The sequence below is a fragment of the Salinispora pacifica DSM 45544 genome (assembly GCF_000378845.1).
Taxonomy (GTDB): domain Bacteria; phylum Actinomycetota; class Actinomycetes; order Mycobacteriales; family Micromonosporaceae; genus Micromonospora; species Micromonospora pacifica.
This window is the reverse complement of record NZ_KB905359.1, coordinates 4,134,733-4,364,489: the sequence shown is the minus strand read 5'-3', so window position 1 is coordinate 4,364,489 and position 229,757 is coordinate 4,134,733. Positions and strand designations below refer to the sequence as shown.

Annotated in this window: 213 protein-coding genes, 2 tRNA genes and 3 pseudogenes (2 of these 218 only partly in view); 86 read left to right on the top strand and 132 right to left on the bottom strand. The window is 70.1% G+C overall.

Translation table 11 applies throughout. The features are described from left to right. Window positions 1-177, bottom strand: the 5' end (the start) of a protein-coding gene (locus SALPAC3_RS0120090) for a DUF1015 family protein (protein WP_018222978.1). It extends 1,038 nt beyond the left edge of the window; 177 of the gene's 1,215 nt are visible here — the first part of the coding sequence; it begins with the start codon at window positions 175-177; its stop codon lies off the left edge, out of view. A gap of 392 nt (window positions 178-569) precedes the next feature. Between SALPAC3_RS0120090 and pepN the strand changes: the two genes are divergently transcribed. Then, a complete protein-coding gene (pepN, locus tag SALPAC3_RS0120085; RefSeq protein WP_018222977.1) occupies window positions 570-3,116 on the top strand; it encodes an aminopeptidase N in 2,547 nt (848 codons plus the stop codon). Between the two features lie 71 nt (window positions 3,117-3,187). On the opposite strand, the gene SALPAC3_RS0120080 is transcribed toward pepN, so the two are convergent. The 14 genes from SALPAC3_RS0120080 to SALPAC3_RS0120015 are packed head-to-tail and all read right to left on the bottom strand — an operon-like array spanning window position 3,188 to window position 16,059. After that, window positions 3,188-3,601: a DUF5130 family protein gene (locus SALPAC3_RS0120080; RefSeq protein ID WP_018222976.1), complete on the bottom strand. Its 414-nt coding sequence runs from the start codon at window positions 3,599-3,601 to the stop codon at window positions 3,188-3,190. Continuing rightward, a complete protein-coding gene (ctaJ, locus tag SALPAC3_RS0120075) occupies window positions 3,588-3,893 on the bottom strand; it encodes an aa3-type cytochrome oxidase subunit CtaJ (protein WP_456300020.1) in 306 nt (101 codons plus the stop codon). The genes SALPAC3_RS0120080 and ctaJ overlap by 14 nt, the downstream gene beginning before the upstream one ends. A gap of 52 nt (window positions 3,894-3,945) precedes the next feature. Next, window positions 3,946-5,412 carry an amidase gene (locus SALPAC3_RS0120070; RefSeq protein ID WP_018222974.1) on the bottom strand — a complete coding sequence of 489 codons (1,467 nt, stop codon included), beginning with the start codon at window positions 5,410-5,412 and terminating at the stop codon, window positions 3,946-3,948. Next, entirely contained in the window at window positions 5,409-6,494 is a 1,086-nt protein-coding gene (locus SALPAC3_RS0120065; protein WP_026185752.1) for an amidohydrolase family protein, read from the bottom strand. The genes SALPAC3_RS0120070 and SALPAC3_RS0120065 overlap by 4 nt, the downstream gene beginning before the upstream one ends. Further along, the gene (locus SALPAC3_RS0120060; protein ID WP_018222972.1) at window positions 6,494-7,018 is read right to left on the bottom strand and encodes a 3-hydroxyanthranilate 3,4-dioxygenase; all 525 of its coding nucleotides are present in this window, start codon (window positions 7,016-7,018) and stop codon (window positions 6,494-6,496) included. The genes SALPAC3_RS0120065 and SALPAC3_RS0120060 overlap by 1 nt, the downstream gene beginning before the upstream one ends. Then, entirely contained in the window at window positions 7,015-7,479 is a 465-nt protein-coding gene (locus SALPAC3_RS0120055; RefSeq protein WP_018222971.1) for a RidA family protein, read from the bottom strand. The genes SALPAC3_RS0120060 and SALPAC3_RS0120055 overlap by 4 nt, the downstream gene beginning before the upstream one ends. After that, a complete protein-coding gene (locus SALPAC3_RS0120050) occupies window positions 7,476-8,249 on the bottom strand; it encodes a 2-keto-4-pentenoate hydratase (protein ID WP_018222970.1) in 774 nt (257 codons plus the stop codon). The genes SALPAC3_RS0120055 and SALPAC3_RS0120050 overlap by 4 nt, the downstream gene beginning before the upstream one ends. Continuing rightward, window positions 8,246-9,301, bottom strand: coding sequence for a 4-hydroxy-2-oxovalerate aldolase (gene dmpG / locus SALPAC3_RS0120045; protein WP_018222969.1), 1,056 nt, complete (start codon window positions 9,299-9,301; stop codon window positions 8,246-8,248). The genes SALPAC3_RS0120050 and dmpG overlap by 4 nt, the downstream gene beginning before the upstream one ends. Beyond that, window positions 9,298-10,224 carry an acetaldehyde dehydrogenase (acetylating) gene (locus SALPAC3_RS0120040; RefSeq protein WP_018222968.1) on the bottom strand — a complete coding sequence of 309 codons (927 nt, stop codon included), beginning with the start codon at window positions 10,222-10,224 and terminating at the stop codon, window positions 9,298-9,300. Before SALPAC3_RS0120040 ends, dmpG begins: the two co-directional genes overlap by 4 nt. Continuing rightward, window positions 10,221-11,018, bottom strand: coding sequence for a 2-keto-4-pentenoate hydratase (locus SALPAC3_RS0120035; RefSeq protein WP_018222967.1), 798 nt, complete (start codon window positions 11,016-11,018; stop codon window positions 10,221-10,223). Before SALPAC3_RS0120035 ends, SALPAC3_RS0120040 begins: the two co-directional genes overlap by 4 nt. Further along, window positions 11,015-12,496: a 2-hydroxymuconic semialdehyde dehydrogenase gene (locus SALPAC3_RS0120030; protein ID WP_026185751.1), complete on the bottom strand. Its 1,482-nt coding sequence runs from the start codon at window positions 12,494-12,496 to the stop codon at window positions 11,015-11,017. The genes SALPAC3_RS0120035 and SALPAC3_RS0120030 overlap by 4 nt, the downstream gene beginning before the upstream one ends. A 20-nt stretch (window positions 12,497-12,516) precedes the next feature. Further along, entirely contained in the window at window positions 12,517-13,854 is a 1,338-nt protein-coding gene (locus SALPAC3_RS0120025; RefSeq protein ID WP_018222965.1) for an FAD-dependent oxidoreductase, read from the bottom strand. Then, window positions 13,854-15,143 (bottom strand): kynureninase, encoded by a 1,290-nt coding sequence (gene kynU / locus SALPAC3_RS0120020; RefSeq protein WP_018222964.1) that lies wholly within the window; start codon window positions 15,141-15,143, stop codon window positions 13,854-13,856. The genes SALPAC3_RS0120025 and kynU overlap by 1 nt, the downstream gene beginning before the upstream one ends. Window positions 15,144-15,162: 19 nt before the next feature. Continuing rightward, the gene (locus SALPAC3_RS0120015; protein ID WP_018222963.1) at window positions 15,163-16,059 is read right to left on the bottom strand and encodes a tryptophan 2,3-dioxygenase; all 897 of its coding nucleotides are present in this window, start codon (window positions 16,057-16,059) and stop codon (window positions 15,163-15,165) included. A gap of 161 nt (window positions 16,060-16,220) precedes the next feature. Here SALPAC3_RS0120015 and SALPAC3_RS0120010 point away from each other — a divergent pair, with 161 nt between their 5' ends. From SALPAC3_RS0120010 to SALPAC3_RS0120000, 3 genes are all read left to right on the top strand, one after another. Next, the gene (locus SALPAC3_RS0120010) at window positions 16,221-16,697 is read left to right on the top strand and encodes an Lrp/AsnC family transcriptional regulator (RefSeq protein WP_018222962.1); all 477 of its coding nucleotides are present in this window, start codon (window positions 16,221-16,223) and stop codon (window positions 16,695-16,697) included. 146 nt (window positions 16,698-16,843) lie between these two features. Then, window positions 16,844-17,314 (top strand): hypothetical protein, encoded by a 471-nt coding sequence (locus tag SALPAC3_RS0120005; protein ID WP_026185750.1) that lies wholly within the window; start codon window positions 16,844-16,846, stop codon window positions 17,312-17,314. A 13-nt stretch (window positions 17,315-17,327) separates the two neighbouring features. Then, a complete protein-coding gene (locus tag SALPAC3_RS0120000; protein WP_026185749.1) occupies window positions 17,328-18,200 on the top strand; it encodes a class F sortase in 873 nt (290 codons plus the stop codon). Window positions 18,201-18,289: 89 nt separating this feature from the next. Here the strand turns inward: SALPAC3_RS0120000 and SALPAC3_RS0119995 are convergent, their stop codons facing one another. Further along, on the bottom strand, window positions 18,290-18,823 hold the full coding sequence (locus SALPAC3_RS0119995; RefSeq protein ID WP_026185748.1) for an HNH endonuclease: 534 nt from the start codon (window positions 18,821-18,823) through the stop codon (window positions 18,290-18,292). Between the two features lie 264 nt (window positions 18,824-19,087). Here SALPAC3_RS0119995 and SALPAC3_RS0119990 point away from each other — a divergent pair, with 264 nt between their 5' ends. The 3 genes from SALPAC3_RS0119990 (at window position 19,088) to SALPAC3_RS0119980 (ending at window position 22,258) form a co-directional block, all read left to right on the top strand. Beyond that, a complete protein-coding gene (locus SALPAC3_RS0119990; protein WP_018222958.1) occupies window positions 19,088-20,131 on the top strand; it encodes a mechanosensitive ion channel family protein in 1,044 nt (347 codons plus the stop codon). Window positions 20,132-20,402: 271 nt separating this feature from the next. Then, complete coding sequence (locus SALPAC3_RS0119985) at window positions 20,403-21,773, top strand: MFS transporter (RefSeq protein ID WP_018222957.1); 1,371 nt, start codon at window positions 20,403-20,405, stop codon at window positions 21,771-21,773. After that, window positions 21,770-22,258, top strand: coding sequence for a globin (locus SALPAC3_RS0119980; protein WP_018222956.1), 489 nt, complete (start codon window positions 21,770-21,772; stop codon window positions 22,256-22,258). Before SALPAC3_RS0119985 ends, SALPAC3_RS0119980 begins: the two co-directional genes overlap by 4 nt. A gap of 37 nt (window positions 22,259-22,295) precedes the next feature. On the opposite strand, the gene SALPAC3_RS0119975 is transcribed toward SALPAC3_RS0119980, so the two are convergent. The 4 genes from SALPAC3_RS0119975 to ettA all read right to left on the bottom strand — a co-directional run bounded on the left by SALPAC3_RS0119975 (window position 22,296) and on the right by ettA (window position 25,863). Next, window positions 22,296-22,880 (bottom strand): type III secretion system chaperone family protein, encoded by a 585-nt coding sequence (locus SALPAC3_RS0119975; RefSeq protein ID WP_026185746.1) that lies wholly within the window; start codon window positions 22,878-22,880, stop codon window positions 22,296-22,298. A gap of 131 nt (window positions 22,881-23,011) precedes the next feature. Further along, window positions 23,012-23,740 (bottom strand): DUF8185 domain-containing protein, encoded by a 729-nt coding sequence (locus tag SALPAC3_RS0119970; protein ID WP_026185745.1) that lies wholly within the window; start codon window positions 23,738-23,740, stop codon window positions 23,012-23,014. Next, on the bottom strand, window positions 23,737-24,183 hold the full coding sequence (locus SALPAC3_RS0119965) for an acyl-CoA thioesterase (protein WP_018222953.1): 447 nt from the start codon (window positions 24,181-24,183) through the stop codon (window positions 23,737-23,739). Before SALPAC3_RS0119965 ends, SALPAC3_RS0119970 begins: the two co-directional genes overlap by 4 nt. A gap of 3 nt (window positions 24,184-24,186) precedes the next feature. Then, window positions 24,187-25,863: an energy-dependent translational throttle protein EttA gene (ettA, locus tag SALPAC3_RS0119960; RefSeq protein ID WP_018222952.1), complete on the bottom strand. Its 1,677-nt coding sequence runs from the start codon at window positions 25,861-25,863 to the stop codon at window positions 24,187-24,189. Window positions 25,864-26,192: 329 nt separating this feature from the next. Between ettA and SALPAC3_RS0119955 the strand changes: the two genes are divergently transcribed. Together SALPAC3_RS0119955 and otsB are read left to right on the top strand one after the other, a co-directional pair. Further along, window positions 26,193-27,593 carry an alpha,alpha-trehalose-phosphate synthase (UDP-forming) gene (locus SALPAC3_RS0119955; protein WP_026185744.1) on the top strand — a complete coding sequence of 467 codons (1,401 nt, stop codon included), beginning with the start codon at window positions 26,193-26,195 and terminating at the stop codon, window positions 27,591-27,593. Continuing rightward, window positions 27,590-30,193 (top strand): trehalose-phosphatase, encoded by a 2,604-nt coding sequence (gene otsB / locus SALPAC3_RS0119950; protein ID WP_018222950.1) that lies wholly within the window; start codon window positions 27,590-27,592, stop codon window positions 30,191-30,193. Before SALPAC3_RS0119955 ends, otsB begins: the two co-directional genes overlap by 4 nt. Window positions 30,194-30,367: 174 nt before the next feature. Here otsB and cobA read toward each other — a convergent pair whose 3' ends face one another. The 3 genes from cobA to cobC are packed head-to-tail and all read right to left on the bottom strand — an operon-like array spanning window position 30,368 to window position 33,907. Next, on the bottom strand, window positions 30,368-31,648 hold the full coding sequence (gene cobA / locus SALPAC3_RS0119945) for a uroporphyrinogen-III C-methyltransferase (protein WP_018222949.1): 1,281 nt from the start codon (window positions 31,646-31,648) through the stop codon (window positions 30,368-30,370). A gap of 34 nt (window positions 31,649-31,682) precedes the next feature. After that, window positions 31,683-32,774, bottom strand: coding sequence for a nicotinate-nucleotide--dimethylbenzimidazole phosphoribosyltransferase (cobT, locus tag SALPAC3_RS0119940; RefSeq protein WP_018222948.1), 1,092 nt, complete (start codon window positions 32,772-32,774; stop codon window positions 31,683-31,685). Further along, window positions 32,774-33,907 carry an Rv2231c family histidinol phosphate aminotransferase CobC gene (gene cobC / locus SALPAC3_RS0119935; protein WP_232430527.1) on the bottom strand — a complete coding sequence of 378 codons (1,134 nt, stop codon included), beginning with the start codon at window positions 33,905-33,907 and terminating at the stop codon, window positions 32,774-32,776. Before cobC ends, cobT begins: the two co-directional genes overlap by 1 nt. Window positions 33,908-34,028: 121 nt before the next feature. Here cobC and SALPAC3_RS0119930 point away from each other — a divergent pair, with 121 nt between their 5' ends. Both SALPAC3_RS0119930 and SALPAC3_RS0119925 read left to right on the top strand, forming a co-directional pair. Then, window positions 34,029-36,161, top strand: coding sequence for a transglycosylase domain-containing protein (locus tag SALPAC3_RS0119930; protein ID WP_018222946.1), 2,133 nt, complete (start codon window positions 34,029-34,031; stop codon window positions 36,159-36,161). Window positions 36,162-36,240: 79 nt separating this feature from the next. Next, window positions 36,241-37,059 (top strand): SURF1 family cytochrome oxidase biogenesis protein, encoded by an 819-nt coding sequence (locus SALPAC3_RS0119925; RefSeq protein WP_018222945.1) that lies wholly within the window; start codon window positions 36,241-36,243, stop codon window positions 37,057-37,059. 82 nt (window positions 37,060-37,141) lie between these two features. Here the strand turns inward: SALPAC3_RS0119925 and SALPAC3_RS0119920 are convergent, their stop codons facing one another. The 3 genes from SALPAC3_RS0119920 to SALPAC3_RS0119910 form a co-directional block, all read right to left on the bottom strand. Further along, window positions 37,142-37,348, bottom strand: a complete 207-nt coding sequence (locus SALPAC3_RS0119920; RefSeq protein ID WP_018216694.1) for a hypothetical protein — start codon at window positions 37,346-37,348, stop codon at window positions 37,142-37,144. A 253-nt stretch (window positions 37,349-37,601) separates the two neighbouring features. Continuing rightward, window positions 37,602-38,948, bottom strand: a complete 1,347-nt coding sequence (locus tag SALPAC3_RS0119915; protein WP_018222943.1) for a dipeptidase — start codon at window positions 38,946-38,948, stop codon at window positions 37,602-37,604. Further along, a complete protein-coding gene (locus SALPAC3_RS0119910) occupies window positions 38,935-39,615 on the bottom strand; it encodes a uridine kinase family protein (protein WP_018222942.1) in 681 nt (226 codons plus the stop codon). Before SALPAC3_RS0119910 ends, SALPAC3_RS0119915 begins: the two co-directional genes overlap by 14 nt. Window positions 39,616-39,676: 61 nt before the next feature. Between SALPAC3_RS0119910 and SALPAC3_RS0119905 the strand changes: the two genes are divergently transcribed. After that, window positions 39,677-40,153 carry a rhodanese-like domain-containing protein gene (locus SALPAC3_RS0119905; RefSeq protein WP_018222941.1) on the top strand — a complete coding sequence of 159 codons (477 nt, stop codon included), beginning with the start codon at window positions 39,677-39,679 and terminating at the stop codon, window positions 40,151-40,153. 86 nt (window positions 40,154-40,239) lie between these two features. Here SALPAC3_RS0119905 and SALPAC3_RS0119900 read toward each other — a convergent pair whose 3' ends face one another. The 3 genes from SALPAC3_RS0119900 to SALPAC3_RS0119890 all read right to left on the bottom strand — a co-directional run bounded on the left by SALPAC3_RS0119900 (window position 40,240) and on the right by SALPAC3_RS0119890 (window position 43,794). After that, window positions 40,240-41,793 carry a cobyric acid synthase gene (locus tag SALPAC3_RS0119900; RefSeq protein ID WP_018222940.1) on the bottom strand — a complete coding sequence of 518 codons (1,554 nt, stop codon included), beginning with the start codon at window positions 41,791-41,793 and terminating at the stop codon, window positions 40,240-40,242. Further along, window positions 41,790-42,791, bottom strand: a complete 1,002-nt coding sequence (locus SALPAC3_RS0119895) for a cobalamin biosynthesis protein (protein ID WP_018222939.1) — start codon at window positions 42,789-42,791, stop codon at window positions 41,790-41,792. Before SALPAC3_RS0119895 ends, SALPAC3_RS0119900 begins: the two co-directional genes overlap by 4 nt. A gap of 214 nt (window positions 42,792-43,005) precedes the next feature. Further along, complete coding sequence (locus tag SALPAC3_RS0119890; protein WP_018222938.1) at window positions 43,006-43,794, bottom strand: single-stranded DNA-binding protein; 789 nt, start codon at window positions 43,792-43,794, stop codon at window positions 43,006-43,008. 300 nt (window positions 43,795-44,094) lie between these two features. Between SALPAC3_RS0119890 and SALPAC3_RS0119880 the strand changes: the two genes are divergently transcribed. The 3 genes from SALPAC3_RS0119880 (at window position 44,095) to SALPAC3_RS0119870 (ending at window position 45,783) form a co-directional block, all read left to right on the top strand. Next, a complete protein-coding gene (locus SALPAC3_RS0119880) occupies window positions 44,095-44,484 on the top strand; it encodes an HPF/RaiA family ribosome-associated protein (protein ID WP_018222936.1) in 390 nt (129 codons plus the stop codon). A gap of 100 nt (window positions 44,485-44,584) precedes the next feature. Continuing rightward, entirely contained in the window at window positions 44,585-45,625 is a 1,041-nt protein-coding gene (locus tag SALPAC3_RS0119875) for an alpha/beta hydrolase (RefSeq protein ID WP_018222935.1), read from the top strand. Between the two features lie 85 nt (window positions 45,626-45,710). After that, a tRNA-Arg gene (locus SALPAC3_RS0119870) sits at window positions 45,711-45,783 on the top strand. Window positions 45,784-45,930: 147 nt separating this feature from the next. Here the strand turns inward: SALPAC3_RS0119870 and SALPAC3_RS0119865 are convergent. Then, complete coding sequence (locus SALPAC3_RS0119865) at window positions 45,931-46,335, bottom strand: toxin-antitoxin system YwqK family antitoxin (RefSeq protein ID WP_018222934.1); 405 nt, start codon at window positions 46,333-46,335, stop codon at window positions 45,931-45,933. Between the two features lie 382 nt (window positions 46,336-46,717). Then, window positions 46,718-47,029 (bottom strand): hypothetical protein, encoded by a 312-nt coding sequence (locus SALPAC3_RS0119860; RefSeq protein WP_018222933.1) that lies wholly within the window; start codon window positions 47,027-47,029, stop codon window positions 46,718-46,720. A gap of 87 nt (window positions 47,030-47,116) precedes the next feature. On the opposite strand from SALPAC3_RS0119860, the gene SALPAC3_RS0119855 reads away from it, so the two are divergent. Further along, the gene (locus SALPAC3_RS0119855; RefSeq protein ID WP_018222932.1) at window positions 47,117-47,413 is read left to right on the top strand and encodes a hypothetical protein; all 297 of its coding nucleotides are present in this window, start codon (window positions 47,117-47,119) and stop codon (window positions 47,411-47,413) included. A gap of 126 nt (window positions 47,414-47,539) precedes the next feature. On the opposite strand, the gene SALPAC3_RS0119850 is transcribed toward SALPAC3_RS0119855, so the two are convergent. Next, window positions 47,540-47,734: a hypothetical protein gene (locus tag SALPAC3_RS0119850; protein WP_018222931.1), complete on the bottom strand. Its 195-nt coding sequence runs from the start codon at window positions 47,732-47,734 to the stop codon at window positions 47,540-47,542. 340 nt (window positions 47,735-48,074) lie between these two features. Between SALPAC3_RS0119850 and SALPAC3_RS0119845 the strand changes: the two are divergent. Continuing rightward, window positions 48,075-48,812: pseudogene (locus SALPAC3_RS0119845) on the top strand (DUF5753 domain-containing protein); the annotation flags it as partial. Beyond that, window positions 48,799-48,990 carry a DUF397 domain-containing protein gene (locus SALPAC3_RS0119840; RefSeq protein ID WP_018222929.1) on the top strand — a complete coding sequence of 64 codons (192 nt, stop codon included), beginning with the start codon at window positions 48,799-48,801 and terminating at the stop codon, window positions 48,988-48,990. The pseudogene SALPAC3_RS0119845 and the gene SALPAC3_RS0119840, both read left to right, overlap by 14 nt. A 90-nt stretch (window positions 48,991-49,080) precedes the next feature. On the opposite strand, the gene SALPAC3_RS0119835 is transcribed toward SALPAC3_RS0119840, so the two are convergent. Next, window positions 49,081-50,874 (bottom strand): FAD/NAD(P)-binding protein, encoded by a 1,794-nt coding sequence (locus SALPAC3_RS0119835; RefSeq protein ID WP_080635205.1) that lies wholly within the window; start codon window positions 50,872-50,874, stop codon window positions 49,081-49,083. A 291-nt stretch (window positions 50,875-51,165) separates the two neighbouring features. On the opposite strand from SALPAC3_RS0119835, the gene SALPAC3_RS0119830 reads away from it, so the two are divergent. The 4 genes from SALPAC3_RS0119830 to SALPAC3_RS0119815 all read left to right on the top strand — a co-directional run bounded on the left by SALPAC3_RS0119830 (window position 51,166) and on the right by SALPAC3_RS0119815 (window position 53,785). After that, entirely contained in the window at window positions 51,166-52,137 is a 972-nt protein-coding gene (locus SALPAC3_RS0119830) for a YHYH protein (protein WP_018222927.1), read from the top strand. A 66-nt stretch (window positions 52,138-52,203) separates the two neighbouring features. After that, on the top strand, window positions 52,204-52,548 hold the full coding sequence (locus SALPAC3_RS0119825) for an ArsR/SmtB family transcription factor (protein WP_018222926.1): 345 nt from the start codon (window positions 52,204-52,206) through the stop codon (window positions 52,546-52,548). Continuing rightward, a complete protein-coding gene (locus SALPAC3_RS0119820; protein WP_018222925.1) occupies window positions 52,545-53,012 on the top strand; it encodes an SRPBCC family protein in 468 nt (155 codons plus the stop codon). Before SALPAC3_RS0119825 ends, SALPAC3_RS0119820 begins: the two co-directional genes overlap by 4 nt. 224 nt (window positions 53,013-53,236) lie before the next feature. After that, entirely contained in the window at window positions 53,237-53,785 is a 549-nt protein-coding gene (locus tag SALPAC3_RS0119815) for a dihydrofolate reductase family protein (protein ID WP_018222924.1), read from the top strand. Between the two features lie 109 nt (window positions 53,786-53,894). Here the strand turns inward: SALPAC3_RS0119815 and SALPAC3_RS0119810 are convergent, their stop codons facing one another. From SALPAC3_RS0119810 to SALPAC3_RS0119770, 9 genes are all read right to left on the bottom strand, one after another. Next, a complete protein-coding gene (locus tag SALPAC3_RS0119810) occupies window positions 53,895-54,623 on the bottom strand; it encodes a lysophospholipid acyltransferase family protein (protein ID WP_018222923.1) in 729 nt (242 codons plus the stop codon). Window positions 54,624-54,735: 112 nt separating this feature from the next. Further along, on the bottom strand, window positions 54,736-56,793 hold the full coding sequence (locus SALPAC3_RS0119805; protein WP_018222922.1) for an amylo-alpha-1,6-glucosidase: 2,058 nt from the start codon (window positions 56,791-56,793) through the stop codon (window positions 54,736-54,738). Next, entirely contained in the window at window positions 56,793-57,164 is a 372-nt protein-coding gene (locus SALPAC3_RS0119800; protein WP_018222921.1) for an SCP2 sterol-binding domain-containing protein, read from the bottom strand. The genes SALPAC3_RS0119805 and SALPAC3_RS0119800 overlap by 1 nt, the downstream gene beginning before the upstream one ends. Window positions 57,165-57,313: 149 nt before the next feature. Continuing rightward, a complete protein-coding gene (locus tag SALPAC3_RS0119795) occupies window positions 57,314-57,730 on the bottom strand; it encodes a CBS domain-containing protein (RefSeq protein ID WP_018222920.1) in 417 nt (138 codons plus the stop codon). An 84-nt stretch (window positions 57,731-57,814) separates the two neighbouring features. Next, window positions 57,815-58,252 carry a PPOX class F420-dependent oxidoreductase gene (locus SALPAC3_RS0119790; RefSeq protein ID WP_018222919.1) on the bottom strand — a complete coding sequence of 146 codons (438 nt, stop codon included), beginning with the start codon at window positions 58,250-58,252 and terminating at the stop codon, window positions 57,815-57,817. Window positions 58,253-58,332: 80 nt separating this feature from the next. Continuing rightward, on the bottom strand, window positions 58,333-59,358 hold the full coding sequence (locus SALPAC3_RS0119785; RefSeq protein WP_018827632.1) for an aspartate-semialdehyde dehydrogenase: 1,026 nt from the start codon (window positions 59,356-59,358) through the stop codon (window positions 58,333-58,335). An 81-nt stretch (window positions 59,359-59,439) separates the two neighbouring features. Next, window positions 59,440-60,786, bottom strand: a complete 1,347-nt coding sequence (locus SALPAC3_RS0119780; RefSeq protein WP_018222917.1) for a M16 family metallopeptidase — start codon at window positions 60,784-60,786, stop codon at window positions 59,440-59,442. Further along, window positions 60,783-62,075 (bottom strand): M16 family metallopeptidase, encoded by a 1,293-nt coding sequence (locus tag SALPAC3_RS0119775; protein WP_018222916.1) that lies wholly within the window; start codon window positions 62,073-62,075, stop codon window positions 60,783-60,785. The genes SALPAC3_RS0119780 and SALPAC3_RS0119775 overlap by 4 nt, the downstream gene beginning before the upstream one ends. Before the next feature lie 155 nt (window positions 62,076-62,230). Beyond that, on the bottom strand, window positions 62,231-63,382 hold the full coding sequence (locus SALPAC3_RS0119770) for an alkaline phosphatase PhoX (protein ID WP_018222915.1): 1,152 nt from the start codon (window positions 63,380-63,382) through the stop codon (window positions 62,231-62,233). 307 nt (window positions 63,383-63,689) lie between these two features. Between SALPAC3_RS0119770 and SALPAC3_RS0119765 the strand changes: the two genes are divergently transcribed. The 3 genes from SALPAC3_RS0119765 (at window position 63,690) to SALPAC3_RS0119755 (ending at window position 65,368) form a co-directional block, all read left to right on the top strand. Continuing rightward, the gene (locus SALPAC3_RS0119765; protein WP_018222914.1) at window positions 63,690-64,787 is read left to right on the top strand and encodes a 3-deoxy-7-phosphoheptulonate synthase; all 1,098 of its coding nucleotides are present in this window, start codon (window positions 63,690-63,692) and stop codon (window positions 64,785-64,787) included. A gap of 39 nt (window positions 64,788-64,826) precedes the next feature. Then, a complete protein-coding gene (locus SALPAC3_RS0119760) occupies window positions 64,827-65,072 on the top strand; it encodes a hypothetical protein (protein WP_196230348.1) in 246 nt (81 codons plus the stop codon). A gap of 89 nt (window positions 65,073-65,161) precedes the next feature. Further along, window positions 65,162-65,368 (top strand): hypothetical protein, encoded by a 207-nt coding sequence (locus tag SALPAC3_RS0119755; RefSeq protein WP_018222912.1) that lies wholly within the window; start codon window positions 65,162-65,164, stop codon window positions 65,366-65,368. Window positions 65,369-65,471: 103 nt separating this feature from the next. Here SALPAC3_RS0119755 and SALPAC3_RS0119750 read toward each other — a convergent pair whose 3' ends face one another. From SALPAC3_RS0119750 to SALPAC3_RS0119740, 3 genes are read right to left on the bottom strand one after another with little or no spacing between them, the layout of a single operon-like run. After that, window positions 65,472-65,993, bottom strand: coding sequence for a DUF1360 domain-containing protein (locus tag SALPAC3_RS0119750; protein ID WP_018222911.1), 522 nt, complete (start codon window positions 65,991-65,993; stop codon window positions 65,472-65,474). 51 nt (window positions 65,994-66,044) lie between these two features. Continuing rightward, on the bottom strand, window positions 66,045-66,362 hold the full coding sequence (locus SALPAC3_RS0119745; RefSeq protein ID WP_018222910.1) for an SRPBCC family protein: 318 nt from the start codon (window positions 66,360-66,362) through the stop codon (window positions 66,045-66,047). Next, on the bottom strand, window positions 66,362-66,685 hold the full coding sequence (locus tag SALPAC3_RS0119740; RefSeq protein WP_018222909.1) for a DUF6158 family protein: 324 nt from the start codon (window positions 66,683-66,685) through the stop codon (window positions 66,362-66,364). Before SALPAC3_RS0119740 ends, SALPAC3_RS0119745 begins: the two co-directional genes overlap by 1 nt. A 122-nt stretch (window positions 66,686-66,807) precedes the next feature. Here SALPAC3_RS0119740 and SALPAC3_RS0119735 point away from each other — a divergent pair, with 122 nt between their 5' ends. The 3 genes from SALPAC3_RS0119735 (at window position 66,808) to SALPAC3_RS0119725 (ending at window position 68,731) form a co-directional block, all read left to right on the top strand. Then, window positions 66,808-67,221 (top strand): hypothetical protein, encoded by a 414-nt coding sequence (locus SALPAC3_RS0119735; protein WP_018222908.1) that lies wholly within the window; start codon window positions 66,808-66,810, stop codon window positions 67,219-67,221. Window positions 67,222-67,245: 24 nt separating this feature from the next. Further along, window positions 67,246-67,581 (top strand): DUF3817 domain-containing protein, encoded by a 336-nt coding sequence (locus SALPAC3_RS0119730; protein WP_018222907.1) that lies wholly within the window; start codon window positions 67,246-67,248, stop codon window positions 67,579-67,581. Window positions 67,582-67,759: 178 nt separating this feature from the next. Then, window positions 67,760-68,731, top strand: coding sequence for a C40 family peptidase (locus tag SALPAC3_RS0119725; RefSeq protein ID WP_018222906.1), 972 nt, complete (start codon window positions 67,760-67,762; stop codon window positions 68,729-68,731). A gap of 59 nt (window positions 68,732-68,790) precedes the next feature. On the opposite strand, the gene SALPAC3_RS0119720 is transcribed toward SALPAC3_RS0119725, so the two are convergent. After that, complete coding sequence (locus SALPAC3_RS0119720) at window positions 68,791-69,783, bottom strand: sigma-70 family RNA polymerase sigma factor (RefSeq protein WP_026185740.1); 993 nt, start codon at window positions 69,781-69,783, stop codon at window positions 68,791-68,793. Window positions 69,784-70,232: 449 nt separating this feature from the next. Further along, a complete protein-coding gene (locus SALPAC3_RS0119710; protein ID WP_196230347.1) occupies window positions 70,233-70,922 on the bottom strand; it encodes a dTMP kinase in 690 nt (229 codons plus the stop codon). A gap of 158 nt (window positions 70,923-71,080) precedes the next feature. On the opposite strand from SALPAC3_RS0119710, the gene SALPAC3_RS0119705 reads away from it, so the two are divergent. From SALPAC3_RS0119705 to SALPAC3_RS0119670, 8 genes are all read left to right on the top strand, one after another. Then, window positions 71,081-71,665, top strand: coding sequence for a nucleotidyltransferase family protein (locus SALPAC3_RS0119705; RefSeq protein WP_018222902.1), 585 nt, complete (start codon window positions 71,081-71,083; stop codon window positions 71,663-71,665). After that, on the top strand, window positions 71,662-71,940 hold the full coding sequence (locus SALPAC3_RS0119700) for a hypothetical protein (protein ID WP_018222901.1): 279 nt from the start codon (window positions 71,662-71,664) through the stop codon (window positions 71,938-71,940). Before SALPAC3_RS0119705 ends, SALPAC3_RS0119700 begins: the two co-directional genes overlap by 4 nt. A 10-nt stretch (window positions 71,941-71,950) precedes the next feature. Beyond that, window positions 71,951-72,727, top strand: coding sequence for a metallophosphoesterase family protein (locus SALPAC3_RS0119695; protein WP_018222900.1), 777 nt, complete (start codon window positions 71,951-71,953; stop codon window positions 72,725-72,727). Then, on the top strand, window positions 72,718-72,861 hold the full coding sequence (locus SALPAC3_RS28435) for a GPGG-motif small membrane protein (RefSeq protein ID WP_018222899.1): 144 nt from the start codon (window positions 72,718-72,720) through the stop codon (window positions 72,859-72,861). The genes SALPAC3_RS0119695 and SALPAC3_RS28435 overlap by 10 nt, the downstream gene beginning before the upstream one ends. 2 nt (window positions 72,862-72,863) lie before the next feature. Continuing rightward, window positions 72,864-73,382 (top strand): TspO/MBR family protein, encoded by a 519-nt coding sequence (locus SALPAC3_RS0119685; RefSeq protein ID WP_018222898.1) that lies wholly within the window; start codon window positions 72,864-72,866, stop codon window positions 73,380-73,382. Window positions 73,383-73,540: 158 nt separating this feature from the next. Further along, window positions 73,541-74,884: an ABC transporter substrate-binding protein gene (locus tag SALPAC3_RS0119680; protein ID WP_018222897.1), complete on the top strand. Its 1,344-nt coding sequence runs from the start codon at window positions 73,541-73,543 to the stop codon at window positions 74,882-74,884. 67 nt (window positions 74,885-74,951) lie between these two features. Further along, a complete protein-coding gene (locus tag SALPAC3_RS0119675; protein WP_018222896.1) occupies window positions 74,952-76,004 on the top strand; it encodes a carbohydrate ABC transporter permease in 1,053 nt (350 codons plus the stop codon). Between the two features lie 4 nt (window positions 76,005-76,008). Further along, window positions 76,009-76,959 (top strand): carbohydrate ABC transporter permease, encoded by a 951-nt coding sequence (locus SALPAC3_RS0119670; RefSeq protein ID WP_018222895.1) that lies wholly within the window; start codon window positions 76,009-76,011, stop codon window positions 76,957-76,959. Between the two features lie 12 nt (window positions 76,960-76,971). On the opposite strand, the gene SALPAC3_RS0119665 is transcribed toward SALPAC3_RS0119670, so the two are convergent. From SALPAC3_RS0119665 to SALPAC3_RS0119620, 10 genes are all read right to left on the bottom strand, one after another. Then, window positions 76,972-78,396: an MFS transporter gene (locus SALPAC3_RS0119665; protein WP_026185738.1), complete on the bottom strand. Its 1,425-nt coding sequence runs from the start codon at window positions 78,394-78,396 to the stop codon at window positions 76,972-76,974. Window positions 78,397-78,430: 34 nt separating this feature from the next. Then, window positions 78,431-79,891, bottom strand: a complete 1,461-nt coding sequence (gene xylB / locus SALPAC3_RS0119660; protein WP_018222893.1) for a xylulokinase — start codon at window positions 79,889-79,891, stop codon at window positions 78,431-78,433. 10 nt (window positions 79,892-79,901) lie between these two features. Continuing rightward, a complete protein-coding gene (gene xylA, locus SALPAC3_RS0119655) occupies window positions 79,902-81,089 on the bottom strand; it encodes a xylose isomerase (RefSeq protein ID WP_018222892.1) in 1,188 nt (395 codons plus the stop codon). 126 nt (window positions 81,090-81,215) lie between these two features. Further along, window positions 81,216-82,691, bottom strand: coding sequence for a sugar transferase (locus SALPAC3_RS0119650; protein WP_026185737.1), 1,476 nt, complete (start codon window positions 82,689-82,691; stop codon window positions 81,216-81,218). 232 nt (window positions 82,692-82,923) lie between these two features. Next, on the bottom strand, window positions 82,924-84,654 hold the full coding sequence (locus SALPAC3_RS0119645) for a substrate-binding domain-containing protein (RefSeq protein WP_018222890.1): 1,731 nt from the start codon (window positions 84,652-84,654) through the stop codon (window positions 82,924-82,926). Window positions 84,655-84,738: 84 nt separating this feature from the next. Next, window positions 84,739-85,821, bottom strand: a complete 1,083-nt coding sequence (locus tag SALPAC3_RS0119640) for a lactonase family protein (RefSeq protein ID WP_018222889.1) — start codon at window positions 85,819-85,821, stop codon at window positions 84,739-84,741. A gap of 164 nt (window positions 85,822-85,985) precedes the next feature. Next, window positions 85,986-86,585 carry a GTP-binding protein gene (locus tag SALPAC3_RS0119635; RefSeq protein ID WP_018812627.1) on the bottom strand — a complete coding sequence of 200 codons (600 nt, stop codon included), beginning with the start codon at window positions 86,583-86,585 and terminating at the stop codon, window positions 85,986-85,988. Beyond that, on the bottom strand, window positions 86,566-86,949 hold the full coding sequence (locus SALPAC3_RS0119630; protein ID WP_026185736.1) for a DUF742 domain-containing protein: 384 nt from the start codon (window positions 86,947-86,949) through the stop codon (window positions 86,566-86,568). Before SALPAC3_RS0119630 ends, SALPAC3_RS0119635 begins: the two co-directional genes overlap by 20 nt. Beyond that, a complete protein-coding gene (locus tag SALPAC3_RS0119625) occupies window positions 86,939-87,364 on the bottom strand; it encodes a roadblock/LC7 domain-containing protein (protein ID WP_018222886.1) in 426 nt (141 codons plus the stop codon). The genes SALPAC3_RS0119630 and SALPAC3_RS0119625 overlap by 11 nt, the downstream gene beginning before the upstream one ends. Continuing rightward, entirely contained in the window at window positions 87,361-89,778 is a 2,418-nt protein-coding gene (locus SALPAC3_RS0119620) for a sensor histidine kinase (protein WP_018222885.1), read from the bottom strand. Before SALPAC3_RS0119620 ends, SALPAC3_RS0119625 begins: the two co-directional genes overlap by 4 nt. A 985-nt stretch (window positions 89,779-90,763) precedes the next feature. Here SALPAC3_RS0119620 and SALPAC3_RS0119610 point away from each other — a divergent pair. Beyond that, the gene (locus SALPAC3_RS0119610) at window positions 90,764-91,120 is read left to right on the top strand and encodes a hypothetical protein (RefSeq protein ID WP_018222884.1); all 357 of its coding nucleotides are present in this window, start codon (window positions 90,764-90,766) and stop codon (window positions 91,118-91,120) included. Between the two features lie 102 nt (window positions 91,121-91,222). Here SALPAC3_RS0119610 and SALPAC3_RS0119605 read toward each other — a convergent pair whose 3' ends face one another. Continuing rightward, window positions 91,223-92,968 carry a glycoside hydrolase family 6 protein gene (locus SALPAC3_RS0119605; RefSeq protein ID WP_026185734.1) on the bottom strand — a complete coding sequence of 582 codons (1,746 nt, stop codon included), beginning with the start codon at window positions 92,966-92,968 and terminating at the stop codon, window positions 91,223-91,225. A gap of 491 nt (window positions 92,969-93,459) precedes the next feature. Here SALPAC3_RS0119605 and SALPAC3_RS0119595 point away from each other — a divergent pair, with 491 nt between their 5' ends. After that, window positions 93,460-94,674, top strand: coding sequence for a hypothetical protein (locus SALPAC3_RS0119595; protein ID WP_018222881.1), 1,215 nt, complete (start codon window positions 93,460-93,462; stop codon window positions 94,672-94,674). Window position 94,675: 1 nt separating this feature from the next. After that, window positions 94,676-95,356 (top strand): class F sortase, encoded by a 681-nt coding sequence (locus tag SALPAC3_RS0119590; RefSeq protein ID WP_018222880.1) that lies wholly within the window; start codon window positions 94,676-94,678, stop codon window positions 95,354-95,356. A gap of 55 nt (window positions 95,357-95,411) precedes the next feature. Here the strand turns inward: SALPAC3_RS0119590 and SALPAC3_RS0119585 are convergent, their stop codons facing one another. From SALPAC3_RS0119585 to SALPAC3_RS0119560, 6 genes are all read right to left on the bottom strand, one after another. After that, window positions 95,412-100,469, bottom strand: a complete 5,058-nt coding sequence (locus SALPAC3_RS0119585; protein ID WP_018222879.1) for an NAD-glutamate dehydrogenase — start codon at window positions 100,467-100,469, stop codon at window positions 95,412-95,414. A 349-nt stretch (window positions 100,470-100,818) separates the two neighbouring features. Further along, complete coding sequence (locus SALPAC3_RS0119580) at window positions 100,819-101,961, bottom strand: arginase family protein (protein WP_018222878.1); 1,143 nt, start codon at window positions 101,959-101,961, stop codon at window positions 100,819-100,821. A 63-nt stretch (window positions 101,962-102,024) separates the two neighbouring features. Continuing rightward, entirely contained in the window at window positions 102,025-102,927 is a 903-nt protein-coding gene (locus tag SALPAC3_RS0119575; protein WP_018222877.1) for a tetratricopeptide repeat protein, read from the bottom strand. 113 nt (window positions 102,928-103,040) lie between these two features. Continuing rightward, complete coding sequence (locus SALPAC3_RS0119570) at window positions 103,041-104,729, bottom strand: coenzyme B12-dependent isobutyryl-CoA mutase large subunit (RefSeq protein ID WP_018222876.1); 1,689 nt, start codon at window positions 104,727-104,729, stop codon at window positions 103,041-103,043. 64 nt (window positions 104,730-104,793) lie between these two features. Continuing rightward, entirely contained in the window at window positions 104,794-105,831 is a 1,038-nt protein-coding gene (gene meaB, locus SALPAC3_RS0119565; RefSeq protein ID WP_018222875.1) for a methylmalonyl Co-A mutase-associated GTPase MeaB, read from the bottom strand. A 41-nt stretch (window positions 105,832-105,872) separates the two neighbouring features. Then, window positions 105,873-107,072 carry an acetyl-CoA C-acetyltransferase gene (locus SALPAC3_RS0119560; protein ID WP_018222874.1) on the bottom strand — a complete coding sequence of 400 codons (1,200 nt, stop codon included), beginning with the start codon at window positions 107,070-107,072 and terminating at the stop codon, window positions 105,873-105,875. A gap of 307 nt (window positions 107,073-107,379) precedes the next feature. Between SALPAC3_RS0119560 and mce the strand changes: the two genes are divergently transcribed. The 5 genes from mce to SALPAC3_RS0119535 all read left to right on the top strand — a co-directional run bounded on the left by mce (window position 107,380) and on the right by SALPAC3_RS0119535 (window position 114,963). Next, a complete protein-coding gene (mce, locus tag SALPAC3_RS0119555) occupies window positions 107,380-107,853 on the top strand; it encodes a methylmalonyl-CoA epimerase (RefSeq protein WP_018222873.1) in 474 nt (157 codons plus the stop codon). 249 nt (window positions 107,854-108,102) lie between these two features. Further along, window positions 108,103-109,458 (top strand): crotonyl-CoA carboxylase/reductase, encoded by a 1,356-nt coding sequence (ccrA, locus tag SALPAC3_RS0119550; protein ID WP_026185733.1) that lies wholly within the window; start codon window positions 108,103-108,105, stop codon window positions 109,456-109,458. A gap of 298 nt (window positions 109,459-109,756) precedes the next feature. Beyond that, window positions 109,757-111,043: a DivIVA domain-containing protein gene (locus tag SALPAC3_RS0119545; protein ID WP_018222871.1), complete on the top strand. Its 1,287-nt coding sequence runs from the start codon at window positions 109,757-109,759 to the stop codon at window positions 111,041-111,043. A gap of 160 nt (window positions 111,044-111,203) precedes the next feature. Next, window positions 111,204-113,741, top strand: coding sequence for a hypothetical protein (locus SALPAC3_RS0119540; protein ID WP_018222870.1), 2,538 nt, complete (start codon window positions 111,204-111,206; stop codon window positions 113,739-113,741). A gap of 124 nt (window positions 113,742-113,865) precedes the next feature. After that, complete coding sequence (locus tag SALPAC3_RS0119535) at window positions 113,866-114,963, top strand: AI-2E family transporter (RefSeq protein ID WP_018222869.1); 1,098 nt, start codon at window positions 113,866-113,868, stop codon at window positions 114,961-114,963. On the opposite strand, the gene SALPAC3_RS0119530 is transcribed toward SALPAC3_RS0119535, so the two are convergent. From SALPAC3_RS0119530 to SALPAC3_RS0119520, 3 genes are all read right to left on the bottom strand, one after another. Continuing rightward, on the bottom strand, window positions 114,960-115,760 hold the full coding sequence (locus tag SALPAC3_RS0119530) for an alpha/beta hydrolase (protein WP_018222868.1): 801 nt from the start codon (window positions 115,758-115,760) through the stop codon (window positions 114,960-114,962). The genes SALPAC3_RS0119535 and SALPAC3_RS0119530 overlap by 4 nt on opposite strands. A gap of 69 nt (window positions 115,761-115,829) precedes the next feature. Next, window positions 115,830-116,117, bottom strand: coding sequence for a hypothetical protein (locus tag SALPAC3_RS0119525; RefSeq protein ID WP_018222867.1), 288 nt, complete (start codon window positions 116,115-116,117; stop codon window positions 115,830-115,832). 111 nt (window positions 116,118-116,228) lie between these two features. Then, window positions 116,229-118,019 carry a 3-hydroxyacyl-CoA dehydrogenase family protein gene (locus SALPAC3_RS0119520; RefSeq protein WP_018222866.1) on the bottom strand — a complete coding sequence of 597 codons (1,791 nt, stop codon included), beginning with the start codon at window positions 118,017-118,019 and terminating at the stop codon, window positions 116,229-116,231. 181 nt (window positions 118,020-118,200) lie between these two features. Here SALPAC3_RS0119520 and SALPAC3_RS0119515 point away from each other — a divergent pair, with 181 nt between their 5' ends. Beyond that, window positions 118,201-119,697, top strand: a complete 1,497-nt coding sequence (locus tag SALPAC3_RS0119515) for an aldehyde dehydrogenase family protein (protein ID WP_026185732.1) — start codon at window positions 118,201-118,203, stop codon at window positions 119,695-119,697. 71 nt (window positions 119,698-119,768) lie between these two features. On the opposite strand, the gene nucS is transcribed toward SALPAC3_RS0119515, so the two are convergent. Then, complete coding sequence (gene nucS, locus SALPAC3_RS0119510; RefSeq protein WP_018222864.1) at window positions 119,769-120,428, bottom strand: endonuclease NucS; 660 nt, start codon at window positions 120,426-120,428, stop codon at window positions 119,769-119,771. An 18-nt stretch (window positions 120,429-120,446) separates the two neighbouring features. After that, window positions 120,447-122,459 (bottom strand): protein meaA, encoded by a 2,013-nt coding sequence (locus SALPAC3_RS0119505; protein ID WP_018222863.1) that lies wholly within the window; start codon window positions 122,457-122,459, stop codon window positions 120,447-120,449. A gap of 106 nt (window positions 122,460-122,565) precedes the next feature. Between SALPAC3_RS0119505 and SALPAC3_RS0119500 the strand changes: the two genes are divergently transcribed. Continuing rightward, the gene (locus SALPAC3_RS0119500) at window positions 122,566-123,414 is read left to right on the top strand and encodes an ABC transporter ATP-binding protein (RefSeq protein WP_018222862.1); all 849 of its coding nucleotides are present in this window, start codon (window positions 122,566-122,568) and stop codon (window positions 123,412-123,414) included. After that, complete coding sequence (locus SALPAC3_RS0119495; protein ID WP_018222861.1) at window positions 123,411-124,253, top strand: ABC transporter permease; 843 nt, start codon at window positions 123,411-123,413, stop codon at window positions 124,251-124,253. Before SALPAC3_RS0119500 ends, SALPAC3_RS0119495 begins: the two co-directional genes overlap by 4 nt. 81 nt (window positions 124,254-124,334) lie before the next feature. Here SALPAC3_RS0119495 and SALPAC3_RS0119490 read toward each other — a convergent pair whose 3' ends face one another. Both SALPAC3_RS0119490 and murA read right to left on the bottom strand, forming a co-directional pair. Continuing rightward, entirely contained in the window at window positions 124,335-125,186 is an 852-nt protein-coding gene (locus SALPAC3_RS0119490; protein ID WP_018222860.1) for a 3-hydroxyacyl-CoA dehydrogenase family protein, read from the bottom strand. 116 nt (window positions 125,187-125,302) lie between these two features. Continuing rightward, complete coding sequence (murA, locus tag SALPAC3_RS0119485) at window positions 125,303-126,730, bottom strand: UDP-N-acetylglucosamine 1-carboxyvinyltransferase (protein ID WP_018222859.1); 1,428 nt, start codon at window positions 126,728-126,730, stop codon at window positions 125,303-125,305. On the opposite strand from murA, the gene SALPAC3_RS0119480 reads away from it, so the two are divergent. After that, a complete protein-coding gene (locus tag SALPAC3_RS0119480) occupies window positions 126,729-127,301 on the top strand; it encodes a cob(I)yrinic acid a,c-diamide adenosyltransferase (protein ID WP_018222858.1) in 573 nt (190 codons plus the stop codon). The genes murA and SALPAC3_RS0119480 overlap by 2 nt on opposite strands. A gap of 278 nt (window positions 127,302-127,579) precedes the next feature. Here the strand turns inward: SALPAC3_RS0119480 and SALPAC3_RS0119475 are convergent, their stop codons facing one another. The 16 genes from SALPAC3_RS0119475 to prmC form a co-directional block, all read right to left on the bottom strand. Beyond that, on the bottom strand, window positions 127,580-128,035 hold the full coding sequence (locus SALPAC3_RS0119475; RefSeq protein ID WP_018222857.1) for a DUF2550 domain-containing protein: 456 nt from the start codon (window positions 128,033-128,035) through the stop codon (window positions 127,580-127,582). A 13-nt stretch (window positions 128,036-128,048) separates the two neighbouring features. After that, window positions 128,049-128,333 (bottom strand): F0F1 ATP synthase subunit epsilon, encoded by a 285-nt coding sequence (locus tag SALPAC3_RS0119470; protein WP_018222856.1) that lies wholly within the window; start codon window positions 128,331-128,333, stop codon window positions 128,049-128,051. A gap of 113 nt (window positions 128,334-128,446) precedes the next feature. Beyond that, complete coding sequence (locus tag SALPAC3_RS0119465) at window positions 128,447-129,589, bottom strand: LCP family protein (protein ID WP_018222855.1); 1,143 nt, start codon at window positions 129,587-129,589, stop codon at window positions 128,447-128,449. Between the two features lie 240 nt (window positions 129,590-129,829). Next, a complete protein-coding gene (gene atpD, locus SALPAC3_RS0119460; protein ID WP_018222854.1) occupies window positions 129,830-131,287 on the bottom strand; it encodes a F0F1 ATP synthase subunit beta in 1,458 nt (485 codons plus the stop codon). Further along, window positions 131,287-132,216: a F0F1 ATP synthase subunit gamma gene (locus SALPAC3_RS0119455; protein ID WP_018222853.1), complete on the bottom strand. Its 930-nt coding sequence runs from the start codon at window positions 132,214-132,216 to the stop codon at window positions 131,287-131,289. The genes atpD and SALPAC3_RS0119455 overlap by 1 nt, the downstream gene beginning before the upstream one ends. A gap of 3 nt (window positions 132,217-132,219) precedes the next feature. Then, on the bottom strand, window positions 132,220-133,872 hold the full coding sequence (gene atpA, locus SALPAC3_RS0119450; protein WP_018222852.1) for a F0F1 ATP synthase subunit alpha: 1,653 nt from the start codon (window positions 133,870-133,872) through the stop codon (window positions 132,220-132,222). A gap of 93 nt (window positions 133,873-133,965) precedes the next feature. Further along, entirely contained in the window at window positions 133,966-134,790 is an 825-nt protein-coding gene (locus SALPAC3_RS0119445; protein ID WP_018222851.1) for a F0F1 ATP synthase subunit delta, read from the bottom strand. Further along, window positions 134,790-135,317, bottom strand: a complete 528-nt coding sequence (locus SALPAC3_RS0119440; RefSeq protein ID WP_018222850.1) for a F0F1 ATP synthase subunit B — start codon at window positions 135,315-135,317, stop codon at window positions 134,790-134,792. Before SALPAC3_RS0119440 ends, SALPAC3_RS0119445 begins: the two co-directional genes overlap by 1 nt. A gap of 31 nt (window positions 135,318-135,348) precedes the next feature. Next, entirely contained in the window at window positions 135,349-135,573 is a 225-nt protein-coding gene (gene atpE, locus SALPAC3_RS0119435; RefSeq protein WP_012014841.1) for an ATP synthase F0 subunit C, read from the bottom strand. A 94-nt stretch (window positions 135,574-135,667) separates the two neighbouring features. Further along, the gene (gene atpB / locus SALPAC3_RS0119430; protein WP_018222849.1) at window positions 135,668-136,489 is read right to left on the bottom strand and encodes a F0F1 ATP synthase subunit A; all 822 of its coding nucleotides are present in this window, start codon (window positions 136,487-136,489) and stop codon (window positions 135,668-135,670) included. After that, complete coding sequence (locus SALPAC3_RS0119425; RefSeq protein WP_018222848.1) at window positions 136,490-136,711, bottom strand: MATE family efflux transporter; 222 nt, start codon at window positions 136,709-136,711, stop codon at window positions 136,490-136,492. Between the two features lie 184 nt (window positions 136,712-136,895). After that, on the bottom strand, window positions 136,896-137,381 hold the full coding sequence (locus SALPAC3_RS0119420) for a hypothetical protein (protein WP_018222847.1): 486 nt from the start codon (window positions 137,379-137,381) through the stop codon (window positions 136,896-136,898). 127 nt (window positions 137,382-137,508) lie between these two features. Further along, on the bottom strand, window positions 137,509-139,620 hold the full coding sequence (locus SALPAC3_RS0119415; RefSeq protein ID WP_018222846.1) for a transglycosylase domain-containing protein: 2,112 nt from the start codon (window positions 139,618-139,620) through the stop codon (window positions 137,509-137,511). Between the two features lie 92 nt (window positions 139,621-139,712). Further along, entirely contained in the window at window positions 139,713-140,327 is a 615-nt protein-coding gene (locus SALPAC3_RS0119410) for an arsenate reductase/protein-tyrosine-phosphatase family protein (RefSeq protein ID WP_026185731.1), read from the bottom strand. Next, entirely contained in the window at window positions 140,328-140,972 is a 645-nt protein-coding gene (locus SALPAC3_RS0119405) for an L-threonylcarbamoyladenylate synthase (protein ID WP_026185730.1), read from the bottom strand. It abuts the gene before it with no gap. 108 nt (window positions 140,973-141,080) lie between these two features. Continuing rightward, the gene (gene prmC, locus SALPAC3_RS0119400) at window positions 141,081-142,019 is read right to left on the bottom strand and encodes a peptide chain release factor N(5)-glutamine methyltransferase (protein WP_018222843.1); all 939 of its coding nucleotides are present in this window, start codon (window positions 142,017-142,019) and stop codon (window positions 141,081-141,083) included. A gap of 73 nt (window positions 142,020-142,092) precedes the next feature. Here prmC and SALPAC3_RS0119395 point away from each other — a divergent pair, with 73 nt between their 5' ends. Then, window positions 142,093-143,643, top strand: a complete 1,551-nt coding sequence (locus SALPAC3_RS0119395) for a GGDEF domain-containing protein (protein ID WP_018222842.1) — start codon at window positions 142,093-142,095, stop codon at window positions 143,641-143,643. Window positions 143,644-143,696: 53 nt separating this feature from the next. Here the strand turns inward: SALPAC3_RS0119395 and prfA are convergent, their stop codons facing one another. From prfA to argS, 10 genes are all read right to left on the bottom strand, one after another. Beyond that, window positions 143,697-144,785, bottom strand: coding sequence for a peptide chain release factor 1 (gene prfA / locus SALPAC3_RS0119390; RefSeq protein WP_018222841.1), 1,089 nt, complete (start codon window positions 144,783-144,785; stop codon window positions 143,697-143,699). A gap of 113 nt (window positions 144,786-144,898) precedes the next feature. Then, complete coding sequence (gene rpmE, locus SALPAC3_RS0119385; RefSeq protein ID WP_026185729.1) at window positions 144,899-145,123, bottom strand: 50S ribosomal protein L31; 225 nt, start codon at window positions 145,121-145,123, stop codon at window positions 144,899-144,901. A gap of 305 nt (window positions 145,124-145,428) precedes the next feature. Beyond that, window positions 145,429-147,354: a transcription termination factor Rho gene (rho, locus tag SALPAC3_RS0119375; RefSeq protein WP_080635203.1), complete on the bottom strand. Its 1,926-nt coding sequence runs from the start codon at window positions 147,352-147,354 to the stop codon at window positions 145,429-145,431. Between the two features lie 293 nt (window positions 147,355-147,647). Further along, window positions 147,648-148,592 (bottom strand): homoserine kinase, encoded by a 945-nt coding sequence (thrB, locus tag SALPAC3_RS0119370; RefSeq protein ID WP_018222838.1) that lies wholly within the window; start codon window positions 148,590-148,592, stop codon window positions 147,648-147,650. 83 nt (window positions 148,593-148,675) lie between these two features. Further along, window positions 148,676-149,917 (bottom strand): MFS transporter, encoded by a 1,242-nt coding sequence (locus SALPAC3_RS0119365; RefSeq protein WP_018222837.1) that lies wholly within the window; start codon window positions 149,915-149,917, stop codon window positions 148,676-148,678. Between the two features lie 113 nt (window positions 149,918-150,030). Then, window positions 150,031-153,339: an efflux RND transporter permease subunit gene (locus tag SALPAC3_RS0119360; protein WP_018222836.1), complete on the bottom strand. Its 3,309-nt coding sequence runs from the start codon at window positions 153,337-153,339 to the stop codon at window positions 150,031-150,033. Between the two features lie 163 nt (window positions 153,340-153,502). After that, window positions 153,503-154,552, bottom strand: a complete 1,050-nt coding sequence (thrC, locus tag SALPAC3_RS0119355) for a threonine synthase (RefSeq protein WP_018222835.1) — start codon at window positions 154,550-154,552, stop codon at window positions 153,503-153,505. A 40-nt stretch (window positions 154,553-154,592) separates the two neighbouring features. Then, window positions 154,593-155,906 carry a homoserine dehydrogenase gene (locus tag SALPAC3_RS0119350; protein ID WP_018222834.1) on the bottom strand — a complete coding sequence of 438 codons (1,314 nt, stop codon included), beginning with the start codon at window positions 155,904-155,906 and terminating at the stop codon, window positions 154,593-154,595. Between the two features lie 8 nt (window positions 155,907-155,914). Next, window positions 155,915-157,327 carry a diaminopimelate decarboxylase gene (lysA, locus tag SALPAC3_RS0119345; protein WP_018222833.1) on the bottom strand — a complete coding sequence of 471 codons (1,413 nt, stop codon included), beginning with the start codon at window positions 157,325-157,327 and terminating at the stop codon, window positions 155,915-155,917. A 114-nt stretch (window positions 157,328-157,441) separates the two neighbouring features. Further along, complete coding sequence (gene argS, locus SALPAC3_RS0119340) at window positions 157,442-159,106, bottom strand: arginine--tRNA ligase (RefSeq protein ID WP_018222832.1); 1,665 nt, start codon at window positions 159,104-159,106, stop codon at window positions 157,442-157,444. 99 nt (window positions 159,107-159,205) lie between these two features. Between argS and SALPAC3_RS0119335 the strand changes: the two genes are divergently transcribed. The 4 genes from SALPAC3_RS0119335 (at window position 159,206) to SALPAC3_RS0119320 (ending at window position 161,827) form a co-directional block, all read left to right on the top strand. After that, entirely contained in the window at window positions 159,206-160,027 is an 822-nt protein-coding gene (locus SALPAC3_RS0119335; RefSeq protein ID WP_026185728.1) for a thioredoxin-like domain-containing protein, read from the top strand. Window positions 160,028-160,040: 13 nt separating this feature from the next. Beyond that, window positions 160,041-160,706 (top strand): DUF305 domain-containing protein, encoded by a 666-nt coding sequence (locus SALPAC3_RS0119330; RefSeq protein ID WP_018222829.1) that lies wholly within the window; start codon window positions 160,041-160,043, stop codon window positions 160,704-160,706. 261 nt (window positions 160,707-160,967) lie between these two features. Next, window positions 160,968-161,660: a winged helix-turn-helix domain-containing protein gene (locus SALPAC3_RS0119325; RefSeq protein WP_033660344.1), complete on the top strand. Its 693-nt coding sequence runs from the start codon at window positions 160,968-160,970 to the stop codon at window positions 161,658-161,660. 95 nt (window positions 161,661-161,755) lie between these two features. Next, window positions 161,756-161,827, top strand: a tRNA-Arg gene (locus tag SALPAC3_RS0119320). 204 nt (window positions 161,828-162,031) lie between these two features. Here the strand turns inward: SALPAC3_RS0119320 and SALPAC3_RS28840 are convergent. After that, window positions 162,032-162,229 carry a hypothetical protein gene (locus SALPAC3_RS28840; RefSeq protein ID WP_018222827.1) on the bottom strand — a complete coding sequence of 66 codons (198 nt, stop codon included), beginning with the start codon at window positions 162,227-162,229 and terminating at the stop codon, window positions 162,032-162,034. A gap of 79 nt (window positions 162,230-162,308) precedes the next feature. Between SALPAC3_RS28840 and SALPAC3_RS27395 the strand changes: the two are divergent. From SALPAC3_RS27395 to SALPAC3_RS0119300, 3 genes and pseudogenes are all read left to right on the top strand, one after another. Beyond that, window positions 162,309-163,006, top strand: a pseudogene (locus tag SALPAC3_RS27395) (transposase); the annotation flags it as partial. Between the two features lie 305 nt (window positions 163,007-163,311). Continuing rightward, complete coding sequence (locus tag SALPAC3_RS0119305) at window positions 163,312-164,208, top strand: sigma-70 family RNA polymerase sigma factor (RefSeq protein ID WP_018222825.1); 897 nt, start codon at window positions 163,312-163,314, stop codon at window positions 164,206-164,208. Window positions 164,209-164,255: 47 nt separating this feature from the next. Then, entirely contained in the window at window positions 164,256-164,858 is a 603-nt protein-coding gene (locus SALPAC3_RS0119300; protein WP_018222824.1) for a flavodoxin family protein, read from the top strand. A gap of 190 nt (window positions 164,859-165,048) precedes the next feature. Here SALPAC3_RS0119300 and SALPAC3_RS28835 read toward each other — a convergent pair whose 3' ends face one another. Next, window positions 165,049-165,183, bottom strand: coding sequence for a histidine phosphatase family protein (locus SALPAC3_RS28835; RefSeq protein WP_232430568.1), 135 nt, complete (start codon window positions 165,181-165,183; stop codon window positions 165,049-165,051). A gap of 404 nt (window positions 165,184-165,587) precedes the next feature. Between SALPAC3_RS28835 and SALPAC3_RS0119290 the strand changes: the two genes are divergently transcribed. From SALPAC3_RS0119290 to SALPAC3_RS29435, 3 genes and pseudogenes are all read left to right on the top strand, one after another. After that, window positions 165,588-165,893: a protein-tyrosine phosphatase family protein gene (locus SALPAC3_RS0119290; RefSeq protein ID WP_232430525.1), complete on the top strand. Its 306-nt coding sequence runs from the start codon at window positions 165,588-165,590 to the stop codon at window positions 165,891-165,893. A 559-nt stretch (window positions 165,894-166,452) separates the two neighbouring features. Beyond that, a complete protein-coding gene (locus SALPAC3_RS0119285; protein WP_018222821.1) occupies window positions 166,453-167,280 on the top strand; it encodes an ETX/MTX2 family pore-forming toxin in 828 nt (275 codons plus the stop codon). Window positions 167,281-167,427: 147 nt separating this feature from the next. Beyond that, a pseudogene (locus SALPAC3_RS29435) lies at window positions 167,428-167,575 on the top strand (alpha/beta hydrolase); the annotation flags it as partial. A 19-nt stretch (window positions 167,576-167,594) separates the two neighbouring features. Here the strand turns inward: SALPAC3_RS29435 and SALPAC3_RS0119280 are convergent. Next, window positions 167,595-168,554: a DNA polymerase domain-containing protein gene (locus tag SALPAC3_RS0119280; protein ID WP_026185727.1), complete on the bottom strand. Its 960-nt coding sequence runs from the start codon at window positions 168,552-168,554 to the stop codon at window positions 167,595-167,597. Between the two features lie 297 nt (window positions 168,555-168,851). Between SALPAC3_RS0119280 and SALPAC3_RS0119275 the strand changes: the two genes are divergently transcribed. Together SALPAC3_RS0119275 and SALPAC3_RS0119270 are read left to right on the top strand one after the other, a co-directional pair. Further along, complete coding sequence (locus tag SALPAC3_RS0119275; RefSeq protein WP_018222819.1) at window positions 168,852-169,400, top strand: TetR/AcrR family transcriptional regulator; 549 nt, start codon at window positions 168,852-168,854, stop codon at window positions 169,398-169,400. Window positions 169,401-169,431: 31 nt separating this feature from the next. Beyond that, window positions 169,432-171,639: an MMPL family transporter gene (locus tag SALPAC3_RS0119270; protein WP_018222818.1), complete on the top strand. Its 2,208-nt coding sequence runs from the start codon at window positions 169,432-169,434 to the stop codon at window positions 171,637-171,639. Between the two features lie 96 nt (window positions 171,640-171,735). On the opposite strand, the gene SALPAC3_RS0119265 is transcribed toward SALPAC3_RS0119270, so the two are convergent. After that, window positions 171,736-172,992, bottom strand: a complete 1,257-nt coding sequence (locus tag SALPAC3_RS0119265) for an erythromycin esterase family protein (RefSeq protein WP_018222817.1) — start codon at window positions 172,990-172,992, stop codon at window positions 171,736-171,738. Window positions 172,993-173,084: 92 nt separating this feature from the next. Between SALPAC3_RS0119265 and SALPAC3_RS0119260 the strand changes: the two genes are divergently transcribed. After that, a complete protein-coding gene (locus SALPAC3_RS0119260; RefSeq protein WP_018222816.1) occupies window positions 173,085-173,273 on the top strand; it encodes a DUF2795 domain-containing protein in 189 nt (62 codons plus the stop codon). Here the strand turns inward: SALPAC3_RS0119260 and erm are convergent. Together erm and SALPAC3_RS0119245 are read right to left on the bottom strand one after the other, a co-directional pair. Continuing rightward, window positions 173,270-174,064 (bottom strand): ErmE/ErmH/ErmO/ErmR family 23S rRNA (adenine(2058)-N(6))-methyltransferase, encoded by a 795-nt coding sequence (gene erm / locus SALPAC3_RS0119255; protein ID WP_018222815.1) that lies wholly within the window; start codon window positions 174,062-174,064, stop codon window positions 173,270-173,272. The genes SALPAC3_RS0119260 and erm overlap by 4 nt on opposite strands. Before the next feature lie 339 nt (window positions 174,065-174,403). Further along, window positions 174,404-175,309, bottom strand: coding sequence for a Gfo/Idh/MocA family protein (locus SALPAC3_RS0119245; RefSeq protein WP_026185726.1), 906 nt, complete (start codon window positions 175,307-175,309; stop codon window positions 174,404-174,406). A 104-nt stretch (window positions 175,310-175,413) separates the two neighbouring features. Between SALPAC3_RS0119245 and SALPAC3_RS0119240 the strand changes: the two genes are divergently transcribed. Beyond that, window positions 175,414-175,830, top strand: coding sequence for a hypothetical protein (locus tag SALPAC3_RS0119240; RefSeq protein WP_018222812.1), 417 nt, complete (start codon window positions 175,414-175,416; stop codon window positions 175,828-175,830). Continuing rightward, a complete protein-coding gene (locus tag SALPAC3_RS0119235; protein WP_018222811.1) occupies window positions 175,823-176,329 on the top strand; it encodes a hypothetical protein in 507 nt (168 codons plus the stop codon). Before SALPAC3_RS0119240 ends, SALPAC3_RS0119235 begins: the two co-directional genes overlap by 8 nt. Here the strand turns inward: SALPAC3_RS0119235 and fabG are convergent. Together fabG and SALPAC3_RS0119225 are read right to left on the bottom strand one after the other, a co-directional pair. Further along, window positions 176,302-177,057, bottom strand: a complete 756-nt coding sequence (fabG, locus tag SALPAC3_RS0119230) for a 3-oxoacyl-ACP reductase FabG (protein ID WP_018222810.1) — start codon at window positions 177,055-177,057, stop codon at window positions 176,302-176,304. The two genes, SALPAC3_RS0119235 and fabG, sit on opposite strands and share 28 nt — an antisense overlap. A gap of 169 nt (window positions 177,058-177,226) precedes the next feature. Next, window positions 177,227-178,651 (bottom strand): carbohydrate-binding protein, encoded by a 1,425-nt coding sequence (locus SALPAC3_RS0119225; protein ID WP_018810075.1) that lies wholly within the window; start codon window positions 178,649-178,651, stop codon window positions 177,227-177,229. A 138-nt stretch (window positions 178,652-178,789) separates the two neighbouring features. Between SALPAC3_RS0119225 and SALPAC3_RS0119220 the strand changes: the two genes are divergently transcribed. From SALPAC3_RS0119220 to rocD, 3 genes are all read left to right on the top strand, one after another. Beyond that, window positions 178,790-180,160: an FAD-dependent oxidoreductase gene (locus SALPAC3_RS0119220; protein WP_026185725.1), complete on the top strand. Its 1,371-nt coding sequence runs from the start codon at window positions 178,790-178,792 to the stop codon at window positions 180,158-180,160. A gap of 218 nt (window positions 180,161-180,378) precedes the next feature. Next, window positions 180,379-181,191, top strand: coding sequence for a dimethylargininase (gene ddaH / locus SALPAC3_RS0119215; protein ID WP_018222807.1), 813 nt, complete (start codon window positions 180,379-180,381; stop codon window positions 181,189-181,191). Then, a complete protein-coding gene (gene rocD / locus SALPAC3_RS0119210) occupies window positions 181,192-182,406 on the top strand; it encodes an ornithine--oxo-acid transaminase (RefSeq protein WP_018222806.1) in 1,215 nt (404 codons plus the stop codon). A 60-nt stretch (window positions 182,407-182,466) separates the two neighbouring features. On the opposite strand, the gene SALPAC3_RS0119205 is transcribed toward rocD, so the two are convergent. From SALPAC3_RS0119205 to SALPAC3_RS0119170, 8 genes are all read right to left on the bottom strand, one after another. Next, window positions 182,467-183,618, bottom strand: coding sequence for an FHA domain-containing protein (locus tag SALPAC3_RS0119205; RefSeq protein WP_018222805.1), 1,152 nt, complete (start codon window positions 183,616-183,618; stop codon window positions 182,467-182,469). A 131-nt stretch (window positions 183,619-183,749) separates the two neighbouring features. Continuing rightward, entirely contained in the window at window positions 183,750-184,790 is a 1,041-nt protein-coding gene (locus tag SALPAC3_RS0119200; protein ID WP_018222804.1) for a fatty acid desaturase family protein, read from the bottom strand. 181 nt (window positions 184,791-184,971) lie between these two features. Beyond that, on the bottom strand, window positions 184,972-185,289 hold the full coding sequence (gene cutA / locus SALPAC3_RS0119195; RefSeq protein WP_018222803.1) for a divalent-cation tolerance protein CutA: 318 nt from the start codon (window positions 185,287-185,289) through the stop codon (window positions 184,972-184,974). Window positions 185,290-185,351: 62 nt separating this feature from the next. Then, entirely contained in the window at window positions 185,352-186,182 is an 831-nt protein-coding gene (locus SALPAC3_RS0119190) for a patatin-like phospholipase family protein (RefSeq protein ID WP_018222802.1), read from the bottom strand. An 84-nt stretch (window positions 186,183-186,266) separates the two neighbouring features. Next, window positions 186,267-187,373 carry a glycosyltransferase family 4 protein gene (locus SALPAC3_RS0119185; RefSeq protein WP_018222801.1) on the bottom strand — a complete coding sequence of 369 codons (1,107 nt, stop codon included), beginning with the start codon at window positions 187,371-187,373 and terminating at the stop codon, window positions 186,267-186,269. Between the two features lie 256 nt (window positions 187,374-187,629). Then, complete coding sequence (locus SALPAC3_RS0119180; RefSeq protein WP_018222800.1) at window positions 187,630-189,186, bottom strand: S1C family serine protease; 1,557 nt, start codon at window positions 189,184-189,186, stop codon at window positions 187,630-187,632. A 61-nt stretch (window positions 189,187-189,247) separates the two neighbouring features. After that, complete coding sequence (locus SALPAC3_RS0119175; RefSeq protein ID WP_018222799.1) at window positions 189,248-190,804, bottom strand: sensor histidine kinase; 1,557 nt, start codon at window positions 190,802-190,804, stop codon at window positions 189,248-189,250. Next, window positions 190,801-191,502, bottom strand: a complete 702-nt coding sequence (locus SALPAC3_RS0119170; RefSeq protein ID WP_018222798.1) for a response regulator transcription factor — start codon at window positions 191,500-191,502, stop codon at window positions 190,801-190,803. The genes SALPAC3_RS0119175 and SALPAC3_RS0119170 overlap by 4 nt, the downstream gene beginning before the upstream one ends. 157 nt (window positions 191,503-191,659) lie before the next feature. On the opposite strand from SALPAC3_RS0119170, the gene SALPAC3_RS0119165 reads away from it, so the two are divergent. The 7 genes from SALPAC3_RS0119165 to SALPAC3_RS0119135 all read left to right on the top strand — a co-directional run bounded on the left by SALPAC3_RS0119165 (window position 191,660) and on the right by SALPAC3_RS0119135 (window position 201,806). Next, the gene (locus SALPAC3_RS0119165; RefSeq protein WP_026185723.1) at window positions 191,660-192,346 is read left to right on the top strand and encodes a hypothetical protein; all 687 of its coding nucleotides are present in this window, start codon (window positions 191,660-191,662) and stop codon (window positions 192,344-192,346) included. A 98-nt stretch (window positions 192,347-192,444) separates the two neighbouring features. Then, complete coding sequence (locus SALPAC3_RS0119160) at window positions 192,445-193,380, top strand: ATP-binding cassette domain-containing protein (protein WP_018222796.1); 936 nt, start codon at window positions 192,445-192,447, stop codon at window positions 193,378-193,380. Next, the gene (locus tag SALPAC3_RS0119155; protein WP_018222795.1) at window positions 193,377-194,201 is read left to right on the top strand and encodes an ABC transporter permease subunit; all 825 of its coding nucleotides are present in this window, start codon (window positions 193,377-193,379) and stop codon (window positions 194,199-194,201) included. The genes SALPAC3_RS0119160 and SALPAC3_RS0119155 overlap by 4 nt, the downstream gene beginning before the upstream one ends. A 263-nt stretch (window positions 194,202-194,464) precedes the next feature. After that, window positions 194,465-198,190, top strand: a complete 3,726-nt coding sequence (locus SALPAC3_RS0119150) for a multifunctional oxoglutarate decarboxylase/oxoglutarate dehydrogenase thiamine pyrophosphate-binding subunit/dihydrolipoyllysine-residue succinyltransferase subunit (protein WP_018222794.1) — start codon at window positions 194,465-194,467, stop codon at window positions 198,188-198,190. Between the two features lie 62 nt (window positions 198,191-198,252). Then, a complete protein-coding gene (locus tag SALPAC3_RS0119145) occupies window positions 198,253-198,447 on the top strand; it encodes a DUF6104 family protein (RefSeq protein WP_018222793.1) in 195 nt (64 codons plus the stop codon). 171 nt (window positions 198,448-198,618) lie between these two features. After that, window positions 198,619-200,694, top strand: a complete 2,076-nt coding sequence (pta, locus tag SALPAC3_RS0119140) for a phosphate acetyltransferase (RefSeq protein WP_018222792.1) — start codon at window positions 198,619-198,621, stop codon at window positions 200,692-200,694. Further along, window positions 200,691-201,806 carry an acetate/propionate family kinase gene (locus SALPAC3_RS0119135; RefSeq protein ID WP_018222791.1) on the top strand — a complete coding sequence of 372 codons (1,116 nt, stop codon included), beginning with the start codon at window positions 200,691-200,693 and terminating at the stop codon, window positions 201,804-201,806. The genes pta and SALPAC3_RS0119135 overlap by 4 nt, the downstream gene beginning before the upstream one ends. Before the next feature lie 6 nt (window positions 201,807-201,812). Here the strand turns inward: SALPAC3_RS0119135 and SALPAC3_RS0119130 are convergent, their stop codons facing one another. The 3 genes from SALPAC3_RS0119130 to SALPAC3_RS0119120 form a co-directional block, all read right to left on the bottom strand. Next, complete coding sequence (locus SALPAC3_RS0119130; RefSeq protein WP_018222790.1) at window positions 201,813-202,775, bottom strand: zinc-binding dehydrogenase; 963 nt, start codon at window positions 202,773-202,775, stop codon at window positions 201,813-201,815. Between the two features lie 151 nt (window positions 202,776-202,926). Then, window positions 202,927-204,102, bottom strand: a complete 1,176-nt coding sequence (locus tag SALPAC3_RS0119125; RefSeq protein WP_018222789.1) for an NAD(P)-dependent malic enzyme — start codon at window positions 204,100-204,102, stop codon at window positions 202,927-202,929. A 142-nt stretch (window positions 204,103-204,244) separates the two neighbouring features. Beyond that, window positions 204,245-204,646 (bottom strand): S24/S26 family peptidase, encoded by a 402-nt coding sequence (locus SALPAC3_RS0119120; RefSeq protein ID WP_018222788.1) that lies wholly within the window; start codon window positions 204,644-204,646, stop codon window positions 204,245-204,247. A 24-nt stretch (window positions 204,647-204,670) separates the two neighbouring features. On the opposite strand from SALPAC3_RS0119120, the gene sodN reads away from it, so the two are divergent. Next, window positions 204,671-205,075: a superoxide dismutase, Ni gene (sodN, locus tag SALPAC3_RS0119115; RefSeq protein WP_018216841.1), complete on the top strand. Its 405-nt coding sequence runs from the start codon at window positions 204,671-204,673 to the stop codon at window positions 205,073-205,075. 128 nt (window positions 205,076-205,203) lie between these two features. Beyond that, window positions 205,204-205,605, top strand: a complete 402-nt coding sequence (locus SALPAC3_RS0119110) for an ATP-binding protein (RefSeq protein ID WP_018222787.1) — start codon at window positions 205,204-205,206, stop codon at window positions 205,603-205,605. A 64-nt stretch (window positions 205,606-205,669) separates the two neighbouring features. Here SALPAC3_RS0119110 and SALPAC3_RS0119105 read toward each other — a convergent pair whose 3' ends face one another. Next, entirely contained in the window at window positions 205,670-206,059 is a 390-nt protein-coding gene (locus tag SALPAC3_RS0119105; protein WP_018222786.1) for a hypothetical protein, read from the bottom strand. Between the two features lie 42 nt (window positions 206,060-206,101). Here SALPAC3_RS0119105 and SALPAC3_RS0119100 point away from each other — a divergent pair, with 42 nt between their 5' ends. Further along, the gene (locus SALPAC3_RS0119100) at window positions 206,102-207,052 is read left to right on the top strand and encodes a diacylglycerol/lipid kinase family protein (protein WP_018222785.1); all 951 of its coding nucleotides are present in this window, start codon (window positions 206,102-206,104) and stop codon (window positions 207,050-207,052) included. A gap of 425 nt (window positions 207,053-207,477) precedes the next feature. Next, window positions 207,478-207,735, top strand: coding sequence for a WhiB family transcriptional regulator (locus tag SALPAC3_RS0119095; protein WP_026185721.1), 258 nt, complete (start codon window positions 207,478-207,480; stop codon window positions 207,733-207,735). A 109-nt stretch (window positions 207,736-207,844) separates the two neighbouring features. Here SALPAC3_RS0119095 and SALPAC3_RS0119090 read toward each other — a convergent pair whose 3' ends face one another. From SALPAC3_RS0119090 to SALPAC3_RS0119075, 4 genes are read right to left on the bottom strand one after another with little or no spacing between them, the layout of a single operon-like run. After that, window positions 207,845-208,606, bottom strand: coding sequence for a sirohydrochlorin chelatase (locus tag SALPAC3_RS0119090; protein ID WP_026185720.1), 762 nt, complete (start codon window positions 208,604-208,606; stop codon window positions 207,845-207,847). Continuing rightward, complete coding sequence (locus SALPAC3_RS0119085; RefSeq protein ID WP_018222783.1) at window positions 208,588-209,343, bottom strand: phosphoadenylyl-sulfate reductase; 756 nt, start codon at window positions 209,341-209,343, stop codon at window positions 208,588-208,590. Before SALPAC3_RS0119085 ends, SALPAC3_RS0119090 begins: the two co-directional genes overlap by 19 nt. Then, window positions 209,340-209,498: a hypothetical protein gene (locus tag SALPAC3_RS28430; protein ID WP_018222782.1), complete on the bottom strand. Its 159-nt coding sequence runs from the start codon at window positions 209,496-209,498 to the stop codon at window positions 209,340-209,342. Before SALPAC3_RS28430 ends, SALPAC3_RS0119085 begins: the two co-directional genes overlap by 4 nt. Continuing rightward, on the bottom strand, window positions 209,495-211,219 hold the full coding sequence (locus SALPAC3_RS0119075; protein WP_018222781.1) for a nitrite/sulfite reductase: 1,725 nt from the start codon (window positions 211,217-211,219) through the stop codon (window positions 209,495-209,497). The genes SALPAC3_RS28430 and SALPAC3_RS0119075 overlap by 4 nt, the downstream gene beginning before the upstream one ends. Before the next feature lie 322 nt (window positions 211,220-211,541). On the opposite strand from SALPAC3_RS0119075, the gene SALPAC3_RS0119070 reads away from it, so the two are divergent. Continuing rightward, a complete protein-coding gene (locus tag SALPAC3_RS0119070) occupies window positions 211,542-212,990 on the top strand; it encodes a glycosyltransferase family 39 protein (RefSeq protein ID WP_018222780.1) in 1,449 nt (482 codons plus the stop codon). An 88-nt stretch (window positions 212,991-213,078) separates the two neighbouring features. On the opposite strand, the gene SALPAC3_RS0119065 is transcribed toward SALPAC3_RS0119070, so the two are convergent. Both SALPAC3_RS0119065 and SALPAC3_RS0119060 read right to left on the bottom strand, forming a co-directional pair. After that, on the bottom strand, window positions 213,079-214,605 hold the full coding sequence (locus SALPAC3_RS0119065) for a sensor histidine kinase (RefSeq protein WP_018222779.1): 1,527 nt from the start codon (window positions 214,603-214,605) through the stop codon (window positions 213,079-213,081). A 25-nt stretch (window positions 214,606-214,630) separates the two neighbouring features. Then, window positions 214,631-215,662, bottom strand: a complete 1,032-nt coding sequence (locus SALPAC3_RS0119060) for an SIS domain-containing protein (protein ID WP_018222778.1) — start codon at window positions 215,660-215,662, stop codon at window positions 214,631-214,633. A gap of 185 nt (window positions 215,663-215,847) precedes the next feature. On the opposite strand from SALPAC3_RS0119060, the gene SALPAC3_RS0119055 reads away from it, so the two are divergent. Next, a complete protein-coding gene (locus SALPAC3_RS0119055; RefSeq protein ID WP_018222777.1) occupies window positions 215,848-217,662 on the top strand; it encodes a tetratricopeptide repeat protein in 1,815 nt (604 codons plus the stop codon). Between the two features lie 21 nt (window positions 217,663-217,683). Here SALPAC3_RS0119055 and SALPAC3_RS0119050 read toward each other — a convergent pair whose 3' ends face one another. After that, window positions 217,684-219,261 (bottom strand): MDR family MFS transporter, encoded by a 1,578-nt coding sequence (locus SALPAC3_RS0119050; protein WP_018222776.1) that lies wholly within the window; start codon window positions 219,259-219,261, stop codon window positions 217,684-217,686. 103 nt (window positions 219,262-219,364) lie between these two features. Between SALPAC3_RS0119050 and SALPAC3_RS0119045 the strand changes: the two genes are divergently transcribed. After that, window positions 219,365-219,955 carry a TetR/AcrR family transcriptional regulator gene (locus tag SALPAC3_RS0119045; RefSeq protein WP_018810093.1) on the top strand — a complete coding sequence of 197 codons (591 nt, stop codon included), beginning with the start codon at window positions 219,365-219,367 and terminating at the stop codon, window positions 219,953-219,955. Window positions 219,956-219,968: 13 nt separating this feature from the next. Here SALPAC3_RS0119045 and SALPAC3_RS0119040 read toward each other — a convergent pair whose 3' ends face one another. After that, complete coding sequence (locus SALPAC3_RS0119040; RefSeq protein WP_018222774.1) at window positions 219,969-220,472, bottom strand: GNAT family N-acetyltransferase; 504 nt, start codon at window positions 220,470-220,472, stop codon at window positions 219,969-219,971. Next, entirely contained in the window at window positions 220,469-220,690 is a 222-nt protein-coding gene (locus SALPAC3_RS0119035; protein WP_018216856.1) for a biotin/lipoyl-binding carrier protein, read from the bottom strand. Before SALPAC3_RS0119035 ends, SALPAC3_RS0119040 begins: the two co-directional genes overlap by 4 nt. A 264-nt stretch (window positions 220,691-220,954) precedes the next feature. Between SALPAC3_RS0119035 and SALPAC3_RS29430 the strand changes: the two genes are divergently transcribed. After that, on the top strand, window positions 220,955-221,029 hold the full coding sequence (locus tag SALPAC3_RS29430; protein ID WP_372492465.1) for a 50S ribosomal protein bL37: 75 nt from the start codon (window positions 220,955-220,957) through the stop codon (window positions 221,027-221,029). Between the two features lie 97 nt (window positions 221,030-221,126). On the opposite strand, the gene rsrA is transcribed toward SALPAC3_RS29430, so the two are convergent. From rsrA to SALPAC3_RS0119010, 5 genes are all read right to left on the bottom strand, one after another. Next, entirely contained in the window at window positions 221,127-221,414 is a 288-nt protein-coding gene (gene rsrA, locus SALPAC3_RS0119030) for a mycothiol system anti-sigma-R factor (protein ID WP_018810094.1), read from the bottom strand. A 1-nt stretch (window position 221,415) separates the two neighbouring features. Further along, on the bottom strand, window positions 221,416-222,222 hold the full coding sequence (locus tag SALPAC3_RS0119025) for a sigma-70 family RNA polymerase sigma factor (protein WP_018222772.1): 807 nt from the start codon (window positions 222,220-222,222) through the stop codon (window positions 221,416-221,418). Window positions 222,223-222,427: 205 nt separating this feature from the next. Beyond that, on the bottom strand, window positions 222,428-223,096 hold the full coding sequence (locus tag SALPAC3_RS0119020) for an alpha/beta hydrolase family protein (protein ID WP_018222771.1): 669 nt from the start codon (window positions 223,094-223,096) through the stop codon (window positions 222,428-222,430). A 52-nt stretch (window positions 223,097-223,148) separates the two neighbouring features. Continuing rightward, window positions 223,149-223,538, bottom strand: coding sequence for a WhiB family transcriptional regulator (locus SALPAC3_RS0119015; protein WP_026185718.1), 390 nt, complete (start codon window positions 223,536-223,538; stop codon window positions 223,149-223,151). Window positions 223,539-223,729: 191 nt separating this feature from the next. Further along, window positions 223,730-224,449 carry an SOS response-associated peptidase gene (locus SALPAC3_RS0119010; protein WP_196230317.1) on the bottom strand — a complete coding sequence of 240 codons (720 nt, stop codon included), beginning with the start codon at window positions 224,447-224,449 and terminating at the stop codon, window positions 223,730-223,732. Between the two features lie 105 nt (window positions 224,450-224,554). Here SALPAC3_RS0119010 and aroA point away from each other — a divergent pair, with 105 nt between their 5' ends. From aroA to SALPAC3_RS0118990, 4 genes are read left to right on the top strand one after another with little or no spacing between them, the layout of a single operon-like run. After that, on the top strand, window positions 224,555-225,856 hold the full coding sequence (aroA, locus tag SALPAC3_RS0119005) for a 3-phosphoshikimate 1-carboxyvinyltransferase (RefSeq protein ID WP_018222768.1): 1,302 nt from the start codon (window positions 224,555-224,557) through the stop codon (window positions 225,854-225,856). Next, window positions 225,826-226,950, top strand: a complete 1,125-nt coding sequence (gene rsgA / locus SALPAC3_RS0119000; protein ID WP_018222767.1) for a ribosome small subunit-dependent GTPase A — start codon at window positions 225,826-225,828, stop codon at window positions 226,948-226,950. The genes aroA and rsgA overlap by 31 nt, the downstream gene beginning before the upstream one ends. A 25-nt stretch (window positions 226,951-226,975) precedes the next feature. Beyond that, complete coding sequence (gene hisN / locus SALPAC3_RS0118995) at window positions 226,976-227,794, top strand: histidinol-phosphatase (protein ID WP_018222766.1); 819 nt, start codon at window positions 226,976-226,978, stop codon at window positions 227,792-227,794. A gap of 59 nt (window positions 227,795-227,853) precedes the next feature. After that, entirely contained in the window at window positions 227,854-228,777 is a 924-nt protein-coding gene (locus SALPAC3_RS0118990) for a hypothetical protein (protein ID WP_018222765.1), read from the top strand. Here SALPAC3_RS0118990 and SALPAC3_RS0118985 read toward each other — a convergent pair. Beyond that, on the bottom strand, window positions 228,732-229,757 hold the 3' portion of the coding sequence (locus SALPAC3_RS0118985) for a glycosyltransferase (protein ID WP_026185715.1). 177 nt of this gene lie beyond the right edge of the window; the window shows 1,026 of its 1,203 coding nt (coding positions 178-1,203); its start codon lies off the right edge, out of view; it ends in the stop codon at window positions 228,732-228,734. The two genes, SALPAC3_RS0118990 and SALPAC3_RS0118985, sit on opposite strands and share 46 nt — an antisense overlap.

Here is a 229,757-nt window from a genome sequence, read left to right as displayed (position 1 = left end):
AAAGGCCTTCCCCCGGCTCTCCGGGGCCCGATGCGGCATCTCGATGCCGAGGGCGCTGTGCGGATTCGCCGCAATGATCGAGGTGATCTCCGCGTCGTCAGCGAACTCGTCGTAGTTCTGCGCGCCGGTGCCGCCAGTGGTGATCCAGGCCCGGGCAATTGGATGGGCGACCGTCATGCCCGCTGACGCTACCGGTATCGCTCACCCCCGGTGTCCGGGCCCACCCACGGTGTGGCGGAGCACCCGCGGGCACCGGCGGAACTGCGGGCCCCAGCCATCTCCCGGCGACCCGGGGCCCGCCTCGTGGCCGGCGCGCAGCGCATCGTCGTACTCGGTGCTGTCGACGGCCCCGGCCAGCTCCGGGTCCAGTCCGGTACGCCGCTTCTCGACGCCCGCACCGATCCTCGCCGCAGGTTCCCAGGCACAACACGGAAGGAGACCGTGACCTGTCCCACCCACCGGCCTGGGTGCGTGTAAGACTCGACTCGCGTGACCGCTACGAGCGGTTGCCCGACGACGCCGCGGTCGACGTGCGGTGAGACGAGAGATGGAGACGAACAGTGCCGGGAGTGCGCAACCTGACGCAGGCGGAGGCCATCGAGCGAAGCCGGCTACTCGACGTGACCGGGTACGACATCAACCTGGACCTGTCGAGCGCCGTGCAGGCCGAAGGCGACACGTTCCGGTCCCGGACCGAGGTCCGATTCCGGTGCAGTGAGCCGGGTGCGAGTACCTTCATCGAGGTCGCCGCACATTCGGTCCGGTCGGCCACCCTGAACGGCACCTCCCTGGAGCTGGGTGGCTGGTCGGCGGAGGCGGGGCTCACCCTGCCCGACCTGGCCGCCGAGAACACCCTCGTGGTGGACGCGGACTTCGCGTACTCCAACAGTGGTCAGGGGCTACACCGCACGGTGGATCCGGTCGACGGCGAGACCTACCTCTACAGCCAGTTCGAGACGGCGGACGCGCAACGGGTCTACGCGGCCTTCGACCAGCCCGACCTGAAGAGTGTCTACACCTGGCACGCCACCGTGCCGGAGCACTGGAAGGTCGTCTCCAACATGCCGGTGGAGCGGGAGGAGCCGGCCGGCGAGGGCCGCAAGACGGTCCACTTCGTGGAGTCGGTGCGGATGAGCACCTACATCACCGCGCTCTGCGCCGGGCCCTACCACGAGGTGCGGGACAGCCACGACGGCATCGACCTGGGTGTCTTCGTTCGCGCCTCGATGGCGCAGTACCTGGACGCCGACGATCTCTTCCTGATCACGAAGCAGGGCTTCGACTTCTTCCACGACCAGTTCGACATTCGGTACCCGCTGCCCAAGTACGACCAGCTCTGGGTGCCGGACTTCAACGCGGGTGCGATGGAGAACTTCGGCTGTGTCACGCACGCCGAGTCGCTGTTCATCTTCCGGTCGCAGGTCACCGACTTCGAGTACGAGCAGCGCGCCAACACGATTCTGCACGAGCTGGCACACATGTGGTTCGGCGACCTGGTCACCATGCGCTGGTGGAACGACCTCTGGCTGAACGAGTCGTTCGCCGAGTGGGCCAGCCACTGGTGCAACACCCACGCGACCCGCTTCTCCGAGGCGTGGACCACCTTCCTCTCCGTCCGGAAGAACTGGGGCTACCGACAGGACCAGCTCTCCTCCACCCACCCGGTCTACTGCGAGATGCCGGACCTGGAGGCGGTCGAGGTCAACTTCGACGGGATCACGTACGCCAAGGGCGCGAGCGTGCTCAAGCAGCTCGTCGCGTACGTGGGCGAGGAGCCGTTCCGGGCCGGGCTCCGGTCATACTTCCGCAAGCATGCCTGGGGTAACGCCACCTTCGACGACCTGCTCTCCGAGTTGGAGACGGCCTCCGGGCGGGAGCTGCGCAAGTTCGCCGCCCAGTGGCTGGAGACCGCCCAGGTGAACACGCTGCGCCCGGAGCTGACGATCGGCCCCGACGGCAACTACCAGCGGGTCGTGGTCCGCCAGGAGGCGCCGGCCGACCACCCGACCCTGCGTACCCACCGGATCGGGGTCGGCCTCTACGACCGCACCGATGGCCGGCTGGTCCGCCGCGAGCGGTTGGAGGTCGACGTCATCGGCGAGACGACGGAGCTGCCCGAGCTGGCCGGGGTTCCCGCCGCGGACGTGCTGCTACTCAACGACGACGACCTGACCTACACCAAGCTGCGGCTCGACGAGCGGTCGATGGCCACCGTGGTGCAGCACATCACCGGCTTCGAGTCGTCGCTGGCGCGGGCGCTGTGCTGGACCGCTGCGTGGGACATGATCCGTGACGCCGAGCTGGCCGCCCGCGACTATGTGGCGCTGGTGCTCGCCGGCCTCCCCGCCGAGACCGACATCAACCTGGTCACCGCCACCCTGCGGCAGGTCACCACCGCCCTCACCTTCTACGCCGACCCGACGTGGGCACCGAGTGGCTGGGCCGACCTGGCCCGGACCGCGAAGACCGCCCTCGCCACCGCCGAGCCGGGCAGCGGCTTCCAGCTCGCCTGGGCTCGGGCGTACGCCTCCGCCGGTCGGTCGGCTGAGGACCTGGCGACGTTGCGTGGCTGGCTGGAGGGGAACGGGGTCCCGTCCGGGCTGCGGATGGACACCGAGCTGCGGTGGACGGTGCTTACCGCGCTGGTGGCCAACGGCGCGGCCGGCCCCGACGACATCGAGGCGGAGCTGGCCACCGACCGCACCGCCAGTGGCGAGCGGGAAGCCGCGTTGGCGCACGCGCTCGTGCCCACGCCGGAGAACAAGGCAGCCGTCTGGGCCCGGTTGACCGGTCCGGAGCCGCTGCCGAACTGGCGGCACCGCGCGCTGCTGCGGGGCTTCGCCCACCCGACGCAGGTCGAGCTGGTCCGTCCCTACCGGGAGCGGTACTTCGCCACCATCGCGCAGGTCTGGGCCAGCCGGGACAGTGAGCCGGCGCAGGAATTCGCCCTGCTGGCGTACCCGGCGTACCTGGTGGAGGAGGAGACCGTGGCGGCGACCGACGGGTGGCTGGCCGGTGTGGGCCAATCGGCGCCGCTGCGGCGGCTGGTCGCCGAGGGCCGCGACGGCGTCGTCCGGGCTCTCAAGGCCCGGGCGCGGGACGCCCGAAGCGGCTGACACGCAACGGCCCGGGGTCGGTGTGGAGCGTTCGCCCACACACCGACCCCGGGCCGAGTGCCTACCGCGGGTCAGCAGCCCTTACCGGCGTGACTGGCCAGCTGGTCCAGGCCGGTGACGATGCCACCGGTGAGGTCGCCGCCCCCGAAGGCCGCCACCATCGACAGCGCGGCGAGCCGCGCGTACGTGTCCGGGATGCGCCGACGGGCGTGCTGGCCGGTGACGATCTCCAGCTGCCGCTGGTTCGGTGAGATCGCGATCAGGACCGACCGGTTGGGGTCGGCGAGCTGGCGGTGCCGCCGCTCGGCGTCTTCCCGGACCGGCTCGTCGAGTCCACCGACGAAAATCGAGAAGGTCAGCCCGGTGCTCTGGTCGGCCAGGCGCATGGCCTCGTCAACGCGGAGCAGCTGACGGGTCGAGAACGGGCCGTCCAACTCCGGCGGGGCCGCCGTCTCGGACGACGACTGCAGTTCACCAACGGTCACTTGCGCCTCCGGTTCCACCGACCGGCGCCTGCTGGCCGGCCTGCTCCTGCTTACGGCCCGTCAACGCGGGCGCCTGGGCGCCGGCCGTCAGTGCGGTGCCCGCCGAGTCGGCCAGCTCCTCCGGACTACTCAGGAACCAGACCGGAGTGAAGTCAAAGGGCCGGCCGGGCCGGTAGCGCTTGCCACCGCCACCAGCGCCGCGGCTGCTGGCGGCGTATGCCACACCAGCGATCACCAGCGCTGCTACCGCCGGGATTCCGACGAAGACCAGCAACGTATCGGTTACAGACAATCCCAACGCCCCCAGGCGAAAGAGAGACCAGGAATCCGGGTCGGGTGGACGGTCAGGTAGACGATTCCCCGACTCCGCTTGAGGTATTCACGTTAGCGGAGCCAACCGCCCGCCAGATTGCGGGGTGGCGATCCCACCCCCCACTGAGCTGCTCCAGCTGGGCGGCGGCGGCGAGCAGCCGCGCATCGTTGCCCTGCCGGCCGCTGAGGAGGACCCCGACCGGTAGTCCGTCGGCGGTGGTACCCACCGGGAGCGACACCGAGGGGTCACCCGTGACATTGAAAATTGCACAATACGGTGAGAACCGACGTTGGCGGTCGAAGTCGTCCGCCGGGTCACGAACATCGGTGAACCAGCCCACCGGCGCCTGCGGTGCGGCGAGAGTGGGACAGAGCAGCAGATCGCAGCCGGCGGTCCGGCGTATCCCGAGCCGGACCTGCGCCTGGAGCTCACCGAGCGCGGCGGTGAGGCTGGCAGCGGAGATCGCCGTCCCGCGCTCCCGCAGCAACCGGGTCAACGGCAGTAGCTGACGCTCCCGCTCGGGCGGCACCGGGGCGAGCGAGAGCACGTACCAGACGGTCTCGAACAACGGCCACGCCGTCGGCGTCAACGGCGGCGGCACCTCGACCACCTCATGCCCAGCGGCGGTGAGTAGGTCGGCGGCCTGGTCCACGGCGGCGACACAGTCCGGGTGGACGGGCTCATCGGCGAGCATCGGGGTGGTGAAGCGACCGATCCGCAGCCGGCCCGGCGTGGCGGTCCGGGTCGCCGCGAGCCAGCCCCCGGCCGGCGGTGGCGGCGCCAGGTAGGGCTCACCGGGAACCGGCTGAGCCAACACGTCGAGCAACGCGGCCACGTCGGCCACGGTCCGCCCGATCGGGCCGCTGGTCGGCAGGCCGTACGCACCGAAGCCGACCGGACCGCCGGAAACCACCCCACGGCTGGGCTTGTAACCGACCAACCCGCACAACGAGGCCGGGATACGCAGCGAGCCGCCGCCGTCGGAGCCCTGGGCCACCGGAAGGAGACCGGCCGCCACCGCGGCCGCCGCACCACCGCTGGAGCCGCCGGCGGTGTAGGCGAGATCCCACGGGTTGCGGGCCGGCGGGGCGACCCGCCCTTCGGAGTAGAGCGAGCAGCCCAACTCGGAGGTGGTGGTCTTGCCGAGGCTGACCAGGCCAGCGGCCCGGATGAATCGGACCACGTCCGCGTCGACCGGCGGTACGAAATCGGCGAAGGCCGCGGAGCCGAAGGTCGTGCGCACGCCGGCGGTGAGGGTCAGATCCTTGATCGCTGTGGGCACGCCGTGCAATGGCCCGCGGACCGTGCGCGGAACGGCGTCCGCCGCATCAGCGGCAGCGAGGGCCGACTCCGCGGTCACGGTGACGAACGCACCCACGGTGTCCCCGAGCGCCGCCACCCGGGTCAGGTGGTGCTCGACCAGTTCCCGGCTGGTCCGATCGCCGCTGGCGATCGCGGCAGCCTGCTCCAGTGCGGTCAGATCGTGCGGCTCGGTCATGCTGTAATCCTGCCCGCTGCCCGATCGGGCCGCCGCACCGACAGGCCGTACGGGTCGGCCGCGGTGGGTTCACCCTGCCCCCCGGCGGCGAGAAAACGCAGCGCGTTGCCGCCGAGCAGGCCGGCCCGTTGGTCCGGGGTGAGGAAGTCGGAGCGGTGCACGACCGCACCGACCGGCCGCTCCCCCAGTGGATACGGATAGTCGCTGCCGAGCAGCACCTGGTCGACGCCGATCGTGTCGACCAGCAGCCGCAGCGCCGCCGGTTCGAACACCACCGAGTCGACGAAGAACCGGTCCACGTACGAGCTGGGGGGCCGGACCGAGGCGCCACGGACCAGATCGCCGCGACGGTGCCAGGCGTTGTCCGCACGGCCCAGCCAGAACGGAAAGCTGCCACCGCCGTGCGCGAAGCAGATCCGCAACGTCTCCGGCACCCGGTCGAAGACCCCGCCGAGGATCATCGCCAGCACCGACAGGTGGGTCTCGGCCGGCATCCCGGTCAGCCACCGCGCCATCCACCGATCCAGCCGTGGCCCGCCGGGCATGTCCCACGGGTGGACGAAGACCGGCGCGCCGACCTCGGCGCAGTGGGTGAGGAACTCGGCGACGCCGCTGTCGTCCAGGTCGAGGTCGCCGACGTGGTTGCCGATCTCCACCCCGGCGTGCCCGGCGGCGAGACAGCGGTCCAGCTCGGCGCTGGCGGCCTCCGGGTCCTGCAACGGCACCTGGCAGAACGGAACCAGTCGGCCGTCTCCGGCGGCCGTGATCTCCAGCATGCGGTCGTTGAAGATCCGAGCCACCCTGGCCGCCTGGGCGGCCGGGCGGTCGTAGCAGAAGAAGACGGGCGTTGGCGAGACCACCTGCACGTCGACACCGTCGGCGGCCATGTCCGCCACCCGGATCGCCGGGTCCCAGCACTCCGCGCCGACCGGGCGGAACTCCATCTCGCCGACCATGATCATCGCGGCGCGCTCGGAGTCGACCCGCAGCCAGGGCCAGCCAGAGCCACCGCAGGCCGCGGCGAGGTCCGGCCAACCCCGCGGTACGGCGTGTGAGTGCACGTCAATAACGGGGATACCCATCAGCCCTTGCCCGGATGCAGCGTGCCGCACTGGTCGCAGGTCCGCGCCGCCTCGTCGGCGTAGAAGGTGGCGAAGACCGGGGGCAGGTCGGCGGCGATGTCGCGGACCTGCAACTCCACCTCGTGCACCTTGTTGGCGCACTCGGGGCAGTACCACTGGAACCGTTCCAGGGTGCCCTCCTCGCGGATCCGCTCGATCACCAAACCGATCGACCCGGCCTCCGGACGCTGCGGCGAGTGCGGAACTCCGCGCGGCAGCATCCACATCTGCCCCTCGCGAATGTGCACCGTCTGTGGCCCGTTCGGGAGCATCAGGTTGACGTGCATGTCTCCTTTGATCTGGTAGAAGAACTCCTCGTAGGGTTCGACGTGATAGTCGGTGCGCTGGTTCGGCCCGCCGACGACCATGACGATGAAGTCGGAACTGCCGGGGAGCAGTTCCTTGTTGCCCACCGGTGGCTTCAGCAGGTGCTGGTTGTCCACGACCCAGCCGGGGAAGCTGAACGGCTCAGCGATCTCGCTCACAACGGACCTCCTTCGGGGCGCAGGGCGACGGCCTGCATTTCGATCAACAGGTGCGGGTGCGGTAGCTGGTGGACCGCCACGGTGGTCCGAGTCGGCCCGCTCGCGTCGAAGAACTCCGCCCACACCTCGTTGTAGCCACCGAAGTCGTTCATGTTGACCAGGTAGCTGGTCACCTGCACCAGGTCGGCCAGCCCGGCACCGACCGGCTTGAGTAGATCCCGGATGTTCGCTATCACCGACCGGGTCTGGGCCCGGATGTCGAGGTTGGTGGTACCGAACTCGTCAACGGCGACACCCGCGAAGGTGTTGTCCGGGCGGCGGGAGGAGGTGCCGGAGACGAAGATGAAACCACCGGCCACCTTGACGTGTGGGAAGGCCCCACGCGGCACGGCCTTCCCGGCCACGACCCGGGCGGCTGCCCGCCCACCGGGGTCCAGCGCCGGTGGCGCCCCGCCGGTCACGCCGCCGCCCGCAGCGACGCGGCGCCGAGCTTCTCCACCACGGCACGGACGTGCGCGCCGGGTCGCAGCGCGACGGCGGCCGTCGCGGCGCCGGCCAGAAAGACCCAGCCCGGGTGAAGCCGCACCCCATGCTGGCCGGCGAGGCGGACCCCCTCGTCGAAGGCGCGACGTGGGTCACCCAGGATCGCCGCGGTCGACCCCACCTGGGCGACCTGGCCATCGATCTCCAGCAGCACCCCAAGGTTGTCCAGACCGTCCGGAACGGGGCACCACGGCCCCACCACGAAGGCCCCCGCCGACGTGTTGTCGGCGATGACGTCCGGCAGGGAGAAGGTGAAGTCCGCGTACCGGGAGTCGATCAATTCGATGGCCGGGGCGACCGCGCGGACCGCGGTGGCGAACTCCGCGACCGGCTCGCCCGGCTCCGGCTGCCGGTCCAGCAGGAAGGCCACCTCCGGCTCCACCCGGGGATGGATGAAGTCTCCAACCGAGACGGTCCCGCCGTCGGTGACCCGCATCCGGTCAGTGAGCCGGCCCCAGATCACCTCGTCCACCCCGACCTGGGCCATCTTCGCCTTACTGGTCAGCCCCATCTTGAGGCCCACCAGCCGCTCACCCCGGTCCAGCCGGCGCCGCACCAACTCGGCCTGCACCGCGTACGCGGCATCGACGTCGAGCCCGGTCTCGGCGGCGAGCTGGCCAATCGCCGTACCCCGGTCGGCCGCCGCGACCAGTTGACCGGCGATCTCGGCGATATCTGCTCCGATCACGTCTCCTCCTTGCCGGCCAGGTCCAGCGCCACATCCACGATCATGTCCTCCTGGCCGCCGACCATCTGGCGCCGGCCCAACTCGACCAGGATCGAGCGGACGTCCACGCCGTAGCGTTCGGAAGCCCGCTCGGCGTGCCGCAGGAAACTGGAGTAGACGCCGGCGTAGCCCAGCGAGAGCGTCTCCCGGTCCACCCGTACCGGTCGGTCCTGCAACGGCCGGACCACGTCCTCGGCCGCGTCCATCAACGCGAAGACATCGCAGCCGTGCTCCCAACCGTGCAACTCGGCGACCGCGACGAAGACCTCCAGCGGCGCATTGCCCGCGCCCGCACCCTGCCCGGCGAGGGAGGCGTCGACCCGGACGGTTCGGCCGGCCGGCGCATCCAGCGGCCCATCCCCAAGGACCCGGCCGTGCTCGACCGCCACCACGCTGTTCGCCACCCCGAGCGAGAGGTTGTGGTGGGCGTGGATGCCGATCTGTGTCTCCGGTTCGAGCACCTGACGGTAGGCGTCGATTCGCTCGGCCACGTCGGACATCAGCAGCCGGCCGCCGGAGTCGGTGACGTAGACGCAGTGCGCCCCGTACGACTCCATCAGCTTGGCCTGCGCCGCCAACGCCGCCGGGTCGTTCATGTGGGCCATCATCAGGAACCCGGAGACGTCCATCCCGTTCTCCCGCGCCCAACCGATGTGCTGGGCGGAGATGTCGGCCTCGGTGCAGTGGGTGGCGATCCGAACGCTGGTGACGCCGAGCGCCCGCGCCGCCCTCAGGTCGGCGATGGTCCCGATTCCGGGCACCAGCAGCGTGGTCAGCCGCGCCGTGGTCAGCACCTCGGCCGCCGCCGCGATCCATTCCGCGTCGCTCGCCGCACCATGCCCGTAGTTGACACTCGACCCGGCCAGCCCGTCGCCGTGCGCCACCTCGATCGCCGCGACTCCGGCGACGTCTAGCGCGGCGGCGATCGTCCGAACCTGGTCAACGGTGTAGCGGTGGGCGATGGCGTGCATCCCGTCCCGCAGCGTCACATCCTGGAGGTAGAGCTGGGTCATGCCGGCACCGCCCGCCGGGCGATCAGCCGCTCCGCGGTGCGCAGCGCGGCCGAGGTCATGATGTCCAGGTTGCCGGCGTACGTGGGCAGGTAGTGCCCGGCCCCGGAGACCTCCAGGAACGTCGAGACCTGCAGGCCGGTGAGGCGCCGACCGAGCGCCGGTAGGTAGCTGTCCACCCGGTCGAACTGCACATCCTGTTTCAGGCGATAGCCGGGCACGTACTCCTGCACGGCCCGGACCATGTCGGCGATGGCGGTGGCGATCGCGGCGCGGTCCGCGTCCGGGTCCGGGCAGAGGCAGTACACGGTGTCCCGCATCAGCAACGGCGGATCAGCCGGGTTGAGCACGATGATGGCCTTGCCCAGTTCGGCGCCGCCAACCACCTCGATCGCCCGGGCGGTGGTCTCGGTGAACTCGTCGATGTTGGCCCGGGTGCCCGGCCCGGCTGACTTGGCGGAGATCGAGGCGACGATCTCCCCGTACGCGACCGGGGTGACCCGGGCGACGGCGGCGACGATCGGCACGGTCGCCTGTCCGCCGCAGGTGACCATGTTGACGTTGGCTTCCTGCAGGTGTTCGTCCAGGTTGACCGGCGGCACCACGTACGGCCCGACCGCGGCGGGGGTCAGGTCGACCACAGCCCGACCGTGAGCGCGCAACACGGCGTCGTGGTGTCGGTGCGCCCCGGCCGAGGTGGCGTCGAAGACCAGCGCCACGTCGGCGAACTCGGGCAGCGCCACGAGCCCCGCCACCCCCTCGGCGGTGGTGGTGACGCCGAGTCGCCGGGCCCGAGCCAGCCCGTCGGAGTCCGGGTCGATGCCCGCCAAGGCGACCATCCGCAGACTGTCGCTGAGCCGCAAAACTTTGACCATCAAGTCGGTCCCGATATTCCCGGAACCGAGCACTGCCACCCCGACGCTCACTCCTCGACCTCCTTCGCGAAGCAGGTACGTACCGATCCGAGGCCGGAGATCCGCGCCTCATATGCGGCACCGGGCGTCACCGGCACCAACGGGCCAAGGGCCCCGGAGAGCACCACGTCGCCCGCCCGCAGCGGATCACCGGAGCGGGCGAGGGTCCGGGCCAGCCAGGCCAGCGCGTGCAGCGGGTTGCCGAGGCAGGCCGCCGCCGCACCGACCGAGACCGGTTCCCCGGCCTGCTCCAGCACCATGCCGGCGAGACGCAGATCCACATCGGCGAGCCGGCGGGGCGTGGTGCCCAGCACGAACAGCCCGCTGGAGGCGTTATCCGCGATGGTGTCCACGATGGCGATATCCCAACCGGCGATCCGGGAGTCGACGATCTCGATCGCCGGTAGCAGGTGATCTACCGCCCGGGTCAGGTCGGCGGTGGTGATCCGCTCGTCCGGCAGGTCCGCGCCGAGCACGAACGCGATCTCGGCCTCCACCCGGGGCTGGAGCAGCCGACCAGGCGGCACCTCCACCCCGTCGGGCACCGCCGTGGCCTCGGTCAGCACCCCGAAGTCCGGCTGGTAGACGCCGAGGCTCTCCTGCACGGCCGCAGAGGTCAGACCAATCTTGGCGCCGACCCGCCGGTGCCCCTGCCGCAGCCACTGGCGCACCTGCGCCTGTTGCACGAGGTACGCCGAGTCAGTGTCGCCGTCGGGGATGAGCCGCCCGCGCAGCGGAGGACAGGGTTTGCCGCTCTCCCGAGCCTCGCTGAGCTCCCGGGCGGCGGTCTCGTAGTCGACGGTCATGTCAGGTCCACACAGACGTTGGTGAGCTCGGAATAGAAACCCAGCGAATGGATGCCGCCCTCGCGGCCGACGCCGGAGGCCTTCACCCCGCCGAACGGGGTACGCAGGTCACGCAGATACCAGGTGTTGACCCAGACGATCCCCGCGTCCAACCGGGCACCGGCGCGGTGGGCCCGACCCACGTCCCGGGTCCACACCGCCGCCGCCAGGCCGTACTCGGTGCCGTTGGCCAACGCGTACGCCTCCTCCTCGTCGTCGAAGGGCGCCACATGCACGACCGGGCCAAAGATCTCCTCCCGGTTGGTCCGCGCATCCGGGCCGAGCCCGGTGAGCACCGTCGGCTGGATGTACGCGCCACCGTCGCGGGCGTCGCCGAAGCGGGGCGTACTCCCGCCGGCGAGGACCTCCGCCCCGTCGGCACGGGCCAGCTCGTAGTGTCCGAGCACCTTCTTCCGGTGGGTGGGCGAGATCAGCGGCATGTTCATCGTGGCCTCGTCGACGGGCCACCCGAACGGCAGCGCGGCGGCCCGCTCGGCCAGCCGGGCGGTGAACTCCGCGAAGACCGGACGCTGCACGTAGATGCGTTCGGTGCAGAGGCAGACCTGGCCACCGTTGGTGAAGCTGGACCGCACCGAGCCATCCACCGCCGCCGACAGGTCAGCGTCGGCGAAGACCAGCCCGGCGTTCTTGCCACCCAGCTCGAAGGAGACAGCCTTCACCCCGTCGGCGGCGGCCCGCATGATCGCTCCACCGGTGGTCGACTCACCGGTGAAGGTGATCGCGTCGACGTCGGGGTGCCGGGTGAGGAACTCCCCCGCCGAGCCGGGTCCGAAGCCGTGCACCACGTTGAAGACGCCCTCGGGCACGCCGGCCGCGGCCATCACCTCGGCGAGCAGGGTCGCCGAGGCGGGTGTCTCCTCACTGGGCTTGACCACCACCGCGTTGCCACACGCCAACGCGGGCGCGACCTTCCAGGTGAGCAGGAGCAGCGGCAGGTTCCACGGGACGATCACGGCGACCACGCCGACCGGCTTGCGCAGCGCGTAGTTCAGCGCCCGGCCACCGGATGGGGTGCGGGTGCTGAACGACTCGGTCGGGGTGGTCGCGGCGATCTCGGCGAAGGCACGGAAGTTGGCCGCGCCGCGCGGGATGTCCAGCGTCCGAGCCTGTGAGATCGGCTTGCCGGTGTCGGCCACCTCGGCGGTGACCAGGTCATCGAAGCGGCGCTCCAACTCGTCGGCGACCCGGAGGAGTACCTCGGCGCGCTCTCGTTCGCCGAGCCGGCCCCAGGGGCCGCGCAGCGCCGTACGGGCGGCGGCCACCGCGTCGTCCACTCCGGCCTGATCCGCCGCCACGACCTCGAAGATCGCTTCCCCGGTGACCGGGCTGTGCTTGGTGAAGCGGCGACCAGCGGCAACGAACTCACCAGCGATGAAGTTGGGCAGCAGGGCCGGCCCGTCCGGTGCCCGACCCGTCATCTGGCGCGCATCCCACCGGGTCATCTGCGCCGCCCTCGGCGGAGCGCGGCCCCGACCACACCGGCCAGCAGGGCCGCCGCGCCACCGGCCGCCGCCCCCAGCAGCTGGTGCTGGCGACGGACTCGACGGCGTACCTGCGCGTACGGGGTGGTCGAGAAGGAGACCAACTCGTACCGGGACACGTACCGGCCGGGTAACGCCCGCTCCAGCGTCTGCTCCACCCGTCGGCTGAGCTGGAACAGCGGCGAGGCGACCCGGTCGCGCATCTCGACGAAGTTGGCGAGCGCCATCTGGGCGATCGCCTCGGCGTTGGCCTGCCGGCGGTGTTGGAACAGCGGTAGCGCGGCGGACCAGTCGTCGGCACACTCGTCGAGGCAGCGGTCCAACTCCACCACGTCCTCGAAGGCACAGTTGGCGCCCTGACCGTAGAACGGCACGATGGCGTGCGCCGCGTCGCCGAGCAACCCGACTCTCCCGTTCGCCTGCCAGGGGTCACAGCGGACGGTACCGAGGACTCCGACCGGATTGTGCAGATAGTCGTCAACCAGGTTCGGCGCGAGGGGGAGCAGGTCCGGGTAGTGCTGCGCGAAGTGTCGCTCGATCGCCGCCGGGCTGCCCAGTGAGGCGAAGCTCGCGGTGCCGTGGGTGGGCCAGAAGAGCGTACAGGTGAAGGAGTGGTCCGGGTTCGGCAACGCGATCATCATCGAGGTGCCCCGCGGCCAGATGTGCAGTGCCTCCGGGTCGAGCGCGAAGGCCCCGCCCACCGGCGGAATGGTCAGCTCCTTGTAGCCGTAGTCGAGAAAGTCCAGGCTCTCCCGCAGCAGGCCGTGGCCGAGTAGCTGGCCACGGACCGCCGAACCGGCGCCATCGGCGCCCAGGACCACCGACGCCGCATCCGTGACCTTCCCCTGTGGAGTTTCAAAGGTCATCTCTCCGGTGGCTGGGTCAAGGTCGACCAACCGGTGGTCGAAGGCGACCCGCACGCCCGGCAACGCGGCGGCCGCGGACAGCAGGGCGTTGTTCAGCGCCCCCCGACTGATCGAGTTGATCGCCCGGTCCCCGGCCGCGCTGTAGCCCTGAAACTGCTGCTCACCGACCACCGGGTGAATCATCCGGCCCCGCATCGGCAACGCGTCAGCCAGCACCCGGGCGTCCAGGCCGATCCGGCGCAGCGCGTCCAACCCTCGTTCGGAGAGTGCCAGGTTGATGGAGCGACCACGCTCAACCCGACCGGCCCGGGGATCGGGGCGGCGTTCGTAGAGGGCGACCGGGTAGCCCCGCCGGGCCAGGAAGGCAGCGAGCAGGCAGCCGGAGAGTCCGGCACCGACGACGGCGACCTCAGCGCGCTCTGTGCTCATCAATGAACCTCCACCGTGGCGGCCAACGCGTCGGCCACCCGCCAACAATCGTGGTACGTCGAGTAAAGCGGCACCGGTGCGAAGCGGACAACATCTGGCTCCCGCGCATCTGCGACAACCCCGTGCTCCAACCGCAGCCGCTTCGCCAGATCCGCGGCGCTCCCGGTGCCGATCCGCACCGACAGTTGCGCGCCCCGGCGGGCCGGGTCACGCGGAGTGACCACTGCCAGGGGCCGGCCCGGGGTGACCTGGTCCAGCAGCCACTCCAGGTAGCCGGTGAGCCGGACACTGCGCTCCCGCAACGCCGTCATGCCGACCGAGTCGAAGAGCTCCAGCGACGTGCGTACCGGTCCCATCGCGAAGATCGGCGGGTTGGAGACCTGCCAGGCCTCCGCCGTCGCCGGTGGTCGGGCAACCGGCGACATCTCGAACCGGGTAGCCGCCTCGGTACTCCACCAGCCCTCGAACCGGGGCAGCGTCGGATCGGCGAGGTGGCGCTCGTGGACGAACACCCCGGAGAGCCCGCCCGGCCCGGAGTTCAGGTACTTGTAGGAGCACCACGCCGCGAAGTCGACATCCCAGTCGTGCAGGGCCAGTGGCACGTTTCCCGCGGCGTGCGCCAGATCCCAGCCGACCACCGCGCCGGCAGCCCGACCGGCGGCGGTGATCTCCGGGATCTCCATCAGCTCGCCGGTCAGGTAGTTGACGCCCCCGAGCAGCAGCAACGCGATCGTGTCCCCCTCCGCCGCGAGCAGGTCAAGCACGTCGGCCGTACGCAGGGTGTCCTCACCGGGACGGGGAGCCAGGCGTAGCACCGTGGTATCCGGGTCCAGGCCGTGGAACCGGGCCTGACTCCGGACGGCGTAGCTGTCCGAAGGGAAGGCGCTGTCCTCGATGACGATCCTGGTACGGGTGCCGGTCGGCCGGTAGAAGCTCACCATCAGCAGGTGCAGATTGACGGTGAGGGAGTTCATCACCACCACCTCCGCCGGCCGGGCGCCGACCAGCCGGGCGGTCGGCCCGGTCAGCAACTCGTGGTAGGGCAGCCACGGTCGACCGGCCGTCAGGTGTCCCTCCACCCCGAGCCGGCGCCACGCCTCCAGATCGGCGAGCAACTCGTCCCTGGTTGCCCGGGGTTGCAGGCCCAGCGAGTTCCCGGCCAGATAGGCCGCCTGCTGGAAACGGCCGCCGTCGGCCGGGGGTAGGTGGAACAGGTGCCGATGGCCGGGGTCAGCGGTGTCCAGACGGTTCGCCGCCTTCTCCTCCTGGCTCAGCTCTTCCTGGTGCATACGTTCGCTCCGCTCCCGCTCACATCTCGGTCCGGGCTGACCACAGCTCCGGGAAGACCACCCGGGCCATGCTCCGCTGCAGCCAGGCCAGGCCGGCGGAGCCACCGCTGCCGACCTTGGCGCCCATCGTCCGCTGCACCGCCTTGACGTGGTGCCAGCGCCAGTCGCCGAACCCCTCGGCCACCTCGGTCAGTGCCTCGCCGAGCAGCCGGAACTGGTCGTCGGGGCGGGCGGCGTAGATTCGCACCCAGGCCGCCTCCACCGCCGGATGCGGCTGGTGCTCCTCGGCGACGTCCCGACCGAGGAGCTCCGGAGGAAGGTCGTGACCGTGCCGGGCGAGCAGCGCGAGCACGTCGTCCCAGAGGCTGGGGGCGTTCAGGGCGGCGGTCAGGTCGGCATGCACCTCGACCTGCCGACGGAACGGGCGGATCAGGGCCGGATCGCGCAGGCCGAGCAGGAGCTCGACGTGGCGATACATCGCCGACTGGAAACCGGAGCCCTCGCCGAGGAGGTTACGGAACCGGTTGAAGTCGGCGGGAGTCATCCAGCGCAGGCTCCGCCAGGCGGCGTTCAGCCCTTCCAGGTGCAGGGCGGCCCGACGCAACGGCGCCTGGGTGTCCGGAATCTGGTCCGCCCGCAGCAGCCGTTGGGCCTCGCGCAGTTCGTGACAGGTCAGATTGAAGTACAGCTCCATAATCTGGCTGGTCACGAGGAAGGACATCTCGCCCGGGTCACTACTCAGCGGAGTCTGCAGCCGGTGCAGGGTACTGGCCTGCACGTAGGCGTCGTACGGAATCTGCCCGGTGAACTCCAGGGTCGGCTCACCGCCGTTGCGGGCCGCTCGCGTGGCGCGTTGCCGCGGAGTTACCGGCCGTACCTCCGTCGGGGTGGCCGCCCGTACCTCTGTTCGTTCCACCAGTCCGCTCCCTCCGCTCGAGCTGGCCGTACTGCGGTAGCGGACATGATGTCGCGGCGGACGGCACCAGTGGAATGCCGAGACAACGGCTGTCGCAGCGGTTCACCTACCAAACCGAAGGCAATACTCCAGATCTGGTTGGAGAACGTAAGATTCCCAGTGTGGACGAGATGGACTGGGCCCTGCTGCGTGAACTGCAGGCCGACGCCCGGCTGTCGTACAGCGAGCTGTCCCGACGGGTGCACCTCTCCCCACCGGCGGTAGCCGAGCGAGTACGTCGGCTGGAGGAATCCGGCGTCATCACCGGCTACCACGCACACGTGGATCCAGCCCGAGCCGGGCGAACGGTGGTCGCGCTGATCCGGATGTCCTGCTATGGGGCCCGCTGCATCCTCAACAGCCCGGAGATCACGGGCTGGCCGGAGATCATGCAGATCCATCGGATCACCGGCGACGCGTGCAGCATGCTGACCGTCACCGCCGGCTCGATCGAGGAGTTCGAGGCGGTGATTGATCGCCTGGCTCCGTACGGCCAACCGTCCAGCACGATGGTGCTCTCCACCCCACTCGGTTGGCGTCCGGTCACACCAGCTGGCTCCGCGGACGGCGAACCGGCCCCTTCCCGCCGCCGCCGCTGAGTGCCCGCGCGGGTTGGCCCGGAAGGCCGCCGAGCGCCCACGAGGGTTTGCCCGGAAACCAGCGGGAAAGCAGGCCGCGGTACCCGGGGAGGGTCCGGTGGTCGGCACCGGGAGGGGGAATCATGCGGGGTCATCGCGTACTCGCCATGCTGGCTCTGGTAGCAGCGTTCGTCCTGTTCGGGGGCGCACCTGCCAGTGCCGGCGAGCACACCTTCATCGAGGTCACGCCGAATCCGGCGCAGGCGGGCACCCGTGTCGACCTCCGGGCCAGCTGCGACCGGGACAACAACCGTCAGGCGACGGTGCACTCAGGTGCCTTCGATGGCCAGGTCTTCCTCCGACCCGACAACGGCTTCCTCACCGGCCACGCCACCATCCCGAGCAGCAAGGAGGCCGGCGACTACCGGGTTGACCTGCGCTGCGAGAACAACAAGACCGCCAGCACGACACTGACGGTGCTGAACATGTCCCAGCCGACGAAGGGCCCGGCGACCGGTGGCGGCGGCACCGCCGTCGGTCGCACCGGCTCCTACCTGCTGGCCGGGGGCGTGGTGGCGGTGGCGCTGGCCATCGGCTTCGGCTTCTTCGGCAACCGTCGCACCGGGAACGGCGCCTGACCCGACCGCCACCATGGCCCGAGCAGACAGACGCAGGCGACAGCAGGCGGCGGATACTGCCGGCGCGGTGGACCGTGGAAGGGTCCGCGCGGGTAGCCGGCGGGCGGTGTCGGCCGCTGCTCGGCTGGCCGCCGGGCCCGCCCGCCGGCTACGCCAAGCCGCCGGGCAGGCGTCCGCGGCGAGCGTCGTCACCACCGACCCGGCCACCGAACCACTGCCCCCACGTCCGCGCCGGCGGTGGGTACGGGCCCGGCGGCAGCTGGGGTTCTCCCGCAGCCCCGGGATACCCGTACTGGCCATCGGGGCCCTGATGATGCTGATCATCGCCATGCTCGGGGTGGAACAGGTGACCGGCATCAGCGTCCTCCCGGAGCGGTTCACCGCCGGCCTGCGGCCACCGCCGAAGAAGTTCCCGGTGCTACCAGCGAGCGATCCGGTCGCCGTCGAGATCGATGCCATCGACGTCACCGCCCCGGTGCACAGCGTCGGGCTGGCACCGGACGGCACCATCGCGGCGCCGGACGCGGGTCGCGCCCAGGAGGCGGGCTGGTACGACCAGGGTCCCACGCCCGGGCAGTACGGTCCGGCGGTCCTCGTCGGGCACGTGGACACCGACACCGGGCCGGCGGTCTTCCAGGGGCTGCGTAACCTCCGCGCCGGCGACCGGGTCGAGGTGGACCGGACCGATGGGCAGGTCGCGGTCTTCGAGGTCAACTCGGTGGAGCGGTTCGCCAAGGAACGATTCCCGACCGACCAGGTGTTCGGGGACTTCGACCGACCCAACCTACGGCTGGTGACCTGCGGCGGTCGATGGGTTGGGGGCCAGACCGGTTACGCCGACAACGTGGTGGTCTTCGCCTCCCTGGTCGAGGCGCGGGGCGGCTGAGCCACCGGCGAGGCCACTCCGGCGGCTCCGAGCTCGCCGGTGGCTCCGGTTTCGCACGTGACTCAGGCGGCTCCGGGCTCGCACGTGGCTCAGGCGGCTTCGGGCTCGCGCAGGTCGAGCCAGTCGACCCAACGCGGGTCGGGAGGTCGGTGCCCGAGTACCCGCCAGGCGATGCCTTTCGGCGCCATTGGCGTGGCGGGGAGCCGCCAGCCCAGTTCGGCCGGCGTCTTGTCACCCTTGGTGTGGTTGCACCGGCCGCACGCCGCCACCACGTTCTCCCAGGAGTGCCGACCACCGCGGCTCCGCGGGAGGACGTGATCAATGGTCTCCGCCGGGCCCCGGCAGTAGGCGCACCGCCACCCGTCCCGCGCGAAGATTGCCCGCCGGGAGAGCCCGACGTGAGCCCGAAAAGGCACCCGGACGAAGCGGGTGAGCCGCACGACCGAGGGGACCGGCAACGAGTTGCGGGCACTGTGCAGGACACCATCACCATCGGCGACGCAGACAGCCTTGGCGGTGAGCACCAGGATGGCCGCACGTCGGACCGACACGACGCACAGGGGCTCGTAGGTGGCGTTGAGGACCAGCGCGCCGGAGCCCACTGTGGGTCGTATGTCAGGCATCGCGCTCACCCCTCCGGTTCAGCGCCCCTCGCCAGCACCACCGGACGGAAGCGGGCGCAGCGACCCACCGGTCAGACGTCGCACCAGATCATCGCCGTCCGTGCGCCAATCGTCCCTGATAAGGCTCGGGATTGCACGCGTTAATCCGGGGTACCCCGCCGGAGGCTTTCTGGGGAGGACCTGGCCCCGGCCCACCCGACAGCGGTTCCCGGTCGCCGGCGGGCCGCGCGCGGCGACCGAAGCCGACTGCGGTACGAAGGCAGAGTGGATGCCTCCATTGTTTCGGCCGCGACCGCCGGCTTCCTTGCCACCGACGAGCCCAGCGCAGAGTGTCTCCAGGAGCCGCTCTGCGCCGCCCTACACGACCTGACCGGCGCGGTGTGGTTCGCCGAGGGCAGCTACTGGATCTTGATCAAGCCACTCCGGATCGCACTGATTCTGGTACTGGCCCTGGTAGCCCGATGGCTGATCAGCCGAGCCATCAGGCGACTCGTCCGCAGCACCAGCAGTGCGGGCATGCCCACGATGCTGCGACCGTTGCGAGAGCGGATCCCGACCTCGGTCACCCAGCCGGGTGAGTTCGTACCGGAACGGCGTCGGCAGCGCACCGAGGCCATCGGCTCGGTACTGCGCAGCCTCTCCACGGCATTTATCTTCGGCATCGCATTGTTGATGGTGCTCAAGGAATTCAGCTTCGACCTGGCGCCGCTGCTCGCCAGCGCCGGCATCGTCGGGGTGGCCCTGGGTTTCGGTGCGCAGAGTCTGGTGAAGGACCTGATCGCCGGATTGTTCATGCTGATCGAGGACCAGTACGGCGTCGGGGACACGGTCGACTTCGGTGAGGCGACCGGCTTTGTGGAGTCGGTCGGCCTGCGGGTGACGACGGTACGCGACGCACGCGGAGTCCTCTGGTATATCCGCAACGGAGAAATCATCCGGGTCGGCAACAAGAGTCAGGGCTGGGCGCTGGTCGTGGTGGACCTGCCGATCGGCTTCGCCAGCACCGAGGAGGCGACAACTGTGCTCCGGGAGGCGGCCGCATCGGTCGCGGTGGACCCGGACCTGGCCCCGGAGGTCATCGAACCGCCTGAGGTGCTGGGTGTCGAGCAGATGACGATGGAGGGCGCGGTAATCCGGACCGTGGTGAAGACGACGGCGGACGGTCAGTTCGCCGTCGGCCGGGAACTACGTCGCCGGCTGGCCGGCGCACTGGAGAACTCCGGCTTTACCGATAAGATCGCCGCGGCGCGGTTCCCGGGTCTGCCGGGGCAGGCGTCCCGGGTGGGCGACGCCAGCAGCACGCCGTGACCGAAGCAGCACTTTCGGTCACACACCCCTCCGGCTATCCCCCTTTCGTTCAGTCGGCGATCCGACGATCAACCATTTCGCCCTGGCTGGTTGCCAGTGAATCCGGCAGAATCCGATACAGCTCCCCGGCAGCGGAGGAATTCTCCTCGCTGGTCGGCAATTCGGACGATGCTTCCCGACTCGGCCAATCAGCAGTGCCTGGTCCGGGAACTATGGAGGCGATGTGCCCAACGGCCGACCTTCTCCAACCCGTCCGGCCACCTTCAGGGAGGTGTTCGCCCAGCGCGAGTACCGATTTGTTCTGACGGCCGGAGTCCTCTCCTGGGTTGGTGACTACCTCGCGAAGGCTGCGGTGACCCTCCTGGTCTATCGGGAGACCGAGTCGGTAGCCCTCTCCGCGGCGGCATTCGCCATCAGCTACCTGCCCTGGCTGGTCGGCGGTCCACTGCTCGCGGCCGTCGCCGAACGGCATCCCCACCGAGCCGTGATGGTCACCTGCGACCTGATCCGGATGGTGCTGCTGCTCGTCATCGCGGTGCCCGGGATGCCGACTCCGCTGGTCCTGGCGCTCCTCTTCGCCGCCACCCTCGCCAACCCGCCGAGTCAGGCCGCCCGGTCGGCGCTGCTGCCACGGATCCTGGCCGGTGACCGCCTCGTGGTCGGAATGTCGATCATCGCCAGCGTCGGCCAGGCCGCGCAGGTGGTTGGCTACCTGGCTGGCGCGGCGATCGCTGCGGCCAGCCCCGTCCTCGCCCTGCTGGTCACGTCGGCGACCTACGCCGTGTCCGCCACGCTGGTCCGTCTCGGGGTGGCCGCCCGACCAACGGAGATGCAGACTGCGCACCGCAGCCACCTGCTGCGGGAGACCGGCGAGGGCTTCCGGATGGTCTTCGGCCAACCCGTGCTACGCGCCATCGCGATCCTCGTGTTCAGCGCCATGCTCTTCTCCATCGTCCCGGAAGGGCTCGCGGCGGCGTGGGCCGGCCAGCACGCCGACGACATGGACAAAGGCCTCGCCCAGGCAATCATCATGGCCGCCGTCCCGGTCGGGTACATTCTTGGCGGCCTGATCGTCGGCCGCCTGGTCGCGCCGGCCCGCCGGATCGCCCTGATGCGTCCGCTGGCAGTGCTCGCTCCGCTGCTTCTGGTTCCCACCCTGCTCGACCCGTCACCACTGGTGGTGGCGCTGCTGGCCGCCGGGTGCGGATTCGCCGTCGCCGGGCTGCTGCCAACGGCCAACGGCTTGTTCGTCCGGGCGCTGCCGGACGGCTTCCGGGCTCGCGCCTTCGGTGTCATGGCCTCCGGCATGCAGGTGATCCAGGGGCTGGCGGTTCTGGTGACCGGGGTGCTCGCCGATCGGTTCTCCATCCCGCTCGTGGTCGGGCTCTGGAGCAGCGCCGGGGTGCTACTGATGACCGTCGCGGTGCTGTCGTGGCCGAGTCGGGCGAGCGTTGACGCCGCGATCGAGGCGGCTTCGGGAGCTGACGCACGTGATCCGGCGCCGGCACCGCCCGCCCCCCGGTCGGGATCGGACCGCCCTGGGGACCAGCCGATCGACATCCCGGGCGAGGGCCAGCAGGGCGCCCAGGAACGGCATCGCAACACGGTGTCCGCACCGGGCCGGAGGCGGGCCGGTACGTGACCCGTCCCACGTCCGGCCAGCGGCGGACGGCCACCGAAACCTGGCAGGATGGACCCGTGCATCCCGCAGGTGATTCCGGCAACCCCGCCTCCGCAACGAGTTTCTTTACTGCGGTTGGCGGCGAGCCCACCTTCCGCAAGTTGGTGGACGAGTTCTATGCGGGCGTCGCCGACGACCCGCTGCTGCGGCCGATGTATCCAGAGGAGGATCTGGGGCCCGCCGCGGAGCGGCTCACCCTGTTCCTGATGCAGTACTGGGGCGGGCCGAACACCTACTCCGCCCAGCGGGGACACCCGCGACTGCGGATGCGGCACGCACCGTTCCGGATCGGGGCGGCGGAACGGGACGCCTGGCTACGGCACATGCGGCAGGCCGTGGATCGACTGGACCTACCACCGGAGCTCACCACCGCGCTCTGGGACTACCTGGAGCGGGCCGCGTACTTCATGGTGAACGCGCTGGAGGACCCGGCCACCTCGGCGTGACCAGAAGACCCAGGCGGTCCGAGCGGGGCGGGGCGGGTCAGAGCAGGGCACCTTCGTCGTGCAGCCAGTCGACGAAGTTGGTGGCTACCGCCGCCCCGCAGTCGATCATTTCGACCAGGAGCGCGTCGTGCACGCCGGCGGCGAACGGCACCTGCAGCTCGGCATAGATCGGAAGCTGGCCGCGTTCGGACGGATCTCCGATGTACGCCTTACAGAAGCGACGGGTGTGGTTCCACTCGTTGACCACCCGGTAGGCCCGATCCTCCCAATCCGGCGGGACGGTCGCATGCGGCCGAACGCGCAGTACCAGAATCTCGTCGTCCGGGCCCTCGAGCGCGACCAGGACCGCGTGCCGCTCCCACATCGCCAGCAGGTTTCCGTCGCCGTCGGACAGGTAGCGGACGTCGAGCTGGTCGAGCACGGCACTGATCCGGCTGAGCGTGACCGGTGCGACGGTGGGGGATGCGTCCACGACCGGAGAAAGATCGACTCCGGGGTAGCTGTCGCCCGGTTGTCGGGGAGCCGGCGGACTGACCCGGACCGTGTCCTCCACTGTGGCCCTGCCCCGGCTATCCGGCTCACCGCCGTCAGCGGGACCGGGGCGCCACGACCACCACGGCATCGCTCACCCACCTCACTCCCCAGCGGATCCAGCCCTTAACGCTGCGTTGGATCCGAGGATGGACGGTACCCGGACAGCCGGGAAGAAGCACCCCCCTAATGAACTCCCTGGGACAGAAGGACGATGGGGGATCATCCAGACTGCTGACCAAGGATAGGCTGAACAGTTAGATCTGTCACCCTCTGCAACCAAACTGCCCCGTACGGGCCAACCAGGCCGACCCATTGACCAACCGCCCGCACCTGCACCACCCCACCGGCCACCTCCGGCGCACCGAGAAAGCCCATCCGCACCAAGCCCTGGACCAACCGCTGGGGCACCTCGACCGGCGTGCGGGGAGCGTCGTCCGGAGTGACGACCACCGGCACATGATCCAGGAGCGCATCGCGCAGCACCCGCTCCCCGAGCGCCCTACCCGCCACTCCGTGCCCGGCGGCCTCCCGAAGGGCCGTCGCCGCGGCTTCGGCCACCCGCCACAGCTCGGCCGCGGGAAGCGTCTCCACCCGCCGGCTGGTGGGCGGCGGCAACGGCCAGCGCCACTGCGCGTCCCGCCGGACGGGCCGTGCCGAGCCGCCCGCAGCCAGCTCCGCCAACAGCTCGCCGGCGGAGACGGTGGCGTCACCGGGGCCGCCGCCGGCCACCGTGTGGACCACCAGCACCCCCCATGGCAACCGGGCCCAGAGGGCGGTCCGCTCCTCCGGCCCGCCGGCGGGCCGCAACCGTACCAACGCCCCCCGATCCAGCCGGACCAGCCGGGTCAGAAAGGTGCCCGCGTCAGCGACGCCGGTCAACCCATGCCCCATCCCGCCAGGCACCGTGGGCGGATGACCGCCCCGTCCCACGGTCCCCGGGCCGGTCACGCCGACCCCTCCTGGATGAGGTAGGTACGTAGGAAGGCCCGCTCCTCGGCGGAGAGGCGACGCGGCAGCTGCCGGCTCAGATCAAACGGCACCAGCACCGACCGGGCCCGACTGACCAGCAATTCACCGTCGTACATCTCGTAGTCGACGGTAACGGAGGCAACCCGAATCTCCGACACCCAGAGCTCAATCCGGACCGTCGGCGCCGACTCCGCGGTGGCTCGGCCAAGCGCGTAGTCGACCGGCCGCAGGTAGTCCACCTCGTGCCGCCGAATCACCACACCGTCGGCGAACGAGCCGACGCCCCAGGCCCGCCCCCCGGCGAACATCAGGGCCACCCGCGCCTCCTCGTAGAGGGTAAGAAAGCGTGAGTTGTTGATGTGCCCGTACGCGTCCAGGTCGGACCAGCGGAGCGTGCAGTGGTAAAGGAACCGGTCCGCCATGAGTCAGTCGCGGGTGAGCTTGCGGTAGGTAACCCGGTGCGGCCGGGCCGCCTCGGCACCGAGACGCTCGACCTTGTTCTTCTCGTACGCTTCGAAGTTGCCCTCGAACCAGAACCACTTCGCCGGGTTCTGGTCATCCCCCTCCCAGGCCAGGATGTGCGTCGCGACCCGGTCCAGGAACATCCGGTCGTGGGAGATGACCACGGCGCAGCCGGGGAAGTCCAGCAACGCGTTCTCCAGGCTGGAGAGGGTCTCCACGTCCAGGTCGTTGGTCGGCTCGTCCAGCAGGATCACGTTTCCGCCGATCTTGAGCGTCAACGCCAGGTTGAGCCGGTTGCGCTCGCCCCCGGAGAGGACCTTGGTCGGCTTCTGCTGGTCCGGCCCCTTGAAACCGAAAGCAGCGATGTACGCCCGCGACGGCATCTCGACCTTGCCCACCATCAGGTGGTCCAGGCCGTCGGAGACGACCTCCCAGACCGTCTTGTCTCCGGCCAGACCCGCCCGGGTCTGGTCGACATACGACAGGGATACGGTGTCACCGACCTTCACGCTGCCGGCGGTCGGCTGCTCCAGCCCGACGATGGTCTTGAAGAGGGTCGTCTTCCCGACGCCGTTCGGGCCGATGATGCCGACGATACCGTTGCGCGGCAGCGAGAAGCTCAGGTCGTCGATCAACACCCGGTCGCCGAAGGCCTTGGTGAGGTTCTGCGCCTCGATCACGGAGCTGCCCAGACGCGGGCCTGGCGGGATCTGGATCTCCTCGAAGTCCAGCTTGCGGGTCTTGTCCGCCTCGGCGGCCATCTCGTCGTACCGGTCGAGACGGGCCTTGGACTTGGTCTGGCGCGCCTTGGCGTTCGAGCGGACCCAGTCCAACTCGTCGGCGAGCCGCTTCTTCATCTTGGCGTCCCGCCGGCCCTCGACCGCCAGCCGGGCCGCCTTCTTCTCCAGGTAGGTGGAGTAGTTGCCCTCGTAGCCGACGGCCCGTCCCCGGTCCAACTCCAGGATCCAGCCGGCCACGTTGTCCAGGAAGTAACGGTCGTGCGTGATCGCGATGACGGTGCCGGCGTACTTGGCCAGATGCTGCTCCAGCCACTGCACGCTCTCCGCGTCGAGGTGGTTGGTGGGCTCGTCGAGCAGGAGCAGATCGGGCGTCTCCAGCAGCAGCTTGCAGAGCGCGACCCGGCGCCGCTCACCACCGGAAAGCTGGGTCACGTCGGCGTCCGGCGGCGGGCAGCGCAACGCGTCCATGGCCAGTTCGAGCTTGGAGTCGATGTCCCAGGCGTCGGCGTGGTCCAGCTCCTCCTGGAGACGGCCCATCTCCGCCATCAACTCGTCGGAGTAGTCGGTGGCCATCTGCTCGGCGATCTTGTTGAACCGCTCCAGCTTGGCCTTGGTCTCCGCAACCGCTTCCTCGACGTTGCCGAGGACCGTCTTCGCGTCGTTGAGCGGGGGCTCCTGCGCCAGCATGCCGACGGTGTAGCCGGGCATCAGCCGGGCCTCGCCGTTACTCGGCCGGTCCTGCCCCGCCATGATCTTCAGCAGGCTGGACTTGCCGGCGCCGTTCGGGCCGACCACACCGATCTTGGCACCCGGCAGGAAGCTCAGCGTCACGTTGTCGAGCACGACCTTGTCGCCATGCGCCTTGCGCGCCTTTTCCAGGACGTAGATGTACTGGGCCACGGTGCGGGCTACCCTCCATCGATCAACGGTGTGGTCTACACGCGGGCGGGGCCGCCGCGGATGCGGAGCCGAGGTCGCCCGTCGGCGGGCCGGTCACGCCGGCCCGCCGTCAATCCTGACAGGTCACCCCGGCTGCGCCCACATCACCCCGCCGGGCCGGCGACCCGACCTGACCGCCCGGCAGAACACCAGAAAGTGTCGACAAGATCACGTTTGGGGTTGTGCGCCGACGAGCGGGTGGGTTAAGTCCGGCACGGTACACCAGACGCCGCGGCTACGCTCAGTACGCTCGACGCGGGGGATTCGTCAGCACCCGGAGGTGGCCCAACGTGACCGTCCGCAGCTCCTTTGTCGTAGTGGCCAATCGATTGCCCGTTGACGAGGTGAGCACACCCGAGGGACGGCAGTGGCGACGCAGCCCGGGTGGGCTCGTGACCGCACTGCATCCTGTCCTCGCCGAGCACCACGGGACCTGGGTGGGCTGGGCCGGCGGCAAGGGGGCCGCACCGGAGCCGTTCGACCTGGAGGGCATCCGGCTACATCCGGTGCCGTTGAGCGCGGAGGAGTTGGAGCGCTACTACGAGGGGCAGTCCAACGCCATGATCTGGCCGCTGTACCACGACGCGGTCGAGACCCCGGTTTACAAGCGCCGCTGGCGGGAGACCTACCGGCTGGTGAACGCCCGCTTCGCCGAGGCGGCATCGGAGGTCGCGGCGGAGGGTGCCACGGTCTGGGTGCAGGACTACCAACTCCAGCTGGTACCGGCGATGCTCCGCGAGCTCCGCCCCGACCTACGGATCGGCTTCTTCCTGCACATCCCGTTCCCGCCGATCGAGCTGTTCATGCAGATGCCGTTCCGCACCGAGATCCTCCGCGGGCTACTCGGCTCCGATCTGGTGGGCTTCCAGCAGCGGCTCGCGGCGCAGAACTTCGTCCGGCTGGCCCGGCACCTGCTCGGGCTGCGCTACGAGGGGCAGATGATCCAGGTCGACGGCCGCCGGGTGAAGGCGGGCGCGTTCCCCATCTCCATCGACACGCAGGAGATGGAGCGCCTCGCGGTGGATCCGACGATCCGGGCGCGGGCGGAGGAGATCCGCGCGGAACTGGGGAACCCACGCACGATCATCCTGGGCGTTGACCGGCTCGACTACACGAAGGGCATCGAGTTACGACTCAAGGCCTTCCGCGAGTTGCTCTCTGACGGAAAGTTGACAGTTCCGGACGCGGTTATGGTGCAGGTGGCGACGCCGAGTCGAGAACGGGTGGAGCACTACCAGGCACTTCGCGTCAAGGTGGAGCGCGAGGTTGGTCGGATAAATGGTGAATTTGGTCGGGTTGGGGTACCGGCAGTGCATTATCTGCACCAGTCGTACAGTCGCACCGAACTGGCCGCGATGTACGTCGCCGCCGACGTGATGATGGTGACCCCGCTGCGAGACGGAATGAATCTGGTGGCCAAGGAGTACGTAGCAGCGCGCGCCGACCGAGGCGGCGCGCTGGTGCTGAGTGAATTCGCTGGCGCCGCCACCGAGCTGCGCCAATCGTTCCTGTGTAACCCGCACGACCCGGACGCGGTCAAGGAGGCCCTGCTGCGGGCCGTGCACGTGGAGAAGCCGGAGGCGCGTCGCCGCATGCGGACAATGCAACGTCATCTGCGTACCCACGACGTGGGGCACTGGGCGAAGTCCTTCCTCACCGAACTCGGCGTACCGGGACCGGATGCCTCGTGAGCACCGGCACCACACTCGGTAACCCGGTCGGTGGCGGTCTGGAGCAGGAACTGCGCACCGCGATCGGTCGCATCGCCCGCGTCCCCCAGCTGCTGATCGCCTGTGACTACGACGGCACCCTCGCCCCGATCGTCGAGGACCCGAGCCAGGCCGTGCCGCTGCCGGAGGCGGCGGCTGCGGTCCGGGCGCTCGCCTCGCTGCCGCAGACCAATGTGGCGGTCGTCTCCGGGCGGGCGCTACGGGATCTGGCCGCCCTGTCCCGGCTGCCCAGCGAAGTCCACCTCGTCGGCAGCCACGGTTCCGAGTTCGACATCGGCTTCGTCGAACGGCTCTCCCCCGAGCTGGTCGCCGTCCGCACCCGGCTTCGGGACGCGCTGCGCGAGATTGTCGCCACCCACCCCGGAGTTCGGCTGGAGCGCAAGCCGGCCAGCGTCGCCGTACACACCCGCGGGGTTGATCCACAGATCGCCGCCGCAGCCGTCGAGGCGGTCCGCAACGGCCCCGCGACCTGGGACGACGTCACCGTCACCCAAGGAAAGGAGGTCATCGAGCTGTCGGTGGTCGCCACCCACAAAGGCACCGCCGTCGACCAACTTCGTACCCAGCTCTCCGCCAGCGCGGTGCTGTTCATCGGCGATGATGTAACCGACGAGAACGCCTTCGGCAACCTGCACGGGCCAGATGTCGGCATCAAGATCGGGCCCGGCGAGACCAGGGCGCAGCATCGGGTAGCCGAGCCGATCGAGGCCGCCCGCGCCCTCGGCCTGCTGCTGGAGACCCGACGGAACTGGCTCTTCGGCGAGCGGGCGGTGCCGATCGAGCGGCACTCGATGCTGGCCAACGGCCGTACGGTCGCGCTCCTCACCCCGGAAGCCAAGGTCACCTGGCTGTGCAACCCCAAGCCCGACTCCGCCGCGATCTTCGCCGACCTGGTCGGCGGCAGCCCCGCCGGCTACTTCAGCGTCGTGCCGGAGCGCGGTGGCATCCCGCTCGGCCAGCGCTATCGCTCCAACACGATGACCGTGGAGACCCGGTGGTCCGGCCTGACCGTGACCGACTGGCTGGACACGCCGGACACCGAGACCACACCGGACGGGCCGGCGATCGTCAGCGCCGACTCGGCCCTGGTCCGGGTGCTCACCGGGCGGGGCCGGGCGCAGCTGGAGTTCGCCCCCCGGCCCGAGTTCGGCCAGGTCGCCGTCCAGCTCCAACCGCTCGACGACGGGCTGCTGGTGCTCGGCTCCAACCACCCGGTCGCGCTCTACTCTCCCGGCGTCACCTGGGAGGTGGTCGGCGACGGCGTGTACGAGACAGCGACGGCCACCGTTGACCTCTCCGCCGCGGGCGGGCCGGTCGTGTTGGAGATGCGCTTCGGCACCCACAGCCTGGAACACCATCGGCAGCCGATTCACGAACGGCAGGCCGCGGCGGAGCAGCCCTGGAAGGACTGGGTGGCCACGCTGCGGTTGCCGACCACCGGTCGGGACCTGGTCGCCCGCAGCGCGCTCACCCTCCGCGGGCTGTGCCACCAGCCGAGCGGCTCGATCCTGGCCGCCGCGACCACCTCCCTTCCCGAGGAGTTGGGCGGCGTCCGCAACTGGGACTACCGCTACTGCTGGCTCCGCGACGCGGCGCTGACCGCCCGCGCTCTGGTTGACCTCGGCTCCACCGAGGAGGCCGAGGCGCTGCTGCGCTGGATCGACGGAGTCGTTGACCGGACCGGTGGGCACCCCGAACGGCTACACCCGCTCTACACGGTTGACGGTTACGAGTTGGGCGCCGAGGCGGTCATCGACACCTTGCCCGGCTACGCCGGCTCCCGGCCCGTCCGGGTCGGCAACCTCGCCAACCACCAGCTCCAACTCGACGTCTTCGGTCCGATCGCCGACCTGATCGCGGCGGTGGCCGACGCTCGCGGCTCCGTCCGGGACGACGAGTGGCGGGTGCTGGAGAACATGGTGGAGGCGGTCCGCCGCCGCTGGCACGAGCCGGATCACGGCATCTGGGAGGCGCGGCTGGCGCCCCGACACCACATCTTCTCGAAGGTGATGTGTTGGCTGACCGTCGACCGGGCACTGCACGTGGTGCGCAAGCACGGCGGTGCGGAGCAGCCCGAGTGGGTGGAGCTACGCGACCGGATCGGCGCCAACGTGCTCGAGTTCGGCTGGCACGAGCAGGCCGAGGCGTACAGCGTCGCGTACGGGCACGAGGACAGTGACGCCTCCTCGCTCTGGATCGGCCTCTCCGGCCTGCTCCCCGGGGACGACCCCCGCTTCGTCTCCACCGTCCTCAAGATCGAGGCAGATCTGCGCAGCGGCCCGGTGGTCTACCGCTACCACTGGGAGGACGGCCTACCCGGCCGGGAGGGTGGATTCCACATCTGCACCTCGTGGCTGATCGAGGCGTACCTGCGTACGGGCCGCCGGGGCGACGCGGAGGAGTTGTTCACCCAGATGATCGACACCGCCGGACCGACCGGGCTGCTACCCGAGCAGTACGACCCGCTGACCGAGCGCGGGCTGGGCAACCATCCACAGGCCTACAGCCACCTCGGCGTGATCCGCTGCGCCCTGCTGTTGGACAACATGCTCAAGCAGTGAGCTGCGGCCCCGACAGCCACCACGAGCCGCGTCGGCCGACCCGGCTCGTGGTGGCGGCCCGCGTCGGGCAGCCACCACGAGCACCGGGCGGCCACCAAAGGCGCGGGGCCGCCACCAAAGGCGCGGGGCCGCCACCACGAGCGCGGGGCCGCCACCACGAGCGTCCGGCCGCTCTCAGAAGCCCAGGGCGCCGACCACGTCGCCGACGACCACGACCGCCGGGGGACGGAGGCCCGCCGCAGCCACGTCGGCCGCCACCACGCCCAGCGTTGAACGGATCGTCCGTTGGGCGTCGGTCGTGCCCTCCTGTACGACCACGGCCGGGGTCTGGGCCGGGCGACCGTAGGCGACCAACGTCGCGGAGATCGCCGCCAGATTCTTCAGTCCCATCAGAATCACCAACGTGCCACGCAACCCGGCAAGGTGCTCCCACCGCACCATGGAGGCGGGCGAATCCGGCGGAAGGTGCCCGGAGACCACGGTGAACTCGTGCGCGACCGCCCGGTGGGTCACCGGGACACCGGCGCCGGCCGCGGCGGCGATGGCGCTGGTCACTCCGGGTACCACCGTCACCGGTACGCCCGCACCGGCGCAGGCCAACAGCTCCTCGCCGCCACGACCGAAGACGTACGGGTCGCCCCCCTTGAGCCGGACCACGGTCCTACCGGCCCGGGCCCGGTCCACCAAGATCCGGTTGATCTCCTCCTGGGCACGGGCCGGGCCGTAGGGAATCTTGGCGGCGTCCACCAGCTCGACCTCGGGACCCAGCTCGTCCAGGAGCAGCCCGGGCACGAGCCGGTCGGCGACCACCACCTCCGCCTCGGCGAGTAGCCGCCGCCCCTTGACAGTGATCAGCTCCGGGTCACCCGGGCCCGCGCCGACCAGGGCGACCTGTCCACCGCGGTGGGTTGGGCGCGGCGAGGCCTGCCAGCGATCGACGCGGACCGACCCCGGAGCACCGCCGGCTCCGGCACCGGCCGGCGGCGGGGCCAGCCGACCCGGCCCGGCGGCGAGCAGATCCCGGATGGCGTCCCGGACGGCCATCGACCGGCGGGGGTCACCGCCGCCGAGAACCGCCACCGTCACCGGCCCCTGCCGGGTCACCGCCGGCGTCCACGCGGTGGCGGCGGCGCGATCATCGGCCCGAACACAGAAGATCCGCCGCTCGTCGGCCACCGCGCTGATCGCGGCGGCGGCGCTCGGGTCATCCACCGCGACCTGCACCAGCCAGGCGCCGTCGAGGTCGTCCGCGGTGAACCGCCGCCGCTGCCAGCACAGCCGCCCGGCGTCGGCGTGGGCGCGCAGCGCCGGGGTCAGCTCCGGCGCGACCAGGAGGACGTCCGCGCCCGCGTCGAGCAACGCCGGCACCCGGCGGGTGGCCACGACTCCGCCACCGACCACGACCACCCGCCGGCCGGCCAGCCGCAGACCGAGCGGGTACGGATTGCCGCTCACGCCGCCGTTCCGCCCGTTCGGACGGTCGGTGCGCTCATTTCTGCGCCACCCCCGCCGAGTCGAAGGTGGCGACCTCGTGCAGCACGCGGACGGCACCCGTGACCACCGGCAGGGCCAGCAGCGCCCCGGTGCCCTCGCCGAGGCGCAGCCCGAGGTCGACCAGGGGGGTCAGCCCCAGCCGGCGCAGCGCCACCGTGGCTCCCGGCTCGACCGAGCGGTGGCCGGCCACCATCGCGCCGGTGGCAGCCGGGGCGAAGGCCGCGGCGGCCAGCGCGGCCGAGTCGGCGATGACGCCGTCGAGCAGCACCGGCACCCGGCGGGCGGCAGCGCCCAGGATCAGCCCGGCCAGGGCGGCGTGTTCCAGGCCGCCGACCGCGGCCAGCACGCCCAACGGGTCCGTCGGGTCCGGCTGATGCCGGCGCAGCGCCGCCCGGACCACCTCGATCTTGCGCTGGTGCGTCGGATCATCCACTCCGGTGCCCCGGCCGGTCACCGCGGCGGGGTCAGCCTCGGCGAAGACCGCGATCAGCGCGGCGGCCGGCGTGGTGTTGCCGATACCCATATCCCCGGTGAGCAGGATGGCGGCGCCGGCATCGATGAGTTCGCCGGCGACCCGGATGCCCGTCTCCACCGCGGCCCGGGCCTCCTCCCGGGTGAGGGCGGCGGTGACGGCCAGATCCCGGGTTCCGCGCCGGACGTTCGCCTCGACCAGCCGGGGTCCGGCGCCGCCGGCCGGGCCCGATCCGGACGGTACGGCCGCAACCGGCGTTGGCGGCGTGGCGACCCCGATGTCCACGACGGTGACCGCGGCGCCGGCCTGCCGGGCGAACGCGTTGACCACCGCCCCGCCGGCGAGGAAGTTGCCGATCATCTGCCCGGTGACCTCCTGCGGCCAGGGCGTCACACCCTGGGCGTGCACACCGTGGTCTCCGGCGAAGATCGCCACCGCGGCCGGCTCGGGCAGCGGCGGCGGGCAGGTGCCGGCCAGGCCGGCGAGCCGAATGGAGAGATCTTCCAGCGCCCCGAGGGAGCCCGCGGGTTTGGTCAGCCGACGCTGCAGGTCCGTGGCGGCAGCCATCGCCTCTTCGTCGAGCGGTCCGATCGCCGCCCTCGTCGTCTCCAGCATCATCCCTCCAGAATCTCGGCCAGCACGGTGGTAAACGCGTCGGTCGTCGCCGGATCGCGGACCGCGATCCGCAGCCAGTCCGGGCCCAGCCCGGGGAAGGTGTCGCCGCGGCGCACTGCCCAGCCTCGCTCCCGCAGGGCACGGCGTACGGCGTCGGCGCCCGGGTGGTGGATGAGGACGAAGGCGCTCGCCGGCCGGCCGACGACGCGTACCCCCGGTAGGGGCGCCAGCCGGGCAAGGAGGTGGTCGCGGTCGGCGGCGAGGTCGGCGGCGATCTGGCGTTCAGCTCGCACCGCTTCGGGGCCGGCGCAGGCTGTCGCGGCAGCGAGGGCCGGGGTGGAGACCGGCCACAACGGCTGCACGGCGGCCAGGCGTTCCAGCAGTTCCGCTGCACCGAGCAGGTAGCCGACGCGCAGCCCGGCCAACCCCCACGTCTTGGTGAGGCTCCGCACCACCAGCAGGCCGGGCAGATCGGACCGGACAGCAAGCGACTCCGGCTCGCCGGCTACTCCGGGCGCGAGGGTGGTGTCGGCGAACGCCTCGTCCACCACGAGCACCCGGCCCGGCCGGGCGAGCGCGGCCAGGTCGGCGGCCGGGTGCAGCACCGAGGTCGGGTTCGTGGGGTTGCCGATCAGGACCAGGTCGGCATCGACCGGGACCTTTGCGGGGTCGAGCCGGAATCCGTCGCCGGGGTCGAGCAGTACCCGCTCGACCCGGTGTCCGGCCGCGCGCAGGGCCGCCTCCGGCTCGGTGAACTGCGGGTGCACCACCACCGGGCGACGGATCCCACGCAGCGCCTGGGCGATCAGCACGAATCCTTCGGCCGCCCCGGCGGTGAGCAGCACCTGCGCCGGTTCTCGACCGTGCCGGGCGGCGACGGCGGCCCGCGCCGCAGCCGAGTCCGGATACCGGGCCAGGTCACCGAGGGCAGCGGTGATCGGGTCGGCCAGCCAGTCCGGCATCGAGGCCTGGCGCACGTTCACCGCGAGGTCGACCAGACCGGGTGCGGCTTCGACATCTCCGTGGTGGCCAAGGTCGAGCTCCGGTGCCGCCGGGACGTCCGGTGGGTTGTCCACCGGGGCAGGCAGGTGGTCCGGCAGCGCGGCCACTCCCCCGCTCGACTGCGTAAGCATGACCGCGATCCTGCCGGGAAGGGGGCGCGTGGCACAGCGCATCGTGACGTGGGCCGCATCACGAACGACGGATTAATGAATATTTCTCTAGTACGAATCGGAAATGTCATAACTTAGCCCTGTGAGCAACCGTCCCCTTGCTGCCGCCGGTCGTCTCGTCCCACTTCTCCGCGCCGGACTCATCGCCGGCATCGTCATCGCCGCCCTGGCCTACCCGATCGCCGCCGCAGCCGGCATCGGCGCCAAGGTCACGGCGCACGCGATGGAACACAAAACCAAGATCCTCAAAACCGCCCTGCCAGCCGAGACCTCGTACCTCTACGCGCCGGACGGCAAGACCGTCCTGACGATGTTCTACGAGGAGTACCGGCAGTACACAAAGCTCGCCGACGTGTCGCCGAACATCCAGCAGGCCATCATCGCCGCTGAGGACGCCCGCTTCTACCAGCACACCGGCGTCGACCCGAAGGGCATCGCCCGCGCCTTCGTGGCCAACGCCCGCTCCAACGGCATCTCCCAGGGCGCCTCCACCATCACCATGCAGTACGTCCGGATGGCCCTGCGGGACAGCGCCACGACCCCGAAGGAGGTACAGGAGGCGACCCAGCAGACCAGCCTGCGCAAGATCCGGGAGATGCGGCTGGCCATGGACCTGGAGAAGGAGCTGACCAAGGAGCAGATCCTGGAGCGATACCTCAACTCGGCGTACTTCGGGCATCGCGCCTACGGCATCTACGCCGCCAGCGAGATCTACTTCTCCAAGACCCCAAAGGACCTCTCCGTGATCGAGGCCGCCACCCTCGCCGGACTGGTCAAGTCGCCATCCCGGTTCGACCCGGCCAGCTCCGACCAGAAGGAGGCGACCGCCCGCCGCAACTACATCCTCGACCGGATGACCGACCTCGGATACCTCTCACCGGACGCCACCGCCAGCGCCAGGTCCGAACCGATCGAGCTGACCCTGAGCTACCCGTCCAACGACTGCGCATCGGTGCCGCAGGAGTGGAACAGCTGGGGATTCATCTGCGACTACGTGAAGAACTGGTGGAGTGCGCAGCCCGCATTCGGCGAGAACCGCCTGGAACGGATGGACAAGCTGCGTCGGGGCGGGTACCGGATCGTGCTCAGCGTGGACCCGAAGACTCAGGAGGCGGCGGAGAAGAACGTCGGCACGAAGGGGAGAACCGGCAGCCCGTACGCCAACGGCATCGTGGTCACGGAGCCCGGTACCGGGCGGCTCAAGGCCATGGCGGTGAACCGGACCTACTCCCTGAACCTGGACGGGAATCCGCTCAGCTCCAACCCGGAGGTCGGCCCGAAGGTCAAGGCCAGCTACCCGAACACGGTCGCACCCCTGCTCGGCGGCGGTGACCTCCCCGGCTACCAGGCAGGATCGACCTTCAAGATGTTCCCGCTGCTCGCCGCCCTCGATTCGGGCATGACCCTGAACACCAGCTTCAACGCGCCGTACCGGTACCGGTCGGAGGTCTACAACGGCTGGGCCCCGTCGAACGCGAGCGGCGCCATGTCCGGTATGCAGACCATGTGGTCCGGCTTCGGAAAATCGGTCAACACGTACTTCGTATGGCTTGAGGAGCAGGTCGGGGCAGACCGGGCGGTACGCCTCGCCGAGCAGCTGGGGCTGCGCTGGCGCACCGATGTGGACCGACACCACGCCGCGCCGGCGAACGCGAAGACCTGGGGTGCCTTCACCCTGGGGGTCTCCGACGCCACCCCGCTGGAGATGGCGAACGCCTACGGTGCCGTCGCCGCCGAGGGCCGGTACTGCGAAGCGATCCCGGTGCAGGCGATCTACAACCGGGACGGCACCCCAACAATCTTCCGGACCGCCGGCGGGATCGAACGGGAGGTCGCCAAGCCCCGCTGTCGCCAGGTGGTCAGCGCCGACGCCGCCCGGGCCGCCACCGACGCCGCCCGGTGCCCCACCGGCGACTCACCGGCCCGGGGCGGCTGCGGCGGTTGGTCAACGGCGGACAGCGTCCGCGGCACCGTGGGCCGCCCGGTGGCCGGCAAGACCGGTACCACCGACAGCACCCGGTCGGCCTGGTTCGTCGGGTTCACTCCCGAACTGGCCGCGGCCAGCTTCATCTCCGACCCGGACAACCCCTTCAACGCCGTCGGTGATGGTCAGTCGCAGATTCCCATCCACGCGGTCGCGAACACCCTGCGCGACGCGCTGGAGGACAAACCGACCCGCGACTTCACACCCCCCTCGGACGCGATCGTCGGCTGACCTGGGTGCCCTGCCTGGGCAGCGGGCAACGGCCACCGACGGTCGCACCGATCGACCCGCCACACCTACGGGTAACCTCATGGCCGTGTACCGGTTCCTGCTGACGCCACGCTGGCTGGGCGCGCTCGCGCTGACCCTGGTAGCGGCGGTGATCATGGTGTTGCTCGCCGACTGGCAACTGGCCCGTTACCGCGATCGCACCGCGATCAACGAACAGATCGATGCCGGCCAGCGAATGGACCCGGTGCCGCTGGCCGAGGCGGTAGCCGCCCCGACCGGGGAAGCGGGCACCGTCGGGCCTGCCCCCACCACCGAGCGAACCTGGACGAAGGTCAACGTCACCGGACGGTACGACGCCGCGAACGTGATCCTGGTCCGGGGGCGCTCACTGGACCGCACGGTCGGCTTCGAGGTACTGACCCCGCTGCTGCTGACCGACGGCACGGCCGTGTTGGTCAACCGGGGCTGGATCCCGCCCACACCGGGCGGGGACGCCACCGTCCAGCCGACCGTGCCCACGGCCCCCGCCGGCACGGTCACCGTGACCGGCCGAATCCGCGCCGGTGAGGGCGGTTCGCTCCCGGTCACAAGCCGTGACGGCAAACTGGAGACCCGCCGCGTCAGCCTGCCCAAGCTGGCCGGGGAGTTGCCGTACCCGATCTACGGCGGATATGTGCTGCTCGATCAGCAGACCCCAGCCGCCGACCCGACCTTCCAGACGGTCCCGGTCGGCTACACGAACAGCTGGCAGAACTACGGGTACGTCGTACAGTGGTGGATCTTCGCCGGGATGACGCTGCTCGGCTTCGGCTACTTCGCCCGGCGGGAGGCCCAGCGACGGGCCGGCGTGGTGCGCGAACGTCCCACCGACCGGACGGCCGAAGCAACCTTGGCCTGATCATCGGGTGCGACGTCCACGCCGCCACACCGGCATCGCCGGCGAGCGGCACCGGTGTGGCGGGCAGGCGGGCAGGCGGGCATCAGAACGAAACGGGCTCCTCGATGCGCAGGCCCCGGGCGCGCACCCCGTCAGCGACCCGGGCGAGCGTCGAATCGAGTGCGACCAGCGCGACAGAGAGCTGACCGAGCCGCTCCTTGAGTGACTCATCGGACCACGCGGAGACGTCAACGTCTCCCAAAGCACTGACGGCGGCCTCCAGGCGGGCCATCACCTCGTTCGTACTCATGTACGAAGGCTATACCAACCGGGTGACCGACACGCCGGAAACGCCCCGCCAGAACAGGACGTTATGGTTCCGACACCCGGGACGGCTGGGACGCGCCGGCGGGGGTATCTACCCACCGCCGACGCGTCCGCCCGCAGACCCGCTCCGCAACGCTGAGGCCAACCCGCCCGGCTCAGCCGTGCCGGGTCAGCCCCTGCCCAGAGGTCAGCCCTGCCCAGGGGTCAAACCTGCCGTTGGAGACCCCCGCTGCGGCTCAGTCCCGCCCAGCGGCGGCGACGTTCCGCAGCAACAGCGCCTCGGCCAGGCACACCCGGGCGAACTCCCCCAGGTGCAGGCTCTCGTTCGGGCCGTGCGCCTGGGCGTATGGATCCTCCACACCGGTCACCAGGATCGCGGCCTGCGGGAACATCTCCTGGAACGTGGCGATGAACGGGATCGAACCGCCGACCCCGATGTCCACCGGGTCGGTGCCGTCCCAGGCGGTACGGAACGCCGAGCGAGCCGCGTCGAACATCGGGCCGGAGGCGTCGATGCGGCTCGGGTCGCCGTCGTGTTCCAGGGTGACCGACACCTGCGCGCCCCACGGAGCGTGCCTACTCAGGTGCGCGCGAAGCGCCGCGTACGCCCGCTTGGGGTCATCACCCGGCGCCAACCGCAGGCTGAGCTTGGCCTTCGCGGCCGGGACCAGGGCGTTCGGCGCCTCCCCGGTGGCCGGCGCGTCGATGCCGAGTACCGCGAGGGCCGGCTTGGTCCAGAGCCGGTCAGTGATCTGATCGGTGCCGATGAACTGCACGCCCTCCGCCAGCCCCGCCTCGGCGCGGAAGCGGTCCTCCGGATAGTCCACCGCCGCACCGCCCCGGCTGACCAGCCCGTCCACGGCCACGTTCCCGGCGTCGTCGTGCAGGGTGGCGAGCAGCCGGGCCAGCGCGGTCAGCCCGTCCGGCACCGGGCCGCCGTACATACCGCTGTGTACGGCGTGCTCCAGCGTGCGGACCTCGACGAAGCAGTTCACGATTCCGCGCAGCGACGTGGTCAGCGCTGGCACGCCAATGTCCCAGTTGGTGGAATCGGCGATCACGATGACGTCCGAGGCGATCTCGTCCCGGTACTCGGTGAGCAGCCCGGCCAACGAGTCGGAGCCGTACTCCTCCTCGCCCTCGATGAACAGCACGACGCCCACCGGCAGCGAGTCACCGAATGCCCGCAGCGCCGCGATGTGCGCCATGATGCCCGCCTTGTCGTCGGCGGCGCCGCGGCCGTAGAGGCGGCCGTCCCGCTCCACCGGCTCGAACGGGTCCGACTCCCACAGCGACCGGTCACCGACCGGCTGCACGTCGTGGTGGGCGTAGAGCAGCACGGTCGGGGCACCGGGCGGCGCCGCCTTCGTCCCAATCACGGCCGGCTGCCCACCAGCGCGGGCCAGCCGCACCTCAAGGCCGCAGTCCCGCAGCAGCTCCGCGACCGCTGCCGCGGAACGCTCCACGTGGGTGTGGTCGAAGCCGTCGAACGCGATACTCGGGATCCGGACGAGGCGCTCGAGGTCCGCCCGGACGCCGGGCAGCTCCCGCTCAAGCGCGGCCCGCAGGTCAGACTCGGACATGATCGGTGTTGTCATGACCGGCATCGTATGCCGGCCTTACCGACCAGCCTCGCCGCAGGTAGTACCGGGCGCGGTCGTGGGGCAACACCGGCGCACCGTCCACCACCAGGTCCGCCCGGCCGCAGGTGCCGTCGGCCGCGAAGTGGGCCCGCTCACCCGCGTGCCAGCGACGCAGCTCCGGCAGAATCCCGGGGCCGTCCCGGGTCACCGCCCGGGTGAGCCGCAGCTGCTCCGGGGCGGTCACGAACACGGCGAGGCTCAACTCCGGCGCCACCGCGGCACGCGCCGCGCTCACCCCTTCCAGCAGCAGGACCGGTGACACCGGCACCGGCACCGGGCGGGGCAGGAACGAATGCCGGACCCAACTGAACCGCCGGTACTCCCCCACCCGTCCCGCCCGCACCGGCGCCAGCACCCACTCCTCCAGCCGGGACCAGAAGGTGAGCTGGTCAGCCCAGCCGTCGAGCAGGTCGTCGGTGTGAATCACCACCGGGCGGGCCCGGCCCGGCCCGGCGGCGAGCGCATCGGCGAGCTGCGCCGTGAACCAGCTCTTGCCCGCGCCGCTCGGTCCGTCCACCGCCACCAGCCGGGTCTTTCCCAACCGCGCCGGCGCCGCACACACCCGCTCTGCCAGCCGGGCGTACGACTCCATCACCGCTACCGCCACGGCCTGACCGTATCCGGCGGCGGAGCCGCGCCACCTCGGTCCGTCGCCCGTTCGGGCGGTCGTGCCGCTGGCCGACGCCGTTCGACCGCGCGTCGCCGGGCGCGGGCGGCATGATCGGCTGGTGTCCCACAGCGTGATGAGCCCAGGCGTTGATGCCCTGTTGGAGCAGGCCCGCGCCGGAGTGCGCCGGCTGACCCCGCACCAGGCCGTCGAGACGATCCGCGCCGGGGCGTTGCTGATCGACACCCGCACCGAACGGCAGCGGGCGGAGCAGGGTGAGCTGCCCGGTGCGATCGTCATCGAGCGGGCGGTGCTGGAGTGGCGGCTCGACCCGGCCAGTACCTGGCGGATCCCGGAGGCCACCCGGTACGACCGGGAGGTCGTGGTGGTGTGCCGGGAGGGTTACAGCTCCAGCCTGGCCGTGGCGGGCCTACGCGCGCTGGGCCTACGTCGCGCCACCGACGTCATCGGCGGGGTGCAGGCCTGGCGGGAGGCGGGACTCCCACTCTCCGACCACCCCGCCGACGTCCGCGACTGACACTGGGCCCAACTCCCGTCAGACGGCCGGCTCCCCGTCAGACGGCCGCCTCCCGTCAGGCTGACCCCCATCGGCTGGCTGCCGGGTCAGACGGCCGGGCCCCCGTCGGGTGCGCCCGGCGGGATGAACGGCAGGCCCGGTGGCGGTCCGGTTTCGATCAGCCGCCACAGGGCGGCGGTGTCCAGGTGCTCCTCGACCAGATCCCCGAGCAGGTCCAGGGAACGCTCGCGGGCGCCGGCGAAGGAGGTGTCCGGGGCCGCCCGGAACCCGTGTCGGCCCGCCTGCCGGGCCACCTCGGTCAGGAAGCGGCGACGGAACCCGTCCGACTCGAACGCGCCGTGCCAGTGGGTGCCGTACACCGCCCCGGCGATCGCGCCCTCACCGGTGCCGTCGGCGTACGCGAAGAGCGCGTCGAGGTCGGGGGCGGCGGCCGAGACGTACCCGTGGTGGATCTCGTAGCCGTGGACCGGGACGCCATCCCACCCGGTGCCGGTCGACTGCCGGACCGTCTTACTTCGGTCGAAGGTGACCTCGACCGGCAGCAACCCCAAGCCGGGTACGCTGCCCTGCCCGCTCTCCACCGGATCGTGGATGTGGCGGCCGAGCATCTGGAAGCCTCCGCAGATGCCGAGCAGGGGCCGCCCGGTGGCGGCGTGGGCGAGCACGGCATCCGCGAGGCCGGTCTGGCGCAGCCAGGCCAGGTCCGCCACCGTCGCCTTGGAGCCGGGCAGCACGACCAGGTCGGCGGCGGCGAGTTCGGCGGGCTCGACGGTGAGGCGCACCCGCACACCCGGTTCGGTGGCGAGCGCCTCGACGTCGGTGGCGTTGCTGATCCGGGGCAGCCGGACCACGGCCACGTCCAGCCAGTCCTGGCCGTGGGGCGCGGCCGGACGGCCGAGTACCCGCCCGTACGCCAGCGAGTCCTCGGCGTCGAGCCAGAGGTCAAGTGACCAGGGCAGCACCCCGTAGGTGGGCCTTCCGGTGACCTGGCGCAGCATGTCCAGGCCCGGGGCCAACAGGCCCGGGTCGCCGCGAAACTTGTTGATGACGAATCCGGCTACCAACGCCTGGTCGGCGGGCTCCAGCAGGGCCACCGTGCCGAACATGGAGGCGAACACCCCGCCCCGGTCGATGTCCCCGACCACGATCGCGGGCAGGCCGGCGTGCCGCGCCAGCCCCATGTTGACGTAGTCCCCGGCCCGTAGGTTGATCTCCGCCGGGCTACCCGCGCCCTCACAGATCACCACGTCGTAGGCGGCCCTCAGGTCGGCCAGGGCCGCGTACGCGGTTTCGGCGAGGCGGGGGCGAAGCTGCCGGAACGACCCGGCGGTGAGGGTGTCGACCGCCGCACCGAGCAGCACCACCTGGCTGCTCCGGTCGCTGCCCGGCTTGAGCAGCACCGGGTTGAACCGCAGCTCCGGGGCGAGGCCGCAGGCCGCTGCCTGCATCGCCTGCGCCCGTCCGATCTCACCGCCGCGCCCGTCCGGGCCGACCACCACCGCCGAGTTGTTGGACATGTTCTGCGCCTTGAACGGCGCCACCCGCACGCCCTGCCGGTGCAGCCAGCGGCAGATCCCGGCGGTGAGGACGCTCTTGCCGGCGTCCGAGGTGGTCCCGGTGACCAGCAGTCCGCCGCTCACCGCCGCCGCCCGCCTACGACCTGTTTCCCGCCGCTGATCGCCCGGCGGCCCACGGCGGAGAGCAGCCGCCCCACGGTCAACGGGTACGCCGTCGCGAGCCCGAGCGTGGCGAGCCCAACGGCGGCGGAGATCCGGGCCACGCGAGGAAGGTGGCTCGCGTCTGGACGGGGGCCGTCGCCGAGGAATGGACGCACCTCGACCCGGCCGGCGTAGACGTTGCGCCCGCCGAGCCGGACGCCGAGCGCCCCGGCGACCGCCGCTTCGCACTGCCCGGCGTTGGGGCTGGGGTGGTCGTTCCGGTCCCGGCGCCAGACCCGCCAGGCCCGCTCCCGGTCCCCTTGGGCCAGCGGCGCCACGGCGACCGTCAACAGTCCAGTTAGCCGGGATGGAGCGAGGTTGAGCAGGTCATCGAGGCGGGCCGCGGGGGCGCCGAAACGCGCGTACCGGGAGGAGCGGTGGCCAACCATCGCGTCGAGGGTGTTCGCCGCCCGGTAGCCCAGCAGCCCGGGCAGGCCAGCGACCGCGCCCCAGAGCAACGGGGCGACGACGGCGTCGGAGGTGTTCTCGGCCACCGACTCGACGGCGGCGCGGGCCAGCTCCGGCTCGTCCAGCGTTGACGGGTCCCGCCCGCAGAGGTGTCCCAGGCGTTGCCGGGCCGACGGCAGGTCACCATCGCCCAGCGCCGCACCGAGCACCGCCGCTTCCCGGTGCAACGTGCGCCCGCCGAGCACAGCCCAGGTGCCAGCAGCCACGACCGCGCCTCGCGCAAAGGGGCGCCCTCGGGTGGCGACCGTCGCCGCGGCACCGAGCACCACCGGCACCCCCACCGCCAGCGCGGTGTAGGCCGCGCCGGCCGCCCGGTCCGGCCGGTAGATCCGCCGCTCCAGGGCACTCGCCGCGCGGCCGAACCCGGCCACCGGATGCCAGCGGCGAGGGTCGCCGACCAGCGCATCCACCGCGTACCCCGCGACGAGCCCCGCCACTGTCGCCTGCCGCACCGGCCATCACCTCCGGCCGGTCAGCGTAGCCGAGCCCCACGTCCGGCCTGCCCGACCGTCTCGCTTGCTCCCTCGGCGGCGGACGGAGCCGGGCGGCGACATGGACGCGCGGGGTGACGGCCCACGGCGGCCGGCACCCCACCCCGCCCCCGTCGCGCCCTTCCCACCAGACCCCCGCGGGCCGGCACCAACCAACGCCCGAGACTGGTCGCCGTCAGACGGACACCCGGCCCCGGCCCCTTCGGGCTCGGCTACCGCTGGGTGCCGGCTCTGCGCTCTGGCCGGCCGAATCGACCTGGCTGGCCCCATCGGTCACCTCCACTGGCGGGTGCGGGATCCCGGCGGCGGCGGACCCGTCGGTCTGACCAGAACCAGCTTCGCCCCGGTCCGCCTCAGCAGTCGGGGCGTCCAGGAGATCCATGTCAGCACCGGCGACGGGCGGGGGATCGGGCAACGCGGGCAGCTCGACCTCCTCGTCGACTGGCTGGTCAACTTGCTGGTTGGCGGGAGCAACCGATGCCGACTCGGTCGGCGCACCGGGCACCCGCAGTTGCGCTGTGGCATCCACCGGGAGCTCGGCCGTGGGGTCCACCGTGGGATCGGCTGTGGTATCTGCCGTTGCGCCGGTCGTGGCCACCGGTCGGTTACGCAGAAACCGACCCCGACCGCGGGAGAGGTCGTGCCCGACCGCGACGGCTTCCAGTTCGTAGTGGGTCCGATGGCTGCCGGCATCGTCGGTCCAGTCGCGGGTGTGGAGCCGCCCCGAGACGATCACCGGGTCGCCGACCATCACCGAGGTCACGACCCCCTCGGCGAGCCGACGCCAGCAGTTGACCCGAAGGCGGAGGCTGTTGCCGTCAACCCAGCGACCGCTCTCGCGGTCGAGACGGCGCGCGGTGGAGGACACCTTGAAGTTGGCCACCAGGGTCTGGCTCTGGTTGGTGCGCCGCCACTCGGGCGCGGTCACCGCGGTGCCAATCACCGTGACGTGGGTGTCGAACATCGTCCCTCCCGGATCAGGTTGTCATCGCGAGTTGCTCGGCCTGAGCCTGTCCGGCCCCGTCGGGCACTGCCATCGCGCTGGGGTGAGCTGTGGACAACGGAGCAGGGTGTGGACAACAACCTGTTCAAAGGCCCGTCTGCTAGGGGCCTCTGGCCCTGGGACAGCAGTGGAGCAAGCAGCAGAATTGACCATGTTCCGGAACGGAAAGAACTGGGTACACCTGGATCAGAAAGAACGTAACCGGATGAAGGGGTCAGTGATCATGATGACGATCACCACCGGCACCGGCCAGGCGCGGTCATGAGCGGGGTCACCAACCCGGCCACCGTCAACGAGTGCCTCCGGGTGGGGGCCGGCTTCGCGCAGGGCGATCGGGCCTGGATCGCCGACCATTTCGGCATGCTCGATGCCCGGCTCGCCAGCTTCCACGCCGACGCCACCGAGCTGGAGGTATCGGTCAAGAACCGGGAGACGAAGGGGCAGAAGGTCACCCTGGAGTGCTGGATCGCCGGCCGGCAGAAGATCGTCACCACCTCGGCGGAGGAGGACCTGCAGGCGGCGCTCAACGACGTCCGGGACGACCTGCGCCGCCGCCTCAACGACGCGAAGACCCGCCAGGAGCCCCGGCACAACAAGCACCTACGCGACACCAGCCCGCCACCCGGGGGAGCACAGGACCCCGACGACTGACGGCCGCACCACCACCAGCTCGGACGTACCCGGCCCTCCTCCAGCACCACGCCGGGAGGAGGGCTACCGTCCGGTAGCTCGCCGGCGTACCGTCAGAGTCGTGGAACCAGACGTGCTGGGGCCGCCCTACGAGCGGCACACAATCGACCTGGGCACCGATGACGAGGGGCCGGTGGTGGCGACCCTGGTACGCCGTCGTGCCGACCGACCCACCAACCGTGCGGTGCTCTACGTGCACGGATTTGTCGACTACTTCTTCCAGACCCACGTCGCCGACCACTTCGCCGCCCAGGGCTGGGACTTCTACGCCCTGGACCTGCGCAAGTACGGTCGCAGCCTGCTCCCGCACCAGACGGCGAACTTCTGCCTGGACCTCGGTGACTACTTCACGGAGTTGGACGCCGCCGTAGAGATCATCAAATCGGAAGACGGGCACGACACCCTGCTCGGCATGGGCCACTCCACCGGCGGCCTGATCGTCTCGCTCTGGGCGCACGCCCGGCGGGACGCCGGTGTGGTTGACGGGCTCTTCCTCAACAGTCCCTTCTTCGACCTGAACCTCCCCTGGGTGCTGCGGCGCCCCGCAGCGGCGGCCGTCGCCCGCCTGGCGCACCGGTCGCCCAAGCGCACCCTCGCCAACGGCCTCAGCACCGTCTACGGCGAAAGCCTGCACGCCAACCACCGCGGCGAGTGGAACTACGACCTCGCCTGGAAACCACTCGGCGGCTTCCCGATCCGGGCGGGCTGGCTGGCCGCGATCCGGCGGGGCCAGCAACAGCTCCGTGCCGGGCTGGACATCCCGGCACCGATGCTCGTGGCCGCCTCGACGCGCAGCTTCAAGGGGCTGAAGTGGCGGGAGGCGGCCGCCAGCGCTGACTCGGTGCTGGATGTGGAGCACATGGTGCGCTGGGCGCCCCTGCTCGGCCAGCACGTCACCCTGCTCCGGGTCGACGGTGGGCTGCACGACCTCACGCTCTCCGCGCCCACCGTCCGCGACAGAGTCCTGACGGAGGTCGGACGATGGGTCGACGGATTCCTCGGCACCGGGAGCATCGACAGCGGACGACGCCCGCCAGCGCAGGCGGCACCACCGACGACCCGCCAGGCCGCCGAGGCGAAGTCGACGGCACCGCCGGCCTGATTGCCGCCGGGCGCGGTCACCACCACCCGCTCCCCCGTCGACCGGGCCCCCGGCGGTACCCTTCTCGGGCGACATTCCGCGGCACGCGCCCGTAGCTCAGCGGATAGAGCAGGGGACTTCTAATCCCAAGGCCGCAGGTTCGAATCCTGCCGGGCGCACAGGCACCTCTTCAGTCTGAGTGGCGTGGTCAGGTTGTTCGTGGCGTACCGCTGGTCCTGGTGCCGCACTTCGGGACCGAGGCCGCACCGTCCACGCGCCGTCAGCTCTGGGAATGATCAGCTCACGGCCGGGCGCGATGCCGACAGTCAGCGGCGGGCGCGGTGGGTCACCGTGCGCTTCACCGTGCCGTCCCGGTTGAAGGTCGTCCACTCACCGACCTTCTTGTCGCTGCCATAGTCACCCCGGTCGATCATCTCGCCGGCGGCGTTCCACCTCGTCCACGTGCCATGCTTGCGTCCGTGGTCAAATCCGCCCCGCTGCATGATTCCGCCAGACGAGCGGTACCACACCCACTCACCGTGCACGGTCCCATTGTCGAAGCCGCCCTCCGCACGCAACCTGCCATCGGCGAAGAAGTGCCGCCAGGTGCCCTGCCGCTCACCCTCGACATACTCGCCCACCATCACACCGCCGTGCGGGTCCGGGTCGGTCCAGCGGCCGGTCTTGCGGCCCTGCGCGTCCTTTTCGTCCAAAGTCGGTGGGGTACTCACGTGCGTTCTCCTGTTCGCTCAGTGGCCACCGCTCAATGATCGAGCGCGCAGTGGTGCGGCACCGAGATGATGGACCTCGGCGCGGCCCGCCGACCCCTTCGGACCAGGCCCAGCCCCGCCTCTGCCAGTACGGCCAGCACCTACCCCCGTCAACCATAGGCAACCCGACGCTTGCCTATCAAGCCCTTCCGGCTCACGTCGTGCGCCGTCACGGGCGCGCTCCGTCGAACGGGTCCAGCAAGCCACGCCGAGACTTCGGTGCATAAGGCCAGCAACTCTCCCAAACCCACCACCCCAGCAAGCGTGCCGCGGGTCGTGCCGCCGCAGCCTGTCGAGGCCGGCCGGCAGTCGGCGAAGCCAGGTAGCACGGTCGGGCGAAGCGTCACCTTCGCCGGAAGAGGAGATCTGCCCTCAGGACCTCGTTGAGCTTGGGGTCCGCGGCCGTTCCCACCGACCAACCCTGTCGTTCGAAGGGAACTCCGGCACGCCAGAGAAGTAGGAACGCGCCGGCCAGCATGACCAACGAAAGCCAAGCGTAGGAGAAGACCGCATCCGCCAAGCTGATGTCATCAGCAAGCGCAACGACGGCGAACGGCACCAACTGTGGCACGACGGCCAGCCGCCCCAGCCACAAGGCCGATTGGTACGCCGGTCGCCGGCGGATGACGGCCAAGTCCTCGTCGCTCATCGTCACAGGTCGACGGTAGGCGACTGCCGCAACGAGCGACCGGGCCGGGGCAGATACCTGACCAGCCCATCCGCGACCTGCTGAACTTCCCCGATGGCGGACATCGACAGGCTGCTGGCCGGCGAGTTCGACCAGTGGGAACGCAACAACTTCCTCCGGCTCGTCGCGCAACACCCACATGCGGACCGAGGGGTTCTGCTCAGGGTCCTACAGGAGACCGAGGTCCTGCTCCGTCAGCCCGACGTGCGACCGTACGCCGCGGCGATCGCCCTGGCCGGTCGACAAGAGTTGGAAATTCATGAGGTCCGCCGCCTACCTGGCCTACCGGGCGCGTCGAAACGGATGCGCCGAGGCGTAGCGCGGGCACTCCTTCGACGGGGAGCCCGATGAGAGCACATTCAGCTTGGCCATTCTGACGTTTACCGGCCGGGTGGCCACATGCGGCCAACAGTGCGGCAAAGGGGGCGCGAAGTTGAGCCCTCCTCCGGAGCTAGCCGGGGAGTTCCTTCCACCTCGTCACCGGAGCACGCCGATTATGACAGCGACGACAACGATCATCACCACCAGCACTGCCGTCAGTTTCTGCCCGGTGGTGAGCGGGTTCGGGTCCGGGGGGCGACTCGCTCGCACCCAGTGGCCATCGGGCAGTGGGGGCGTCCCGGACGGGTCGCGGTTGGGGTGCAGCTCGGACGGTCTTCGGTCGTCGGTCATCACAGCCTCCGCAGCCCAGCAAGCACAGCTCGAAGCACGTCCTCGCGGACGTGAGAGACGCGCGCTCTCCCCACCGCCCGCCCACCAGCCCCCACGCTCAGCAAACGCGCGGAATCGACTTCAGACACGGCCGGTTTAGTCGGGTTCAGGCTGATCGAGCCGGCGGATGCGGCTCAACCCTTTCGCTGCGACCAATCTTGGCTAACTACTGTCGGCACGACGACACTCCCACATCTGAATGGACATTGGTAACGTCCCCCTCGGCTGAGCCCCTTAACCGAAGGGCGACCCCGACTGCGCCTCCGGTGGATTCGGATACCTCCACCAACTAAGGCTCTAACTCCAGGTTGCACGCCACAGCCCCGGGATTACCAGGCATGTGGGTCCGCTGGGCCGTGGGCTGACGCCAGTCCGCCGCGCGCTCACTATCGACTTCATCCAGGGCACCGACCGCGCGCTCAGGACCGGCGGCCTGTTCGAGCGGCTGGCCGCCAAGCTGGGTGTCCCGTCCTGGTTCCTGCGGTGGCTGGACGCGGAGCGCACCGCGACCCAACTTCGCTACTTCGAGCCGATCCTGATTCCCGGTCTGCTCCAGACGGAGCACTATGCCCGGACGGTTTTGCGCACCGACGACAGCCTCAGCGACGGTGAGGTTGACCAGTTGACCGCCGCTCGGATGGAGCGACAGAAAATCCTAACGAACGATCACCCGCCGCAACTCGTCGCGGTACTGGACGAGGGCACCCTTCGGCGCACCGGCGACAGCTTCAGCGGAATCATGGCACAACAGATCGCCCACTTGATCTCCATGACCGAGTTGCCGCACGTAAACGTACTGATCGTCCCCGCCGCCACCGGTATCCACATCGGGCTGTCGCGGCCGTTCGCGCTGGCCCGATCGACCGAGGGGCGGTGGATCGGCCACCTGGAAAATCAGCTTGGTGGCGAGGTGGTCGACGAAGACGATGGAGTGGCTAAGCTGCACATGATGTGGGAGAGCGTTCGCAACGAGGCTCTGCCGCGCCACCCGTCCGTCGACCTGTTGAGGGAAGTAGAGACCTACTATGGACCTCAATAGCGCCCGCTGGAAGAAGTCCACCCGCAGCGGGGCGAGCGGCGGCAACTGCTCCGAGGTCGCCGACAACCTGCCGGGAGTCGTCGGCGTCCGGGATTCCAAGGACCCGAGCGGCGCGGCGCTGGTGTTCGGGCCCACGGCGTGGCGCGCGTTTGTCGCGCAGCTTCCCGAGCAGCCCTGAACCACCTCGCCCAGGGCAGACCCCCAACGCGCCGAGATTCCCCAGTCGAGGTCCGACCGGGCTGGGGATTCTCGGCGCGTTGATGGGCGGCTAACAGGAAAGCGCAGCCCGAGCAATTGCGTCCGCATTCGCAAGAATCGCGGACCCAACGCCGGGCCGGATTGTTTCGTTCAGCGACCAGGAAACCGACTCGATCGGTGGCCCGTAGGCGAAACGGTACGGATGAGGCTCACCGGCGGCATCAATCAGGCGAAACGGTCGTGGGGTGACGTCGAGCCCACCGCTCTCGTAGGCACCACTGGCGTCCGGAATGCGATACGGTCGACACTTGCCAGCATCGAGCAGGAAACGTAGCAGCGGGTTGGCGCTGTGCGGTAGGTCTGGTTTGGGAATACGCGCCTCAATCAGTGCCGTGGCCCGGGTCGGCCGCCCCGGAATCATGGTGGACCGCACCGTGAAACAGCCACCTTGCGGATCTGTTCGCACCTCCGGCTCGGGGCCCACAACCTGCAGCAAGCCACACTCGATGAGCGCCACCATCTGCTCGACCCGCAACGGCGGTGGACCGGCGGAAAAAAGAGTGCTCAGCGGCGTGAACCAGTGGACCACCTCGTCGCGATACGAGGACCCGGTGACTCCGGACAGGTCGATGGCCATTCGGATCTCCCCGTGCAGGTCGCGTATGACGTCCAGTGCTGTTTTTATGGGGTCGTCAATATTACCGACCTTGGCACGGTCAATATCTTTGCGGAGGTGGTCGAGCAGCCATTGATTGAAGTTACCTCGTTCGGGGAACTCGCGCGAACGCCAGGGCCGGCCGACGCTCTCCCAACTCCACTCGTCTGACTCGGTTACGCCGTGCCGTCGAAGAATCTCGGAGTCATCCGGCGCAGAAAGGTACTCTTCCTGGAATTCGCTGGCGGCATCTGGTCCGTGGCGTTGCGTAACGAGAGCCGCATAATAGACCATGCGGACCTCGGCATCCAGTAGGGGCCACACGTCTCGCCGGAACGTTGACTCTGGATTTTCACGAATACGACGGGCAGCGCTGCCGGTCAGAAACCGGGGGCTGTGCTTGCCCGCGGCGCCCTTCTGGTTCCGCCCCCGGGCATAGTCCGGAATGCCGTGATGCGCCCCGGCGTAGAGCACTGGTTCCCGACCGGAGGGCTCATACCGTAACCCCTGGTCCAGCGGTGTGAACCGGCCACCGCGCCCCTCCGTGACCAGGGCGAGGATGTCGAAGAAGGCAAGCCCGAGCCCCCGGACGGCGACCGCCTCCCCAGCATCGATTCCATCCAGGTCGAAATCCGCTGGATTTCCGGGCGGGAAGTAGCGCAGCCCGTGATGCTCGGCGAAATCCGCCAGCTCACGCTCGTCACCCGTGAGTTCCGTGTCGAGGTGGCCAAGCGACAGCACCACGGCGTCCATGTCCGGCAGTCGATCCCCGTTGTCCAGAGTGACGCACTGACCGTCACTCCCGTCCTCCAACGCCACTGCGGTGGCGCGGTGGACATTGACGTGGACGGATTCGGGCGCGCCCGACACCACGCGTTCAAAGACCCATCTCAGATAGCGGCCGTACAATCTCCGCGAGGAGTATTCGTCCGGCCCCCGGTGCCCCTGGTCCGCCCCGGCAGCACGGCTCTCCATCCAACCGTGCAGACTCGGACCCGGCCTGATCGGACCCGCGCAGTCGACACTCTCATCGGTAAACTGGCTCACCTGGGCGGTAACCGTATTCATCAACAGATGTGGCGACTGCTGCTCCCGCCATATCCTTCCTGACCCCGGCGGAAAGGGATCCACCAGGTGGAGCACCAACTCGTTCTCACCATCGTGGTTGGCGCACAGTCGCTCCAGGACCGCGAGCCCCCGCGGACCCATTCCCACCAGGCAGATCTTTCTGGTACGCACCGCGCGAAACCTTTCACATTTCTGACCTACCCCGGGGGGGCGGGAGCGAGCTCGCAGCGCCTCTCAACTTACCGCCCCCTCCTCGTGTGGCGGCCCAAACCTGCGAATCGGAGATATTCGTGGTCTCGTCGTCAGGATCGTGATTGACAGCCGGCCCGTAGGGCTTGGTCGACAACTCGGACCGGTGTCGTTTCAGCGATTTCCAGCTGGTCCACAGGCCGCGCACAGTCCGCACCCGAGATCAGCGACCACAGTAGTGGCATGACTTCTCCTCGAAACGGCTCTGGTCGACCCACCCGCCGTGTCCTCCTGCTCGGTGGGCTCGCCGCCGCCCTCGGGGTATCGGCGTGTGGCCGGACGACGGTCACCGGGGTCAACGACCCCTCGACGTCAGCCACCCCCGTCGACGCACCGACCACCCCGGTGTCGACCGAGTTGACGGGCAGCTACTCGATCGCCGACAGCGCCACCGGCGCCCAGATCGACGTGACGGTCACCGGGGACAGTCGAATCATCCGTGCCAACGGAGTGCCGAACCACCCGAGGGGCAGCTTCCCGAACGCCAACAACCCCCACACCGTCTCGGCCCAGGCGTACGAGTTCCAGCTGCCACGCAACGGCACCCAGGCCAGCCGCGCCACCCCACTCGTCCTGCCGCAACCCTTCGGCATCGCGATCAACGGGGTCCCCTTCGACCCGCTCGCCGCCGAGTGGTACCGACGAGACCCGGCCTCCGGCTGGACAGTCGAGGCGATCAGCCCCAAGACGAATCTCGGTTTGGACGACAACAACGCGCATGTCCAGCCGACTGGGGCTTACCACTACCACGGCCTACCCACGGCAGTGGCCGGCCAGCGGGACGCGAGCCGCCACTCTCCGCTGCTCGGCTGGGCCGGCGACGGCTTCCCCATCTACGCGGGACTCGGTTACGCCGAGGCGATGGACCCGGCCTCCGGCATCACCGAGTTGACCTCCTCGTACCGACTCCGCTCCGGTGTCCGACCGGACGGCCCGGGCGGAGCCTACGACGGCACCTACACCGAGGACTTCGAGTTCGTGGCGGGCCACGGTGTGCTGGACGCGGCCAACGGCCGACACGGAGTCACGCCCGAGTACCCCGACGGCACCTACTACTACGTCCTCACCGACACGTTCCCGTTCATCCCGCGACAGTTCGCCGGCACCCTCGCGGAGAGTTTCCGCCACTCCGGACGCGGCGGTAGGCCCCGGTAGCCGCACTACCAGGGATGCCTGCCGCATTCATTGAACTCAGGGGTTCAGTATCGTAAGGTGAACTGCATGGTTCACCAAGATGTCCTGGACCGGGTGTTCGCGTCGCTGGCCGATCCGACCCGCCGCGGCATTCTGATCCGGCTCGGCGATGGCCCGGCCACCATCGGCGAGCTCGCCGAGCCCACCGGGATGAGCCTGACCGGCATGAAGAAGCACGTCCAGGTGCTCGAAGACGCCGGGCTCGTGGTCACCGAGAAAGTCGGTCGGTCACGCCAGTGCCGCCTCGGTGCCGCGCCGCTAAACGAGGCGATGGCCTGGATCGGCTTCTACCAACGGCTCTGGGCCCGCCGCCTCGACGGGCTCGACGCCTACCTCACTCTCCAGCCCGACCCGAAGGGACAGAACTCATGACGCTCGACCTGCGGATAACGCGGCACCTGCCCGCGACACCCGAGGAGGTCTTCGACGCGTACACGGACGCCGAGAAGCAGAAGATCTGGTTCACCATCCTCGACGAACAGCCCGGCGTCGTCGAAATCGAGGTCGATCTTCGGGTTGGTGGGCAGCAGACCGCGGTGTGGGGACCCAGCCCCGACCAGCTGTTCCGGGAGACGCAGACCTTCGTCGAGATCGACCGCCCGCACCGGCTCGTCACCGACTCCACCGGCGCCAGCCCGGACGGCACGACCATGACGACCCGCATCGAGGTTACGTTCGAAGAGAAAGACGGCGGCACCCTGATGACCGTCGTCCAGAGCGGCTTCCCGACTCCCGAGGTTCGGAACTTCTTCGTCGACGAGGGGTGGGACGGTGTACTCGCCCGGATCGAGGAGTTCCTGGCCCGTCAGCGTGGCACCGAGCCTGCTGATGCCTAGGCTCTCCCGGGTGGCGGTCGTCGCTCTCCGCGGCGTTACTGCCGCGGCTGCGAGCGCTTGCTCGTCGCGGGGTTACGCACGAGTGCTTCGGCAAGTTGTAGGTATGCGCCGGCCGCGACCGTCGGCTACCGGCCCGGCCTCCGCCACCCCGCGCGGCCCGGAGCCGTTTGTCATACCAGGGCTCGACAATCAGCTATCCCGTACGACGACCGAGGGAGATCTGCATGCGTAAGCTCGTGCTCTACACGCTGATGTCACTGGACGGGGTGGTGGAGGCACCCGACCGCTACATTTTCGACTTCGACGAGGTGATGTACGCCAACCTCGCCCGCACGATCAAGGCCCAGGATACCGTGCTGCTCGGCCGACGGACCTACGACGAGTGGGCGCTGTACTGGCCGACAGCGGCGGAACAGCCCTTCGCCGACTTCATCAACGAGGTGGAGAAGTTCCTGATCAGCTCGGCGGCTCCGACCGTACCGTGGACCAACACCACGGCCGTCTCAAGCCCGGTCGCCGATCTCGTTCGCCGGCTCAAGGAGCGTCCGGGTGGCGACATCGGCGTCCACGGCAGCATCCGCCTCGCCCAGTCCCTCCTGGCGGAGAATCTGGTTGACGAGCTCCGACTCGTCATCGCCCCGGCGGTGCTGGGCTCCGGGCGACGACTACTCGGCGAGGGTGACGAGCAGCTACGGCAGTGGAATCTGCTGCGGCTGGAGGGAACCCCCTCCGGCGCCGTGCTCGCCGACTACGAGCTCAACCGAACCCGCTGACGACCCACTTCCACCCCGCCCAGACCGAGCTTGGTCACCTGCTCGCCGCAGCCACGGAGGCGGGCTGGTGACCGCGTCCGCTCCGAAGTAATCCAGACCCGTGGGCGACTCAGGAGCGATCCAGGGTGCCCGCCTCGGCGGGGGTTGGTGCGCTGCCGCCCAGGTGCGCCGGGAGCCACCAGGTGTCGTCGGGGCCAGCGGGGCGCTCCGGGTATGCCCGTTGGTTCCGGTCGACCAGGGCGCTCAGCCGCTCGGCCAGGTCGGTGGTCATCGCGTTCGCATCCGGGTAGGCGGCCGGTTTCATCGGCTCCCCGATCAGGATGGTGATCGGGGTGTGCCGCCGGCCAAGGGTGCGGGGCCGTCCCTTGGTCCACAGCCGCTGGGTTCCCCAGACCGCCACCGGCAGCACCGGCACCTCGGCTTCCCGGGCCATCCGGGTCGCACCGCTCTTTAGCTGCTTGACGGTGAAGGACCGGCTGATCGTCGCCTCGGGGAAGACTCCGACCACCTCACCCCGCCGCAGCGCGGCGACCGCCTCGACGAAGGAGCCGGTTCCGGCCCGGCGGTCGACCGGAATGTGCCGCATGCCCCGCATCAACGGCCCGGAGATCCGGTGCGTGAACACGGACTTCTTGGCCATGAACCGAACCAGCCGCTTCGACTCGCGCGCGCCCAGACCGCAGAAGATGAAGTCGAGGTAGCTGACGTGGTTGCTGGCGAGGACCGCGCCGCCGGTCCGCGGTATGTGGTGGGCACCCTCAATGGTGATCTTCAGGTCGAGTACCCGGAACATTGTCTTGGCGGCGGCGATCACGGGCGGATACACGAGTTCCGGCATCCGCCGACCTTACCCCGGTTTCGGTAACCGCTCGGTAGGTGGAAGCCCCCATTGTTGGGGCCGTCCGCCTGCCCAGGGGCCGGGCCGGGGCCGGGGCCGGGGCCGGCTCACCTCACTCGCCGCGCTGGCGCAGGTCGAGCCGGCCGCGGGCGAACGCGTCCACTCGACCCCACCGGCCCGGGATGTCCAGTACCTCGATCCGCCCCATCCCCGCTGGCAGTCGCGGCTCGACAACCAGGTGGCCCTGGTGCGGCTCCAGCCCGAGCATGGTCCGCAGCAGCAACAGCGGGGCGCCGGTGGACCAGGCCTGGGGCGTACACGCGGTCGGGTATTCGACCGGGAACTTGGTCAGCTCTCGTGGGTAGCCGCCGAACGCCTCCGGCAGCCGACCGTCGAAGTAGCGGGCGGCGTCGAGGATCCCGTTGGCGACTGTCGCCGCCTCCTCCGCGAAGCCGTACCTGCGCAGACCCCAGGCGACGAACGAGTTGTCGAACGGCCAGATGGTGCCGTTGTGATAGCCGATTGGGTTGTATCGGGCCTCCCCCCTGGCCAGCGTCCGCACCCCCCAGCCGGAGAAGAGCCGTGGCCCCACCAGGTGCTCGGCGATCGTCGGGGCTCGCTCGTCGTCGACGATGCCGCTCCAGAGCAGATGCCCGATGTTGGAGCTGAGCACGTCGCACTGCCGGCCGTCCGGGTCCAGAGCGAGTGCGTAGTACCCGCTGTCCTCCACCCACCACTCCCGGTTGAACCGTTCCTTGAGGTCGGCCGCCTCCCGCTCCAGTTGCTCGGCGTAGGCCGGGTCGTCCCAGAACTCACGGGCCAGCCGAGCCGCCCGCACCTTGGCGTCGTACGCGTATCCCTGCACCTCGCAGGTGGCGCGGGGGAACGGCGGCAGGGTGCCGTCGCGGTAGGAGATGGAGTCCCAGGAGTCCTTCCAGCACTGGTTTTCCAGCCCGGTGTCGGTATTGCGCCGTTCGTACCAGATGTAGCCGTTGCCCACCAGGTCGGCACAGCTGTCAATCCACTTCAACGCGGCCCGACACTCGACCTGCAACGCCCGCACCAGTTCGGCGTCCCCACTCCACCGCTCGTACTCGTCGAGGAGCACAATGAACAGCGGGGTCGCGTCCACCGAGCCGTAGTACGGCGAGTGTGGCTGCTCCTCGAAGGCCGCCGTCTCGCCGTACCGCATCTCGTGCAGTATCCGGCCCGGGTCCTCCTCCCGGAAGTCGTCGAACCGGGTGCCCTGAAGGGCGGCGAGGATCTGCAGCGTCGTCTTGGACAACTCCGGGGTGAACGGCAGTACCTGCAGGCAGGTCAGGATGCTGTCCCGGCCGAACATGGTCATGAACCACGGCAGGCCGGCGGCCGGTAGCGCCGCCCCACCCAGCGAGAAGGGAACGAAGCGCAGCGCCGCCAGGTCGACCAGGCAACGGCGGTAGGTCTTGGTCAGATCCTTGCGTTCACTGTTGACCTTGGGGGCGTTCGCGATCCACTCCTTGAGGTCCTGTTCCAGGGCGAGCCGCTCGTCGCCGTGCGCACGCAGACCCCTGCGCAGGTCCCGGCCGCCGGGGCCGAGGGTCAGGGTCCGGACGTCGATCTCCGCCACCCACTGCTCATTCGCCGCCAGGTCGATGGTGTACGTGAAGCCGCCCTGGTCGAACCGGGCCGGCATCGACGAGGTGATCATGGTTTCGCGCCGGAAGTTGCCACGCCGGTAGCCCAACCGCAGCCGGTCCGACTCGGCCTCGGTGTAGCGCTCGCCCTTCTTGGTCAGCTGGTCATCCTTGATCTCGAACAGATCGGCGAAGTCGGCTGCCGCCGCCATCCGGACCTCCAGCTGCACTGGATTCTCGTCGTGATTGAGAATGGTGAGCGTCTCCCGGAAGCTCCCCCCCACCGCCCGCTCCCGGATGACCGAGAGCTTGGCGTCCACGTAGTGCGTCGCCGCCCCCGGCACCAGGAAGAACCGCGCCTCGTAGTACTGCAGGTCGTCATAGGAGAGCGGGTTGAGCCGTTCGCCGTTGATCGTCAGCACCCAGGTGGACAGGAAGCGGGTGTCGAGGGAGAAGAGACCGGTCGGCTCGGTCGGTGTCGCCTCGATGTCCCCACTCTCCGCGGAGACCACGAAGGTGTTGCCGTCGAGGATGCGCACCGTGTTGCCCGGCATCAACGAACCTCCCGCTCGAAGGCTCGGCGCGGGCCACGTGCGCGTGGATTGCCCGGGAAGAGCCGCTCCACCTGAACGAAGAGCCGTGGATCACCGCTGACCCTCAGGTCTCCCCGCAGGCTGGCCGCGATGCCGTGCTCCCGACCGGCGGCCAACTCCTCGAAGAGCCCCGGGCTGAGCCCGATGACCGCGTCGGCCTCCAGGTCCTCCCGACTCACCCGCAACTGCCCCCGGTCGATCCGGAGGAGCCAGTGCGTCGTGTGCGCCCCCTCGTGCAGGTCGAACCGGACCGTTCCGGTGGTCTTGATCAGCAACGGCTCGCAGCCCCGCCGGTCGAGATCCTTGAAGAAGGCCGTGGTCGCTTCCGACATTGGTCCCCACCTCCCCGCCGGCCCGTCCGCACGCGCGACTGGGCTGCCCATGGCACCTCCCACCGTGGTGCCATCGGCCTCCGCGCACGGGTCCCCCGATCCGGAGCGGTCAACCTCGCCCGGATCGGGTGAGACCTGGCCGGGCCGCGCTAGTTGTTCGGGTCGTCCGCGCTGATGTCCGCGAGCACCGACTGCGGTTCACGCTCCACCGCCAGGTCCCCCATGGACACCAGGCCGATCAGCTGCCCATCCTCGACCACCGGCAGCCGACGCACCGCGTAGGTCCGCATCAGGTCGGCGGCGGCCACGGCGTCGTCGTGCTGGCTGACCGTGATCACGTCCCGGGTGGTGATCTCGTTCAGCCGGGTCGAGGCCGGGTTCATGTTCTCCGCCACCGCTCGCACGGTAATGTCACGGTCTGTCACAATACCGACGACATCGTCACCATCCGTGACCACGACGTCCCCAATGGCGCAGTCCCGCATCTCCTGGGCGGCCGCGATGAGTGTGTCGTTGCCGTCCATCGTCACCAACCGGGTCGTCATGAACTCTTCGACCGTTGTCATGGTGCTCCCCCTCTCGCTGTCGGCACCGCGGACTACCCCCACCAGGGCGGCAGATAACGAGCCCAGACGCGATGGGGTGGCCGCTCAGCCGCGCGGGGGCAGGCCGTAGACCCGCTCGACGTGCAGCCGCAACACCAGCCGGCGCTGCGCCACCATCTCCCGGCGGAAGTCGTCCCAGTCCGGGTGTTCCCCCTGCATCGCCCGGTAGAGAGAAACCAGCTCCTCGACCGTGGGGTCGTCCGCGCGCTCGGCGACCGGCGTCAGCTCGGCCCGCCCCTCGACGACCGCGTACGCCCAGCCGGCACCGCTGCTGACGTGGAAGCTGGCCCGCGGATCCCGGCGCAGGTTGGCGACCTTGGCCCGGTTGTCGGTGACCGAGATCCGGATCAGCCCGGCCGCCGGGTCGTACTGGTAGAGCACGGTGGAGAGCTGCGCCGGCCCGTCCCGCCGCAGCGTCGCCAACACACCCATCCGGTGCTCCGTGAGGAGCTCGAGCAGCGGCGCCTGGCTCTGGTCGGTCACGGTTGCCTCCCTCGTCTGGTCACCCACAATCCAAACACGTCGGCGCCGCCCGGGGGTATGAGCGGCGCCGACGGTGTGGCTCAGGCGCGTTCGGCGGCGACCAGTTCGGCGATCTGCACGGCGTTGAGCGCCGCACCCTTCCGCAGGTTGTCGTTGGCGCAGAAGAGGGCGAGACCGTGTTCGACGGTCTGGTCGGCGCGGATTCGACCCACATAGGTCGGGTCCTGACCGGCGGCCTGCAGCGGCGTGGGCACCTCGGAGAGGGCGACGCCGGGCGCGTCAGCGAGCAACTCCCGGGCCCGCTGCGGGGTGATCGGCCGGGCGAAGCGCGCGTTGACCTGGAGTGAGTGACCGGTGAAGACCGGTACCCGGACGCAGGTGCCGGAGACCTTGAGCTCCGGAATCTCGAGGATTTTGCGGCTCTCGTTCCGCAGCTTCTGCTCCTCGTCGGTCTCCTCGGACCCGTCGTCCACGATCGAACCGGCGAGCGGGAGCACGTTGAACGCGATCGACTGGGCGAACGACCGGGGCACCGGGAAGTCCACCGCCGCGCCGTCGAAGGTGAGGCCGCTCGCGTGCTCGGCCACCTTCCGGACCTGCTCGTCCAGCTCAGCCACGCCGGCGAGGCCGGCCCCGGAGACCGCCTGGTAGGTCGAGACGACGAGACTCACCAGCTCCGCCTCGGCGTGTAGTGGACGCAGCACCGGCATCGCGGCCATCGTGGTGCAGTTCGGGTTGGCGATGATCCCTCGGGGCCGGTGCCGCGCGGCGTGTGGATTCACCTCGGCGACGACGAGCGGCACCGCCGGGTCCATTCGAAAAGCCGACGAGTTGTCGATCACCACGGCTCCGGCTTCGGCAACCCGGGGGGCCAGATCCCGGGCGGATTCCTTGCCGGCCGAGAAGAGAACGACGTCCAGCCCCGAGTAGTCGGCGGCGGCGGCGTCCTCCACCGTCAACTCGCCGCCGCGCCAGGGCAGGGTCCGCCCCGCCGACCGCGCGGAGGCGAACAGCCGAACCTGTTCCGCGGGGAACTCCCGCTCCGCCAACACCTGCCGCATTACCCCACCGACCTGGCCGGTGGCCCCCACAATGCCGATCCTCATACCCGCGAGGCTACCCAGCGGAGCCCGCCAACCAAGAATCCTTTCCCACCGCCCGGACCTGGCGATCCGGGCGGTGGGCGGTCAGCGCGTGCTGGTGATGACCTCCCCCAGGTCGGTCGCCGCCAACTCGGCCCGGATCAGGGCGGCGTCCCCCTCGACCACCAGGGTCAACTCCTCCGGGTGCAGGTGCGCGGCGGCGGCCGCCGAGACCTCATCGACCTCGGCGGCGAGCAGCGCCGCACGCAGCCGGGCATGGTAGTCGTCAGGTAGGTCGTGGACGACCAGCGTGGTCAGCGCCGTGGCGATCGCCCGCGGGGTCTGCAGCTCGACCGAGAGCTGGCCGGCCAGCCAGGAGCGGGCCACCGCCAGCTCCGCTTCGGTCACCCCGGTCTGCTGGGTACGGGTGATCTCGCCGACCGCCTCGACCAACGCGGGCGCGGTCACCGCGGTCTGCACGCCGGAGCTGACCGCGAACCGCCCGAACCGACGCGACGACACGAAGTCACCCCGGATCCCGTACGTGTAGCCCCGCACCTCACGGATCAGATGGTTGAGCCGGGAGGTGAAGGCGCCGCCGAGAACGGTGCCGGCGAGCCGCATCGGCACATGGTCGGGGTGCGCGCGGTGCGGCGACGGATGCCCGAGCCGCAGCGTCGACTGCACCGAACCCGGCCGGTCCACCAAGATGATCTTTCGTCCCTGGCGCGGGGTGACCTCGACCGGGCCGCCCCGGTCCGCCGCACCACCACCGGCGCCGGCGAACGCCGTCGCCGCGAGCGCGTCCAGGTCGAGACGCTCCAGGTCCCCGACGACGATCAAGGTGCCCGGCCGGAGGAACCACTCCGAGTGAAAGATCCGGACGTCCTCGACCTCCAGCGCGGCGACCGTCTCCGGATCGCCGTACAGCGGCCGGCCCCAGCGGTTCTCGGCGCCGAACAGGTCGGCCCGCAGCGCCGCATCGGCCCGCGGGCCCGGATTCGCCCAATCCATGCGCTGCGCGGTCGCCTCGTCGTCGCGTACCCGCCGAACATCGTCCGGCTCCAGCCGCGGCGTGCGCACCGCCTCCGCCAACAGCTCCACGGCGGCGGGCAGCCGATCCACCGGCACCTGCACGCTCACCTGGAAGGAGTCCCAGTCCAGGCCGGCCACCAGCTCGGTACCGAGCGCCTCGATGGCCAGCGCGTACGCCGTCGCGTCCCGCTGCGCTGTCCCCTCTTCCAGGGCCTTGGCGAGCACCGCGCCCAGCCCCTCCCGCCCCTGTGGCTCGCGGCCGGCGCCCGCATCGAGCAGCAACAGCGCCACCGCCAGCGACTGCCCCGGCAGGTGCGCGGCGACCAGTTGCCCACCCGCGACACCACGGCGAACGACCTGCGGAAACCGGTACGGTCGGGCGGCCCCCGGACCGGGCCGGGTGCTGATCAGCGTCATGAGTTCTCCTCGGGCAGGTAGGTCAGGGTCACCCGGTCGGCGGGGGCGAGCACCTCGGCGGCCACCGCCGCGATCTGGTCGGCGGTCACCGCCAGCCACGCCGGCAGCCGCTCGGCTGCCCGGCGCGGGTCACCGAACTGTGTCGCGTACCGGCCGAGGGTGTCGGCTCGGCCCTCCACCGTTGACATCTGCCGCCACCAGGCGGTGCTGAGCAGCGCCTTGGCCCGGTCCAGCTCCGCGGCGGTAACCGGCACGGTGGCCAACTCGTCAACCACCTCGCCCAACCCGGCGGCCAACCGCTTCGCCGCCACCCCGGGGCGGGCGGTGGCGGTGACGATCAACGGCGCCGGCGCGTATGCCAGGTCCACCCCGTACGCCCCGACCAGGTCCGGCTGCGCGATCCGCTCCCCGTCGACAAGCCGTTGGTAGAGCCGGCTGCCCCGCCCGCTGCCGAGGACGGTGGCGAGCACGCTGGTCACGTCGTAGCCGGCGGTGCCGAACGGGTGGGTACGGTGCGCGACGTACACCCGGGGCGCGGGTACCTCGGTGACGACCGTCTCCGTCGTCGCCACGCCGGCGCCGGAAACGTGCTGGCCGTCCGGCGCGGCAGGGATCTCCGCTCGGGGTGGGATCGCGCCGAAGTACTTCTCGGCCAGGGCGAACACCTCGTCGGCGGAGGTGTCGCCGACAACCGTCAGAACAGCGTTGTTCGGCGCGTAGTACGCGGCGTGGAACGCCTGGAAGGTGGGGAGGTCGGCGGCGTTCAGGTCGGCCATCGAGCCAATCGTCGCGTGGTGGTACGGGTGGCCGGGTGGGTAGAGCAGCGGCAGCAGCCGCAGCCAGGCGTCGCCGTACGGGACGTTCTCGTAGCGCTGCCGTCGCTCGTTCTTGACCACGTCCCGCTGGTTGTCCAGCGTCTCCTGGGTCAACGCCGGCACCAACCCGCCCATCCGGTCGGCCTCGAGCCAGAGCGTCAGCTCAAGGTGCTCGGCGGGGACCGTCTCGAAGTAGTTGGTGCGGTCCGGGTTGGTGGTGGCGTTGAGGGACCCACCACATCCCTGGACCAGCTTCATGTGTTCGGTCTTCGCCACGTTTGTCGAGCCCTCGAACATCAGGTGCTCGAAGAGGTGGGCGAAGCCGGTCTGCCCCTCCGGTTCGTGCCGGGAGCCGATGTCGTACCAGAGGTTCACGGCCACGGCTGGGGCGGTGCGGTCCTCACTCACCACCACGCGCAGGCCGTTATCCAGTCGGGTCGTCTCGATGGGCCAGGGAAAACCGCTGTCGGGCATGGGAGGACGCTATCCGATCTCCGAGGCGCGGGGGCGGTGCGCCGCGGGACGGGCCCGACGCGGGGAGGGCGCGCGCCACGAAACGGGGCCCAGCGCCGACGGTGTGCTGCGGGACGGGGCCCAACGCTGGCTCAGCCGCGGGCCCCGCCGCTCGCTCAGCGGAACGGGCCACGTACCTCGTAGGTGATGCCGCCGGAGGACCATCCGGAGGTGCCGCGCTGGGACGAGAAGTAGAACCGGGTGCCGTCGGGCGAGAACGCTGGACCGCAGATCTCCGACCGGGACTGACCGGTGATCCGCAGGAACGGGGCGACGACCTCGTCCGGGGTGATGATGTTGATCTCCATGTTCCCGCCGTCCTCGGCGACGTAGAGGTCACCGCCGGCGCTACCGGTGATGTTGTCCACCCCGGTCAGCGGGGCGGTACCGGAGACCAACGAGTCGTCGTACGCGAGGTCGATCCGCTCGTTGACCGCGTCGTACGCCCAAACCCGGTTGTCCCCCTTCGTGGTGAACCAACAGGTCCCGTCGGCGTACCAACAGCCCTCGCCGCCGTTGAATCGCTTCGCCCCGGAGACCTGGTTTCGGGTGTACCTCGGCCAGCCGTCCGGGTCGGGCACCGGGGCCCAGGACACCGGGCCGCTGGTGGCGGTGCCAGCCACCAGCACCTCCAGGGTCCCGGCCGAGAGGTCACCCCAGGTCGTCGGCCGAAACCGGTAGAGGCAGCCGTCGCGCTCGTCCTCGGTGAGGTAGATCACCTGTCGAGTTGGATCGCAGGCGGCGGCCTCGTGCTTGAACCGACCCATCGCGTCCCGCCGTAGGGCGTCCGCGCCACCGGTCGGATCGGTCTCGTAGACGTAGCCCCGGCTGACCTCCTCGCAGGAGAGCCAGGTCTCCCACGGCGTCGCCCCACCCGCGCAGTTCTGCCGGGTGCCCGACAGGATCTGGTAGGCCGAGGCGACACTGCCGTCGGCGTCGAACCGGATCGCCGACGCGCCCCCACCCGGGGTGATCTCCGAGTTGGAGACGTAGATCCAGCCGGCACCGGCGGCGAAGCAGGCGCCGCCGTCGGGCGCGTCGTGCCAGGTGTGGGCGGTACCGGGGACGGCCTGCCGGGAGCGGGCCACGATCCGACTGGTGAATCCCACGGGCAGCTGGATACCCAGGGCGTCGGCCGACTGCAGGGGCCCGTAGGGGCTCTCCCCGGGCTGGGCGGGGTCGGCCAGCGCGGCGCCAGCCCAGAGGCTGCCGGAGAAGGCCGCGGCGCCACCGGCGACGCCAGCGCGGAGCAGAGTACGACGATCCATCGAAAACCTCCGGGAGGGGGAGTGGTCGGTCGTTGGCACCACAAACCTATCGAAATCTCCATCGAAGCTGGTAAAAATCAAATGAGTATTTCTGGACGGGCGGGTGGCCGTTTCCGTCGAGTCAGGTAGACTCGCTGACGTGACATGCTCGTATCGATGGTTTAGGCAGCCGGCTCCCGCCGGTGACCTCATCGTGAGCTGAAGTCACCCGCACGAGCCGGCAAGGCAGGAGCTTCCGCTCCTGCCTTTTTGCGTACGAGCAGCCGGCTCTCCCGGGCACCGGCCCCGGGCACGGTCCGGCGAAGGGATGCCCACCGTGACCACCTCCGAGACGAACCGGATCAGCGACCAGCGGATCGACCGCGTGGTGCCGCTGACCACCCCGGCCCTGCTACACCACGAACTCCCCCTGGACAGTCCGCTCACCTCGGCCGTGCTGACTGGCAGACGGGCCGTCGGCCGGGTGTTGGACCGCACCGACGACCGCCTCCTGGTAGTGGTCGGCCCCTGTTCGGTACATGACCCGGTCGCCGCCCTCGCCTACGCGCACCGACTCCGCGAGCTCGCCGATCGACTCGCCGACGACCTGCTCGTGGTGATGCGGGTCTACTTCGAGAAGCCGCGCTCGACCGTCGGCTGGAAGGGGCTTATCAACGACCCCGGCCTGGACGGCTCCGGTGATGTGAACACCGGCCTGCGCCGAGCCCGGGCGCTCCTGATCGACGTGCTGCGCCTGGGCCTTCCGGTCGGCTGCGAGTTCCTCGACCCGATCACCCCGCAGTACATCGCCGACACGGTGGCCTGGGGCGCGATCGGCGCCCGGACGGTGGAGAGTCAGGTGCACCGCCAGCTCGCCTCCGGCCTGTCGATGCCGATCGGAATGAAGAACCGTCCCGACGGCAGCATCTCCACCGCGGTGGACGCCATCCGGGCGGCCGGCGTGCCGCACGTCTTCCCCGGCATCGACGCCTCCGGCACCCCGGCGATCATGCATACCCGCGGTAACACCGACGGCCACCTGGTGCTCCGCGGCGGCGGCAACCAGCCGAACTACGACGCCGAGTCGGTGAACGACGCGCTGGCGCTGCTGCGCGCCGCCGGGCTTCCCGAACGGCTGGTCATCGACGCCAGCCACGCCAACAGCGGCAAGGACCACCGAAACCAACCGCTCGTCGCCGCCGACGTGGCCGCCCAGCTCGCCGGCGGCCAGCACGGCATCGTCGGCGTCATGCTGGAGAGCTTCCTGGTCGCGGGTCGGCAGGACCTGGACCCGACCCGTGAGCTGACGTACGGACAGTCGATCACCGATGCCTGCATCGGCTGGGACACCACGGAGCAGGTCCTGGCCGACCTGGCGGCCGCCGTACGCACCCGGCGGCGGGCTCCGGCCGTCACCCCGGTCTGATCTCCGGGCGGGTGGTTTACCGGTTACGGCCCCGGGTAGTTGGGCGCCGTGACCGACAACCCACCCGTAACCGCGGTGCCCGAGACCGAGTCGGACCTGCGCCGTCTCGACGACCTCCTCGAGGATCTCTACCGGGGCCAGGAACGGATCAGCCAGGGCGACATCTACCGGCGGGCGGTCGCCGCACAGATGCCGGCGGAGCTGCTCACCCGCATCTGCGGACTGCCCGAGGGCGAGTACTCGGTAGACGAGGCGGCCGACCTGCTGGGCGGGTCGGCCACCTGACTGGGCCGCGGCCGACGAGCCGGGCCGCCGGTCCGGCGATGCCCGGCGACGGGTGTGCAGCCCGGTGATCCGACGCGAAGGAGAGTGACATGTCCCAGCCCGCCCGGCGGCATTCGGAGCAGCAGGAACAGCTCGCGGCTCTCGGCCAGCCGCCGGAGGGCCGGGACACCCTGCCGGAGCCGGACTTCGCCCGGGAGCACGATGTCACGGCGGTTGATCGAGACATCATCACCGGCGCGGACGCCGACGAGCGGGAGGAGGAGTCTCCCCGAGGTTGGTCGGGCGAGGAGAGCTGAGCGCCTGCTCCGCTCGGCGCAGGCCGAGAGGTCGCACGATCGCGGCGGTCCGGTTGCCCGGACCGCCGCGATCGTGCGACGGAGGTCAGCCGGCTGACTGACCCTAGCTCCGCTCGGCCGCCTGCTGCGCCATCGCGTGCGCCAACTGGAGGAAGTCCGACGCCGTCATAGCGGTGAGAGCGGTGGCGACGAGCCGGGTCAGCCGCGGCGTCAGCACCAGTCCTCCGGTGAGCCCGGTAGCTACCCAGACGGCCAGGCAGAACGGGCAACTGAGCAGCTCACCGACAGCGTGTCGGGTGGAGCTGCCCGAGTCGCGCACCTCCTCCATCACCTCGCCGCTGCCGATCGGGCGGGCGTAGCGGGTGAACGGGGCCCGCAGCGGACTGGTCACGGCCTCTTTGGTGAGCAGCCGGCTGAGCTTGTAGGTCGCGATGGCCAGCAGGACCACGTCGGCCGTCGCGGGCCGCTCCGGCAGCGGCCGTCGAGTGGCCTTCACCAGCCCGGCGATCGCGGACGTCACCCCAGCGTAGGCTCCCATGGCCACCAGATAGCCGCCGAGCGGCCGGTACTCGTGTGGCGCGTAGGCCCGACGCAGACGGGTCACCTTCGCCTTCAACTCGGTCACCGCTTCCTCGGTCTGGTCGCCGAGCCGAACGGCTCGACGGTTGCCCCCGGCTCAGCCCGCCTGCAGGTTGTCGGCCACCGCTTGGGCGAGGTCTTCCAACGCCTCGTCCACCAGCCGCTCGGCGGTGCCACCGGTCAGGTCGAGCCGGATCCACGCCCCACCGGCGTCGGCCGGGTCAACCCGGATCTCGGCGGTCCAGTCCCCGGTGGCCCGCCAGCGGGCCGTAAGCTCCGTCGGACGGATGTCAGTGGCCGGTCGGCCGTCGGCGCGAAGCGGCTCGGGGAGCCACGCCGACATCCGGTTCGGGTCGATCGCCGTGTTGAACACGACCTCCGGGGGGGCCGAGATACCCCGCTCGGCTGACGCCATCACGACTCCCGTAGTCGGCTCGGGTCGACCTCCCGCCCCGGACGCCGGGCGAGATACTCGGTCTCGAGCTCGGCGGTCCGCCGCAGGTGGGTGGCGAGCGCCGCGTCGGCGGCGTGCCGCAGGGTGTCCAGCCGCGTTCGGTGCAGGCTGTGCAACTCACGGATCAGGTCGGCATCGCCGAGTTCGGCAGGGTCGACGCCGAGCACCTCGCCGTCGGAGTCCGCGGTGCCGGAGGCCCGGTCGTGCAGGTGGTCCCCGTCCCATTCGGGCATCCGCTGCTCCGGGCTCGGGTACTCATCCCGCCGCACGGATCCGGTCATCATCGCCCCCTTCACTGTTCTGGGCTGGCGTCTGGCCGGATGCCCACCCGAGGGTGCCGGCAAACCAGCCCGCCGCGAGGACACGGCTGTCGGAACGCGCCCGCGCCCCCGGTACCCTCGAGGCCATGAAGCGGCTCTGGACCCCGGCGTGGATCGTGCGCCACGTGGCCCTGGTCGTGCTCGTCGTGGGCTTCCTCGGGCTCGGCTGGTGGCAGCTCAGCCGTGCGGCCGGCGGCAATCCGATCAGCTGGGGATACGCCGTTGAATGGCCGGTTTTCGCCGGCTTCGTCGTCTTCGTCTGGTGGCGGGAGGTCCGCCAGGAACTCCGCGGGCCCGAGGCGCCGGGGCCAGCGGCGGAGACCACCGAGCCGTCCACGACCGCCGAGCCGACCCGGCTGGCGGTGCGCCGGCCGGTACGGGCCAGCCGTACCGCGGCCACCGTGCCGGACAGTGACGATCCGGAGCTCACCGCCTACAACCGCTACCTGCGGTGGTTGACCGACAATCCGGGTGCTCGACCCGGCGACTACCCCGGCTAGGCCGGGTCGGAAGGACGGACGACGGTGGGCGCAGCCCTGACCCGGTACCGCGTGATCGCCTGGATCGTCGGCGTGGTGCTGATCCTGCTCATGGTGATCGGAATGCCGCTCAAATACGGCTTCGACTACCCGCTCGTGGTGGAGACGGTGGGCCAGGCCCACGGCTTCCTCTACATGGTCTATCTGGTGGCCGCCTTCGACCTGTCCCGGCGAGCGGGCTGGCCGTTGTCCCGCATGATCCTGGTGATGTTGGCGGGAACCGTTCCGTTCGTCTCCTTCTTCGCTGAGCGGCGGGTGAGCAGGTGGGTGACCGCGCAGGCCGCGATTCCGGAGCCGGTTGCCAACACCCCCGTCCGATAGAGGTTCACGTACTTCCGTCTGGCAACAATCGCCTCAACTTCCCCTGCGGTTCACTCCTGCCCCGGGTTACCTTGTCCGGGTCGGCCCGCTCGACGCCGTCCGTCCGGAGGGCACGGGTCCGGCGCCGCTGGGGCCTCCGCCCCTACCCGGTGGCTGGTGGGAGAAGGAGCCGTCGCACTTGCCGTCCGTCCGGAAACGACTTCCCGCCCTCGCCGTCGCGGCGATCTCGGCCACGCTGGTCGCACCGGTCGCGCCCGCCCAGGCCGAGCCCTCCCCCGCCGAGCTGACCCGGCGGATCGAGAAAGCCTCCACCGAGCTGGAGCAGGTCGTGGAGGCACACAACACCCTCGCCGAAGACCTCAAGACAACCAAAGCCACCCTGGCCCGGTTGACTGCCCGGCTGGGCCCGCTGGAGCAACAGGTCGCGCGGGGCCGGGCCGAGGTCCACCAGCTGGCGGTGGCCGCGTACAAGACCGGTGAGCTCGGCACCGCCACCGCATTACTACGCCCAGACGACGCCACGACCCTGGTCAACCGGTTCACCACCGTCGACCGACTCGCCCAGGAGCGGCAGCAGCGCATCACCACCTTCACCGACGACCAGCGTCAGCTCCTCGCGCAGCGGACCCGGCTGGAGGAAACCGTGGCGAAGGTGACAGCGCAGGCCCGAGGGCTGGCCAGCACCCGCGAGCGGATCGAGCGCGACCTGGCCGACCTGTACGAGCTGCGCCGGCAGGCGTACGGCCGGGCAACCGAACCCGCCGGAGCCGACCCGGACCAGGTCCGAGCGGCACCACCGGTCTCCGGCGCGGCCGGGGTGGCGGTGCGGTACGCGTACGGGGCGCTGGGCAAGCCCTACCGGTGGGGCGGGGACGACGGCGCCGGGTACGACTGCTCCGGCCTGACCTCGGCGGCGTGGCGAGCGGCCGGGAAGTCGCTGCCGCACAGCACCCGCCGGCAGTGGAAGGTGGTGGCGCACCTCAAACGCCACGACCTGCGCCCCGGCGACCTGGTCTTCTACCGTGGGCTCGGGCATGTCGCCCTCTACGTGGGCAGTGGTCAGATTATCGACGCCCCCACCGCGGGGCGCAATGTACTCAAGCGCGACATGAACATCATGCCGATCGTGGGGTACGGCCGGGTCCGCTGACCAGCACCCGCATGAGTAGGGTCGGGCCGGCGCCCCGACGGACGCCGGCCCGGTACCGCTCAGGCTGCTGTCTGTAGCCCTTCGGCGCGGGCCAGCTCGCGCAGCCGGCCGAGCGCCTGAATCTCCAACTGCCGGATCCGCTCCCGCGAGAGCGAAAACCGGGAGGCCACCTCGGTCAGCGAGTGCTCCCGACCGTCCTCGAGGCCGTAGCGGGCGCGCATGATGCCCGCCGACCGGTCGTCCAGGTGACTGAGGAGGCCCTCGATGCGCTGCCGCTCCAAGCCAGTGAGGACGATCTCCTCCGGTGACGGCGCGTCGGTGTCGGCGACCAGGTCACCGAGGTTGGTGTCGCCGTCGTCACCGACCGGCGTATCCAACGACACGGTGTCCTGCGACCAGCGAACCAGCTCGTTGACCCGCTCGACGGTGACGCCGAGCGCCGTCGCGATCTGCTCCGGCTCCGGGTCGCTACCGAGCTCACGGGTGAGTTGCCGGGCCATGTTCCGCATCCGGTTGACATCTTCCACCAGGTGCACCGGCAGCCGTACCGTGCGCTCCTGCTGGGCGATCGCCCGGCTGATCGCCTGACGGATCCACCAGGTCGCGTAGGTGGAGAACTTGAAGCCACGCTCGTAGTCGAACTTCTCCACCGCCCGGACCAGGCCGGTGTTGCCCTCCTGGATCAGGTCCAACATCGGCATCCCGGAGCGGACATACCGTCGGGCGATCGACACGACCAGTCGCAGGTTGGCCCGGATGAACAGGTCCTTGGCCCGCGCCCCGTCAGTGACCAGTCGTTGGAGTTCGGTCTTCTCGACGCCGGCCGGGACGCGGTCCTCGTCGAGCAGATGCTCGGCGTAGAGGCCGGCCTCGATCGCCTTGGAGAGATCGACCTCCGTGGCGGCGTCCAGCAACGGCGTCCGGGAAATCTCGTGAAGGTAGACGCCGACCAGGTCGCGCTCCTCGGCGACCTCGTCGGTCCGCATGCCGATATTCTTGTCCACGTTGCTCACGGTCCCCTCGCTCGCGCCGGTTGCCCGGTTCCTTGCCATCCCCACGTCCGCCAGCTCCCTCCCCGTACCTTCCGCTGCTGCTCGTCGGCGCTGACACCTGCACAACAGTTGAGACGCGTCAGGGATTCCATTCCGTGAGTCGAACGTGTCACGAATGCCTGATAATTAGCTGAGAGCAGGGTCCATATTTGCTGTCAGCACCTCAGCTGGCGGCCCTGAGCCGAGCACGACGTCCGATAGCTGGATCGACGGCCGCCGGCCAGGCCAGGTCCAGGCCAGGTCCAGGTATGAGGCAACACCACCCCGACCAAGGGCACAGCGACCCGGGTCACCACCGAGCTGCGATCCTGGTCACGCCCGGATCTGCCACGGCGGCCCGGTCGGTTCATCCACACCCGTGGTGATACCCCACGCCCGGGTGAACAATCCGCGGGCGGGTTCCCGGCCGGGCCGGGGCCAGCCGGCGGCCACCCCACCACTCGTGCCGATCACCGCGGCACCGGAACCCGAGCCGGCTCCGGCGCCGCGCCCAACCAACTGTGCAGGTGCTCCCTGATCTGCCGGGTCACTTCGTCCGCCGGACGGTCCGCATCCACCAGCACGAAGGTGGGGTGCTCTGGCAGACTCCGGTACGCGCGATCCGCCGCGACCAGGTATCGCATGCTCTCGTGGTCAGTGCCGCGCCGCTCGATCCGCCGGTACGCCTCGACGGGGTCAACAACCAGCAGAAACGTCACCTGCGGTCGGGGGAAGACGCGGTAGCCGAGCCGGGCCAGCCGCTCCCACCGGTGACCGCCGTGCGCCCGGATGCTCGCGTACTGGCAGGCGGAGTAGCGGTCCATCACCGCGACCCGGCCGGTCAGCCGGCGCCCCAGCAGGGCGGCGGCGATGGCAAGCCAACGCAGAACGGACTCTGCGGCCAGGAGGCCAGCCCGCCCGAGGAGCCGCTGCGCGTCCCGCCGACCCAGCCGCCGCGCCACCCGGCCGAGGAAACGCCGACCACCGGCGTTGCGATGATAGGTGGCGGGAAGCCCGATCGCGGTCAGTCCCGCGGCCAGCCGGTGGGCCTGCGTCGTCTTACCCGAACCGTCGATGCCGATCAGGGCGACGGCACGCAGTCGGGCCCTGCCGCGCCGCAATCGGGCCCTGCCGCGTCGCGCCACCTTGGAATCGGCCACCCTGCACACGCTATCCGACCCATGCTCCCGCTCTTTCGACCTATCCACCACCTTTGGCGGCAGGTGACGCTTTCCCGCGCGCTGCGCCAGGTGTGGCAGACCACGATGCCGGGTACCGACCTGACACCTCCTCCCGACCACCAGGAACGGAGAGCCAGATGGCCGAGCGCGGGGCCGAGACCCTGGTGCACACGCTGAAAAAGGTAGCCGCCGTGCTCAAGCAGGAAGACATCCCCTTCGCGCTCGGCGGCAGCTTCGCGGTCTACGCGCACGGCGGCCACTCCAGCGAACACGACGTCGACTTCCTGATCCGGGAGGCAGACGTTGACCAGGCCCTGGGCGCCCTGGTCGCGGCCGGCTTCCTCGCCGAGCGCCCGCCCGAGGACTGGCTGGTCAAGGTCTTTGACGACGACCGCGCGGTGGACCTGATCCACCGACCCATCGAAACACCGGTGACGGACAGCACCTTCGTCGAGACCATCATCCGGCCGGTGGACGCGATCCACATGCCGGTGCTCTCGGCGACCCAGCTGATGGTGCACAAACTGCTCAGCTTCTCGCAGCACTACTGCGACTTCACCCGGGGCCTGCCCCTGGCTCGCTCCCTGCGCGAGCAGATCGACTGGGAACGGGTATGCCGGGACACACGCCACTCGCCGTACGCCGAGGCGTTCCTGGTGCTGCTGGACCGACTCGAGGTGGTGGCGTACGCCGGCACCCCGGAACGAAGGGAGACACCGTGACCGAACACCACGACGTTGCCACGCGACGGGCGACCGACGAGTACGTCGCAGCCGAGATTCACCGGCTCCTCGCCGAGGACCCCGACGTGGCCGAGCAGGGCATCACCGTGGTCCGCCGGGAACTCGGCCTGGTGTTGCACGGCGAGGTGGAGAGCGTGCAGCGCCGGGACGAGATTCTCCGGCGGGTCGCCGAGCACTTTCCGGAGCTGGCGGTCACCAGCGACATCGGGGTGATCCGCGCGCACCCGCCCACGGAGATCGAACAACTGCCCTGAGGGAGACCCGATGGTGATCCGAATCGCCGCCGTGGGCGACGTGCATCTGGACGAGGACGTGGTTGGCCGCTTCCGGCCGGCTCTAGAGGAGATGCCGAATTACGCCGATGTGCTGCTGCTCGCCGGTGATCTGACCCGCCACGGCACCGAGGCGGAGGCGCGGTGTGTGGCACGCGAGTTCGGTGGCCTGGGGGTGCCGGTGGTGGCCGTACTCGGCAACCACGACTACCAGTGCAACGAGGTACCGCAGGTGGTGGAGGTGCTTGAGGCCGCTGGCATCACCGTGCTGGAGGGGAACGGGACGGTGTTGGACTGCGGCGGCAGCCGGCTCGGCGTCGCCGGGGCGAAGGGGTTCGGTGGTGGCTTCGCCGGGCGGTGCGCCGCGGACTTCGGCGAACCGGAGATGAAGGCGTTCGTGAAGGCCAGCACCGACAGCGCGGACGCGCTCGGGGCCGCCCTACACTCCCTCGACTGCGACCTGCTGGTGGCCCTGACCCACTACGCCCCGGTGCCCGACACGCTGGCCGGCGAGCCGCCGGAGATCTATGCCTTCCTCGGCTGCTACCAGCTGGGCCAGGCGATCGACTCCGCCCCCACCGCACTCGCCCTACACGGACATGCTCACCACGGGACCGAACGCGGCACCACACCCGGAGGAGTACGGGTGCGGAACGTGGCACACCCGGTGATCAAACAGGCGTACAGCGTCTTCCACCTGGGTGAGCACCTCGAACCGGGCGAGGTTTCCCGGATGGGCAGCCTGGGTACTAGGCCGGCGTGGAGCTGATTCTCTGGCTGATCTCGGTCGTCCTGGTGGTGGCCGGGATTCTCGCCCTGTTCCGACAGCGGATCCTGTGGGGAGTCGTCCTCATCGTCGGTGGCCTGCTGGTCGGACCGGGTGGGGTCAACGTCATCAGCTGACGGTGGAGCGAAAGCACTCCCGGGTGCACCAGAGCGCGGGTAGGTCCGAGGCGGCCGGTGATCGACGCCGGTGGTGGGCCCCACTTGGTTTCGGCGCGGCCGTCTGCTGCGCTGCCGCGATCGGCGGACTGGCGGTCCGCGACAGCAGCACCGACTACGCCGGCCTGGAGCAGCCTGCCTGGGCGCCCCCGGCGGGAGTGTTCGGCCCGGTCTGGACGGTGCTCTACGCGATGATCGCGGTCTCCGGCTGGCTGCTCTGGCGGCGCGGTGGCTTCGGTTCCGCGCTCTGGGCGTGGAGCACCCAGCTGGCGCTCAACGCGGTGTGGAGCCCGCTCTTCTTCGGAGCCGGTCAGTACGGGCTGGCGTTCGCCGACATTATTCTCTTGTGGTCGGCGATCGGCGGGACCGTCCTGCTCTCCTCCCGGATCTCCCGGGTCGCCGCGATTCTGCTGCTGCCGTACTGGGTCTGGGTCTCCTACGCCGCCCTGCTCAACCTGGCCATCTGGCGGCTCAACGCCTGACCGACCCGGCCATCGCATCGACGTTTTCAGATCGTTACCCGCTCGTGTCGTCTTCGGGGTAGACCACACCAGCCGCAAACGCTTTTGTGTGGAGCACGCCCATCGGACCGGCGCCAGGTCTGTCGTACCGACCCGCGCCGGCCAGGAAGGAGGACGGCATGGCGGTCTTCGTCAGACCACGCAAAGCCTTCGTATTAGCTGGCGTACTCAGCCTGGCCGTCGGCGCCACCGCCTGCGGTAGCGACGACGGCGACAGCGGCAGGGCCGATTCCCCAGAATGCGCGGTATACGAGCAGTACCAGGGCAACAGCGACACCGAGGTCTCCATCTACGCATCTATCCGTGATGCCGAGGCGGACCTGCTCGAGCAGTCCTGGGAGCAGTTCGCCGACTGCACCGGCATTGAGATCGACTACGAGGGCAGCGGCGAGTTCGAGGCACAGCTCCAGGTCCGGGTGGACGGCGGCAACGCGCCAGACATCGCCTTCATCCCACAGCCGGGCCTGCTGAACCGCTTCGCGCAGGCCGGCAAGCTCAAGCCGGCATCGGCCGAGACCAAGGCGATGGCCGAGGAGAACTACGCCGCCGACTGGCTGCAGTACAGCACCGTCAACGGCGAGTTCTACGGTGCTCCGCTGGGCTCGAACGTCAAGTCATTCGTCTGGTACTCCCCGAAGATGTTCCAGGAGCAGGGCTGGTCGGTGCCGACCAGCTGGGACGATCTGATCAAACTCAGTGACCGGGCCGCTGCCGACGGCATCACGCCGTGGTGCGTCGGCATCGAGTCCGGTGACGCCACCGGTTGGCCAGCCACCGACTGGATCGAGGACGTGCTGCTGCGGACGCAGACCCCCGAGGTCTACGACCAGTGGACCACCCACGCCATTCCCTTCAACGACCAGCGCGTCGTGGACGCCGTCGATCGCGCCGGCACCATCCTGCGAAACGACACGTACGTCAACGGCGGCTACGGCGGAGTGAAGAGCATCGCCACCACCTCGTTCCAGGAGGCCGGACTGCCGATCCTCCAGGGCGAGTGCGCCCTGCACCGACAGGCGTCGTTCTACGCCAATCAGTGGCCCGAGGAGAGCGAGGTCGCCGAGGACGGCGACATCTTCGCGTTCTACTTCCCGCCCATCGACCCGGCGAAGGGCAACCCGGTGTTGGGGGGCGGCGAGTTCACCGTCGCCTTCGACGACCGCCCGGAGGTCCAGGCGGTGCAGACGTACCTCGCCTCCGGTGAGTACGCCAACAGCCGGGCCAAGCTGGGCAACTGGGTATCGGCGAACACGAAGCTCGACCTCGCGAACGTGACCAACCCGATCGACCGGCTCTCGGTCGAGCTCCTTCAGGACGAGCGGACGGTCTTCCGCTTCGACGGTTCCGACCTGATGCCCGCCGCCGTCGGCGCCGGAACGTTCTGGAAGGAGATGGTGTCCTGGATCAGCGGCAAGGACACCGCGGCGGCCCTGGCCGCCATCGAGAGTTCCTGGCCCAGCTGATCAACCGCCCCGGTGGCCCGGCCGCGGGGCCGGGCCACCGGCAGCCCACGCACCCCCCGGAGGGTGGATGAACTTCGACTTCGCCGACGAGGCGCCGAAACTCGCCATGTTGCTGTATGGGGTGGTCGCCTTCGTGGTGGTGGTCGGTGGCCTGCTGCTGCTACTCGACGTCGTCCCCACCCGGCTCGCCCGCCGTCGGCAGGCCCGGCTCGCCGCGACCGTCCCCGCCGGGACGCCGCTCGGGCCGGGCCGACGCCGCTCCCGCGAGGGCCTGTTCGCCCTCTTCTTTCTGCTACCCACGGTCCTGATGCTCGGCGTCGGGCTGGTCATCCCCGCGATCCGCACCCTCGTGCTGTCGCTCAAGAACGGCGACAGCACGCAGTGGGTCGGGCTGCGCAACTACGGCTGGATGGTCGACCGGCCCGAGATCGTCGACATCCTGCGAAACACCGCGCTCTGGGTACTCCTGGTGCCGCTGCTCGCCACCTCGGTCGGCCTGATCTACGCAGTGCTCGTTGACCGCGCCCGCCTCGAGGCCCTGGCCAAGTCCCTGATCTTCTTGCCGATGGCGATCTCGTTCGTCGGCGCCGGCATCATCTGGAAGTTCATCTACGCGTTCCGGCCCGCGGAGGCAGACCAGATCGGCCTGTTGAACCAGATCTGGGTGTGGCTCGGCGGCGAGCCCCAACAGTGGTTGGCGAACCCGCCGCTGAACACCCTGCTGCTGATCGTGGTGATGATCTGGATCCAGGCCGGTTTCGCCATGGTGGTGCTCTCGGCCGCCATCAAGGCCATCCCCACCGACATGATCGAGGCTGCTCGCCTCGATGGCGTGAACGCCTGGCAGCAGTTCTGGCGGATCACCCTGCCGGGTATCCGGCCCGCCCTGGTCGTGGTGGTGGTGACCATCTCGATCGCCACGCTGAAACTCTTCGACATCGTCCGCACGATGACGAACGGCAACTTCGACACCAACGTGATCGCGACCGAGATGTACAACCAGGCGTTCCGGTACGGGCAGACCGGCCAGGGCTCGGCCCTCGCTGTCGTCCTGTTCATCCTGGTCATCCCCATCGTCATCTACCAGGTACGCAGCCTGCGCCGGCAGCGGGAGGTATGACCTCGTGACCACCACCCCGACACGGGCCGGAACCGACGCACCGGCGACCATCGCCGGCCGCGTCCGCCGGCGGCTCAACACCCGCTGGGCCACCGCTGCCTCAATCGTGATCGCGATTGTCTGGACCATCCCGACCTTCGGGCTCCTCATCTCGTCCTTCCGACCCGAGGACCAGATCAAGACGACCGGCTGGTGGACGTTCTTCGCTGATCCACAGCTGACACTGGAGAACTACGAGCAGGTACTCTTCGGCCGCTCCTCGTCGGCCGGCCAGCTGGCCAGCTACTTCCTCAACTCGATCGTCATCACGCTGCCGTCGGTGTTGTTCCCGTTGGCCTTCGCGGCGCTGGCCGCGTACGCGCTGGCATGGATCAACTTCCGGGGGCGGGACTGGATCTATATCGGAATCTTCGCGTTGCAGATCGTCCCGCTCCAGATGGCCCTGGTCCCACTGCTCAGCTTCTTCTCCCAGGGCGTCGGTATCGGCGGCATCGACCTCCTGCCCGCCTGGAACCTCGACGACGAACAGCGGTTCATCCAGGTCTGGTTCGCCCACACCTGCTTCGCGCTGCCCCTGGGTGTCTTTCTGCTGCACAACTTCGTGTCCCAGCTGCCCCGGGACCTGATGGAAGCAGCCCGGGTCGACGGTGCCACCCACCCGAAGATCTTCCGTACGATCGTGCTGCCGCTGATCACCCCAGCGCTCGCCGCGTACGGCATCTTCCAGTTCCTCTGGGTCTGGAACGACCTGCTGGTCGCGTTGATCTTCGCGGGCGGCGGGGACGAAACCGCACCGCTCACCGTCCGCCTCGCCGAGCTCGCCGGCACCCGGGGCAACGAGTGGCAACGCCTCACCTCCGGCGCGTTCGTCGCCATCGTCGTACCGCTGCTCGTCTTCCTGTCGTTGCAGCGCTACTTCGTCCGCGGGCTCCTCGCCGGCAGCGTCAAGGGATGACCACGCCCCGTACTACATCCGCCTGGCACGGGCCCGGAGCAGTAGTCGCACCGCAGCGATGTCCCGTGGGGAACTGCGGGCGGCGAGCCAGTACATGATCCCGGTCGGCACGAAGAACAGCTGGAACGCGGCGAGCCCGACCGCGTAGTTCAACGGCGGCGGGAAGGCCGCCCGCAGCCCATGGAACACCACCCCGACCAGTCCGTTCCCGGTCGCCCGGCCGACCCCGTTGACCAGGTTGCCGAGACTGTACACAGTGCCGCGATGCTCCGGCGGGTTGACGTCCGCGATCAGGGCGAACCAGTTCGGTGAATTGGCCGAGGTCAGGGCAAGCGCCAGCAACGCCGTGAGCAGACTCAGCCCGACCGTCGGCTCGGTCAGCACACTCGCCAGCACCGCCCGGACGATGGTGCCCGAGCCGGCCCCGTCGGGCACATCAATCCGAATCGGCACGAAGAAGAGCACCAGATAGAACGGCAACGCCGCGAGGATCCCGACCGCGGCGACCATCGCCCGGCCGGACGGGGTACGGCGTTGCAGCGCGTCGCCGACCAGTCCGCCGACGATGGAGAAGACCCCACCGAGCTGGAACAGGGTGGCGAAGACGCTGCCGACCACGACCGCCGTCGCGGCCGAGTAGCCCTGCGCCTCGGCCCGTTCGGCGAAGAGCACCGGCAGCCAGACCAGCGAGCCGAACGCGGCCTGCGCGGTGAGCCCCTGCAGGATCAGCCAGCGATTCGTCGGGCGGCCCAGAATCCGCGGCAGGTCGGCCCGGCTGATCCGGTGGTCGTACTCGGCGCCACCGGCCAACCGGTCGGCCAACTCCGGTTCGCTCTGACCACGCTGGATGTCGAAGGTGAACAGGTAGGCCGCGGTGGCACCGAGCCCCACCACGGTGAGCACCAGGAACGGACGTCGCCAGTCCGCCGCCCCGAGCAGGCCGCCCACCAGGGTGCCGGCCAGCGTGCCGACCCCCTGGGACAGCCCCCAGAAGCTCATCACCAGACCCCGCCGGCGGGGTGAGATCAAGTCGGTGACCACCGAGAAGCCAACCGACCCCACGGCGCCGAGCCCCACCGCACCGACCACCTGGGCGGCCAGAAACGTCGGATAGCTGCCCGCCACCGCACTGCCACCGGTGCCGAACGCCCAGATCAGCGTGCCGACCATGAGCAGCGGCTTACGGTTGGTGCGGTCCCCGACGTAGGCCCAACCCACCGCCGCCACCGCGCTGACCAGAAAGTTGGCCGCGGTGACCAGGCCGAGTAGACGCCGGGACACATCGAGCGCGTCGGCGATCGAACCATACAGCGGAGGCACCAGGCCGATCGCCACATTGTCCAAAGAAGCGAGCAGCACAAACACCACGACGCTGTAGAACCGGTGCGCCGGGCTGCCACCCCACGCCCGCACCGGGCCACCGGTGACCAAGGCCATACCGGCAGCCAACCAGGGCCGGCCCACCGCCCCGTCACCGGGGTGATCGCGGTGCGCCCCCGTGGTCGAGGACATGCTCCCGCGCCTCCGCATACCGGGCCCGAATCGCCGGCACCGAGTCCGCCTCGTAGCTTCGCGACCCGGCCACGGTCCACCTCGGCGGCGGCACCGCACCCAGGACAGCCCAGGCGGCCTGGCGGGCGGCGCCGTCGGCGACGTACTCGCCCGGGGGCGGAACCACCACCGGCACACCGAAGACCTGCGGAGCGACCCGTCGTACCGCGGCGGAGCGGGCGCCACCACCAACCAGAATCACCCGCCCGACGGCGACGCCCTGCGCGACGAGGGCGTCCAGTCCGTCGGCGAGCGCGCAGAGCATTCCCTCGACTGCCGCCCGCGCCAGGTGCGCCGGGGTGGCGGTACGCAGCGTCAGCCCGTGCACCGCACCGCTGGCGTCCGGCCGGTTCGGCGTCCGCTCCCCCGCCAGGTAGGGCACCAGGACCAGACCGTCTGCCCCGGGTGGCGCGGACAACGCCAGGTCGGCCAGCTCAGCGAGGCCGACCCCGAGCAGCGCGGCGGCGGCGTCGAGCACCCGGGCCGCGTTGAGCGTACAGACCAACGGCAGGTATCGGCCGGTGCTGTCGGCGAAGCCGGCGACGACACCCGTCGGGTCCGCTGTCGGCTGCTCCGCGACGCCGCACACGGTTCCGGAGGTGCCGATCGAGACGACCACGTCGCCGGGGCCAGCGCCGACCGCGAACGCGGCGGCGGCGTTGTCACCCGCGCCGGGGCCGAGCGAGACCTCCCCCCGCTCCGGTGCTCCGGCGAGCACGGCCGGGTCAAGTCGGCCGGCCGACTCCACCGGACCGAGTACCCGGGGCACGGTCACCATCCGGCCGAACGCCTGCTCGAACAGGTCCCGTCGGTACGTGGCGCGGGCCGGGGACCAGTAGCCGGTGCCACTGGCGTCGCTGCGGTCGGTGCTCAGCGCCGCCAGGCCGGGGGCGCCGGCGAGCCGCCAGGTAAGCCAGTCGTGCGGCAGGCAGACAGCAGCCACCCGGGCGGCGTTGCCCGGCTCGTGCCGGGCCAGCCAACGCAGCTTGCTAACGGTGAGACTGGCGACCGGCACCACGCCCACCGCGTCCGCCCAGAACCGCCGCCCGGTGTCGCCCGCGCCCGCCTCGGCCACCAGGTCGGCGGCGGCGCCGGCGGAGCGGGTGTCGTTCCAGAGCAGTGCCGGGCGGACCACCGCGCCGGCATCGTCAAGGCAGACCATGCCGTGCTGTTGCCCGGCGACCGAGACCGCCGCGACGTCGGCGAGCCCGCCGGCGGCCGACACCGCCTCGCCCAGGGCGGACCACCAGGCCGCCGGGTCGACCTCGGTGCCATCCGGGTGCGGCGCCCGACCCTGGCGGACCAGGACGCCGCTCTCCGCATCCCGAATAACGATTTTGCAGGACTGGGTCGACGAGTCGACTCCGGCGACCAGCGGCATCCGGCCGCCTTCAGCGCGCGCCGAGCAGATGCTCGACGGCGAGTTGGTTGAGCCGAACAAAGTGGTAGCCACGGGCGCCGGCAGCGGTCACGTCGTACTCCTCGAAGGCAGTACGGTCGGCGCGAAGCCCGGCGTGGGTCTCGCCCGGGGCCAGGGTTGGTGTTGTCAGCTCATCCACCCGGCTCATGGCCAGCGCCGCGGTCACCTCCGGGTCCGCCCGGAACGCCGCAGCCCGCTCCTTGAGGAGCAGATAGGTGCGCATGTTCGCCTCGGCCGAGGCCCACACCCCGGTCCGGTCCTCGGTGCGCGACGGCTTGTAGTCGAAGTGCCGGGGGCCGTCGTAGGCTGGCCCGCCGCCCGGACCGCCGTTCTCCAGGAGGTCGACCAGGGCGAAGGCATTGAGCAGATCACCGTGGCCGAAGACCAGATCCTGGTCGTACTTCACCCCACGCTGGCCATTGAGGTCGAGGTGGAACAGCTTGCCCTGCCAAAGCGCCTGCGCGATGCCGTGGACGAAGTTGAGCCCGGCCATCTGCTCATGCCCGACCTCCGGGTTGAGACCGACCAACTCCGGGCGGGCCAGGGTGGCGATGAAGGCGAGCGCGTGCCCGACGGTGGGCAGCAGAATGTCGCCGCGCGGCTCGTTGGGCTTCGGCTCGATCGCGAACCGCAGCTCGTATCCCTGCGCCACCACGTACTGGCAGAGCAGGTCAACCGCCTCGCGGTAGCGGTCCAGCGCGGCGCGGACATCCTTGGCGAGGTCGTACTCGGCGCCCTCCCGACCGCCCCACAGGACGAAGGTGCCCGCGCCCAGCTCCGCGGCGAGGTCCACGGCGCGCAGCGCCTTGCGGAGCGCGTACCGCCGGGCATCCCGGTCGTTGCTGGTGAAGCCGCCGTCCTTGAACACGGGATGGGTGAAGAGGTTGCTGGTGACCATCGGGACCACCATGCCGGTCTCGTCGAGGGCCCGGCGAAACCGGGTGAGGTGAGCGTCGCGAGTGGCAGCGTTCGCCCCGAAGGGGAGCAGGTCGTCATCGTGGAAGGTGATGCCGTACGCCCCCAACTCGGCGAGGCGATGCACCGCCTCGACGGCGTCCAGCTCCGGCCGGGTGGCATCGCCGAACGGGTCCCGGGCCTGCCAGCCCACCGTCCAGAGACCGAAGGAGAACTTGTCGGCAGGGGTGGGACGGGGCGCCATGCCAGCCTCCGGGTGTCGTCCGCCAGGTTCTGTGGTTGGTTTACCAGACCGAGGCCAACAGTCCCACCACGCACGCCATCCCGAAGCCGCGGGGGGAGCGCCGCCGGAACGCTCCACGCACCCGCACTAGTACGCCCCGCGGCGGTTCACCACTGCGCCGAAGGTCTTCCACAGGATGGTCAGATCGGCGGCGAGGGACCAGTTCTCCACGTAGTAGAGGTCGAGCCGAACACCGTCCTCCCAGCTCAGGTCAGACCGGCCACTGATCTGCCAGAGGCCGGTCATGCCGGGCTTGACCAACAGCCGCCGGGCGACATCGCCGTCGTACCGGGCGACCTCCGAGGGCAGCGGTGGGCGGGGGCCGACCAGGCTCATCTGCCCGAACAGGACGTTGACCAGCTGTGGCAGTTCGTCCAGTGACCAGTTGCGCAGCAGTCGACCGACCCGGGTCACCCGGGGGTCGTCCCGCAGTTTGAACAGCAGGCCGTCGGTCTCGTTCCGCGACGCCAGCTCCACCAGCCGGGCGTCGGCGTTGACTTCCATCGTGCGGAACTTCCACACCCCGAACTCCCGGCCTCCCTGCCCGACCCGGGTCTGCCGAAACAACACCGGCCCCCGGCTGTCGACCAGCACGGTCAACGCAATCACGATCAGCAGCGGCAGCAGCAGGGTCAGTGCGAAGAGCGCGAACGCCTTGTCGACCAGCCCTTTCACCAGTTTACGGGCGCCCCGGAACTCCGGGGCCTCGACGTGGATCAGCGGTAGCCCGGCCACCGGACGGGTGTGGATCCGGGGTCCCGCGACATCGGTCAGTGCCGGCGCGACCACGAGATCAACCCCGGTGCTCTCCAGCTGCCAGCCGAGCCGACGCAGCCGGGTGGCGGTCAGTTCTCCGGAGGCGGTCACCGCCACGGTGTCGGCGCCGATGGCGGTGGCGGCCTCGGGGATGCCTCGAAACGAGCCCACCACGGGCACGTCCCCCAACTGCTGCGGGACCGGCGCGAGCAACACGTCCGGGATGCACGCCCCGATGACCTGGTAGCCCGCGTACAGCTCGCGCCGCAGGGTGTGCACCAACTCCAGGACATGCGCGGCGTCCCCGACCACGAGAACTTTCCGGGACCAACCGCGGCCCCGTGCGCGGGACCGGTGCAACCTCTTGCGGGCGACGAAGCGGGCCAGCTCGAGCCCGACCACACCGGCGGCGAAGGAGGTGACGAGGAACCCCCGGGGCACGCCGACATCCAGGATCCAGCCCACGATCACGACCCCACTGGCCAGGCGCAGGCTGGCCACACCCACCCGCCGATACTCGTCGGCGCCATAGCCGACTACCCGATCGTCGTAGCAGCGAAGAGCCTTGAGCGAGACCAGCCACGCCAGCACCAGGCCGGGCGCGAAGACGGCGTAGGGCAGCACAGCGCCGCCGGGGGGCCCGATGCCGAAGCGGGTGAGGTACCCGAGGAGAACGGCGAGACTCAGCGCCGCGGTGTCGAGTACCACCAGAGCCCGAAGGTAGGACCGCAGCGCAGCGCGAGTCCTCGGCGGGGTCAGACCGCCCGCCGTTGACCGTCCGGAGGTCAGCAGCGTGGCTGAGTTCACCGACCCTCCCCACCTCACCTCGCCCCCGGTGGTCACGGCCGGAGGCGGCCCGGTGGTCCGAGCCGAGGATGGCCTGGTTCCCGCCGGAACAACGACATCCTGCCCTGCGCATTGTGGACGCCGATTCTTTCCGACATATTACCGTCACTTTGCGCGGCCGCCGCCCTGCCGAGAGTCCCGCCGCATCGTTCTCGACGCTGCTGGCAGCCGCGCCGCTGATCCTCGGGTCAGGTCAGGAACCCGTCTCGCGCAGCGCGATGGCGTTCAGGAAGATGTCACCAATCTTGGTCGGGTCCTCGGTGACGAAGGAGCCGCCACCGGTAACCTTCGTGATCGACTCCAGCTCTGCCTTGCTGACGTCCGCGCCGATCCCGATCAGAACCACCTGCACCGGCCGCTCCGGGTCCTTGATCCGCTCCAGTTCGGTGATCAGTTGCTGCTGGCTGATGCCGTTGTCGTCGTCATTCTTACCGTCGGTGAAGAGCACGATCGAATTGACCTGCCCCTGATCCCAGCCCTCCTGGACCGCCTCGTACGCGGCGAGCACCGTGTCGAACAGACCAGTGTCACCCCGGGTCGGCTGGATCTGGGTCAACGCCGCCTCAAGCTCGCTCCGCTGACTACTCAGCGGGCCGATCTCAACCAGCCGCCGATAGTCCCGTCCGCTGCCCAGGTTCGTCGAGAACTCCCACAGCCCGATCTGCCAACTGTCGTCGAAAAGGTGGAGCCCACGCCCTGCCGCAGCGAGGGTGACCTGCTGACGGCTCATGCCGTTGGCGCTCGCCACGGGTTCCCGCATCGAGCCAGAGACGTCGATGACACAGAGCATCCGGCCGGACTGGGTGGCGATTGACCAGCTGGAGACCACCCGCTCGACCGCCAGTAGATCCAGGTCGCCGGTGGCGCTGTCGCCATCGGCCGCCGGGCTCGGCGCCCCTACGGGCACGCTGAAGCCGGCACCCCAGGTACCGTCCGGCCCCCGCAGCGACAACGACGCCAACCGGTCCTTGAAGCTGGCCGTGGTGAGCACATCGAAGAGCATCCGGGCAGCCGCCGTCTTGGCCGACCCGATCCCCGGCAGCACCGCATACGGATAGTCCAACGGTGTCGCCGCCGGCTTCGGATAGAGCGCGGCCAGCGGCACCACCGGATCCCCGGCGTTGTAGGAGAGCAGATCCTCCTCCGACAACGCTGCCGCGCCGAGACTACGGGCCATCGTGGTCGGGTCGACAGAGGTGGGGAACTTCGCGAGCAGTTCCTGACGCCGATCCGCACTGCTGGCTGACAACGCACGTAGCGCACCGACGGTTGCTGCCTGGCCGTCCTCCCCGGCCGCGGCGGCGGCGCTCAACGCGAGTAGCCCGGAGAGGCCGGCGGCATCCTGGGTCGGGTTCACGGTGCCGGCCTTGAGCGGCTCCGTGTCGTTGACCTGGCTGACCAGCGCGGACCAGGTGAACTCCTGCTCCGGCCAGCCAAGCTGGGAGGCGATCGGCTCGGGTACGCCCACGACCACCGGGCTCCGGGCGATCGATGCTCCGTTACCCGGGTTGAACTCGGACGCTCCACCGCTTTTGAGCCGCAGCAGCCACGCCGACGAATCCGGCACCCAGACATCGGGGCTTACCACGGCGCCGCTGACCTGACCCACCCCGGGCAGGATGGCACCGTGTTTGGCGGCGACGGTGGCAGCTATCCCGACCGGCTCGGACGCGGTCACGCTCACCTCAACGCAGGTGCCGCCAACCGCCGCACCCCCGTTCTCCCACTCGGTCGCCGCGGAATCGACCGCCGGTGCCAGCTCAGCCGCGACCGCTACCGCCAGCTGGACCGAGCCGGAACAGTCCGGCGCCGCGAGCTGCCGGTAGCCGAAGTATCCACCAGCAGTAACCACCAACACGCCGACGGCTGCGGCGACGCTGGCGAGGTGGATGTTCGTTCGGTTGCGATGGCGGCCTGCAGACACGGGGTCATTTTCCGGCTGCCGGCGAGCAACGGCCACCTCCGGTCAACTTTAGTTACGCAGAAGCAACAAGTACCCGCACATCTACTACGCTACGTGAACACCAGAACCCCGTGTGCCGTACTCCTCCGTCCAGGGCAGGACGCAGGTGGGGCTCCGGACACCAACCGCCTCGTTGACCAGCGACGGCACGCCGGTCTCCGGGTTGACCCGGAACACGCCGATCAGGTCGGCCCGCTCGTCCGCGACGTACAGGTCGGCGCCGATCCGCGCGAAGTGCCGGGGCCACTCACCGCCGGAGTCCACCTCGGCGACCAGCACCGGCAACTCGCCGTCGAGCGCGAAGACAGCGATCGTGCCGACACCCCGGTTCGCGACGTAGAGGAAGTGCCCCTCCGGCCCGACCGCGACCTCCGAAGGCTGCACCTGCCCCGGCCGCCCGCTGGCCGGAACCCGGCCCCGGAACCGCAGCGAAGCGTCAGTGGTGACCTCGTAGGCCAGGACCGACCCGTCCAGTTCCCCGACCAGCCAGCAGCGTCTTCCGTCCGGGTGCCGGGCCAGGTGCCGGGGACCGACACCAGCGGCGATGCGCACCCGCGGAGCCCGTACCACCAACCGCCCCGGCCCGGCGTCGAGCTCATACCGGTAGATCGAGTCAGTGCCGAGGTCAACCACGAGCAGCGGCCCTCCGTTTCGGCCCGGAGCGACCATGTGGGTGTGCGCCCGCTCCTGCCGCTGTGGGTCCAGGCCATGCCCCTCGTGCCGGACCAGGTCGGTGCGCTCCCCGGGCACCCCCTGCCGGTCGAGCGGGAATACCGTCACGCTCCCACCGCCGTAGTTGGCCACGAAGAGGTGTCGGCCATCGTCGGCGACAGCGAGATGGCATGGTTCGGCGCCACCGGTGGGCCGGCTACCCAACACGGTGAGACCCCCATCCGCGGCGACTCGGAACGCGCTGACCCCGCCATCGGCCACCTCATTGACCGCGTACAGGACTGGCAGGTCCGGATGCCGAGCGAGGAACGACGGCGCCGGGGTGACCGCGACCGTGCCGAGCGGCGTGAGCGCACCCGAATCCGGCTCCCGCTGAGCGACGACGATCCCCTCGCCGCGCCCCCCGGCGGCCGCCGTGTAGCAACCGAGGTAGACGAACACGCCCTGAACCGCCACCGGACCCCCTCCGCGCCGACTCCTCCGATCCAACCAGAGCTTCGTCCAAGCCGCGGCGCGTCACGTTGGAACGCCACCGCGCGGCTCCACGTCCGGAGCGAGCTACCGCCCGGGCCGACAGCGCACCGCGGCGAGGCGGACGCCTCGCACCGGCCGGCACCGGATCAGACCGGCACCGGTTCCCCATGCTGCCGGGCCACATGTTCGACGAGTGCGATCAACACCTGCTTGCCGGACTGCCGCTCCCGGGCGTCACAGAGCAGCATCGGCACGTCGGGGTCCAGGTCCAACGCCTCACGTACGGTCTCCAGGTTGAACCGGCGTGCCCCATCGAAACAGTTGACACCGACCACGAACGGAATCCCCCGCTGTTCGAAGTAGCCGATGGATGGGAAACAGTCGGCCAGTCGTCGGGTGTCGGCGAGCACCACCGCGCCCAGCGCCCCGAACGCCAACTCGTCCCAGAGGAACCAGAACCGGTCCTGTCCCGGCGCACCGAAGAGGTAGACCAGAAGATCTTCGTTGATGGTGATTCGACCGAAGTCCATCGCCACCGTGGTGGTCGACTTCGCCTCCACCCCCGCAAGATCGTCGGTGCCGACCCCGGCATCGGTCAACATCTCCTCGGTCTGGAGCGGGCGAACCTCGCTCAACGCGCTCACCAGCGTCGTCTTCCCGGCGCCGAAGCCCCCGGCGATGAGGATCTTGAGTGCGATCGGGATGCGGGCCCCGGTTTGTGGAAGTTCAGAGCGCACGGAGTCCACTGACCACCGCCTTGAGAATATTGTTGTCGGGCAGGTACGGGCCGGCCGAGGGCTGGTGGACCGTCACCAGACCCCGGTCCACCAAATCGCCGAGCAGCACCCGGACGACGCCAACCGCCAGGTCGAGGCCGGCCGCCAACTCGGCCACCGGGACCGGCCGGGCGGCCAACGCCACCAGCCGTAGGTGCTCGGGATGCAGGTCGAGGTGTACGGCGGGCTGCGCGTTCCGGTCGGCGAGGACGTACGCGACCAGGTCGAACCCGCCCGCCGCCCGAACACGTCCCCCGGTCAGGGTGTAGGGGCGCACCACCGGAACCGCATCGGCATCCAGCCAGTCATGCGGCATTCCGGGCTCAGCCCACATCGCGTGGGCCCACCGCTGGCCGAGCCGGGATGCTCATCGTCTCCCCCACCTGGGTCACCAGCATCGCCATCTCGTACGCCACCAGCCCGATGTCGGCGTCTGCGTCACTGACCACAGCGAGGCAGGCGCCCTGCCCGGCCGTGGTCACGAACAGAAATGCCGATTCCATCTCGACGACAGTCTGCCGAACGGGACCACCGGCCACCTGCCGGCTCGTGCCCCGGGCCAGGCTGGAAAGGCCAGAGGCAAGAGCGCACAGGTGCTCCGCATCGTCCCGTTCCTGCCCGGCGGAGGCCCCCAGCAGCAGCCCATCGGCGGAGAGCACCACCGCCTGCCGGGCGGGCGGCACCCGCTCCACCAGTTCGTCGAGCAACCAGTCGAGATCAACATTCTGCCTGGCAGATTGCAGCATCACGCATCCCTCTCAGCTGCGGTCGGGGGTTCGAGATCGTTCGAGGGGTCGACCGGCTGAGCGCCGGGTCCGACCTCGGACATTGATACTCGGGCGGCGGCGACCCGACGCCCCCTCGTCGTGCCGGCTTGTAGCGCCGCCATTATCCGGCGGGCTTCCTCCGGGGAGCGGGGGGTTGGGTCCGACGACAGGGACTGCCGACCGTCCCCGGCCGGCTGCCGCGCCATCGGCTCTGCCACGGTCGGCCGCAGCCGCCGGGTCTCGGTGGTCGCCCCGTCGGGCGCCGCCGCGCCCATCCGGCTCCGCGGCGCCCCGGCCGGACGACGGCGAACCCGCCGCGGCAGCCCGTCGATCTCGCCGGCCACCTCGACGGGCACCGGGCCGGCATCGGTCCCGGCCGACTCGCCGGCAGTCGGGACCGACGTACTGTCGGCGAGCGCCAACGGCTCCGGCTCGGCGGACGAGCGACGCGGCGGCTCCCGCCGAACTGCCCGGGACTCCGGACGCTCTCGCTCGCCGCCGGCCAAGCCCGCCGGCAGCGGCTCCTCGGTGATCAACTCGTCCGGGATGAGAACGACCGCGGTCAGACCAGCCGACTCGGACGGACGCAGCCGAACCCGTACCCCGTGTCGGGCGGCCAACCGGGCCACCACGAAGAGCCCGAGCCGGTCGGTCCGGGTTGGGTCGAACTCGGGCGACGAGGACAACAGCGAGTTGGCGTCCGCCAACGCCTCCGCGCTCATACCAAGGCCATGGTCAGTGATCTCGAAGAGGTAGCCGTCAGCCCTGCGCACCCCGGCGACCTGGACCCGGGTCCCCGGCGGTGAGAACCTGGTGGCGTTCTCGATCAGCTCGGAGAGCAGGTGGATCAGGTCACCCACGGTCCGGCCGATGAGCCCAGCCGACTGCACGCCGCCGATATCAACCCGCTTGTACGCCTCGACCTCGGACAGCGCCCCCCGAATCAGATCGACCATGGCGACTGGGTTGCGCCAGCCCCGGCTCGGAGCTGAGCCAGCCAGGATCACCAGGTCCTCCGCGTGCCGCCGCAGCCGGGCGGCCAGGTGGTCGACCTGGAAGAGGTCAGCTAGTTCGTCCGGTTTCTCGGCGCGCCGCTCCATCCGGTCAAGCAGCGCGAGTTGGCGATGCACGAGCCCCTGGCTACGGCGGGCGATGTTGAGGAAGACCTCGTTGAGACCACGGCGCAGGTTCACCTCACCCTCGGCAGACCGGATGGCGGTCCGCCGCACCGCGGTGAAGGCGCGCCCCACCCGGCCGATCTCGTCCGTGCCGAAATCGACCGACGGCGCTTCCCGTTCCACGTCCACCGTCTCACCCTGGCGCATCCGCGCCACCAACTCGGGCAGCTGGCGTTCCGCCCGTTCGAGTACGGTGTGCAACCCGGCCAGCCGGCTGGCCAGGGAACGGCCGACCCGAACCGCCACCACCAGGGAGACCACGACCGCGACGAGGCCCAGCAACCCGGCGGAGGCAAGCAGCAGAAAGACGCGTATGGCCAGAGGCTTCGACCGATCGGCCAAGCCGTCGGCCTGGTTCAGCTCATAGTCCCGCATCGCCTGCTGGACCGCGTCGTAGTCGGCCTGCCAGCTCGCAGCCACTATCGGCAGCCGATCGGCGGAGTTCTCGATCAGAAGTTCCTGCATCTGACCCAGTCGGCGGAACTCCGCCTGCTGGGTCAACCGCTGATACTCGCTACGTTCCGCCGCCGGTAGGTCGGCTACCGCCGAATCAGCGAGGAACCGCTGGTTGGCGATTGTCTGCACGAGTTTGCGGTGCTCGCCCTCGGCGAAGCTGCCCGAGACGAATGCCCCGGCCAACACGGCATCGGCCTGACCGAGCAGTTCGCGGGAGTGGCCGAGCGCGGTTATCGCCAACGCCTCCCGGTGTAGTTCGGGGTCCGGCAACGCTGACAGCGCCGCGAAGGCCTGGAAAGCCGACGAGATCATTCCGCTGTAGAGATCAACGATGTCGGACGTGTCCGCCTCTCCCCGGTCGATCTGACCACGCCCGGCTGACAACGCATCCAGGGCGATGAGGAACTGGTCCAACCGCACATCCAACAGGTCGTTGGTGGCGTCCCGAAGGTCGTCGCCGGCAGCTCGAAGACGGAGTTCGGCGATCGCCTCGTCCGTATGCCTCCGCTGTTCATCGAGGCCAACCTCAGCAGACTCGGCAGCCAGGTACACGACCGAGAGCCGACGCTCGCGTTGCAGCTCGGCGACGACCGCCTCGCCGGGCCGCCCAAACTCATTGAGGCGGGTCCGGGCGGAGAGCAGGCTCTGTGCGGGTCCAAAGGCGAGCGTGGTGGCGAAGATCCACAGTGCGAGGAGCGCGGCTATCGGCGCCACGACCAGTGCGGTCAGCTTGGAGCGGATCGGCCAGTCGCGAATGTTCAATCAGGACCTCGCCCAGATCGTGGGGGGCTGCGGGGCGCGGCACACGCCGGACAGCACCCGCCGGAACGCGCCCCAAATCGTACCGGGGCGCCATTGGCGGTCGCCTTGGGCAGGATACGGAATTTGCTCCAGTTGCACTACCGTCTGCCTGGGCATGGACGGGACAGCCGGATGCCGCCAGCCCGGGCAGCGGGACGCCCAACACGTACTCCGCCCCCAACCAGACGGCCACGGAGCCCCGCACGGCGGCTACCCACGACGCCACGACCTCAGCGTACCGTCCATCCACTAGCTACCTGATTACGCGATTTTAGCCGGCAAAACCCGAATGGGTGATTCCCTCCGGCCACCGAAAAGTGCGCCGGACCGGGATTGATGCGCTGCATCAGGTGGGATACCCAAGGCAGCGGAGGAGCCAGGTTGAGGAGTCGAGAATGCGCCAGGACGAGCAGCAGGCCGACACTGAGCACCCAGAGGGAGCACCCGTCGCAGCCGCACCAGCACGACCGAAGGGTGGTCGACCGACGACCGGCGACGAAAACGACCAGCGCGTCACGCCGGACGGCGACAGGGACGACCGGCCCGAATTTCACCGACCCGCCCCGGTCCCGAGCGCCCTCGGTGCACCCTCAGTCGGCGGGGCGGTCGCCGCGTCCGCGCTGGCCGGCGGGGCAGAAGCTCCGGACGCGCGGGCCGAGTCAACCCCCCGACCCGGCGACGGTGCCGTTGACGTGGCGCGAGAAGGCTGGCGGGCAGACCCGACGGCCGAATTCCGCGGAGGCCCGGGATGGGTGCAGCGGCGGGCCGAACGCGCTTCGGAAACTGCCGAGCCTTCCGCCGCCGAGAGCCACCGCGAGCAGCGGGAGGACGACGCGACGCGGACCGCCGACTCCACCGCTGAGCCACGGCGCGATGCAGGTGGCATGGCACCCAGTGCACGGGGTACGCGGAAAGGTAGCGCACGTACGGACGGGAGGGCGACACCATGACCGATCGGGACCGGTACCGACCGTTGGAGGAGAGCGCTGAGGCAGTCGCGGCGGTCGAGGATGACACCGGCGTCCCCCAGCTGATGACCGACGGGGGTGGCGACCGGAACACCCCCACCTTCGCGGCCGCTGGGGAGCAGGCCGAAAGCGGCCCGTCGACCGAGGACCTCCTTGGCGACCCGTACGACGCCGGGGCCGGTGGGGGCGGCATCCGCACCGGCGCGGAGCAGCCGTGGGAGCCGGAGGATCTGGTGGCGGCCCGCGGTCAGGACCTGACCCCGGAGAATGTTGAGCGGGCCCGCCGAGACCTGGTCGAGAAGGGCCGGGCGGCGATCGAACGTACGGTCCCCTGACCCGTAGCCGCCGGGGCCCCGGACCCGATCGAAATGATCGGGTCCGGGACTCGGGGAACCCACCGCCCAAGCGCCTCACAACCCCAGCGGCTGAGTTCCAAATCAGGGCAGCGGCGGATGGGCGTTCTGCATGAGCTGCTGGAACTGCGCCGGGAACCAGGCACCGGAGATCGGCGCATCGGGCAGGGCCCCGGTGGGGTTGAAGCCGTTCCGGGCGTTGCCCTCGTACGTCGGGTCGCACATCCGGTCAAAGCCCTTGCCGTCGTCGTTCGGGATCTCCTCGCTGGAGCCGTCCGACTCACCCGGTGGCTTCACCCAGACGTAGGCATCGATCCCCGGCTCCGGCCCGGCCTGCGGCCGCTCGCCCAGGCCCGCGCCAGACTGGTTGCACCAGTTGCCGGCATGGATCCGTCGATCAACTCGACCACCGTCGACGTAGCTGTCGACATCGGTCATCGGCCCGGGGCCGGCTGGTCGGGCGCTGCCACCCCAGCCGTTGCGGGAGGTGTCGATCAACATTCCCACTTCCGCGTCAAAGCCCTGGCCAACCAGTTCGTCCCGGAACGCCTGCGCGAACGTCAACTCGTCCACGTACTGATTCCAGTCCACCCACGTGGACTGGCGGATCGTCTGACCGTTGACCGTGTCGTTGATCTGGAAGTAGGGCTCACGTAGTGCCGAGTAGTTGGCGGTGTTGACGATGAAGCCGTGCACGTTGTCGACCGTGCTGCCCGAGGCGGTGGCGGCATCCTTTAGGAGCAGGGCGACCGGGCTGAAGTTGGAGTCCCAACCGATCCAGCCATGGTGGGCGGCGTCCACATAGTTGTAGACGTTGCCGATCGCACCCAACGTGGCCAGCGCATAGCCGATGCCGTTGACGTAGGCGCCGTTCTGCTTGACCAGGTCACAGGTCGGAGTGGCGCCTGGGTTGCTGCCGGTGTTGGCGTGCAGGTTCGGCAGCGAGTCAATTTCGATGATGTTGATGATCCGGAGGTCCTGATACGCCGGGTCACTCTGGATTGCCGCGATCGGATCGATGAACTCGGACTTGTAGCGGGGCAACTCGTCTGGCGCCAGTTCACCGTTCGAGGCGAGCGCGGCGCAGTCCCGACCCGGCAGGTTGTAGACGACGAACTGGATGTAGTCCGCCCCCTGACTCAACGCCTCGTCCAGGTGATCCCGCACGCCCATCGGTCCGTTGGACTGGCTGTCGTCAGTGCCCTCGATGGCAGCGATCCGGTCGATCCAGACGGCGGTCGACGTATCCGAAACCCGATCGCCACCGGGCACCGACTCGGCCTTGGCCTTCCACTCCGGGTTCACGTACCCCACCGCGTTCAGGTACGGGTTATCGACCCGGCTTCCGGGTGGGGAGGTGGTGGGGGGTGGGGTGGTCGGCGGTGCCGTGGTGGGTCCGCCGCCGCCGCTGCAGGCCACCTCGTTGAGGGTGAACGACGCCGGTTTGGGGTTGCTACCACTCCACGAGCCGTTGAAGCCGATATCGATCGTGGCACCGCTTGCTACTGAGCCGTTGTACGACTCGTTCTGTGCGGTGACGTTCTGCCCGGACTGGCTGTACCGAGCCGACCAGCCGTGCACAACCTGCTGACTGCTGTTCGGGAAGGTAAAGCGGAGCGTCCAGCCGTCGAGCGCCTCCCCGGTGTTCTTGATACTGAGGGAGGCGGTGAAACCGCCAGGCCAGTCATTCGTGGTATACGACACCTCACACTGGGTCGCGGCGTGGGCCATGGTGACCGGCAGGGTCACCAACCCGCCCACGACCAGGACGCCCGCGCCGGCCAACGCGAGGGACGGGCGCGGGCCGGCGAGTCTTCTCCACACATTCATGCCACAGATCTCCTTGGGCGAGACCGTTCCGTGGACGGCCGGGCCGATCGGCCCGGTGGATGCCGACGTGGACAGCCACCGATGCCAGCGGATATTTTCCGAGGCCGTCCTGGACCGGGTGGTGGTGGTCTTTGCAGACCTGCGATGCAGGTCGGTCGGACCGGCAGGATGATCGTCCGGCGAACCGGTTGCCCTCGATGCCCCTGCCGCTGCTGGTGTGGCTCCCTAGGTACGCCGATTCTCCCATGGGAGCGCTTCCATCGCAATCCTTCGACGGAAGCGACTCTGACCGTCAACCCTCGCCGGAATAAAGGTGCACAACGTGGGAAGAGCACACCAGCCCATCGAGACCGAAGGTCATCAAACCCTACATAGCTCCTAAAGTCGGAAAAGACGAAATTTCTCCTTCATAGGTTGTGAAACGGACTAACGTCTGCCCTAGCTCGGTTGTCACCGAGTTCAGGACAACAGGGGATGGAGTGACGCACGTTATGGCAAAGAAGCTGCTCGGGAAGGTCGTGGCAGGTGCGGCCCTCGGTGGCGCCTCCCTGCTCGTGTGCGCGCCGGGTATCGCGGTCGCGGACGATCATCACCGGGATGATGAAGGCAAGGTCCTAGCGAAGCCGCATGCGGTCAGGGCCGGCCAGGAGGTCAAGCTGATCCAGTTCTGCCCGACGCCGCAGGAGCACGCCTATGTCTGGTCGAAGGTGACCGGCAAGGTCCCGCTCCGGCCAGCTGAGGACCGACGGGACGGCAAGGACCACCGGGGCAAGGGCGGTCACGACTGGAAAGACAAGGGCCACGACTACAAGGGCCACGACTACAAGCGCCACGGCTACCAGGGCTATGGATCCGAGGGCGGCTGGGGCAGCGAGTCCGAAGGCGGCTGGGGCAGCGAAGCCCGCCACGGCTACCAGGGCTACGGATCCGAAGGCGGCTGGGGCAGCGAGTCCGAAGGCGGCTGGGGCAGCGAAGCCCGCCACGGCTACCAGGGCTACGGATCCGAGGGCGGCTGGGGCAGCGAGTCCGAAGGCGGCTGGGGCAGCGAAGCCCGCGAAGGCAGCGAAAGCCACGACTACAAGCGCCACGACTACAAGGGCCACGACTACAAGCGCCACGACTACAAGGGCCACGAGTCAAAGGGCCACGACTACAAGGGCCACGAGTCAAAGGGCCACGACTACAAGCGCCACGAGTCAAAGGGCGGCTGGGGCAGCGAGTCCGAAGGCGGCTGGGGCAGCGAAGCCCGCGAAGGCAGCGAAGCCCGCGAAGGCAGCGAAGGCCACGACTACAAGCGCCACGACTACAAGGGCCACGACTACAAGGGCCACGAGTCAAAGGGCCACGACTACAAGCGCCACGAGTCAAAGGGCCACGACTACAAGGGCTACGACTACAAGGGCCACCAGGCGGCTGGAGACCACGGTGACCGGGGCGGGGACCGCTGGGAGCACAAGCGGGACTACGTCTACTACGGCGAAGCCATGGTTGACCGGAATGCCAAGCCGGGTACCTACAAACTCGAAGGCTCGTGTGGCGAGGGCGAACTGGTCGTCCTGCCGCGGGGCGGTGTCGCTGGTGGTGACGGCGGCATGAGCGCCGGCACCAACTTGGGCCTCGCCGCCGGTGGGGCTGGTCTGGTCGGCGCGGCCGCCCTGGGCGGTCTGGTGCTGCTTCGCCGTCGGACCAATGGTTCCCTGGTCTGAGGTGACGACGACCCGGGCCGGTGGCCGCCACGGATTCTCGTGGCGTGCCTCCGGCCCTGTCGTCCTCGTTCTGCTTGCCCTGGCCGGCTTCGGCCTGATCGGGGCATCGCTTCCGGACGGTCCCGCGGCCCGCCCCCCGCAGCCTCCCGCACTGGTCAACTCCCCAGTCGGGGCAGCGGCCACCAGCCCGGAAGCCGCCCAGCCTGCCCCCTCCGGCCGCCCCCGCTCCGTGCCCAGCCAGATCGTCATCCCCAAGATCGGTGTCCACGCATCGATCATGAAGATCGGGACCAATCCGGACGGTACAGTTGAGGTACCCCCGCTCGATCAGGCGCAGCTGGCCGGCTGGTACGAGCCGGGAGCGAGCCCGGGCGAGATCGGTAACGCCGTGATTGTCGGACACGTCGACTCGGCAGAGCTTGGTCCCGCGGTCTTCTTCTCCCTCGGTGACCTGCGACCTGGCGACATGGTTGGCGTGGTCCGGGAGGACGGCGAGCAGGTCGACTTCACCATCGAGTCGGTGCGGTCCTATCCGAAGAACGATTTCCCGACCGAACTGGTCTACGGCCCCACGGACCAGATCGCACTACGGGTGGTGACCTGTGGTGGCGTCTTCGACGAGGCGGCCGGCGACTACCCGGACAACATCGTCGTTTTCGCCACCCAGGCCCACGCCAAATGACCCAGGGATCGGAGGTCCCGGCGGCCGTGCCTCGGCCGCCGGGACACCACCCGGGTCAGGATGCCGCCGAGGTCCGCACCAGGGTTCGGATCTGACGCAGCAGCACCGACAGGGCAGCCAGGTCGGCCCGGGACTCGTCGAACTCCCCCATCGCCCGCTGGGCACGGTGGATCGAGGTGGCGTTCGACTGCTCCCACTGCTGCACCCGCTCCACCGGTGGCAGATCGCCTGGGGTACCCCCCAACACCTCGGTGGTCAGCGCGGCGAGCGCGGCGTACAGGTCGTACCGCAGCGCCATCCGGGCCAGTGTCTGCCACCGGTCCTCTCGCGGCAGCAGCGAGATCTTCGACAGCAGCGAGTCCACCCGGAACCGGTCCGACAAGACGAAGTAGACCGATGCGACTTCGGACACGTCCCGTCCGCTGCTCGCCGCAGTCTCGACGACGTCGAGCAGGCCGAAGCTGTACATCAACCGCACCGTCTGCTGCGCCAGGTCCCGCGGTAGTCCCTTGGCGACCGTAGACTCGATGTGCGCCGCGATCGCCTCCCGCTCGCTGCCGTAGAAGAGCGTCTCCATCCGGGGTAGGAGGTGGGCGACCCCGTCACGCAGCCGCGCGATCTCCGCCGGCACGTCGATCGGAGAGCGGCGGTTGGTCACCAGCCACCGCACCGCCCGGTCCAGCAGGCGCCGGAAGTCCAGGTAGACGTCGGTCTGCAGGTCAGGGGCGACTCGATTGTCCAGCTCCTCGACGGCGTTCCAGATCTTGCGCAGCCCGAACACCTCGCGGACCACCACGTACGCACGGAGTACATCGGCGGCGCTCGCCCCGGTCTCCTCGACCACCCGGTAGACGAACGAGATCCCGCCCCGGTTGATCGTCTCGTTCACCAGCATGGTGGTGACGATGTCCCGACGCAGCCGGTGGCGGGACATCCGGTCGGCGAACCGCTCCCGCATCGGCGTCGGGAAGTAGTTGACCAGCAGTTCGGTCGTCCACTCCTCGTCGGCCAAGCCTTCCGCCAGGATCTCCTTCTCAAGCACGATCTTGACGTACGCGAGCAGCACCGCGAACTCCGGCGCCGTCATCCCCGACTCCATGCGGACGGCCAGTTCCTCGTCCGGTGGCAGCGCCTCCAACGCCCGGTCCAGGGCACCTGAGCGCTCCAGGTCAACAATCATCCGCCGGTGTACCGGCAACAGCGACGGCGCCTGGGCCTGCGCGTTGCTGATCGCCCGCGCCTGGTCGTAGTTGTCCCGCAGCACCAACTCGGCGACCTCGTCGGTCATCTCGGCGAGTAATTCGTCCCGCTCACCAACGGTCAGTTCCCCGTCGGCGACCGCCGTGTTGAGCAGGATCTTGATGTTCACCTCGTGGTCCGAACAGTCCACCCCGGCCGCGTTGTCGATGAAGTCGGTGTAGATCCGACCACCCGCCTCGGCGTACTCGATCCGGCCGAGTTGGGTGCAGCCCAGGTTGCCCCCCTCACCGACCACCCGGCAGCGCAGGTCCTTGCCGTCAACCCGAATCGCGTCGTTGGACTTGTCCCCCACCTCGACGTTGGTCTGGCTCGAGGCCTTGATGTAGGTGCCGATGCCGCCGTTCCAGAACAGGTCGACCGAGGCGGTGAGGATCGCCTTCATCAACTCCTGCGGGCTGAGCTGGGACACGCCGTCCTCGATGCCGAGCGCCAACCGCACCTGAGGCGAGATCGGCACCGACTTCGCGGTACGGAGGAACACGCCGCCCCCCTCGGAGATCAACTCCGGGTTGTACTCCTCCCACGTCGACCGGGACAGGTCGAACAGCCGCCTGCGCTCCACCCAGGAGGTGGCGGCGTCCGGATTCGGGTCGAGGAAGATGTGCCGGTGGTCGAAGGCGGCCACCAGCCGGATGTGCCGCGACAGCAGCATCCCGTTACCGAAGACGTCACCGGACATATCGCCGACACCGACCACCGTGAATTCCTCAGTCTGGGTGTCGTGCCCCAACTCGCGGAAGTGCCGTTTCACCGACTCCCAGGCGCCGCGGGCGGTGATCCCCATCTTCTTGTGGTCGTAGCCCGCCGATCCGCCGGAGGCGAACGCGTCGCCCAGCCAGAAGTTGTGGGCCGTGGAGATCTCGTTGGCGATGTCGGAGAACGTGGCGGTGCCCTTGTCCGCCGCGACCACCATGTACGGGTCGTCCCCGTCGTGGCGAACCACATCCGGCGGCGGCACGATCTCGCCGCTGACGATGTTGTCGGTGGCGTCCAGCAGCGCGGAGATGAACTCCTGGTAACAGGCCACGGCTTCGTCCCGGTCGCCCGGCTTCTGCTTGAGCACGAAGCCGCCCTTGGCGCCGACCGGGACGATCACGGCGTTCTTCACCATCTGCGCCTTGACCAGACCGAGTACCTCGGTACGGAAGTCCTCCCGCCGGTCGGACCAGCGCAACCCGCCCCGGGCCACCGGCCCGAAACGCAGGTGCACCCCCTCGAACCGGGGCGAGTACACGAAGATCTCGAACCGGGGCCGCGGCGCCGGCAGGTCCGGAATCGCCTGCGGATCCAGCTTCAGGGCAACATACGGCTTCGGCCGCCCGTCAACGCGCTTCTGGTAGAAGCTCGTCCGCAGGGTGGCCTGGATCAGAGTCAGGTACGACCGAAGGATTCGGTCCTGGTCGAGGCTGGCCACGTCGTCGAGCGCGGCACGCAGCTCGGTGACCAGCTCCCTGCTCTGCTGCTGACGCTGCTCGGCGCTCGTCGAGCCCGGCGCGAACCGGGCCTCGAAGAGCCGCACCAGCAGGGCCGCGATCCGCGGATACGCGATGAAGGTCGACTCCATGTAGTCCTGGGAAAAGACCGTGCCCGCCTGGCGCAGATACTTGGCGTACGCCCGCAACACGACCACCTGCCGCCAGGTGAGGCCGGCGCGCAGAACCAGCGCGTTGAAGCCGTCCACCTCGGCCTCGCCCCGCCACGCGGCCGCGAAGGCGTTCTCCACGTGCGGGCGAACCTCGGCCAGCTCCTGGTGCCCCTCCGGCAACCGCAGGCCGAAGTCGTACAGCCAGATCCGACCGTCGATGCGCTCTACCTCGTACGGGTGCTCGTCGACCGCCTTCACCCCGAGCGAGTGCAGCACCGGCAGCACCGCCGAGAGCATCATTGGCTCGCCGTACCGGTAGACCTTGAACCGGACGTCCATCGACTCGTCGCCGCCGGCCACCCGACTCGCCGCACGCGGCGCCAACTGCTTCCGGAACAGGTGCATCTCCAGTTGGCCGGGCTCCTCCAGCAGCTCCAGCTTCGCCAGGTCCTTCATCGCCTCGTACGGCGTGTGCCCGTCCTTGTAGCCCTCCGGGAAGGCGTCGGCGTACCGGGAGAAGAGATGCTTGGCCTGCTCGTCGCCGAGCTTGCGCTCCAGCACCAGCCGGTAGTCGTCGTCCCAGAGACGAGTGGCGTCGGCCAACTCCTCGGCGAGCAGGTCGGCGTCGATATCCCCCGGCGGCTTGGTCGGGTCGGTGCGCACGATGAAGTGCACCCGAGCCAGCATCGACTCGGTAACCCGGGTGGTGTAGTCGACCCCGACCCCGTTCAGCTCCCGCAGCAGGATGTCCTGCATCCGCAGCCGGTTCTGGGTGGTGAACCGGTCCCGCGGCAGATAGATCAGGCAGGAGATGAAGCGTCCGTACGCGTCCCGGCGCAGAAACACCCGCAGTTGCCGGCGGCCCGCCATCCGCAGCACACCGATCACCGCGTGGTAGAGGTCATCGGTCTTGATCTGGAACAGCTCGTCGCGCGGATAGGTTTCCAGGATCTGCAGCAGATCCTTGCCGGAGTGGCTGCGCAGACTCAGACCGGACCGATCGACCACCTCCGCCACCTTGCGCCGTACCACCGGCAGTTCCTGCACGCTGGTGCGGTACGCGGCGGTGGCGAACAGACCGATGAACCGACGTTCGCCGACCACCTCGCCGGCCTCGTTGAACACCTTGAAGCCGATGTAGTCCAGGTACGCGGATCGGTGCACGGTCGCCCGGGAGTTCGCCTTGGTGATGACCAGCAGGCGCTTCTCGGTAACCCGCTCGTGCGCCTCGGGCGTCATCGACGACAACGCCCGGGACTCCGTGGAATCCGAGCGCAGGATCCCGAGGCCGGTGCCGAGCACCGCGCGCAGGGCCTGGCCGCCTGTCTCCCCCTCGGAGTCCACCAGGCGATACTCCCGGTAGCCGAGGAAGGTGAAGTGGTCGTGGGCGAGCCAGCGCAGCAGCTCGACCGAGTCGGTGATGTCCTTCTCCGGCACCGGCGGCCGATTCTCGCTGTTCCGCGCGGCCGCCAGCTCGTCGGCGAGCGTCAGCGCCTGCTGGCGCATCCTGGGCCAGTCCTCGACCGCCTCCCGCACGTCGGTGAGCACGCGTTGCAGCTCCCGACGCAGGTTGTCCCGGTCCGCCGCGTCCCGGACCGGGTCGATCTCGATCCGCATCCAGCTCTCGACCAGGCCACCGGTGGTCACCTCGTCGGGCTCCACGTCGGCGGCCACCTCGATCAGCCGGCCCAGCGGCTCGCGCCGAATCACCAACAACGGATGGACCAGCAGGTGCACATCCAGGTGATGCGAGTTGAGCAGGGCTGTCACCGAGTCCACCAGGAAGGGCATGTCGTCGGTGACGATCTCGACCACCGAGTGGTGCTGGTCGGCATCCGGCTCGTGGATGCGCAGTTTGAGTTCGCCCGGTACCCGCTGCTCGGCCAGTTCCCGGTGGGTGCGGACGGAGTCGAGCATCTCCTCAGCCGTGAAGCCGATCAGTTCCTCATCGGGTGCGAACCGCCAGTAACGGCGAACCAGCGACGCCGAGTCGTGGTCGTCGCCGGCGAGCGCGATCGCCTGCGCCACCAAGCGCTCCGCGTTGGGTACCGTTTCGTCGAAGTCCGAATCCTCGGCGTCCTCCCCCAGGGCATTGGCGGGCAGGCCCAGGTCGTAGATCGAGTCGATGCTCGAACCAGTCAAGCCGGTCATACCAGTCTCGACGTCACCGAACCCGTCGGAATCGGTCGCCGAATCGAAGTTGTCGTCCCGGCCGGTATCAACCTGCCGGAGGTCGGGTCCCGGTTTGGTAGCCGGACGCCGGTCCATCGGTGCCACTCCCCTCGACCCACCACGTCGTGGGTCACTCTGCGCCCAGCCTAGGCCCTGCCTATCCGCGCCTTGGTCGGCGGACCATCATCCGGGCGTCCGGTTCGGGACTGCCGTCTTTCACCTACTGCGATAGGGGTCGACCCACCCCCGGATTACCCCGCCTCCGGATATTCATCACCCAATCGGAGCCGGTCTTCGGCGTCTCGGCCTCCAGCTGGGGGCGGGCCCGGAACCGGGCGCCACTCTTCGGGACACCCCGCAGCACGGCTGCGGGCTGCCCGAGGCGGCCGACTGTGGGCCGTGATCTGGTTGGTCGCCTCCCGGCCGGCGGGCGTCTCCTGGCGGCCTACCGACGCCCGGGGCCTGCCGGCGCCGTCGGATCAGCGGGCACCTCGGGGTCAACCGGCACTTCGGGAGCAACAGGCACCCCCGCGCCGGTCAGCGGCTCCGGCGGCTGCGCCACCTTTGCCGGCCCGCCCCGGTTGACGAGGAGAGCCGGCTGCTCCGAGCTCCGGCGGCGCTCCGACCCCCGCCGGGGTAGGGCGACGGTAGGCCGCCGGGGCGGGACCGATCCCGGCGCGGTGACCGGGCGGAGGCCCCCGACCAGGGTGTTAACGATCTCCGCGGCGTACGATCCGTCCGGGTCGTAGTCCGGGTCGAAAACGGTTAGCTCGACGCCGAGGCAGTGCGGGGTGTCGACCAGGCCGGCAAGCAGGCTCTCCAGTTCGGCGAAGGCGATCCCGCCCGGGTCGGGAGCGTCAACGGCGGGCATCACAGCTGGGTCCAGCACATCCACGTCAACGTGCAGCCAGTAGCCGGCACAGTGGGTGAGCTGGTCGTGTGCCCACTGCGCGGTGCGGGCCGCACCCTCCGCGCGCAACGCCGGCACTGGTCGGGTGGTGATCCCGGCAGCTTGGAGGTCGAGCCGATAGTCGTCCTGCGCCCGGATGCCCAGCACCACCACGTCGATATCCCGAAAGTACGGCCGCCGGCCTTCAATAGCGGTCAGATCCAGCTGACCGCGACCGGTGACCAGGGCCAACCCCTCACCGGCGGCCGCGCCCACGTAGGAGGCGTTGCCGGGGTGCCGAAAATCCGAATGCCCGTCGACGAAGACGAGCCCGACCCGACCCCCCACCGCCGCACCGAGCCGGTTCATGGCCAGCGCCGAGCCGAGCACGACCGAGCAGTCCCCGCCGAGCACCAGCGGAAACTCGCCTCGATCTATGACCGCGCCAATCCGGTCGGCGAGCGCCACCGAGTAGTTGGCTATCTCATACGCGTGACATACGCCATCGCCGGGCCGCCAGTCGCCCGGGTCGTACCGGGACGGGGTCAGGCAGCCGGCATCCCGGGCCCGAAGCCGGCTGAGCAGGCCCTGGTCGCGCAGGGCGCCAGGAGCCTTGCCACAGCCCGGCACCGAGGTGGCGGTGGGTGGGCGTAGCCCGAGGTTGGTGGGCGCGTCGAGGACGGCGAACCGGCGCGTCATGGGCTCCCGTCCTCAAGCTCGTGCGGGCCGGTCGGCGCACCGGCCCGCGCCGACATGACTGGATCAGAACAGGGCGCTGGCCAGTGCCCGACGGGCCAGCGCCACCGCGGAATCGTCGGGGCCGGCGATGGTGAAGAGGCCGACCAGGTGCTGACGCACCTTCTCGCGGTCCTCACCGGCGGTGCGGCGAACCAGCCCGACCAGCCGTTGGTAGGCCTGCTCCGCCATCCCGCCAAGCACCTCGACATCGGCGGCGAGCAGCTGGGCGTCGATGTCGTCGGTGGCCGCTGCCGCCGTGGCGAGCACCGCCTGCGGGTCGGCACCGGCGGCCCGGCGGGCCAGCCCGACCTGGGCCAGCCCCGCCTCCGCCGCGGCGTCCGACGGCGTCTCGGCCAGGATCTTGCGGTACGCCTGCTCCGCCGCGTCCAGATCACCGTTGAGCAGCGATTCGTCGGCCTCGTCCAACCGTGGATCGGCCGTCTCGGCCACGCTCGCGCCACCAGCCTTGAGAACCGCCTGGATCCACTGCCGTAGCTGCGCCTCGGGCACCACCCCGGAGAACGCGTCAACCGGCTGGCCGCCGACCACCGCGTACACCATCGGGATGCCCTGCACCCGGAACATCTGCGCCAGCCGGGGGTTGGCGTCCACGTCGACCTTGGCCAGCACCCAGGCGCCGCCGCCCTCGACGGCGAGCCGCTCCAGCACCGGCGAGAGCTGCTTGCAGGGTTCACACCATTCGGCCCAGAAGTCGACGACCACCGGCGTGCTGAGCGACCGTTCGAGGACCTCGGCCTGGAAGGTCGCCTCGGTGACAGCAATGACGGGGGCAGCGCTCCCAGGGCCGTCATCGGACGGGCTGGACTGGGCAGGCGCGGGGGCCGGGGAGGGTTCGGGGGTGCGCAGCGCGCTGAGGTCTACCGCGCCGCGGGTAAAGATCGACGGGGTGATCCGTGGGTCGCTCATGGTTACCTAGTCTCGCACGGGTGACGCCAATCCCCGCCCTTCGGTGACGCCGAAGGTCACGGTTCTCACGCAGGTCACCACACCTCCCCGCCGCGCCTACGGGATACCGGCCATCAGAAGCGAGCCGGCTCGCGGTAGACGCCCCACTCGAGGCGCAGCGCGTCACAGATCTCGCCCAGGGTCGCCTCGGCACGGACCGCATCGAGCATCGCCGGGATCATGTTCCCGCTGGTCCGGCTGACCGCGACCATCCGCTCCAACGCCGCGCTGACCTCGGCATCGTCCCGGGCTGCCTTCCGCTCGCCGAGGGTGCGCCGCTGTTCCAGCTCGACCTCGTGCGAGATCCGCAGGATCTCCAGGTCCTTGGCGACGGTGCCGGTGTGGCAGTTGACCCCGACAATCTTCTTTTCGCCCTTCTCCAGCGCCCGCTGGTAGGCGAACGCCGCCTCGGCGATATGCCCGGTGAACCAGCCATCCTCGATGCCGCGGAGGATTCCCGAGGTCATCGGACCGATCTCGTGCGGTCCCTCACCGCCGAGCTGCCGGATCCGGGCGAAGATCTCCTCCGCCTCGGCCTCGATCTTGTCGGTGAGCGCCTCGACGTACCAGGAGCCGCCCAGCGGGTCGGCCACGTTGGTCACCCCGGTCTCCTCCATCAACACCTGCTGGGTCCGCAGGGCGATCTCTGCCGACTCGTCGGTGGGCAGTGCCAGGGTTTCGTCGAGGGCGTTCGTATGCAGCGAGTTGGTGCCGCCGAGTACGGCCGCGAGGGCCTCCACGGCCGTCCGGACGACGTTGTTGACCGGCTGCTGCGCGGTCAGTGAGACCCCGGCGGTCTGCGTGTGGAAGCGCAGCCACTGCGCCTTCTCACTGGTGGCACCGTAGACGTCGCGCAGCCAGCGAGCCCAGATCCGGCGAGCGGCACGGAACTTCGCGACCTCCTCGAAGAAGTCCACATGGGAGTCGAAGAAGAAACTCAGGCCCGGTGCGAAGACGTTCACGTCGAGGCCGCGGGAGAGGCCCAGCTCGACGTAGCCGAAGCCGTCGGCGAGGGTGTACGCCAGCTCCTGCGCGGCCGTCGAGCCCGCCTCCCGGATGTGGTAACCGGAGACGGAGAGCGGCTTGTACCGGGGAATCTCCCCGGCGCAGTACTCCATCAGGTCGCCGATCAGGCGCAGGTGCGGCTCCGGGTCGAAGAGCCACTCCTTCTGTGCGATGTACTCCTTGAAGATGTCCGTCTGCAGGGTGCCGTCCAGGCGGGAGAGGTCGGCGCCCTGCCGCTCGGCAGCGATCAGATACATGCAGAAGACCGGGACGGCCGGCCCGGAGATGGTCATACTCGTCGTGACCCCGGCCAGGTCGATGCCGTCGAAGAGCACCTCCATGTCGGCGGCGCTGTCCACCGCGACGCCGCAATGCCCGACCTCACCGAGCGACTGCGGGTCATCCGAGTCACGGCCCATCAGCGTGGGCATGTCGAAGGCGACGGAGAGCCCACCGCCCCCCGCGCCCAGGATCATCTTGTAGCGCTCGTTGGTCTGCCGGGCGTTACCGAAGCCGGCGAACTGCCGGATGGTCCAGGCCCGCCCTCGATACCCGGTCGGGTGTAGGCCACGGGTGTACGGGAACTCACCCGGCCAGCCGATCCGCTCGAAGCCGGGGTGGTCCACCCCCTCCGGCGGCCCGTACACCGGGGCGACAGCCATCCCGGAGAGCGTGGTGAAGTCGGCGTCCCGTTTACGCGCGGCATCGTAGCGGTCCTGCCAGCGTTTGCGTCCAGCGGCGATCTCGTCGGCGTTCATCCGCGGGGCTCCTCCTCGGGTCTGCGACTCCACCTCCGAGTGTAGATCCTGCCCTGAACGATCGCTAAGGACGTTTGTACCGGCCGGTAGGGTTACCGGTGTTGTCGCCGGCGATCTGGGTGAGGAGCTGGTCAGCCGCCCCGTACGGGTCGAGCGAACCCGCGGCCACCCGGGCAGCGAGCGTCGGCAGCTCGGTGCCGTCCCGCAGCGAACCGATGCGGGCCCGCAGTGCGCCCAGCGCGATCGCCTCCACCTCAGCGGCGGCCCGTGCCTCCTGACGACGGCGGAGTTCGCCCCGCTCGACCAGCCAACCCCGATGCTTGTCGATCGCCGCGGCGACGTCGTCGATCCCCTCACCCCGTACGGCGACAGCGCGTACCACCGCTGGCCGCCACTGCCCCGGCCCTCGTTCCCCCAGTGCGATCATGCCCTGGATGTCCCGGACCGTGGCGTCGGCGCCGTCCCGGTCGGCCTTGTTGACCACGAACACGTCGGCGATCTCCAGGATGCCGGCCTTGACCGCCTGGATCGCGTCCCCCATTCCGGGTGCGAGCAGCACGAGCGTGGTGTCCGCGAGCGAGGCGACCTCGACCTCCGCTTGACCCACGCCAACCGTCTCCACCAGGACCACGTCACAGCCGGCACCCTCCAGCACCCGCACCGCCTGCGGCGTTGCCGCCGAAAGCCCACCGAGGTGCCCCCGGCTGGACATGGAACGGATGTAGACGCCGGGATCGGTGGCGTGGTCCTGCATCCGGACCCGGTCGCCGAGGATCGCCCCACCAGTGAACGGGCTGGACGGGTCGATGGCCAGCACGCCGACCCGGTGTCCCCGGGAACGCAGCGCCCGCACCAACTCGTTGGTGGTGGTCGACTTACCCACTCCGGGCGAACCCGTCAGGCCGACCACCTGGGCCTGACCCGCGTACGGGGCGAGCGCCGCCGCGATCCGCGGCAGCGTCTCATCCCCGGATTCGACCAACGTGATGAGCCGGGCGACCGCACGGGGATCACCCGCGCGGGCCCGCTCAACGAGCATGGGAATGTCCCGGCTGCGGCGCACCGGCGGCCCGGCCGGGACCTTGTTGACGGCGTCAGTCATGGTGCCTTTCGTTCCCAACCAGGAGGGCTCGCCGGTCTGGCTCACCCCTGGCTCTCGGCCCCCGCTGGGACGTGGATGATCAGCGCGTCGCCCTGGCCACCACCGCCGCAGAGCGCCGCCGCGCCGGTGCCGCCGCCGCGCCGCTTGAGCTCCAGCGCCAGAGTCAGGACCAGCCGGGCACCGGACATCCCGATCGGGTGCCCGAGGGCGATCGCACCGCCGTTGACGTTGACCTTGTCCGGGCTGATCCCGAGGTCACGAGTTGACTGGATGCCCACCTGCGCAAACGCCTCGTTGACCTCGATCAGGTCCAGGTCGTTGATGGTGAGGCCCGCCTTCCGGAGCGCGTGGCCGATCGCGTTGGACGGCTGCGAGTGCAGCGAATTGTCCGGGCCGGCGACGTTGCCGTGCGCGCCGATCTCGGCCAGCCAGGTCAACCCGAGCTCCTTGGCCTTGGCTTTACTCATTACCACCACGGCGGCAGCGCCGTCGGAGATCGGCGACGAGCTACCGGCGGTGATGCTTCCCTCCGGGGCGAAGGCCGGACGTAGCTTCGCCAACGACTCCGCGGTGGCGTCCGGACGAATGCCCTCGTCCTCGCTGATCACCAGCGGCTCACCCCTACGCTGCGGGAGCACGACCGGAGTGATCTCTTCGGTGAAGTGCCCATTCTTCTGGGCTGCGGCGGCACGCTGGTGACTTACCGCGGCGAAGGCGTCCTGCTCCGCACGGCTGATCCCTCTGGTGCTGCCGTGCCGCTCGGTCGACTCCCCCATCGAGCAGCAGTCCCAGGCGTCGGTCAGCCCGTCGAGGGCCATGTGGTCCTTGATCACCACGTCGCCGTACTTGTAGCCGCCCCGCTGCCCCAACAGCAGATGCGGAGCGTTGGTCATCGACTCCATGCCGCCGGCCACGACGATGTCGAACTCCCCAGCTCTGATCAACTGATCGGCCAGGGCGATCGCGTCCAGCCCGGAGAGGCAGACCTTGTTGATGGTCAGCGCCGGAACAGAGAGCGGGATGCCCGCCTCGGCGGCTGCCTGCCGGGCCGGAATCTGACCGGCGCCCGCCTGAAGCACCTGCCCCATGATCACGTACTGGACCTGGTCCGGGGCAACCTCGGCACGCTCCAGCGCTGCCTTGATCGCCACGCCACCAAGCCGGGTCGCGGAAAGATCCTTGAGATTTCCCAGCAGTCGCCCCATCGGGGTTCGAGCGCCGCTGACGATCACCGAAGCCATACCTGCCTCCGAGGGTCCCGACCTGTACGCCTTAACGATTGTTAGGACGCACCTTAGCTTCTGAGCGCAGATCGGCGACGGTGACCCCGCGCACATCGGCGATGCGCGGCAGGACCGACCCGGTGCAGACCTCGCCCCGCCGCGCAGGGGCACGGGAGCGCCCGCGTGACCGTCCGGACAGGGTAGCGCAGCACCATTTCGACGACCCGGGTCAGCGCCATCCGGTGACCCGGGTCAGCACCGCTCCGTGGCGTGAGATAGTCAACCGGCCGCGCTCCCCGCACACCCGTTCGGCCAGACTGAGGCCATGGCCGAGCATCCCCCCGTCGAGTCCGCTGCGGACCACGACACAGACATCGGACTACGTCGCATCGACCACATCGGTATCGCCGTGCCCGACCTGGACGAGGCGATCACCTTCTACCAGCGCGCCTTCGGTATGCGGTGCGTACACATCGAGACCAACGAGGAGCAGGGCGTCCGCGAGGCGATGCTGGCGGTCGGCCCGACCGCCGCCGGCGGCTGCGTGCAGCTGCTCGCCCCGCTCTCGCCGACATCCACGATCGCGCGGTTCCTCGACCGACAGGGCCCGGGTGTGCAACAGGTCGCGTACACGGTCGCCGACATCGACGTAGCCTGCGCGAAGCTGCGCGAGCGGGGCCTCCGCCTGCTGTACGAGCAGCCGAAGCGGGGCACCGCGAACTCCCGAATCAATTTCGTTCATCCGAAGGATGCCGGTGGCGTCCTGGTCGAGTTGGTCGAGCCCGCCACAGTCCACTGAGACGGGGGCCCGCCACCGCCCACCGAGACGGGTGGGCCCGCCCTGCTCCCTGCCGAGCCGGCCCACCCACCAATCGATGCACTTTTTCACACAGCTCTTCCGAGCAAAGCTACCGTTCAGTAACGTCCGCCTCCACAGCAGCGCGGTCGATGCCGGGTGCGTCAATGCCGAGCCGGTGGCTGACCGCCGGGCGCCGACTATGGCATGCCCCTACCGGCGACGCGCTGGGCAGACGAACGGGAGGTCGAAGTGCAGGACATCCTCGAAACAATCATGGCTGCGGAGGGTTCGGCGCAGCCCGAACGTGCACTCGCCGGTGTTGCTCGGCTCCCGATTCCGCAGTCCTACCGAGGCGTCGTCGTACGCGCCGAGGAGACCCATATCTTCGATGGGATGACCACGCGGGACAAGGATCCACGCAAGGCGCTGCATGTCCAGAACGTGCCGACCCCGCAACCCGGTCCCGGCGAGGCACTGGTCGCGGTGATGGCCAGCGCCATCAACTACAACACGGTCTGGACGAGCATCTTCGAACCGCTACCGACCTTCAAGTTCCTTCAGCGCTACGGCCGACTCTCCGAGCTGACCAGGCGACACGACCTGCCGTACCATGTGGTCGGTTCGGACGCGGCGGGCGTCGTGCTGCGTACCGGTCCCGGCGTGACCCGGTGGCAGGCCGGCGACGAGGTCGTCGCCCACTGCCTCTCGGTGGAGCTGGAAGAGGCCGCCGGACACGACGACACCATGCTCGACCCACAGCAGCGAATCTGGGGCTTCGAGACCAATTTCGGCGGTCTGGCCGAGCTGGCGATCGTCAAGGCCAACCAGCTCATGCCGAAGCCCCGCCACCTCAGTTGGGAGGAGGCGGCGAGCCCGGGGCTGGTCAACTCCACCGCGTACCGGCAGCTCGTCTCCCATCACGGCGCCAACATGAAGCAGGGGGACGTCGTACTGATCTGGGGGGCTTCGGGCGGCCTGGGCAGCTACGCCACCCAGATGGCGCTCACCGGCGGGGCGATTCCGGTCTGCGTGGTCTCCTCGCCGGAAAAGGCGGAGCTGTGCCGGCGGATGGGCGCGGAGCTGGTGATCGACCGGGCGGCCGAGGACTTTCGGTTCTGGAAGGACGAGCAGACCCAGGACCCGGACGAGTGGCGCCGCTTCGGTGAACGAATTCGCGAGCTGACCGGCGGCGAGGACCCCGACATCGTCTTCGAGCACCCGGGGCGGGAGACCTTCGGAGCCAGCGTCTTCGTCACCAAACGCGGCGGCACCGTGGTCACCTGCGCCTCGACCAGTGGCTACCAACACCAGTACGACAACCGCTACCTCTGGATGCACCTGAAGCGGATCGTCGGCAGCCACTTCGCCAACTACCGGGAGGCCTGGGAGGCGAACCGGCTGATCGCCCTTGGCAAGATCCACCCGACCGTGTCGAGGACCTACAGCCTGGAGCAGACCGGCCAGGCCGCATATGAGGTGCACCGCAACGCGCACCAGGGCAAGGTCGGCGTCCGCTGCCTTGCTCCGACGGACGGCCTCGGTGTGCGCGACCCCGAGTTCCGCGGGCGGCACGAGGCAGCGATCAACCGGTTCCGCGGTCACTGATCAGACGGGCAAGGGTCGCCACCAATGTGGCGGCTGGATTGCCTTTCCTTTCGCTGGCCTGGACGCCCATTCGAACGATGCCGGCTCCCCCGATACCGGTGCAGAACGGAATGGGGCCGCGAGTCCTTGCTCACGGCCCCATTCCAGAGCCCACTTCAGACCGTCACCCCGTCCGGGAGCAGCCAAGATCGCCGATTGGTCCGGCCGCTGCGACCCAACCGGGTTGACCCTGTAATGAGGATGGCAAAGGCCGGGGCGCTCTTGCGAAGGCCCCCTGGTCGTCTGCCAGTATGTCCCAATGCCCCAGCAGCAGTCCTCCCCTCTTGCGTTCTTCGATAGCGCGAACACCCAGCCGGACTTCACCGTCACCCTGCGCGGCTACGACAAAGGCCAGGTTGACGACTTCCTTGGTCGGCTGAGTGCCGCGCTGACCCAGTCCGAGCAGGCCCGCGCCGAGGCCGAGCAGCGGATGAACGACGCGCAGCGCCGGCTCCGCCAGGCCGAGCAGCGGATGACCGCCCTCGACCAGAAGCTCTCCGAGGCCAGCAAGCAACTCGAAGAGAACAATCGGCCGACCCTCTCCGGCATCGGCACCCGCGTTGAGCAGATCCTCCGGCTCGCCGAGGAGCACGCCAACGACCACCGCAACGAGGCGAAGCGGGAGTCCGAGGGCATTCTCTCCGCCGCCCGCCTCGAGGCCCGGGAGATCACTGACAAGGCCCGGGCCGAGGTGGCGGCGATGAAGGCCACCGCGGAGCGGGAGGTGGGCAACGTCCGGACCGCTGCGGAGCGAGAGGCGGCCGAGGTTCGCGTCCAGGCCCGCCGCGAGGCCGACACCCTGCGCTCCGACGCCGATCGGGAGACCAAGCAGCTGCGCACCGTCACCGCGCATGAGGTGGCCGAGCTGAAGTCCACCGTCGAGCGGGAGGTGTCCACCCTCCGCGCCACCGCGGAGCGGGAGATCACCCAGCAGCGGGCGAAGGCCGCCCGCGAGGCCGAGGAGAAGCGCGCCGAGGCGACAAAGCTCCTCACCGACGCGCGGGACAAGCGTGACAAGGACCTCCAGGCCCTTGAGCTGCAGCTGGCCGAGCGGCGGGAAAAGGCCGAGCGCGAGGAGTCGGAGCGGCACGCCACCCAGGTCGCCCAGACCCAGAAGCTGGTCAACGAGGCCGAGGAGCGGGCCCGGGCCGCCCAGGAGCGGGCCAAGGAGATCGAGCAGCGCGCCGAGGCGCGCCGGGTCGAGTCGGAACGCACCGCCCACGACACGGTCGAAGGGGCCAAGGCGACCGCCGAGAAGAGCCTGAACGAAGCGAAGGCCGAGGCGGAGCGACTGCTCACCGAGGCCCGCGCCGAGGCCGACCTGGCTACTCAGACGGCCCGCCGCGAGGTCGAGGATCTGACCCGCCAGAAGGACGCTGTCACCTCTCAACTCGGCCAGATGCTCTCCGGGCTCGCCGGCATCGTCCCGGGTACGGGACCGGACGCCGCCGCGGCTGCTGCCTCCGCCGTGGCCGCTGCCACGGAGGCGAAATCGGAGGACACCACGGAGGCGAAGAAGAGCGAGAGCACCGAATCAGCCAGCTGATCAGCTCAGCCAGGCCTGTTCCACCACGCGGGGCGATGCTGGACATCCGGTGTCGCCCCGCGCCGTACGTTGTTCTAAGTCCGGATCGCACCGGTTGAACCGCTGCATCCGACGAGTCCGTATCGCCCCAAGAGGGCCGATTGCGTGTGAGGATGGGGTCATGTCGAACGGCGAGGAACTGTTCGCTCTCGGCGGGGATGTGACCACGGAGCCCAGCTTCGAGTCCGGCCTGCGGGGGTACGTGAAAGGGCAGGTCAACCGGTACGTCGCTCGCGCCGAGCACGAGATCGCCACCCTGACTGCCGAGCGAGAGCAGGCCTACACCCAAATCCATAAGCTGGCTGGCCAGGTGGAGGTGCTCCAGCGAGATCTCGCCCAGGTCCGCAAGCAGGTCGGCGTGGTGGACCGTGCCTCCTTCCGGCACCTTGGACCCCGCGTCGAGCAAGTCCTCACCCTCGCCGAAGAACAGGCCGAAGAGATCCTCGCCGCCGCGAACAAGGAGATCGATTCCCGCCGAGCCGCCGCCGAGCACATCATCGACGAGGCGCGGGCGGAGGCGGCCCAAGCGCTCAAGGACTTCGAGCTGGCCCTGGCCGCTCGCCGCGTCGAGGAGGAGCGACACACCGCAGCTCGGAAAGCGGAGGCAGACGCCACGGTCAAGGCCGCCACCGAACAGGCAGGCGCCATGGTCAAGGCCGCCACCGAACAGGCCGACGCCACAGTCAAAACCGCCACCGAACAGGCAGACGCCACAGTCAAAACCGCGACCGAACAGGCCGACGCCGCGGTCAAGGCCGCCACCGAACAGGCCGACGCCACAGTCAAAACCGCCACCGAACAGGCCGACGCCACAGTCAAAACCGCCACCGAACAGGCCGACGCCGCGATCAAGGCCGCCACCGAGGAGGCCGCCCGGCAACGCAAGACCGCGCAGGAGGCGCTGACGAAGGCCCAGCAGGAAGCCACCCAACTGCGGGACACCGCGAAAGAGGTGCACACGCGGGCCCAGCAGGAGGCGACGAAACTGCGCGAGGCGGCCCGCGCGGCGCAGGACAAGGCCCAGCAGGAGGCGACCGAGCTGCGGGAGGCCGCCAAGGAGGTGCAGGCCAAGGCGCAGGAGGAGGCCGGACGCCTCGTGGAGCAGGCGACCGAGGCGAGCCGGGCTACCCACGCCAAGGCCCAGCAGGAGGCCAAGCAGATCATCGACGACGCCAGCACCGCCGGCCGGGCCGCCCACACCAAGGCCCGCCAGGAGGCGGAGCTACTCGCCAAGCAGGCTGCCGACGCGGCAAAGCGGCAGCGGGCCGAGGCCGAGGCGTACGCGCAGGAAACACGCACCGAGACCGAGGCGTACGCCCGGCAAACCCGAGCCCAGACCCAACAGGAGTTGGGAGCGTGGCGGGCGGGGGTGGAGAAAGAGGTCAACAACCGCCGGGCGGCGGCTGACCGCGAGCTGGACCAGCGCCGAGCCGCCGACGACCAGGAGTTCGCCAGCCGCCGCGACGAGTTGGAGCAGCGACACGAGTCCCGCCGCGACGAGTTGGAGCAGCGACACGAGTCCCGGCACGCCGAGTTGGAGCAGCAGTACACAAGCCGGCAGCAGGAGCTGGAGACCGGATTCGCTACCCGACAGCAGGAGCTGGAGACCCGACAGCAGGAGCTGGAAGGCGGCTTCGCAGCCCGACAGCAGGAGCTGGAAACCGGATTCGCTACCCGACAGCAGGAGCTGGAGACCCGACAGCAGGAGCTGGAAACCGAGTTCACGACCCGACAGCAGGAGCTGGAAACCGGCTTCGCTACCCGACAGCAGGAGCTGGAGACCGGGTTCACGACCCGTCAGCAGGAGCTGGAAACCGAGTTCACCTCGCGGAGGACCGAGTTGGAGTCCACGTACACGGCCCGCCGAAACGAGATCGAGGGTGCCGCCGAGAGCATTCGGCGGACCGCCGAGCAGGATGCCCAGGCCCTACGGGAGCGTGCGGACCAGGAGGCATCGGCGCTGCTGAGCCAGGCCGAGGAGGCGGCGGCCGAGCAGCGCCGCACCGCCGACGAGTACGCCGCCACCTCCCGACGCCAGTTCGAGGAGTACGCCGCCACCACCCAGCAGGCCCTGGCCACCACCCAACAGCACCTGGCGGCGACGCAGCAGGAGGCCGCGACCAGCCGGCAGCAACTCGCCCAGGTGATGGCGGAGATCGCGCAGGCGCAGCAGCAGCTCGCTGATCTGCGGCAGGAGACCTGGCGATCCCGTCAGGAGTCCGACGATCTGCAGCAACAGGTGGCAGCACTTCGGCTGGAGTTGTCCGGTGCGGCCAAGCCCGCTCCGGATGGGACCGCGGGCAGCGATTCCGACAACGGTCGGGCCCCGACGGCCGCGCCGGCGCCGCCCGCTGGCGACCGGGCCGAGGTCGGCAAGGTCGATCCGGCTGATGCCGGCCAGCCGGCCCGCGGGCGGATCGAACCCGCGGTTGACGAGTCCGCGAAGGGCAGCGTGAAGTCGGTTACCACGAAGGACGGTGATGAGGCCAGCGCCGGGGTGGACGGTGAGCCGACCGTCGCGGCTGTACCGGGTGAAGGGGGTCGGGCAGCCGCCCCCACGAAGATCACCAGTACCGGCGAGAACAACACCCGGCCGGCGAAGCCGACCACCGACGAGCGCAGCTCCAAGCCGAGCAAGGTCGTCGTTGACAAGGACTGAGCCGGCCGGCTCGACGGCGACTCCGGGCGCGGCCGGCTGGACGGCGACTCCGGGCCAGGCCCGCCGGTGGCGGAGCGAGGCGTGGCGGGCCGGCCACGGCGCTGGGCGGGCGGCCTGAGCTCCGGTGGCGCCGGGCGAGCCGGAGTCGCAGCAGCACCGCGCCGACCAGGGGTCCGGGCGGTTCGGCGTGCCGGGGCGGCCCCTGCGCCGGAGCAGCTTCCTCGTCGGCTTCACCGGTGGGCTCGGCGCGCTGCTGGCCTACGCCCTCTTCCTCGGCGTAAGCAACGCCGCCGGCCTACTCGTCCCCGTCGTGATCGCGCTCTTCCTCGCCGTCGGGCTCTATCCGGCGGTGGCGCGGCTACGCCGGCTCGGGCTGCCCCACGGGCTGGCGGTCACGGTCGTCATGCTGACCCTGCTCCTCCTGCTCTGCAGCGGCGCGGTAGCCCTGGTGCCACCGATCATCACCCAGTCCAACCAGTTCATCGAGCAGTTCCCCAGCTATCTGGAGACGCTGCGGCGCAGTGAGACCATCAACGAGCTGATCGAGCGGTACGACCTGGTGGAACGGGCGCAGCACGCGGCGGACACCGGCACCCTCGGCCAGGCACTCGACGGAGTACTCGGCGGTGCCCAGCTCATCTTCGGCACCGTCTTCCGGACCCTGACCGTGCTCGTACTCACCATCTACTTCCTGGCGTACTTCAACCGGCTGCGGTCGCTCGGATACGCGCTCGTCCCCCGGTCCCGTCGGGATCGGGTACGTCTCATCGGTGACGAGATCATCGCCAAGGTCGGCGCGTATATCGTCGGGGCGCTCATCATCGCCCTCCTCGCCGGTACGACCACCTTCGTCTTCGCGTTGCTCGCCGGGTTGCCGTACCCGTTCGCCCTGGCCGTCGTGGTGGCGGTGACCGACCTGATCCCGCAGATCGGTGCCACGCTCGGGGCGGTGATCGTGAGCCTGGTCGGCTTCGCCACCGACCTGCCGGTGGGAATCGCCTGCGTGCTGTTCTTCCTCATCTACCAGCAGGTGGAGAACTACCTGATCTACCCCAAGGTAATGCGCCGATCGGTGCGAGTGAACGAGGTAGCCGCCCTGGTAGCGGCGCTGCTCGGTGTCGCCCTGATCGGCGTGGTGGGCGCCCTCATCGCGATCCCCACCGTCGCGGCGTTCCAGTTGATCCTGCGCGAGGTGGTCATCCCGCGCCAGGACTCCCGCTAGTCTGCAGCTGGGCCCGGCACCGGCCGGTCGGCGAAGGCCGCCACCGTGCGATCGGCGTACGCGCTGACATCACCGGTCTCCATCGGGCCGTCCCAGGTGGTCGGCAGCGGCACGGGGACGGAGGGGTTGACCCGCCGGACGACCTCGTCGAGGACGGTCTCGGCGTCACCGACCCACAGGTGTTTGGCCCCCGGCACTCCGACCACCTCAGCCTGCGGCACGGCCGCGAAACGCTCCCGCGCCTCGTCGGGCCGCAGGTAGTCGTCGAACTCCGGCACCAGCGCCGTGAACGGCTTGCCGGCGGAGGCCCAGTGCGCCAGGTCCTCGGGGCCGGAGAACCGCAGCGGCGGGGAGAGCAGGAGGGCACCGGCCACAGCTGGGTCACAGCCGTACCGCAGGGCCAGATCGGTGCCGAACGACCAGCCCAGCAGCCAGATCTCCGGCAGCTCGTGGAACTCCGCGTACTCGATGGCGGCGGCGACGTCGTACCGCTCGCCGACCGCGTTGTCGAACGTCCCCCCGCTGGTACCGCGCATGCTGGTGGTGCCCCGGGTGTTGAACCGCAGCACCGCCAGGTCGGCCAGGGCCGGCAGGCGCCAGGCGGCCTTGCGGAACACATGGCTGTCCATCATCCCGCCGTGGGTGGGCAGCGGATGCAGACAGACCAGCGTGGCGACCGGCGCGCGGTCGACCGGTCGGGCCAGCTCGCCGACGAGGCGCAGCCCGTCGGCGGTGTGCAGCTCGATCTCCTCCCGGCGGCCGGGCAGGATCGACGAGGCGCGGATGGGTGTGCTCACCCGCCCAGTCTCCCCCGTCACCGGGCCGGCAACCCGGCCGGGGTCGGAAGACCGCGATCAGATCGCGCCTCAGCCGTGGCGGGGCGCGCCGCGACCCCGCTGCACGATCGGTGCCCGCCGGTCCCGGGCCCGCCAACAGCCGCTGTGCCAGTGCCGGCGGTCGGTCGGATCGCCCCACCCCTGGCCGGGCCACGCCACGACATGCGCCACACCGGGCCGGATCTCCTGGTCACAACCGGGGCAACGGTAGGTCTTCACCGACGCGCCGCCGCTGATCAACCGAACCTGCCAGTCGCCGTCCCGCCACTGCTGCACCGACTCGACCCCCTGCCGCAGCCGCGCGGAATCGACCTGCACGCTCTCATCCCGGCGGGATCGGTTACGACGAGGGCTCACACCTCCAGCGTACGGCGGGACGGGGTCGCACGGCGTCGGCGGGCCGGCGACGCGACCGGCCCGCACCACCGGTCAGCGACGGGTGTGATCGCGGAAGCCCCGGCCTGTCTTCCGGCCCAGATAGCCGGCGGTGACCAGGTGCTCCAACAGCGGCGCGGGGGAGAACCCCGGCTCGCGCAGTTCCAGGTACAGCTCCCGCTGAATAGCCAGGGACACGTCGAGGCCGACCACGTCGAGCAACTCGAACGGGCCCATTGGGTAACCGCAGCCGAGCTTCATCGCGTGATCGATGTCGTCGGCGGTCGAGTAGCTCGCCTCCAGCATCTTCACCGCGTCGTTGAGGTACGGGAAGAGCAGCGCGTTGACGATGAACCCGGAGCGGTCACCGCAGACCACACCAGTCTTGCCCAACTCCCCGCAGACCGCCTTCGCGGTCGCGGTGGTCTCCGCCGACGTACGGATGGTCTGCACGATCTCCACCAGCGACATGACCGGTGCCGGGTTGAAGAAGTGCAGGCCGACCACGTCCGCTGGACGCTGGGTGGCCATCGCGACATCGATCACCGGCAGCGACGAGGTGGTGGTGGCGAGGACGACACCGGGCTTGCAGATCTCGTCGAGGCTGGCGAAGAGCGCCTTCTTGACACTCAGCTCCTCGATGACCGCCTCGACCACCAGGTCGACGTCAGCGAGATGCTCCAACGTCGCGGACCAGGTGATCCGGCCCAGCGCGGCGTCCCGGTCGGCCTCGCCCAGCTTGCCCCGCACCACGCCCTTGTTGAGCGAGGTCTTGACCGCCTCGAAGAGCTTGGCGGACTTCTCCGCCCCGCGGGTCACCGAGACCACCTCGTAGCCAGCCTTGGCGAAGACCTCGATGATGCCGGTCGCCATCGTCCCGGAACCGACCACACCGACCTTCGCGGTGCCCCGCGCACGGGCCTCGAGCGTCGACTCCTCACTCACCGGCGTCTGGTCGTCTGGTACGACCACCGGCGAGCCCGGCCGCTCGTAGGTGTAGAAGCCGCGCCCCGACTTCCGACCGAGCAGCCCGGCGGTGACCATCTGCTTGATCAACGGCACCGGGGCGTGTCGCCGGTCCCGGCCGCCCCGCCGGTACATCGTGTCCAGAATCTCGTACGCGGTGTCCAGCCCGATCAGATCCATCAACGCCAACGGGCCCATCGGCAGACCGCAGCCGAGCTTCATCGCCGCGTCGATGTCCTCCCGGCTGGCATACCGCGCCTCGACCAGGCTGACCGCATGGTTGAGGTAACCGAAGAGCAGGGCGTTGGCGATGAAGCCCGCCCGGTCGCTGATCGTCACATCGACCTTGCCCAGCCGCGCGCAGAGCCGCTCCACGTCGGCGACGACCTCGGCCGAGGTGACCACCGTCCGGACGATCTCCACCAGCTTCATGACCGGCGCCGGGTTGAAGAAGTGGATGCCGATGACCTGGTTGGGGCGGGTCGTCGCCACCGAGATCTCGGTCACCGACAGCGACGAGGTATTCGTGGCCAGCACCGCCTCGGGCTTGCAGACCCGATCCAGCTCCGCGAAAATTCGCTGCTTCAGATCGAGCTGCTCGGGAATGGCCTCGATCACCAGGTCGACCGCGTGCAGGGCCGCCAGCCCGACCTGCCAGCTGACCCGGGCCAGGAGCGCGTCCCGGTCGGCCGCCGCGAGCTTGCCCTTGGCGACCGCCCGGTCGGTCGAGCCGGTCAGGGTGGCCCGGCCGCGCTCCAGCGCTGCCTCGGTCACCTCGACGGCGACGACGTCGATGCCGTTTCGGGCGAAGACTTCGACGATGCCGGCACCCATGGTGCCCAGACCCACCACACCCACACTGGCGAACTCGCGCGTCACGCCAAGCCTCCCTGGTCAGCTCCATGCAGCCGGAATTAACGGCCGCTAAGGTATGCGCGCGAGTCTGCCATGTGCCGCAGGGTTGTCGAGATGCCGTGGGCTATGTCACGACGCCGAGGTGGCAGTAGGCGGACGTAGCCTGCCCTACCGGTGAGTAGCAAGCCGGGTCTAAACTTCTGCCATGACGGCTGTACATGTTCCGGGCACGCCGGTAATCGAGGATGGTCGACTCGTGTCGACAAACCCGGCGACCGGCGCGGAGGCCGGGCGGCTGCCGGTCGCGTCCCCCGCCGATGTCGAAGCAACCGTCGCCCGGGCCCGTGCCGCCAGCGGGTGGTGGGCCGGGCTCGGCGTCGCCGCCCGACGGGAGCGGCTGCTGCGCTGGCGGAGCCGGCTGGCGTCCCGGATCGAGGAGCTCGCCGAGCTGGTGCATGTCGAGGGCGGCAAGCCGGTCGCCGAGGCCGTCATCGAGGTGGTCACCGCCGTCGAGCACGTCGACTGGGCCGCACGCAACGCCAAGCGGGTGCTCGGCCCCCGCCGGGTACGGTCCCGGCTGATGCTGGCGGAGTTCGCCGCCCACCTGGAATACCAGCCGTACGGGGTGGTCGGCGTGATCGGCCCGTGGAACTACCCCGTGTTCACCCCGATCGGCTCCATCGCCTACGCCCTGGCCGCGGGAAACGCCGTGGTCCTCAAGCCCAGCGAGTACACCCCAGCCGTCGGCCAGTGGCTGGTGGACAGCTTCGCCGAGGTCGTCACCGAGCAGCCGGTGTTCGCCGCGGTGCACGGCCTCGGCGACGTCGGCGCGGCGCTGTGCCGATCCGGGGTCGACAAGGTGGCCTTCACCGGGTCCACGGCTACTGGTCGAAAGGTGATGGCCGCCTGCGCCGAGTCCCTGACCCCCGTGCTCATCGAGGCCGGCGGTAAGGACGCCATGATCGTCGACACTGACGCCGACCTGGACGCCGCGGCCGCGGCAGCCGTCTGGGGCGGGCTCACCAACGCCGGCCAGACCTGCATCGGCATCGAGCGGGTCTACGCCGTCGAGGGGGTCTTCGACCGCTTCGTTGACCGGGTGGTCCAGCGGGCCGGACGACTCACCGTGGGCGCCGACGGCACCGATATCGGCCCGATCACCATGCCGAGCCAGCTGGAGGTGATCCGCCGGCACATCGACGACGCGCTGGCCCGCGGTGGCCGGGCGGTGCTCGGCGGGGCAGACGCGGTGCGGCCGCCGTACGTGCAGCCGACCGTGCTGGTGGACGTGCCGGAGGACTCAGCCGCCATCCGCGAGGAGACCTTCGGCCCCACCCTGACCATCAACCGGGTCCGGGACGTTGACGAGGCGGTCGCCCGGACCAACGCGTTGCGCTACGGGCTGGGCGGCTCGGTCTTCGGCCGGCGTCGGGCCATGGCGGTCGCACGGCGGCTGCACTCCGGGATGGCCTCGGTGAACTCGGCCCTGACCTTCGCCGGGATGTCCACCCTGCCCTTCGGTGGTGTGGGCGACTCCGGTTTCGGACGAATCCATGGCGCGGACGGGCTGCGGGAGTTCGCCCGCCCCAAGGCCATCACCCGGCGCCGGGCCCGGTCACTGCTGCCCGCGACGACCTTCGACCGCACCGACGCGGACATCGCCCGACTGGTCAAACTCGTCCGACGGTTCTACGGCCGCTGACCCGCCCGCGGCCGCCCTGCCTTCGAGCTGCGCCGCGGCCCCCTGCCCTCAGACTGTGGGCCGCGGGCAACTCAGAACAGCGTCAGCTCGTCCCGCTCGATGCCACGCAGCTTGTCGTAGTCCACGACCACGCAGCGGATCCCCCGGTCGGTGGCGAGCACCCGCGCCTGCGGCTTTATCTCCTGCGCGGCGAAGACACCCTGCACCGGCGCCAGGAGTGGGTCCCGATTGAGCAGTTCCAGGTAGCGGGTGAGCTGCTCCACCCCGTCGATCTCACCGCGACGCTTCACCTCGACCGCGACGGCGCCCTGCGCCGCGTCCCGGCACAACAGGTCCACCGGGCCGATCGCCGTCATGTATTCCCGGCGCACCAGTGTGAAGCCCTCGCCCAGCGTCTCCGGGCTGGCCGCCAGCAGCTCCTGAAGGTGCGCCTCCACGCCGTCCTTTCGCAGGCCCGGGTCGACACCCAGCTCGTAGGCGGTGTCCTGGAAGACCTCCTCCAGGGTGATCCGTAGCTCCTCACCAGCCTTGTTGACCACCCGCCAGACGCCCGGCGACTCCTCCAGCCGGCACGGGGGACTCATCCAGTTCAGCGGCTTGTAGGCCCGGTCGTCGGCGTGGATCGACACCGACCCGTCCGCCTTCACCATCACCAGGCGCGTGGCTGGCGGCAGGTGGGCCGAGAGCCGTCCAACATAGTCCACAGAGCACTTCGCAATCACCAACCGCACCTGACGAGGGTAACGGAGCTACTGCTCCGGCAGGCCGTTGGCGTGGCGAACCACGGTCACCAACTCGTTGACGACCCCGGTGAGCGCGAAATCCTTCGGCGTGAAGACCCGGGCGACCCCGGCATCCCGAAGGGTCTGCGTGTCCGCCTCCGGGATGATGCCGCCGACCACGACGGGCAGATCCCCCCGCCCGGCGGCGCGCAGCCCCGCCAGGACGGCCGGCACCGCCGCCAGGTGCGAGCCGGAGAGGACCGAGAGGCCGACCAGGTCCACATCCTCCTCCACGGCGGCGGCCACGATCTGCCCGGCGGTCAGCCGAATGCCTTGATAGACCACCTCGAAGCCGGCGTCCCGGGCCCGGACCGCGATCTGCTCGGCACCGTTGGAGTGCCCGTCCAGACCGGGCTTGCCGACCAGCAGCCGCAGCCGTCCACCGCCCAGTTGCCGGGCGGTGGCGACGACCCGGGCCCGGACCGCCGCCAGCGGGCCGTCCGCGCCGGAACCGACCGCCCCGGCTAGGCCGGTGGGGGCCCGGTACTCCCCGAAGACCTCCCGCAGCGCGCCCGCCCACTCACCGGTGGTCACCCCGGCACGTACGCAGTCGAGCGTGGCCGACATCAGGTTCGTGGTGGACGCGGCGTCCGCGCGGAGCCGGGCGAGCGCGGCGTCCACAGCCACCGTGTCCCGGCTGGCCCGCCAGTGGCGTACGGCGGTCGTGGCGGTCGCCTCCACCGCCGGGTCGACCTGTTCGATCGCGGCGGCGCCGGCCGCGGTCAGCGGGGAGGGTTCGGTCTCGGTGAACCGGTTGACGCCGACCACCACATCGGTGCCGGCCTCCATCCGGCGACGCCGGTCGGCGAGCGAGGCGACCAGGGCGCTCTTCAGGTAGCCGGTCTCGACCGCGGCGACCACACCCCCCATCTCCAGCACCTTCTCCAACTCGACCCGGGCTCCGGAGACGATCTCGTCAACCAGCGCCGTCATCAGGTGCGAACCGTCGAACAGGTCGGGGTACTCCAGCAGGTCCGACTCGTACGCGAGCACCTGCTGCATCCGCAGCGACCACTGCTGGTCCCATGGGCGGGGCAGACCAAGTGCCTCGTTCCAGGCGGGGAGTTGTACCGCCCGGGCCCGGGCATTCCGGGAGAGGGTCACGCCGAGCATCTCCAGCACGATGCGTTGAATGTTGTTCTCCGGCTGCGCCTCGGTCAGCCCCAGGGAGTTGACCTGGACGCCGTAGCGAAACCGACGCTGCTTCGGGTTCGCCACGCCGTACCGGTCGCGGGTGATCTCGTCCCAGAGCGCACCGAAGGCGCGCATCTTGGCGATCTCCTCGACAAAGCGCACGCCGGCGTTGACGAAGAAACTGATCCGCTGGACCACATCCCCCATCCGCTCGGCCGGCACCTGGCCGGAGTCCCGGACGGCGTCGAGGACGGCGACCGCGGTGGCGAGCGCGAAGCCGACCTCCTGGACCGGGGTGGCGCCGGCCTCCTGAAGGTGGTACGAGCAGATGTTGACCGGGTTCCACCGGGGCATCTCCCCCAACGTGTACGCGATGAGGTCGGCGGTCAGCCGCAGGGACGCTGCCGGCGGGAAGATGTAGGTTCCGCGGGACAGGTACTCCTTGATGATGTCGTTCTGGGTCGTGCCGGCGCAGCGGTCGAGCTGTGCCCCCTGCTCGGCGGCGACGGTGCGGTAGAGGCCGAGCAGCCACATCGCCGGCGCGTTGATGGTCATCGAGGTGTTCATCTCGGCCAGGGGAATGCCCTGGAAGAGGGCCCGCAGGTCGCCGAGGTGCGCCACCGGCACCCCGACCCGGCCGACCTCCCCGGCGGCGAGTTCGTGATCGGGGTCGTACCCGGTCTGGGTGGGCAGGTCGAAGGCGACCGAGAGCCCGGTCTGCCCCTTCGCCAGGTTGCGGCGGAAGAGCGCGTTGGTCGCGGCGGCCGAGCTGTGCCCGGCATAGGTTCGCATCACCCACGGACGGTCCCGCTCGGGCAGCCGACCTGGGGGGGCCTTCTCGTCCATGGCGGGAGTTTAAGTTACTGACGGGTAAATCGGGTTGTGGAAAATTCCACAGCGACCACCACACCCCGGCGCTCGACCGATTGCGCGGGGGCAGCACACTTGTTGCATGGACAACGAGCTCGCGATCGTCGCGCGGGGGCTACGCAAGGCGTACGGGAAGAACGTGGCCGTGGCGGGGGTGGACCTGGAGGTCCGCCGAGGTGAGGTGTTCGCCCTCCTCGGCCCGAACGGCGCCGGCAAGACGACCACCGTGGAGATCCTGGAGGGCTACCGGCGGCGCGACGCCGGCGAGGTCTCGGTGCTCGACAGCGACCCGGCGGCCCCCGCCGCGAGCTGGCGCAACCGGATCGGCATCGTCCTCCAGGGCGTCGGTGAGTTCGACGAGCTCAGTGTCTCCGAACTGGTCCACCACTTCGCCGGCTTCTACGCCGACGCCGACGATCCGGAGAAGGTGATCGCCCGGGTCGGGCTGGCCGGCAAGGCCCGGGCCCGCACCCACACCCTCTCCGGCGGACAGAAACGCCGCCTGGACGTGGCGCTCGGCATCATCGGCCGGCCCGAGCTGCTCTTCCTCGACGAACCGACCACCGGCTTCGACCCCGAGGCACGGCGCGAGTTCTGGCAGCTGATTCGGGATCTGGCGGCGGCGGGGACGACGATCGTGCTGACCACGCACTATCTCGACGAAGCGGAGGCGCTCGCGGACCGGGTGGGGGTGATCGCCGGCGGCCGACTGATCGAGGTAGCCGCACCCGAACACCTGGGCAACCGACAGCAGGCCCAGGCGACGGTCTCCTGGCGTACGCCCGAGGGGCTTACCGAAAGCACGGAGAGCGCGACGCCCACCGAGCTGGTGACGGAGTTGGCCGCGCGCTTCGGCGGTGAGGTGCCCGGGCTCACGGTTACCCGGCCAACCCTCGAGGACATCTACCTGAAGATGATCGGACACCGATGACCACCACGTTGAAGCCCGCCACGGCCGCCCGAGCAGCCGGCCACCAGCCCGGCCCGCTCGCCCTCGCGCTGCGGCAGGGCCGGCTGGAGCTCACCCAGTTCCTGCGCAGCCGGGAGTCCGTCGTGTTCACGATGGGATTCCCGGTCGTCATGATCCTGATCTTCGCCGCGGTCTTCGACGGCGAGATAGCGCCCGGGGTGAGCTATCCGCAGTACTTCATCACCGGCATGATCGCGACCGGTCTGATGACGGTGAGCTTCCAGAACCTCGGTATCTGGATTCCGATCGAACGAGACCGCGGGGTACTCAAGCGCTACCGCGGCACACCGATGCCGAAGTGGGTGTACTTCGCCGGCAAGGTGATCATGGTTGTGGTGATCAGCGTCGTCGAGACAGCGCTGCTACTCGCCGTCTCGGTCGCCGTGTTCGACCTACAACTACCGGGCACCGCCACGAAGTGGCTGACCTTCGGCTGGGTCTCCGTCCTCGGTATCACCGCCTGCACGCTCTGCGGCATCGCGGTCTCCTCGTTGGCGCGGACGTCGCGCAGCGGATCGGCGGTGGTCACCCCGATCGCCCTCGTCCTCCAGTTCACCTCCGGGGTGTTCTTCGTCTTCACCGAGTTGCCGAGCTGGATGCAGCAGGTGGCCGCGCTCTTCCCGCTCAAGTGGATGTGTCAGGGGCTCCGCTCGGTCTTCCTACCGGGCGCCTTCGCCGGGCAGGAGCCCGGTGGCTCGTACGAGCTGGGTCGGGTCGCCCTGGTGCTGGCCGCCTGGTGCGTGATCGGGCTGCTGCTCTGCCTCGGCACCTTCCGCTGGACCACCCGCCGCGACGGCTGAGGGCGAGCCCGGATCAACCGATGGAGGCGGGCCCCTTCGGATCACTGCCACGAAGGGGCCCACCCGGCCGGTCGGCTCGGGCTAGCCGTACGAGTAGAAGCCCTGGCCGGTCTTGCGGCCCAGGTCACCGGCGGTGGCCATCCGCTGGAGCAGCTCCGGGGGGAAGAACTTCTCGTCGGCAGTGTCGGTGTAGATGTTGCGGGTGGCGTTGAGCAGCACATCCACCCCGGTCAGGTCCACCGTCGCCAACGGGCCCATGGCGTGGCCGAAGCCCAGCTTGCAGGCATTGTCCAGATCCTCGGCGGAGATCACGCCGGATTCGACCAGGCTGACCGCCTCCATCGCCAACGCGCAGATCAGCCGGGTGGTCACGAAGCCGGCGATGTCCCGGTTGACGACCACGACCGTCTTGCCGATCTCCTCGGCGAACGCCCTCGCCGTGTCGATGGTGGCGTCGCTGGTCTTGTAGCCACGGACCAACTCGCACAGCTTCATCATCGGCACCGGCGAGAAGAAGTGGGTGCCGACCACCGACTCGGGGCGTTCCGTGGCGGTGGCGATCTGGGTGACCGGGATCGCCGAGGTGTTGGTGGCCAGCACCGCATCCGCCTTGCAGATCTTGTCCAACGCACGGAAGACCTCGTGCTTGAGCTCAAGCTTCTCAAAGACCGCCTCGACGACGATGTCCGCATCGGCGGCCGCCGCCAGGTCGGTGGTGAGGGTGATCCGGCCGAGCGCCGCCTCGACATCGGCCGACGAGATCTTCCCCTTCTCGGCGAACTTCTCCAGCGACCGCTGGATGCCCGCCAGGCCCCGCTTCGTGGCCGTGTCGTCCAGGTCCCGCAGCGTCACCTGCCAGCCCGCCTGCGCCGCGACCTGGGCGATTCCCGAACCCATCAGTCCAGCACCGACGACCGCGAGTCGACCCGCCATCTGCTTACTCCCTCACTGCGATTGGTGTCTGCCTGCACCCTAACCGGCAGACCTGAACGCAGCTTAAGGGCAGGGCGGCGGTCGACTGCGAACCCGTGAGGCCCACCGTGACACCCTCACCGTCCGAGCGAGATGCCCGCGTCGGCAGCGCCACCCCGCTCCACCTCGACGCCGAGGGCCCGCAGGTCCGCCACGAAGTCCGGGTAGCCCCGATCCACATGGTGCACCTGGGAGACCTCGGTGATCCCGTCGGTGCAGAGCCCGGCGATCAGCAGGCCCGCTCCGGCCCGGATGTCGGTTGCCCGGACCAGCGCCCCGGAGAGCCGCTGTCGCCCCCGGACCACGGCGTGGTGACCATCGGTCTGAATGTCCGCGCCGAGTCGCATCATCTCGTTGGCGAACATGAACCGGCCGTCGAAGATGTTCTCGGTGATCAGGGAGGCACCGTCGCTGACCGCCGCCAGCCCGATCGCCATTGGTAGCAGGTCGGTGGCGAACCCGGGGTAGGGCAGGGTGACCACATCCACCGCACGGGGGCGCTCCTCCATCCGGACCCGGAAGGCGTCCCGCCGGGTCTCCACCAGTGCGCCGGCGGAGACCAGCTTGTCCAGGGCGATATCGAGGAAGGCCGGGGAGGCGCCGGTCACCGTCACGTCGCCCCGGGTCATCGCCGCGCCGAACGCCCACGTACCCGCGACAATCCGGTCGCCCACGGTGGCGTGCCGCACCGGATGCAGCCCCGGCACGCCGACGACGGTCAACGTCGAGGTGCCGGCACCGTCGATGAGCGCACCCATCTGACTGAGCATCGTGCAGATGTCCACAATCTCGGGCTCCCGGGCAGCGTTGTCAATGACCGTGGTGCCCTGGGCGAGCACCGCCGCCATCACCAGGTTCTCGGTGGCGCCAACACTCGGGAAGTCCAACACGATCTCGGCGCCGCGCAGCCCGCGCGGAGCCGTGGCGACCACGCAGCCGCCTTCCCCGGAGATCTCGGCGCCCATTCGGGTGAGCCCGGAGATATGCATGTCCAACCCGCGCGAACCGATCGCGTCGCCCCCCGGTTGGGCCACCCGGACAGATCCCCGACGCGCCAGCAGCGGACCGAGGACGCAGATCGACGCGCGCAGCCGACGAACCAGATCGCAGTCCGCGTCGATGTCGGGACGCTCCGGCACGTCAATGATCACCGACCGGGAGCGGGGAACCCCGCCGTACGCCACCATCGGGTCCACCGGATCGTCCGCGTCGAACCGAACCCCGCAGCCGAGCCGACGCAGCACCTCACCCATGATCGCGATATCGGTGATCCGGGGGACGTTGGTGATGACACTCCGGCCCGGCGCCAGCAGTGCAGCCGCCATGAGTTTCAAGGCCGAGTTCTTGGCGCCCACCACGTGCACGGTGCCGGCCATCTGGATGCCACCACGCACCCGAATGACATCGTCACCCGGCACCCCACCGGCATCGCCCGGGCCGGTCAGCCAGGCGGGGTCCGGCCGGTCCGGGATCATCAGATCCGGTGTCCGTAGGCTGTGCGTCATGGCCGTCCACCTCACGCGCATCTACACCAAGGCCGGCGACGCCGGCACAACCAGGCTGAGCAACAACGAGCAGGTTCCGAAGACCGACCCCCGGATCGCCGCGTACGCGGACGTAGACGAGTGCAACGCGGCGATTGGCGTGGCGCTCGCCCTCGGGCAGCTCAACGAAGAGCTGCGCACGATCCTTGGAGCTATCCAAAACGACTTGTTCGACGTGGGGGCCGACCTGGCGACGCCGGTCGAGCCGAACCCGAAGTACCCGCCGCTGCGGGTCACCGAGGCGTACGTCGAGCGCCTTGAGGCCTGGTGCGACGAATACAACGCACGCCTGAGCAAGCTCGACTCCTTCACCCTCCCCGGCGGCACCGCCGGCGCGGCGCTACTGCATGTTGCGCGGACGGTAGCCCGGCGCGCCGAGCGTGCGGCTTGGGCCCTGATCACCCAGGACCCCGACCGAACCAGCACGCTCCCGGCAAAGTATCTCAACCGGCTCTCCGATCTACTCTTTATCCTGTCAAGGACGGCAAATCCGGCCGGAGATGTGCTATGGGTACCCGGCGGCAAACACTGACCGATCAACCGTCCGACGCGCCGGTGTGGGAGCCGGCGCGCCGCACCGAGGTCTGCATACCCGACCTGCCGGATACCATCCGCGCCCAAGGACAGCGGCTCGACGGGGAAAACAGCAGAATTGTTCGGCCGGGTTCTCCCCGTGCCATTCGGCGGGGTTTCCCGGCGCCGGTCGGCGGGTTTCCCGGTTCCGTTCGGCCGGGGTTCCGTACCGCTCGATTGATGCTCCGCACCGGCGCTGCGTCCCGGGCAGCTCCGTACCGGCCCGCGACGGGCGCGCTAGGCCGCCGGCCAGTCCTGGGCGGTTAGATTCGGCGAGGCCGCCCCCGGAGGAGCGGCCTCAAGCCAGGAGAGAAACCCGGTGACGGTCGAGCGCGCCATAGCGATCTCGACCGGGGCGCGGCGGCTGGTGCAGCGGAGAATGATCCAATCGGCGGGCATCGAGAACCGCTCCTGCCCTTCCGGCAGCCGACGGCGTTCCACCGCGAGGCCCTTTCGGGAGAGCGTCCGCCGGGGACGGAGGGCGAGACTGAACATCCGGTAGAGGCGAAGCTCGTCCCCCACAAAACGGCCGAAGCCGGGGGCCCAGCCCCGGCCATCGAGCATCGCGGAGGTCCGAACGCTGAGGCGGATAACTCCCCCGCTGCGGGTGACCAACGCCCGCCGGACGAAGAGAATCAGGAGCGCGCCGACGACAACGGCGATGCCGATCCCGACCCCTTCGACGATCCCCATCGCCGGGTGGCGCTCAGCTACCCTGCGCGGCCCGGACCGGGCTGGCGCTCTCGGCCAGGACGGTAACGCCCTTGTTGCTCACGGAGAGGAAACCGCCAGCCACCTCGTAGGAGAGCTGGTCGCCTCCGGGGACCTTGATCCGAACCTGGCCGGACTCCGCGAGCTGGCCGAGCAGGGGAGCATGCCCTGGCATCACACCAAGCTCACCCTCGGTCGTCCGGGCCATGACCATCTCGGCCTCGCCGGACCATACCGTCTCCTCGACGGCTACGAGCTCGACGTGAAGCTGCTGTGCCACGCTGTCTCCTTGCTGCGGCGGCGGGTTGCCGAAATTCTAGTCTCGCCATCGGGGGACCGGTAACGCGGGTGGCGAGACGTACGCCACTCGGGTTCAGATTTGGCCCGATGCGGTCAGATCTTGTTCTGGAAGTCCGGGTGCTCCAGCAGGAACGCGTCGAGCTGCTCATCCTGCAGCGCCTGGAAGAAATCCTGAACGGCCGGCTCGAAGCGTTCACCGCGGTATTGCCCGCCGTCCATGATGCCACCACCCGGCAATTTGATCATCTGTATGTTGCCCGGCCGGAGGTCCTTCAGGGCGAGGCCGAAATCAATCACGCTATGCCCCCGACCGTTGAAGACCAGTGACTCACCGGCCGCCCGAAGCACCGAGTCCAGCTTGATCGGGTTGGTCACCACATCAGCGCTGAGGGCCTGGCTCGCCATGGCCTTGACAAACTGTTGCTGGTGCCGCTGGCGGCCGTAGTCACCGTCTGGCACACCGTTCTTGGGGTAGCGCTGACGGACGTAGTCCAGCGCCTGCCAACCCTCGAGGAGTTGCTCCCCCTCCGGGTAGACCGCCTGCTCACCGACGTACCCCCCACCGCCGGGGCGCAGTTCCCGGTGTGTGCCGTCGGGGTGGCGATGCTCCGAGCGGACCTCACGCTCAATGTCCATGGTGACGCCACCCATCGCGTCCACAATGTTGATGAAGCCACCGAAGTTGATGATCGCCCCGGCGTCGAACCGCTGGATGCCGGTGATCGACTGGACCGTCTTGGCGAGCAGTTCGAAGCCCTGCGCCGTGCTGGGGTTCTCCCCCGCAACCCGGCTGCCATAGGACATCGCCGCGTTGAGCTTGTCCGCGCCGCCACGGAATCCGGCCTTGTCGAAAGCGGGAATCTCGACGTAGAGATCCCGAGGCATCGAGAAGAGGTAGGCCTGGTCGAGCCCTTCCGGCACATGCAGCACCATGATCGAGTCAGCCAGCGGTAGCTGCTCCTCTTTGCGCGGGTCAACGCCGACGAGCAGGATGTTGAGCGGGCCCTTGATGTCGCTCGTGCGCTCACTGGCTCCCGCCGCCTGGTCCCCGAACAGGTCCGCCTTGCCCACCGCGCCCTCGTACCGAGCCACCAGCGCCTCGACGCCGACCAGTGCCACGCCACTGACGAACATCAAGACAGCGCCGAAGACGGTGCACACCTGGGCCCACCGCGGCACGCCCGCCCACACCGACGGCTTCTTCTTACCGCCTTTGCCGGCCTTACCCACGATCATCTCCGTTCGTCAACGTCTGTCGGGACGGGCGTACGTCAGCGAATGATTGCACGAATGCGCGCACGGTCAGCGCGACGCGCGTGAACGGTACCGCGCCACGCATCAAGATCACCTACCGTCGATACGAGGCCCGCGACCACAAGGGCGGCAACGGATGCACCGAAAGGCCGCCCCGGCGTCAACCAGAGCGGCCTTTCGTCGCTGCTCGCGCAGTCCGCGGCGGTAGCCGCAGCGGGGCAATCAGCCCTCCGCCATCAGCTCCTTGGCCTTGTTCTCCAGATCGTCCAGGCCACCGCACATGAAGAAGGCCTGCTCGGGGAAGTGGTCATACTCACCCTCACTGATCTTCTTGAACGCCTCAATGGTCTCCTTGATCGGGACCGTCGAGCCCTTCATGCCGGTGAACTGCTCAGCGGCGTAGGTGTTCTGCGACAGGAAGCGCTCGATCCGACGCGCCCGGCCGACCGTGAGCTTGTCCTCCTCGGAGAGCTCCTCAATACCCAGGATCGCGATGATGTCCTGCAGGTCCTTGTACCGCTGCAGAATCCGCTTCACCTCGGTGGCCACCGTGAAGTGCTCCTGGCCGACGAACTCCGGGGCGAGAATCCGAGACGAGGACGCCAGCGGGTCCACCGCCGGGTAGATGCCCTTGTCGGAGATCGATCGCTCCAGGTTGGTGGTCGCGTCCAGGTGGGCGAAGGTGGTGGCCGGCGCCGGGTCAGTGTAGTCGTCGGCGGGCACGTAGATCGCCTGCAGCGACGTGATCGCCTGACCCCGGACCGAGGTGATCCGCTCCTGGAGCTCACCCATCTCGTCGGCGAGCGTGGGCTGGTAACCCACGGCGCTCGGCATCCGGCCGAGTAGCGTGGAGACCTCGGAGCCGGCCTGGGTGAACCGGAAGATGTTGTCGATGAAGAGCAACACCTCCTGCTTCTGCACGTCCCGGAAGTACTCCGCCATGGTCAGCGCGGAGAGGGCGACGCGGAGGCGGGTGCCCGGCGGCTCGTCCATCTGGCCGTAGACCAGCGCGGTCTTGTCGATCACGCCGGACTCGGTCATCTCGGCGATCAGGTCGTTACCCTCGCGGGTGCGCTCACCCACCCCGGCGAAGACCGAGGTACCACCGAAGTTCCGGGCAACTCGGGTGATCATCTCCTGGATCAGCACCGTCTTGCCCACGCCGGCGCCACCGAACAGACCGATCTTGCCACCCTTGACGTACGGGGCGAGCAGGTCGATGACCTTGATGCCGGTCTCCAGCATCTCCGTCTTCGGCTCCAGGTCCGCGAAGGCCGGGGCCTTGCGGTGGATCTGCCAGTGGTCGTCCGGGCTGAGCGTCTCACCCGGCTCCAGGTTGAGGCACTCACCGATCGCGTTGAACACGTGGCCCTTGACCGTGTCACCCACGGGCACCGTGATCGGCGAACCGGTGTCACGCACCTCGACCCCGCGGACCAGGCCGTCGGTCGGCTGCATGGAGATGGCGCGGACCAGGTTGTCCCCCAGGTGCTGGGCGACCTCCAGGGTCAGCGTCTTCTCGCCGCCGGAGAGGGTCACATCAACATGCATGGCGTTGAACAGGTCCGGCATCGCGTCGCGCGGGAACTCGGCGTCGACGACCGGGCCGATGACCCGGACCACGCGACCGGTGGCCGCGTTGGTGCCGGCCGGCCCATCAGCAGTAGCGGAAACAGTCATCACACTTCACTTCCCGACGCGGCCAGCGCGTTCGCGCCGCCGACGATCTCGCTGATCTCCTGGGTGATCCCGGCCTGGCGGGCCGAGTTCATCTCGCGGGTGTACTTCTCGATCATCTCTTCGGCGTTGTCGGTGGCGCTCTTCATCGCCCGCCGCCGCGACGCCGACTCGCTCGCCGCCGACTCGACCAACGCCGCGTAGATCCGCGTGTTGATGTACTTCGGCAGCAGCGCGTCGAGGAGCGCCTCCGCCTCCGGCTCGAATTCGTAGGCCGGCAGCGCACCCTCGGAACGGGGCCGGTCCTCGATCTCCATCGGTCCGAGGATCCGCGGTACCGGCACCTGGGTCATCAGGGACTTGAACTCGGTGGAGACGATGTGCAACTCGTCCACACCGAAGACCCCGTCCGGCCCCGGATCCCCATCGCCGTCGTCCACGCCGGCGGTGAACGCCTTGATCAGCGTCTCACCCACCTCCCGGGCATCGGCGAAGGTCGGCTGCTCGGAGAAACCGGTCCAGCACGCCGCCATCGGCCGGTTGCGGAACCGGTAGTACTGCACACCCTTACGACCGATGACGTAGAGCGAGGGCTCCTTGCCGTCGGCGCGCAGCCGGGCGAGCAGCGACTCCGCCGTCTTGATGGCGTTGGAGCTGTAGCCGCCGGCCAGGCCCCGGTCACTGGTGACCAGCAGCACACCGGCCCGCCGCACCCGCTCCCGGGGGGTGAGTAGCGGATGGTCGATCCGCGTGTTGGACGCCAGCGCCGTGAGCACCTCGGTGATAGCCCGGGAGTAGGGCAGGGAGGCCGCCACCTGCTCCTGGGCCTTGGCGATCCGGCTCGTCGCGACGAGCTCCATCGCCTTGGTGATCTTCTTCATCGACTTCGCCGCGCGGATGCGTTGGCGGAGTACGCGTACCTGGGCGGCCATCGGTCAGCTTCCAGCCGGACGGTCGGTCGGCTCGTCCTGGAACCGGGTAACCGTCTCCCGGTCCTCCGCACCAGCCAGCGGCTCGGCGGCCGGCTCGTTGATCCGCCGCTCGTCCTCCTTGCCCAGGAAGAGCTTCTTGAAGTCGCTGATCGCCGCGTCCAGGGAGGCGATGACCTCGTCACCCCAGGTGCCGTCGGCGATCTGCGCGAGGATCCCCTCGTGCTTGTGCCGCAGGTACTGCAGGAACTCGGACTCGAAGCGACGGATCTCGCCGACCGGGATGTCATCCAGCTTGCCCTCGACACCGGCCCAGACCGAGACGACCTGCTCCTGCACCGGGAAGGGCGAGTAGTTCGACTGCTTCAGCAGCTCGACCAGGCGGGCACCCCGATCCAACTGGGCGCGGGAGGCCTTGTCCAGGTCCGAGGCGAAGGCGGCGAACGCCTCCAGCTCACGGTACTGGGCCAGGTTCAGCCGCAGCGAGCCGGAGACCTTCTTCATCGGCTTCACCTGCGCGGCGCCGCCGACCCGGGAGACCGAGGTGCCGACGTTGATGGCCGGCCGAACGCCCTGGTTGAACAGGTCCGTCTCCAGGAAGATCTGGCCGTCGGTGATGGAGATGACGTTGGTCGGGATGAACGCCGAGATGTCGTTCGCCTTGGTCTCGATGATCGGCAGACCGGTCATCGAGCCGCCGCCCATCTCGTCGGAGAGCTTCGCGCAGCGCTCCAGCAGCCGGGAGTGCAGGTAGAAGACGTCGCCCGGGTACGCCTCGCGGCCCGGCGGGCGACGCAGCAGCAGCGACACGGCCCGGTACGCCTCGGCCTGCTTGCTCAGGTCGTCGAAGACGATGAGGACGTGCTTGCCGCCGTACATCCAGTGCTGCCCGATCGACGAGCCGGTGTACGGGGCGAGGTACTTGAAGCCGGCCGGGTCGGACGCCGGGGAGGCCACGATGGTGGTGTACTCCATCGCGCCCGCCTCCTCCAGCACGCCCTTGATCGAGGCGATCGTGGAGGCCTTCTGGCCGACGGCGACGTAGATGCAGCGGACCTGCTTCTTCGGGTCGCCGGAGCGCCAGTTGTCCCGCTGGTTGAGGATGGTGTCCAGGGCGACGGTGGTCTTACCGGTCTTCCGGTCACCAATGATCAGCTGACGCTGGCCCCGGCCGATCGGCGTCATCGCGTCGATGGCCTTGATGCCGGTCTGCAGCGGCTCATCGACCGACTTCCGGGACATCACGTTCGGGGCCTGGAGCTCCAGCTCCCGGAAGCCCTCGTTCGGGATGTCGCCGAGGCCGTCGATCGGCTCACCGAGCGCGTTGACCACCCGGCCGAGGAAGGCGTCGCCGACCGGGGCCGAGAGCACCCGGCCGGTGCGCTTGACGCGCTGCCCCTCCTCGATGCCGGCGAAGTCGCCGAGGACGACGACACCGATCTCCCGGACGTCGAGGTTCAGCGCCACACCGATCGTGCCGTCTTCGAACTCGAGCAGCTCGTTGGTCATGGTCGAGGGCAGGCCCTCGACGTGGGCGATGCCGTCGCCGGCGTCAGCGACGGTGCCGACCTCCTCGCGGGACACGTCGGCGCGGTAGGAGGAGACGTAGCGCTCCAGCGCGCCGCGGATCTCCTCCGTCGAGATGGTCAGCTCGGCCATCCTCTGCTTCCTTAAGTATCAGGGGCCCGGGATACCTAGTACCGACCGGTCCGAATGACGTCTGGTCAGGGCGCTGGCGCGGCAGTTTCCGGCTCAGCGCTTAGCGAGCGCGTTACGGGATTCGTTGAGGCGACGCAGGACGGTGCCGTCGTACAGGTCGGAGCCGACCTGGACGCTGACCCCACCGAGGACCTCGGGGTTGACCGACTGCTTGACGGTCACCTCGCGACCGTAGATGGCGGAGAGGCGGGCGACCAGGCGCTGCTCCTCCTCCGCACCCAACGGGGCCGCGACGGTCACGTACGCCACCTGGCGGTCTCGCTGGTCGGCGGCGAGCTCGACCAGCCGGGTGAGCGCCCCGACGAAGGAGCGCCCGCCGAACCCGCCGAGCGCCACCTCGACCAGCCGGACGGTGACCGGGCGGGCCTTACCGGCGAGCAGCTCACCAGCGAGGGTGGCCCGCTGCGCGGCCGGGGCCGCCGGGTCCGACAGCACGTTGGAGAGCGCCGACTGGCCGGCTACGACCTGACCGAAACGGAACAGCTCGTCCTCGACCTCGCCGAGGTCGCCCGCCTTGTCGGCGGCGGCCAGCAGCGCGGCCACGCCGAGCCGCTCGGCGCCGTCGAGAAGTTCCGACGGGGCCGACCAGCGGTGGGAGACCAGACTGGTCAGCAGGTCGAGCGCGTCCCCGCCGACCTTCCCGCCGAGGATTCCGGCGAGTAGGTCGGCCCGGTCCGCACCGGAGCGGGCCGGGTCAACGAGGGCCCGGCGCAGCCGTGGCTCACGCCGGAGCAGGTCGGCTACGGAGAGAAGGTCTTCGGCGGTGGCGGCCACCGCCGAAGACTCCGCGCCCCGGACGTACTCGTCGAGGCGGTCGGCCGCGATCTTGTACGACTCCCGGCTGGTGGCGGCCTGCATCAGCGGGCCCCCGCGCTCTCGAGGCCGTCCAGGAACCGGTCGACCGTGCCGGCGCGGCGCGCCTCGTCGGCGAGCGACTCACCAACGATCTTGCCGGCCAGATCCACCGCGAGCGTGCCGACCTCGGTGCGCAGCTCGCGCACGATCGTGGTCCGCTCGGCGACGAGCTGCTCCTTGCCCGCGGCGATGATCCGGTCGGACTCCTCCCGCGCCTTGGCGAGGATGTCCTGCCGGACACCCTCCGCGTCGGCCCGGGCGTCGTCCCGGATCCGGGCCGCCTCGGTACGCACCTCGGCCAGCTGGGCCCGGTACTGCTCGAGCAGCTGGTTGGCCTCGGCCTGGGCAGCCTCGGCACGCTTGAGGCCACCCTCGATCGCGTCCACCCGCGCCTGGTACATCGTCTCCATACGCGGCATGACGAACTTCAGCAGCACGAAGACGAGTAGGGCGAAGGCGATGGTCCCGACGACGAGCTCTTGCCAGATCGGCAGGATTGGATTGTGCGAGCCTTCGGCGGCGAGATACATGTCAGACCTCCGGGTCGGGGAAGGGCGCTCGTCAGCCGCCGATGGCGAAGGCGAGCACCAGGCCGAAGAGGGCGAGCGCCTCGACCAGGGCGAAGCCCAGGACCAGCCAGGTGCGGTTGAAGCCGGCGGACTCCGGCTGGCGGGCGCTGGCCTGGATGTAGGCCGCGAAGACCAGCGCGACACCGATACCGGGGCCGATGGCGGCGAGGCCATAGCCGACGGTGTTGATGCTGCCTTCGAGGGCGAGAACGTCCATTGCGGGTATTCCTCCTAGCTCACACGTGAGGGCTCACGCGTTCGGGGTTTGTACCAGAAGCTTGGTCGGGCCGGGCAGCCCGCCGAGCGGGATCTCAGTGCTCCTCGGCCAGCGAGGTGCCGACGTAGTTGGCGGACAGCGTGACGAAGACGTACGCCTGCAGCACGGCCACCAGCGCCTCGAAGAAGGCCATCACGATCGCCATGACGAAGGAGAAGACCGAGGTCACCTGAACGAAGAGGTTGTCCGCGGAGAGCATCACGAAGCCACCGACGGTGAAGACCAGCAGGAGCAGGTGACCGGCGAACATGTTGGCGAAGAGCCGGAGGGCCAGGGTAACCGGCCGCACGACGAAGTTCTGCAGGAACTCGATCGGGATCAGCAGGAAGTGCATCGGCCACGGCACGCCCGGCAGGATCAGGCTCATCTTGAGGTACTTGAGGAGACCGTGCTTGCGGACCCCGACAGCGAGGTAGAGCACGTAGGAAATCGCGGAGAGCACGATCGGGAAGGCGATGTGCGCGTTCGGCGAGATCTGCAGCCCGGGAACGATGCTGAAGATATTGGTGACCAGAATGAAGCTGAACAGCACCGTGAAGTAGGGGGCGAACCGGATGCCGGCATTGCCCATCTGCTCCCGGGCGATGTTGTCCCGTACCAGGCCGTAGACCGACTCGGCCAGCCACTGCCCCTTGCTGGGGACCAGCTTCGGGTTCCGGTAGGCGGCCATGTAGAAGATGATCACCAGCCCGACGGCCAGCCAGACCATGAGGGTGAACTTCGTGACCCACGGTCCAGCCACCGCTGGCGGGTAGAAGTCATTGACGCTGGGGGGCCAGGGAAGGTCCTGGGCGACGACCAGCTGTCCGCTCACCGTGTCATCCTCCACACTCGACAGACCGGCGCGTGCCGACACTCAGGCACCGAGCCTCTTCATGATCAGGTAGATCGCTGCGGCTGCGCCGAGCATCATGCCAACGGCGATCCCCACGCCGGTCGGCACGCCGAGGAAGCCCTCTGCCAACCAGCCGAGAAATCCCCAGACCAGGATGCCGGCGAGAAGGTAGCCAAGCACGGCACCCGCCACACCCTCCGACGAGTGCGCGTCGGACGGTTCGCGGTCTGGGTTGTCGGCCATTACGACGCGTACATTAGCAGCCGCAAGCCGCAGGAGTGTGCGGCACCCCCCACACTGCAGGACGGCGTGCGGGCGGCGGCTGGCGCATCAATCCGGGCCAGCCTACTCCTGTCCGACACGCCGCACAGGACATCAAAACGTCGGGTGGACGCCAGTCGTCCGCCTGGGGCCCGCCAACCGTTACTCAGCTCCGCGACGAGTCGACTGTGGGTAACGGAGCGCGGAGCGCCCAGGTCAGGTGGGCGGCCGTCCAGACCACCACAGCGACGATGATGGCCACCCCCAGGTCCGGCAGCCCGGCCCAACCAGTCGCGGCGACCGCCGCCATCACCACGCCCAGCACCACGATCTTCGTGACGTAGGTAACCAGCCCAACCGACATGATCAGCTGCGGGCTGACCGCGTCCGCCCAGGCCACCGAGAGACCGGAGACCAGATAGCTCACGACAACGAGCGCGATCCCCGCCGCCACCGCGACCGCGGAGGTAGCACCCCGGACGGCCGCCGCGACCGGTACTGCGGCGACCGCGAGGAGGGCGCACGCGGTCAGGGGCAGCCGCAGGTACGGCAGCCGCGCGCGAATCGCGCCCGGCTCGCCCGCGGCCGGATCGGTCATCCGCGGCTGGTCGTGGTCCCGCCCCCGGGCGGTCGGCGTCGTCTCGGTGCTCACAGCACCACAGTCTATTGCTCCCCGCGCCGGTGGCCGCGCGACGCCAGGGGAGGCGGTGCGACGGGGCACACCGGTGGGCTACTCCGCCCCGCGGGCGAGAACCCGCTCCGCTCCGGGGCGCGGGCTCCTACTCCCCGGTCCGGGCCCCGGTCACGTCGAAAGCGGTTACCTCGCTCGGTGGGACAAAGTCCCGAACCGGCTGCCCCCGCAGCGCGACGGACATCAACTCCGCCACCCCGTCGGCCATCCGCGCCTGGACCGCGTGCCCCACCGCATCACGCGGGTCATCGGGGTTGGTGGCGATCGCCGCCACCGCGAGCTGCGGCGTGAACGCGACGAAGGACTCCGTGCCGTACCCCTCCGAACTGCCGGTCTTACCGGCGACCGGACGTCCCAGCTGGGAGCGAAACTCCTCCGCGGTCCCCCCCTCACAGCCCCGGTACATCGACTGGTCCCCGACCGGGCAGCGGGCGGCATCCACCGCCGCCCGGGCCACGTCCCGGTCCACGACCTGCCGGCAGTCCGGCGACCCGGCCGCCACCGGCCGGCCGGCCGCATCGGTGATCCGCACCACCGGTAGCGGCGCGCACCACCGGCCCTCGGCCGCGATGGTGGCGTACGCGTTCGCCAGGTCCAACGGAGTAGTGGCCGAGACCCCCAGCGTGAACGGGCCCCACGCCCGAGCACCGTGCCGGGCCAACTGCTCGTCGCTGGACGCCCGGAACACGATGCCCAGCCGCTCGGCCATCTCCACCACCCGATCCGCGCCGGCCTGCTCGGTCAACCAGGCAAAGTACGTGTTGACCGACTTGCCGAAGGCGCTCCACATGGTGTGCTCGCCCTTGACCAGCGGGCTGGCGTTGCGGGGGCACCACTTCCCGTCGCAGCTCACCGGACCGCTGACCGGGAAACGGGTGACGATCCGGTCGGGCGCGTCAAACACGGTGTTCAACGGCAGCCCAGCCTCCACCGCGGCCAGCAGGGTGAACAGCTTGAAGGTGCTTCCGCCCTGGTAGCCCTGGATCGTGCCGCCGCCCGCGACCAGCTGGTTGACCGTGTTCGGGCGGTTCTTCCACCCGGCCGGGTTCGGCTGCACGCCGTAGGTACGGTTGACCGCCATCGCGAGCACCCGCCCGGTGCCGGGCTGCACCACCGCGGTCGGCAGCGCGTGCGGATGCTCCGCCGAGTAGATCCGCCGCACCTGCTCGATCGCGGCCTGCTGCACCGCCGGGTCCAGGGACGCCACAATCTGGTAGCCGCCCCGGCGCAGGGCGAGCTGCCGCTCGTCAACCGTCGATCCGAACGCCTCCTGCGAGTTCCACCAGCGGGTGAACCAGTCGCAGAAGAAGCCCCAGTCGTTCTGCTCCGCCGGCACCGCCGCGCAGTCGTTCGGCGTCTCGGTGGGGCGCAGCCGCAGTGGTTCGGCCGCCACCCGGGCCGCCTCGTCCGCCGCGAGCTGACCGGCCTCGACCATCTGGTCCAGCACGTACGCCCGGCGTTCCAACGCCGCATCGACATCCCCGTTGAGCGGGTCGTCGGTGTGCGGGGACTGGACCAGTCCGGCGAGCAACGCCGCCTCGGCCAGGCTCAGGTCCGCCGGGGACTTGGTGAAGTAGCGCTTACTCGCTGCCGCCACCCCGTACGCGCCGGCACCGAAGTACGCGATGTTGAGGTACCGGGCGAGGATCTCGTCCTTGCCCAGCTCCCGCTCCAGCGCCAGCGCGTACCGCACCTCCTGCACCTTGCGCGCGGGGGTGACCTCGGTGGCGGCCCGGCGCTGCTCCTCGGTGAGACGGGGGTCGCTGGACAACACGTTGCGGACGTACTGCATGGTCAGGGTGGACGCCCCCTGCTGGACCACCCCGCCGCGCTGGTTGGCGGTGAACGCCCGGACCACGCCGCGCAGGTCCACCCCCCGGTGCTGGTAGAAGCGGGCATCCTCGGCGGCGAGGATCGCCTGACGCATCACCGGGGCCACCTCGTGCAGCGGCACATCCACCCGGTCCTCCTGGTAGAAGGACGTGATCAACGTACTGCCATCGTTGGCGTACAGGTTGGACCGTTGGGGGGTGGGCGGCGTCCGTAGGGTGTTCGGCAGCTCGGTGTAGGGCGCGGCGAGCGCCGAGAGGCCGACTCCGTACACCAGGGCGGCGGGCAAGGCCGCCACCGCGAGCCCGAGACCGGCCAGCAGGCCGGCGAGCAGGACTGTCATCAGCTTGTTCAGGTGTGCCCGGGTCATCAGCTCTCCCCGCAGGAGCCGGCAGGACCCGTCCAGAATGACCCGAATGCACCTCTTGTCCGTCTTGTTCGTCGACGGGTAACCCAGGTGGGTTACGGCAACAACGCCGCCGTCAGCGGACGCACCGTCTGCTCCACCTCATCCGCGACCCGGCCGAAACACTGGTCGCCCCGGCCCCACGGATCGTCGAGGTCATCCGCGGGCAGCGGCTCGGCCCCAGCCCGAACGGCGTCGATCGCCTCAACCAGCGCCACGCCCCGCGCGTAGACGGCAGCCGGGGTCGCTGCGGCCGCCGGCAGACCAGCCAGGTCCACCGCGGGCAACAGACGACCGAACTCACCCAGCACGAAGGTGCGGGAAACCGCGTCCGGCCGCAACGCCGACACGAACTCCTGCTGGTCGGCGGTCGCGGTGAGCACCAGGTCAGCGCCGTCGATGTGCTCCGAACGCAGCTTGCGGGCCGCGAAACCGTCGATGCCACCGCCCCGCCCGGTCACCTGTCGGGCCGCCGGCGGGTTCATCTCCTCACCGGCGTGCCAGCCGCCGGTGCCGGCGCTGTGACTGTGCAGCAGCTCGTCGGCGAGCCCCGGTGCGGTATCGCCGCGCCGGGCCAGCTGCTCCTGGACCGCCAGGACCAGCAGCCGCTCCGCCATCGGCGAGCGACAGATATTGCCCATACAGACGTGGAGAACGGTAAACGGCGGCACTCAGGCCACCCGGCTTGAGTCGATTTCCGGCACCACATCCCGCAGCCGGTCCAGCTCGATCGCACCGGCCCGGAGCAGCTGGGGCACCGCCCCGGTCAGGTCCACGATCGTGCTCGGCACCGGATCAACCGCCGGACCCGCCTCCAGATACGTGCGCACCGAGTAGGCGAGCTGTCCACGGGCCGCCTCCGCGGTGGTGGCCGCGGGCAGTCCAGCCGTATTCGCCGATGCCACCGCCATCGGGCCGGTCTCCCGGAGGACCTCCAGCGCGACCGGATGCAACGGCATCCGCACCGCGACCCGGCCCGCGGTCTCCCCCAGATCCCAGCGCAGACTGGGCGAGTGCTCGACCACGATGGTCAGCGGACCCGGCCAGAAGGCCGCCACCAGGTCCCGGGCCGCGCTGGGTAGCGAGAAGACCAGCCCGTCCAGGGTGTGCCGGGAACCGATCAGCACCGGTGGCGGCACCTGCTGACCGCCCTTGGCGTCGAGCAGGGCCTTGACCGCGTGCGGAGCGAACGCGTCCGCCCCGATCCCATAGACCGTGTCGGTCGGCAGGACGACCAACTCGCCGTCGCGGATCGCCTTGATGGCTGCCGCGATGCCGCGGTCCCGGTCAACGGGCGACCGGCAGTCGTAAAGCATCACGAGCAGCAGTCTGCCACGCCCGGGTCCGGGCGGTGTGCCGGCCATACCGGGGCGGCGGGAGACACGCGCTCCACCCCCACCCCGGAGGTGGGCGAGTTCACCGGCCTACCCGCCAATGCCACCGGGCTCTCGCGGGCCCCCGACGTCCCGACACCGGGTAGCGGTGGCGAATCGGGGGCGGCCGGCGAGGTCGGCGTGCTCGGCGATCGAGCCGTACCGGCCAGCCCCGGCCAGCAGCCCGGGCACCGCCGCGCCCTGCGTGTCGTCGTGTTCGATCCCGAGCCGGCCCCCGGGCCGTAGCAACAGCGCGGCCCGGGACACCACCGGCCGGATCACGGCCAACCCGTCCGCGCCAGCGAAAACCGCAGACGCCGGATCATGCCGGCTGACCTCCGGCGGCACCACCACGTCCGCCGGCACGTACGGCGGGTTACACAGCAGCACGTCCACCCGACCCAGGAGATCGTCGAGCAGGTCCGGCGCCATGACGTCGGCGGCCACCACCTCAACCGGCCGATCGCCGGCAGCGGCCCGGCTGGTCGCGTTGCGCCGCAGCCACGACAACGCCGCCGGGGAACGCTCCACCGCGACCACCCGGGCCGCCGGGACCTCCTGCGCCACCGCCAGGGCGATCGCCCCGGAGCCGCTGCACAAGTCCACAACCAGCGGCGCCGCCTCCCGGCGTGCCTGCTCCACACCCCACCCGGCGAGCAGCTCCGTCTCCGGACGAGGCACGAAGACACCCGGCCCGACCGCCACCTCGAGATGCCGAAAAGGAGCGCTGCCGGTGAGATGCTGCAACGGTTCCCGGCCGGCCCGACGGGCCACCAACGCGTCGAACCGGCGACGCTGGTCCAGACTCAGCCCGTCGGCCAACGCCAGTCGTCCCCGCGGCACCCCCAGCACGTACGCGGCCAGCACCTCCGCCTCCGCTCGGGGTCCCTCCACCCCGGCGTCGGCCAGCAGCCGGGTGGCCCGGGCGACCGCCAGGGTGGGTCGCTCCCGATTCGTCCCCTCGGGCGGCTGTTGCGACAAAGTGCTCACGCCATAATCATGAGGCGTCACGCAACCAACCACGAGCCGGTGCGGTCAGACGCACACAGACAGGAGGTCGCGGGTGGGTTGGCTGGACCAAGTCGGCGACCAGGTTGACACCCTGACCCGGGCACGTGAGCTACAGGAATCGAGCCGCTCCGCCGAGGCGTACCGCATCCTCTCGGACGTGCTCGCCACCACCAACGACCGGTACGCCCGGGCCGACGCCCTGGTGCAACGCCTCTCCGCGGTGGTCAACCTGGGCCGGACCGCGGAGTACACCCGGGCCATCGAGGAGGCCACCACCGCCGTCCGGGATCTCGCCGAGCCGTACCCGCACGGACACCTGCACGCGCTCGCCGCGCTCGCCGCCCACCACCAGGGCGCGCTGGACCGGTGTGTCATGCACCTGGTGCGGGCCGCTCGCGCGCTGGGCGCCGTCAGCGACCCCGACCGGGACACCGCCTGGGGCTGGCACGACCTCGCGATGGCCTACTCCTACCTCAGCTTCCACGGATACGCGCTGGGTGCGATCGAGCGGGCACGACAGCTCGGGCTCGCCGCCGGCATCCCGGCGGAGACCTTCGCCGCCCCCGGCATCCGACTGCGCAACGCCGTCGCGCTGGACCACACCGGCGACAGCGACGGCTGTCTGCGGGTGCTCCGCGATATCGGCAGCGACCTGAAGCAGTTCCTGCACGCTGGACAGGCCGGGCGGCTCCGCCCGAGCAGCCTCGCCGCGTACGGCTACGCCGCAGCACGGCAGGCCGCCCTGGGTGACCGGTTGGAGGCGGGAACGGACGCCGCGCCGGCCCGACTGCTGGGCCACGGCGGCGACAGTGCCCGGGCACGAGACATGCGCCAACTCGGCGAGGTCTGCCTCGCCATCGCGGCCGACCGGCCGATCGAGGCGGTCAGCCGAATAGACACCGTGCAGGTCTCCACCGAGACCCTGGGCGCGGCCGAGCCGGATCGGCTCCGCAGCATCGCGCTGGGCCGGGCCGGTGACCACGTCGCCGCGCATCGGGTCGACCGGCGGGCGTTCCGGCTCGCCGCGCAACGCAACGACCGACTTCGAGACGTCTACATCGACGGAATCGCCGCCCGCATCGATCACGAGGAGATGCGCCGCGAAGCCGCCCGCTTCGAGGGAGAGGCACTGACCGACCCGCTGACCGGGCTCCCCAACCGACGCCGGCTGGAACGGTACATCGCCGCCGTGATGGCCCAGGGGAAACGGGTGGTGATCGGCGTCTGCGACCTGGACGGGTTCAAGGCGGTGAACACCTACCACGGACACCACTCCGGCGACCTGGTCCTGCAGCGCATCGCCGGAGTGGTCAACCGGGTGATGCGGCGGGACGACTTCGTAGCCCGCTACGGCGGCGACGAGTTCGTCGTGGTGCTACCCGGTACGGACATGGCCGAGGCCCAGGAGGTGGCACGCCGGATCAAGTCCGCCGTGCGGACCGAGGACTGGGAATCGCTCGTGCCCGGCACCCCGGTCGGGGTCAGCATCGGCTTCGCCGAGGTCGCCGCCACCGGTCCCGACGTACCGGACGCTCTGAGCGTCGCCTTCGAGGCCGCCGACCGGGAGATGCTGCGCGCCAAAACCCGCCCCCGCGCCTCCTGACAGCCGCCGGGCGGCCCGCGTTTCGTCCGCGGGGTCTGCCCGCGGCGGGCGGATCAGCGGCGCCCCAGCTCCACGTCGCCCGCCAGCCGGGCCGCCCGGTCCGCCTCAGCGAGCGCCGCCAGCACACCGTCCAACTCTCCGGCGAGGGCCAGGTCCAGGTTGTACGCGGTGTAGCCGATCCGGTGGTCGGTGATCCGGTTCTGCGGGAAGTTGTAGGTGCGGATCCGCTCCGAGCGGTCCACCGTCCGCACCTGCGCCTTACGCGCGTCGGAGGCGGCGGCGTCGGCCTGCTCCTGCGCCACTGCCAGGAGTCGGGCCCGCAGGATCCGCATCGCCTGCTCGCGATTCTGCAACTGGGACTTCTCGTTCTGGCAGGAGACGACGATGCCGGTCGGCAGGTGGGTGATCCGGACCGCGGAGTCGGTGGTGTTCACCGACTGACCACCGGGACCCGATGATCGAAACACGTCGATCCGAAGCTCGTTCGGGTCGATCGTCACGTCGATCTCCTCGGCCTCCGGCAGCACCAGTACGCCGGCGGCGCTGGTGTGGATGCGTCCCTGCGACTCGGTGACCGGCACCCGCTGCACCCGGTGCACCCCGCCCTCCCACTTGAGCCGGGACCACACCCCGTTGCCGCCCTCCGGCACTCCCTTGCACTTGATCGCGAGCGAGACGTCCTTCACTCCGCCCAGGTCGGAATCCTGCGCGTCGATCACCTCGACCAGCCAGCCACAGTGCTCGGCGTAGCGGGTGTACATCCGCAGCAGGTCGCCGGCGAAAAGCGCCGACTCCTCGCCCCCCTCCCCCGCCTTGATCTCGACGATAACGTCCTTGGCGTCGTGCGGGTCCCGTGGGATCAGCAGCTCGGCGAGGCACTCCTCCAAGGCCGGCAGGGTTGCCGCGATCGCCTCGGCCTCGGCGGCGAAGGCCGGCTCCTCGGCCGCCAGTTCCTTCGCCGCTGTCAGGTCGGCTCGGGCCTGCGCCAGCTCGGTGGCGGCCTTGTGCAGCGGCACCAGCTCCGCGTACCGACGGCCCACTCGGCGGGCCGCGTTCTGGTCGGCGTGAATAGCCGGGTCGGCCAGCCGCCGCTCCAGCTCCGCGTACTCGTCGAGGAGGGTGGCCAGACGCTCGCTACTCATGGACAGCTACTCCTTCGACAACGGCGCTGGACGGCGATGCCCCGGCCGCCGGGGCGGAATACGGACGACGCCCGCGCCCGGACTGAAACCGGACACGGGCGCCGACTGGGGCGTTACTTGCCCTTTTTGGCCTGAACCTTGGCGTACTTCTGCTGGAACTTGGCCACCCGGCCGGCGGTGTCCAGAACGCGCTGCTTACCGGTGTAGAACGGGTGGCAGGCGCTGCACGTCTCCACGTGGATGGAACCGCCCTTGGCGGTGCTGCGGGTGGTGAAGGTGTTACCGCAGGAGCAGGCGACCTCCGTGGTCACGTACTCCGGGTGGGTGTTGGGCTTCATGTCGCCTCGGTCCTCTCGTTGGTGGTCGCCGGGTCGCCCGGCCGCGGGTGTACGACGGATGGGCGTGAACCGGAACCGGTGGCCGACGAACCAGTCTGCCACGGGGGCAGGTTGGCTCGGCAGGCGGGCCGCGCCGCGGCACTGGCAGCGTAAACGTCGGCCCGTACCCCCGCATTCCCGATCCGCCGCCGAGCATTCGCCCGGACGGGTCCGCTCCGGGCGTGCGGACGATCCGCCGCGACGTCGCCACTGTTGACCGGCGCCGGGGCACGACCCACTCGGCCGTACCCCGGGCCGACCGGGGCTCACTCCCCGGGCGTCGACTTCGCGATCTGCATCAGGAATTCGATGTTGGTCCGCGACTGCTTGAGCCGGTCCAGCAACAGATCCAGCGCGGCCTGCGAGTCCAGCGCGTGCAGCACCTTCCGGAGCTTGTGGACGATGGCCAGCTCCTCCGGCGCGAGCAGGATCTCCTCCTTACGCGTGCCGGACGGGTGGATGTCGATGGCCGGGAAGGTCCGCTTGTCGGCGATCTTCCGGTCCAGCTTCAACTCCGCGTTGCCGGTGCCCTTGAACTCCTCGAAGATGACCGTGTCCGCCGTCGAACCGGTCTCCACCAGCGCGGTGGCGAGGATGGTCAGCGAACCGCCGTTTTCGATATTGCGGGCCGCACCCAGGAACCGCTTGGGCGGATACAACGCGGTGGAGTCGATACCACCCGACATGATCCGGCCGCTGGCCGGCGCCGCCAGGTTGTACGACCGACCGAGCCGCGTCACCGAGTCCAGCAGCACGACCACGTCGTGGCCCAGCTCGACCAGCCGCTTCGCCCGCTCGATCGCCAGCTCGGCGACGGTCGTGTGGTCCTGCGGCGGACGGTCGAAGGTTGCCGCGACTACCTCGCCCTTCACCGACCGCTGCATGTCGGTGACCTCTTCCGGACGCTCGTCCACCAGAACCACCATCAGGTGGCACTCCGGGTTGTTGTGGGTGATCGCGTTCGCGATCGCCTGCAGCACCATCGTCTTACCGGCCTTGGGCGGCGAAACGATGAGTGCCCGCTGACCCTTGCCGATCGGCATCACCAGGTCGATCACCCGCGTGGTGAGGATGTGCGGCTCGCTCTCCAACCGCAGCCGCTCCTGCGGGTACAGCGGGGTGAGTCGGTAGAACTCCGGCCGGCGCTTCGCCTCCTCCGGTTCCATCCCGTTGATGGTGTCCAGCCGGACCAGTGGGTTGTACTTGTCCCGCCGCTGCTCGCCCTCCCGCGTCGCGCGAACGGCGCCGGTAATCGCGTCACCGCGCCGCAGACCGTACCGCTTGATCTGGGACATAGAGACATAAACGTCATTCGGCCCGGCCAGATAACCGGTAGTCCGGACGAAAGCGTAGTTGTCGAGCACATCGATGATGCCGGCCACCGGGACCAGCACGTCGTCCTCGCTAACCTGGGGCTCCCGGCCGCCATCGCCGTCCCGGTCGCCACGGCCGCGCCGACGGTCCCGGAAGCGGCTGCGCCGACCACGCCGGCCGCCGCCCTCGTTCTCCTCCTCGCCGTCGTTGTCACGCTGACCCCGGTCGTTCCGGTCGCCCCGCTCCGCGCGGTCACCACGCTCGGCACGCTCGCCCCGCTCGGCACGGTCGCCCCGCTCGCCCCGCTCAGCACGCTCGGCACGCTCGCCCCGCTCAGCACGCTCGCCCCGCTCAGCACGCTCGGCACGCTCGCCCCGCTCGGCACGCTCCCGGCCACCGCGGCCCTCACCGCGCTCCCGGCGTTCGCCGGCCTCGGTCCCCTCCGGTCGCGTCTCAGCGCGGGCCTCACCGGCCTCGCTGGCCGCCCGGCCACGTCGGCCACGGGCGCGGCCGGTGGTCGGCGTGGTTGTTGACGACTCGGCGGGACGCGACTCGGCCTCCGGCCGCTCGCCCGACTCCCGTACCTCCGCGTGGACCTCCCCCCGGGCGGGGGCCGCAGCAGCCGCAACCTCGGCCCGCGGTCGAGGGGTTCCGGTGGCTGCCCCGCCACTCTGGCGCTCGGTGATCGCGCTGATCAGCTCACCCTTGCGCATGCGAGCCGTGCCCGAGATGCCGAGCGACGCGGCCAGGCTCTGAAGCTCCGGCAGCAGCATCGCCGACAGACCTGTGCCGCTACGCCGACGACGGGTGGGAGCAGCGGTCGTGGCATCGCCAGCGACGTTGGAAACATCCGACGTCACGTCGGTGGTGTCGCTCAATGGAATCCTTCCCTCGATAGGCCGGGGCTGCCCGGAATCGACAAACAGGTGGCCGGGCGGCCTCGGTGCACCCGCCTCGCATGGACGCGTCGCGGGAGATGGTGGCACAGCAGCCGGTAGCCTTCCCGACTCACCGAGGTGATGAGGACGGGCTCGCCGTCTGCCGCGACCGATGCGCACTGCGGTGCGGCGTGTCTAAGCAGGGGTGACGGGCAGACCGCCGATAGCTTCGGGGGTGCGCCGACCCGCAGGAAGATCGCGTGCTTCGCGGCTGTGCTAAGTCTAGAGCGTAATCAACTCTTCCGACCTGCGGCAACAGGATCCCGCTCCGCGTGTCCCAGTCTACCCCGCCCAACCCGGGCGCCGCGCACCTCTACCGGCAACGACCAAACCTGCCAGTCTGGCCCCGTTACCAGGTCGGCGGGGGGATCGCGCAGCGCCAGCACGGTCGGTCCGGCCCCGGAGACCACCGCTGGCACATCCGCCGCGCGAAGTTCGGCGACCAACGCGGCCGTCGCCGGCATGCTCTCGGCCCGATAGTCCTGGTGCAACCGGTCAGCCGTGGCCGGTAGCAGCAGCTCCGGCGCGACGCTGAGCGCATGAACCAGCAGGGCGGCCCGGCCCGCGTTCTGCGCCGCATCCTGGTGCGGCACCGTGGCCGGCAGGGCGGCCCGCGCGGCGGCGGTGAGCCCTCGCTCCGTCGGCACGAACACCGTCGGCCGGACCCCGACGGCGGTCGGAAGCGACACCGCCCGAGCACCCTCCGGCTCGGTCCAGGCGACGGTGAACCCGCCCAGCAGGCAGGGCGCCACATTGTCTGGATGGCCTTCGAGCCGGGCCGCGAGACGGAGCACGGCCGCATCGTCCAGCCGCTGCTGCCCGTCGGGCACCAAGGCCCGGGCCAGCAACACCCCGGCTACGATCGCCGCCGAGGACGAGCCGAGGCCACGCGCCTGGGGGATCCGGTTGACGCACTCCACCGCCAGCCCCGCCGGCTGGCCGCCACACTCGGCAAAGGTGGCCCGCATCGCGCCCACCACGAGGTGCCGCTCGTCGCTGGGCAGTTCACCGGCGCCCTCGCCGAGCACCCGCACCGTGACGCCGCCGGCGGTAACCTCGGCACAGACATCGTCATAAAGTCCGAGGGCAAGCCCGACGGCGTCGAAACCCGGCCCCAGATTGGCGCTGGTGGCAGCGACTCGCACCCGGACCGGGCCGGGCAAGAAGTTGGTCGACACGCACTCATGCTAGGACCGCACACCGACGTTCCGAACCACCGCCCCCGGCCCGCCTGTCGGGGCGATAATGGGGGCGGGGCCGGTCAGCGCGAAGCCGACTCCGGCTCGGCAACCGGCTCGGTCAGCGAGAGCTGGCGGGTCGCCACCCGCCAGCCGATCGCATAGACCAGGGTGACCAGACCACCACCGGCCAGCACCACCCGTTCGTCCACCACGTCAATCACCGACGCCACCACCAGCTGGCTCACCGAGATGGCGAGAGTCGCCAGCATCATGTCGGTGGCGAAAACCCGCCCGCGTAACCGGTCCGGGACCTCACCCTGGAGGGCGTAGTTGGACATGACCCAGTTACTGCCCCCAGCGAAGTGCGCCACAAAGACCAACACGAGCACCAGCGGGAACCAGTTCACCGCCGAGGTGCCCAGATAGGCCAGCCCGTACAGCGACATGGACAGCGCCAGGCCCGGCAGCAGCCAGGCCCGGTTTGCCAGGACCCGTCGCATCAGGATCGGACCGACCAGAGCTCCCGCCCCACGGACCGCGAAGAGCAGACCGACACCGATCGGGCCAGCCGCATAGGTCGCTGCCAGCAAGGGGAAGACCGTCAACACACCATTACCAAGACCGACTGCCGACTTCACCGTGACCAACGCCAGCACCCGGGGCCGGTGGCCGATGTAACCAAGCGCCTCCCGCACAGCCGCCCAGGTCTGCTGTGCCGGCCGATCCTGCTCTCGGGGCGCCTGCAACGGCCGGCGGATCAGCACGGCCAGGATCGCCGCCAGGACCAGACCGCCGGCAGCCGCCCAGAAGGCGACGTACGGTCCGGTGGCGCTGCTCAGCACACCACCCAGCGACGCCCCGACAATCGTCATCGTGCCCCACGCCGAACCCGCGACCGCGTTACCCGCAGCCAACTCGTCCCGGTCCAACACGTTCGGCAGGGCGGCCTGCGCGGCCGGCGAGTAGAACGCCTTGGCTACCGCCACCACCCCGATCCCCACCAACGCCAGCCAGGCGGTGCCGGCATCGCGTACCCCGAGGAGCAGCAGGACGCCGAGCAGCGCGGCGAGGTTGGCTCCGATCATGATCCGACGGCGGTCGAACCGGTCCGCCACCGCCCCGGTGTACGGCAGCAGCAGCGCCACGACGCCGGTGTCCATGGCCAGCAGCAGCGCACCCCACACGCCACTGCCGGTCAACGCCGGCAGGAGCACCAGCAACGGAACCATGACGAACCAGTCCACACCGAAGACCATCAGCTCGGCCAAGAGCAGTTTGCGGAAGTTCCGGTTACGACGCAGAACCGAGAGGACGGACGGCATCACCGAACCCTATCCACCGCGGTGCCGCGCTTGGTCATCGTGCGGACCGCAGGGTCCGGAAACGGCGCGGACGCCCTCGGCCAGCCGTCGAGGGCGTCCGCGAGCCGGGGGAACTACTCCGCCGGCGGAAGCGGCGAGGTACGGCTTCTGGGCAGTCGCAGCACCTCAAACTGGTCAGTTCCCTCAACCAGCGCTGGTGAGGGCGTCGGTTGGTCGGACACCTCTCCGGCGGTGTCGGCGTCACCGCCCGGACCCGCCGACTCCGCCACGCCGGGACCGCTGACCGCTGGGGAGGCCGCACCGGGCCCGGTGGCCGCCGGCTCAGCTGCGGCGGGCGTGCCGCCCGATGCGTCCGCCCCGGCCCGCGGCCCCCGCAGACCCGCCCGCCAGTCCCGGATCGACTCCTTGGCGTTCTCCACCATGACGTACAGGGTCGGAACCAGCACCAGGGTGAGCAAGGTCGAGCTGAGCAGACCGCCGATCACCACGATCGCCAGGGGCTCCGAGATGAAGCCGCCCTCGCCGGTCAGGCCGAGGGCCATCGGCAGCAGCGCGAAGATGGTCGCGACCGCGGTCATCAGAATCGGGCGCAGCCGCCGCCGGCCGCCCTCGACAACCGCCTCCCGGATCCCCAGGCCCTGCGCCCGGTACTGGTTGACCAGATCGAGCAGGACGATCGCGTTGGTCACCACGATGCCGACCAGCATGAGAACACCGATCAACGCCGGCACCCCCAGCGGGGTGCCGGTAGCCAGCAGCAGCCCGATCGCGCCGGTCGCCGCGAACGGCACGGAGACCAGCAGGATCAGCGCCTGAGTCAGGCTACGGAACGTCACAACCATGATCAGGAATACGATCGCGATCGCGGCGAGCACCGCCAGCCCCAGATCCGCGAAGGCCTCCTCCTGGTCCGCGCTGACGCCGCCGATGACGAAGGTGGCCCCGGGGACGTCGATCGCATCCAGCCGCTCCTGCAACTCCTGGCTGGTCGCGCCGAGGTCGGAGCCGGTGGCCGTGCCGGTCACCGAGACGCTGCGCTCACCGTCGATCCGGGTGATCTGCTGGGGGCCGAGAACCTCACCGACCTCAGCGATGGCGCCCAGCGGGACCGCGCCGACCGGCAACGCCCGCAACTGCTCGGGCGACACCGGCGGTGGGGCGGTTTGCAGGACCACGTTCCGCTGCTGGCCCTCGATCGTCAGCTGCCCCAGCGGGGCGCCCCGGAATGCCTGCGCGACGAGCTGCCCGACACCCGCCTCGGTGAGCCCGGCCGCCGCGGCCTTCGCCCGATCAACCTTGACCTCGATCTGCCCGACCTGGGTCGCCACGCTGGTGGTCACATCCTCGACGCCGGGCAGCCCCGTCATCGCCGCCAACGCCTCGTCGATGGCCTGGCTCCGGATCGCCGGATCGGTAGCCTGCACGACCACCTCGAGCTGATTCGCGGCGGCTCCACCCTGCCCGGCCCCGAACCGGAACTCACCCGCCTCGGCACCGAACCCGTCGAACCTCTCGCGCAGGACAGCACGCATCTGCTCGGCGTCGGTATCGGTGAGGGTCAGCGACCAGGACGCCACATTGTTGCCACCGGCACCAGCCCACGGGTTACCCCCCGCGCCGGCCGTGACCTGGTAGGTCTCGATGCCCTCGGTCTCGGCCAGCACCTCCTCCACCTGTCGGGCCGCCGCGTCCGTTCCCGCCAGCCCGGTGCCCGCCGGCAGTTCCTGGGTGATGGTCATCGTGTCCTGGCCGGAGTCGTCGAGGAAGTTCGTCTCCAGCTGGCGGGAGAGGCCGAACGTGCCGAAGAGGACCAGAACGCCGAGGCCGAGGGTGATCCACCGGGTCGACCGTTCCCGGGTGGCGAAGCCGATGACCGGCAGGTACGCGCGCTGCAGCGGGCTACGCAACTCCTTCTCCTCCGCGGCCCGGCGCACCGCCGCCTCGCCCGCCGTCTGAGCGGCCGGCTGGAGGAACCAGTACGCCAGCACCGGAATGAGGGTCAGTGACACCAGCAGTGACGCGAGCAGCGCCACCGTGACGGTGATCGCGAACGGCGTGAAGAGCTGCCCAATGAATCCACCGACCAGCGCGATCGGGGCGAAGACGGCGACCGTGGTGAGGGTGGAGGCGGTCACCGCACCGGCCACCTCACGGACCGCGGTACGGATGGCCTCCTGCTTGGACTCGCCGTACTCAAGATGCCGTTTGATGTTCTCCAGCACCACGATCGAGTCGTCGACGACGCGGCCGACGGCGATGGTCAGCGCGCCGAGGGTGAGCAGGTTGAGCGAGTAGTCGCCGATCCAGAGCGCAATCAGTGCGACCAGCACCGACAACGGGATGGAGACCGCGGTAACGACGGTGGAGCGCACCGAGAGCAGGAAGACCAGGATCACCAGGGCGGCCATCACGAGGCCGATCAGCCCCTTGGTGGCGAGACCCTTGATCGACTTTTCGACGAATGGGGCCTGGTCGAAGACGACGGTCAGCTCGGCGCCGGAGGCGGTACGCAGCTCCGCGAGTCGGTCCCGGATCTCCTGGGAGATCTCCACCGCGTTCCCGTCCGGCGTCGCGGTCACGGCGATGCCCAGACTGTCCTGGCCGTTGGTACGCGTGATCGCGGTGACCGGCGTGAGCCGCTCCTCGACCGTCGCCACGTCGCCGAGGCGAACCGGGTCGGCCGGCGCCACGGTGAGGATGACGTCGCGCAGCTCGTCCAGGGTGCCCAGCGGGGTGCCGACCTGAACCGGGAGCGTCCGTTGGCCGTCGACAACCGCGCCGGCCGGGACAGCGACGCCGTTGGCCTGCAGTGCCCTGGCGAAGGCGTCGGGCCGAATCCCGGCCTTCGTGAGCTTCGCCACATTCGAGGTAATCACCACCACCTCGTCGCGGGTGCCCGTCAGGTCGACCGCACGGACACCCTCGATCGCAGCCAGTTCCGGCAGGACCGTACCGCGCAGCCGTTCGCCGAGCGCCCGCTGGTCGGCCCCGCCGGAGGCAGCGAGCACCACCGCCGGCAGGTCATCCGTGCCGCCGGCGATGACCTGCGGGTCAACCCCGTCCGGTAGCCCGGCAACCCGGTTGACCGCGCTCTGCAACTGGTTAACCGCATCGTCCACATCGGTACCGAACTCGTACTCAACCTGGATGGTCGCCGACCCCTCGCGCGAGGTCGAGGTGATCTTCTCCAGCCCGGTGACGCCCTGCAGACTGTTCTCGATCGGCACGGTTACCTGCGACTCGACAGCCTCCGGACCGGCGCCTGGATGGGCCGCCACGATGAAGGCGGCCGGGAACTCCAGCGACGGTAGGAGTTGCTGCTTCAGCGACGGCACGGCGAACGCTCCGAACACCGTGGTGACCACCGCGACAAGGGCAATCAGCCCTCGATTGGCGAGACTGAATCTGGCGAGCAGCGACATCGGCTGGGCTCACTCCTGATGCGGGAATTGGGTGCGGGTGAGTCGAGTGTCCCGTACTGGTTCGGCACCGGTGCGGCGGGGTTCAATGGCTGCCGCCCCGCGAGTTCACCCGTCAACGCCCGCGAGCCGTCGTCGGCGCCGCGAACGAATCCCGTCCCGGCCCTCAGGCCAGATCGAGCGAACGGGCCGCGGCCAGCGGGTCATTGGCGATGGTCACCGGCGCGGGGGCGGTCGAGATCGCCCACTCCGGGTCTTTCAGGCCATGACCGGTGACCGTGCAGACAACCGTGGAACCCGGCGGCACCGTACCCGCGGCGGCCTGCTGGAGCAGTCCGGCGACACTCGCGGCGCTGCCCAGCTCGACGAAGACCCCGACATCGCGAGCGAGCAGCCGGTACGCGGTCAGGATCTCCCGGTCGGTGACCGCGGCGATCAGACCGCCCGAGGCATCCCGGGCATCCAGTGCTTTCGACCAGCTCGCCGGATTGCCGATCCGGATCGCGGTGGCGATCGTGGCCGGTTCGCGCACCGCCTGGCCGGTGACGATCGGCGCCGCACCAGCGGCCTGGAAACCGTACAGCTTCGGGGTCCGGGTGATATTTCCGGCGGCCTCTTCCTCCGAGTAGCCGAGCCAGTAGGCGGAGATGTTCCCCGCGTTGCCGACCGGCATGCAGTGAATGTCCGGTGCCGCGCCAAGCGCCTCGACGATCTCGAACGCGGCGGTCTTCTGGCCGTGTAGCCGGTCGATGTTCACCGAGTTCACCAGCGCGACCGGATAGTCCTGAGCGAGCTTGGCGGCCAACGACAGGCAGTCGTCGAAGTTGCCACTGACCTGGAGCAGTCGGGCACCGTGCACCAACGCCTGGGCGAGCTTGCCCAGCGCGATCTTTCCCTGTGGCACCAGCACCGCGCAGGTCAGGCCAGCTCGCGCCGCGTAGGCCGCGGCCGAGGCACTGGTGTTACCGGTCGAGGCACAGATGATCACCTTGTTGTCGGCCTCGACCGCCTTGGAGACCGCGACGGTCATTCCCCGGTCCTTGAAGGAGCCCGTCGGGTTGGCGCCCTCGACCTTCAGATAGACCTCGCACCCGGTCCGCGCCGACAGCACCGGCGCCGGCAGCAGTGGGGTGTTCCCCTCGTGCAGGGTGACGACCGGGGTGGTTGCCGTGACCGGCAGCCGCTCTCGGTACGCGTCGATAAGACCCCGCCACATGTTGTCTCCTCCGCCTCTCCCGGCCTCCACCGGGACTGAGCTATGCGCTCCCCTCGACCCGCAGCACGCTGGCCACCGACCGGACCGCGTCCAGCCCACGCAACGCCTGGACCGTCGCGGCGAGTGCGGCGTCCGGCGCGACATGGGTGACGATGACCAGGTCGGCATCCTCGTCCCGGCCGGCCACGCCGCTGCCCGCAGCGCCCTGCCGAACCGTTGCGATCGACACACCGTGCTCCGCGAACACGCCCGCGACCGCCGCCAACACCCCGGGGCGGTCGGTCACGTCGAGGCTGATGTGGTAGCGGGTGAGCGCCTCCCCCATCGGCCGCACCGGCAGGTCGGCGTAGGCGGACTCACTGGCCGCCCGGACCCCGGCGAGCCGGTTACGGGAGACCGCCACCACGTCACCGAGCACCGCGCTGGCGGTCGGCGCCCCACCCGCACCCGGCCCATAGAACATCAGCTGCCCCGCCGCCTCGGCCTCCACGAACACCGCGTTGAAGGCGTCACCCACGCCGGCGAGGGGATGGGTGAGCGGAATCATCGCCGGATGCACCCGTACGCTGACGGTCTCCCGGCCATCCGCGGCGGTGCCCCGGGCCGCGATGCAGAGCAGCTTGATGGTGCAGCCCATCGCCTTCGCACTGGCGACATCGGCGGCGGTGACCTCGGTGATGCCCTCCCGGTGCACATCCGCCGCACCAACCCGGGTATGGAACGCCAGTGAGGCGAGGATCGCCGCCTTGGCCGCAGCGTCGAAACCCTCCACGTCGGCCGTCGGGTCAGCCTCGGCGTACCCCAGATCAGTCGCCTCGGCCAACGCCTCGGCGAAGCCGGCGCCGGTGGTGTCCATGGCGGAGAGGATGAAGTTGGTGGTGCCGTTGACGATGCCGGTCACCTGGGTGACCCGGTCCCCGTGCAACGACTCCCGCAGCGGGCGCAGCAGGGGAATCGCGCCGGCCACGGCCGCCTCGTAGTAGAGGTCGCCCCCACCCCGCGCCGCCGCGTCGTGCAGCGTCCCGCCGTCCTCGGCGAGCAGCGCCTTGTTCGCGGTTACCACGCTCTTACCCGCCCGCAGCGCCTCCACCAGCCAACTCCGCGCCGGTTCGATGCCGCCGACGCACTCGACCACCACGTCGATGTCGTCCCGCTTGACCAGGTCGAACGGGTCAGCGGTGAAGACGGCCGGATCGACCGGCAGCTCCCCCCGGTCCCGGCCGATCCGCCGGACGGCGATGCCGGCGATCTCCAGCGGGGCGCCGATCCTGGCGGCGAGATCGGCGGACTGCGAGTGCAGCAGCCGAACCACCTCGCTGCCGACCGTGCCACAGCCGAGCAGCGCCACGCGCACAGGTGATGTCATCCCACATCCAAAGCGAGCAGGTCCTCTTCGGTCTCCCGGCGGACGATCAGGCGAGCCCGGCCGTCGCGCACCGCGACCACCGGGGGGCGCGGCACGTGGTTGTAGTTACTGGCCATGCTTCGGCAGTACGCACCCGTGCCGGGCACGGCGACAAGATCTCCAGGCTGCACGTCGGCGGGCAGGAATTCATCCTTCACCACGATGTCCCCGGACTCACAGTGCTTTCCCACAACGCGGGCAAGCACCGGCTCGGCAACGCTCGCTCGGGACGCCAGGGTCGCCGAGTACGACGCGTCGTAGAGCGCGGTTCGGATGTTGTCGCTCATGCCGCCGTCAACACTCACATAACAACGACGCCCATCCGTCGCGTCGCCACCGGTTCCGACCGGCACCGACTTCACCGTGCCCACCTCGTAGAGCGTGAACATGGCCGGGCCGACGATCGCCCGGCCCGGCTCGATCGACAGGTGCGGCACCGCCAGCCGCTCGGCGGCACACTCCCCGTCAACGATTTTGCGTAGCCGCTTCGCCAGGTCGGCCGGCGTGGCCGGGTCGTCCTGCGAGGTGTACGCGATCCCGAAACCGCCACCCAGGTCCAGCTCCGGTAGCTGCACCCCCCGCGCGTCGCGGATCTGCGCCTGGAGCGCCAGCACCCGGCGGGCGGAGACCTCGAACCCGCTCGCATCGAAGATCTGCGACCCGATGTGCGAGTGCAGGCCGCGCAATTCCAGCACATTCTCGTCGAGGATGCGCAGCGCGGCGGCGATCGCCGCGCCGTCCGCCAGCGAGAAGCCGAACTTCTGGTCCTCGTGCGCGGTGGCGATGAACTCGTGGGTGTGCGCCTCCACGCCGACGGTGACCCGGACCAGCACCCGCGGGCGGACGCCCCGCGCGCGGGCCAGGGCGGTGAGCCGGTCGATCTCGTGGGCGGAGTCGACGATGATCCGCCCCACCCCGACCTCCAACGCCCGGCTCAGCTCGGCGGTCGACTTGTTGTTGCCGTGGAAGCCGATCCGCTCCGCCGGCATCCCGGCCGCCAGCGCGGTAGCCAACTCGCCGCCGCTGCACACGTCCAGGTGCAGGCCCTCCTCGGCGACCATTCGGGCGACCGCCCGGCAAAGGAACGCCTTACCGGCGTAGTAGACATCCTCGGTCGGGAAAGCGGCACGGAAATCCCGACAGCGGCTCCGCAGGTCCTCCTCGTCCAAGAGGTACACCGCGGTGCCGAACTCGGCCGCGAGTTCCCGCACCGAGCGGCCCGCGACGGCGAGCGCGCCGTCCGCCGCCCGGCTGACGGTGCGCGGCCACAGCCCGGGCAGCAGGGCGTTCACGTCCCGTGGGGCACGCAGCCACGCCGTACCCTGACTGCCGATCTCCCCGTGCAGGGCACCGGCCTCGTGTGCACGCATCTATCCGTCTCCGCTTCCCGACTGCGGGGCTCGCAAGCTCACTCCTCGCGCTCGCACTATCTGTCTCCGCTTCCCGACTGCGGGGCTCGCAAGCTCACTCCTCGCGCTCGCATGTCACATCCGCTCTGGGGCCGTGACGCCGAGCAGCCGCAGGCCGTTGGCGATGACCACGCGGGTGGCGTCGTTGAGCCAGAGCCGGGCGCGGTGCAGGTCGGTGATCTCCTCGTCGCCCCGGGGCAGCACCCGGCAGTTGTCATAGAAGCGGTGGTACGCCCCGGCCAGGTCCTCCAGGTACCGGGCGATCCGGTGCGGCTCCCGTAGCTCGGCGGCGGTGGCCACCACGGCGGGGAACTCGGCCAGCGCCTTCAACAGCTCGTTTTCCTTGTCATGGTCGAGCAGCTCGGGGTGGAAGTCCGCCGCGCCGCCCCGGGCCAGCCCGACCTCCGCGGCATTACGACCCACATTCGCCGTACGCGCCGCCACGTACTGCACGTAGTAGACCGGGTTGTCGCGGCTGGCCCGGGTCCACAGCTCGATGTCGATGTCGATCGGGGAGTCGGTGGAGTAGCGCGCCAACGCGTACCGGGCGGCGTCCACACCGACCGCGTCGACCAGGTCCTCCAGGCTCACCACGGTGCCGGCCCGCTTACTCATCCGCACCGGGGCCCCGTCCCGGACCAGGTTGACCAGCTGCCCGATAAGGATCTCCAGGTTGCGGCTCGGGTCGTCGCCGAAGCAGGCGACCATCGCCTTCATCCGGCCCAGGTAGCCGTGGTGGTCCGCGCCGAGCATCAGCACGACCCGCTCGAAGCCGCGCTCCCGCTTGTCCAGGTAGTAGGCGCAGTCCGCGGCGAAGTACGTCCACTCGCCGTCGGACTTGCGCAGCACCCGGTCCTTGTCGTCGCCGAAGTCGGTGGTGCGCAGCCAGGTGGCGCCGTCGGCTTCGAAGATGTGGCCCTGCTGCCGGAGCCGCTCCAGGGCGAGCTCCAATTCGCCCCGGTCGTGCAGGTCCTTCTCGTTGAAGTAGGTGTCGAACTCCACGCCGAAGTCACGCAGCGACGACTTGATCTCAGCGAACATCAACTCGACGCCCTCGACCCGGAACACCTCCTGGGCTGCGGCGTCTTCGAGCGCCAGCACGTCCGGCCGCCGGGACTGGACCTGCTGCGCGATCTCCGCGAGGTACGCGCCGGCGTACCCGTCCTCCGGCGCCGGCTCCCCCTTCGCGGCGGCCAGCAGGGAGCGGGCGAACCGGTCGATCTGCGAACCGGCGTCGTTGAAGTAGTACTCGGTGGCGACGGCAGCCCCGGTGGCGCGCAGCAACCGGCTCAACGCGTCACCGACCGCCGCCCACCGGACGCCGCCGATGTGCACCGGACCGGTCGGATTCGCCGACACGAACTCGAGGTTGATCGACTGACCGGCGAGCCGGCCGCTGCGGCCGTACTCCGCGCCGGTCTCCACGATCACCTGGGCCAGCTGGCCCGCGGCGGCCGCGTTGAGGCGGATGTTCAGAAAGCCCGGGCCGGCGACCTCCACCGACTTGACCCCCACGGCCCGGCCGAGCTGCTCGGCCAGCGCGGCGGCGAGCTCCCGCGGCGGGACCCCCACCTTCTTGCTGAGCTGCAGGGCCAGCGTCGAGGCGTAATCCCCGTGCTCGACGTTGCGGGGTCGCTCCACCACGGTCTGCTCCGGAAGCGTGGAGCGGTCCAGGCCCCGCTCGGTGAAGACGGCGTGGGCTGCGGTGAGGACGACCTCGGCGAGTTCTGCGGGAGTCACCGAACCATGCTATCGGGGGTAGACTCAGAGCCCGCGGCGGCGACCCAGCATGTGACCCCGGCCCGCCAGATCCCCGACCGACCGACCTGACGAGGCACGATGAGCATCAGCACCCCGGGCGGCCCGGAGCGCCACCCGACCGTTGCCAGCACCACGAAGAAGTCAGCCGGGGGCAGGCCGGCCAGTGGCAAACCCGGATCCGGCAAGCCAGCGGGGGGCAGACCGGGGTCCGGCAAGCCAGCGGGCAGCCAGCGCGGCGGCAAGAAGCCACGCAAGCCGATCACTCCGGTCAAGGTGAGCCAGCAGCGCAACTGGGGGCCGATCGCCCTCTTCGTCGCCGTCGGCGTGCTCGCTGTCGCGATCGTCGGCTACGGCGGCTGGGCGGCATTCCAGGGCTCCAAGCCGTGGGACGAGCGGGCGAACGACATCGCCGACATCGTCAACTTCCGCGAGCAGGACCCGGCGCTGGTCGCCGGCGGCAACCACCAGCAGGGCTCGATCGAGTACTCCGTCCTGCCGCCGGTCGCCGGCCCGCACAACGACGCCTGGCAGAACTGCATGGGCGACATCTACGACGCTCCGATCGCCAACGAGCACGCCGTGCACAGCCTGGAGCACGGCGCGGTGTGGATCACTTACCAGCCCGACCTCGACGCCGGCCAGGTCGAGAAGCTGGCCGAGCGGGTACGCGGTAACGAGAAGCTCTTCCTCAGCCCGCACGAAGGGCTGGACCAGCCGATCTCGCTCCAGGCCTGGGGATACCAGCTCAAGGTCGACAACGCCGATGACGGCCGGATCGACGATTTCATCAAGACGCTGAGGGTCAATGCCTCCATCGAGGGCCCCACCGCCCTCTGCGCCCAGGGCGTCACCGCCACCGGCACCACGCCGCGGGAGCTCGGCCCGCAGATGCCGCAGTAGCCAAGGAGCCGGGATGTCCGCCCTCACGACCCTCGACGAAAAGCCCGACGGGGCTCCGCGCGCCGACAGCGCCCGTCGCCCCGCTGCCCAGTTCGGCACGGCGGTGGTGGCGATCGCCATCGTGATCGGCCTCCTGCTCGGCTATGCGGGCGGCCTACTCACCCCCGACCTCAATCGACCGGGGGATACCTCCGCCGAGGCGGGCTTCGCTCGGGACATGACCACCCACCACGCCCAGGCGGTGGAGATGGGGTTGATCGCCTTCAAGCACGGCACGGACCGGGAGGTCCAGACGATCGGTAACGACATCGCCCTCGGCCAGCAGGGTGACATCGGCATCATGCAGGCTTGGCTGCGGTCATGGGAGCTGGACCCGACCGGCTCGGAACCCCGGATGGCGTGGCTGCCGGACGGCACCGAGATGATCCGCGACGGGCTGATGCCAGGGATGGCAACTGCGGAGCAGATGACCCAGCTCCGGGAGGCCCGGGGCACGGAGTTGGATGTCCTCTTCCTCGAGCTCATGATCACGCACCACATCGGTGGCATCCACATGGTTGATGCGCTGCTCGACCAGAGCGACGAGAAGGACGTGGTCCAGACCGCGCAGACGATGAAGAACACCCAGCAGACAGATCTGACCAACCTGCGCAACGCACTCGAGCGCATCAAGGGCTGATCAGGCGGTTGGGCCGTCCCGCGACCCGCACCACCACCGGGTGGTGGTGCGGGTCGTTTGTCATGGTCAGAGGCGTGTTCGGCGGCCGTGGGCCCACCGCGTCCGCTCCCACGCCCAACGGTCGGCAGCGGGACCGGGTCGCCCAGTTGAACCGTTAGGTCCGATTCGTGAAGTTACTCCCTCTACGGGCGAATACATCTCAAAGAGAAGTTTCTCCGCACATATCGTGACCAGTTGTGATTCGAGCTCGTTGCGTAAGACGTGGGTGTTGCACTGAGAGACGCACGGCGTTCGGTCACCAGCTGGTGCCGGCGCCACACAATCGGCGGTGACGGGGCGGTGGCGGCCGTCCGTCGCGGAGTGCGGCAGAGCGAGCCAGGAGCGCTCAGCCGCGAACAGGAACTCGAGCTGATCGACACCTTGCGGGGCAGCTACCCCGACGCGTTCGGCTTGGACGAGGGGCTCTGGACGCGACAGGGTCTGCACACCATCATTCAGAACCGGTTCGGGTTGCCGCTCGACCCCGGCGTCGTCGGGGCATACCTGCGGGCATGGGGACTCGGCCCCCGGGAGCCACGCGAGCGCGCCTGCGGGCTCTGCGTCGGCGCGGTGGAGCGCTGGGTACGCACCGAGTACCCAGCGATCGTCCGGGCCGCTCAGGAGCACCTAGCCGACGTGCACTGGATCGGCCGGATCCGGCTCCGCGGCACGATGCCGGCGGCGGACATCATCTCCGCGGTCTCGTCTCGGGGGCGGGTCCAATTCATGATCACTACGCCGTCGGTGGACCCCCCGCTCCCCCGCGACTTCGTACTCCGACTCAGCGGAGCGGAGCAACGCACCGTCCACCTGATCGTGGACGGCTCGTGGCCCCGCAATGAGTGGCCACGCCGGCTACCCCGCCGCATCGCGCTACACCCGCTGCCCAGCTGCGGTCGCGCCGTCGCCGCGTGACCACCGGCCCGGCCGGATGCGGGCGGTTGGAGCGCATCCGTGCGTACCGATTCGGTGATCGCGGGAAGGGTTTGCTACTCTTCTCCGGTCGCTGAGCCCCCGTAGCTCAGGGGATAGAGCACCGCCCTCCGGAGGCGGGAGCGCAGGTTCGAATCCTGCCGGGGGCACGTAGAACATGGAAGCGGGTTTGACCGACAGGGGCGGACGCCAGCGCGTCCACCCCTTTCTGCTTCGCGTTCGGGCTGCCGCTGCCTCGGAACCTTCGGGGCCCTGCCCGTGGCGTCGGCAGCAGCCTGGCTGATGACGTCGATCACCTCAGCGCGTACGGCGACGCGCAGTGTGATCCGCTGGAGGTGTCGGTCGTACCGGATCTACAGCTGGAAGGCGTCGAACAGCTGCCTCTGCATCTCGTCGGGCAGGTCGAGCACGTTCAGATCAACGTGCGGTAGTTGGTCCACCAGTTCGCGGGTTCCCGCCCCCTTCGGCTGTGCGGCCTTGGCCAGCTCCTGGAGTTCAGCAGCGAGTACCTGGGCTCGGCGACCAGACCCATTCGCTGGGCGGGGTGACACGGCCTTTCACTCCTCGATCCGGCCGTGAGCGCTTGCGTCGGTTCCAGACCATGTATCCGGTGTACTTGTGGTTGTTGAGGCGGTGCTGCGCGACCAGCCGGGGTTGTTCGGGCCGGTCGCCTCTGACCCTGCCGCACCCGATGGTGGCCGGCCGGCAAGTCGAGGGTCTGTCCTGGACATTGACGCGACGATCGTGATGTGCCACTCCGCGAAAGAATCGGCGACCCGCGCCTGGAAGAAGACCTTCAGCTACCCACCCGCTGCTGTGCTTCCTGGACAACACCGGCGAAGCCCTCGCCGGCCTGCTGCGCGAAAGCCGAGCCGGGTCAAACACCACCGCCAACCACATCACCGTCCTCGATGAGGCCCTGGCCCAGATCCCCGACGCCCACCGGCACGGCACCCAATCCTGCTGCGCAGTCGATCCAGTACCTCGAGGCCCGCCACCGCGCTCACGCCCGCGTCGAGGACCGCATCCGCTGCGGCAAGAACACCGGCTTCGGCCGATTCCCGTCCCGCGTCTTCGCGATCAACCAAGCCTGGCTCCACCTCGCGCTGACCGGCATCGACCTGATCGCTTGGACCCAAACCCTGCTCCTGCACGGTGACCTCGCCCGCACGGAGCCGAAGAAGCTGCGCTACCGGCTCCTGCACGTCGCGGCACGCCTCACCCGCACCGCCCGCCGGACCCGACGCGCCATTCCCGCCGACTGGTCGTGGACCGACGCCCTGACCAGGGCATTCAACCGGATCGCCGCACTACCCCAACCCCGCCGGCTGACCCCGAAATCTCACGCCTCGACCCGCAGCACGGAGAAACCCGGCCCAGCACCGGGCCATCAGCACGCCAGCGAACCGGCCGACCAGCCCCGAACCAACTCATCGACCAGCAGCTACGACAGATCCCCCAGATGAAAGACCGAGGCCAGCGTTGCGTAGCCGGCCCCGGCCCCACACGCAGATCATCCGCGACCGTGGCCTGTAAGCCCGAAATGTTATGGTTGTCGGGCCGCCTCCTCGTCTTCATGGCGTACCTGTCTCCTCAATCAGATATGACGCTCAGACGAAGCCGAAGGTGACCGATGAACGACCAGCGTCAGCTCGCCGATGAGTTCCATCGGCTCCGTGGCCACCTGCGCGGTGTCGCGTCGCGCATACTGGGCTCCTCAGACGAGGCGGACGACGCGATCCAGGAGGCGTGGCTGCGCGCGAACCGCAGCGACGTTGGCGTTGTTGCGAACGTGCCGGGGTGGCTGACCACGATCGTCGGCCGGGTGTGTCTCGACATGGTCCGTTCTCGCCTGCGCCGGCCCGAGGTCCCGATCGATGTGGGCGCTCCAGACCCGCCTGCCGGTGACACCGCGAGCAGTGACCCGGCCGAGGCAGCCGAGCTGGCCGACTCGGTCGGGCTGGCCCTACTGGTAGTTCTGGATCGGTTGACACCTGCCGAACGTGTCGCGTTCGTGCTTCATGACCTGTTCGCCGTGCCCTTCGCTGAAATCGCAGAGGTGGTGGAACGGTCGCCGGACGCCACGAAGAAGCTGGCCAGCCGCGCCCGTCAACGCGTGCGCGGGGCGCCGAAGCTGCCTGCCTGCGACGTCGAACGGCACCGCAGGGTCGTCGAAGCGTTCCTCGCCGCGACTCGGGCCGGCGACCTGTACGGCCTCATCGCAGTGTTGTCACCCGACGTCGAGCGGCGGGCGGATCGAGTTGCACTGCGGCGGTACGCCCGTGCGCACGTTCGAGGCGCTGGCGAGGTCGCGCAAGAGACGCTTACCAACGGCCAGCAGGCTCGCTTCGCTGAACCCGCGCTCATCGAGGGTGAAGTGGGCGCGGTCGTGGCGCCAAGGGGGCGGCTGCGGTTCGTCCTGCAGTTCGTGGTCCACGACGATCGGATCGCTGCGATTGAGGTCGTCGGTGACCCACTCCGGCTCCGGCAACTGGACATTGCCCTGTGCGCGCCGGTCACCTCCGCCTGACCGCAGACGTCAGATGGGTGGCAGGTTCACAGCAGGGGAGGTTGCACATGAGCACCAAAATCGCCATCGTCTACCACAGCGGATACGGCCACACTCGGCGGCAGGCCGAGGCGGTTAAAACAGGGGTTGAACTGGTATCTGATGTCGAAGCACTCATGCTGACCGTCGAGGAGGCCAAAGACCAGTGGGTCGAACTGGCGTGCGCCGACGCGATCATCTTCGGTGCGCCGACGTACGTCGGCGGTCCCTCGGCCGCTTTCAAGGAGTTCCAGGAGGCCAGTTCCGCCGCAGTGATGCGCAACGGCTACCTGTGGCGTGACAAGATCGCAGCGGGATTCACCAACTCGGGCACACAGGCGGGCGACAAGCTGGCGACGCTAACCCAGATGGTGATCTTCGCCGCCCAGCACGGCATGCACTGGGTGTCGCTCGATCTACCGCCGGCGAACTGCTCGGCAACCGGCTCGGAGCACGATCTCAACCGGCTTGGGTTCTGGCTGGGCGCCGCCGCTCAGTCGAACGTCGACGCTGGGCCTGAGCAGGCGCCCCCGAAAGCCGACCTGCTCACCGCCGAGCACCTCGGTCGACGCGTTGCCGAGATCACACTGCGGTTCGTACAGGGGTCGCCCTCGACCGTTAGCGGATGTTGAGGGGCTCGCAGGGACGCCGCGGCTTCGGCGATCGACTGATCCTGCAGGCCCTGCGCCGTGACCCGGCGTGATGGCCGACCTTCTCATCGACACCATTCGCGCAGCAGGCTCGCCAACCTGGGGTTTCAGGATCGGTGATCTTGGGGTGGGCCAGAAACAGATCGGTTGGAATAGTACTCCAGCCGCACTTTCAGGTTCGATGTCTGCGCAGGTAGTGGCTGGTTCGCGCGCGGTAGCGGGCGACGATGTCGGCGGTTTGGGCCGCCCGGGCCAGTGGGCTGTGGTGGACGGCCGAGAACGGCACTGTGCGGAGCCGTCGGCCCAGCCGGTCGGCCTGGTCGCGGCCGAGCTGCGACAGACCTTCGTCCGGCTCGTCGTGGTCGGAGGCCGCACCCTATTCGCCGTGGCGAACGAGGTACAGCTGTGTACGAGCCATCGTGGGCGACCCTCCGGGTCCTTGTGCGACGAGGAGCACAAGGACCCGGAGGCACGGACGACCCGGTCGAGAGCACTGCCAGGTGCACTCTTCTGGCACCCCTCCCTACGCAGCGTCACCTTCGCATCGGGATGCCGGGCGCGCGGTCGCGTCGATAAGAGACATGCGGTCGCCAGCCAGCGGTAACCACACTCCGCCGTCTGTCGGGCCGCGTGCACCATCGACAGCATCCTCATCTAGCCACCCCGTTCGCACCGGAGGTCATGGTCCCAACCGGGGCGACCGAGGTTCTGATGTGCAGCTACCCCACGCTGGGGCCCGAACCGTGGAGTCTCGGCAGTACCAGGCGCAACACCAGCGACGTCACCGAGCTGACCGACTACCTCAACGGGCTGGCGGTCTCGTCCGAAGACGACGAGGCCTGCCTGATGCACCTCCCGTCTCTGCGGGGCAGCGTCGTGTTCGGCTACCCCGCGCAGCGTGTGGTGTCGATCCATCTGGACTGCCCCTTCTGGCAACGCGACGGCGGCACGTCCCGCTACGGTGGCGACCAGCGGAAGGTCCTCGTGTACTGGGGCCTGAGCTGGAACGAGCACTGAACGCTCCCACTCCAGCGATGGCAGCAATCGACCGGCTCATAGCCAGGCGGCGCGTGCGCACCCTACGCCGACTTCTTCTCCACCAATGCCCGCGCCGAACGGGGCGTCGCCGACTACCGGCGCGGCCTGCCCAACTCGACCAGGGCGTGATCGTGTCCGAGCCCGGCTACACGGTGGACACCGTCTCGACCGCGCCGAGGCCCTAACCCTCTGTCGCGGTGGCATGACAGTTCCGTTTACCAGTGTCACAAATACACAAACCAGATAACGATTCGATAATGAGGGATGCGTTACATAAAAGCATCTGTCAAATAGCCGACAAGCTGGAATCAGTGCATATAGGCCGAGGTCAGAGCTGGTTTCTAATGGCACGGTGAAGGCTGCGGGTACCGCCAGGAAGAGCCTGGGGCGTAATTGTGTGTAGTATTCATCGACGTCGACCTCGACTCCCGGATCGGATCAACCAAGCCTGCGAGCGGACGCGGTTGAGCGAGCTGGTCGCACCATGGAAGGGTCGAGTGCCAGTAATCTATTGGCCTCAGATTGAAAGGGAAACGGCATGAGGTTGAAGAGGACACGAGCGCTCCTGGCGACGTCGATCGGCACCGTGGCTGCGGTATTGATGACCGCCTCGCCCGCACAGGCGGCGACGATCACCGACATCACCACACTGATCGAAGATCATTCTAAGTACGTCTACTTCAATGGTCTTGATCTCATCGGCCCGCCGATGTTAATCTCGGAGACCGATGCGGTTCCGGTGGGTACGGCTAAGGTCGTGTCAGGTGCTCCGTTCTACCTGGGGTGCGCGAGTTTGACGAACTCCACAAGTTCGGATCAGACTCTGACGAGCCACTCGTTCAGCAAGGGCTACTGGAACACGGTGTCGACGACCGTCACCACTGGCGTGTCGTCCACCACAAAGATTTCGGGTAGCTTCGCCCTCTCAAAATTAGTCGGCCTTGGCCTCGAAGAGTCAGTTACGGTGTCGTACCAAAATTCGAACACGCAGTCGGAGTCGATCAGGGAGACACACACCGCGCCGTCCCAGAAGGTGCTGGTGCCCGCAAACGAGACCCGGTACGTCGTGTCGTCGCTGACGCAAAACACCTACAGTGGCTCGCTGGCGCTGAATGGCAGTTTCGAGGGCGCATTTACGGCTTCCGGCTTTCCTTTCTACTTTCCCGAACCGTACAATATGTATGACGTCTTGTCTCAGGCTAAAGATGCCGGCGCCAAGCTTCCTGCGGGATTCTCGCTGAACAGCTCCACCAGAAGGTTGGACTTCCAAGGAGCCGGGACCTACACGGTGAAGGCCGGGGTTCACTTCAAGGTTGAGGTCCTGGAAACGTTGCCGAGCGGGTTGTCGGCAACACAATGCGCCTGAGTTGAAACGGGACCCGGTGGCCGCCAAGGGCGCAGCCACCGGGGGTGTCCCACCAGCACCCCGCCACAACAGTGCCCCGCCTGACCTCGCGGTCGGGCGGGGCACCGTGACAAGTTACCAAGGTTTTCATGCTCGCACAGCGACGCCTTCCGGGAGTTGTTGCACGCCGGAGTACCGGCCCTGGCCTCCCTCCACCCAGCCGCCATGGCACCGTTTCGACCTGTACCCGGGGCACTGGCCGATGTTGTCTGCTCCAGCAGAACTCGCCGACGTCCTCGATCTGGCCGCCGGCTGACCGCGAAGCAATGACCCATTCAGCCGGCGGCCCGCCGGGCACGGGCCCGACGCTTCCCCTCCTGCATCGCCTGCACCCGAGCCACCGGGATGGTGCGCCCCTCGACGATCAGGTCGGCCGGGAGCCGCTGTGCCGTGGGCATTCCGTCCGCCCACGGGTCCGCCGCGGCGACCAGGGCGGGCACGGTCTGAATCGTGAAATCGGTGGGCGTGACCGACGGCAGGAGGTCCCAGGGCACCGGAAACGACACCGGCACGCCGGGCCGCAGCCGCGGACTGTAGGCGGCCACCACCGTCGCCCCACCAACTCGGGTGGAGTCGATGAAGACCTTCCCACTCCGGTCCTCCCGGATGAAGGCGGTCGTCGCGAGGTCCGGATCGAGGCGTGCCGCCCGAAGCGCGAGCGCTCGGGTGGCGGCGGCAAGCTCCTCCGCCGTCGCCTCCGCCGCCACCGGCACGAACACGTGCACCCCCTTGGCACCACTGGTCTTCACCGCCCCGGCAAGCCCGGCTCCGGCGAGCGCCCGCCGGACCAGGAGGGCCGCGGCCACCGCCACCTCGAACGGGGCGCCTTCCGGCGGGTCCAGGTCGAGCACGAGGTGGGTCGGGCACTGCAGCGCGGCGACTGTGGCGAGGGTGGGGTGGAACTCCACCGCCCGCTGGTTGGCGAGCCAGAGCAACGTCCGTCGGTCGCCGCAGAGGGCGTACGAGATCTCCCGGTGCGACGCTGCCGCCCACACCGCCGTACGAGGAACCCAGTCCGGGGTGTACTTCGGCAGGTTCTTCTGCATGAACGGGGGCTGCCCGGGGCGCACCCGCATGACCGACAGCGGCCGTTCCCGCAGGTGCGGCAGAATCCGGTCGCGCACCGCGTCCAGGTAGTTCACCAGGTCGCGCTTTGTCGCGCCCGCACCGTCGAACAGCGGCTGACTCAGGTTGGTCAGTGCCACCCCGTCCCGGGTCTCCTCGACCTTGCCCATCTGATCACACTGCCGGCAGCCGGGACGGCGGTCAACCCAACTGGCCGTCAACACGGACACGTCAGCCAGCCGTGGGCCGGAACCGGCGGCGCCCGGAGCGCCCTCGCCGCGGCGGTCACCGGCACTACCCCCAAACGGCCTCGCCACGGCGGTCGCCGGCACTACCCGAAGCGCCCTCACCGCGGCGGTCACTGTGTCCGGCCAGGCTCGCCCGGGTGTGGCGAACGCCACTGGATCGCCCATCAGTCGGCATCTGACCGATCGGTCAGGCATGCTGTTCGAGGAGGTGGGACCGACATGACACGGGCAGCGCCCGAGCGGCACGCTGATATTCTCGCGGCGGCGGGGCGACGGTTTGCGCAATCCGGCTACCGGGGCACGTCGTTGCAGGACATCGCGGCAGACGTGGGCTGTTCGAAGGCGGCGGTGCTCTACCACTTCGCCGACAAGAAGGCGATTCTTGCCGAATTGGTAGCCCGGCCGATCGACCAGCTACGGGAGCTCGACGAGCGCATCGCCGGCGCGAGTAGCCCGGCGGAGGCGCAACGGATCGCGGCCGAGGGCTTCGTCGACCTGGCGGTCCGGTTCCGCCGCGAGACCGCGTTCCTCCGCGGTGAGTTCCCCGGCCTGTTCCAGCAACCCCCCTTCAGCCACCTACAACACATCCCAGATCGGCTCGTCCATGCCTTCGCCGGACATTCCGACCGCCCGGCTGCCCGGGTCGCGGCGCTGGTGATCCTCGCGGGCATCGCCGAGACGTGCGGCGAATTCATCGATCTCCCCGAGGCGGAGCTACGTCCGGCGCTGCTCGCGCTGGTCCGCCGGGCACTCGAACCGGTCAACTGACCCAACCAATAACGACGGAGGACATCGACCCATGTCGACCCTGCTCTATCGGCTCGGCCGCGGCGCGATGCGCAGACGACGCCTCGTCGCCGCGATCTGGCTAGTCGTGCTCGTCGGTCTCGGCCTGGCGGCCCTGAACCTGCGCGGCCCGACGGCGAGCGACTTCAGCATGCCCGGCACCGAGTCGCAGCAGGCGCGGGATCTGCTCGATGAACAGTTCTCGGCGGCCAGCGGCGCTACCGGCACAATCGCGCTCAAAGCCCCGCAGCCGGGCCTGCTCGGCACCCCGCAGGGCCAGGCGGTGGCCACCGAAGTCACCCAGGAGGCCGCGACGCTGCCCGGCGTGACCGCCGCGGTGGACCCACTCACAGCCCAGGCCATCAGCCCGGACGGCCAGTACGGGCTGATCCAGGTCCAGTTCACCGAGGGCGCGGACAAGGTCACCGACGAAGAGCGGGAGGCGTACGAGCAGGTCGGCGCCGCGGCCAAGGCGCAGGGCTGGCAGGTGGCCCCCGGCGGTGAGGTGCTCAACGCCGAGCCGCAGGCCGGCTCCTCCGAGGTGATCGGCGTCGCCGTCGCGGCGATCGTCCTGGTCATCACCTTCGGCTCGCTGGTAGCAGCGGGAATGACCATGCTGAACGCGCTGATCGGGGTCGGCGTCGGCATGGCCGGTCTCTACGCGCTCAGCGGCACGGTTGAGTTGACCAGCACCGCGCCAATCCTCGCCCTGATGCTCGGTCTCGCGGTCGGCATCGACTACTCGCTCTTCATCACCTCCCGCTACCGGCAGAACCTGCTCGAGGGGCTGCCGCCGGACGAGGCGGTCGGCCGGGCGGTCGGCACCGCCGGCTCGGCCGTGCTCTTCGCCGGCGCCACCGTGGTCATCGCGCTCTCCGGTCTGGCGGTGGTGAACATCCCGTTCCTGACCGTCATGGGTTTGGCCGCCGCCGGAACGGTCGTCATCGCCGTACTGGTCGCCCTCACCCTGCAGCCGGCGCTGCTCGGCTTCGCCGGCCGCCGGGTGCTCCGCCGCAAGCAACGGCACCAGTACCGGGCCACCGCGACCGAGCCCGGAACGGACACACCCGAGCCGATCGCGTCGGCCGAGGACCGCTCCACATTCGGCTTCCGCTGGGCCCGGCTGGTCATCCGGTTCCGGGTGCCGGTGATCCTGGTCGCCCTGCTCGGGCTGGGCGTGCTCGCGCTGCCCACCTCCGACATGCGGCTGGCCCTCCCGGACCAGGGGACCGCGCCGGTCGGCTCACCGGCCCGGGTCTCCAACGACCTGATCAGCGAGGGCTTCGGACCGGGCTTCACCGGTCGGCTGGCGATCGTGGTGGCCGGGGACAGCCCGGAGGCGACAGCGACAGCCGTGCCCCAGGTCGCGGCCCTGGTCCAGGACACCAACAACGTCCTGGCCGTGACGCCACCGCAGCTGAGTCCGGACGGGCGGACCGCCCTGCTCGGCGTGATCCCGGAGACCGGACCCACCGACCCGGCGACCGAGCAGGTGGTGGACGACATCCGCGGCTCGGTCGGCGGCATCCAGGGTGCCGAGGTGCTACTCACCGGGGTGACCGCGATCGGCATCGACGTCTCGGAGAAGCTCACCGACGCCCTGCCGATCTATCTACTCCTGGTGGTCGGGCTGTCGATCGTGCTGTTGATGCTGGTGTTCCGCTCGCTGCTGGTGCCGGTGAAGGCCGCGCTGGGCTTCCTGCTCACCGTGGCGGCCACCTTCGGACTCACCGTCGCGGTCTTCCAGCAGGGCCACCTCGCCGACCTGGTCGGTCTGGACACACCGGGGCCGCTGATCAGCTTCCTGCCGATCCTGCTCATCGGTATCCTCTTCGGACTGGCGATGGACTACGAGGTCTTCCTCGTCTCCCGGATGCGGGAGGACTTCGTCCACGGCGACACCGCCCGGCAGGCCACCATCAACGGGATGGGGCACGGTGCCCGGGTGGTCACCGCGGCCGCGCTCATCATGATCTCCGTCTTCGGTGGCTTCATCTTCATGGAGGACCCGGTGATCAAGTCGATGGGCTTCGCGCTGGCGGTCGGCGTCGCCATCGATGCGTTCGTGGTCCGGATGACGATCGTGCCGGCGGTCATGTCCCTGCTCGGCGACGCCGGCTGGTGGCTGCCGCGCTGGCTGAACCGGGTCCTGCCCAACGTGGACGTGGAGGGTGAGGGACTGCGTAGCCACCTGGCGGAGCAGGAGCCCGCCCGCACCTGAGGTCGACGAGGGACCCTTGCCCCGGTACGCGTGACGTGCCGGAGCAGGGGTCCCTCCCGTGGTGCGTGAACCGGGGCCGCTCTTTGGCGACGCCCGCTACACCCCGGCTGGATACGTCTCCAACTCACCGCGGGTGCCCCGAGCGGGCAGTGGGTCCAGCGCGGTCGCCTCGTCACACCAGACGAACCCGTCGTACCGCTCCCCCAGCCGGGTCGGCTGATAATTGCCCCAGGACTCGAACGAGGGGTTGTAGACCACCCCGATCGCCCGGTGGTCCAGCGGCTCGGTCACCCAGCCGGGCTGGTCGGCGCCATCGAAGATCAGCACTGCCTGTTCGGGTAGCAGCTCGTGTAGCCGCCGTTCCACCGACCCCTCCCGGGCCGGCGGAACGTTCATCTTCTCGGCCGGCGAGCCCCAGTGCGGCGCGGCGACCACCGTGCCCCGATGGCTACCGAACCCGACCAGGACGACATCGTCCCGGCCGTGCCGCTCCCGGGCCAACTGGCCCAGGCTCACCATGCCGTCCGCGACCATGTCGGTTGCCCGCGCGTCCCCGACGTGGGTGTTGTGGGCCCACACCACCCCACGTGCCCCCGGGCCGTAGCGCTCCAACAGCCGGTCCAGCGTGTCTGCCATGTGGTGGTCCCGGATGTTCCACGACTCCGGTCCACCCCCGATCATGGCCCGGTAGTACCGCTCCGCGCCGGAGACGACCTCCGCGTTCTGCCAGGTCGAGAAGGCGTCCGCGCCGTCGGTCGCCGCGTGTTCCCGAATCCGTGCCAGCAGGCAGACCACCTCGTCCTCACAGCGCGCGGAGACGAACCGGCTCGCTGTGCCGTACTCCTCGATCCGCCGTCCGTACGGCTCGAAGCACCGGTAGGCGTCCTGCGCGGCGTCCAGCGCCGCCGGCGCCTCCTCCCCCAGGTAGTCGAAGATGGCCTGCATCGACTCCCACAGGCTGTAGACGTCCAACCCGTGGAAGCCGACCCGTTCCGGGCCGGGCCGCTGCCCGTTCCACTCCCGCAGCCAGCGGCAGAAGCGGGCCACCTCCGCGTTCGCCCACATCCAGGTGGGCCACCGTTCGAACCGTTCGAGGGCGGCCTGCGGTTCAACGGCGGCGTCGGGGGCGGCCGTGACCGAGCGGTGTACCCGGTCGCAGTCCGGCCAGTCCCCCTCCACCGCGACGAACGAGAAACCCCCTTCGGCGATCAACCGCCGGGTCAGCTCCCCGCGCAGCCGGTAGTAGTCATGGCTGCCGTGGGTCGCCTCCCCGAGCATCACGATCCGGGCGTCCCGGGCGCGCTCCAGCAACGGGTCAAAATCGCTCGGGGCGCCGAGCCGCCGCACCAGCATGCCGAGCGGCTACCCTGCCCACCGGGTGGGCAAACCCAGCCGGCCGGGTGGGCCACCCGGTGTGCCGGCACGCGGAGCGGGTATCCGGCCCCATGACCGTCTCCGGCGCGCAGTTGCAGGACTATTTCGCCGCCCTCGCCTACCCCGTCTCCCGCAAGGACCTGGTCCGGTGGGGCCAGGAGAACGGGCTGAGCACGGAGATGCTGCAGGCGCTGCGGCTGCTGCCGGAGGGGAGCTTCAACTCACCGGCCGAGCTGTCGGAGGCGCTGAAGCTGCGCTAACGCCACAGCAGACGGAACAGCACCAGCCACTGCTCCGGCCAGACCTGGCCGACCGGGGTCGCCGGATCGAGTCGGGTCGCGCGCAGCGCCGCCGCCAGCCGCGCCCGCGGGTGGTGGCGGGCCAGCGACGCCGCGAGCGAGCCGCCGACGCCGTCGAAGCCCAACTCCACCATCCGCTGGTACGCGGGCAGCGCCGCCGCCGGCAGCAACGGCTCCCGGCGGCGCTCGATCCGCAGGATGCCGGCGTCCACCCGCGGGACCGGACGGAACGCCGTCCGGGGCACCCGCCCGGCCAGCCGCCAGCTGAACTCCGGCCAACTGCGCACGGTCAACCGCGTCCACCGCCCGTAGTCACCGCTGCGCTTGCGGGCGTACTCGAGTTGGGTGAGCAGGGTGGCCGTGCGCAGGCTCGGCGCGGCCAGGCACCAGCGGACCACTGCGGAGGTCAGCGACCACGGAATGTTGCCGACCACGTCGAAGGGCGCCCGCGGCGGTGGGGCGGTCAGGAAGTCGGCCTGCCGACAGGTCACAGTGGGCAGATCCGCGCAGCTTCGGACCAGTTCGGCGGCGGCGACCGGATCTACCTCGTAGGCGATGAGGCGACGGCTGTGGGCGGCGAGCAGCCGGGTCAGCTGGCCACGCCCAGCACCCACCTCCAGCAGGAGGCGGTCCGGGTCGGGCCGGGTCGCCCGGGTCAGCCGGTTGACCGCGGCCGGATCAACGAGAAAGTTCTGGGAGAGGACGCGACGGGACCGGTCGCGTTCGGTTGCTCGGGTACGGCGGGGCGCCATGGATCGTCGTCCTGTCTGTCGCCCGGTGGCGACGCTGGACAGGCAGCCGGAATCGGGGCCTGTCCGGATGAATCGGGACTCGGACGGCCCTCGGCGCTGGCGCGCGGTGCGCGGTTGGGTCAGGCGCGGCGGGCGCCGGCCGGGGCCGGACGCCGAACGCGCGGGCGGGCCACCAACAACGGCCCGCGGGTCGCCGGCACGGCGGCCCACTTGGTCAGGGGGTACGCGAACATGACCCGGACTGTAGTCGCCCCGGTCACCCCGTTCGACAGATTTTCGCCGTACCGGCGTCGGTACGGATTTTCGCCGTACCGACGCCGGTCAGGACGTGGTGGGCGGCTACGCGGGCACCTCAACGGTGCGGGCCTCGGCGCGGGCCGTCTCCGCCGCCGCCAGGATGGCCACCACCTCACGACCGAACCGGACGTCGAGGCGGTGGTCTCGGGTCCCCGAGTCGATCTCCGCCAGCAGCTGGTCGATCGCCGCCTCGAACGCCCCGGCCAGGGTATCGTCGCCGTCGGGCACGGTCTCGACGCCGCTCTCGCCGTAGAAGACGATGTCCCGGCGGGCCACCGAACTGGGGGCGTCCAGGGTGAGCGACAGCCTGCTCGTGGCGCCGTTGTCGTGGGTGAGCAGCAGGTGCACCAGGCCCCGGGGGCCGTCCATCGCCGCGACCCGGGTGACCCGTCCCATGACCGGCAGGATCAGGGACAGCGCGTGCGGACCGATGTCCCAGAGCCCGCCGTGCTCACGCCGCCAGGTAGAGCCCACGTACGGGCTGCCGGGCTGGAAGATCGAGGTGAAGAGGGTCGCCTCGGCGTGTTCCCAGCCGCCGTCCGCGGCGGTGGCGGCGAGGAAGGTGGTGACGTTCTGGTGATAGCGCTGGGTGAAGAAGACCAGCGAGGCGACCTTGGCCGTCCGGGCCGTGGCGACCAGGCGGTCGGCGTCGGCGAGGGTCAACGCGAGCGGCTTGTCGAGCAGCAGGTGCCGTCCCGCCGCGGCGGCCCGGGTGGCCAGCTCGACCTGCACATCTGGTGGCAGGGCGATCGCCACGGCCTCGCACGCCTCGATCAACGCGTCGGCGTCGGCAAACGCCGGCACGCCGTACCGCTCGGCGAGCACGGCGGCCTTGGCTGGATCCCGCCCCCAGACACCGACCAACTCGGTACGGGGATGGGCAGCCAGGCCCGCTCCATGCGTCCCGCCCGCCCAGTGCCCGGTACCGAACAACCCAAACCGCACCACGAACCTCCAACCGATCGGCGCCGCGACCACCGCGGTGTCGCAGACAACGCTATCCGGCGGGGCGAGGACGCCACCGGCAGGTGTACCACCCGGATTAGTAGAGTGTGCCGGTGACCGAAGCGAGCGCGACCACCAGCGCTGCCGGCGACCTCCCAGTCGACGGGCTCCTCACCGCCGTCCCGATCGCGCTCTCCCTTCTCGTCGCGGGTTGGGCCCTCGTGGCGACGCTGCGGCACCGCGCCCCGGACCGGGCGCAGTTCGCCGGCCTGGCCGTGCTGGAAGCGGCGCTGCTCGTGCTCACCGTCGTCACCCTGATCGCCCTCGGCGGCGGCCAGCGGCCGGATGAGCCGGGTTCCTTCTTCGGCTACCTGGCCACCCTGGTCTGCCTACCCCCGCTGGCCTGGGTGCTGGCCCGAATGGAGCCCACCCGGTGGGGGTCGGCCATCGTCTGCACAATCTGCCTGGTCACCCCGGTGGTTCTGGTCCGGCTCCAGCAGACCTGGACGGTGCCCGGTGGCTGACCGGCGACCCACCGAGCGCCCACGAGCCGCCGATCGGACCCGGACCAATTCCGGCCCCGGCCGCCTCCTGATCGCGGTCTACCTGCTCTTCGCCATCGCCGCCACCAGCCGCGCCGGCCTCCAGATCGCCACCCGGTTCGAGGCGGCGCCGATGGCGTACCTCCTCTCCGCCTTCGCCGCCGCGGTCTACATCGTGGCGGCGGTGGGGCTGGGCCGGGCCGGCCGCACCGGCCGCCTGATCGCACTGGCCTGCTGCACGGTCGAGTTGGTCGGGGTGGTGGGTGTCGGTGCGGTCAGCCAGGCCCGGCCGGAGTTGTTCCCGGACGAGACGGTCTGGTCCGGCTTCGGCAGCGGGTACGGCTACATCCCGCTGGTGCTGCCGGTGCTCGGGCTGTTCTGGCTCTGGCGTACCCGCCACGACCTCGACCGGGCTGCGGCCAGCCGGCCGAGGCCGTCCCGGGTCGCGCCGGATCAGTCCTTCGGCCCGCCGGCGACGTAGAGGACCTGCCCGGAGACGAACGACGCGCCCGCACTGGCCAGGAACGAGATGGTGTGCGCGATGTCCTCCGGGCGACCCACCCGGCGGACCGGAATCTCCGCCGCAGCATGTTTCTGCAGCGCCTCGAAGTCGATCTTCATTCGGGTGGCGGTCGCCGCGGTCATGTCGGTGACGATGAAACCCGGAGCGACCGCGTTGACCGTCACCCCGAACGGGCCCAACTCGATCGCCAGGGTCTTCGTGAAGCCCTGCAGACCGGCCTTGGCCGCGGCGTAGTTCGCCTGCCCCCGGTTGCCGAGCGCGGAGATGCTGGAGAGGTTGACGATCCGGCCCCATTGCTGCTCGACCATGTACTGCTGGGTGGCCTGGCTGAACAGGAAGGCACCCCGCAGGTGCACGCCCAGCACCGTGTCCCACTCGGCGTCGGACATCTTGAACAGCAGATTGTCCCGCAGCACTCCGGCGTTGTTGACCAGGACGGTGGGCGCGCCGAGATCAGCGGCGACCCGCTCGACGGCCGCCTCCACCTGGGCCCGGTCCGACACGTCCGCACCGACGCCGAGCGCCCGTCCACCCGCCTCGGTGATGGCGGCGACGGTCGCCCCGGTCGCGGACTCGTCGATGTCCACCACCGCTACGGCCAACCCGTCGGCGGCCAACCGCCGGGCGGTGGCCGCTCCGATGCCCCGTGCCGCGCCGGTCACGATAGCGACCCGCTGCTCCGACATGCTACCTCCCAGTAACGTCGATCGATCGAAGGAGCTTAGCCCACTCGTGCCGACTCGTTGCCCGCCCGGGAAGCGGTCGCCGCTGGGGTGCTCGACGGGTTGTCGAGGGGAAGCCGGCGGGCGGCCCTGGTTGGCGCCGGCGGGGAGCCGACCAGGGCCGCTCGCACCGCTAGCGGCGGAAGGTGAACCAGTTGACGTTGACGAAGTCGTTCGGCTGGCCGCTGGTGAAGGTCAGGTAGACCGTGTGGCGACCGGTGGGGCCGGCGACGTTGCCGGGCACCGAACGCCAGCTCTGCCAGCCGCCGGTGTTGCCGATCGCGAAGCTGCCGATCGGTGGGCTGGTCGGGCTGTCCAGGCGCACCTCGACCAACCCGCTCACGCCACCACCGGCGCCGGAGGCCACCCGAGCGACGAAGTCCCGGGGTCCGGTGGCGCCGAACTCGACGTTGTCGTACCGGGCCCAGTCACCGTTGCGCAGGTAGCCGATGTTCTCCCCGCCTTCGGTGGCGCCCTCCACCTGAACGCCGTACTGACCGTCGAACGACTCGGCCTCGATCGTCGCGTACGCGTCCCGCGCCCCACCCGGCGGTGGGGTGGTGGGCGGGGCGGTGGTGGGCGGGGCGGTGCCGGCGCCCCGGCTGTAGACCGCGACGTAGTCGACGAGCATCGGCCGACCCGGCACCGTCGCGGCGGTCGGGGTGGTCCCGCCGGCGACACCGTTCGGGAAGGCGCCACCCATCGCCACGTTGAGCAGCAGGAAGTAGCCGTCGTGACTGGTCATCTGCGACCAGGCCGGCTCACCGACCCGGGTCTGGGTCACCGTGTGGTATTGCTCGCCGTCGACGTACCAGCGCAGTTCCTGCGGGCTGACCGAGGCGTCCCACTCGAACCGGTAGGTGTGGAACGCCGACTGACAGGTGGCTCCCGGGCAGGTTCGGGCGGCACCGATGCCGTTGAACTCGTCGCACGGCCCGCCCGGCGCATAGCCGCAGTGCAGCACACCCCACACCGAGTTGATCCCGTTCACGTTCTCCATCACGTCAAACTCGCCGACGCTCGGCCAGTTCTGGAAGTTACCCCGGTACGGCGACCCGAGTGCCCAGAACGCCGGCCAGTAGCCAGCCGCCGGAGCCCCGGTCACATTCGGCACCTGGAGCCGGCCCTCGATCGCGAGGACACCGCCGGCCGGCGGCTTGAAGTCGGTCCGTATGGTCTCGATCCGCGCCGAGGTCCACCCGCCGGCTGAGTCGCGCAGGGGGGTGATTCGTAGGTTGCCCGCACCATCGTGACTGAGGTTGGCGGTGCTGTCGGTATACGTCTGGATCTCGCCGGTGCCCCAGTTGGGCGGGCCGCCGGGGTAGCTGGTGCCGAGATCGATGATCCATTCGGCCGAGGAGGGCAGGGTGCCGGCCGCGCCGTCGAAGTCGTCGCTCCAGACCAGACTCCAGCCGGGGGCGGGCGTGGGCACGGCGGCGCTCGCGGTGACCGCGACACCGGCCAGGGCGGTGGTGGTGAGGGCAGTGAACAGCGCCAACGCCAGTCGCTTCCGGCGTCTCGCGGGCAGGGCGGCAGGCGCCCCGGGTGGGGTGTACATGAACGTGCCTCTCTGGGGACGGGTCGAGAGAGCGCTCTCTCCGAGTTGTACGTGCCCGCCACGCAGTTGTCAATGCCGATCTCTTGCACCTCCGCCCAGCGCCCCCGGGCCCGGGTCGATCCGTGGCAGGATGAGCTGGTGACAGAACGGTTGATCGTCATTGGCGGCGATGCCGCCGGGATGGCGGCGGCGTCGCAGGCCCGCCGCCGCCGCGGCCCGGACGACCTGGAGATCATCGCCTTCGAGCGGGGCCAGTTCACGTCCTACTCGGCCTGCGGCATCCCATACTGGATCAGCGGCCTGGTGCCGCAACGCGACCAACTGATCGCCCGCGATCCGACGACCTTCCGCGAGCGGTTCGACATCGGAGTCCGGCTACGGCACGAGGTCACCGCGGTCGACCTCGACCGACGCGAGGTGGTCGCCCGGGACCTGGCCAACGGCGGCGAGGTCCGCGAGCGATTCGACACCCTGGTCTACGCCACCGGCGCCCACCCGCTGCGGCCCGCCTGGGCGCGCACCGGGGTGAAGGGCGTCTTCGGCGTGCAGACCCTCGACGACGGCGCCGCCCTCCGGGACTGGCTGGACACCGACCCGCGCCCCCGCCAGGCGGTCGTGGTCGGCGGGGGCTACATCGGAGTCGAGATGGCCGAGGCACTGATCCAGCGTGGACTGGAGGTCACCCTGGTCGAGAAGGCCAGTCAACCGATGTCGACCGTGGACCCGGACATGGCCAAGCTGGTCAATGACGCCATGCACGGAGTGGGGGTGCAGATCCGCACCGACCTGGAGGTGACCGGCCTACAGGAGCGAGACGGGCGGGTCTGCACGGTGCTCACCTCCGACGGACCGATCCCCGCCGACCTGGTCGTGCTCGGCCTCGGTGTCCGCCCCAACGTCGCGCTCGCCGAGGCCGCCGGGCTGCCAATCGGGCCCAGCGGGGCGCTGCGGGTGGACCGACGCATGCGGGTACCCGGAGTTGACGACGTGTGGGCCGCCGGTGACTGCGTGGAGTGCCTGCACCGGGTCAGCGGAATGCCCGTACACATCCCGCTGGGCACACACGCCAACAAGCAGGGCCGGGTCGCCGGCGTCAACATCGGTGGCGGGTACGCGACCTTCCCCGGGGTGATCGGCACCGCGGTGATCAAGGTCTGCGACCTGGAGGTCGGCCGCACCGGGCTCCGGGAGCAGGACGCCGCGGCGGCGGGTTTCGAGTTCGTCTCGGTGATCACCGAGTCCACCAACCGTGCCGGCTACTTCCCCGGCTCCCGCCCGATGACCGTCAAACTCATCGCCGAACGGCCCACCGGGCGGCTCCTCGGCGCGCAGATCGTGGGCTGGTCGGAGGCGGCAAAGCGGATCGACGCCCTGGCCGTGGCGCTCTGGAACGGCATGACGGTGGACGACATGACCGCCCTGGACCTCGGGTACGCCCCGCCGTACTCCCCGGTCTGGGATCCGGTGCTGATCGCCGCGCGTAAGGCCGTCGACGCCCTCGGGCGGTGACCCGGTCCGTCTTCGCTCCGGGCCGGAGCAGTCGGGGACGCCCCTCCGGCGCCTGCAAGGAAACGCTACAGAAGAGCCGCCAAACGCAATGATCCGACGGCCAAAGCAACTTCCTACGGTGGATCCCGCTGGCCTGCCCCACATACCGTGGAGCAACGGCGCCAGCCCGCGGGCCACGGTGGCCAGGCGCGCCCGACCCTGAGAGCAGGACAATGCCGATGGACGCCACCCGCCACCAGCGCTTCCTCATGTGCCGGCCGACATACTTCGCCGTCGACTACGCGATCAATCCGTGGATGGATCCCACCGCGCCGGTCGACGTCGACCTGGCGATCCGGCAGTGGGAGCAGCTACGCCAGACCTACCGGGACCTCGGCCACGCTGTCGAGGAGATCACCCCGCTGCCGGGCCTACCCGACATGGTCTTCGCCGCGAACGGCGGCACGGTCCTCGGCGGCCGGGCCATGGCGGCGCAGTTCCGGGCCCCGCAGCGCGCCGATGAGGCGCCCGCCTACCGTGCCTGGTTCGAAGCCGCCGGCTTCGAGGTGCACCACCCGAAGCACGTCAACGAGGGAGAAGGCGACATCCTGCTCGCCGGTGGCCACCTCCTCGCCGGCACCGGATTCCGGACCGCGCACCCCGCCCACGCGCAGTTGCAGGAGGTCTTCGGCTACCCGGTCCTCACCATGCAGTTGGTGGACCCCCGCTTCTACCACCTGGACACCGCGTTGACCGTGCTGGACGAGCACACCATCGCGTACCTCCCTGAGGCCTTCTCCCCCGGCAGCCAGGCGGTGCTGCGCCGGCTCTTCCCGGACGCCGTACTCGCCAGCATGGCCGACGCCGCGGTCCTGGGCCTCAACGCGGTCAGCGACGGCCAGCACGTCGTCCTGCCGGCGCAGGCCACCGGCTTGGCGGCGCAGCTGCGGGAGCGGGGCTACCAGACGATCGGGATCGACCTGTCCGAGCTGCGTAAGGCCGGCGGCGGCCCGAAGTGCTGCACATTGCGACTCTTGCAGGGAGGCGAGTAGATGATCAAAGACGAGGTACGGACACCCACGGCCGTTCGCGATGCGCAACGGTGGACAGCGCACAGCTACAACCCGCTGCCGGTGGTCATCTCCTCAGCCGAGGGCGCCTGGGTCACCGACGTGGACGGCCGCCGCTACCTGGACTGCCTGGCCGGCTACTCGGCGCTCAACTTCGGGCACCGCCACCCGCGGCTGGTCGAGGCCGCCCACGCCCAGTTGGACCGGCTCACCCTGACCAGCCGCGCCTTCATCCACGACCAGTTCGCCGACTTCTGTCGGGAGCTGTCCCAGCTCTGCGGCAAGGAGCTGGTGCTGCCAATGAACACCGGGGCCGAGGCGGTCGAGAGCGGTATCAAGGTGGCCCGCAAATGGGGCTACCAGGTCAAGGGGGTCGCGGCGGAGCAGGCGAACATTGTGGTGGCCGAGGGCAACTTCCACGGTCGCACCACCACCATCATCAGCTTCTCCACCGACGAGGACGCCCGCGCCGACTTCGGGCCGTACACGCCGGGCTTCCGCCTCGTCGCCTACGGCGACCTGGCAGCGCTGACCGCCGCCATCGACGAGAACACCGTCGCGGTGCTGCTCGAACCGATCCAGGGCGAACAGGGGGTGATCGTGCCACCGGCCGGCTACCTGCCGGACGTACGGCGGGTCTGCACCGACCAGAACGTGCTCCTGATCGCCGACGAGATCCAGTCCGGCCTCGGCCGCACCGGCACCACGTTCGCCTGCGAGCACGAAGCTGTGGTGCCGGACATGTACCTGCTCGGTAAGGCTCTCGGTGGCGGCATCGTGCCAGTCTCGGCCGTCGTGGCGGATGCCGATGTGCTCGGCGTACTCCAACCGGGCCAGCACGGTTCCACCTTCGGTGGGAACCCGCTCGCCGCCGCGGTCGCCACCGAGGTTGTCCGGCTCCTGGCCACCGGCGAGTTCCAGCGCCGCTCCGCCGAGCTCGGCGCCCGGTTACACGCCGGGCTTCGGGCGCTGGTCGGCAAGGGCCTGCTCGCGGTCCGGGGCCGCGGGCTCTGGGCCGGCCTGGACATCGATCCGGCGCTAATGACCGGGCGGGCGGCGAGCGAACGGCTGATGAGCCGCGGCGTCCTCGCCAAGGACACCCACGGCTCCACCATCCGTCTGGCCCCGCCTCTGGTCATCACCGAGGAAGAGATCGACCATGCGGTGGCACAGCTGGCTGCGATCCTCACCGAATAGTCCTCGTACCACGGCAGGGGTGCCGGCCGGGTGATCCGGCGCCCCCGCCGGGGCCGGCGGTCAACGCGGCAGACGCATCGCCATCGTCGGCGCCTCGGCCATCACCGAGGTCGGGGTGTACGGCGCGCCAGCCGGCAGTTCGTCCGGGCGCCCGACCTGCACGCCCGGGTACAGCTCCACCATGTGCCCCTCGGCCAGCACCCGAGACTGCTGCGGTGCCAGCGGGACCCGCTCCGCCTCCACCATCGACCCGTTCGGCCGGATCCCGGAGCCGTTGGTACTCACGTCGGTGACGATGATCTCGCCGACCCGCAACTCCAGTCGCAGGTGGCTGCGGCTGATCCACCGGCGGGCCTCGTCGTTGAGCCACTGGCCGAGGATCACCCCGCCGTCAGCCTCCGGAGCACGCCCGACCAGCACCGGTTCGGAGTCGGTGAGCACGAACCGACGCCGGATCAGGCCACCAACCCGGACCGCCAGCACCGCCGACCGCGGACGTGGACCCGCGTCGCTGAGCCGAGCGCCGTGCCGGGGGCAGCTCGGCACTCCCCCACGCAGGCTGGGCGGCGGCTGCGTCACCGGGCTGCGATCGCTGACCGCGGCCAGGTCGGCGAAGGCCCCACCCCCACCGCCCTGACCGAAGAGTGCGCACGGGGCCTCGGGGCAGCGCCAGTGCCGCGCCAACAGCTTGGCGCCGGCCACGGACCGTTCGCCGGCGGAGAGGGCGTCCCCGCCACCGACGTGCGCGACGAAGGTCGGCCCACTCTGGGCGGGTACCGGGGCGACCACCCGGCCGGGCTGGTCGGCCACCCAGGGGTAGCGGCCCCGCAACCCGTCGAACCGGGCCCGACTCAGCACCGGAAGCCCGAGCAGGTCGGCGACCTCCAGCATCCGACCACCAGGATTGTCCAGCACCTCCACCAGGCCGTCATCGGCCCAGCGCCGCACCACCATCCGCTCGTTCGAGGTCAGGTCGGCGTCGGAGAGCACGCCCCGGTGCACCACCGCGTAGACCGGGACGCTGTCCTCCTCCAGGTGACGCGCCAGGGCGTCGATCACCATGCCGAGGCGGAGCAGACTGGCCGGCCGGCCACCGTCAATATCCTGGTACCGAATCACCTCGGCCAGGTCGAGCACCGCGCGGGTCAGCCAGGGGTCGGTGGACACCCGGCCCTCAATGGCGTCCAACACCTTACTGATCTCGAATCTCATCGGATCTCCCCCACGAGGGTCGCCCTCCGCCCGGTGCGCACGGCTGCCACGGGCCGACCCTACCGGCACCGCTGGTAGGGAGCTGACCAGCGGTGTCGACGCCAGCTCGCCACCGCTGGAGCGCTCCTCGCTCAGCGCAACGGTCGGCCAACCGCATGCAGGTGCGCGAGCGCCTGCCGGTACGACTCCACCACCCCCACCTCGACGTACGGGACCCCCCGCTGCGCGCAGTAGGCCCGGACGATCGGTTGGGCCCGACGCAGGTTGTCGCGCGGCATACTCGGAAACAGGTGGTGCTCGATCTGCTGGTTCAACCCACCCAGGGCGACATCGACAAACCGACCACCTCGTACGTTCCGTGAGGTGATCACCTGCTTCCGCAGGAAGTCCAGCTGGTCACCGGCGGTCGGCATCGGCATGCCCTTGTGATTCGGAGCGAACGCGCACCCCATGTACAGCCCCCACAGCCCCTGGTGCACCACCGCGAAGACCAACGCCTTCCCCGGTGACATCACCAGCAGCAGGCCACCGACGTAGAGGACGGTGTGCGCGGCGAGCAGGAACGCCTCACCACCCCGGTGCCGCATCGGCGTCTGGAACCGCCCGTCCGGCCCCCGCCCCGCGATGGCTCGCAGGCTCGACAGATGCAGGTTCAGCCCTTCCAGCAGCAGCATCGGGAAGAAGAGGAACGCCTGCCGGCGAGCCAGCCACCGAGCGAACCCCCGGGTCGCCCGGGCCTGCTCCACCGACCAGACCAACGCGCCCGCCGCCACGTCCGGGTCCTCGTCGGCGTGGTTGGGGTTGGCGTGGTGCCGATTGTGCTTCTCCACCCACCACCCGTAGCTGAGCCCGACCGCCAGGTTCCCCGCGAGCAGGCCGACCAGTTCGCTCGGCCCTCGCCGCCGGAACATCTGTCGGTGCCCGGCGTCGTGGCCGAGGAAGGCCACCTGGGTGCTGGCCACCGCCATCAGTGCCGCGACCGCGGCCTGCCCCCAGGAGTCGCCGACGAGGATGACCAGCGCCCAGACCGCGCCGAAAAACGCGCTTGTGGACGCGATCCGAACCGCATACCAGCCGGGACGGCGCTCCAGAAGTCCCGCCGCCCGGATCCGCCGGGACAACTCGGCGTAGTCACTGCCCCGTACCGGCGGATCCGATACCAGCTGCCGCATATTCGCCCACCCCCTCCTCGACTCCGGTCGCGCCGGTCAGCTCGACCACCGGCACCGAGTCTGCCGAGGAGGGTTGCGCTGAGTAAGCCGGTACGCCCCCGACTGGAGGTGGGAATACGCCCCCCGCCGATGGTGGTGGTACGCCCCCGGCTGAAGGTGGGGTACGCCCTACCGGGGCGGGCTACGAACGGGTCTGTTCGTGGACCCAGGCGGCGTAGTCGGGGTTGCTCTCCACCCGGTTCACCAGGATCTCTGGTACGTCGTAGGGGTGGTTGGCCCGGATCTGTTCGACCAACGCGCCGACTCGTCCCGGGGCGGTCTTGAACTGCACGGACCACTCGGAGCTGGTCTCGACGCGCTGTTGCCACCAGTACGTGCTGTCCACCTGGCCGCCCACCTGCGCGCAGGCCGCCAGGTGATCGACCACCGCCGCGTCCGCGAGCCCCGCGGCGATCGAGCGCTCGTCCACCACCGTCGTCACCACACAGATCTCCTCCACCCGGTCACCCTACGTGGACCCGCTCTGGCGCGTCCCGCACAGCCACCGGGGTGGTGGCGGCATCAGCGGTCCAGCTGGGCCAGGTAGCGCCGCGAGGCCGTGTAGGCCCGGCTGATCCGCCGCCCCACCGCTGCCGTGTCCCGGTATGCCCACGGCGAGTCCTCCCGGGGCTGGATTCCTCCGGTCGGCAGCACATGCACCTGGACCCCGTCGGGCACGGCGGCCAGCTCGCGGGCAAACCGGTGCCGGCGGGCGATCTCGAGCGCGACCTGGGAGATCTCCCAGGGCCGTCGTGGTGGGCTGAGCTCGCGTTCGATTCGCCCCACCTGAAGCACGAAGATCCGGGTGGCTCCAGCCGCCACCGCCTCGCCGATCGGGATCGGGTTGACCACACCGCCGTCGATGTAGTGCTGGCCGTCGATCTGGGCTGGAGGGAGAAGACCCGGCACGGAGGCGCTGGCGAGGACGGCCGGTACGACCGGCCCGGTGTCAAACCAGTGCTCGGCGGCCCGCTCGATGTTCGCCGCGCAGCAGCGGAAGGGCACCCGCAGATCCGCGAAGGTGGTGTCGGCACCGAGTTCCCGCTCCAACAGTTTGCGCAGTGGCCGCGGCGAGTGCAGATGGGTACGCGCGGCGAATCGGCGTAGCTGTCGGGCCACGGAGTCGCCGTACACCTCGCTCGCCTCGGGAGAGGCCCAGAGCCGGACCAGCCGGTCGGTGACCGTGGTGGACGGATCGGCGGCCACCAGCACCCCGTTGACCGCACCAATCGAGGTGCCGAACACCAGGTCGGGTCGAATGTCGGCGCGGAACAACGCGCGCAGCATGCCGACCTCGACCGCACCGAGAACGCCGCCGCCACCGAGCACGAACGCCACCGGACCCCCAGCCATAGCTGCCATCCTGGCATGGGCTACGCCGCCGCCCCGGGGGCCCGTCACCGGCCTCCCCTGCGCGGACTGATCCGGCCGCCGCCCTCAACGGAAGGTGGTGGGGGCGGGTTCGCGCGCGGGGACCACCGCCGAGACGAACCGCTGCAGCACCGCCTCGTAGCCGTCAACCAGCCGGGCGATGGAGAAGTTCTCCGCCACATGCGCGACGCAGACCGCCGGGTCCAGTCCGCCCACCCTCCGCAGCGCCCCCGGCAACTCGTCCCCGCTCTCGCAGATCAGACCGGTTCGGCCCGACATGATCAACTCCGGCACGGCACCTCGACGTAGCGCCACCACCGGCGTCCCGGTGGCCATCGCCTCCAGCATGACGACACCGAACGGCTCCTCCCACTGGATCGGCAGCACCAGACAGCGGGCGTCGAGAAGCAGGCGGAACGAGTCCCGCCGATCGGCGTCGAGGATGACGGTGACATCATCGCCGAGCATCGGCCGGACGACCTCGTCGAAGTAGCGACGTTCGGCCGGTTCGTTGCACTTGCCGGCGAGGATCAGTGGCAGCCCGGCCGCTCGGCAGGCACGAATGGCGAGGTCGGGTCCCTTGTCCGGACTGAACCGGGCCAGCCAGAGCACCGGCCCCCGACCCGGCGTCAGCTTGTGCGGGATATCTTCGATGTCCAGCCCGTTGTGCACGGTGCCGACCCAGGGCAGCCGCGGGTTGAGCCGCCGTTGGGCGTGGGAGATGGCCACCAGACCAACGCCTTGGTCGACATCCCCAAGAACGGTGCCGTACTCCCCGACCGGGTTGCCGTGCACGGTGGCGACGGTGGGCACGGACCGGCGTCCGGCCAACAGGGGTCCGATCGTGGTGTGGTCGTGGACCACGTCGAAGTGTTCCGGAGTGACGGACTGATTCACCTGAACGAGGTGGGCCAGCTCGGGCAGCGCCTCACCCATCCGGTGAAACTTCAGCTCGGCGTCGGTCGAGACGTAGCGGGCGGTCGTCCCGGTCTGCTCACCCGCCCCGAAGAGGGTCACCGGGTGGCCCCGGGCGGTCAGCCCGTCCACGAGGCCAGCGACGACGTGCTCCAAGCCGCCGTAGCCGGCTGGCGGCACCGACAGCCACGGCGGGACCACCATCGCGATCCGTAGTGGCCGCCCGGCCACGCTGCCGTCCCCGCGGTTGCGCGCCACGAGTCCCCCTCCGGGGCCGCTGGTGGGCACCGCCATGCCCGCCCCCAGCACGGCTGCCAGTCGGAGGCGGGTTCCCGGTTGCCACCCGACTAAACCGGACAAGCCGGGCGCATCCTCGCCGCTCCGGCCGGCCCTGGTTCACCCACCGCCAGCGGACGCGGCGGGTGGTGGAGCCAACCCCCTTGGCTCCACCACCCGCCGCAGGAGGGAGGAGGAAAGTCCCGATCGCAGTGACGCCCTGGATGGGCATCACTCCTTAGGACGCTTCAGCGAGCGTCACGGTTGCCGTCGCTTCAACATTGTTTCGCTTGTAGGTCACATCCACCCGGTCGCCCACCTTCCCGGCCTGGACCACGGCGACCAGATCTTCGGAGTCGCTGATCACCTTCTCGCCGAACCGGATGATGACGTCGCCCTGCTGGAAACCCGCCCGCTCGGCAGCGCTGCCGGGGAGGACCTCGGCCACCAGCGCGCCGCCGCCCTCAGCGGCGATGACGCTGACGCCGAGGGTGGGGTGGCTGACCTTCTCACCCCGTTGCAGCTTCTCGGCGACGTCCTCGGCCTTGTTGCTGGGGATGGCGAAGCCGACCCCGATGTTGCCGGTGCTGCCCTGGCCGCTGGTGGCGATCGCGGTGTTGATCCCGATCACCTCACCTCGGGTGTTGACCAACGCCCCACCGGAGTTGCCCGGGTTGATCGGCGCGTCGGTCTGCAACAGCCCCGAAATCGAGGTAACTCCCACCGTCGGGTCCTGCTCCGAACCGCCTGCCTGGATGGTGCGGTCCCGCGCGCTGAGGATGCCGGCGGTCACCGACCCCTGCAGGCCCAGTGGACTACCGAGGGCGAGGACCTGATCGCCGACCTGCATCGCGTCGCTGTCGCCGAACTCCGCCGGCGTCAGGTCGCTCACCCCGGCGGCCTTCACCACCGCCAGGTCGGTCTTGGGGTCGGTGCCGGTGATCTCTGCCGACACCGTCTCGCCGTCGGCGAGGGTCACCAGCACGGTGCCGCCGCTGGCGGTGGCGATCACGTGGTTGTTGGTCAGCACATATCCGTCGGCGGTGAGGATCACGCCCGAGCCCCCGCCGGTGTCGGTGCCGATCGACACCACGCTGGGCTGCACCGCGGCGGCGATCCGCGGCAGGTCGGCGCTGTCGATGATCGGGGCCGCGGAGTAGGTGCGCGTGACGCCGGAGCCATCGCTCAGGGCGAGTGCGAGCGCACCGCCGGCGACACCGGAGCCGAACATCAGGGCGAGCACCGCGACGCCCGCGCCGACGAACTTCGCGACCCGGCTGCCCGGATTCGGACCCGTTCGCGGCGCCACCCACGGTGGCATGGGCTGCCCGGCCAGTTGCGCTGGCTGACCCGGGTAGAACGGGGCTCCGTACCCGCCCGGCTGCCCCCCGCTCCCGGCGCTGGACTGCGGCCCGTACCAGACAGCGCCGGGATGTTGTGCCGAGTAGCCGGGTGGATAGGGGTGCCCACCGGGCGGCGCGGTGACGGGCGCGGCGCCGAGCCGGGGGGCGAGCGGCGCCGCGGGGTCGGCCGACGACGGAGCGTCCGGGGCCGAGGACGGCGACACCTCGGTGCGGTCGGCCGACGACGGAGCGTCCGGGGCCGAGGACGGCGACACCTCGGCACGGTCGGCCGGGGTGTCGGCGGACAGCGCGGCACTGCGGTCCGCACCGGGGGTAGCGGCCGAAGAGTCGGACTGGGTGCGCTCGGGACGAGACAGATCGACAGTGGGATGCGACGGCTCGGCGTCCCCGGGGGTCTGCCGACGCTGCGGGTCGGACTCGTAGTCGGTCATGGAACCACCTTCTCCCCTACCACTTCGATCAGCCTGAAGCCCAGCTGTGGATTGGCTGAAATTACACCTCGTCACCGTCCGGTGCCGGCGCCAGGGGCAGCCGGACCCGAAAGGTCGCGCCTCCGCCCGGAGTCTGCGCCACCTCCACCGTGCCCTGATGGGCGGCGACCAGGGCGGCGACGATCGCCAGGCCCAGCCCGGTCCCGGTGTTGCCACCGGCCCGTCGGGTCCGGGCCGCGTCCACTCGGTAGAAGCGCTCGAACACCCGCTCGGCCTGCTCACCGGAGAGCCCCGGCCCGGTGTCGGCGACCTCCACCACCGCCAACTGACCGGGCTCGGAACGCAGCCGTAGCGTCACCGAAGCCCCCGCTGGGGTGTGCGTCAGGGCATTGGTCATCAGGTTGCCGATCACCTGCCGCAGTCGTGCGTCGTCGCCGTAGACCACCAGCGGCCCGGCGCCCGGGATGATGTCCAGTTCGATCCGCCGGTCCGGCGCCACCGCCCGGGCCGCCGCCACCGCGTCGGCAGCCAGCACCGGCAGCTCGACCGGGGCCGGCGACAGCGGACGCTCCCGGTCCAGCCGGGCGAGCAGCAGCAGATCCTCCACCAGCAGCCCCATCCGGGCCGCCTCGTCCTCGATCCGACGCAGCAGGTCGCCGGTCTGCTCAGGATCCCGCGCAGCGCCCTGCCGATACAGCTCGGCGAAGCCCCGGATGGTGGTCAGTGGGGTACGCAGCTCATGCGAGGCGTCCGCGACGAACTGCCGCATCCGCTCCTCGGACCGACGGGCGCGGGACTCGGACGCCTGGGCGTGCGCCGCGGCGTCCCGGGCGGTGGTTTCGGCGGCGCGGGCGGCGGTCTCCGAGGCGGCGCGGGCGGTGAAGGCCGCCTCGATCTGGGTGAGCATCATGTTGAGCGCCCGGGACAGCCGCCCCAGCTCCGAGGTCGGTTGTGGGTTACCCGCCTCGGGGTCCGGCACCCGGCGGGTCAGGTCGCCGCCGGCGATCGCGGCGGCGGTCTGCTCGATCTCGTCGAGGGGCTTCAGGCTGGCCCGGACGATGCCCGCGCCGATCGAGGCGAGCAGGAGCAGCACCGACGTGCCCACCAGCAGGTCGATCCAGACCAGCCGCTTGACGGCTCGATCCACGTCGGTCAGGTGCCGCCCAACGACCAGCCAATCTCCGCTCGGCAGCTCCGTGTACAGCATTCGCCAGTGCACATCGTTGCCCTCCGCGCGCACGGTGAACGGCTCACCGGCCAGGCGCCGAAACCCCGCGGCGTCCGCCGGCACCGGGGGCAGGTCCCGACTCTCGAACCGGTCTTGGTCGTACCCGCCGTTGGCCAGCCCGGTTCTGGCGCTCGTCACGACGATCAAATAGTCCGTCGGAAAGACGGTTAGACGATCCGACACGTTGAACTCGCCGCGGGTTTCGAGGTTCCTGGTGGTGACCCTCAACCCCTCGTCCACCTGATTGATGAGGTAGCTCCGGAGGAAGACAGCGGTCAACGTGCTGATCACCAGGAGCGCGACCGCCACCAGGGTGAGGACCGCGGCGATCAACTTGACCCGGAGCGGGATCCGGCGCAGCCCGGCCTTCGCCTGCGAAACGGCGTTCACGCTGCCGGCTTGCGGAGCACGTACCCGACCCCGCGGAGAGTGTGGATCAACCGGGGCTGGGTGTTGTCGACCTTGCGCCGAAGATACGAGATGTACGACTCAACGATGTTGTCGTCGCCCCGGAAGTCGTAGTTCCAGACATGATCGAGGATCTGCGCCTTGGAGAGCACCCGGTTGGCGTTCAGCATCAGATACCGCAGCAGCTTGAACTCCGTCGGGGAGAGCTGCACCCGCTGCCCCGCCCGGTGCACCTCGTGGGCCTCCTCGTCGAGTTCGAGGTCGGCGAAGGTGAGCCGGGCCGGGGCCTGCTCACCGCTGACGCTGCGGCGCAGTACCGCCCGGATCCGGGCGGTCAACTCCTCCAGGCTGAACGGCTTGGTCACGTAGTCGTCGCCGCCCAGGGTCAGGCCGCGGATCTTGTCGTCGGTGGCGTCCCGCGCGGTCAGGAAGACGACCGGGGTACGGGCGCCCCCCTCGCGCAGTAACCGGATGACCTCGAACCCGTCCAGGTCCGGCAGCATGATGTCCAGCACGACCAGATCGGGGCGGTGGGTCTTCGCCGTGCTCAGCGCGGCGCTACCACTTGTCGCGGTCGCCACGTCGAAACCAGCGAAGCGCAGGCTCGCGGAGAGCAGCTCCAGAATGTTCGGGTCGTCCTCGACGACGAGCAGTCGGGCCTCGGTCTGGGTAGCCGCCATACGACCATCATCCGCGCCCCGACTGCGACATGCCTGGGTGGTTCCTGAAAAGACGCTGTGAGTGGAGGCACCGGCCACCCTGGGCGGCCGCGGCAGGACCATGGGAGGCTGCCTGGCGGACCGGCGACCGGGCCGGCACCAACCGGAGGTGGACAGCATGATCATCGGCTCGCGGTACAACGGCCCGTCGGGCTCGGGGAACGGCGGGTGGAGCGCGGGTACGTTCGCGGTGGCCGCCCAGAACGCTGCGCTACCGATGCCCGGCAGTCGCCCCCGACCCGACGCGGATCCGGTGGAGGTGACCCTGCGCCGGCCGCCGCCGCTGGAGACGCCGTTGACCCTCGACGCGGGCGAGGTCCGCGATCCAGCCGGCCACCTCATCGCCGAGATCGCGACGGTTGCCGCCTTCGACCCGGTGGCGGAACCGGTGGATCTGGCGACCGCCCGGGCTGCCGCAGCCGACTACCCCGGGCTGGTCAACCACCCGTTTCCCAGCTGCTATGTGTGCGGCCCGGAGCACGCCGACGGGCTGCGGATCTTTCCCGGTCCGCTGGCTGCCGGGCGCATCGCCGCCCCGTTCCGGGTTCCGGCGGGAGCGGACGTGGTCACCGCCTGGGCGGCGCTGGACTGTCCCGGGGGCTGGTCGGTGATCGCCCCCGGCCGGCCGTACCTGCTGGGCCGGATCTCCGCGGTGGTGCTGGCCGCACCGTGCCCCGACGACGAGTGCGTGGTCACCGGGGTGCTGTCGCGCGCCCAGGGCCGCAAAGCCGAGGTGCACAGCAGCTTGTTCGCCCCGGACGGCAGCCTCCTCGGCTACGCCCGCGCCACCTGGATCGCGGGGTAGCCGACCGGCATCGGTCCGGGCAGAATCCCAGGCCACGGTGAGTTTGCGCCGCCCGGTCAAACTGGCGACGGTGATCCTGACACAACCCTGGGAGAAGAATGACGGACGGACGGTCGAGCCCCGACACCACCGGCGAGATCCTGGTCTCCGGGCTGACAAAGATCTACGGCAGTGTTCGCGCGGTCAACGGCCTCTCCTTCCGGGTGGAGCCGGGTCGGGTCACCGGGTTCCTGGGCCCGAACGGCGCCGGCAAGACCACCACCCTGCGCATGCTGCTGAGCCTGGTCACCCCGACGGCTGGCCAGGCCACCATCGGCGGGCAACGGTATGCCGACCTGCCCGACCCGCTGCGGCACGTCGGCGCGGTGCTGGAGGCGTCCAGCGCGCACAAGGGGCGTACCGGCATCAACCACCTGCGGATGATCTGCACCGCCGCCGGGCTGCCCCGCTCCCGGGCTGACGAGGTGCTGGCCCAGGTCGGTCTGGCGCCAGCGGGCCGGCGCAAGTTCAAGGGCTACTCGCTGGGCATGAAACAGCGCCTGGGCATCGCCGCGGCGATGCTCGGCGACCCCCGGGTGCTGATTCTGGACGAGCCGGCCAACGGGCTCGACCCGGAGGGCATCCGGTGGATGCGCGGCTTCCTGAAGGGCCTGGCCGCCGAGGGGCGTACCGTGCTGGTCTCCAGCCACCTACTGTCGGAGATGCAGCTCCTCGCGGACGATGTCGTCATCATCGCAGCGGGCCAACTGGTCCGGCAGGGCCCGGTGGATCGGGTCATCGGCTCGATGGCGCAGACCACCCGGGTCCGGGTGCGCACCCCACAGGCCGAGACGCTACGCACCGCGTTGGAGCAGACGTCGGCGACGGTGGAGGTGGATGACCAGGGAGCGCTGCTGGTCGTCGGCGCGGACGGGCCGACTGTCGGCCGGGCCGCCCTGGCCGCCGGCGTCGAACTACACGAACTCGCCACCGAACGCCCCGACCTGGAGGGCGTCTTCCTGGAGCTGACAGCCGGAAGGGCAGGCATCCGATGAGTAACCTGATCCGAGCCGAGCTGTTCAAGATCCGCACGACCAAGACGTGGTGGATCATGGCTCTGATCTACCTGCCGCTGTGGGGCATCGCGTTGCTTGTCAACTGGGGGCAGACCGAGGTGCTTGCCCGGGACCTGTTCGGCGACGTGCCGGCGGGACAGGCCGAGGCGGTGGGGGCGGTGTCCCAGCCGGATGCGCTGGCGGCCAACCTCTACACCAACGGCCAGTTCCTCGGCCTGCTGATGGTGATGCTGCTCGGCATCATCGTGGTAACCGGTGAGTTCTTCCACCAGACCGTGACCACCACCTTCCTGACCACTCCGCGGCGCAGCGCGGTCGTCCTGGCCAAGCTCGCCGCGACCGCCTGCCTGGCGCTGATTTTCTGGCTGGGGACGACCGGCGCGAACCTGCTCGCCGGGATGGCGATCCTGGAGCAGGTCGGGGTGGGCGCCCAATGGGGCGGCGCCGTCTGGGAGGCCGTTGCGCTCAACGGGCTGGCCTACCTGCTCTGGGCGTTTTTCGGGGTCGGCCTGGGGACGCTCATCCGCAGCCAGATCGGCGCCACCGTCACCGGGATTCTGCTGTATCTGGGGGGCACGATCGGGGCGCTGACCGTGCTCACCGTGGCGGCGAACAGACTCGGCGACTGGGTCAACAACCTGCAGGTGCTGGTGCCGTCGCTGGCCTCCGCACTCATGATCACCGGTGTCGACATCCCAGGGGAGCCGCCGCGCTGGGCCGGCGCCGCCGTACTCATCGGCTATGGGCTGGTCTCCGGGCTGATCGGCATCCTCACCATGCGCCGGCGGGACATCTCCTGACGGATCCATCAGGTGGACGGGCGTACCTGCTCTTCGGGCGGGTACGTCCGTCCGCAGCCAACGGGCTCGGGCCGGGTACCAGGAGTCGGCGGGAGGCACCGCGACCGGCAACCGCCTGGCGTTTTCTGTGAAACCCCCCACGGAGCCGAGTCGGCAACTCCTATCGGTTTGGTACGGCGTAGCCTGGAACCTGACTCGTGTGTCCGGGGCCCCCGGCGTTCGGCGTAACCCACAAACTTGCGTGAAAGAGGCGATTACCGGCCGTGTCGACCCAGCAGACCTCGCAGGAGAACCCACTGGCGGGTTTCGGCCCGAACGAGTGGATCGTCGAAGAGATGTACCAGCGGTTCCTGACCGACCCCACCAGCGTCGACCCGGCCTGGCACGACTTCTTCGCCGACTACCGGCCCACCCCGGGCCCGGGAGAGACGCGGGATGGCGAACCGGCCGCGAAGCCGGAGCCCGACGGCCGGCCGGCACCCTCGGCCGCCCCGCCCGCTGCCACCCCGGAGCGCGGATCGACCAAGCCCGCCCCCAGCAAGCCCGCTCCCAGCAAGCCCGCCGCGAAGCCCGCCGCCGCGAAGCCGGCCGCCAAGCCCGCCCCCACGAAGCCGGCCACCACACCCACCGCATCCGGCCCGCAGACCGCACCGCTACGCGGGGTCGCCGCCAAAATCGTCCAGAACATGGACGCCTCGTTGAGCGTGCCGACCGCGACCAGCGTGCGCGCAGTTCCGGCCAAGCTGCTGGTGGACAACCGCATTGTGATCAACAACCACCTCGCCCGGGGCCGCGGCGGGAAGGTCAGCTTCACCCACCTGGTCGGATACGCGCTGGTCCGCGCGCTGGCGATGCACCCGGAGATGAACAACTCCTTCGCCGTCGTGGACGGCAAACCGGCGTTGGTCCGCCCCGAGCACATCAACCTCGGAATCGCGATCGACCTGGTCAAGCCGGACGGCAGCCGCAACCTGGTGGTGCCCTCCATCAAGGCCTGTGAACAGCTGGACTTCCGCCAGTTCTGGCAGGCGTACGAGGACGTGGTCCGGCGGGCTCGGAAGAACGAGCTGACCATGGAGGACTACAGCGGCACCACCATCTCGCTGACCAACCCCGGCGGCATCGGCACCGTGCACTCGATGCCACGACTCATGACCGGCCAGAGCGCGATCATCGGTGTCGGGGCGATGGAGTACCCGGCGCCGTACCAGGGCATGAGCGAGGGCACCCTCGCCGAGTTGGCGGTCAGTAAGGTCATCACGCTGACCAGCACCTACGACCACCGGATCATCCAGGGCGCGCAGTCCGGCGAGTTCCTCAAGGTGATGCACGAGGTACTCCTCGGCGAGCACGGCTTCTACGACGAGATCTTCACGTCGCTCCGCATCCCGTACGAGCCGGTGCGCTGGATGCGCGACGTCGCGATCGACGGCGAGGGTCAGATCAACAAGACTGCCCGGGTCCACGAGCTGATCCACGCCTACCGGGTGCGGGGCCATCTGATGGCCGACACCGACCCGCTGGAGTTCAAGATCCGCAAGCACCCGGACCTGGACGTCCTCCAGCACGGGCTCACCCTGTGGGACCTGGACCGCCAGTTCCCGGTGAACGGGTTCGCCAACCGGCAGCGGATGAAGTTGCGCGATGTCCTCGGCGTGCTCCGGGACACCTACTGCCGCCGGGTCGGCATCGAGTACATGCACATCCAGGACCCGGAGGAGCGGCGCTGGATCCAGCAGCGGGTCGAGCGCAAGTACGAGAAGCCGGCGGTCAACGAACAGAAGCACGTCCTCAACCGGCTGAACGCCGCGGAGGCCTTCGAAACCTTCCTGCAGACCAAGTACGTCGGCCAGAAGCGCTTCTCGTTGGAGGGGGGCGAGTCGCTGATTCCGCTGCTCGGCGAGGTGTTGGAGGCCTCCGCCGAAGGTGGGCTGGACGAGGTCGTCATCGGCATGGCGCACCGGGGCCGACTCAACGTGTTGGCCAACATCGTCGGCAAGCCGTACGAGAAGATCTTCTCCGAGTTCGAGGGACACCTGGACCCGCGCTCCACGCAGGGCTCCGGCGACGTGAAGTACCACCTCGGGCAGAACGGCAAGTTCACCACCCCGGACGGCGAACACTCGGTCAAGGTCTCGGTGGTGGCGAACCCGTCGCACCTGGAGGCCGTTGACCCGGTGCTGGAGGGCATCGTCCGGGCCAAGCAGGACCGGATCGACCTCAAGTTGGAGGGCTACACCGTACTGCCGCTGGCGGTGCACGGTGACGCGGCCTTCGCCGGCCAGGGAGTCGTCGCCGAGACGCTGAACCTGTCCCAGCTCCGCGGCTACCGCACCGGCGGCACGGTGCACGTGGTGGTCAACAACCAGGTCGGCTTCACCACCGCACCGGAGTACAGCCGCTCCAGCCTCTACAGCACCGACGTGGCCCGGATGATCCAGGCGCCGATCTTCCACGTCAACGGTGACGACCCGGAGGCCGTGGTGCGGGTCGCCCAGCTGGCCTTCGCGTACCGACAGACGTTCAACAAGGATGTCGTCATCGACCTGGTCTGCTACCGCCGACGCGGGCACAACGAGGGCGACGACCCGTCGATGTCGAACCCGGAGATGTACCGGATCATCGACTCGAAGCGGTCGGTTCGCAAGCTCTACACCGAGGAGCTGATCGGGCGGGGCGACATCACCGTGGAGGACGCGGAGGAGCTGCTGCGCGACTACCAGGCGCAGCTGGAGCGGGTCTTCAAGGCCACCCGAGACGCCGCCACCGCACCCCGTCAGCTCAGCCGCCCGCAGCGGAAGGACGAGCCCGAGCCACCGGTGGAGACCGCCACCGACGCCGATGTCATCCGGACGATCGGCGAGGCGCACCTCAACCTGCCGGAGGCCTTCACCCCGCACAAGCGGATCCAGCAGCTGCTCGACCGGCGGGCCAAGATGGCCAGCGAGGGCAACATCGACTGGGGCTTCGGCGAGATCATCGCCTTCGGTGCGTTGCTGCACGACGGGGTCACCATCCGGCTCGCCGGGCAGGACTCCCGCCGCGGCACCTTCGTGCAGCGGCACGCCTCCGTCGTGGACTCCGAGACCGGCGACGACCACCTGCCCCTGGAGGCACTCACCGTCGGCGGTGAACGGTCCCGGTTCTTCGTACACGACTCGCTCCTGTCCGAGTACGCGGCGATGGGCTTCGAGTACGGCTACTCGGTGGAGAACGTCAACGCGCTGGTCTGCTGGGAGGCCCAGTTCGGTGACTTCGTCAACGGCGCCCAGTCGGTGATCGACGAGTTCATCTCCTCCGGCGAGGTGAAGTGGGGTCAGCGCTCCGCGGTCACGCTGCTGCTGCCGCACGGCCACGAGGGCCAGGGCCCGGACCACACCTCCGGCCGCCCGGAACGGTTCCTCCAGCTCTGCGCCGAGGACAACATGCGGGTGGCGATCCCGACGACCCCGGCGAACTACTTCCACCTGCTGCGTCGCCAGGCCCTGTCGCCGAAGCGCAAGCCCCTCATCGTCTTCACGCCGAAGTCCCTGCTGCGGCACCGGCTCTGCGTCTCGCAGGTCGAGGACTTCACCAACGGCACCTTCCAGTCGGTGCTGTCCGACGGGGGCGCCCCCGCCCCGGAGCAGGTGCAGCGGGTGTTGCTCTGCTCGGGCAAGGTCTACTACGACCTGTTCCAGGCCCGGCAGGATCGCGGTATCACCGACACTGCGATCATCCGGGTCGAGCAGCTCTATCCGATGCCGATCGAGGAGATTCGGGCCGCGCTCGCGGCGTACCCGAACGCGGTGGACTTCGCCTGGGTCCAGGAGGAGCCGGCCAACCAGGGCGCCTGGTCGTTCGTCGCGCTCAACATGCTGGAGCACCTGGACGGGGTACGGCTGCGCCGCATCTCCCGCCCAGCGGCCGCCGCCCCGGCGGTCGGCTCGGCCAAGATGCACGACGTCGAGCTCTCCGCCCTGCTCGACGCAGCTCTCCCCCGCCCGTAGGCGCCACCCAACCCGTACTGGTGGGGGGCCGGGACAACCGTCCCGGCCCCCCACATCACGACGTGACCGAGGAACGCATGTACTTCACCGACCGAGGGATCGAGGAACTGACCGAGCGCCGCGGCGACGAGCAGGTCAGCTTCGAGTGGCTCGCCGAGCGCCTACGCGACTTCGTCGACCAGAACCCCGAATTCGAGACCCCGATCGAGCGCTTCGCCACCTACCTGGCTCGGCTGGACGACGAGGACGACGAGTAGGGCCGCAAGCACCCCCGGGAGCCGTCCCACAAGGCCCCGGGAGCCGCCCCACAACTCCCCGGGAACGGCACGAACTCCCCCGGGGAGTTTGTGGTGCACGACGAACACCCGGGCCCCGGGCCGGATGACCGGGCCGAAGGACCCAGGCGGACAGCCCGACGAGCTCCTAGAGTGGATCTCGTGGCGCGGAGTGTGTATCTGACCAGCGTGAGTTCCGGTGGCGGCAAGTCCACCGTCGCCCTGGGACTGGCGGAGCTGTTGTCCCGACAGGTTGGCCGAGTCGGAATCTTCCGGCCGTTGGTCCGAGGCGACCAGCCGGACCCGATCCTCGCCCTACTGAGCGAACGCTACCGGGTCGGTCTGCCGATCGAAGACCTCACCGGCACCACCTACACCGAGGCCACCGGGATGGTCGCCGAAGGACGGCGGGAGCAGCTCGTCTCCCGCATCCTCGAGCGGTACCGCGCGGTCGAGCGGCAGTTCCCGGCGGTGGTCGTGGTGGGCAGTGACTTCGCCGACGACGGCGACGGCGCCGGCCCACGGGAACTGGCCTTCAATGCCCGGCTCGCGACCGAGTTCGGCAGCGTCGTGGTCCCCGTGGTGGACGGGTACGAGCAGGAGACCGCCACCATCGCGGCAGCGGCCCGGGGCGCGTACCACGACCTCGCAGACCTCGGCGCGACGGTGCTGGCGGTCGTCGCGAACCGGGTGACCGGTCCGCTCACCCTGCCCGAGTTGCCGGTGCCCGCGTACCTGATCCCCGAGGTGCCCAGCGTGTCGGCGCCGACCGTTGCCGAGGTGGCGACGGCGCTCGGCGCCACCCAGCTCGTTGGGGATGACGCCGCGCTCAGCCGCGACGTGCTCGACTATGTCGTCGGCGCGGCCCACGTGCCCACGCTGCTCGACCACCTGACCGAAGGCGCCCTGGTGATCATGCCGGGGGATCGGGACGATCTCCTGGTCGCCACCAACGCCGCGCACGTCGCGGGACAGGTCGCGCTCTCCGGGCTGGTCCTCACCCTCGGTGAAACGCCGGACCCGCGCACAATGCAGCTGGTCGAGCTGCTACGGCCGGGCCTCTCCGTGCTCTCCGTGCGCAGTGACAGCTACGACACGGTGGCCGCCTGCAACCGGATCGAGGGCCGGCTCAGCGCCAGCAACCCCCGCAAGGTGGAGGCCGCGCTGGGCGCCTTCGAACGCTGCGTGGACACCGACGACCTGTCCCGCCGACTACGGGTCACCCGTTCGCAGCGGGTCACCCCGCTGATGTTCGAGTACGACCTGATCGACCGTGCCCGGGCACAGCGCCGGCATGTGGTGCTGCCGGAGGGCAGCGAGGAGCGGATCCTGCGGGCCGCCGAAATCCTGCTACGCCGGGATGTAGCCGAGCTGACCCTGCTCGGCCGGCCCGACGATATCGCCCGGCGGACCCGGGAGTTGGGCGTCGACATCGCCGGCGCACGGGTGATCGATCCGTTCACCAGCGAATGGCGTGACGAGTTCGCCGACGGGTACGCCCAGCTCCGCGCCCACCGGGGCGTGACCCCGGACCTCGCCCACGACATCGTGCCCCAGCCGAACTACTTCGGCACGATGATGGTGTGGGCCGGGTACGCCGACGGCATGGTCTCCGGCGCCACCCACACCACCGCTGCCACCATCCGCCCCGCCTTCGAGATCATCCGCAATCTGCCCGATGTCTCCATCGCCTCCAGCGTCTTCTTCATGCTGCTCGCCGACCGGGTACTCGTCTACGGCGACTGCGCGGTCAATCCCGACCCGGACGCCGCCCAGCTCGCCGACATCGCGATCTCGTCCGCCGACACCGCCGTCCGGTTCGGCATCGAGCCGCGGGTGGCGATGTTGTCGTACTCGACCGGCAGTTCGGGCGCCGGCGCCGATGTGGAGAAGGTCGCGGAGGCCACCCGACGGGTTCGGGAGCGCCGACCGGATCTGCTGGTCGAGGGGCCGATCCAGTACGACGCGGCGATCGACCCGACGGTGGCGGCGACGAAGCTGCCCGGCAGTACGGTCGCCGGGCGGGCGACGGTCTTCGTCTTCCCGGATCTGAACACGGGCAACAACACGTACAAGGCGGTGCAGCGGTCTGCCCGGGCGGTGGCGGTCGGACCGGTCATGCAGGGGCTACGCCGGCCGGTGAACGACCTTTCCCGGGGTGCGACCGTCCCGGACATCGTCAACACGGTGGCGATCACCGCGATCCAGGCCGGAGAGGCAGGCAAATGAGCCGGGTGCTGGTACTCAACTGTGGGTCGTCGTCGGTCAAGTGGCGACTCTACGACGGCGACGAAGTCCTCGACCGGGGCGCCGTCGAGCGGATCGGTGAACCCGGGGGCGGGCCGGCGGACCACGGTACCGCCATCCGGGGGATCCTCGCCGAGCTCGACCTGACCGGGCTGGCCGCCATTGGCCACCGGGTGGTGCACGGCGGCCGCCGCTTCGGCGAGCCGGTCCTGATCGACGACGCGGTGCTCGCCGCGATCCGAGAGTTGGTGCCACTCGCCCCGTTACACAACCCGGCCAACCTGGCCGGCATCGAGGTCGCCCGGGCGACGCTGCCCGGAGTCCCCCAGGTCGCCGTCTTCGACACCGCCTTCCACACCACGCTGCCCGAGTCCGCCGCCACCTACGCGATCGACCGGGCGACGGCCGACCGGTACGGCATCCGGCGGTACGGCTTCCACGGCACCTCCCACGCGTACGTCTCCCGGCGCACGGCGGAGGTGCTGGGTCGTCCGTACGCCGACACCAACACCATCACCCTGCACCTGGGCAACGGCGCGAGCGCCGCCGCCGTGGCCGGCGGGCGCAGCGTGGCCACCTCGATGGGGATGTCCCCGCTTGAAGGGCTGGTCATGGGCACCCGGAGCGGCGACCTGGACCCAGCGGTGATCTTTCATCTGCGGCGGGAGGGCGGGCTGGGCGTAGCCGACATCGACGACCTGCTCAACCACCGCAGCGGCCTGTACGGGCTCACCGGCGCCAATGACATGCGCGAGGTGCTCGCCCGCCGGGCGGACGGCGACCAGGCCGCCCGCCTCGCCTTCAACGTGTACTGCCGCCGGATCACCAGCTACGTCGGGGCGTACTACGCGTTGCTCGGCCGGGTGGACGCGGTGACCTTTACCGCCGGCGTCGGTGAGCACGCCGCCCCGGTCCGCGCGGCGGCCCTGGCCGGACTGGAGCGCCTCGGGATCACGGTCGATCCGGAGCGCAACGCCGGCAGTGGCGACCGGGTCATCTCGCCGGACGGGGGCGAGGTGGCCGTCTGCGTCATCGGCACCGACGAGGAGCGGGAGATCGCCCGTTCCGCCCGGGAGGTGGCGGGCCGACGATGACGTCGCTCAGGCGGCGTGGTCGACAACCACCTTGCCGAAGACATCGCCGGAGTGCAGGCGGACGAAGGCCTCCTCGACCGCGGTGAACGGCACCACCCGGTCCACCACCGGGCGCAGCCCCCGCTCAGCGCAGAAGGCCAGCAGCGCGGCCAGCTCGTCCGGGGTGCCCATGGAGGTGCCGAGGATCTCCAGCTGCATGGCGAAGACACGGCGCAGGTTGACTTTGGGTTCGTGCCCGGCGGTAGCGCCGGAGACCACGATCCGGGCCATCGGCGCGGCTGACTTCAACGAGTGGTCGAAGGTCGCGGCACCGACTGTCTCGATCACCAGGTCCACCCGCTCCGGCAGCCGGGCGCCCGGTTCGACGGCGGTGGCGCCGAGCGCCGCGACCCGCTCCCGCTTGGCGGCGTCCCGGCTGGTCGCATAGACCCGCTTACCCATCGCGGCGGCGAGCGCGACGGCCGCGGTGGCCACGCCTCCCCCCGCTCCCTGCACCAGCACGGCGGCGGCCTCGTCCACCCGGCCGCGAGTGGTGAGCATCCGCCATGCGGTCAGCCAGGCGGTGGGCAGGCAGGCGGCATCAGTCGCCGCCAGGCCCGCCGGCAGCGGTAGCAGGTTCGCCCGGGGTACGGCGACCCGTTCGGCCAGCGTGCCCGGGAAGTGCTCGGAGAGGATCGAGACCCGGCGGGGGTCGCTCGGGGTGGGGAGCACCGGGTAGACGACCACCGGGTTGCCGTCCGGGTCAACGCCGGCCGCGTCGCAGCCCAGGATCATCGGCAGCTGCTCCGTGCGTAGTCCGACGCCGCGCAGCGACCATAGATCGTGGTGATTGAGCGAGCTGGCGGTGACCCGGATTGTCACCCAGTCGTCGCCGTGGTGCGCGGGTTCCGGCCGCTCGCCCACGGTGAGCGCGGCGAGCGGGTTGGCGTCGTCGAAGCGGGAGGCGAAGGCGGCACGCATGATCGGCACGGTAACAACCCGGGCGGGCGACCAGAAGGCCCATTGACGTGTGCGAGGCCACACGTCGGGGCTACGCCCTCGCACCGCACGGATCCTGACCGCCACGCCGACCGGGTTACACCGCCACGCCGCGCGGATCCCGCCGGCGCGCCGCCCGCGGCTACCGGGTCACGCCGTCGCGCCGGGCGGCCTCCGCGACCGCCTCGGCCACTGCGGGGGCGACCCGCGGGTCGAGTGGTGACGGGACGATCGCCTCGGGTGTGAGCGAGTCGGCGACCACCCCGGCAATCGCGTCCGCCGCTGCCACCTTCATGCCATCGGTGACCCGGGTGGCCCGGGCGTCCAGCGCGCCGCGGAAGACACCGGGGAAGGCGAGCACATTGTTGATCTGGTTGGGATGGTCGCTTCGACCGGTGGCGACCACCGCCACGTGCCGGGCGGCCACCTCCGGCTGCACCTCGGGGGTGGGGTTGGCCAACGCGAAGACGATCCCGCCCGGAGCCATGCCGGCCACGGCCGCCTCGGGGATCTGGCCCCCTGAGACCCCGATCAGCACATCGGCGCCGCGCAGCGCCGCGGCCACGTCGCCCCATCGGCCGTCACCGTTGGTCAGCTCCGCCAACTCGGCCTTGGCACTGGTGAGACCTTCGCGGTGCGGCCCGATGATGCCGCGGGAGTCACAGACCACCACCTGTTCCGGGTGCACTCCGCCGGCGACGAGCATCTTGGTCACCGCCACCCCGGCGGCACCCGCGCCACTGATCACCACCCGAAGGTCGCCGAGCTTTCGGCTGAGCAGCACCGCCGCGTTGCGGAGCGCGGCGAGCACGACGATCGCGGTGCCGTGCTGGTCATCGTGGAAGACCGGGATGTCCAGTGCCGCGTCGAGGCGCCGCTCGACCTCGAAGCAGCGCGGCGCGCTGATGTCCTCCAGGTTGATGCCGCCGAAGGAGGGGGCGAGGGCCCGTACCGCCGCCACGATCTCGTCCACGTCTTGCGTGTTCAGACAGATCGGCACCGCGTCCACCCCACCGAACTGCTTGAAGAGCACGGCCTTGCCCTCCATGACCGGCAGCGCGGCGTGTGGGCCGATGTTGCCGAGCCCCAACACGGCGGAACCGTCGGTGACGACCGCGACGGTGTGCCCGGCCCAGGTGTAGTCATCCGCGAGCCGGGGTTCGGCGGCGATGGCCGCACAGACTCGGGCCACCCCCGGGGTGTACGCCAGGGAGAGGTCCTCCCGGCTGGTCAGCGGGACGGTCGAGGCGACGGCCAGCTTCCCACCCTGATGCAGTCGGAAGACCGGGTCCGCAGGGTCCACAGTGGACGATGACATTGGTGACTCCAGGATCTGTCGATACAGCTGGACCGGCCGGTCCGGGCGCGAGGTGGGCGCTGACCGGCGGCGCGAGGTATGGGGGTCACCCGGGACACCTGCCGAGCATAGTGCGGCGCAGTCCACCCGGATGTGAGTAGGGTCATACTCTACGGCGGCGCAGCAGCCGAGGCCGCGGCCAGTAGCGTGCCACCACCCGCCCCCAGATGTCCGCCCCACCGTACGCCCGTGAGTCGTCATTGATCAACGGGTTGTCGCCCACGAGCCACCAGCCCTCCGCGGTCAGACCAACCGCTCGCTTGACCACCAGCAGGTCGGGGCGGCTCCGAAAGACCGCGACCACCACGTCACCGGCCCGGACACCACGTTCCCCACGGCGCACCAGCACCGCGTCGCCGTGCCGCAGGGTCGGCGCCATCGAGGGGCCTGTCACCAGGACGGCGGAGAGCGACCACCGGGCACCCGGCGTCGGGCGCGGCGGGGACGGGGGCATGCCGTTCACCTCCACCAGGCACGGCCTCCAAGTAATGTCGTGCTCGATCATCGCAAACTTCCCAGGAGGCTCCTGATGCGACTTCCACGCATCCTCACCCCCCGAGTGACCGCCAGCGCCCACTGCGACCTGCCCTGCGGCGTCTACGACCCGGCACAGGCCCGGATCGAGGCCGAGTCGGTGAAAATGATCTGCGAGAAGTACCAGGCCAACACCGACCCGGAGTTCCGCACCCGGGCCATCCTGATCAAGGAGCAGCGGGCCGAGTTGGTGAAGCACCACCTGTGGGTGCTGTGGACCGACTACTTCAAGCCGGCCCACTTCGAGAAGTACCCGCACCTGCACCAGCTCTTCAACGAGGCCACCAAGCTGGCCGGCGCGGCCGGCGCCAAGGGCGCGACCGACCCGGCGAAGGCTGACGAGTTGCTGCAGAAGATCGACGAGATCTCGAAGATCTTCTGGGAGACCAAGAAGGCCTAGGTGAAGCGTCAACGGCGACGGCCGGCGCGCCGGCCGTCGCCGTGGTACCCGCGTCGGGGTACCGGGTAGAGTTCCCTGGCGGGCCGCCATCCCCGATCCGGGTAACGGGCGTCCCGGGGGGATGACGCGTGACTCCGACGACCGGCCAACCCGCCAGCGACGACGTGGTGCACCTGACCGTGCCCGCGGACGGCGGCTACCTGAGCGTGCTCCGCACGGCCACGGCCGGGCTCGCGGCCCGGCTGCAGTTCGCCCTCGACGAGATCGAGGATCTCCGCATCGCGGTGGACGAAGCGTGCGCCATGCTGCTTTCGATCGCCACCCAGCACGCCGAGCTAGAGTGCCGGTTCTCCGTAACCGACGACGCACTCGCCGTCGAGGTCACGGTGCCGACCTCCCGCGGTGCGCGACTGCCGGCCGAGTCCTCCTTTGCCTGGAAGGTGCTCACCGCACTGACCACCTCGGCCGCCGCGACCGCTGACAACGACCGCGCAACCATCTCCCTGCTGACCCGTCGCGTCGCCGGCTAGGTCGCACCGGTCGCGTCGCTTCCGCCAGGACCGAAGGCTGCCAGCGCCCGCACTCGAAGACGCCTCACTCGAAGCCCAGGGCACGGGTCGTCGGGGTACTGAGCAGCAGGGCGGTGACGCCGAGGCCCAGTGCCATCAGTGGCCCGCCCAGCCAACCAAGCCCACCCTGGATCATGAACCATCCGATCGGCAACAGCATGAGCTGAAGCACGATCGCCGGCGCTCGGGCACCCGCCCGACACCGGGCGAGCGCCCCGCCCAGCGCCCAGAGCACGGCTGCCGCACCAGCGGCGAACACCGTCAACAGCAGCGCCGAGGCCAGGTCAACACTGGGCGCCGTGAGGTTTGCCCAGAGCAGCCAGCCAGCGATCAGACCGACGGCGCCCGCCTCACCACGTAGCGTCAGGACGGCCCACCGGAGCGGGCCGGGTATCTGGTTGGCGGCGATCGTCACGCGACCACGATACCGATGTCGCCACGCGGTACAGTGCCGCCCATGCGGGCCGTCCTGGTGGTCAACCCCAAGGCCACCACCACCAGCGAGCGCAGCCGGGATGTCCTGGTCCGGGCGCTGCGCAGTGAAGTCGACCTGTCGGTGCGCTACACCCGACGCCGGGGGCACGCCACCACCCTGGCCCGCCAGGCGGCCGAGGAGGGCGTTGACCTGGTCGTCACGCTCGGTGGTGACGGCACGGTCAACGAGGTCGTCAACGGGCTGATGTCCGCGCTGCCGACGACGGGGCCGACCGGGAACGCGCCGGCCGAGCAGCTGCCCGCCCTGGCAACCGTGCCGGGCGGTTCGACGAACGTCTTCGCCCGCGCTCTCGGCCTACCCCGGGAGTGGCCGGACAGCACCAGCATGATCCTGGAAGGGCTGCGGCTGAACCGGCACCGCACGATCGGCCTGGGACGGGCGGACGAGCGCTACTTCACCTTCTGCGCCGGCTTCGGAGTTGACGCCGCGGTGATCCACCGCGTGGAACGGTCCCGCCGACGCGGAGAGATCTCCACGCCCAGCCTGTACCTCCGATCAACCCTTGCCCAGTACTTCCTCGCCTCGGACCGCCGGCACCCCGCTATCGCCCTCCAGCGGCCGGACCAACCCACCGAGGAGCAGCTCGCCACAGTTATCGTCCAGAACACCGCGCCCTGGACGTACCTCGGCGACCGGGAGGTGAACCCGAATCCGGAGGCATCGTTCGACCTCGGCCTGGACGCTTTCGCACTGCGGCAGCTCCGAGTGACCAGCACGACACGGACGATCACTCAATTCTTCGGCCGCACGCCGGGTCCGCGCGGCAAACAGGTACTCCGCCTCCACGACCTGACCGAGTTCACCTTGATCGCCCGTCACCCACAGGCGTTCCAGCTCGACGGTGAGTACCTGGGCGAGCGCGAAAAAGTCGAATTCACCGCCGCACCCGCAGCGGTGCGAGTAATCTGCTAGTCCTCGGGTACTCCCCTCGGTTGAGCCGGCCCGTCCGATGACGATTGGCGCCACGTTGGGGTGAGTGACGGAAATGTCAGCGAAATCAGTGCCGCCGTACTATATTGATCCCCGACTGTGGTACTCCGAGTATCCGGAGCCTCGGGCAAATCAGGACAAACGGGTTGTGGGCTTGCTCACCGCGTGAAGTTTTCCGGAGCGTCACCCTTGACATCGCGAGCGTTCGTGAAAGTATTCACAAGCGACTTGAGTTTCCGGAACATCGCCTGGATTCGCTCAGCAGAATGAGTGGATCCAGTAGGTCGACGGAGCCAACAGCCTGCTCACGCACTGCCAGCAAGCCGGGCGCGAACCGTTACGGCCGGCGCTGCGGATGCATATAGCAAGCCATCTGCCACCCATCCAGAATGAGGAGTGTTGCCGCCATGGACTGGCGTCACCATGCTGTCTGCCGCGACGAGGACCCCGAGCTGTTCTTCCCGATCGGGACGTCCGGTCCGGCCCTCCTGCAGGTGGAGCAGGCCAAAGCCGTCTGCCGGCGCTGCCCGGTGACGGACCAGTGCCTGCAGTGGGCCCTCGAGTCCGGCCAGGACGCAGGCGTCTGGGGCGGGATGAGCGAGGAGGAGCGGCGCGCCGTCAAGCGTCGCGGCGGCCTCCGGATGCTGCGCGCTCACACCGCCTGACCACCAACCGAAAGCGAAACGCCCCGGTCGGCTCGACCACCGGGGTGTTTCGCTGCCCGGTCGGTGTCAACCGAGACCCGCCACCAGCGGGGCGACACCACAACAGGGCCTAGTCCAACACCGCGTCAACCCGACGAAGGACCAGGTCAACCAGCTCGGGAGCATCGGAGAGCGGAGCCGCCACCGCCACCGCACCGGCCTGCCGGGCCGAGACGGTCACCGCGTCATGGAACAACCCGGGCGCCAGAAAATACGCGGCCACTGCCACCCGTCGCGCGCCCCGTACGCGCAGGCGGTGCACCGCCACGCCAGCGGCGGGCGGAGCAGCCGAGGCATAGGAAACCCGGGTCGGAACAGCCAAGGCTGCCCGCAGCGATGCCGCCACCCGTCCCACCGAGGCACGGGCGACCGGATCCCGGGTGCCCGCAGCGGCCAGCACCAGCCCGTCGTAGCCACCGGGCTCGGCCTCGGCCAGCCGACGGCGCAGCCCAGCCAACAACGCCGGATCGACCCCCCGGACAGCGGGACCGAGCACGTCGGTCACCCGTACCCCCAGCTCGGGAACCGCCTGGCGGACCGCCGCGACGGCCGCCGGGATGTCCACCCGCCGGTGATACGCGGCGGTCAGCAGCAGCGGCACCAGCACCACCCGGGAGAAACCCGCGCCAGCCAACTCCCGTAGCGCCTCCGTGGGCCCGGGACGGGTGTGGTCCAGCCAGCTCGGCACCACCCGCCGGCCAGGCCGAGCAGCGGACACCGCCGCGGCGAGCGCCCGTGTCGCCGCGGCGGCCCGCGGGTCCCGGCTGCCGTGCGCGACCAGGAGCACCGGGGCCCCGTGGCCCCCGGCCCCGCTCAACCGTGCAGGCCGCACTCGGCCTTCTCGAACATCGCCCACCGGCCGGCCCGCGGATCTTCCCCAGCCTTCGTCCGCCGGGTACAGGGCCAACAGCCGACCGAGCTGTAGGACCGGCCGAACAGCTCGTTGACCGGCACCTCCCAGCGGGAGATGTAGGTCTCCACATCAGCCTGCGTCCACGCCGCGATCGGGTTGACCTTCACCTTGCCCCGACCCTCGTCGAAGGTCACCACCGGGGTGTTCGCCCGGGACGGCGACTCGTCCCGGCGCAGCCCCGCGGCCCACGCGTCGTACCCCACCAGGGCCCGCTCCAGCGACTCCACCTTGCGCAGCTGACAGCAGTCATCCGGGGAGCGGTGGAACAGCCGCGGCCCGTACTCGCCGTCCTGCTGGCCGACGGTCAGCCGGGGTCGGATCGAACGGACGTTCACCGGCATCGTGCGGGCGACCTGGTCCCGAACCTTGAGCGTCTCCGGGAAGTGCAGCCCGGTGTCCAGGAAGACCACGTCAACGCCGGGTGCGACCCGGGAGAACAGGTGGACGAGCACCGCGTCGGCCATCGAACTGGTGACGCAGAACCGGTCCCCGAACGTCTCGGTCGCCCACCGGGCCACCTCCAGCGCGGGGGCGTCCGCCAGGTCCCGGCCGGCCGCCTCCGCCAACGTGCGCAACTCCCGCCGGCTTGTTTCGGCGGCGGCCGGTTCGCCGGCCCCGACCAGGCCGAGATCGGCCGCCCAGCGCGGCCCACTCACCGGAGCACCGCCTTCGCCAACAGGCCGTGCAGCCGTACGGTGAAGACCCGGGCGCAGGCGTGGCACTCCCAACCGCCGTGCCCCGCCTCGTTCGGCCGCAGGTCCTCCTCCCCGCAGTACGGGCAGTACAGCGGGGCGGAACGGGTGTCACTCATCGCAGCTCCCCCTCGTCTGCCCGGATCACCCAGCTGGCGAACGTCTCGCCGTCGGTACGGCCAGCCAGGTAACGCCGAGCCAGCTGCTCCACGTACTCCGGAAGTTCCGCCGCCGTGACCCTCAGGCCCCGCGGCTTGCGGCCGAACCCCGCGGCCCGGTCCTGCGCCATACCCAGACCACCGCCGAGATGCACCTGGAAGCCCTCCACCTGACGGCCGTCCGCGCCGACCATCAGCTGGCCTCGGAGCCCGATGTCGGCAACCTGGGTACGGGCGCACGCGTTTGGGCAGCCGTTGAGGTGGATGGTGATGTCGGCGTCGAAGTCCCGCAGCCGCTCCTCCAGCCGCGCCACCAACTCCGCGCCCCGCGCCTTGGTCTCGACGATAGCCAGCTTGCAGAACTCGAGGCCGGTGCAGGCCATGGCGCCACGCCGCCACGCCGATGGCCGAGCCGACAGACCGATCTCACCCAGCGCCTCGACCAGAGACTCCGTCCGGTCCGGCGGCACGTCCAACACCAACAGCTTCTGGTACGGAGTCAGCCGAACGCGATCGCTGCCGTGCGCCTCGGCCACGTCGGCGAGCCGGGTGAGCTGGCTACCCGAGACCCGGCCGACCGTCGCAGCGGCCCCAACGTAGTTACGCCCGTCACGCTGCTCGTGCACCCCGATGTGGTCGATCTGCTGTGCCGGCAGCTCGGCCGACGGTCCATCCAACAGGGCCCGGCCCAGATACTCCCGCTCCAGCACCTCCCGAAACTTCGCCACCCCCCAGTCGGCGACCAGGAACTTCAGCCGGGCGCGGTGGCGCAGCCGTCGGTACCCGTAGTCGCGGAAGATGCCCACCACCCCCGCCCAGACGTCCGGCACCTCGTGCAGCGGCACCCAGACACCCAGCCGCTGGGCGAGCATCGGGTTCGTGGACAGGCCGCCACCGACCCAGAGATCGAAGCCGGGTCCGTGCTCGGGGTGTACCACCCCGAGCAGGGCGATGTCGTTCGTCTCGTACGGCGTGTCCACCAGCCAGGAGATCGAGGACTTGAACTTGCGGGGCAGATTGGCGTACTGCTTGTCACCGACGTAGCGGCGGACGATCTCGTCGATCGCCGGCGTCGGATCGATCACTTCGTCCTGGGCCACGCCAGCGACCGGGCTACCGAGCACGATCCGGGGGCAGTCCCCGCAGGCCTCGGTGGTCTGCAGGCCGACCGACTCCAGTCGATGCCAGATCTCCGGCATGTCCTCGACCCGGATCCAGTGGTACTGGATGTTCTGCCGGTCGGTGAGGTCGGCGGTGTCCCGGGCGAACTCGCGGGAGATCTCGGCCACCACCCGGAGCTGGGCCACGGAGAGCTGCCCGCCGTCGATCCGCACCCGGAGCATGAAGAACTCGTCTTCAAGCTCGTGCGGCTCCAGCACGGCGGTACGCCCACCGTCGATACCGGCCTTGCGTTGCGTGTACAGGCCCCACCAACGGAACCGACCGCGCAGGTCCTGTGGGTCGATCGAGGCGAAGCCCTGGTGGGCGTAGATGTTCTCGATCCGGGCCCGGACGTTGAGTGGGTCGTCGTCCTTCTTGATCCGCTCGTTGCCGTTGAGCGGCTCGTGGTGACCGAGGGCCCACTGGCCCTCCCCGCGGGGGCGGCGGGGGGGCCGGGCCGATTGGGTCGTCGAATCCTCGGGCCGGGTTGGGTTGCGCAGCGCCATCGTGGCGTCCTCCATTGTCTGCGGTGCCTCGTGGCCGCTGCGCCGAGCGCGGTGGCCGGCCCCGGCACGACAGTTGGGCTGGGGCGGAGCAGCCGGCGCGGAGCGCCCGAGACAGCTGGGTCGGGCGTCGTCAGTGGGCCGGACAGATCGCGCTGCGCGTGCGGCCGAAGTCGACGTGGCGACGGGCCACGAAGTAGCGAACAACGGCGGCAGCCATGACGTTATGCTGCCACGGCGTCACCGAAGCAGCCAAGGTTCGCGTGCGGCATCCCACATCACGGTCGGCGGTGTTCCGGTCCGGCCCCGATGGGCTCGGCGCTGTGCGAGGCTCAGCGGCATGGGCACGCGAACCGTGCCGCAGCTGCCGGTGTGGCTGCCGCCGGCGCTGCTGACGCTCGCGGTCACCCTCACCGACGTGGCCGGGGCACAGCTCTGGCGAGATGAGTTGGCGACGTGGAGCGCCGCCACCCGCCCGCTCGGCGACCTGGTCCGGCTCGCCGGCACGATCGACGCCGTTACCGGGCCGTACTACCTGCTGATGCACCTTTGGGTGGCCGGAGCGGGCGATTCGGTGGCCGCCCTGCGGCTGCCGGCCGTGCTCGCCATGACCGCCACCGCGGCGCTGACCGCGCTCCTCGGCGCCCGGCTGTACGGTCGGCCGGCCGGACTGCTCGCCGGCCTCCTCTTCGCGGTGCTGCCCAGCACCTCCCGGTACGGACAGGAGGCCCGCCCGTACGCGCTGGCCACCGCCCTCGCGGTCCTGGCGACGCTACTGCTGGTCACTGCCGTGCACCCGCGGCCGACGGGACAACGGGCCCGACGTCGGCTTCGCTGGGCCGGCTACGCCGCCGCGCTGGCCGCGCTGGGCCTGACCCACCTGGTCGCTCTCACCCTGCTCCCGGCCCACGCGGTGGTGGTGCTCGCCGCCCGGCGGCGGCACCCCGACAAGCACCTCGTCGGGTCCTGGCTGCTGGCCCTCGTGCCCGTGGTGCTGTTGGTCGGTCCGCTGCTCTGGGTCGCCCACGGCCAGCACGCCCGCCAACTCGACTGGGTGGACCCGGCCCGCCCCGCCGATCTCGCCGCGTTGGCGGGCGGGGTGACGCAGAGCGGGGTGGTCGGTGGCCTGCTGGTCGGGCTCGCCGCACTCGGTGCCGCAGCGCTGGGGCGCGCGGCGCTACTGCCCGGGTTGGCCGTGCTCCTGCCGGTGCTGCTGGTCTTCGCCGTCGGCGCGGTTGTCCCCCTCTGGGTACCCCGATACCTGGTCTTCGTGGTGCCGTTCGGCTGCCTGCTGGCCGGTGTCGCCCTGACCCGGGTGCCGTTTCTACCGGCGCTGACCATCGTGGCCCTGGCCGGGGCGCTCGGCCTGCCGGCCCAGACGGCGCTGCGGCGGACCCACGAGTGGCCCCGTTCGGCGCTGGTCGACTACGCCGGGGCGGCCCAGATCGTGGCGGATGGTCAGCGCCCCACCGACGCGGTCGTCTACTCGCCCCGGGAGGGCTGGCTCTTCCTCGACCTGGGCCTGGCCTATCACCTGGGCGAGCATCGCCCCCAGGACGTGCTGCTCTCCGCCAGCGCCGCCCGCCGGGGTGACCTGTGGGCCGCCGAGTGTGCCCGCCCGGCCCAGTGCCTGGCCGACGCGGATCGGGTCTGGCTGGTGCTGGCCGGTCGGCACCACGACCCGCTGGCCGCCGTACCCGGGGCGAAGGGGGCGGCGCTGCGCGACGGGCGGATGGTCGAGCAGGTCTGGCACCCCCCTGGCCTGACCGTCGCCCTGGTACGCCGTTAGCCGCCGCATCGCCGGCCGGCACCCCGCGGTTGGCCGGCGCCGCAGCACCCAGGTCACGCCGTCAGCCGACACGGAGCTCCCCGGGTGGTCACAGCCGGTTGAGGGGAAGGACGAGCAGCGCCTCAGTGCCGCCGCTGGCGCCCGTCCGCAGTTCGATCGTGCCGCGCAGTTCCCCGGTGACCAGCGCACGGACGATCTGCAGACCGAGGCTGCCGCCGCGCTCAGCGTCGAAGCCCGGCGGCAGTCCACCACCGTTGTCGGCCACCGACACATACAGGATCTTGCGAAACCGATGCGTCGAGACCACCACCTCGGGGGAGAAGCCGGCGGCTCCGGACTGCTCACCAGCCTCGTCATCGGCGGGGAACCCGTGCTCGACGGCGTTCAGCAGGAGCTCGTTGAGCACCATCACCAGCGACGTGGCGAGTTCGGCGGTGAGCACGCCGAAGCTGCCCTGACGGCGCATCCGGACGGTCGACTCGGTCGCCGCCACCTCGGTCGCCGCGCTCGCCACCCGGTCCACGATCCCGTCGAACTCGACCACCTCATCGTTGGACATGGAGAGCGTCTCGTGTACCAACGCGATTGAGGCGACCCGGCGCACCGACTCCTCCAGCGCGATCCGCGCCTCCGGCATGGCTACCCGGCGGGCCTGCAGCCGCAACAGGGCGGCGACCGTCTGGAGGTTGTTCTTCACCCGGTGATGGATCTCCCGAATGGTCGCGTCCTTGGTCATCAACGCCCGGTCCCGACGCCGGACCTCGGTGACATCGCGGACCAACACCAGCGCGCCGATCGGCACTCCGGCGGGGATCAGCGGTAGCGCCCGGGTCAGCATGGTCGCCCCGCGCGCATTGATCTCACGGCGGGGCGGCGCCTCGCCCCGAAGCGCGGCAAGCACCGCGTTGGCCGCGTCGGTCCCCTCCAACGGGTCGTCGGCGAGGCGGCGGTGCAGCGCCGCGAGGTCCTCCCCCACCAGGTCCGATGCGTAGCCGACCCGCCGGTATGCCGACTGCGCGTTCGGGCTCGAATACGTCACCCTGCCGCCCGCGTCCAGCCGCACCAACCCATCGCCGACCCGGGGAGCCGAGGTGGTCTCCCCCGGGTGCCGGGGCGGCGGAAAGGTGCCGTCGGCGAGCATCTGCGCCAGGTCGTCCGCCGTGGTCAGGTAGTTCAGCTCCAGCTGGCTGGGGGTCCGGGCGGTCGACAGGTTGGTGTCCCGGCCGACCACGGCGATCACCTCGGCCTGCTCACCGTCGTCGGTCCGCAGCCGTACCGGGATCGCCTCGTGCCGCGCGGGCACGTCCCCGTACCAGACCGGATCGCCCTCCCGCCAGATCCGGCCCCGCCGGTAGGCGACCTCCAGGTGGTCCACCTCCGGCCCACCGGTGATTCGACCTACCTGATCATCCTGGTATGCGGTGGGCGCGGTGGTCGGTCGAACCTGGGCCACGCAGAGGAACGTTCCGTCCTCGCCCACCGGCACCCAGAGCAGCAGGTCGGCAAAGGACATGTCAGAGAGCAGCTGCCAGTCGCCCGCGATCCGGTGCAGGTGGTCGATGTCGGCGGGACGCAGCTGGGTGTGCTCGTCGGCGAGGTCGCGCAGCGTGGACACGCCGCCCAGCCTGCCACGCCGGGGCTCACATCGTCGCGGTGACCTTCTTCAGACCCCGGGGCGCGTCCGGGTCCTCGCCTCGGGCCAACGCGAGCGCCAGGGCCAGGCGCTGCAGCGGCAGGATGTCCAGCAGCGGTGCGTACCGCTCGTCAACCTCGGGAACGGCGATCCGCGTCGCGGTGGGCACCTCCGCCGAGCCGACCACCACCACATCGGCGCGGCGCTCGCCGAGCCGTGGCAGCACCTCCCCCATCGCCTGGCCGCCGGGGCCGGATCCGACCACCGCGAGCACCGGCACGTCCGGATCGGTCATGGCGAGCGGACCGTGCAGCAGATCGGCACCGGAGAACGCGAGCGTCGGTAGGTACGAGGTCTCCATCAGCTTCAGCGCGGCCTCGCGCGCGGTGGGGTACGCGTACCCCCGGCCGGTCGTGACCAACTGTGCGGCGAAGCGGTAGCGGGGGGCGAGCTGGGCAGGCGTCGGATCGGCGAGGGTGTGCGCGGCGAGTTCGGGCAGCATGTTGAGGACGGTCTGTTCGGCGGCCGGCAGCACGCCGTCGCCAGCCCGGATGCCCTCCACCAACATGAGCAGGGCGAGCAGCTCAGCCGTGTACGTCTTGGTGGCGGCCACTGCTCGTTCATGCCCGGCGGCGATGTCCACGCTCAGCTCCGCCGCCTGGGCCAACGGCGAGTCGGGCGCATTGGTGACCGCGAGGGTGAGCGCGCCGGAGTCCCGGGCGGCCTGCAGCACCGCGGTGAGGTCTGGGGAGCCGCCGCTCTGGCTGACACCGACCACGAGCGCGGCGGAGAGGTCCGGCCGGGCGCCGTACGCGGTGATGGAGCTGGGCGAGGCGAGCCCGGCGGGCAGACCCAACCGGATCTCGGTCAGGTAGGTGCCGTAGAGCGCGGCGTGGTCTGAGGTGCCGCGGGCGGTGAACACCACGTGCCGCGGTCGGTGCGCGGCGATGGCGGCGGCGACCCGGGCGATCGGCCCGGCATGCTCGGCGGAGAGCAGGCGGGCGTACGTGGCCGGCTGCTCGTCAATGTCGGCGGCCATGCCGGCCCCTGGACGCGTCACAGAAACTCCTCCTGGTGCGCGATTCCCGCGCGCTTATGTTCAGTCTTGCACTTTTTAGCGCCGAAGCGCAACACAACGAACAGCAGCCCGCAGTCATCCCTAAAAATCCTCACTATCACCTACGCTGACCGACCGGAGCGCATACCACCACGGCGGGAGAAAAGGTGTCCCCGGACAAGCGAGACCTGCCGGCGGCGGAGGAACTGACCCTGGCCCGACTAGCCCTCACCGAGGGCGATCTGGCGCACGCCGCCGCCCACATCGCGGGGGCGCTGGCGCAGGCGCCGACCCTCCCCGAGGCCCACGAGTTGCTCGCCCGGCTCGCTGCCGTTTCTGGCGACGGACTCGCCCTCTTTCCCCTGCACCAGAACGTCTTCGTCGGGACCGTCGTCGCCCGGGCCCACCTACTCGCCGCCGCCGGCCGGCCCGCCGAAGGGTTGGACCTGCTCGTTGCGGCCACTGGCCACGCGCCGGCCGAGCCGTGGGCCGAGGTGCCCTGGGTGACCGCGCCGGACCTGGCCGAACGCCTCGGACCCGAGCGCACCGCCCAGATTCTCATGCAGATCTGCGCCGCGACCGCCGACCCGGTTCCCCGAGCCAGCCGAGCCGCCCTCACTCCATACCTCGCCCTGGCCCGCCACGCGGTGACCGCCCACCAGGGACACGCGCTGCTGTTCGGGGCCGCCTCCGCACTGGCCCGCCGGCTCGGCGAGGTGGCGCTCGCCGTCCAGTGGGCATCCCAGGGGTTACGCACCAAGCCGTCGAAGATCGGCGAGGTGTGGCTCGGGTACGCCTATCGAAGCGCGGGGCGGATCCCAGACGCTCTCGCGGCGCTGGAACGTGCCGTCGCGCACGACCCGGACGACCTCGCCGTCTATGCCGACATCGCCGGCACCCTCGGCGACCACGGACGGCTGGACGAAGCACTCGACTGGATCAACCGGGCACTCGCCCGGGACCCGACGTTCGACTGTGCGGTGCACACCGCGCAGCGGCTGCGCTTCCGGCGCGACGGCGATGTCGCCCACCTGGTCGCACTGGCGGATTTCATCCGGGAACACCCCGAGGATTCCCACGAGCACACCGACCTCGCCGAATCCTGCGCCGGCCAGCCCTGGCTCGGGCAGATCACGCCGGCAGTCGGCCCCGCTGTTGACGCGCTCCGGGCCAACCATGCCGGCGGGCAGCGGAGAGCCACCATCCGGCTCGGGTCGCCGGTGCCGCCGAGCGCCCTACATACCCTCACCCGGGCCGCGCCCGGCCTGCGCGTCCAGCTGACGCGGGGTCCGGGACCGGACCCGCGCGAGCCCCGACGAGCGGTGGACTGGCGCCTGTGGCGACACGACGGCACACCCGCCATCGAAGCCCCCTCGCCGCTGGCCGCGGACCACCTCCGGCAGTTCGTGCATCCGGCGTGGCCCCACCCACCGGCGGCGTACGACGCCGGCGTCGCCCTGGCCACCCTGGACCTGACCGACCTGCTCGGTCTGCTGGCCCATCCGCCGGCCACCCCACCGACCACGCTGGGCCGGGTCCTCGACGAGCAGGACCCCTCTCTCTGGGTCCGCAGCGTTCAGGTATGGGCCTGCCTCGGGCTGCTGCACCACCGCACCGACGAGCCGTGGCCGACCTCCACCCGCCGGTCGGTCCTGCTGGACCTGGCCTGGGGCGTCGAGGACTGGGCCACCGAAGCCGCACTCTTCGCCCTGGTCACCGTCGCCTGGGTCGACCCGACAGTCCGCCCCGAGGTCGCCGCGGTGGTCGCCGAACGACTCACCGATGTGGTTGAGGTGATGCGAACCCGCCCGGTCCCGATCGCCCGGTCCCTGGCGCACCTGGCCCTGGCCACCCCGGACCTGGCCCCGGAGTCCCGAGCGCTGGCCCAGGCCCTGGCCGGTGGCCGGCCACCAACTCCAGCAGCGACCGGACGGCTACGCCGTCTCTGGCGAGGCCTTACGACGATCTTCCGCCGCCGCTGACCTCGCCGGGCCGAGGCTGGGTCAGCGGTGGGTGTCCGGACGCTGGCGCTCCGCCTCGCCGGCCGGCACCGGGATGTTCTCGGTGCGCAGCGGAATCTCCCGGATGAGCCAGGCGAGCATCGGTACGACGACGGTGAACAGCAGGGCCCACAGGAACACGTGCGAGATCGCGTCGGCGAGGCCACCGAGGACCAGTTCCCGGACCGCCTCCGGTAGCTCCCGAAGCTTCGCGAGGTCCATCGCCGCCCCGGCCTCACCGCCACCGAACATCCCGCCGGCGGGGGAGCTGGCCAACCGGCTGGCGAAGACGGCCCCGAAGAGCGAGATGCCGAACGAGCCGCCGATTGACCGGAAGAAGGTCGCCGCACCGCTGGCCGCGCCCAGATCACGCTGCTCAACGCTGTTCTGCGCGATCAGCATCGTCGTCTGCATGAGAAAGCCCATGCCGACGCCGAGCACGAGTAGGTAGAGCGAGGACTCCGCCACCTCGGTCTGCGCGTCGAGCCGCGTCAGCAGGACCATGCCAACACTCATCACCGCACCGCCGATGATCGGGAAGACCCGGTACCGACCAGTCCTGGTGATCGTCCGTCCCACCACCAACGACACCACCAGCATGCCGAACATCAGCGGCAGCAGAAGCAACCCGGATTCGGTGGCTGAGGCGCCCTGCACGGTCTGCTGGTAGAGCGGCAGAAAGCTCATCGCCCCGTACATCGCGAAGCCGAGCAGGAAGCCGATCACCGAGATCAGCGCGAAGTTGCGGTTCGCGAAGAGCGACAGCGGCAGGACCGGCTCGGTGGCCCGCCGCTCGACGACCGCGAAGAAGGCGAGCGAAGCCACCGCGAGAACCACCAGGCCAACGATCTGTGGCGAACGCCAGGCGTACTCGTTGCCGCCCCAGGTGGTGATCAGCACGATCGCGGTGATCCCGACCGCGAGGAGTGCGGCACCGAGCCAGTCGATCCGGTGCTCGGTGCGGTGCCGGGGCAGACGCAGGGTGGCGACGAGCAGTACCAGCGCGGCCCCGCCGAGGGGCAGGTTGACATAGAAGGCCCAGCGCCAGGAGAGATGGTCGGTGATGAAACCGCCGACCAGCGGGCCAGCTACCAGGGCGATCGCCATGATCCCGGCGATCATCCCCTGGTAGCGGCCCCGCTCACGGGGCGGCACCAGATCGCCGATGATCGCCAACACACCGACCATCAGGCCACCCGCGCCGAGGCCCTGCACCGCACGGAAGGCGATCAGCTCCATCATCCCGTCATCCGGCCCGCCGAGCAGCTCGGAGCCCGCCATTCCGCAGAGCGCGGACCCGACCAGGAAGATCACCACCGAGGTGAGGAAGATCGGCTTCCGGCCGAAGAGGTCACCGAGCTTGCCCCAGATCGGAGTGGAGACGGTGGTCCCGAGGACATAGGCGGTAACGACCCAGGTGAAGTGGTCCAGCCCGCCGAACTCACCCACGATCCTCGGCAGGGCGGTGCTGACGATCATGTTGTCCAACATCGCCAGCATCATGGCGATCATCAGGCCGAAGAGCACGATCCGAATATTCGGTCGCCTCAGCGCCGGGGCTGCCTGGGTTGCCTGGGTCATACGTCGTTCCCCTCGGGGTGGTGAGCTTACTTGCCGACCGGCTAGCCACCTTACTAGCCGTACGGTAAGTTGGGGTGCCGACGACAGTCAAGCGGATCAGGTGATGACAGTGCGGGAGAGCACCGGCAGCACGCGGGAACGAATCAAGACCGTCGCCCTGGAGCTCTTCACCGAGCAGGGCTACGAGAAGACCTCGCTCCGCGAGATCGCCGAACGGCTCGACGTGACGAAGGCAGCGCTCTATTACCACTTCAAGAGCAAAGACGAGATCGTCAACAGCTTCGTCGAGGACCGCCTCGATCAGCTGGATGACCTCGTCGCCTGGGCCAAGGCGCAACCCGCCACGCTGACCACCCGACGGAACATCATCGGTCGGTACGCGGACACCATGTGCGCCGGGCAACACTCGTCGGTGATGCGCTTCTTCGAGCAGAACCAGACCGCGTTACGGAGTCTCGCCGCCGGCCAGCAGATCCGGGAGCGGATGTTCCAGCTGGCCGACCTGCTCTGCGGCGACGACTCCTCCCCCGAGGCCCAACTCCGGGCCACCCTCGCGCTCTTCTCCGTACACAGCAGTTGGTTCGGGGTACGGGCGCCCGGCCTGACCGACCAGGAACGAAGGGGGGTCGCCCTGAAGGTGGCCGATGAACTCATCACCGCCATCGGCCCACCCACGACCGACGACCCCCGCTAACCCAGCCGCCAGCTCAGGCGGGCAGCGAGAGCCGCATTCCACGCAGGAGCACATCGGCCACCGGCGACCAGTCCAGCTCCGGTGCCCGAATGAACCCCCGCCGCAGATAGAGCCGCTGCGCCGAGGCGGCGAGGCCATCCCGGATGCAGATCACCAGCGCGGAACAGCCCAACTCGGTCGCCCGCGCCACGCACGCCTCCACCAGAGCCGCGCCAACCCCCCGGCCCTGCGCTGCCGGGTCCACGGCGAGCATTCGGAACTCCGCCTCACCGGCTCCGGAGAGCTCGGCAAAACGGGTACCGGGCAGCACGAAGAGGACCGAACCGAGCACGGCTTCGGTGCCGGCGTCCACGGCAACCAGCACCTCACCGTGCTCCACCCGAGCCGGGACGTCGGCGAGCACAGCCGCGTACCCATGCTCGCCCTTGAGCTGTCCGTCCGCCTCGTAGGCGGCGACTGTCAGCCGGGCGACCGCGGCATGGTCGGCCGGCTCGACGGGACGGACCAGGACACTCAACCGATCACCGCGATCAGGTCGCCGTCCTGCACCACGTCCCCCTCATTGACCGCCAGCTCCTGCACGACGCCGTCGGACTCGCTGACGACCGGGATCTCCATCTTCATCGACTCCAGGATCACCAGCGTGTCCCCCTCGGACACGGTGTCCCCGGCCGACGCGACGACCTTCCAGACGTTCGCCACCATCTCGGCGCGGATCTCCTCGGCCATCTCCACAGCCCTTTCTCTCGCGACTGTCCTGCCGACGTATCCAATCATGAGCCGGGCCGGGACGGGTGGCCACGCCAAGACCCGATCCACAGCCAGTTTCGCGCCGGGACGCCCGAGCACCCCCGAGAAGCAGCGCGCGTGCCCCTCGCCACGGCGGCGCCGCGGGGCGGGCCCGCCGGCCGACGGCAGCAGCACTAGGGTCGGACGCGTCCGGTTTCCCGTCGCGGCGGTCGTGCTGCCGCGGCGCCCACGAACCACGAGGAGGTCACCATGGCCAAGAGGGCCCGGAAGAAGAAAGCCCGTAAGAAGGGCGCGGCCAACCACGGCAAGCGCCCCAACTCCTGAGCCGCCGCCACGACCAGGCCCAGCCGGCTCGGCCAGCGGGGACAACGGTGGCCCGGACCGAGGTCGGTCCGGGCCACCGCGGCGTCACCCCGGTCGGTCAGTCAGCCAACTCTCGCGACTCGCTACTGCCGAAGACCACGAGTTCGGCGATCTTGCTGCGAAGCCGCTCGCGAAGCTGGTCCGGAGCGGTCTCGTTACCGCAGCAACGGGCCACGAGCGCCTGAACCTCCTGCTCGATGCCGTATTCGCGCAGGCATGGCCCGCACTCGTCGAGATGGTGTCGGATCAGCTTCCGCCGCTCCTCGGCGCACTCCAGGTCCAGGTAGAGATAGACCTCCGCCAACACCTCGCGGCAGTCCGTCTCGTGCGGCTCTCCACAGCTCACGTCACACCCCCCGGCCGGTCGAGCCCTTGGCCGACGACGCAGAGCTGAAGCCCCGCTCGGCCGCGTACTGCTCCAGCAGCTTGCGCAGATTACGACGACCGCGGTGCAGGCGTGACATCACCGTGCCGATCGGCGTACCCATGATCTCGGCTACCTCCTTGTAGGAGAAGCCCTCGACGTCGGTGAGGTAGACCGCCAGCCGGAACTCCTCGGGTAGCTGCTGGAGGGCCTGCTTGATGTCGCTGTCCGGCAACCGATCCAGTGCCTCCGTCTCCGCGGAGCGCAGCCCGCTGGAGGTGTGCGACTCGGCCTCGGCAAGCTGCCAGTCGGTGATCTCCTCGGTCGGCGCCTGAATCGGCTGCCGCTGCCGCCGCCGGTAGGAGTTGATATAGGTATTGGTCAGGATTCGATACAGCCAGGCCTTCAGGTTGGTGCCCTGCTCGAACTGGTGAAAGGCCGCGTACGCCTTCAGATACGTCTCCTGGACCAGGTCCTCGGCATCTGCCGGGTTGCGGGTCATCCGTAGGCCGGCTGCGTAGAGCTGGTCAACGAAGGGCATCGCATCCCGCTCGAAGCGGGCCCTGCGCTCGTCCGTCTTCTCGGTGGTCAACCGCACATCCCCTCGCGTCGGCTGTTTCCTCGCCGAGGATACGTGTACCCGCTCGCCGACAGATTCACTTCCGCCCAGGTGCCCGACCGAGACCCCGGCTACCGACGGCACCGCTGGCCAGTCCGGCCCCTCCAGCACACGGTGTAGCCGCCGCGTGTCCCGCTTGTCCAGCTCCCGGGCCTGCGTCTCGACCGGCATCGGCCACCCCCTCGTCGGAAAAGTCGTCCGCGGGGTGTAACGCAGGTCGGCGGGGCGGGAATTCCAGCCATCGGCCCCCTTTCCTGGTCCCGGCCCGACCTCGGCGGGGACCGGAACTGGGACCAGGAAGGGCCCGGGAGGACCGGCGCCGCCGCCGGGCTGGGCGGGCGGCGCCATCCAAAGCAACGAGAGTCTCCCACCGCGGTCACGCCTCATCGGTGCGGTCAGGCGGTGCGGCCCCACGCGACGACCCATCCGGGGGACGGGTCCAGCCACCGGCTCGTAGCCAGTCGAGGACCACCGTCGCCGTGCCCAGCGGATCCCTGCGCAGCTCATGCCGCTCCCCCGGCCGGGTGATGACGTGCACCGTCGACACCGCGGCGACCGGTATCCCGAACGGATCCCGGTCGCCGTTCACCACCACCGTCGGCACGTTGGCCGGCAACTCGGCGGCGCGAGAACGCTCCGGTCGGCCCGGTGGGTGCAACGGAAACGCCAGGGCCACCACGCCGGCTGCCCCCACCGCGTCGGCGGTACGGCAGGCCACCCGGGCGCCACTGGAGCGGCCGCCCACCACCAGCGGAACCTTGGGACACCGCGCCCGAAGTGCGGACAACACCACCGTCCAGGCCGCGTCGAGCTGCCGCGCGGGCGCGGGCGCGCGCCGCCCCGCGAGCCGGTAGGGCTGAGTCACCCGGGCAACGACCAGACCGGCGGCCAGCGCGGCGTCCCGCAGCGCGAGCAGGTCCGGCGCATCCACCCCGCCGCCCGCCCCATGACCGAGCACCAGCAGGGCGGACGGCGAACCGACGGGCCGGTCGAGGTCCACCCCGGCCGGCCCGTGCGGGGTGTTGATCTCCTCGGTCGGTGACACACCACCATTCTGACCGTCGCGACACTGCTCCGGGCACGCGGCGCACCGACCCCTAACCGCCGAGCGGCACCGGGGTCAGCCGCCGGCCCCGGACCAGCGGCCGGGCGGCGTCCGTGAGCGCGGGCTGACCCTCGCCACGCCAGGCGACGAGCATGGCCCGGCGCTCGCGCGGGGTGGTGCCACCCCACACGCCGTAGCAGTCACCGACCTCCAGCGCCCAGGCGAGACAAGCCCCCTGGACATCGCAGGTGTGACAGAGCGCGATAGCGGCGTCCGCCGGCTCGTTTGGCGCCGGAAAGAAAGTTTCCGGGTCAACGCTCTGGCACAGGCCTCTGGTACGCCATGCCTCGTCTTGCTGGCGCTCGTGCAGCGCCCGCAACAGGCGCGTGTCACGTCGTGCCGCAGCAACCTCGTGTGGACGGGGCATACGTGCCCTGGTCATCCACCCACCTCCCCCGTGGGACCGGAAATCTCGGGCGCAACTCGCCGCATGCGAATCGACGCCCACCACCGGCGATCTGGTGTATCGCACTTTTTGACGTCGATACAAGGGGTAGCGGGAAAAAGCTAAAAAAAACAAGAAAGTTTTGCTCTTAAAACCGACAAATCACCTGACCCTAAGTCACGGATACGTCAGAAAAGTGTCTCCTCTCCGAGCCCGCCGCCACGCCGGTGCGGCACCGACGCGGTGACCCGTTCGACGAGGCCCGGGCCGTCGTTACGGACATTGCCAACCGCCGGCCCGACCGGACGGATCTCCAACCCGGCCAGCCACTCCAGCGACGGCGGGGCGAGCAGATCCACCGGCCCGTCCATGGGCCCCAGCCAGGCACCCCACCGCTCGGTGGGCAGCAACAGCGGCATCCGGTCATGCACCTCGGACAGGTCACCACGGGCGGCGGTGGTCACGATGCCGCAGGTGAGCAACGGACCGTCGGGGCCCTCCCACACCGACCAGATGCCGGCGAAGACGACCGCCGAGCCGTCCCGGGGAGTCAGGTAGTACGCCTGTTTGCCACCCGGGTGACGGACCCACTCGTACCAACCGTCCGCCGGCAGCAGACAACGGTGACGGGCGAAGGCACGGGCGTACGCCCGACTGGTGGCCACCGTCTCAGCCCGAGCGTTGATCATGCGAGCAGCGCCGGCCCGGGAGCGCGACCAGGCCGGGACGAAGCCCCAGCGCCCCAGGGAGAGTGTCCGCTGGCCGGCCGCGGTGGCCCGAACCAACGGCACCGGATCGGTGGGGGCGACGTTGTAGGCTGCGCTGAGCCGACCGCCCGTTTCGTCGTACGCCTCGAACATCGCGCTCAGGTCCCCCGCGGACCGGGTCGTCGCGTATCTCCCGCACACACCCGACACGCTAGCGCCCCCACCGGTCGCCCGCCGTCCCGCGAACCGAGCGAACAACCGGGGGTAGCCGTCAGTAACGGTTCGTGCAGGCGGCAGAATGTAATCGTGGGACATCTGACCGCTACCCGGCCGCTGCGGCCGTGGACCGCGCCGACCGCCTCGGATCCGGTCTCGACGGCGCTGCGCCTACCCGGCTCCAAGTCACTGACCGCTCGTGCCCTGGTGCTCAGCGGCCTGGCTACCGGCCCATCGACGCTCGCCCGGCCCCTACGGGCCCGGGATACCGAGTTAATGGCCAACGGGTTACGGGCGATGGGTGCGCACGTCTCGATCAGCGACGACGAACGCTGGCTGATCCGGCCGCACCCGCTGGCCGGACCGGCACACATCGATGTCGGACTCGCCGGCACGGTGATGCGCTTCCTGCCCCCGGTGGGGGGCCTCGCCGACGGTCGAATCACCTTCGACGGCGACCCGCAGGCCCGCCAACGTCCACTCGGACCACTCCTGGACGCACTGCGCCACCTCGGCGTCCGGATCACCTCGCCGGCCTCCGGGAGTCTGCCGCTGACCGTGCTCGGTGCCGGAAACATTCGCGGCGGCGAGGTCGTGATCGACGCCAGCGCCTCCAGTCAGCTCGTCTCCGGGCTGCTACTGGCGGCGCCCCGCTTCGACCGGGGGGTGGTCGTTCGACACGTCGGCCCACCGGTGCCCTCCGCGCCCCACCTGCGGATGACGGTGCAGATGCTGCGAGCCGCCGGTGCCGCCATCGACGACACCACCCCCGACGTCTGGACGGTCGAACCGGGCCCACTGACCGGCCGGGGCTGGAAGATCGAACCGGACCTCTCCGGCGCGGTCCCCTTCTTCGCCGCCGCACTGGTCACCGGTGGTGAGGTAACCGTGACCGGCTGGCCGGGCGGCAGCGTCCAACCAGTCGAGCGGCTCCGCGGGCTGTTACAGGAGATGGGGGGCGAAGTGTCGCTCTCCACCGCCGGGCTGACCGTGCGGGGCACCGGCAGCGTGCACGGCCTGACTGCCGACCTCTCCGACGTGAGTGAGCTGACCCCGGCGTTGACCGCGCTGGCGATGCTCGCCGACTCCCCCTCCCGGTTTACCGGGATCGCCCACATCCGGGGGCACGAGACCGATCGAATCTCGGCACTCGCCCGCGAGTTCACCGCGCTCGGCGCCGACCTGACCGAATCCCAGGACGGGCTGGCGATCCGACCCCGGCCGCTCCGCGGCGGAGTATTCGAGACCTACCACGACCATCGAATGGCGCACGCCGCCGCGATCGCCGGGCTGGCCGTGCCCGGCATCGAGCTGAGCGACGTTTCCTGCACCTCGAAGACGATGCCGGAATTCCCGGCGCTATGGTCGGCGATGGTAACCGGCAAGAGCTGAGGGGAGCTGTCCTGGCGACGAGGCGGCGGGAGTACGACGAGGACGACGTCCGGATTCGGCCCGGCAGGTCGTCACGCCCGCGTACCCGAAAGCGTCCGCGCCACGCGGACGCGGTCGAGGGGTTCGTCATCGCCGTGGACCGCGGCCGCTACACCTGCGTGCTGGCGAACGTCGACCCGAGGCAGGCACCGGTGACCGCGATGCGGGCCCGGGAGTTGGGTCGCAAATCCGTCGTGGTGGGCGACCGGGTCGGGCTGGTTGGCGACACGTCCGGCGCGCCCGGGGCGCTGGCCCGGATCGTGCGCATAGCCGGCCGCAGTTCGGTGCTGCGACGTACCGCCGAGGATGACGCGACCACCGCCGAAGGGCGACTGGAACGGGTCGTCGTCGCCAACGCCGACCAGCTCGTGATCGTCAGCGCACTGGCCGATCCGCCACCCCGGACCGGCTTCATCGACCGCTGCCTGGTGGCCGCGTACGACGCCGACATCGAACCGCTGCTCTGCCTCACCAAGGCCGACCTCGCCGGACCGGAGGAGGTGCTCGGGTACTACGCCGAGTTGGCGCTGCCCTCCGTCCTGATCTGCCCCGACTCGACCCTGGACGCGCTACGCGGTCTCCTGGCCGGACGGATCTCGGTACTGGTGGGGCACTCCGGCGTCGGCAAGTCGACACTGGTCAACCGCCTGGTCCCCGCGGCCACCCGGGCAGTCGGCCAGGTCAGCGCGATCGGTCGGGGCCGGCACACGTCAACCAGTGTGGTGGCGCTCCGGCTGCCACCGGTCGCCGACGCCGCCGAGGGCTGGATCATCGACACCCCGGGGATCCGCAGCTTCGGGTTGGCCCACGTCTCCGCCGAGAGCCTCCTACACGGCTTCCCCGACCTCGCCGAGGGGGCAGCCGACTGCCCGGCGAACTGCCCACACACCGCCGGTGAGCCGCTCTGCGGGCTGGGCGCCCGGGTCGCCGTCGGCCAGGCCGACCCGCGCCGGCTGGCCTCGTACCGGCGGCTCCTCGCCTCGCGCACGGGCGAGAGCGAGCCACGCACCAAGCCGGGTTCCCGAGACCCGGGTAGCCCGCCGGCGGAGAGTTGACCAGACCGGCACTACTGTTCCCGGGATGAAGGGTTACGCCGCCGACATCACCCTCGCCCACCGCCTCGCGGACGCCGCCGACGCGGTCTCCACCGCCCGGTTTCGCGCCGTGGACCTGCGAGTGGACACGAAACCAGATCTCACCCCGGTCTCCGACGCCGACACCGCGGTCGAGCAGGAGATTCGGGCTCTGCTCGGTGCCGAGCGCCCCGACGACGGCCTACTCGGCGAGGAGTACGGCGAGCAGCCCACCGGCCGACCAGGCGGGCGGCAGTGGGTGATCGACCCGATCGACGGGACGAAGAACTTCGTTCGCGGCGTGCCGGTGTGGGCCACGCTCATCGCCCTACTCGAGGGGGACCAACCGGTCGCCGGTCTGGTCTCCGCACCGGCCCTGGGGCGGCGCTGGTGGGGGGCGCTCGGCGAGGGGGCGTACGCGGGCCCGGACCAGGCGTCCGGCGCGCCGATCCAGGTATCGGCGGTGACCGAGCTGACCGACGCCAGTTTCTGCTACTCCTCGCTCGACGGCTGGGAGGAGCGCGGGCGGCTGCCGGCGGTCCTCCAGATCATGCGGGACGCGTGGCGCAGCCGGGCGTACGGCGACTTCTACGGATACATGCTGCTGGCCGAGGGCGCGCTGGACATCATGGTGGAGCCGGAGCTGTCGCTGTGGGACATCGCCGCGCTGGTACCGATCGTGACCGAGGCGGGCGGCGCCTTCACCGACCTGGCCGGCCAGCCCGCCCCGGGGGCCGCCGGCCCCGGCGGGATCAGCGCGGTCGCCACGAACGGTCCGCTGCACAGCGACGTCCTCGCCCGCCTGGAGCGAGCACCTGCGCGCTGATCTCGGTCAGCCTCTATCCTCGCGCTGTGGTTTCCTCCGGTTGGTGCTTCCTCGCGGCAATGATCATCGCGTACGGGCTCGCCAACCTACTCCAGTCGGTCGCGGCGGCCCGCACCACCGTGCACCACTCGTTCGACCCGGGGTTGCTGCTGCGACTGGCCGGACACCGCACCTACCTGCTCGGTCTGGGCTGCCAGGTCGGCGGTTTCGTGCTGGCCTTCCTGGCCCGACGGGATCTGCCGCTCTTCCTGGTGCAGGCCAGCATGGCGGCGGGGCTCGGCGTGACCGCCCTGCTCGGGGTACTCCTGCTGAGGTGGCGACTACCAAGGGCGGAGGTCGTCCTGCTGGTGCTGCTCGTCGCCGGGATCGCCGGACTGGTGCTCTCGGCCCGGCCGGCACCCTCGCGGCAACTCGGCACCGCCGGCCTGGTAATCCTGGCGGCGACCCTGGGCGTGATCGCCCTCCTGGGCTTCTTCGCGGTACGGCTGCACGGCGCGCCCGGATCGGTCGCGCTCGGCTCCCTCGCCGGCCTGGCCTTCTCCGCCGCGGCGGTGGCGGCCCGACCACTTGCCTCGACCCACTCGGCGGAGGAGTTCCTCGGCAATCCGCTGTTCTACCTGCTGGTGGCCCACTCGGTCATCGGCCAGCTGTTACTCGGCCTGGCGATGCAACGCGGGTCAACCACGGCCGCAGTGGCCGCGATGGACGCGGCCGGAGCGGTGCCGGCAGCCATCATCGGGCTACTGCTGCTCGGCGACCAGATCTGGCCGGGACGGGAGTGGCTGGCCGCAGCCGGCTTCCTGGTCACCCTCGCCGCCGTGCTCGGGCTGACCCGATACGCGGAGCCGCAGCACCAGCACGCCGCGACCGGTAGGCGGGAACGGGTCGTGGTCAGCGTTGGCCGGGCCAGCTCAGCGCCGCCGGGGCGGTTGAGCGCTCAGGCGGCCTCAACCGGGGCGCGACAACGGACCACCCGCTCGTAGAGCCGCTCCAGGGCAGCACCGGTCCGCTCCCACGTGTAGCTACACCGCACCCGGTCCACGGCGGCGTGCCCGTAGGCGAACCGCCCGGCGCTGTCGGCCATCAGCTGACGCAGCGTCACCCCCAGGGCACGTACGTCCCCCGGCGGAACCAGCCGTCCGGTGACCTCGTCCACGACGGCGTCGGCGATCCCACCCATCGCGTACCCGACGACCGGCACGCCGCAGGCCATCGCCTCCAACGACACCCGGCCGGCCGACACGTAGCCCGACGTACACGCCACCACGTCCGCCGAGCGGTACCAGGTGGCCAGTTGCTCGTGCGGCACCGCCCCCACCAGAGTCACCTGGTCGGCCACCCCATTGTGTTCGGCCAGTTCCAGGAGTTGGCGTGCCTCGGCGTGCCCAGCGAGCCGCTCGCCTGGCGGGCCGCCGACGATCACCAGTTCCGCGTCGCCGATCATCCGGATCACCCGGATCAAATCCTCCTGGCCGTGGCCGGGGTCGAGGGTGGTCACGGAGAGGATCCGCGGTCGCGCCGCACGCAGCGCCGCCTCCCCGTCCGGGTGGAACAGCTCCGCGTCCACCCCTGGTGGGACCAACGCCACGGAGGCACGTTGCAGACCCAGCCGGGCCAACTCGTCCACCTCGTCGTTGGACTGAGCCACCGCGATGTCCACCACGCGAACGAGTGCCCGCTCCAACGGAATTCGCTCCGGTGGCGCCCCGTAGCGCGTACCGAGGCGGCGCAGCTGTTCCAACCCGAGCGAGTGGAACGTCTGCACGATCGGGATGTCGGTCTCGCGAACGGCGTGCGCGGCGGCGAGCCCACCGAGCCAGTAGTGCCCGTGCACCAGTTCCGGCACCCAGTCGTCCGCCCACCGACCGGTCAGCCAACGGCCGTACTCGGCGACGTGGCCAACCAACTCGCCGGTGGGCACCGCCGCGGCGGGACCGACCGGGACCCGCTCGATCAGGTAGCC

Coding starts and splice junctions, on each gene's coding strand:
- mce (WP_018222873.1), top strand. CDS start 107,380: ATGGCCGAGCATCCCCCCGTCGAGTCCGCTGCGGACCACGACACAGAC.
- SALPAC3_RS0119200 (WP_018222804.1), bottom strand. CDS start 184,790: ATGCGGCAGCTGGTATCGGATCCGCCGGTACGGGGCAGTGACTACGCC.
- SALPAC3_RS0119280 (WP_026185727.1), bottom strand. CDS start 168,554: ATGGGCAAGGTCGAGGAGACCCGGGACGGGGTGGCACTGACCAACCTG.
- SALPAC3_RS0119095 (WP_026185721.1), top strand. CDS start 207,478: ATGGACTGGCGTCACCATGCTGTCTGCCGCGACGAGGACCCCGAGCTG.
- SALPAC3_RS0119300 (WP_018222824.1), top strand. CDS start 164,256: ATGAGCACCAAAATCGCCATCGTCTACCACAGCGGATACGGCCACACT.
- SALPAC3_RS0119365 (WP_018222837.1), bottom strand. CDS start 149,917: ATGCCGTCCGTCCTCTCGGTTCTGCGTCGTAACCGGAACTTCCGCAAA.
- SALPAC3_RS0119740 (WP_018222909.1), bottom strand. CDS start 66,685: ATGATGACCGGATCCGTGCGGCGGGATGAGTACCCGAGCCCGGAGCAG.
- SALPAC3_RS0120005 (WP_026185750.1), top strand. CDS start 16,844: ATGCTGGCTCTGGTAGCAGCGTTCGTCCTGTTCGGGGGCGCACCTGCC.
- SALPAC3_RS0119840 (WP_018222929.1), top strand. CDS start 48,799: ATGGACCTCAATAGCGCCCGCTGGAAGAAGTCCACCCGCAGCGGGGCG.
- SALPAC3_RS0119695 (WP_018222900.1), top strand. CDS start 71,951: ATGGTGATCCGAATCGCCGCCGTGGGCGACGTGCATCTGGACGAGGAC.
- SALPAC3_RS0119545 (WP_018222871.1), top strand. CDS start 109,757: ATGCCCCAGCAGCAGTCCTCCCCTCTTGCGTTCTTCGATAGCGCGAAC.
- SALPAC3_RS0119915 (WP_018222943.1), bottom strand. CDS start 38,948: ATGTCCGAGTCTGACCTGCGGGCCGCGCTTGAGCGGGAGCTGCCCGGC.
- SALPAC3_RS0119595 (WP_018222881.1), top strand. CDS start 93,460: ATGGCAAAGAAGCTGCTCGGGAAGGTCGTGGCAGGTGCGGCCCTCGGT.
- SALPAC3_RS0119045 (WP_018810093.1), top strand. CDS start 219,365: ATGACAGTGCGGGAGAGCACCGGCAGCACGCGGGAACGAATCAAGACC.
- SALPAC3_RS0119180 (WP_018222800.1), bottom strand. CDS start 189,186: ATGACCGACTACGAGTCCGACCCGCAGCGTCGGCAGACCCCCGGGGAC.
- SALPAC3_RS0119445 (WP_018222851.1), bottom strand. CDS start 134,790: ATGCAGGCCGCCACCAGCCGGGAGTCGTACAAGATCGCGGCCGACCGC.
- SALPAC3_RS0120070 (WP_018222974.1), bottom strand. CDS start 5,412: ATGACCGAGCCGCACGATCTGACCGCACTGGAGCAGGCTGCCGCGATC.
- SALPAC3_RS0120025 (WP_018222965.1), bottom strand. CDS start 13,854: ATGAGCACAGAGCGCGCTGAGGTCGCCGTCGTCGGTGCCGGACTCTCC.
- SALPAC3_RS0119675 (WP_018222896.1), top strand. CDS start 74,952: ATGAACTTCGACTTCGCCGACGAGGCGCCGAAACTCGCCATGTTGCTG.
- ddaH (WP_018222807.1), top strand. CDS start 180,379: ATGGACGCCACCCGCCACCAGCGCTTCCTCATGTGCCGGCCGACATAC.
- SALPAC3_RS0119560 (WP_018222874.1), bottom strand. CDS start 107,072: ATGGCTTCGGTGATCGTCAGCGGCGCTCGAACCCCGATGGGGCGACTG.
- meaB (WP_018222875.1), bottom strand. CDS start 105,831: ATGACTGACGCCGTCAACAAGGTCCCGGCCGGGCCGCCGGTGCGCCGC.
- SALPAC3_RS0118990 (WP_018222765.1), top strand. CDS start 227,854: ATGATCATCGCGTACGGGCTCGCCAACCTACTCCAGTCGGTCGCGGCG.
- SALPAC3_RS0119830 (WP_018222927.1), top strand. CDS start 51,166: ATGACTTCTCCTCGAAACGGCTCTGGTCGACCCACCCGCCGTGTCCTC.
- SALPAC3_RS0119125 (WP_018222789.1), bottom strand. CDS start 204,102: ATGTCATCGTCCACTGTGGACCCTGCGGACCCGGTCTTCCGACTGCAT.
- SALPAC3_RS0119835 (WP_080635205.1), bottom strand. CDS start 50,874: ATGGGTCCGCGGGGGCTCGCGGTCCTGGAGCGACTGTGCGCCAACCAC.
- rocD (WP_018222806.1), top strand. CDS start 181,192: ATGATCAAAGACGAGGTACGGACACCCACGGCCGTTCGCGATGCGCAA.
- SALPAC3_RS0119480 (WP_018222858.1), top strand. CDS start 126,729: ATGGCCGTCCACCTCACGCGCATCTACACCAAGGCCGGCGACGCCGGC.
- SALPAC3_RS0119425 (WP_018222848.1), bottom strand. CDS start 136,711: ATGGCCGACAACCCAGACCGCGAACCGTCCGACGCGCACTCGTCGGAG.
- SALPAC3_RS28430 (WP_018222782.1), bottom strand. CDS start 209,498: ATGAGTGACACCCGTTCCGCCCCGCTGTACTGCCCGTACTGCGGGGAG.
- SALPAC3_RS0119415 (WP_018222846.1), bottom strand. CDS start 139,620: ATGACCCGGGCACACCTGAACAAGCTGATGACAGTCCTGCTCGCCGGC.
- sodN (WP_018216841.1), top strand. CDS start 204,671: ATGCGACTTCCACGCATCCTCACCCCCCGAGTGACCGCCAGCGCCCAC.
- SALPAC3_RS0119455 (WP_018222853.1), bottom strand. CDS start 132,216: ATGGCCGCCCAGGTACGCGTACTCCGCCAACGCATCCGCGCGGCGAAG.
- SALPAC3_RS0119745 (WP_018222910.1), bottom strand. CDS start 66,362: ATGGCGTCAGCCGAGCGGGGTATCTCGGCCCCCCCGGAGGTCGTGTTC.
- cobT (WP_018222948.1), bottom strand. CDS start 32,774: ATGCTGGAGACGACGAGGGCGGCGATCGGACCGCTCGACGAAGAGGCG.
- SALPAC3_RS0119360 (WP_018222836.1), bottom strand. CDS start 153,339: ATGTCGCTGCTCGCCAGATTCAGTCTCGCCAATCGAGGGCTGATTGCC.
- erm (WP_018222815.1), bottom strand. CDS start 174,064: ATGGCGCCCCGCCGTACCCGAGCAACCGAACGCGACCGGTCCCGTCGC.
- SALPAC3_RS0119285 (WP_018222821.1), top strand. CDS start 166,453: ATGAGGTTGAAGAGGACACGAGCGCTCCTGGCGACGTCGATCGGCACC.
- SALPAC3_RS0119050 (WP_018222776.1), bottom strand. CDS start 219,261: ATGACCCAGGCAACCCAGGCAGCCCCGGCGCTGAGGCGACCGAATATT.
- SALPAC3_RS0119880 (WP_018222936.1), top strand. CDS start 44,095: ATGAGCGGGGTCACCAACCCGGCCACCGTCAACGAGTGCCTCCGGGTG.
- prfA (WP_018222841.1), bottom strand. CDS start 144,785: ATGAGTAGCGAGCGTCTGGCCACCCTCCTCGACGAGTACGCGGAGCTG.
- SALPAC3_RS0119330 (WP_018222829.1), top strand. CDS start 160,041: ATGTCCGCCCTCACGACCCTCGACGAAAAGCCCGACGGGGCTCCGCGC.
- SALPAC3_RS0119825 (WP_018222926.1), top strand. CDS start 52,204: ATGGTTCACCAAGATGTCCTGGACCGGGTGTTCGCGTCGCTGGCCGAT.
- SALPAC3_RS0119205 (WP_018222805.1), bottom strand. CDS start 183,618: ATGAGATTCGAGATCAGTAAGGTGTTGGACGCCATTGAGGGCCGGGTG.
- SALPAC3_RS0119165 (WP_026185723.1), top strand. CDS start 191,660: ATGATCATCGGCTCGCGGTACAACGGCCCGTCGGGCTCGGGGAACGGC.
- SALPAC3_RS0119505 (WP_018222863.1), bottom strand. CDS start 122,459: ATGGACGAGAAGGCCCCCCCAGGTCGGCTGCCCGAGCGGGACCGTCCG.
- SALPAC3_RS0119070 (WP_018222780.1), top strand. CDS start 211,542: ATGGGCACGCGAACCGTGCCGCAGCTGCCGGTGTGGCTGCCGCCGGCG.
- SALPAC3_RS0119540 (WP_018222870.1), top strand. CDS start 111,204: ATGTCGAACGGCGAGGAACTGTTCGCTCTCGGCGGGGATGTGACCACG.
- SALPAC3_RS0119160 (WP_018222796.1), top strand. CDS start 192,445: ATGACGGACGGACGGTCGAGCCCCGACACCACCGGCGAGATCCTGGTC.
- SALPAC3_RS0119265 (WP_018222817.1), bottom strand. CDS start 172,992: ATGCTGGTGCGGCGGCTCGGCGCCCCGAGCGATTTTGACCCGTTGCTG.
- SALPAC3_RS0119975 (WP_026185746.1), bottom strand. CDS start 22,880: ATGCCGTGGTGGTCGTGGCGCCCCGGTCCCGCTGACGGCGGTGAGCCG.
- SALPAC3_RS0119170 (WP_018222798.1), bottom strand. CDS start 191,502: ATGGCGGCTACCCAGACCGAGGCCCGACTGCTCGTCGTCGAGGACGAC.
- SALPAC3_RS0119135 (WP_018222791.1), top strand. CDS start 200,691: ATGAGCCGGGTGCTGGTACTCAACTGTGGGTCGTCGTCGGTCAAGTGG.
- thrC (WP_018222835.1), bottom strand. CDS start 154,552: ATGTGGCGGGGTCTTATCGACGCGTACCGAGAGCGGCTGCCGGTCACG.
- atpE (WP_012014841.1), bottom strand. CDS start 135,573: ATGGACGTTCTCGCCCTCGAAGGCAGCATCAACACCGTCGGCTATGGC.
- SALPAC3_RS0119810 (WP_018222923.1), bottom strand. CDS start 54,623: ATGCCGGAACTCGTGTATCCGCCCGTGATCGCCGCCGCCAAGACAATG.
- SALPAC3_RS0119405 (WP_026185730.1), bottom strand. CDS start 140,972: ATGCTTTACGACTGCCGGTCGCCCGTTGACCGGGACCGCGGCATCGCG.
- SALPAC3_RS0119680 (WP_018222897.1), top strand. CDS start 73,541: ATGGCGGTCTTCGTCAGACCACGCAAAGCCTTCGTATTAGCTGGCGTA.
- kynU (WP_018222964.1), bottom strand. CDS start 15,143: ATGCACCAGGAAGAGCTGAGCCAGGAGGAGAAGGCGGCGAACCGTCTG.
- atpA (WP_018222852.1), bottom strand. CDS start 133,872: ATGGCCGAGCTGACCATCTCGACGGAGGAGATCCGCGGCGCGCTGGAG.
- atpD (WP_018222854.1), bottom strand. CDS start 131,287: ATGACTGTTTCCGCTACTGCTGATGGGCCGGCCGGCACCAACGCGGCC.
- SALPAC3_RS0120030 (WP_026185751.1), bottom strand. CDS start 12,496: ATGACGGGTCGGGCACCGGACGGGCCGGCCCTGCTGCCCAACTTCATC.
- SALPAC3_RS0119800 (WP_018222921.1), bottom strand. CDS start 57,164: ATGTCGGAAGCGACCACGGCCTTCTTCAAGGATCTCGACCGGCGGGGC.
- SALPAC3_RS0119630 (WP_026185736.1), bottom strand. CDS start 86,949: ATGTGGGCTGAGCCCGGAATGCCGCATGACTGGCTGGATGCCGATGCG.
- SALPAC3_RS0119025 (WP_018222772.1), bottom strand. CDS start 222,222: ATGCCGGTCGAGACGCAGGCCCGGGAGCTGGACAAGCGGGACACGCGG.
- SALPAC3_RS0119155 (WP_018222795.1), top strand. CDS start 193,377: ATGAGTAACCTGATCCGAGCCGAGCTGTTCAAGATCCGCACGACCAAG.
- SALPAC3_RS0119465 (WP_018222855.1), bottom strand. CDS start 129,589: ATGATCGTGGGTAAGGCCGGCAAAGGCGGTAAGAAGAAGCCGTCGGTG.
- SALPAC3_RS0119060 (WP_018222778.1), bottom strand. CDS start 215,662: ATGGCCGCCGACATTGACGAGCAGCCGGCCACGTACGCCCGCCTGCTC.
- SALPAC3_RS0119780 (WP_018222917.1), bottom strand. CDS start 60,786: ATGACGCTGATCAGCACCCGGCCCGGTCCGGGGGCCGCCCGACCGTAC.
- SALPAC3_RS0119665 (WP_026185738.1), bottom strand. CDS start 78,396: ATGGCCTTGGTCACCGGTGGCCCGGTGCGGGCGTGGGGTGGCAGCCCG.
- SALPAC3_RS0119775 (WP_018222916.1), bottom strand. CDS start 62,075: ATGCCCGACAGCGGTTTTCCCTGGCCCATCGAGACGACCCGACTGGAT.
- SALPAC3_RS0119815 (WP_018222924.1), top strand. CDS start 53,237: ATGCGTAAGCTCGTGCTCTACACGCTGATGTCACTGGACGGGGTGGTG.
- hisN (WP_018222766.1), top strand. CDS start 226,976: ATGAAGGGTTACGCCGCCGACATCACCCTCGCCCACCGCCTCGCGGAC.
- xylB (WP_018222893.1), bottom strand. CDS start 79,891: ATGCCGCTGGTCGCCGGAGTCGACTCGTCGACCCAGTCCTGCAAAATC.
- SALPAC3_RS0119965 (WP_018222953.1), bottom strand. CDS start 24,183: ATGGCGGACCGGTTCCTTTACCACTGCACGCTCCGCTGGTCCGACCTG.
- SALPAC3_RS0119290 (WP_232430525.1), top strand. CDS start 165,588: ATGTGCAGCTACCCCACGCTGGGGCCCGAACCGTGGAGTCTCGGCAGT.
- SALPAC3_RS0119850 (WP_018222931.1), bottom strand. CDS start 47,734: ATGACCGACGACCGAAGACCGTCCGAGCTGCACCCCAACCGCGACCCG.
- SALPAC3_RS0119100 (WP_018222785.1), top strand. CDS start 206,102: ATGCGGGCCGTCCTGGTGGTCAACCCCAAGGCCACCACCACCAGCGAG.
- SALPAC3_RS0119580 (WP_018222878.1), bottom strand. CDS start 101,961: ATGACGCGCCGGTTCGCCGTCCTCGACGCGCCCACCAACCTCGGGCTA.
- SALPAC3_RS0120035 (WP_018222967.1), bottom strand. CDS start 11,018: ATGACCGTCGACTACGAGACCGCCGCCCGGGAGCTCAGCGAGGCTCGG.
- cobC (WP_232430527.1), bottom strand. CDS start 33,907: ATGCTTACGCAGTCGAGCGGGGGAGTGGCCGCGCTGCCGGACCACCTG.
- SALPAC3_RS0119925 (WP_018222945.1), top strand. CDS start 36,241: ATGGCCGTGTACCGGTTCCTGCTGACGCCACGCTGGCTGGGCGCGCTC.
- SALPAC3_RS0119120 (WP_018222788.1), bottom strand. CDS start 204,646: ATGATCGAGCACGACATTACTTGGAGGCCGTGCCTGGTGGAGGTGAAC.
- SALPAC3_RS0119805 (WP_018222922.1), bottom strand. CDS start 56,793: ATGCCGGGCAACACGGTGCGCATCCTCGACGGCAACACCTTCGTGGTC.
- SALPAC3_RS0119890 (WP_018222938.1), bottom strand. CDS start 43,794: ATGTTCGACACCCACGTCACGGTGATTGGCACCGCGGTGACCGCGCCC.
- SALPAC3_RS0119765 (WP_018222914.1), top strand. CDS start 63,690: ATGCCCACCGTGACCACCTCCGAGACGAACCGGATCAGCGACCAGCGG.
- SALPAC3_RS0120065 (WP_026185752.1), bottom strand. CDS start 6,494: ATGGGTATCCCCGTTATTGACGTGCACTCACACGCCGTACCGCGGGGT.
- SALPAC3_RS0119500 (WP_018222862.1), top strand. CDS start 122,566: ATGGACAACGAGCTCGCGATCGTCGCGCGGGGGCTACGCAAGGCGTAC.
- SALPAC3_RS0119335 (WP_026185728.1), top strand. CDS start 159,206: ATGAGCATCAGCACCCCGGGCGGCCCGGAGCGCCACCCGACCGTTGCC.
- SALPAC3_RS0119585 (WP_018222879.1), bottom strand. CDS start 100,469: ATGGACCGGCGTCCGGCTACCAAACCGGGACCCGACCTCCGGCAGGTT.
- SALPAC3_RS0119795 (WP_018222920.1), bottom strand. CDS start 57,730: ATGACAACGGTCGAAGAGTTCATGACGACCCGGTTGGTGACGATGGAC.
- SALPAC3_RS0119720 (WP_026185740.1), bottom strand. CDS start 69,783: ATGGCAAGGAACCGGGCAACCGGCGCGAGCGAGGGGACCGTGAGCAAC.
- SALPAC3_RS0119495 (WP_018222861.1), top strand. CDS start 123,411: ATGACCACCACGTTGAAGCCCGCCACGGCCGCCCGAGCAGCCGGCCAC.
- xylA (WP_018222892.1), bottom strand. CDS start 81,089: ATGGCGCCCCGTCCCACCCCTGCCGACAAGTTCTCCTTCGGTCTCTGG.
- SALPAC3_RS0119490 (WP_018222860.1), bottom strand. CDS start 125,186: ATGGCGGGTCGACTCGCGGTCGTCGGTGCTGGACTGATGGGTTCGGGA.
- SALPAC3_RS0119015 (WP_026185718.1), bottom strand. CDS start 223,538: ATGACCAGGGCACGTATGCCCCGTCCACACGAGGTTGCTGCGGCACGA.
- SALPAC3_RS0119515 (WP_026185732.1), top strand. CDS start 118,201: ATGACGGCTGTACATGTTCCGGGCACGCCGGTAATCGAGGATGGTCGA.
- SALPAC3_RS0119705 (WP_018222902.1), top strand. CDS start 71,081: ATGGCCGAGCGCGGGGCCGAGACCCTGGTGCACACGCTGAAAAAGGTA.
- SALPAC3_RS0119605 (WP_026185734.1), bottom strand. CDS start 92,968: ATGAATGTGTGGAGAAGACTCGCCGGCCCGCGCCCGTCCCTCGCGTTG.
- SALPAC3_RS0119075 (WP_018222781.1), bottom strand. CDS start 211,219: ATGGAGGACGCCACGATGGCGCTGCGCAACCCAACCCGGCCCGAGGAT.
- SALPAC3_RS0119570 (WP_018222876.1), bottom strand. CDS start 104,729: ATGAACGCCGACGAGATCGCCGCTGGACGCAAACGCTGGCAGGACCGC.
- SALPAC3_RS0119770 (WP_018222915.1), bottom strand. CDS start 63,382: ATGGATCGTCGTACTCTGCTCCGCGCTGGCGTCGCCGGTGGCGCCGCG.
- murA (WP_018222859.1), bottom strand. CDS start 126,730: ATGACGCACAGCCTACGGACACCGGATCTGATGATCCCGGACCGGCCG.
- SALPAC3_RS0119270 (WP_018222818.1), top strand. CDS start 169,432: ATGTCGACCCTGCTCTATCGGCTCGGCCGCGGCGCGATGCGCAGACGA.
- SALPAC3_RS0119305 (WP_018222825.1), top strand. CDS start 163,312: ATGAACGACCAGCGTCAGCTCGCCGATGAGTTCCATCGGCTCCGTGGC.
- rpmE (WP_026185729.1), bottom strand. CDS start 145,123: ATGAAGCCCAACACCCACCCGGAGTACGTGACCACGGAGGTCGCCTGC.
- SALPAC3_RS0119225 (WP_018810075.1), bottom strand. CDS start 178,651: ATGTACACCCCACCCGGGGCGCCTGCCGCCCTGCCCGCGAGACGCCGG.
- SALPAC3_RS0119920 (WP_018216694.1), bottom strand. CDS start 37,348: ATGAGTACGAACGAGGTGATGGCCCGCCTGGAGGCCGCCGTCAGTGCT.
- SALPAC3_RS0119755 (WP_018222912.1), top strand. CDS start 65,162: ATGTCCCAGCCCGCCCGGCGGCATTCGGAGCAGCAGGAACAGCTCGCG.
- SALPAC3_RS0119275 (WP_018222819.1), top strand. CDS start 168,852: ATGACACGGGCAGCGCCCGAGCGGCACGCTGATATTCTCGCGGCGGCG.
- dmpG (WP_018222969.1), bottom strand. CDS start 9,301: ATGACCCAGCTCTACCTCCAGGATGTGACGCTGCGGGACGGGATGCAC.
- SALPAC3_RS0120000 (WP_026185749.1), top strand. CDS start 17,328: ATGGCCCGAGCAGACAGACGCAGGCGACAGCAGGCGGCGGATACTGCC.
- SALPAC3_RS0119260 (WP_018222816.1), top strand. CDS start 173,085: ATGACCGTCTCCGGCGCGCAGTTGCAGGACTATTTCGCCGCCCTCGCC.
- fabG (WP_018222810.1), bottom strand. CDS start 177,057: ATGTCGGAGCAGCGGGTCGCTATCGTGACCGGCGCGGCACGGGGCATC.
- SALPAC3_RS0119610 (WP_018222884.1), top strand. CDS start 90,764: ATGACCGATCGGGACCGGTACCGACCGTTGGAGGAGAGCGCTGAGGCA.
- lysA (WP_018222833.1), bottom strand. CDS start 157,327: ATGCGTGCACACGAGGCCGGTGCCCTGCACGGGGAGATCGGCAGTCAG.
- SALPAC3_RS0119785 (WP_018827632.1), bottom strand. CDS start 59,358: ATGAGGATCGGCATTGTGGGGGCCACCGGCCAGGTCGGTGGGGTAATG.
- SALPAC3_RS0119855 (WP_018222932.1), top strand. CDS start 47,117: ATGGCGGACATCGACAGGCTGCTGGCCGGCGAGTTCGACCAGTGGGAA.
- SALPAC3_RS0119190 (WP_018222802.1), bottom strand. CDS start 186,182: ATGGCTGGGGGTCCGGTGGCGTTCGTGCTCGGTGGCGGCGGCGTTCTC.
- SALPAC3_RS0119475 (WP_018222857.1), bottom strand. CDS start 128,035: ATGGGGATCGTCGAAGGGGTCGGGATCGGCATCGCCGTTGTCGTCGGC.
- SALPAC3_RS0119735 (WP_018222908.1), top strand. CDS start 66,808: ATGAAGCGGCTCTGGACCCCGGCGTGGATCGTGCGCCACGTGGCCCTG.
- rsgA (WP_018222767.1), top strand. CDS start 225,826: ATGGTCGGCGATGGTAACCGGCAAGAGCTGAGGGGAGCTGTCCTGGCG.
- SALPAC3_RS0119440 (WP_018222850.1), bottom strand. CDS start 135,317: ATGTATCTCGCCGCCGAAGGCTCGCACAATCCAATCCTGCCGATCTGG.
- SALPAC3_RS0119820 (WP_018222925.1), top strand. CDS start 52,545: ATGACGCTCGACCTGCGGATAACGCGGCACCTGCCCGCGACACCCGAG.
- SALPAC3_RS0119995 (WP_026185748.1), bottom strand. CDS start 18,823: ATGCCTGACATACGACCCACAGTGGGCTCCGGCGCGCTGGTCCTCAAC.
- SALPAC3_RS0119575 (WP_018222877.1), bottom strand. CDS start 102,927: ATGAGCGACCCACGGATCACCCCGTCGATCTTTACCCGCGGCGCGGTA.